At 61.7% G+C, this 224,990-nt stretch carries 219 protein-coding genes, 2 tRNA genes, 2 pseudogenes and 1 riboswitch (1 of these 224 running past the window's edge); of the genes and pseudogenes, 108 read left to right on the top strand and 115 right to left on the bottom strand.

Features of this window, described 5'->3' with window-relative positions; genetic code table 11:
- Positions 1 to 20: 20 nt before the first annotated feature.
- The 3 genes from ASC80_RS23720 (at position 21) to ASC80_RS11825 (ending at position 2,297) form a co-directional block, all read left to right on the top strand.
- Complete coding sequence (locus ASC80_RS23720; RefSeq protein WP_056297100.1) at positions 21 to 293, top strand: GIY-YIG nuclease family protein; 273 nt, start codon at positions 21 to 23, stop codon at positions 291 to 293.
- Entirely contained in the window at positions 290 to 1,264 is a 975-nt protein-coding gene (lhpI, locus tag ASC80_RS11830) for a bifunctional Delta(1)-pyrroline-2-carboxylate/Delta(1)-piperideine-2-carboxylate reductase (RefSeq protein WP_056297097.1), read from the top strand. Before ASC80_RS23720 ends, lhpI begins: the two co-directional genes overlap by 4 nt.
- Before the next feature lie 100 nt (positions 1,265 to 1,364).
- A complete protein-coding gene (locus tag ASC80_RS11825) occupies positions 1,365 to 2,297 on the top strand; it encodes an SMP-30/gluconolactonase/LRE family protein (RefSeq protein WP_056297094.1) in 933 nt (310 codons plus the stop codon).
- A 59-nt stretch (positions 2,298 to 2,356) separates the two neighbouring features.
- On the opposite strand, the gene ASC80_RS11820 is transcribed toward ASC80_RS11825, so the two are convergent.
- The 3 genes from ASC80_RS11820 to ASC80_RS11810 all read right to left on the bottom strand — a co-directional run bounded on the left by ASC80_RS11820 (position 2,357) and on the right by ASC80_RS11810 (position 5,071).
- A complete protein-coding gene (locus ASC80_RS11820) occupies positions 2,357 to 3,751 on the bottom strand; it encodes an alpha/beta fold hydrolase (RefSeq protein ID WP_244487255.1) in 1,395 nt (464 codons plus the stop codon).
- Between the two features lie 102 nt (positions 3,752 to 3,853).
- Positions 3,854 to 4,696, bottom strand: a complete 843-nt coding sequence (locus ASC80_RS11815) for an AAA family ATPase (protein WP_056298817.1) — start codon at positions 4,694 to 4,696, stop codon at positions 3,854 to 3,856.
- A 120-nt stretch (positions 4,697 to 4,816) separates the two neighbouring features.
- Entirely contained in the window at positions 4,817 to 5,071 is a 255-nt protein-coding gene (locus ASC80_RS11810) for a GlsB/YeaQ/YmgE family stress response membrane protein (RefSeq protein ID WP_056297088.1), read from the bottom strand.
- A gap of 291 nt (positions 5,072 to 5,362) precedes the next feature.
- On the opposite strand from ASC80_RS11810, the gene ASC80_RS11805 reads away from it, so the two are divergent.
- From ASC80_RS11805 to sseA, 3 genes are all read left to right on the top strand, one after another.
- A complete protein-coding gene (locus tag ASC80_RS11805) occupies positions 5,363 to 6,538 on the top strand; it encodes a vWA domain-containing protein (RefSeq protein WP_056297085.1) in 1,176 nt (391 codons plus the stop codon).
- A gap of 26 nt (positions 6,539 to 6,564) precedes the next feature.
- Positions 6,565 to 6,978, top strand: coding sequence for a rhodanese-like domain-containing protein (locus ASC80_RS11800; protein ID WP_056297081.1), 414 nt, complete (start codon positions 6,565 to 6,567; stop codon positions 6,976 to 6,978).
- A 134-nt stretch (positions 6,979 to 7,112) separates the two neighbouring features.
- Positions 7,113 to 7,967 carry a 3-mercaptopyruvate sulfurtransferase gene (sseA, locus tag ASC80_RS11795; protein WP_056297079.1) on the top strand — a complete coding sequence of 285 codons (855 nt, stop codon included), beginning with the start codon at positions 7,113 to 7,115 and terminating at the stop codon, positions 7,965 to 7,967.
- Positions 7,968 to 7,976: 9 nt separating this feature from the next.
- Here sseA and ASC80_RS23715 read toward each other — a convergent pair whose 3' ends face one another.
- The gene (locus ASC80_RS23715; protein WP_056297076.1) at positions 7,977 to 9,023 is read right to left on the bottom strand and encodes a hypothetical protein; all 1,047 of its coding nucleotides are present in this window, start codon (positions 9,021 to 9,023) and stop codon (positions 7,977 to 7,979) included.
- A 352-nt stretch (positions 9,024 to 9,375) separates the two neighbouring features.
- Between ASC80_RS23715 and ASC80_RS11785 the strand changes: the two genes are divergently transcribed.
- On the top strand, positions 9,376 to 10,560 hold the full coding sequence (locus ASC80_RS11785; RefSeq protein WP_056298814.1) for a L,D-transpeptidase family protein: 1,185 nt from the start codon (positions 9,376 to 9,378) through the stop codon (positions 10,558 to 10,560).
- A 65-nt stretch (positions 10,561 to 10,625) separates the two neighbouring features.
- Here ASC80_RS11785 and ASC80_RS11780 read toward each other — a convergent pair whose 3' ends face one another.
- The 3 genes from ASC80_RS11780 to ASC80_RS23080 all read right to left on the bottom strand — a co-directional run bounded on the left by ASC80_RS11780 (position 10,626) and on the right by ASC80_RS23080 (position 13,441).
- Positions 10,626 to 11,582 carry a D-2-hydroxyacid dehydrogenase family protein gene (locus tag ASC80_RS11780; RefSeq protein ID WP_056298812.1) on the bottom strand — a complete coding sequence of 319 codons (957 nt, stop codon included), beginning with the start codon at positions 11,580 to 11,582 and terminating at the stop codon, positions 10,626 to 10,628.
- 138 nt (positions 11,583 to 11,720) lie between these two features.
- Positions 11,721 to 13,064: an NADP-specific glutamate dehydrogenase gene (gdhA, locus tag ASC80_RS11775; RefSeq protein WP_056297074.1), complete on the bottom strand. Its 1,344-nt coding sequence runs from the start codon at positions 13,062 to 13,064 to the stop codon at positions 11,721 to 11,723.
- Between the two features lie 176 nt (positions 13,065 to 13,240).
- Positions 13,241 to 13,441: a hypothetical protein gene (locus tag ASC80_RS23080; RefSeq protein ID WP_082512534.1), complete on the bottom strand. Its 201-nt coding sequence runs from the start codon at positions 13,439 to 13,441 to the stop codon at positions 13,241 to 13,243.
- A 255-nt stretch (positions 13,442 to 13,696) separates the two neighbouring features.
- On the opposite strand from ASC80_RS23080, the gene ettA reads away from it, so the two are divergent.
- From ettA to ASC80_RS11745, 6 genes are all read left to right on the top strand, one after another.
- Positions 13,697 to 15,346, top strand: coding sequence for an energy-dependent translational throttle protein EttA (gene ettA, locus ASC80_RS11770; protein ID WP_056297072.1), 1,650 nt, complete (start codon positions 13,697 to 13,699; stop codon positions 15,344 to 15,346).
- 19 nt (positions 15,347 to 15,365) lie between these two features.
- The gene (locus ASC80_RS11765) at positions 15,366 to 15,890 is read left to right on the top strand and encodes a MarR family transcriptional regulator (protein WP_056297068.1); all 525 of its coding nucleotides are present in this window, start codon (positions 15,366 to 15,368) and stop codon (positions 15,888 to 15,890) included.
- A gap of 388 nt (positions 15,891 to 16,278) precedes the next feature.
- On the top strand, positions 16,279 to 16,485 hold the full coding sequence (locus tag ASC80_RS24255; RefSeq protein ID WP_056297066.1) for a hypothetical protein: 207 nt from the start codon (positions 16,279 to 16,281) through the stop codon (positions 16,483 to 16,485).
- Positions 16,486 to 16,575: 90 nt separating this feature from the next.
- The gene (gene tam, locus ASC80_RS11755; RefSeq protein WP_056297063.1) at positions 16,576 to 17,346 is read left to right on the top strand and encodes a trans-aconitate 2-methyltransferase; all 771 of its coding nucleotides are present in this window, start codon (positions 16,576 to 16,578) and stop codon (positions 17,344 to 17,346) included.
- 141 nt (positions 17,347 to 17,487) lie between these two features.
- The gene (locus tag ASC80_RS11750; protein ID WP_056297060.1) at positions 17,488 to 18,087 is read left to right on the top strand and encodes a TIGR00645 family protein; all 600 of its coding nucleotides are present in this window, start codon (positions 17,488 to 17,490) and stop codon (positions 18,085 to 18,087) included.
- Positions 18,087 to 19,340 (top strand): lytic murein transglycosylase, encoded by a 1,254-nt coding sequence (locus tag ASC80_RS11745; protein WP_056297058.1) that lies wholly within the window; start codon positions 18,087 to 18,089, stop codon positions 19,338 to 19,340. The genes ASC80_RS11750 and ASC80_RS11745 overlap by 1 nt, the downstream gene beginning before the upstream one ends.
- 81 nt (positions 19,341 to 19,421) lie before the next feature.
- On the opposite strand, the gene ASC80_RS11740 is transcribed toward ASC80_RS11745, so the two are convergent.
- The 3 genes from ASC80_RS11740 to ASC80_RS11730 all read right to left on the bottom strand — a co-directional run bounded on the left by ASC80_RS11740 (position 19,422) and on the right by ASC80_RS11730 (position 20,811).
- Complete coding sequence (locus ASC80_RS11740; protein WP_056297055.1) at positions 19,422 to 19,715, bottom strand: hypothetical protein; 294 nt, start codon at positions 19,713 to 19,715, stop codon at positions 19,422 to 19,424.
- 245 nt (positions 19,716 to 19,960) lie between these two features.
- Complete coding sequence (locus ASC80_RS11735; RefSeq protein WP_056298809.1) at positions 19,961 to 20,251, bottom strand: hypothetical protein; 291 nt, start codon at positions 20,249 to 20,251, stop codon at positions 19,961 to 19,963.
- A 191-nt stretch (positions 20,252 to 20,442) separates the two neighbouring features.
- A complete protein-coding gene (locus ASC80_RS11730; protein WP_056297054.1) occupies positions 20,443 to 20,811 on the bottom strand; it encodes a hypothetical protein in 369 nt (122 codons plus the stop codon).
- A 447-nt stretch (positions 20,812 to 21,258) separates the two neighbouring features.
- On the opposite strand from ASC80_RS11730, the gene ASC80_RS23075 reads away from it, so the two are divergent.
- The 3 genes from ASC80_RS23075 (at position 21,259) to ASC80_RS11720 (ending at position 23,092) form a co-directional block, all read left to right on the top strand.
- Positions 21,259 to 21,555 (top strand): (2Fe-2S)-binding protein, encoded by a 297-nt coding sequence (locus ASC80_RS23075; RefSeq protein WP_082512533.1) that lies wholly within the window; start codon positions 21,259 to 21,261, stop codon positions 21,553 to 21,555.
- A gap of 139 nt (positions 21,556 to 21,694) precedes the next feature.
- Positions 21,695 to 22,177: a bacterioferritin gene (gene bfr, locus ASC80_RS11725; RefSeq protein ID WP_056297050.1), complete on the top strand. Its 483-nt coding sequence runs from the start codon at positions 21,695 to 21,697 to the stop codon at positions 22,175 to 22,177.
- 144 nt (positions 22,178 to 22,321) lie between these two features.
- On the top strand, positions 22,322 to 23,092 hold the full coding sequence (locus tag ASC80_RS11720) for a DUF169 domain-containing protein (RefSeq protein WP_056297047.1): 771 nt from the start codon (positions 22,322 to 22,324) through the stop codon (positions 23,090 to 23,092).
- Here the strand turns inward: ASC80_RS11720 and ASC80_RS11715 are convergent, their stop codons facing one another.
- From ASC80_RS11715 to ASC80_RS11695, 5 genes are all read right to left on the bottom strand, one after another.
- Complete coding sequence (locus tag ASC80_RS11715) at positions 23,093 to 23,419, bottom strand: hypothetical protein (RefSeq protein ID WP_056298808.1); 327 nt, start codon at positions 23,417 to 23,419, stop codon at positions 23,093 to 23,095.
- 195 nt (positions 23,420 to 23,614) lie between these two features.
- On the bottom strand, positions 23,615 to 24,106 hold the full coding sequence (locus ASC80_RS11710; protein WP_056297044.1) for a CinA family protein: 492 nt from the start codon (positions 24,104 to 24,106) through the stop codon (positions 23,615 to 23,617).
- A 25-nt stretch (positions 24,107 to 24,131) separates the two neighbouring features.
- On the bottom strand, positions 24,132 to 24,752 hold the full coding sequence (locus ASC80_RS11705; protein WP_056297041.1) for an MSMEG_1061 family FMN-dependent PPOX-type flavoprotein: 621 nt from the start codon (positions 24,750 to 24,752) through the stop codon (positions 24,132 to 24,134).
- Positions 24,753 to 24,834: 82 nt separating this feature from the next.
- Positions 24,835 to 25,065, bottom strand: a complete 231-nt coding sequence (locus ASC80_RS11700; RefSeq protein WP_056298805.1) for a hypothetical protein — start codon at positions 25,063 to 25,065, stop codon at positions 24,835 to 24,837.
- A gap of 102 nt (positions 25,066 to 25,167) precedes the next feature.
- Positions 25,168 to 25,416 (bottom strand): helix-turn-helix domain-containing protein, encoded by a 249-nt coding sequence (locus ASC80_RS11695; RefSeq protein WP_056297036.1) that lies wholly within the window; start codon positions 25,414 to 25,416, stop codon positions 25,168 to 25,170.
- A gap of 303 nt (positions 25,417 to 25,719) precedes the next feature.
- On the opposite strand from ASC80_RS11695, the gene ASC80_RS11690 reads away from it, so the two are divergent.
- Complete coding sequence (locus ASC80_RS11690) at positions 25,720 to 25,986, top strand: DUF2277 domain-containing protein (protein WP_056298804.1); 267 nt, start codon at positions 25,720 to 25,722, stop codon at positions 25,984 to 25,986.
- A 183-nt stretch (positions 25,987 to 26,169) separates the two neighbouring features.
- Here the strand turns inward: ASC80_RS11690 and ASC80_RS11685 are convergent, their stop codons facing one another.
- Positions 26,170 to 26,634 carry a DUF6691 family protein gene (locus ASC80_RS11685; protein ID WP_056297035.1) on the bottom strand — a complete coding sequence of 155 codons (465 nt, stop codon included), beginning with the start codon at positions 26,632 to 26,634 and terminating at the stop codon, positions 26,170 to 26,172.
- Between the two features lie 4 nt (positions 26,635 to 26,638).
- Positions 26,639 to 27,064, bottom strand: coding sequence for a YeeE/YedE family protein (locus ASC80_RS11680; RefSeq protein WP_056298801.1), 426 nt, complete (start codon positions 27,062 to 27,064; stop codon positions 26,639 to 26,641).
- A 176-nt stretch (positions 27,065 to 27,240) separates the two neighbouring features.
- On the opposite strand from ASC80_RS11680, the gene ASC80_RS11675 reads away from it, so the two are divergent.
- Together ASC80_RS11675 and ASC80_RS11670 are read left to right on the top strand one after the other, a co-directional pair.
- Entirely contained in the window at positions 27,241 to 27,681 is a 441-nt protein-coding gene (locus ASC80_RS11675) for a hypothetical protein (RefSeq protein WP_056297033.1), read from the top strand.
- A 221-nt stretch (positions 27,682 to 27,902) separates the two neighbouring features.
- Entirely contained in the window at positions 27,903 to 28,346 is a 444-nt protein-coding gene (locus ASC80_RS11670; protein WP_056298800.1) for a hypothetical protein, read from the top strand.
- A gap of 11 nt (positions 28,347 to 28,357) precedes the next feature.
- Here the strand turns inward: ASC80_RS11670 and ASC80_RS11665 are convergent.
- The 9 genes and pseudogenes from ASC80_RS11665 to ASC80_RS11625 form a co-directional block, all read right to left on the bottom strand.
- A pseudogene (locus ASC80_RS11665) lies at positions 28,358 to 28,740 on the bottom strand (RidA family protein).
- A 47-nt stretch (positions 28,741 to 28,787) separates the two neighbouring features.
- Entirely contained in the window at positions 28,788 to 29,675 is an 888-nt protein-coding gene (locus ASC80_RS11660; RefSeq protein WP_056298798.1) for a YiiG family protein, read from the bottom strand.
- A 282-nt stretch (positions 29,676 to 29,957) separates the two neighbouring features.
- Positions 29,958 to 30,308, bottom strand: coding sequence for a DUF2200 domain-containing protein (locus ASC80_RS11655; protein WP_056297030.1), 351 nt, complete (start codon positions 30,306 to 30,308; stop codon positions 29,958 to 29,960).
- Between the two features lie 230 nt (positions 30,309 to 30,538).
- Positions 30,539 to 32,437, bottom strand: a complete 1,899-nt coding sequence (gene thiC, locus ASC80_RS11650) for a phosphomethylpyrimidine synthase ThiC (RefSeq protein WP_056297029.1) — start codon at positions 32,435 to 32,437, stop codon at positions 30,539 to 30,541.
- A 20-nt stretch (positions 32,438 to 32,457) separates the two neighbouring features.
- Positions 32,458 to 32,841 (bottom strand): hypothetical protein, encoded by a 384-nt coding sequence (locus ASC80_RS11645; protein ID WP_056297026.1) that lies wholly within the window; start codon positions 32,839 to 32,841, stop codon positions 32,458 to 32,460.
- A 10-nt stretch (positions 32,842 to 32,851) separates the two neighbouring features.
- Positions 32,852 to 33,460 carry a thiamine phosphate synthase gene (locus ASC80_RS11640; RefSeq protein ID WP_056297023.1) on the bottom strand — a complete coding sequence of 203 codons (609 nt, stop codon included), beginning with the start codon at positions 33,458 to 33,460 and terminating at the stop codon, positions 32,852 to 32,854.
- Complete coding sequence (locus ASC80_RS11635; protein ID WP_056297018.1) at positions 33,447 to 34,229, bottom strand: thiazole synthase; 783 nt, start codon at positions 34,227 to 34,229, stop codon at positions 33,447 to 33,449. Before ASC80_RS11635 ends, ASC80_RS11640 begins: the two co-directional genes overlap by 14 nt.
- Positions 34,230 to 34,395: 166 nt before the next feature.
- Positions 34,396 to 34,593, bottom strand: coding sequence for a sulfur carrier protein ThiS (thiS, locus tag ASC80_RS11630; RefSeq protein WP_056297014.1), 198 nt, complete (start codon positions 34,591 to 34,593; stop codon positions 34,396 to 34,398).
- Positions 34,584 to 35,612 carry an FAD-dependent oxidoreductase gene (locus tag ASC80_RS11625; RefSeq protein WP_056297011.1) on the bottom strand — a complete coding sequence of 343 codons (1,029 nt, stop codon included), beginning with the start codon at positions 35,610 to 35,612 and terminating at the stop codon, positions 34,584 to 34,586. The genes thiS and ASC80_RS11625 overlap by 10 nt, the downstream gene beginning before the upstream one ends.
- A riboswitch (TPP riboswitch) is annotated at positions 35,600 to 35,724 on the bottom strand. Its footprint overlaps the gene before it by 13 nt.
- Before the next feature lie 237 nt (positions 35,725 to 35,961).
- Here ASC80_RS11625 and ASC80_RS11620 point away from each other — a divergent pair.
- Entirely contained in the window at positions 35,962 to 36,159 is a 198-nt protein-coding gene (locus tag ASC80_RS11620) for a hypothetical protein (protein ID WP_056297007.1), read from the top strand.
- A gap of 100 nt (positions 36,160 to 36,259) precedes the next feature.
- Here the strand turns inward: ASC80_RS11620 and ASC80_RS11615 are convergent, their stop codons facing one another.
- Positions 36,260 to 37,339, bottom strand: coding sequence for an alkene reductase (locus ASC80_RS11615; protein ID WP_056297005.1), 1,080 nt, complete (start codon positions 37,337 to 37,339; stop codon positions 36,260 to 36,262).
- Here ASC80_RS11615 and ASC80_RS23710 point away from each other — a divergent pair.
- A complete protein-coding gene (locus ASC80_RS23710) occupies positions 37,330 to 37,590 on the top strand; it encodes a hypothetical protein (RefSeq protein WP_156464364.1) in 261 nt (86 codons plus the stop codon). The genes ASC80_RS11615 and ASC80_RS23710 overlap by 10 nt on opposite strands.
- Positions 37,591 to 37,654: 64 nt before the next feature.
- Here ASC80_RS23710 and ASC80_RS11610 read toward each other — a convergent pair whose 3' ends face one another.
- Both ASC80_RS11610 and ASC80_RS11605 read right to left on the bottom strand, forming a co-directional pair.
- Complete coding sequence (locus ASC80_RS11610; protein ID WP_056298795.1) at positions 37,655 to 38,902, bottom strand: lytic murein transglycosylase; 1,248 nt, start codon at positions 38,900 to 38,902, stop codon at positions 37,655 to 37,657.
- Between the two features lie 207 nt (positions 38,903 to 39,109).
- On the bottom strand, positions 39,110 to 40,564 hold the full coding sequence (locus ASC80_RS11605) for a helix-turn-helix domain-containing protein (protein ID WP_056297002.1): 1,455 nt from the start codon (positions 40,562 to 40,564) through the stop codon (positions 39,110 to 39,112).
- Positions 40,565 to 40,741: 177 nt separating this feature from the next.
- Here ASC80_RS11605 and ASC80_RS11600 point away from each other — a divergent pair, with 177 nt between their 5' ends.
- From ASC80_RS11600 to ASC80_RS11590, 3 genes are all read left to right on the top strand, one after another.
- Positions 40,742 to 42,382 (top strand): isocitrate lyase, encoded by a 1,641-nt coding sequence (locus ASC80_RS11600; RefSeq protein WP_056297000.1) that lies wholly within the window; start codon positions 40,742 to 40,744, stop codon positions 42,380 to 42,382.
- A 53-nt stretch (positions 42,383 to 42,435) separates the two neighbouring features.
- A complete protein-coding gene (locus ASC80_RS11595; RefSeq protein WP_056296998.1) occupies positions 42,436 to 42,642 on the top strand; it encodes a DUF4170 domain-containing protein in 207 nt (68 codons plus the stop codon).
- Positions 42,643 to 42,801: 159 nt separating this feature from the next.
- Positions 42,802 to 43,362: a hypothetical protein gene (locus tag ASC80_RS11590; protein ID WP_056296996.1), complete on the top strand. Its 561-nt coding sequence runs from the start codon at positions 42,802 to 42,804 to the stop codon at positions 43,360 to 43,362.
- Between the two features lie 131 nt (positions 43,363 to 43,493).
- On the opposite strand, the gene ASC80_RS11585 is transcribed toward ASC80_RS11590, so the two are convergent.
- Positions 43,494 to 44,396, bottom strand: coding sequence for a metallophosphoesterase family protein (locus ASC80_RS11585; RefSeq protein WP_056296994.1), 903 nt, complete (start codon positions 44,394 to 44,396; stop codon positions 43,494 to 43,496).
- 2 nt (positions 44,397 to 44,398) lie between these two features.
- Complete coding sequence (mbfA, locus tag ASC80_RS11580; RefSeq protein ID WP_056298792.1) at positions 44,399 to 45,355, bottom strand: iron exporter MbfA; 957 nt, start codon at positions 45,353 to 45,355, stop codon at positions 44,399 to 44,401.
- Positions 45,356 to 45,454: 99 nt separating this feature from the next.
- On the opposite strand from mbfA, the gene ASC80_RS11575 reads away from it, so the two are divergent.
- The 3 genes from ASC80_RS11575 (at position 45,455) to ASC80_RS11565 (ending at position 47,712) form a co-directional block, all read left to right on the top strand.
- Positions 45,455 to 45,964, top strand: coding sequence for an NUDIX domain-containing protein (locus ASC80_RS11575; RefSeq protein ID WP_056296991.1), 510 nt, complete (start codon positions 45,455 to 45,457; stop codon positions 45,962 to 45,964).
- A gap of 61 nt (positions 45,965 to 46,025) precedes the next feature.
- A complete protein-coding gene (locus ASC80_RS11570) occupies positions 46,026 to 47,078 on the top strand; it encodes a glycosyltransferase family 2 protein (RefSeq protein WP_082512530.1) in 1,053 nt (350 codons plus the stop codon).
- 127 nt (positions 47,079 to 47,205) lie between these two features.
- Positions 47,206 to 47,712: a GNAT family N-acetyltransferase gene (locus tag ASC80_RS11565; protein WP_056296986.1), complete on the top strand. Its 507-nt coding sequence runs from the start codon at positions 47,206 to 47,208 to the stop codon at positions 47,710 to 47,712.
- A gap of 161 nt (positions 47,713 to 47,873) precedes the next feature.
- On the opposite strand, the gene ASC80_RS11560 is transcribed toward ASC80_RS11565, so the two are convergent.
- The 6 genes from ASC80_RS11560 to ASC80_RS11535 all read right to left on the bottom strand — a co-directional run bounded on the left by ASC80_RS11560 (position 47,874) and on the right by ASC80_RS11535 (position 57,821).
- Positions 47,874 to 50,066, bottom strand: a complete 2,193-nt coding sequence (locus ASC80_RS11560; protein ID WP_056296983.1) for a TonB-dependent receptor — start codon at positions 50,064 to 50,066, stop codon at positions 47,874 to 47,876.
- A 118-nt stretch (positions 50,067 to 50,184) separates the two neighbouring features.
- Positions 50,185 to 50,541, bottom strand: a complete 357-nt coding sequence (locus tag ASC80_RS11555; RefSeq protein ID WP_056296980.1) for a DUF2946 family protein — start codon at positions 50,539 to 50,541, stop codon at positions 50,185 to 50,187.
- Between the two features lie 287 nt (positions 50,542 to 50,828).
- A complete protein-coding gene (locus tag ASC80_RS11550; protein ID WP_056296977.1) occupies positions 50,829 to 52,892 on the bottom strand; it encodes a hypothetical protein in 2,064 nt (687 codons plus the stop codon).
- A gap of 131 nt (positions 52,893 to 53,023) precedes the next feature.
- Positions 53,024 to 55,882: a DUF4159 domain-containing protein gene (locus ASC80_RS11545; RefSeq protein WP_056296972.1), complete on the bottom strand. Its 2,859-nt coding sequence runs from the start codon at positions 55,880 to 55,882 to the stop codon at positions 53,024 to 53,026.
- Positions 55,879 to 56,817, bottom strand: a complete 939-nt coding sequence (locus tag ASC80_RS11540; RefSeq protein ID WP_056296969.1) for a DUF58 domain-containing protein — start codon at positions 56,815 to 56,817, stop codon at positions 55,879 to 55,881. Before ASC80_RS11540 ends, ASC80_RS11545 begins: the two co-directional genes overlap by 4 nt.
- Positions 56,817 to 57,821 (bottom strand): AAA family ATPase, encoded by a 1,005-nt coding sequence (locus tag ASC80_RS11535; RefSeq protein ID WP_056296966.1) that lies wholly within the window; start codon positions 57,819 to 57,821, stop codon positions 56,817 to 56,819. The genes ASC80_RS11540 and ASC80_RS11535 overlap by 1 nt, the downstream gene beginning before the upstream one ends.
- A gap of 265 nt (positions 57,822 to 58,086) precedes the next feature.
- Between ASC80_RS11535 and ASC80_RS11530 the strand changes: the two genes are divergently transcribed.
- The 4 genes from ASC80_RS11530 to ASC80_RS11515 are packed head-to-tail and all read left to right on the top strand — an operon-like array spanning position 58,087 to position 60,957.
- A complete protein-coding gene (locus ASC80_RS11530) occupies positions 58,087 to 58,710 on the top strand; it encodes a DUF1285 domain-containing protein (RefSeq protein ID WP_056296962.1) in 624 nt (207 codons plus the stop codon).
- Positions 58,711 to 58,763: 53 nt separating this feature from the next.
- Entirely contained in the window at positions 58,764 to 59,441 is a 678-nt protein-coding gene (locus ASC80_RS11525) for a CoA pyrophosphatase (RefSeq protein WP_056298786.1), read from the top strand.
- Positions 59,438 to 59,701, top strand: a complete 264-nt coding sequence (locus ASC80_RS11520) for a DUF6111 family protein (RefSeq protein WP_056296959.1) — start codon at positions 59,438 to 59,440, stop codon at positions 59,699 to 59,701. The genes ASC80_RS11525 and ASC80_RS11520 overlap by 4 nt, the downstream gene beginning before the upstream one ends.
- Positions 59,698 to 60,957, top strand: coding sequence for a CCA tRNA nucleotidyltransferase (locus ASC80_RS11515; protein ID WP_056296957.1), 1,260 nt, complete (start codon positions 59,698 to 59,700; stop codon positions 60,955 to 60,957). Before ASC80_RS11520 ends, ASC80_RS11515 begins: the two co-directional genes overlap by 4 nt.
- Positions 60,958 to 61,041: 84 nt before the next feature.
- Here ASC80_RS11515 and ASC80_RS11510 read toward each other — a convergent pair whose 3' ends face one another.
- The 5 genes from ASC80_RS11510 to ASC80_RS11490 form a co-directional block, all read right to left on the bottom strand.
- Positions 61,042 to 61,830, bottom strand: coding sequence for an outer membrane protein (locus ASC80_RS11510; RefSeq protein ID WP_056296956.1), 789 nt, complete (start codon positions 61,828 to 61,830; stop codon positions 61,042 to 61,044).
- Between the two features lie 191 nt (positions 61,831 to 62,021).
- Positions 62,022 to 62,909: an oxygen-dependent coproporphyrinogen oxidase gene (gene hemF, locus ASC80_RS11505; protein WP_056296954.1), complete on the bottom strand. Its 888-nt coding sequence runs from the start codon at positions 62,907 to 62,909 to the stop codon at positions 62,022 to 62,024.
- A 4-nt stretch (positions 62,910 to 62,913) separates the two neighbouring features.
- Complete coding sequence (locus tag ASC80_RS11500) at positions 62,914 to 63,282, bottom strand: 6-pyruvoyl trahydropterin synthase family protein (protein WP_056296951.1); 369 nt, start codon at positions 63,280 to 63,282, stop codon at positions 62,914 to 62,916.
- A 16-nt stretch (positions 63,283 to 63,298) separates the two neighbouring features.
- Positions 63,299 to 63,928, bottom strand: coding sequence for a 7-carboxy-7-deazaguanine synthase (gene queE / locus ASC80_RS11495; protein ID WP_056296949.1), 630 nt, complete (start codon positions 63,926 to 63,928; stop codon positions 63,299 to 63,301).
- Between the two features lie 27 nt (positions 63,929 to 63,955).
- The gene (locus ASC80_RS11490; protein ID WP_056298785.1) at positions 63,956 to 64,447 is read right to left on the bottom strand and encodes a tRNA (cytidine(34)-2'-O)-methyltransferase; all 492 of its coding nucleotides are present in this window, start codon (positions 64,445 to 64,447) and stop codon (positions 63,956 to 63,958) included.
- 275 nt (positions 64,448 to 64,722) lie between these two features.
- Between ASC80_RS11490 and petA the strand changes: the two genes are divergently transcribed.
- From petA to ASC80_RS11465, 5 genes are all read left to right on the top strand, one after another.
- Positions 64,723 to 65,250, top strand: a complete 528-nt coding sequence (gene petA / locus ASC80_RS11485) for a ubiquinol-cytochrome c reductase iron-sulfur subunit (protein ID WP_056296946.1) — start codon at positions 64,723 to 64,725, stop codon at positions 65,248 to 65,250.
- A 33-nt stretch (positions 65,251 to 65,283) separates the two neighbouring features.
- Entirely contained in the window at positions 65,284 to 67,347 is a 2,064-nt protein-coding gene (locus tag ASC80_RS11480; protein ID WP_056296943.1) for a cytochrome c1, read from the top strand.
- Positions 67,348 to 67,498: 151 nt separating this feature from the next.
- Positions 67,499 to 68,440, top strand: a complete 942-nt coding sequence (locus tag ASC80_RS11475) for a bile acid:sodium symporter family protein (RefSeq protein WP_056296937.1) — start codon at positions 67,499 to 67,501, stop codon at positions 68,438 to 68,440.
- On the top strand, positions 68,437 to 69,414 hold the full coding sequence (locus ASC80_RS11470; RefSeq protein ID WP_056296935.1) for an SDR family oxidoreductase: 978 nt from the start codon (positions 68,437 to 68,439) through the stop codon (positions 69,412 to 69,414). The genes ASC80_RS11475 and ASC80_RS11470 overlap by 4 nt, the downstream gene beginning before the upstream one ends.
- Entirely contained in the window at positions 69,411 to 70,688 is a 1,278-nt protein-coding gene (locus tag ASC80_RS11465) for a flavin-containing monooxygenase (RefSeq protein ID WP_056296931.1), read from the top strand. Before ASC80_RS11470 ends, ASC80_RS11465 begins: the two co-directional genes overlap by 4 nt.
- Positions 70,689 to 70,778: 90 nt before the next feature.
- On the opposite strand, the gene ASC80_RS11460 is transcribed toward ASC80_RS11465, so the two are convergent.
- Positions 70,779 to 71,276, bottom strand: coding sequence for a YbhB/YbcL family Raf kinase inhibitor-like protein (locus tag ASC80_RS11460; RefSeq protein WP_056298782.1), 498 nt, complete (start codon positions 71,274 to 71,276; stop codon positions 70,779 to 70,781).
- Positions 71,277 to 71,615: 339 nt separating this feature from the next.
- Between ASC80_RS11460 and ASC80_RS11455 the strand changes: the two genes are divergently transcribed.
- From ASC80_RS11455 to ASC80_RS24405, 4 genes are read left to right on the top strand one after another with little or no spacing between them, the layout of a single operon-like run.
- Positions 71,616 to 73,778, top strand: coding sequence for an anthranilate synthase component I (locus ASC80_RS11455; RefSeq protein WP_056296928.1), 2,163 nt, complete (start codon positions 71,616 to 71,618; stop codon positions 73,776 to 73,778).
- Between the two features lie 17 nt (positions 73,779 to 73,795).
- Positions 73,796 to 74,335, top strand: a complete 540-nt coding sequence (locus ASC80_RS11450; protein ID WP_056298779.1) for an adenine phosphoribosyltransferase — start codon at positions 73,796 to 73,798, stop codon at positions 74,333 to 74,335.
- Between the two features lie 9 nt (positions 74,336 to 74,344).
- A complete protein-coding gene (locus ASC80_RS11445; RefSeq protein ID WP_244487254.1) occupies positions 74,345 to 74,992 on the top strand; it encodes an SDR family NAD(P)-dependent oxidoreductase in 648 nt (215 codons plus the stop codon).
- On the top strand, positions 74,989 to 75,135 hold the full coding sequence (locus ASC80_RS24405; protein WP_244487253.1) for a hypothetical protein: 147 nt from the start codon (positions 74,989 to 74,991) through the stop codon (positions 75,133 to 75,135). Before ASC80_RS11445 ends, ASC80_RS24405 begins: the two co-directional genes overlap by 4 nt.
- A gap of 6 nt (positions 75,136 to 75,141) precedes the next feature.
- Here the strand turns inward: ASC80_RS24405 and ASC80_RS11440 are convergent, their stop codons facing one another.
- The 9 genes from ASC80_RS11440 to ASC80_RS11400 form a co-directional block, all read right to left on the bottom strand.
- Positions 75,142 to 75,810, bottom strand: a complete 669-nt coding sequence (locus ASC80_RS11440; protein WP_056296927.1) for a P-loop NTPase family protein — start codon at positions 75,808 to 75,810, stop codon at positions 75,142 to 75,144.
- 131 nt (positions 75,811 to 75,941) lie between these two features.
- Positions 75,942 to 76,706: a P-loop NTPase family protein gene (locus ASC80_RS11435; RefSeq protein WP_056296924.1), complete on the bottom strand. Its 765-nt coding sequence runs from the start codon at positions 76,704 to 76,706 to the stop codon at positions 75,942 to 75,944.
- 144 nt (positions 76,707 to 76,850) lie between these two features.
- Complete coding sequence (locus ASC80_RS11430; protein WP_056296921.1) at positions 76,851 to 78,020, bottom strand: M48 family metallopeptidase; 1,170 nt, start codon at positions 78,018 to 78,020, stop codon at positions 76,851 to 76,853.
- Positions 78,021 to 78,067: 47 nt separating this feature from the next.
- Positions 78,068 to 78,628 (bottom strand): LemA family protein, encoded by a 561-nt coding sequence (locus tag ASC80_RS11425; protein WP_056296918.1) that lies wholly within the window; start codon positions 78,626 to 78,628, stop codon positions 78,068 to 78,070.
- 211 nt (positions 78,629 to 78,839) lie between these two features.
- Positions 78,840 to 79,232, bottom strand: a complete 393-nt coding sequence (locus ASC80_RS11420) for a COG4315 family predicted lipoprotein (protein ID WP_056296917.1) — start codon at positions 79,230 to 79,232, stop codon at positions 78,840 to 78,842.
- A 67-nt stretch (positions 79,233 to 79,299) separates the two neighbouring features.
- Positions 79,300 to 80,283, bottom strand: a complete 984-nt coding sequence (locus tag ASC80_RS11415; protein WP_056296916.1) for a small ribosomal subunit Rsm22 family protein — start codon at positions 80,281 to 80,283, stop codon at positions 79,300 to 79,302.
- Positions 80,284 to 80,441: 158 nt separating this feature from the next.
- The gene (gene smc / locus ASC80_RS11410; RefSeq protein ID WP_056296913.1) at positions 80,442 to 83,906 is read right to left on the bottom strand and encodes a chromosome segregation protein SMC; all 3,465 of its coding nucleotides are present in this window, start codon (positions 83,904 to 83,906) and stop codon (positions 80,442 to 80,444) included.
- 296 nt (positions 83,907 to 84,202) lie between these two features.
- Positions 84,203 to 84,859: a DsbA family protein gene (locus tag ASC80_RS11405; protein ID WP_056296910.1), complete on the bottom strand. Its 657-nt coding sequence runs from the start codon at positions 84,857 to 84,859 to the stop codon at positions 84,203 to 84,205.
- A gap of 141 nt (positions 84,860 to 85,000) precedes the next feature.
- Entirely contained in the window at positions 85,001 to 85,480 is a 480-nt protein-coding gene (locus ASC80_RS11400; RefSeq protein WP_056296908.1) for a DUF721 domain-containing protein, read from the bottom strand.
- A 27-nt stretch (positions 85,481 to 85,507) separates the two neighbouring features.
- Here ASC80_RS11400 and mutY point away from each other — a divergent pair, with 27 nt between their 5' ends.
- The gene (mutY, locus tag ASC80_RS11395; RefSeq protein ID WP_056296905.1) at positions 85,508 to 86,617 is read left to right on the top strand and encodes an A/G-specific adenine glycosylase; all 1,110 of its coding nucleotides are present in this window, start codon (positions 85,508 to 85,510) and stop codon (positions 86,615 to 86,617) included.
- Between the two features lie 2 nt (positions 86,618 to 86,619).
- Here mutY and ASC80_RS11390 read toward each other — a convergent pair whose 3' ends face one another.
- The gene (locus tag ASC80_RS11390) at positions 86,620 to 87,909 is read right to left on the bottom strand and encodes a flavin-dependent oxidoreductase (RefSeq protein ID WP_056298776.1); all 1,290 of its coding nucleotides are present in this window, start codon (positions 87,907 to 87,909) and stop codon (positions 86,620 to 86,622) included.
- A gap of 65 nt (positions 87,910 to 87,974) precedes the next feature.
- Entirely contained in the window at positions 87,975 to 88,904 is a 930-nt protein-coding gene (locus tag ASC80_RS11385; RefSeq protein WP_056296904.1) for a LysR family transcriptional regulator, read from the bottom strand.
- A 90-nt stretch (positions 88,905 to 88,994) separates the two neighbouring features.
- Here ASC80_RS11385 and ASC80_RS11380 point away from each other — a divergent pair, with 90 nt between their 5' ends.
- Together ASC80_RS11380 and ASC80_RS11375 are read left to right on the top strand one after the other, a co-directional pair.
- On the top strand, positions 88,995 to 89,411 hold the full coding sequence (locus tag ASC80_RS11380) for a nuclear transport factor 2 family protein (RefSeq protein WP_056298774.1): 417 nt from the start codon (positions 88,995 to 88,997) through the stop codon (positions 89,409 to 89,411).
- 138 nt (positions 89,412 to 89,549) lie between these two features.
- The gene (locus tag ASC80_RS11375; protein WP_056298771.1) at positions 89,550 to 89,732 is read left to right on the top strand and encodes a hypothetical protein; all 183 of its coding nucleotides are present in this window, start codon (positions 89,550 to 89,552) and stop codon (positions 89,730 to 89,732) included.
- A gap of 19 nt (positions 89,733 to 89,751) precedes the next feature.
- On the opposite strand, the gene ASC80_RS11370 is transcribed toward ASC80_RS11375, so the two are convergent.
- Positions 89,752 to 90,885 carry a site-specific DNA-methyltransferase gene (locus ASC80_RS11370; protein WP_056296901.1) on the bottom strand — a complete coding sequence of 378 codons (1,134 nt, stop codon included), beginning with the start codon at positions 90,883 to 90,885 and terminating at the stop codon, positions 89,752 to 89,754.
- Positions 90,886 to 91,261: 376 nt separating this feature from the next.
- Between ASC80_RS11370 and ypfJ the strand changes: the two genes are divergently transcribed.
- A complete protein-coding gene (gene ypfJ, locus ASC80_RS11365) occupies positions 91,262 to 92,206 on the top strand; it encodes a KPN_02809 family neutral zinc metallopeptidase (protein ID WP_056296899.1) in 945 nt (314 codons plus the stop codon).
- Positions 92,207 to 92,322: 116 nt separating this feature from the next.
- The gene (gene moaB, locus ASC80_RS11360) at positions 92,323 to 92,874 is read left to right on the top strand and encodes a molybdenum cofactor biosynthesis protein B (protein ID WP_056296897.1); all 552 of its coding nucleotides are present in this window, start codon (positions 92,323 to 92,325) and stop codon (positions 92,872 to 92,874) included.
- Between the two features lie 13 nt (positions 92,875 to 92,887).
- On the opposite strand, the gene ASC80_RS11355 is transcribed toward moaB, so the two are convergent.
- The 3 genes from ASC80_RS11355 to ASC80_RS11345 form a co-directional block, all read right to left on the bottom strand.
- Positions 92,888 to 93,826: a bifunctional helix-turn-helix transcriptional regulator/GNAT family N-acetyltransferase gene (locus tag ASC80_RS11355; protein WP_056296895.1), complete on the bottom strand. Its 939-nt coding sequence runs from the start codon at positions 93,824 to 93,826 to the stop codon at positions 92,888 to 92,890.
- A 75-nt stretch (positions 93,827 to 93,901) separates the two neighbouring features.
- On the bottom strand, positions 93,902 to 94,474 hold the full coding sequence (locus tag ASC80_RS11350) for a glycosyltransferase family protein (protein WP_056296892.1): 573 nt from the start codon (positions 94,472 to 94,474) through the stop codon (positions 93,902 to 93,904).
- Positions 94,475 to 94,633: 159 nt separating this feature from the next.
- Positions 94,634 to 94,966: a DUF3551 domain-containing protein gene (locus tag ASC80_RS11345; protein WP_056296891.1), complete on the bottom strand. Its 333-nt coding sequence runs from the start codon at positions 94,964 to 94,966 to the stop codon at positions 94,634 to 94,636.
- 125 nt (positions 94,967 to 95,091) lie between these two features.
- On the opposite strand from ASC80_RS11345, the gene ASC80_RS11340 reads away from it, so the two are divergent.
- From ASC80_RS11340 to ASC80_RS11325, 4 genes are all read left to right on the top strand, one after another.
- Positions 95,092 to 96,246 carry a PA0069 family radical SAM protein gene (locus ASC80_RS11340; protein ID WP_056296887.1) on the top strand — a complete coding sequence of 385 codons (1,155 nt, stop codon included), beginning with the start codon at positions 95,092 to 95,094 and terminating at the stop codon, positions 96,244 to 96,246.
- A gap of 20 nt (positions 96,247 to 96,266) precedes the next feature.
- On the top strand, positions 96,267 to 96,722 hold the full coding sequence (locus ASC80_RS11335; RefSeq protein WP_056296884.1) for a VOC family protein: 456 nt from the start codon (positions 96,267 to 96,269) through the stop codon (positions 96,720 to 96,722).
- Positions 96,723 to 96,774: 52 nt separating this feature from the next.
- A complete protein-coding gene (gene rnhB, locus ASC80_RS11330) occupies positions 96,775 to 97,536 on the top strand; it encodes a ribonuclease HII (protein ID WP_082512529.1) in 762 nt (253 codons plus the stop codon).
- Positions 97,537 to 97,599: 63 nt separating this feature from the next.
- Positions 97,600 to 99,111, top strand: coding sequence for a glycosyltransferase family 39 protein (locus tag ASC80_RS11325; RefSeq protein WP_056296881.1), 1,512 nt, complete (start codon positions 97,600 to 97,602; stop codon positions 99,109 to 99,111).
- Positions 99,112 to 99,129: 18 nt separating this feature from the next.
- On the opposite strand, the gene ASC80_RS11320 is transcribed toward ASC80_RS11325, so the two are convergent.
- Together ASC80_RS11320 and ASC80_RS11315 are read right to left on the bottom strand one after the other, a co-directional pair.
- Complete coding sequence (locus ASC80_RS11320; RefSeq protein WP_056296878.1) at positions 99,130 to 100,341, bottom strand: MFS transporter; 1,212 nt, start codon at positions 100,339 to 100,341, stop codon at positions 99,130 to 99,132.
- A gap of 147 nt (positions 100,342 to 100,488) precedes the next feature.
- Positions 100,489 to 101,298 carry a uracil-DNA glycosylase gene (locus ASC80_RS11315; protein ID WP_156464362.1) on the bottom strand — a complete coding sequence of 270 codons (810 nt, stop codon included), beginning with the start codon at positions 101,296 to 101,298 and terminating at the stop codon, positions 100,489 to 100,491.
- On the opposite strand from ASC80_RS11315, the gene ASC80_RS24250 reads away from it, so the two are divergent.
- The 4 genes from ASC80_RS24250 to ASC80_RS11300 all read left to right on the top strand — a co-directional run bounded on the left by ASC80_RS24250 (position 101,297) and on the right by ASC80_RS11300 (position 106,009).
- Positions 101,297 to 101,461, top strand: coding sequence for a hypothetical protein (locus ASC80_RS24250; protein ID WP_156464361.1), 165 nt, complete (start codon positions 101,297 to 101,299; stop codon positions 101,459 to 101,461). The genes ASC80_RS11315 and ASC80_RS24250 overlap by 2 nt on opposite strands.
- Positions 101,458 to 103,119: an electron transfer flavoprotein-ubiquinone oxidoreductase gene (locus ASC80_RS11310; RefSeq protein ID WP_056296874.1), complete on the top strand. Its 1,662-nt coding sequence runs from the start codon at positions 101,458 to 101,460 to the stop codon at positions 103,117 to 103,119. Before ASC80_RS24250 ends, ASC80_RS11310 begins: the two co-directional genes overlap by 4 nt.
- 182 nt (positions 103,120 to 103,301) lie before the next feature.
- Entirely contained in the window at positions 103,302 to 105,098 is a 1,797-nt protein-coding gene (locus ASC80_RS11305; protein WP_056298766.1) for a tetratricopeptide repeat protein, read from the top strand.
- A gap of 26 nt (positions 105,099 to 105,124) precedes the next feature.
- Entirely contained in the window at positions 105,125 to 106,009 is an 885-nt protein-coding gene (locus ASC80_RS11300) for a 4-(cytidine 5'-diphospho)-2-C-methyl-D-erythritol kinase (RefSeq protein ID WP_056296871.1), read from the top strand.
- A gap of 94 nt (positions 106,010 to 106,103) precedes the next feature.
- Here the strand turns inward: ASC80_RS11300 and ASC80_RS11295 are convergent, their stop codons facing one another.
- Positions 106,104 to 107,114: a polyprenyl synthetase family protein gene (locus ASC80_RS11295; protein ID WP_056296868.1), complete on the bottom strand. Its 1,011-nt coding sequence runs from the start codon at positions 107,112 to 107,114 to the stop codon at positions 106,104 to 106,106.
- Positions 107,115 to 107,226: 112 nt separating this feature from the next.
- Between ASC80_RS11295 and ASC80_RS11290 the strand changes: the two genes are divergently transcribed.
- From ASC80_RS11290 to ASC80_RS11275, 4 genes are all read left to right on the top strand, one after another.
- Positions 107,227 to 107,454, top strand: coding sequence for a putative signal transducing protein (locus tag ASC80_RS11290; protein WP_056298763.1), 228 nt, complete (start codon positions 107,227 to 107,229; stop codon positions 107,452 to 107,454).
- Positions 107,447 to 108,229: a tRNA1(Val) (adenine(37)-N6)-methyltransferase gene (locus ASC80_RS11285; protein WP_056296865.1), complete on the top strand. Its 783-nt coding sequence runs from the start codon at positions 107,447 to 107,449 to the stop codon at positions 108,227 to 108,229. Before ASC80_RS11290 ends, ASC80_RS11285 begins: the two co-directional genes overlap by 8 nt.
- A gap of 251 nt (positions 108,230 to 108,480) precedes the next feature.
- Positions 108,481 to 109,368: a S49 family peptidase gene (locus ASC80_RS11280; protein ID WP_056296863.1), complete on the top strand. Its 888-nt coding sequence runs from the start codon at positions 108,481 to 108,483 to the stop codon at positions 109,366 to 109,368.
- A 28-nt stretch (positions 109,369 to 109,396) separates the two neighbouring features.
- The gene (locus tag ASC80_RS11275) at positions 109,397 to 109,582 is read left to right on the top strand and encodes a hypothetical protein (protein ID WP_056298760.1); all 186 of its coding nucleotides are present in this window, start codon (positions 109,397 to 109,399) and stop codon (positions 109,580 to 109,582) included.
- A 12-nt stretch (positions 109,583 to 109,594) separates the two neighbouring features.
- Here the strand turns inward: ASC80_RS11275 and ASC80_RS23700 are convergent, their stop codons facing one another.
- Positions 109,595 to 109,774, bottom strand: coding sequence for a hypothetical protein (locus ASC80_RS23700; RefSeq protein ID WP_156464360.1), 180 nt, complete (start codon positions 109,772 to 109,774; stop codon positions 109,595 to 109,597).
- A gap of 239 nt (positions 109,775 to 110,013) precedes the next feature.
- On the opposite strand from ASC80_RS23700, the gene ASC80_RS11270 reads away from it, so the two are divergent.
- Positions 110,014 to 110,922 (top strand): glycine--tRNA ligase subunit alpha, encoded by a 909-nt coding sequence (locus ASC80_RS11270; RefSeq protein ID WP_200941201.1) that lies wholly within the window; start codon positions 110,014 to 110,016, stop codon positions 110,920 to 110,922.
- Positions 110,923 to 110,925: 3 nt separating this feature from the next.
- Positions 110,926 to 113,001 carry a glycine--tRNA ligase subunit beta gene (glyS, locus tag ASC80_RS11265; RefSeq protein ID WP_056296855.1) on the top strand — a complete coding sequence of 692 codons (2,076 nt, stop codon included), beginning with the start codon at positions 110,926 to 110,928 and terminating at the stop codon, positions 112,999 to 113,001.
- A 105-nt stretch (positions 113,002 to 113,106) separates the two neighbouring features.
- Here the strand turns inward: glyS and ASC80_RS11260 are convergent, their stop codons facing one another.
- Positions 113,107 to 113,469 carry a DUF1236 domain-containing protein gene (locus tag ASC80_RS11260; protein WP_056298756.1) on the bottom strand — a complete coding sequence of 121 codons (363 nt, stop codon included), beginning with the start codon at positions 113,467 to 113,469 and terminating at the stop codon, positions 113,107 to 113,109.
- A 245-nt stretch (positions 113,470 to 113,714) separates the two neighbouring features.
- Here ASC80_RS11260 and ASC80_RS23070 point away from each other — a divergent pair, with 245 nt between their 5' ends.
- From ASC80_RS23070 to ASC80_RS11250, 3 genes are all read left to right on the top strand, one after another.
- Positions 113,715 to 113,858, top strand: a complete 144-nt coding sequence (locus ASC80_RS23070; RefSeq protein ID WP_082512528.1) for a DUF3096 domain-containing protein — start codon at positions 113,715 to 113,717, stop codon at positions 113,856 to 113,858.
- A 117-nt stretch (positions 113,859 to 113,975) separates the two neighbouring features.
- On the top strand, positions 113,976 to 116,861 hold the full coding sequence (gene ppdK, locus ASC80_RS11255; protein ID WP_056296853.1) for a pyruvate, phosphate dikinase: 2,886 nt from the start codon (positions 113,976 to 113,978) through the stop codon (positions 116,859 to 116,861).
- A 357-nt stretch (positions 116,862 to 117,218) separates the two neighbouring features.
- A complete protein-coding gene (locus ASC80_RS11250; RefSeq protein WP_056296849.1) occupies positions 117,219 to 118,622 on the top strand; it encodes a cell wall hydrolase in 1,404 nt (467 codons plus the stop codon).
- A gap of 148 nt (positions 118,623 to 118,770) precedes the next feature.
- On the opposite strand, the gene nadC is transcribed toward ASC80_RS11250, so the two are convergent.
- The 3 genes from nadC to nadA form a co-directional block, all read right to left on the bottom strand.
- Positions 118,771 to 119,664, bottom strand: a complete 894-nt coding sequence (nadC, locus tag ASC80_RS11245; RefSeq protein ID WP_056296847.1) for a carboxylating nicotinate-nucleotide diphosphorylase — start codon at positions 119,662 to 119,664, stop codon at positions 118,771 to 118,773.
- Positions 119,661 to 121,262: an L-aspartate oxidase gene (locus ASC80_RS11240; RefSeq protein ID WP_056296844.1), complete on the bottom strand. Its 1,602-nt coding sequence runs from the start codon at positions 121,260 to 121,262 to the stop codon at positions 119,661 to 119,663. The genes nadC and ASC80_RS11240 overlap by 4 nt, the downstream gene beginning before the upstream one ends.
- Before the next feature lie 134 nt (positions 121,263 to 121,396).
- The gene (gene nadA, locus ASC80_RS11235) at positions 121,397 to 122,509 is read right to left on the bottom strand and encodes a quinolinate synthase NadA (protein WP_056296841.1); all 1,113 of its coding nucleotides are present in this window, start codon (positions 122,507 to 122,509) and stop codon (positions 121,397 to 121,399) included.
- 358 nt (positions 122,510 to 122,867) lie between these two features.
- Here nadA and acuI point away from each other — a divergent pair, with 358 nt between their 5' ends.
- On the top strand, positions 122,868 to 123,854 hold the full coding sequence (acuI, locus tag ASC80_RS11230; protein WP_056296839.1) for an acrylyl-CoA reductase (NADPH): 987 nt from the start codon (positions 122,868 to 122,870) through the stop codon (positions 123,852 to 123,854).
- A gap of 128 nt (positions 123,855 to 123,982) precedes the next feature.
- On the top strand, positions 123,983 to 124,510 hold the full coding sequence (locus ASC80_RS11225) for a hypothetical protein (protein ID WP_056296836.1): 528 nt from the start codon (positions 123,983 to 123,985) through the stop codon (positions 124,508 to 124,510).
- Positions 124,511 to 124,531: 21 nt separating this feature from the next.
- Here the strand turns inward: ASC80_RS11225 and ASC80_RS11220 are convergent, their stop codons facing one another.
- The 6 genes from ASC80_RS11220 to ygfZ form a co-directional block, all read right to left on the bottom strand.
- Positions 124,532 to 127,210 carry a DUF2339 domain-containing protein gene (locus tag ASC80_RS11220; protein ID WP_056296833.1) on the bottom strand — a complete coding sequence of 893 codons (2,679 nt, stop codon included), beginning with the start codon at positions 127,208 to 127,210 and terminating at the stop codon, positions 124,532 to 124,534.
- 41 nt (positions 127,211 to 127,251) lie between these two features.
- Complete coding sequence (locus ASC80_RS11215) at positions 127,252 to 128,235, bottom strand: NUDIX hydrolase (RefSeq protein ID WP_056296830.1); 984 nt, start codon at positions 128,233 to 128,235, stop codon at positions 127,252 to 127,254.
- Positions 128,236 to 128,248: 13 nt separating this feature from the next.
- Positions 128,249 to 128,755 carry a tyrosine phosphatase family protein gene (locus ASC80_RS11210; protein WP_056296826.1) on the bottom strand — a complete coding sequence of 169 codons (507 nt, stop codon included), beginning with the start codon at positions 128,753 to 128,755 and terminating at the stop codon, positions 128,249 to 128,251.
- A gap of 99 nt (positions 128,756 to 128,854) precedes the next feature.
- Positions 128,855 to 129,472, bottom strand: coding sequence for an HD domain-containing protein (locus ASC80_RS11205; RefSeq protein ID WP_056296824.1), 618 nt, complete (start codon positions 129,470 to 129,472; stop codon positions 128,855 to 128,857).
- The gene (locus ASC80_RS11200; RefSeq protein ID WP_056296821.1) at positions 129,469 to 130,092 is read right to left on the bottom strand and encodes a DNA-3-methyladenine glycosylase I; all 624 of its coding nucleotides are present in this window, start codon (positions 130,090 to 130,092) and stop codon (positions 129,469 to 129,471) included. Before ASC80_RS11200 ends, ASC80_RS11205 begins: the two co-directional genes overlap by 4 nt.
- Positions 130,089 to 130,970 carry a CAF17-like 4Fe-4S cluster assembly/insertion protein YgfZ gene (gene ygfZ / locus ASC80_RS11195; protein WP_056296820.1) on the bottom strand — a complete coding sequence of 294 codons (882 nt, stop codon included), beginning with the start codon at positions 130,968 to 130,970 and terminating at the stop codon, positions 130,089 to 130,091. Before ygfZ ends, ASC80_RS11200 begins: the two co-directional genes overlap by 4 nt.
- A 135-nt stretch (positions 130,971 to 131,105) precedes the next feature.
- Here ygfZ and ASC80_RS11190 point away from each other — a divergent pair, with 135 nt between their 5' ends.
- Positions 131,106 to 132,440 (top strand): dihydroorotase, encoded by a 1,335-nt coding sequence (locus ASC80_RS11190; protein WP_056296817.1) that lies wholly within the window; start codon positions 131,106 to 131,108, stop codon positions 132,438 to 132,440.
- Between the two features lie 29 nt (positions 132,441 to 132,469).
- Here the strand turns inward: ASC80_RS11190 and ASC80_RS11185 are convergent, their stop codons facing one another.
- From ASC80_RS11185 to ASC80_RS11170, 4 genes are all read right to left on the bottom strand, one after another.
- Complete coding sequence (locus ASC80_RS11185) at positions 132,470 to 132,736, bottom strand: hypothetical protein (RefSeq protein WP_056296814.1); 267 nt, start codon at positions 132,734 to 132,736, stop codon at positions 132,470 to 132,472.
- 218 nt (positions 132,737 to 132,954) lie between these two features.
- Positions 132,955 to 133,332: a TIGR02301 family protein gene (locus ASC80_RS11180; protein ID WP_056298753.1), complete on the bottom strand. Its 378-nt coding sequence runs from the start codon at positions 133,330 to 133,332 to the stop codon at positions 132,955 to 132,957.
- Positions 133,333 to 133,382: 50 nt separating this feature from the next.
- Positions 133,383 to 133,805, bottom strand: coding sequence for an NUDIX hydrolase (locus tag ASC80_RS11175; RefSeq protein WP_056296811.1), 423 nt, complete (start codon positions 133,803 to 133,805; stop codon positions 133,383 to 133,385).
- Entirely contained in the window at positions 133,802 to 134,281 is a 480-nt protein-coding gene (locus ASC80_RS11170) for a hypothetical protein (RefSeq protein ID WP_244487252.1), read from the bottom strand. Before ASC80_RS11170 ends, ASC80_RS11175 begins: the two co-directional genes overlap by 4 nt.
- Positions 134,282 to 134,412: 131 nt before the next feature.
- Here ASC80_RS11170 and ASC80_RS11165 point away from each other — a divergent pair, with 131 nt between their 5' ends.
- Positions 134,413 to 135,210, top strand: a complete 798-nt coding sequence (locus ASC80_RS11165; RefSeq protein ID WP_056296808.1) for an SOS response-associated peptidase — start codon at positions 134,413 to 134,415, stop codon at positions 135,208 to 135,210.
- A 12-nt stretch (positions 135,211 to 135,222) separates the two neighbouring features.
- Here ASC80_RS11165 and ASC80_RS11160 read toward each other — a convergent pair whose 3' ends face one another.
- Together ASC80_RS11160 and ASC80_RS11155 are read right to left on the bottom strand one after the other, a co-directional pair.
- The gene (locus ASC80_RS11160) at positions 135,223 to 136,647 is read right to left on the bottom strand and encodes an FAD-binding oxidoreductase (protein WP_056296805.1); all 1,425 of its coding nucleotides are present in this window, start codon (positions 136,645 to 136,647) and stop codon (positions 135,223 to 135,225) included.
- A gap of 53 nt (positions 136,648 to 136,700) precedes the next feature.
- The gene (locus tag ASC80_RS11155) at positions 136,701 to 137,687 is read right to left on the bottom strand and encodes an L-threonylcarbamoyladenylate synthase (protein ID WP_056296803.1); all 987 of its coding nucleotides are present in this window, start codon (positions 137,685 to 137,687) and stop codon (positions 136,701 to 136,703) included.
- Positions 137,688 to 137,785: 98 nt separating this feature from the next.
- On the opposite strand from ASC80_RS11155, the gene ASC80_RS11150 reads away from it, so the two are divergent.
- Positions 137,786 to 137,862, top strand: a tRNA-Pro gene (locus tag ASC80_RS11150).
- Between the two features lie 452 nt (positions 137,863 to 138,314).
- The gene (locus tag ASC80_RS11145; protein ID WP_156464359.1) at positions 138,315 to 138,929 is read left to right on the top strand and encodes a hypothetical protein; all 615 of its coding nucleotides are present in this window, start codon (positions 138,315 to 138,317) and stop codon (positions 138,927 to 138,929) included.
- A gap of 80 nt (positions 138,930 to 139,009) precedes the next feature.
- On the opposite strand, the gene ASC80_RS11140 is transcribed toward ASC80_RS11145, so the two are convergent.
- Together ASC80_RS11140 and ASC80_RS11135 are read right to left on the bottom strand one after the other, a co-directional pair.
- The gene (locus ASC80_RS11140) at positions 139,010 to 140,245 is read right to left on the bottom strand and encodes a GmrSD restriction endonuclease domain-containing protein (protein WP_056296798.1); all 1,236 of its coding nucleotides are present in this window, start codon (positions 140,243 to 140,245) and stop codon (positions 139,010 to 139,012) included.
- Between the two features lie 338 nt (positions 140,246 to 140,583).
- A complete protein-coding gene (locus tag ASC80_RS11135) occupies positions 140,584 to 141,054 on the bottom strand; it encodes a DUF2147 domain-containing protein (protein WP_056296794.1) in 471 nt (156 codons plus the stop codon).
- A 347-nt stretch (positions 141,055 to 141,401) separates the two neighbouring features.
- Here ASC80_RS11135 and ASC80_RS11130 point away from each other — a divergent pair, with 347 nt between their 5' ends.
- The 5 genes from ASC80_RS11130 (at position 141,402) to ASC80_RS11110 (ending at position 147,612) form a co-directional block, all read left to right on the top strand.
- A complete protein-coding gene (locus tag ASC80_RS11130; protein WP_056296792.1) occupies positions 141,402 to 143,126 on the top strand; it encodes a cation:proton antiporter in 1,725 nt (574 codons plus the stop codon).
- An 86-nt stretch (positions 143,127 to 143,212) separates the two neighbouring features.
- A complete protein-coding gene (locus ASC80_RS11125; protein WP_056298745.1) occupies positions 143,213 to 144,091 on the top strand; it encodes an intradiol ring-cleavage dioxygenase in 879 nt (292 codons plus the stop codon).
- Between the two features lie 158 nt (positions 144,092 to 144,249).
- Positions 144,250 to 145,326, top strand: coding sequence for a 3,4-dihydroxy-2-butanone-4-phosphate synthase (gene ribB, locus ASC80_RS11120; RefSeq protein WP_056296789.1), 1,077 nt, complete (start codon positions 144,250 to 144,252; stop codon positions 145,324 to 145,326).
- A gap of 117 nt (positions 145,327 to 145,443) precedes the next feature.
- On the top strand, positions 145,444 to 146,658 hold the full coding sequence (locus ASC80_RS11115) for an acyl-CoA dehydrogenase (RefSeq protein WP_056296787.1): 1,215 nt from the start codon (positions 145,444 to 145,446) through the stop codon (positions 146,656 to 146,658).
- Between the two features lie 24 nt (positions 146,659 to 146,682).
- Positions 146,683 to 147,612 (top strand): MBL fold metallo-hydrolase, encoded by a 930-nt coding sequence (locus ASC80_RS11110; protein WP_056296783.1) that lies wholly within the window; start codon positions 146,683 to 146,685, stop codon positions 147,610 to 147,612.
- Here ASC80_RS11110 and ASC80_RS11105 read toward each other — a convergent pair.
- The 3 genes from ASC80_RS11105 to ASC80_RS11095 all read right to left on the bottom strand — a co-directional run bounded on the left by ASC80_RS11105 (position 147,585) and on the right by ASC80_RS11095 (position 151,045).
- Positions 147,585 to 148,433, bottom strand: coding sequence for a DUF1499 domain-containing protein (locus tag ASC80_RS11105; protein WP_056296782.1), 849 nt, complete (start codon positions 148,431 to 148,433; stop codon positions 147,585 to 147,587). The two genes, ASC80_RS11110 and ASC80_RS11105, sit on opposite strands and share 28 nt — an antisense overlap.
- A gap of 138 nt (positions 148,434 to 148,571) precedes the next feature.
- The gene (locus ASC80_RS11100; RefSeq protein WP_056296779.1) at positions 148,572 to 149,300 is read right to left on the bottom strand and encodes a sulfite exporter TauE/SafE family protein; all 729 of its coding nucleotides are present in this window, start codon (positions 149,298 to 149,300) and stop codon (positions 148,572 to 148,574) included.
- Between the two features lie 116 nt (positions 149,301 to 149,416).
- Positions 149,417 to 151,045 carry a fatty-acid--CoA ligase gene (locus tag ASC80_RS11095; protein ID WP_056296777.1) on the bottom strand — a complete coding sequence of 543 codons (1,629 nt, stop codon included), beginning with the start codon at positions 151,043 to 151,045 and terminating at the stop codon, positions 149,417 to 149,419.
- Positions 151,046 to 151,109: 64 nt separating this feature from the next.
- Here ASC80_RS11095 and ASC80_RS11090 point away from each other — a divergent pair, with 64 nt between their 5' ends.
- On the top strand, positions 151,110 to 152,066 hold the full coding sequence (locus tag ASC80_RS11090; RefSeq protein WP_082512527.1) for an extensin-like domain-containing protein: 957 nt from the start codon (positions 151,110 to 151,112) through the stop codon (positions 152,064 to 152,066).
- Positions 152,067 to 152,121: 55 nt separating this feature from the next.
- Here the strand turns inward: ASC80_RS11090 and ASC80_RS11085 are convergent, their stop codons facing one another.
- Positions 152,122 to 152,805 (bottom strand): L,D-transpeptidase, encoded by a 684-nt coding sequence (locus tag ASC80_RS11085; RefSeq protein WP_056296773.1) that lies wholly within the window; start codon positions 152,803 to 152,805, stop codon positions 152,122 to 152,124.
- 281 nt (positions 152,806 to 153,086) lie between these two features.
- On the bottom strand, positions 153,087 to 153,773 hold the full coding sequence (locus tag ASC80_RS11080; protein WP_056296769.1) for a L,D-transpeptidase: 687 nt from the start codon (positions 153,771 to 153,773) through the stop codon (positions 153,087 to 153,089).
- Between the two features lie 326 nt (positions 153,774 to 154,099).
- On the opposite strand from ASC80_RS11080, the gene ASC80_RS11075 reads away from it, so the two are divergent.
- On the top strand, positions 154,100 to 155,077 hold the full coding sequence (locus tag ASC80_RS11075; protein ID WP_056296766.1) for a magnesium transporter CorA family protein: 978 nt from the start codon (positions 154,100 to 154,102) through the stop codon (positions 155,075 to 155,077).
- Here ASC80_RS11075 and ligD read toward each other — a convergent pair whose 3' ends face one another.
- Entirely contained in the window at positions 155,078 to 157,816 is a 2,739-nt protein-coding gene (gene ligD / locus ASC80_RS11070) for a DNA ligase D (protein WP_082512526.1), read from the bottom strand.
- 79 nt (positions 157,817 to 157,895) lie between these two features.
- Here ligD and ku point away from each other — a divergent pair, with 79 nt between their 5' ends.
- Entirely contained in the window at positions 157,896 to 158,765 is an 870-nt protein-coding gene (gene ku / locus ASC80_RS11065; protein ID WP_056296761.1) for a non-homologous end joining protein Ku, read from the top strand.
- A 7-nt stretch (positions 158,766 to 158,772) separates the two neighbouring features.
- Here ku and ASC80_RS11060 read toward each other — a convergent pair whose 3' ends face one another.
- Positions 158,773 to 159,528, bottom strand: coding sequence for an SDR family NAD(P)-dependent oxidoreductase (locus tag ASC80_RS11060; protein ID WP_056296758.1), 756 nt, complete (start codon positions 159,526 to 159,528; stop codon positions 158,773 to 158,775).
- 40 nt (positions 159,529 to 159,568) lie between these two features.
- Positions 159,569 to 160,207 carry a pyridoxamine 5'-phosphate oxidase gene (pdxH, locus tag ASC80_RS11055; protein ID WP_056296755.1) on the bottom strand — a complete coding sequence of 213 codons (639 nt, stop codon included), beginning with the start codon at positions 160,205 to 160,207 and terminating at the stop codon, positions 159,569 to 159,571.
- 16 nt (positions 160,208 to 160,223) lie between these two features.
- Here pdxH and ASC80_RS11050 point away from each other — a divergent pair, with 16 nt between their 5' ends.
- From ASC80_RS11050 to ASC80_RS11040, 3 genes are all read left to right on the top strand, one after another.
- A complete protein-coding gene (locus ASC80_RS11050; protein ID WP_056296752.1) occupies positions 160,224 to 160,739 on the top strand; it encodes an RT0821/Lpp0805 family surface protein in 516 nt (171 codons plus the stop codon).
- A 97-nt stretch (positions 160,740 to 160,836) separates the two neighbouring features.
- Complete coding sequence (locus ASC80_RS11045) at positions 160,837 to 161,832, top strand: DnaJ C-terminal domain-containing protein (RefSeq protein ID WP_056296750.1); 996 nt, start codon at positions 160,837 to 160,839, stop codon at positions 161,830 to 161,832.
- 81 nt (positions 161,833 to 161,913) lie between these two features.
- The gene (locus ASC80_RS11040; RefSeq protein ID WP_056296747.1) at positions 161,914 to 162,216 is read left to right on the top strand and encodes a hypothetical protein; all 303 of its coding nucleotides are present in this window, start codon (positions 161,914 to 161,916) and stop codon (positions 162,214 to 162,216) included.
- Positions 162,217 to 162,323: 107 nt separating this feature from the next.
- Here the strand turns inward: ASC80_RS11040 and ASC80_RS24555 are convergent, their stop codons facing one another.
- Positions 162,324 to 162,455 (bottom strand): hypothetical protein, encoded by a 132-nt coding sequence (locus ASC80_RS24555; protein ID WP_283805045.1) that lies wholly within the window; start codon positions 162,453 to 162,455, stop codon positions 162,324 to 162,326.
- A gap of 827 nt (positions 162,456 to 163,282) precedes the next feature.
- On the opposite strand from ASC80_RS24555, the gene ASC80_RS11035 reads away from it, so the two are divergent.
- The 3 genes from ASC80_RS11035 to ASC80_RS11025 all read left to right on the top strand — a co-directional run bounded on the left by ASC80_RS11035 (position 163,283) and on the right by ASC80_RS11025 (position 165,422).
- A complete protein-coding gene (locus tag ASC80_RS11035) occupies positions 163,283 to 163,819 on the top strand; it encodes an REP-associated tyrosine transposase (RefSeq protein WP_056296744.1) in 537 nt (178 codons plus the stop codon).
- 188 nt (positions 163,820 to 164,007) lie between these two features.
- The gene (locus ASC80_RS11030) at positions 164,008 to 164,367 is read left to right on the top strand and encodes a PRC-barrel domain-containing protein (RefSeq protein ID WP_056298739.1); all 360 of its coding nucleotides are present in this window, start codon (positions 164,008 to 164,010) and stop codon (positions 164,365 to 164,367) included.
- Positions 164,368 to 164,549: 182 nt separating this feature from the next.
- Complete coding sequence (locus ASC80_RS11025; RefSeq protein WP_056296741.1) at positions 164,550 to 165,422, top strand: DMT family transporter; 873 nt, start codon at positions 164,550 to 164,552, stop codon at positions 165,420 to 165,422.
- Between the two features lie 24 nt (positions 165,423 to 165,446).
- On the opposite strand, the gene ASC80_RS11020 is transcribed toward ASC80_RS11025, so the two are convergent.
- Both ASC80_RS11020 and ASC80_RS11015 read right to left on the bottom strand, forming a co-directional pair.
- Positions 165,447 to 166,217 (bottom strand): anti-sigma factor family protein, encoded by a 771-nt coding sequence (locus ASC80_RS11020; RefSeq protein WP_056296738.1) that lies wholly within the window; start codon positions 166,215 to 166,217, stop codon positions 165,447 to 165,449.
- 231 nt (positions 166,218 to 166,448) lie between these two features.
- Positions 166,449 to 166,937, bottom strand: a complete 489-nt coding sequence (locus tag ASC80_RS11015) for a sigma-70 family RNA polymerase sigma factor (protein WP_056298734.1) — start codon at positions 166,935 to 166,937, stop codon at positions 166,449 to 166,451.
- A 178-nt stretch (positions 166,938 to 167,115) separates the two neighbouring features.
- On the opposite strand from ASC80_RS11015, the gene fabI reads away from it, so the two are divergent.
- From fabI to ASC80_RS24395, 6 genes are all read left to right on the top strand, one after another.
- Complete coding sequence (gene fabI, locus ASC80_RS11010) at positions 167,116 to 167,934, top strand: enoyl-ACP reductase FabI (protein ID WP_056296736.1); 819 nt, start codon at positions 167,116 to 167,118, stop codon at positions 167,932 to 167,934.
- A 163-nt stretch (positions 167,935 to 168,097) separates the two neighbouring features.
- A complete protein-coding gene (locus ASC80_RS11005; RefSeq protein WP_056296735.1) occupies positions 168,098 to 168,697 on the top strand; it encodes a histidine phosphatase family protein in 600 nt (199 codons plus the stop codon).
- A gap of 306 nt (positions 168,698 to 169,003) precedes the next feature.
- Positions 169,004 to 170,086 carry a chorismate synthase gene (gene aroC / locus ASC80_RS11000; RefSeq protein ID WP_056296732.1) on the top strand — a complete coding sequence of 361 codons (1,083 nt, stop codon included), beginning with the start codon at positions 169,004 to 169,006 and terminating at the stop codon, positions 170,084 to 170,086.
- Between the two features lie 204 nt (positions 170,087 to 170,290).
- Positions 170,291 to 171,511: an adenylate/guanylate cyclase domain-containing protein gene (locus tag ASC80_RS10995; RefSeq protein ID WP_056296729.1), complete on the top strand. Its 1,221-nt coding sequence runs from the start codon at positions 170,291 to 170,293 to the stop codon at positions 171,509 to 171,511.
- A gap of 334 nt (positions 171,512 to 171,845) precedes the next feature.
- A complete protein-coding gene (locus ASC80_RS24400) occupies positions 171,846 to 172,412 on the top strand; it encodes a hypothetical protein (RefSeq protein WP_244487251.1) in 567 nt (188 codons plus the stop codon).
- Positions 172,370 to 172,828, top strand: coding sequence for a GNAT family N-acetyltransferase (locus ASC80_RS24395; RefSeq protein ID WP_244487250.1), 459 nt, complete (start codon positions 172,370 to 172,372; stop codon positions 172,826 to 172,828). The genes ASC80_RS24400 and ASC80_RS24395 overlap by 43 nt, the downstream gene beginning before the upstream one ends.
- A 75-nt stretch (positions 172,829 to 172,903) precedes the next feature.
- Here the strand turns inward: ASC80_RS24395 and ASC80_RS10985 are convergent, their stop codons facing one another.
- On the bottom strand, positions 172,904 to 174,595 hold the full coding sequence (locus ASC80_RS10985) for a methyl-accepting chemotaxis protein (RefSeq protein WP_056296726.1): 1,692 nt from the start codon (positions 174,593 to 174,595) through the stop codon (positions 172,904 to 172,906).
- 304 nt (positions 174,596 to 174,899) lie between these two features.
- Positions 174,900 to 176,582 (bottom strand): methyl-accepting chemotaxis protein, encoded by a 1,683-nt coding sequence (locus tag ASC80_RS10980; protein WP_056296723.1) that lies wholly within the window; start codon positions 176,580 to 176,582, stop codon positions 174,900 to 174,902.
- Between the two features lie 347 nt (positions 176,583 to 176,929).
- On the opposite strand from ASC80_RS10980, the gene ASC80_RS10975 reads away from it, so the two are divergent.
- Positions 176,930 to 177,775: a DUF1194 domain-containing protein gene (locus ASC80_RS10975; protein WP_056296719.1), complete on the top strand. Its 846-nt coding sequence runs from the start codon at positions 176,930 to 176,932 to the stop codon at positions 177,773 to 177,775.
- A 153-nt stretch (positions 177,776 to 177,928) separates the two neighbouring features.
- On the opposite strand, the gene ASC80_RS10970 is transcribed toward ASC80_RS10975, so the two are convergent.
- The 6 genes from ASC80_RS10970 to ASC80_RS10945 all read right to left on the bottom strand — a co-directional run bounded on the left by ASC80_RS10970 (position 177,929) and on the right by ASC80_RS10945 (position 184,262).
- The gene (locus tag ASC80_RS10970; RefSeq protein ID WP_056298733.1) at positions 177,929 to 179,167 is read right to left on the bottom strand and encodes a class I SAM-dependent RNA methyltransferase; all 1,239 of its coding nucleotides are present in this window, start codon (positions 179,165 to 179,167) and stop codon (positions 177,929 to 177,931) included.
- Positions 179,160 to 179,891, bottom strand: a complete 732-nt coding sequence (locus tag ASC80_RS10965; RefSeq protein WP_056296718.1) for a TlyA family RNA methyltransferase — start codon at positions 179,889 to 179,891, stop codon at positions 179,160 to 179,162. Before ASC80_RS10965 ends, ASC80_RS10970 begins: the two co-directional genes overlap by 8 nt.
- A 39-nt stretch (positions 179,892 to 179,930) precedes the next feature.
- A complete protein-coding gene (gene dxs, locus ASC80_RS10960) occupies positions 179,931 to 181,847 on the bottom strand; it encodes a 1-deoxy-D-xylulose-5-phosphate synthase (RefSeq protein ID WP_056296713.1) in 1,917 nt (638 codons plus the stop codon).
- Between the two features lie 257 nt (positions 181,848 to 182,104).
- A complete protein-coding gene (locus ASC80_RS10955; protein WP_056298730.1) occupies positions 182,105 to 182,356 on the bottom strand; it encodes an exodeoxyribonuclease VII small subunit in 252 nt (83 codons plus the stop codon).
- Between the two features lie 159 nt (positions 182,357 to 182,515).
- Entirely contained in the window at positions 182,516 to 183,445 is a 930-nt protein-coding gene (locus ASC80_RS10950; protein WP_056296710.1) for a histone deacetylase family protein, read from the bottom strand.
- A gap of 58 nt (positions 183,446 to 183,503) precedes the next feature.
- Entirely contained in the window at positions 183,504 to 184,262 is a 759-nt protein-coding gene (locus ASC80_RS10945; RefSeq protein WP_056296706.1) for an enoyl-CoA hydratase-related protein, read from the bottom strand.
- Between the two features lie 126 nt (positions 184,263 to 184,388).
- Here ASC80_RS10945 and ASC80_RS10940 point away from each other — a divergent pair, with 126 nt between their 5' ends.
- Positions 184,389 to 185,333, top strand: a complete 945-nt coding sequence (locus tag ASC80_RS10940; protein ID WP_056298727.1) for a ring-cleaving dioxygenase — start codon at positions 184,389 to 184,391, stop codon at positions 185,331 to 185,333.
- A 203-nt stretch (positions 185,334 to 185,536) separates the two neighbouring features.
- On the opposite strand, the gene ASC80_RS10935 is transcribed toward ASC80_RS10940, so the two are convergent.
- Positions 185,537 to 187,321 (bottom strand): acyl-CoA dehydrogenase family protein, encoded by a 1,785-nt coding sequence (locus tag ASC80_RS10935; protein WP_056296703.1) that lies wholly within the window; start codon positions 187,319 to 187,321, stop codon positions 185,537 to 185,539.
- A gap of 305 nt (positions 187,322 to 187,626) precedes the next feature.
- Between ASC80_RS10935 and ASC80_RS10930 the strand changes: the two genes are divergently transcribed.
- Positions 187,627 to 187,701, top strand: a tRNA-Gln gene (locus ASC80_RS10930).
- Between the two features lie 369 nt (positions 187,702 to 188,070).
- Here ASC80_RS10930 and ASC80_RS10925 read toward each other — a convergent pair.
- On the bottom strand, positions 188,071 to 188,301 hold the full coding sequence (locus ASC80_RS10925; protein WP_156464357.1) for a hypothetical protein: 231 nt from the start codon (positions 188,299 to 188,301) through the stop codon (positions 188,071 to 188,073).
- A gap of 419 nt (positions 188,302 to 188,720) precedes the next feature.
- Between ASC80_RS10925 and ASC80_RS10920 the strand changes: the two genes are divergently transcribed.
- The 7 genes from ASC80_RS10920 (at position 188,721) to ASC80_RS10890 (ending at position 197,743) form a co-directional block, all read left to right on the top strand.
- On the top strand, positions 188,721 to 190,373 hold the full coding sequence (locus ASC80_RS10920; protein WP_056296696.1) for a hypothetical protein: 1,653 nt from the start codon (positions 188,721 to 188,723) through the stop codon (positions 190,371 to 190,373).
- Positions 190,374 to 190,498: 125 nt separating this feature from the next.
- On the top strand, positions 190,499 to 190,729 hold the full coding sequence (locus ASC80_RS24170) for a hypothetical protein (protein WP_200941186.1): 231 nt from the start codon (positions 190,499 to 190,501) through the stop codon (positions 190,727 to 190,729).
- Entirely contained in the window at positions 190,726 to 192,045 is a 1,320-nt protein-coding gene (locus tag ASC80_RS10910; protein ID WP_082512525.1) for an SIR2 family protein, read from the top strand. Before ASC80_RS24170 ends, ASC80_RS10910 begins: the two co-directional genes overlap by 4 nt.
- On the top strand, positions 192,045 to 192,575 hold the full coding sequence (locus tag ASC80_RS10905) for a hypothetical protein (protein WP_056296689.1): 531 nt from the start codon (positions 192,045 to 192,047) through the stop codon (positions 192,573 to 192,575). Before ASC80_RS10910 ends, ASC80_RS10905 begins: the two co-directional genes overlap by 1 nt.
- Positions 192,572 to 194,620: an ATP-binding protein gene (locus ASC80_RS10900; RefSeq protein ID WP_056296686.1), complete on the top strand. Its 2,049-nt coding sequence runs from the start codon at positions 192,572 to 192,574 to the stop codon at positions 194,618 to 194,620. The genes ASC80_RS10905 and ASC80_RS10900 overlap by 4 nt, the downstream gene beginning before the upstream one ends.
- Complete coding sequence (locus ASC80_RS10895) at positions 194,617 to 196,935, top strand: nSTAND3 domain-containing NTPase (protein WP_056296683.1); 2,319 nt, start codon at positions 194,617 to 194,619, stop codon at positions 196,933 to 196,935. The genes ASC80_RS10900 and ASC80_RS10895 overlap by 4 nt, the downstream gene beginning before the upstream one ends.
- A 127-nt stretch (positions 196,936 to 197,062) precedes the next feature.
- Positions 197,063 to 197,743 (top strand): hypothetical protein, encoded by a 681-nt coding sequence (locus tag ASC80_RS10890; protein WP_056296680.1) that lies wholly within the window; start codon positions 197,063 to 197,065, stop codon positions 197,741 to 197,743.
- 435 nt (positions 197,744 to 198,178) lie between these two features.
- On the opposite strand, the gene ASC80_RS10885 is transcribed toward ASC80_RS10890, so the two are convergent.
- Positions 198,179 to 199,885 (bottom strand): P-loop NTPase fold protein, encoded by a 1,707-nt coding sequence (locus ASC80_RS10885; RefSeq protein WP_056296679.1) that lies wholly within the window; start codon positions 199,883 to 199,885, stop codon positions 198,179 to 198,181.
- Between the two features lie 543 nt (positions 199,886 to 200,428).
- Between ASC80_RS10885 and ASC80_RS10880 the strand changes: the two genes are divergently transcribed.
- Positions 200,429 to 201,370, top strand: a complete 942-nt coding sequence (locus ASC80_RS10880) for a DUF4365 domain-containing protein (RefSeq protein WP_162244593.1) — start codon at positions 200,429 to 200,431, stop codon at positions 201,368 to 201,370.
- 39 nt (positions 201,371 to 201,409) lie between these two features.
- Entirely contained in the window at positions 201,410 to 202,393 is a 984-nt protein-coding gene (locus ASC80_RS10875) for a hypothetical protein (RefSeq protein ID WP_056296673.1), read from the top strand.
- 379 nt (positions 202,394 to 202,772) lie between these two features.
- Here the strand turns inward: ASC80_RS10875 and ASC80_RS10865 are convergent, their stop codons facing one another.
- Together ASC80_RS10865 and ASC80_RS10860 are read right to left on the bottom strand one after the other, a co-directional pair.
- Entirely contained in the window at positions 202,773 to 203,579 is an 807-nt protein-coding gene (locus ASC80_RS10865; protein ID WP_056296668.1) for an HNH endonuclease, read from the bottom strand.
- Positions 203,580 to 203,667: 88 nt separating this feature from the next.
- Complete coding sequence (locus tag ASC80_RS10860) at positions 203,668 to 204,564, bottom strand: 3'-5' exonuclease (protein WP_056298723.1); 897 nt, start codon at positions 204,562 to 204,564, stop codon at positions 203,668 to 203,670.
- 134 nt (positions 204,565 to 204,698) lie between these two features.
- Here ASC80_RS10860 and ASC80_RS10855 point away from each other — a divergent pair, with 134 nt between their 5' ends.
- Positions 204,699 to 206,366 carry a RecQ family ATP-dependent DNA helicase gene (locus ASC80_RS10855; RefSeq protein WP_082512608.1) on the top strand — a complete coding sequence of 556 codons (1,668 nt, stop codon included), beginning with the start codon at positions 204,699 to 204,701 and terminating at the stop codon, positions 206,364 to 206,366.
- A 105-nt stretch (positions 206,367 to 206,471) separates the two neighbouring features.
- Here ASC80_RS10855 and ASC80_RS10850 read toward each other — a convergent pair whose 3' ends face one another.
- The 4 genes from ASC80_RS10850 to ASC80_RS10835 form a co-directional block, all read right to left on the bottom strand.
- On the bottom strand, positions 206,472 to 208,010 hold the full coding sequence (locus ASC80_RS10850) for a recombinase family protein (RefSeq protein ID WP_056296662.1): 1,539 nt from the start codon (positions 208,008 to 208,010) through the stop codon (positions 206,472 to 206,474).
- Positions 207,997 to 208,482 (bottom strand): DUF2924 domain-containing protein, encoded by a 486-nt coding sequence (locus ASC80_RS10845; protein WP_502690957.1) that lies wholly within the window; start codon positions 208,480 to 208,482, stop codon positions 207,997 to 207,999. The genes ASC80_RS10850 and ASC80_RS10845 overlap by 14 nt, the downstream gene beginning before the upstream one ends.
- Before the next feature lie 44 nt (positions 208,483 to 208,526).
- On the bottom strand, positions 208,527 to 208,880 hold the full coding sequence (locus ASC80_RS10840) for a DUF3489 domain-containing protein (protein ID WP_056296656.1): 354 nt from the start codon (positions 208,878 to 208,880) through the stop codon (positions 208,527 to 208,529).
- Between the two features lie 100 nt (positions 208,881 to 208,980).
- The gene (locus ASC80_RS10835) at positions 208,981 to 209,202 is read right to left on the bottom strand and encodes a hypothetical protein (RefSeq protein ID WP_056296653.1); all 222 of its coding nucleotides are present in this window, start codon (positions 209,200 to 209,202) and stop codon (positions 208,981 to 208,983) included.
- 387 nt (positions 209,203 to 209,589) lie between these two features.
- Here ASC80_RS10835 and ASC80_RS10830 point away from each other — a divergent pair, with 387 nt between their 5' ends.
- From ASC80_RS10830 to ASC80_RS10820, 3 genes are all read left to right on the top strand, one after another.
- A complete protein-coding gene (locus ASC80_RS10830; protein ID WP_056296650.1) occupies positions 209,590 to 210,093 on the top strand; it encodes an RNA polymerase sigma factor in 504 nt (167 codons plus the stop codon).
- Between the two features lie 68 nt (positions 210,094 to 210,161).
- Complete coding sequence (locus ASC80_RS10825) at positions 210,162 to 211,142, top strand: FecR family protein (RefSeq protein WP_056296647.1); 981 nt, start codon at positions 210,162 to 210,164, stop codon at positions 211,140 to 211,142.
- 95 nt (positions 211,143 to 211,237) lie between these two features.
- Positions 211,238 to 214,711, top strand: coding sequence for a TonB-dependent receptor domain-containing protein (locus ASC80_RS10820; protein WP_056296642.1), 3,474 nt, complete (start codon positions 211,238 to 211,240; stop codon positions 214,709 to 214,711).
- Between the two features lie 227 nt (positions 214,712 to 214,938).
- Here the strand turns inward: ASC80_RS10820 and ASC80_RS10815 are convergent, their stop codons facing one another.
- Positions 214,939 to 215,214 carry a helix-turn-helix domain-containing protein gene (locus tag ASC80_RS10815; RefSeq protein WP_056296639.1) on the bottom strand — a complete coding sequence of 92 codons (276 nt, stop codon included), beginning with the start codon at positions 215,212 to 215,214 and terminating at the stop codon, positions 214,939 to 214,941.
- 216 nt (positions 215,215 to 215,430) lie between these two features.
- On the opposite strand from ASC80_RS10815, the gene ASC80_RS10810 reads away from it, so the two are divergent.
- The gene (locus ASC80_RS10810; RefSeq protein WP_056296636.1) at positions 215,431 to 216,000 is read left to right on the top strand and encodes a hypothetical protein; all 570 of its coding nucleotides are present in this window, start codon (positions 215,431 to 215,433) and stop codon (positions 215,998 to 216,000) included.
- Between the two features lie 153 nt (positions 216,001 to 216,153).
- Here ASC80_RS10810 and terL read toward each other — a convergent pair whose 3' ends face one another.
- The 5 genes and pseudogenes from terL to ASC80_RS23065 form a co-directional block, all read right to left on the bottom strand.
- Entirely contained in the window at positions 216,154 to 217,548 is a 1,395-nt protein-coding gene (terL, locus tag ASC80_RS10805; protein ID WP_056296633.1) for a phage terminase large subunit, read from the bottom strand.
- Positions 217,545 to 217,979, bottom strand: coding sequence for a DUF5681 domain-containing protein (locus ASC80_RS10800; protein ID WP_056298720.1), 435 nt, complete (start codon positions 217,977 to 217,979; stop codon positions 217,545 to 217,547). Before ASC80_RS10800 ends, terL begins: the two co-directional genes overlap by 4 nt.
- Before the next feature lie 2 nt (positions 217,980 to 217,981).
- Complete coding sequence (locus ASC80_RS10795; protein WP_082512607.1) at positions 217,982 to 219,310, bottom strand: site-specific DNA-methyltransferase; 1,329 nt, start codon at positions 219,308 to 219,310, stop codon at positions 217,982 to 217,984.
- 108 nt (positions 219,311 to 219,418) lie between these two features.
- On the bottom strand, positions 219,419 to 220,126 hold the full coding sequence (locus ASC80_RS10790; RefSeq protein WP_082512524.1) for a hypothetical protein: 708 nt from the start codon (positions 220,124 to 220,126) through the stop codon (positions 219,419 to 219,421).
- A gap of 131 nt (positions 220,127 to 220,257) precedes the next feature.
- A pseudogene (locus tag ASC80_RS23065) lies at positions 220,258 to 220,552 on the bottom strand (alpha-hydroxy-acid oxidizing protein); the annotation flags it as partial.
- Between the two features lie 709 nt (positions 220,553 to 221,261).
- On the opposite strand from ASC80_RS23065, the gene ASC80_RS10785 reads away from it, so the two are divergent.
- From ASC80_RS10785 to ASC80_RS10775, 3 genes are all read left to right on the top strand, one after another.
- Entirely contained in the window at positions 221,262 to 222,893 is a 1,632-nt protein-coding gene (locus ASC80_RS10785; protein WP_056296625.1) for a flavin-containing monooxygenase, read from the top strand.
- Positions 222,894 to 223,046: 153 nt separating this feature from the next.
- A complete protein-coding gene (locus ASC80_RS10780; protein WP_056296622.1) occupies positions 223,047 to 223,814 on the top strand; it encodes an SDR family NAD(P)-dependent oxidoreductase in 768 nt (255 codons plus the stop codon).
- Positions 223,815 to 223,818: 4 nt separating this feature from the next.
- On the top strand, positions 223,819 to 224,910 hold the full coding sequence (locus ASC80_RS10775; protein ID WP_056298716.1) for a zinc-binding dehydrogenase: 1,092 nt from the start codon (positions 223,819 to 223,821) through the stop codon (positions 224,908 to 224,910).
- Between the two features lie 72 nt (positions 224,911 to 224,982).
- Here ASC80_RS10775 and ASC80_RS10770 read toward each other — a convergent pair whose 3' ends face one another.
- A protein-coding gene (locus ASC80_RS10770) for an SDR family NAD(P)-dependent oxidoreductase (RefSeq protein ID WP_056296619.1) crosses the window boundary here: on the bottom strand, positions 224,983 to 224,990 show its 3' portion. The gene runs 787 nt beyond the window's last position; 8 of the gene's 795 nt are visible here — the last part of the coding sequence; its start codon lies beyond the right edge, outside the window; the stop codon is at positions 224,983 to 224,985.

Raw genomic sequence — 224,990 nt, 5'->3', positions numbered from 1 at the left:
GGCCGTGCGCGAGCGGCGGCATGACTTCGTTCGTCTACGTGCTGGGGTGCGTTCACAAGGGCCGGCACCTAACCTATGTGGGCTGGACCAGCGATGTCGACCGCCGGCTGGCCCAGCACAATGCCGGCACCGGGGCGCGCTCGACGCGGGGGCGAGAATGGATTCTGCTCCATTCGGAATCGTTTGAAACACGCAACGAGGCGATGAGCCGCGAGTGGCATCTGAAGCGCGACCGCGCATTCCGAAAGCGCCTCGCGGTAGAGGCCGCCCTGACGGAGGATACAAGCCGATGACGGCAACAGATGCGCCGATCATGATCGACGCCGCGCGTACCCGCGCCAGTCTGCCGTTCGATCGCCTCATCCCGGCGTTGCGGGAAGCTTATGCCTCGGGAGCCGACGTTCCGCTAAGACACCACCACTTCATCCCGCAGCCGGATGGCACCACCGCGACCATTCTCATTATGCCGGCGTGGCGCCGTGAGCTTCTCGGGATCAAGATAGTCACGATCTTTCCCGAGAACGGAAAGCGGAATCTGCCGGGACTGTTCTCCAGCTATTTGCTCTGCGACGGATCGACCGGGCAGCATTTGGCGCTGATCGACGGCAACGAGATCACATCGCGCCGCACCGTCGGTATTGCTGCACTCGGCGCGTCCTTTCTCGCTCGCGAAAATGCGTCGAAGCTGTTGATCGCCGGTTCAGGGCGTATCGCAAGTCTCGCTGCCGACGCTTTTCGCTCGGTGCGCCCGATCAGCAAGGTTGCGGTCTGGAACATCAACCGTCCGGGCGCCGAGCGGCTGGTCGCGCAGCTCCGCGCGGATAGCTTTGACGCGTATGTCGCGCCCGATCTTGAGAAGGCTGTCGGCGATGCCGATATCGTGAGCTGTGCGACGCTCGCGACAGAGCCGATCATCAAGGGTACGTGGTTAAAGCCCGGCACACATCTCGATCTGATCGGCAGCTTCACGCCGTTCATGCGCGAGGCCGACGACGAGGTGTTTCGCCGTGCCCGCATTTACGTCGACACAATGGATGCGTTGAAGGAATCTGGCGAGTTACTCGATCCGATTCGCGACGGGGTGATTGTGCCTGGGGACATTCAGGGCACGCTGGCAGGCCTGTGCCGTGGCGAACACAAGGGACGCGGCGCTGCTTCAGAGATCACCGTGTTCAAGGCCGTCGGCAACGCACTGTCCGACATCGCGTCGGCGTCGCTGGTGTATCAGGATTTCACCGATCCTTCGCGTTCAGCAAAGAGTTGATCTGCATTGCAGCGCTAGCCACCGCACAAGGCAGACGATAGTCTTCGCTCCGATCTGAAGAAAATGGCCGTCGGGCCGCAACAAAATCGGGGAGATCTCCATGTCCAACGTTCGCGTCATCGCATCCGATCTGCAGTTTCCGGAGGGGCCGGTCGTGATGCCCGATGGCTCTGTGGTGTTGGCGGAAATCCGCCGCCAGACATTGACCCGCGTCTACCCCGATGGCCGCAAGGAAATCGTTGCCAAGATTCCGGGCGGGCCGAACGGTGCCGCGCTGGGGCCGGACGGCAAGATGTACATCTGTAACAACGGCGGTTTCGGCTGGGCGCCTGGGCCCGGCGGCGCGATCATGCCGGGTGCACCATCGGCTTCGGAATATATCGGTGGATCGTTGCAGCGCGTCGATCTGCAAACCGGCAAGATCGAGACGCTGTTCGAGAAGTGCGGCGATAATCCGCTGAAAGGGCCGAACGATCTGGTGTTCGATAAGCTCGGCGGACTCTGGTTCACCGATCTCGGCAAACGCCGTGCGCGCGATCTCGATGTCGGAGCATTCTACTATATGAAACCCGGCGGAAGTGAACTGGTCGAGGCGATGCATGGCATGCTGCCGGCCAACGGCATCGGTCTGTCGCCGGATGAAAAGACCGTCTATGTCGCAGAAACGCCGACGGCGCGATTGTGGGCTTACGACATTGGATCGCCGGGCGAGATCAAGCCGGGTCCGGTGATCTACCGCGGTGAGCGCGGCCGGCCGATTGCGGGGCTTGGCGGCTATCAGATGTTCGATTCGCTTGGCGTTGAAGCCTCAGGCAACGTCTGTGTTGCCACGCTGGTGAGCGGCTGCATCTCGGTGATCGCGCCGGACGGCAAGCTGGTGGAGCAGATCCCGACCGGCGACAACGTTACGACCAACATCGCCTTCGGCGGACCCGATCTGAAAACCGCCTACATCACGCTATCCGGGAAGGGCCAGTTGGTCGCGATGGATTGGCCGCGCGGCGGCCTGCCGCTGAATTTCCTGAACAAGTAACAACAGCTATCGAGAGCGCGATGTTCGCAACCAAGCGAGCATCGCGGTCTCGCGCACAATCATGGCGGCGCGCAGCCGAGGAAACTACGGATTTCCTCGAGAAGAATCGGTACGGCAGCATCTTGTTCGAGCAGGATGTGGTTCTTGCCCGGCAGTGTCACGAACCGGGCATCGGGAATCGCGGCAGCAAATTCGCGGCTTGATGCAATCGGAACACGGCGATCGCCGCGGACGTGCATCACGAGTGTCGGTGCCTTCACCTGTGGAAGAAGGTGACGCACGTCAAATTCGGCGACCGCCTCCAGGTATCTGACGGCGCATTCCGCCGAGGCGCTGATGCGCTGGGCTTCATTGAAAGCGTCGGCCTGTTCTTTCGTCGCTTCCGGCATCATCGACGCAGTGAAGAGCTGTCGAAAGGTTGGCTCGTTCGCGCCCCAGCCGAGTTTCATCAACGTCTTCATGGCGTCGAATTGCTCGCGCGCCGCGGCCGTCACGTTGGGGCTCTTGTATATGCCCGCGGCGAACCCTCCATACAGAACCAGATGGGAAACTCGTTCGGGATAACGCACGGCAAAAGCAATCGCCACCGCACAGCCCTGCGATAGCCCAAGAATCGGAAACCGATCGAGGCCGGCGGCATCCGCCACGCTTTTCAGATCGCTGACCCAGGATTCCAGCGAGATATTTCCGACATCCCAGTCCGACAGGCCGTTACCGCGTGCGTCGAAGCGGACAAGTGAGAAACTCGACGCCAGGTTCAGCAGGAAATGACGAAAGATCGGCAGTTCCCAGTCGTATTCCAGATGTCCCAGCCAATGGGCCGTTCGCATGAGTGGCGGGCCATTACCAACTTTCGCGAAAGCGAGCCGGACGCCGTCGGCGGCCTTGCAATAGCGGATATCCTGCTTGAGGTTTGCATTGGTCAGAACCCGCGTCGCCTTGGATGTGGGGCCGTCGAGATTGATCGCAAAGACTTCGATCGGCCGGGCGATATTCTTGAGGTTCTGGCGGCCGAGTTCGCGGAACTGAAGTTTGAGCTTGCCTTCGATCTGGTCGAGCACCTGTCGCGAAATGCAGATGCCGCCGCGCGCCGCGATGCTTTCGAGGCGGGCTGCGATGTTGACGCCGTCGCCGAAGATATCGCCGTCGTCCTCGATAATGTCGCCGATATTGATCCCGATGCGGAATTCGATGCGCGTTTCCGCCGGGACGCCGGCATTTCGCTCGATCATTTCGCGTTGGATTTCGACAGCGCACCGGACTGCGTCGACCGCACTCGCGAACTCGGCGAGGAGACCGTCGCCGGTGGTCTTAATGATGTGCCCGCGATGCTTCCTGATACGTTTGTCGATCAGATCGTGGCGGTGGCCTTTCAGGCTGGCATAGGTGCCTTCCTCGTCAGCGCCCATCAGCCGGCTGTAACCGGCGACGTCAGCGGCGAGAATAGCAGTCAAACGCCTGCCTGCCTGCTTTCGCGTCATGACCCACCTCGATCGCAAGGCCGGCAGTCTAGGCGTCTGTGGCCGCCATGGCCAGTCGCGCCGGCCGTGCTGTTCTCACACCTCGCGGCGGCTGAGAAAGGCTAGGCGCTCGAACAGATGCACGTCCTGCTCGTTCTTGAGCAGCGCGCCGTGCAGCGGCGGGATCAGCTTACGCGGGTCACGCTCGCGCAGCGCTTCCGGAGTCATTTCCTCGTTGAGCAGAAGCTTGAGCCAATCCAGCAGTTCGGATGTCGAAGGCTTCTTCTTCAGGCCCGGCACCTCGCGTACCTCGAAGAAAATCTTCATCGCTTCCTGGACCAGCCGCTTCTTGATGTCCGGGAAGTGCACATCGACGATGGCTTCCATCGTGTCGGCGTCAGGAAACTTGATGTAATGGAAGAAGCAGCGGCGCAGGAATGCGTCCGGCAGTTCCTTCTCGTTGTTCGATGTGATCATGATGATCGGGCGCTGCTTCGCCTTGATGGTCTCGCCAGTCTCGTAGACGTGGAATTCCATCCGGTCGAGTTCGAGCAGCAGATCGTTGGGAAATTCGATATCGGCCTTGTCGATTTCGTCGATCAGCAGCACCGGGCGCTTCTCGATAGTGAAGGCCTCCCACAGCTTGCCGCGCTTGATGTAGTTGCTGATGTCGGACACGCGCGCGTCGCCGAGCTGGCTGTCACGCAGGCGCGACACCGCGTCGTATTCATAGAGGCCCTGCTGGGCCTTGGTGGTGGACTTGATGTGCCAGGTCAGCAGCGGAGCACCGAGCGATTTGGCGACCTCTTCCGCCAGCACGGTCTTGCCGGTGCCGGGCTCGCCCTTCACGAGCAGCGGGCGTTCGAGCACGATCGCGGCGTTGACCGCGACCTTCAGATCGTCCGTGGCGACATAGTCCTTGGTACCGGTAAACCTCATCGAAACTCCGCCTTGTGATGTCCTGTCGAGGTAAATGTCGCCAATCATATTAAACGAGAACGGAACGCAAACAAGAAACGACCGCCGTTGCGGCGGTCGTTTCAAACACGATTTTGGCTGTCAGCCGCGGCGGATCAGCGAGATGATGACCAGCACGATGACGCCGCCGATCGCCGAGTTGATGATCGCGGCAACGATACCTACGCCAAGGCCGATGCCGAGCTGCGGCAGCAGCCAGCCTGCGACCACGGCGCCGATGATGCCGATGACGATATTACCGAGCAGGCCGAACCCGCCGCCCTTCACGATCAGGCCGGCAAGCCAGCCCGCGATTGCACCGACGATAAGCCAGACAATGATTGAATCAATTCCCATGGCGATCCCCCTGATTGAATGACGGGCCTCCCGGATGAGACGCCTCGTTCATTCAAAGCTGTACCGTTCCAAGCCGCGAACCGACCGGCACAAGTTGCCCGGACATTCCGCAAGGCCGCAGTTTAATTGAAATGGCAGGGGGGTCCAGACCGCGGTTGCGGCCTTTTGGCACCGCAAGCCTGCATTGCGTTTCCGGGGGCGCGCCGGCGGAGCCTTGACGGAGGGGTGTGCTTGGGCACACTTCACGGGAACGCTGCCGAAAGGCCAGCCTTATCAATTCGGGATATCGACATGTTCCTGCAATTTTTCACCGCGCTCCGGGACGCGCAGGTTCCGGTTACGTTGCGCGAGTACCTGACTCTGATGGAGGCGCTTGACGCCGATCTCGCTGATCAGTCGGTGGAGCATTTCTATTACCTGTCCCGCGCCTCGCTGGTGAAGGATGAGCGCAACCTCGACAAGTTCGATCGCGTGTTCGGCGCGACCTTCAAGGGCCTCGAGAATCTGCTCGATGCAATGGAGAAAGCAGACATTCCCGCGGAGTGGCTGAAGAAGCTCGCGGAGAAATATCTTACCGATGAGGAGAAGAAGCAGATCGAGGCGATGGGCTGGGACAAGCTCATGGAGACCCTGCGCGAGCGCCTGAAAGAACAGAAGAAGCGTCACCAGGGCGGCAACAAGTGGATCGGCACTGCCGGCACTTCGCCGTTTGGCGCACATGGCTACAATCCCGAAGGCGTGCGCATCGGTCAGGAGAAGAACCGCAATTTCAGTGCGGTGAAGGTCTGGGATCGCAGGGAGTTCAAGGATCTCGACGGCAACGTCGAACTCGGTATCCGCAACATCAAGGTAGCGCTGCGACGTCTGCGCAAGTTCGCGCGCACCGGCGCGCCGGATGAACTCGATCTCGACACCACGATCAAGGAAACCGCCAACCACGGTTATCTCGACGTTCACATGCGCCCTGAGCGGCGCAACGCGGTGAAGGTTCTGATCTTCTTCGACATCGGCGGGTCGATGGATGGGCACATCGCGCAGGTCGAGGAATTGTTCTCGGCCGCCAAGACCGAGTTCAAGCACATGGAGTATTTCTACTTCCACAATTGCCTCTATGAAGGCGTGTGGAAGAACAACAGGCGGCGCTTCACCGACCGCACGCCGACCTGGGATATTCTCCACAAGTACCCGCACGACTACAAAGTTGTATTCGTCGGCGACGCCTCGATGTCGCCGTACGAAATCGTCGTTCCCGGCGGCTCGGTCGAGCATGTCAATGAGGAGCCGGGCTCGGCATGGCTCGAGCGCGTGACGCGAACCTATCCGCACGCAGTCTGGCTCAATCCGGTGGCGCGCAAGCACTGGGATTATTCGGAATCCACGACGATTATCCGCAGGCTGTTCTCCGAGCGCATGTTCCCGCTGACGCTCGAAGGTCTGGAGAACGCCATGAAAGAGCTGACGCGATAGTCAAGGCCCCCACAGAAGAGGAATCCATGCCCCAGACGATTCACCGCGGCATCAAGGCGATGCTTGACGAAGCCAATGCCGAAATCGAAACGATGACCGCAGCCGAGGCGATCGCGGCCGCCAAAAACGATGATGTCGTGATCGTGGATATTCGCGACCCGCGCGAGATCGAGCGCGACGGCCGCATTCCCGATGCGTTTTCCTGCACGCGCGGCATGCTGGAATTCTGGATCGACCCGCAGAGCCCTTACGCCAAGCCGGTATTCCAACAGGACAAGAAGTTCGTCTTCCATTGTGCCGGCGGTCTGCGATCGGCGCTGGCGGCGAAAACCGCGAAGGATATGGGCCTGAAACCGGTCGCTCATCTGAGCGGCGGTTTCGCGGCGTGGCGCGATGCGGGCGGTCCGGTTGAGAAATTTGAGCTGAAGAAAAAGAGTTGAAGCCAGTTCGCGTCGTCCTTCGAGGCTCGCTGAAAAGGCTCGCCCCTCAGGATGACGCCAAACCAAAGCCGTCACCCTGAGACGCCGTAGCGAAGCGAAGGCCAAGGGCGATGGCCTGTAATACAGGACAACCGATGACCAACCCCGATCCTCTCGTCTCGACCGAATGGCTGGCGGCCCATCTGAACGAGCCGTCGGTGAAGATCCTCGACGCCTCGTTCAAGATGCCCGGCGTCACGCCGCTGCCGAAGGACGATTTCCTCGCCGCGCATATTCCCGGCGCTGCGTTCTTCGATGTCGAAGCGGTGTCGGATCATGCCAATCCGCTGCCGCATATGTTTCCGAGCGCTGAGCAGTTCGGCCGCGATGTCGGCGCGCTTGGCATCGGCAATGGCGACACCGTCGTTCTGTATGATGCCGGCGGCTGGGTCGCCGCGCCGCGCGCATGGTGGATGTTCCTGTCGTTCGGGCACGCGGATGTGCGCGTGCTCGACGGCGGCCTGAAGAAATGGACCGCCGAAGGCCGTCCGGTTGAGAAGGGTGAGGCTTCGCCAAAGCCGGCATCCTTCGAGGCGTCATTCGATCCGGCGTTTGTTCGCAGCCAGCAACAGTTGGCCGATAACCTGACCGGCAAGGTCGAACAGGTGATCGATGCGAGGCCGCGCCAGCGGTTCGAAGGCACGGTGGCGGAGCCGCGCGCCGGCCTGCGCGGCGGGCACATCCCCGGCAGTCGCAGCGTCCCTTATGCAAGCCTGTTCGACGCCGCGACCGGCGTCATGAAGCCGCTGCCGGAATTGAAAGCGGCGTTCGATCAGGCCGGGGTCGATCTCGAACGCCCGGTGGTCACCAGTTGCGGCTCGGGCGTGTCGGCGGCGGTGCTGACGCTCGCGCTCTATCGGCTCGGGGTGCGCGGCTCCGCGCTCTATGACGGCTCGTGGTCCGAGTGGGGACTGCAGGACGGACCGCCGGTTGCGACCGGGCCGGCTTGAGCGAACCGCTTATTGACTGACTGGCGTGGGTTGCTGCGCGCCGCCGCCAAACAGGAATGTGAACAGGTCGGGCTGCGGTTGCGGACGGACGACCTCGTGGCGCGCCTGGCGCACGCGCGGTACGCCATGGTGCCGATGCTTGATGGCGGTCGAGCGCCGTTTGTTGGCTCTCGCTTTCTGCTGTGGCCGGGATGTGGCTTTGGGTACAGTCGCGGCAGGTTCTTTTTCAAGCTTCGCCGTTTTGTCCTTTGCGGGATTGCCCTGCGCAGGAGGGGATCCGACACGTGGTGCTTCGGGGATCGCGCCAGGCCGATCAGGTGCTGACGGCAGGATTTCGCAACCAGTCGCAGAGACGGCCACAAGCCGGGTGGGCGATGGATCGGGTGCAGGAGCCTGAGCGCTCGCGGTGAGCGACTTCGCCTCGGCCGGCGGGGGGCTTGCAACGACGGGAGTTGTGGCAGGGGTTTGTGCGAGGGCTTCGGCGGCTGGTGCGACTTCGGCAACCGGCACGGACGCCGACGGTGCTGGCACGGTTTCGGCGACAGGTTGCACCGCCTCGGGTGTTGGCGCGATTTCAGCCGCCGCCGGGGCCGGGGGAGCCTCGGCCATCAACGGAGCCGGTACGATCTCCGACGGCGAAACGTCGTTTGGCGTGGCTGCGGCCGTGCCTGACGCCGATGAAAGATTTGCTGCCACGGATGGAGTTTCGTCTTGCGGAGAAGGTTGTGCCGCCGCCGCAGGAGCTTCCACGGCCGCAGGCGTTTCCACGATCTGTGCCGGCGCATCCGCTGGACTGGCACTCTCGGTACTCGCGGCGGATGGCAGCTCTTCGGTACTCGCAGCAGGAATTTCGACGCGCAACATTGCAAGTGCCGGTGTCGCGGCTTCCGGTTGCCGTGCGCGTACCGGCAGCGGCGGTTGGATCGTTCTCAGCGACGGCGCTACGGCGAACTCCTCGTGGGTCGCGCGTAGCAATGCTGCGGCACCAAGTCCGAAGACAAGGATCGAAGCCGCCAGGACAATCGTCGCCAGAAAGAACCGAAAACCCGGAAGCATGTGTTCCTGTCCTGCCTTCGCAACGGACTGCGACTGGTCAAGCGAGCTGCAACGAAACGATTGATCCTGTTGGGAACGCGGAACGCTTACACAGAGGCATACACACTTGGCCGCGCCGACGGATCGAATCAGGCGCGCGGGTGCCATCGTACGGTCGGAACTCCGCCCAAAAAAGGCTGCCTGTGGACCGTTACGGATGCTCCAGATGCAACAGCCCTCAGAAAAGCCGAGACCCCGCGAAAAAGTCAGCGTTTCTGGGGCGGTTTTCCCGTAAATGTCTTGAATGTGCCGCGATCTTGGGCGATCTGGCGTTAACTGTACGGTGTCGGGTTCGGGCTATATTTGGGGTATGATGAACAAGCATGTTTTGACGAGCTTCGCGGTTTTTGCGGTGACTGCGGCTGGAATGCCGTTGGCCTCCGCACAGAACTATCCCGCTCCTCCCGGATATGATCGTTCGATTCAGGCGGCTCCCACCGGTTATTCGGATCGCGGTGAGTCGAACTTTGATCTGATCGAAGACGACAACGCCCCCGGCCAGCCTGGTTCCGCATCGCTGTCGCCTCCTGGCTACCAGCAAGGCGGCTCCCAGCCGGGCTATCAGGTAAACTCTCAGCAGCCCGCCTATCAGCGCCAGAGCGTTCCCCAGGGTCCGGTGATGTCGCCGGACGATCCGCGTTACGGTGCCCCGGCGAATCCGCCGGCGGTGATCTATTCGGAGCGTGGCAATCCGGCTCAGATGCAGCCGGGTCATGATTCCGGATACGGCAACGATGCCATTCGTCCGCCGGGCACGGTCGATAACGGCCAGACCGGTGCAGTTCCGCCGCAGGGCGGCGCGGCTCCGATCGGCAGTGACGGCCGGCCGACCTCACTGTCGGCTTTGCCGCCGGACGATCAGCCGGAAACCGGCCCTGCGCCGCAGTTGCCGGAGCGCCTGCGCCGTCAGGAAGTCAATTACGTCACGAAAGAACCAGCCGGGACGATCGTCGTCGATACGGCGAACACCCAGCTTTACTACATCCTCGGCCATAACCGTGCGATCCGCTACGGCGTCCGCGTCGGCCGTGACGGCTTCACCTGGACCGGCGTCCAGAAGATCACCCGTAAGGCCGAGTGGCCGGATTGGCATCCGCCGGCAGAGATGATCGAGCGTCAGCCCTATCTGCCGCGCTTCATGGCGGGCGGTGACGGCAATCCGCTCGGCGCACGCGCGCTGTATCTCGGCTCGACGGTCTATCGCATCCACGGCACCAACCAGCCGTCGACCATCGGCAAGTTCGTCTCGTCGGGCTGTATCGGCATGCTGAACGAGGACGTCACGGACTTGTTCGAACGTGCCAAGGTTGGCACCCGCGTGGTTGTCCTTCCGGGCAAGCCGCCTGAGCCGGTGAGCGCCTCGGCGCAGCCTGCGCAAAGTTCGGCTCCGGCGACGAGCGGCACGGCTTACAATCAGCAGTCCAGCGTCGCGATGGGCGTGCCCAATCAGGGGCCGGCGGAAGTTCCTCCGCTTCCGGCGCCAGTCACAATCCGCTGACGGCAGTTTTAGAAGTAAAGGAAACGGGTCTGACTCACTGAGTCAGGCCCGTTTTCGTTGAGCGCTCAGGCGATGCGCCGCACCGGCTCGCCGGCGAGCCAGGCTTTGATATCCTCGACCATCCCGCCGTAGTACTCGCGGTAGTTTTCCTCGGTGACGTAACCGAGGTGCGGCGTGAGGACGACGTTGTCGAGCTTGCGCAGCGGATGGCCGACCGGCAATGGCTCCTGCGAAAACGTATCGAGCCCAGCGCCTGCGATGGCACGCCGCTGCAAGGCGTCGAGCAGGGCGTCCTCGTCGACGATGGGTCCGCGCGCGGTGTTGATGAGATAGCTGGTCGGTTTCATGCGGGCGAGGTCGTCGCGACCGATCAGTCCGCGGGTCCGCTTGCTGAGGATCACGTGGATCGTGACGATGTCGGCCTTCGCGAACAGTTCTTCCTTGGTGGCATACCCGACTCCGGCAGCAGCGCAGGCCTCCGGCGTGAGATTCTGGCTCCATGCGATGACGTTCATGCCGAGCGCCTTGGCGATGGTTGCGACCTTGGTGCCGAGTTTGCCGAGACCGACGATGCCGAGCGTACGTCCCTCGATGTCCTCGCCGAGCGTCGTTTGCCATAGCTCGCCCGCTTTCATGCGGGCGTTCTCAAAGCCGATCTTGCGGGTCAGTTCCAGCATCAGGCCGATGGTGAGGCCAGCGGTCGGGTTGCCCGTCGTTCCGGTGCCGCAGACCACGATCCCGCGCTCTTTCGCGGTTTCCAGATCGAACGAGGCGTTGCGCATGCCCGATGTGATCAGGAGCTTGAGACTGGGAAGCGCCGTCAATACGTCGCGCCCGAATGGCGTGCGTTCGCGCATGGCGCAGACGATCTCGAAATCCTTCAGGGCCGCGATCGCCTCGGCCTGTGAGCTGAACGGCTTGTCGAAAACCGTAATGTCGATTTGCTTCTTGAGCGAAGCCCAGTCAGCCAGTTTCAGTGCGACGTTTTGATAGTCGTCTAGAATTGCACAGCGTCGCGGCATCACGTCCTCGTATTGATTGTTCTTGTTCGATGGACGCATGCTGACGCGCGATGGTTGTTCGCGCAAGCATACTTGAGACGCAAAACCTCTCCCCATGGATGGGGAGAGGTCAAGTTCTTGTGCCGCAGAATATATTTGTCAGACGATGCCGAGCGCGCGCATGGCTTCAGCCACGCGGATAAAGCCCGCGACATTGGCTCCGAGCACATAGTTGCCCGGCGAGCCATAGGTGTCGGCCATTTCTGCGCAGCGGTCATGGATGCCGTGCATGATGTTGGCCAACCGCTGCTCGGTGGCTTCGAACGTCCAGGAGTCGCGGGAGGCGTTCTGTTGCATCTCGAGCGCACTGGTTGCGACGCCACCGGCGTTCGCCGCTTTGCCCGGCGCGAACAGGATACCGGCATCGAGAAATGCCCGCACGGCCTCCGGTGTCGAAGGCATGTTGGCGCCTTCGCCGACGGCGACCACCCCGTTCTTGACCAACGTGCGCGCATCCTGGCCGTTGAGTTCATTCTGGGTGGCCGACGGCATCGCGACGTCGGCAGGCACCTCCCAGATCCGCCCCTCCGGAACGAAGATCGCGCCATTGCCGCGCGCCTTCGCGTAATCGGCCACGCGGCCGCGTTTTTTCTCCTTGATCTCCTTGAGCAAAGCGAGATCGATACCGGCTTCATCGACGACGTAGCCGCCGGAATCGGAGCACGCGATGACGCGGCCGCCGAGTTCAGCAACTTTCTCCATCGTGTAGATGGCGACGTTGCCGGCGCCGGACGTGATCACCTTCTTGCCGTCGAAGCTCTGTCCGCGCGTGCGCAGCATCCGTTCGACGAAGTAGACCGCGCCGTAGCCGGTCGCCTCGGTGCGGACCTGCGACCCGCCCCATGCGAGACCCTTGCCGGTCAACACGCCGGATTCGTAGCGATTGGCGATGCGCTTGTACTGGCCGAACATGTAGCCGATCTCGCGCTGACCGACGCCGATGTCGCCCGCGGGAACGTCGGTGTATTCGCCGAGGTGACGATACAACTCGGTCATGAACGATTGGCAGAAGCGCATGATCTCGCCGCTGGATCGTCCCTTCGGATCGAAATCGGAGCCGCCCTTGCCGCCGCCGATCGGCATGCCCGTCAGTGCATTCTTGAATGTCTGCTCGAAGCCGAGAAACTTGATGGTTCCGAGATAGACCGTCGGATGAAAGCGAAGACCGCCTTTGAACGGGCCAAGCGCCGAATTGAATTGGACCCGGAACCCACGGTTGATCTGGACCTGGCCTTTGTCATCGACCCATGGGACGCGGAAAATGATCTGTCGTTCGGGTTCACAGATGCGTTCGATCAGTGCGTCTTCGGCATAATGCGGGTGCTTGGCGACGACTGCTCCGAGGCTATCGAGGACTTCGCGAACCGCCTGATGGAATTCCTTTTCGCCCGGATTGCGGCGGAGAACGTCGTCGAAAATCGGCTGGAGCTTTTCATCGAGCATTTAATCTTTCACCTATGGATTCAGGTACAGCCACGCACAATCGCAGGCGAAGAAGAAATCTTCGCCTGCGATTGTGGGGCCGTTGCGCCCGGCGCGCGGAAATGGTCCTAGGGGCCCGGAAGGGCAGCGTCAATTGAGCTTGTGTAGGAACCCTGATCCGCCGGTGTGCGACGACGTTATTTGCCGGTTTCCCTGCGTTTTGCCGCGCAGGCGGGGCCGGGGCCGCGCATGTAGTGCCGCTCGGGGTGATAGGGACGGAAGGCTGTGGCGACGAATTCGCGCCAGAAGGAACGGAACTCCGCCACGAGGCTGCGAACCGTGATGTGCGCAGCCGCGCGCGAAAGAAGGTTCGGGAGAGATCGGGCCTGTGTCGTCATGGCTTCTGCTCGACGGTTTGCTGGAGTCGACGTTTTGTCGCAGCGGCGTCCAGAGTGGTTCACGAAGCAGGAGCTTCCGGCCCAATTGACTAAAAAGCGGTATTTATCGGGAAAAGTTCGGAAAATCCTGCAGTTAGGCTTTCCAAAGTGTGACCGGATGGCGCGGAAGGTTGCCCTTTCCGGTTCTCGTCGCTACATCAGGAACCAGCAAATCCCCGCACAGTTTGGCTTTCAGATACGGCTTCAAGGATCACGATGGCGCGCCAGTTCGTCTACTTCATGCAGGGCCTGACCAAGGCCTATCCGACCCGCAAAGTGCTCGATAACGTTCATCTGTCCTTCTATCCGGACGCCAAGATCGGCGTGCTCGGCGTCAACGGCTCGGGCAAATCGACCCTGCTGCGGATCATGGCCGGGATCGACAAGGACTATAACGGCGAGGCGTGGGTCGCCGAGGGCGCGCGCGTTGGCTATCTCGAGCAGGAGCCGCAGCTCGATCCGAACAAGAGCGTGCGTGAAAACGTGATGGAGGGTGTCGCCAAGCAGAAGGCGATCCTCGACCGCTACAACGAACTCGCGATGAACTATTCGGAAGAGACCGCCGACGAGATGACCAAGCTGCAGGACGAGATCGAGGCGCAAGGCCTTTGGGATCTCGACAGCAAGGTCGATCAGGCGATGGATGCGTTGCGTTGCCCGCCGGACGATTCCGATGTTACCAAGCTGTCCGGCGGCGAACGCCGCCGCGTCGCATTATGCAAATTGCTGCTCGATCAGCCCGATCTGTTGCTGCTGGACGAACCGACCAACCATCTCGACGCCGAATCCGTGTCGTGGCTGGAAGGCCATCTGCGCAACTACCCAGGCGCGATCCTGATCGTGACCCACGATCGCTACTTCCTCGACAACGTCACCGGCTGGATTCTCGAACTCGATCGCGGCCGCGGCATCCCCTACGAGGGCAATTATTCGCAGTGGCTGGTGCAGAAGCAGAAGCGACTTGAACAGGAAGGCCGCGAGGACGCGGCGCATCAGAAGACTCTCGCGCGCGAGCAGGAGTGGATTGCATCCTCGCCCAAGGCGCGTCAGGCCAAGTCCAAGGCGCGTTACCAGCGCTATGATGATCTTCTCAAGCAGGCCAGCGAGAAGCAGACCCAGACCGCGCAGATCATCATTCCGGTGGCCGAGCGTCTCGGTGCCAACGTGGTTGACTTCGAGGGGCTCAGCAAAGGCTTCAATGATCGCCTGTTGATCGACAATCTCACCTTCAAGCTGCCGCCGGGCGGCATCGTCGGTGTGATCGGCGCCAACGGCGCCGGCAAGACCACGCTGTTCCGCATGATCACCGAGCAGGAAAAACCGGATGCCGGCACCATCACCGTCGGTGAGACAGTCCATCTCGGTTATGTCGATCAGTCGCGCGATGCGCTCGACGGCAAGAAAACCGTGTGGGAGGAAATCTCCGGCGGCAACGATCAGATTCTGCTCGGCAAGAAGGAAGTGAATTCACGCGGCTATTGCTCGGCGTTCAACTTCAAGGGCGCTGACCAGCAGAAGAAGGTCGGCGCACTGTCGGGCGGTGAGCGCAACCGCGTCCATCTCGCCAAGATGCTGAAATCCGGCGCCAACGTGCTGCTGCTCGACGAACCGACCAACGACCTCGACGTCGACACGCTGCGCGCGCTTGAGGAAGCGCTGGAGGATTTCGCCGGCTGCGCCGTTATCATCAGCCACGATCGCTGGTTCCTCGATCGTATCGCCACGCATATCCTCGCCTTCGAGGGCGATAGTCACGTCGAGTGGTTCGAGGGCAATTTCCAGGATTATGAGGCGGACAAGATGCGGCGCCTCGGTCAGGATTCGATCATCCCGCATCGGGTGAAATACAAGAAGCTGACGCGCTGACGGCTTCCGGGGGAGGGGTATGACAGGCAATCCCAGCAGGCTTTCGTCCGAAGAGATTGCGTTAGCGCCTCCCGAGCCGCTCAACGCCAGCACCAGCACCCTCGATACGCAGGAGCGCGCCGCACTCGGCATCGACGTGACGTGGCTGCAGTGGCGCGCGGACTTCCGCCGCACCGTCGTTGCGTCCGGCGTGCTCAAGCGGCCCTGGCGCAGCGTGTTTGAAGCGGACATGATCTTCAGCATCGTTGCGCACCGCTGGCTGACCGGAAAACCGATCACCCATAAGGAGCTCGCCACCTATTTCGATGTGTTCGCGACAGAGGCAACGGTGTCGCGTCATGTCGATGACATGGAGGCGGGCGGGATGATTGTTCGCCAGGTCGATGCCGGCGACCGTCGCCGCATCCTGATCCTGCCGACGGCGCGGTTAGAGGCGATCGGGCACGAATATTTGCGTATGCGAATCGAGGTCATGCGCCAGCACGGCTTTGTCTGGACAGGCGCGGCCGACGCAGGGACCACGACAGCAATCGATCCGGCGTGATCTGAAACAGGCTTGTCCCGGACGGTTGTCTGCCCGGAGGCTATGGTTTCGAGTGCTGGGGCCGGCGCTTCGCTTCCTGAGGGTGCCAACCTGCGGCGTTCGCTGCGGGAATCTTAAAAAACAAACAATTCCATATGGATATCCATGAAGTGGATGAACCGTGCCGCATGTTAAGGGCGCGATTATAATTTCATTTGGTTCGCAATTTGAAAAATGATCGTAAAAGTGCAAGTATTATCGCGTGACGAGCCGCCTTGCCGCGGCTATAGCGCCCACAGTTGACGGATTGACGTTCTCCATTGCCCGGGATCGTCGGCACCTGCTGCGGATGATTGCACGGAATGCTGGACGGGAATCCCGGTTTTTCTTTCGACAGCCGGAGAGTCCAATGATTGGGATGTTCATAGTTCGTTTGCTGGCAGCCTCGCTGATCGCTTTCTGCACACTGATGTCTGCCGAATATCGTACGTCGACCCAGGCCTCGCAGCCGGAGAAGGTGTCGTGTCGTGCGCACAGCACGATCGACGCCGTACGCGATCTGCGCATGCTGGCTCAACTCATGAACGGTGTTCGAAGTCTGAATCTGCACGCCTGATCGGCACCCGTTGTTATCGTTTGCCTCGTCTGGACTCTGGCCGTGGCTGTCCTACAAGGAAGCCCGAACGGACAGACAGGATGATCGCAGATGGCCGACTGGAGTGCGCAGCAGTATCTCAAATTCGAAGATGAGCGCACTCGCCCGGCGCGCGATCTGCTTGCCCAGGTTCGGCAGAAGCACGTCAGACAGGTGGTCGACATCGGCTGCGGCCCGGGCAATTCGACCGAACTTCTTGCACGCAGATGGCCGCAGGCGCAGATCACCGGAATCGACACGTCGGCCGACATGCTGCGTCAGGCGCGTGAGCGGCTGCCGAACCACAAATTCATCGAGGCCAACATCTCGCACTGGTCGCCGCCGGACGGCACTGACGTCGTGTTCGCAAACGCGATTTTTCAGTGGGTGCCGGATCACCTGTTGCAGTTGAAGCGTCTTGCGAGTGCCTTGCCCGAAGGTGGCGTGCTGGCGGTCCAGATGCCCGACAATCTCGATCAGCCGTCACACGCTTTGATGCGTGAGGTCGCGGCCCTCGAACCGTGGCGCGAAACGCTTGCGAACGCCGCCGGTGCCCGAGATCTGCTGCCGGCGCCGGGCGTCTATTACGACACCTTGCAGCCGGTGTGCCGCCGGCTCGACATCTGGCACACGATCTACAACCACGTGCTCGACGATGCCGCAGCGGTGGTCGAATGGGTCAAAGGCACCGGGCTGCGCCCATTTGTCGATCCGCTGGAGAGCCAGGAACGCAAGGAGTTCCTTGATATCTACAAGGCGCGGATCGCCGAGGTCTATCGGCCTCAGCCGGATGGCAGGGTGCTGTACGAATTCCGCCGCCTGTTCATGGTGCTGGTGCGCTGAGCGGCAATACGGCAAAGCTGACGAAAAAATGTCAGAGGGGGAAATCTTCTGCGGTTAAACGCCGCTACAGCGCCTCTCGACAGAATCGGACATGATCACCAGTTAAAAAGACCTGCGCTGTCATCTGGAGTCCTCTCGTCGATGTCCTTTACACCCGAAACTCCGCTGCCGCGTTCTGACACCGGCTTGCGACCGATTCCATTTCTCATCTTCGGATCGCGTTGGCTACAATTGCCGCTTTATGTCGGCCTGATTGTAGCCCAGTGCGTTTATGTCATCCTTTTCCTCAAGGAACTCTGGCATCTCATCCTTCATTCGTTCGATTTCAGCGAACAGCAGATCATGCTGGTCGTGCTTGGTCTGATCGACGTGGTGATGATTTCCAACCTGCTGGTGATGGTGATCGTCGGCGGTTACGAGACCTTCGTGTCCCGGCTCAACCTGAAGGGCCATCCCGACGAGCCGGAGTGGCTCAGCCATGTCAACGCCAGCGTGCTCAAGATCAAGCTCGCCATGGCAATCATCGGCATCTCGTCGATCCATCTGCTGCGGACCTTCATCGAAGCCGGAAATCTCGGCGGCACCGGCCGCACCACCAACTACACGCCCGAAGGCGTGATGTGGCAGACCATCATTCATGTGGTCTTTATTCTCTCGGCGATCGGTATAGCCTATGTCGATCGTATTTCGAATTTGCCGACCGAATCCGAGAACGAAAACGGCGCGCATAACGGGCATTGATGCGGCATCACGGACAATCAAGGGGCACATCTCTGGCGCGCAGCCTTGCGTGTGCCGCCGTCCTGTTGTCCGCGCTGGCCGCGCCGGCGTCTGCCGATGACGGCTTCACCCGTTTTATCGCGTCGCTGTGGCCGGAGGCGCAGAAGGCTGGCGTCTCCCGCTCGACGTTCGAAACCGCGACGCGCGGTCTGCAACCCGATTACAAATTGCCGGATCTGGTCCTGCCGGGCAGTCAGCCGTCAGCCGCGCCGTCACAGGCGGAATTCGTGCAGGTGCCGGCCGACTATATGAAGGAAGCGAGCATCGCGCGCCTGGCTGCGCACGGGCAGGGCCTGATGCGTCAGCATCGCGCCACACTGGCTGCGATCGAACAGCGTTACGGTGTGCCTAGCACGGTCATTCTCGCGATCTGGGCCCGCGAAACAGATTATGGGCGCTATGCCTTGCCCTACAATGCCGTGCGCGTGCTGGCGACGCAGGCTTATGTGGGCCGGCGCAAGGATCAGTTCCGCACCGAATTCATTCTCGCCCTCAAGATTCTTGAGGAGGGACACGTCAAGCTGAAAGACATGCGTGCGTCGTGGGCCGGCGCGATGGGGCTGACACAGTTCCTGCCGTCCGAGTTCTACAAGCACGCGGTCGATTTCGACGCGGACGGTCACCGCAACATCTGGACGTCGGTCCCCGATGCCTTGGCGTCGGCTGCTCAGCAGTTGACCAACAAGGGCTGGCAGCCCGGCCTGCGCTGGGCTTACGAGGTCAAGGCGCCACGGAACGCTGACTGCACGGAGGGCGTGCCCGAGGTCACCAAGCCGATCGGCGAATGGCTGCGCGAGGGATTCGTGCCCGTGCGCGGTCGGCAACTGAGTGCAGCGGAAAAAGCCCAGCGCGCCTCGCTGCTGCAGCCTGAAGGCATTTACGGGCCGGCGTTTCTAGCGACGAAGAATTATTTCGTCATCAAGGAGTACAACTACTCCGATCTCTACGTTCTGTTCGTCGGTCATCTCAGCGATCGCATGACCGATCCGAAACCGTTCGCGACCAAATGGTCGGCGTCGTCCCAGTTGCGGACCGCCGATGTCGAGGTGATGCAGGAGCACCTGGCGAAGATCGGTCTTTACAAGGACAAGCTCGACGGCAAGGCGGGAATGCTGACCCGTGCGGCGCTCGGCGCTTACCAGAAGAAGGCGGGATTGAAGGTGGATTGTTGGCCGAGCGGTGAGGTGCTACGCGCGATGGGCGCGGGGCGCTGAAGCACGCACAAACAAAAACCCGGCCATTGATGGTCGGGTTTTAGATTCAGGCTCGCCAGATCGGCAAGCAGCTGCGTTGGATCAATCGCAAACCTGGACGCGGCGGGAGCGCCAGCCGTAACCATCCCAGAACCGTTCGCGAACCAGACGGCACGCAGGTTCTTCGACATAGACCGGCCCCGGTCCATAACCATACACAGGAGCCGGCGCGCTGTTGGCAATCGCGGCACCGGCGATCGCGCCGCCGAGAATGCCAAGGCCGACGCCGGCCGCGATCGCACCGCCGCGGTCACGCGCATTGGCAGCCGGCACGGCCACCGCCAGCGAACCGGCTACCGTCGCAACGGCAAGGAACGCAGAAACCACCTTCTTCATGTTATCTCTCCTCAGATCGCGCCGCAGCCCGGCGCAAGGCGATTGATCAAAATCCTAATCGCGAGACGATAGTTTGCCCCGGAAAGTTTTTACTGCAGAAGCACTCACACCAAATTCGGCAAAATGCTGAAATTAATCTTCGCCTGAATATAGCAAGATTCTTGAACGGTATCCAAAAAACACCCCGGAAAGCGCCAATTTAAGGGCAGTCCGGGGCGTTCATATGGTTTACCGAACGTCACCGATTAGTAGCAGACCCTGACCCGACGAACTCGCCAGCCGTAGCCGTCCCAGAATCGCTGCCTCTCCCAACCGCACGGCGGGCCGGCGACATAGGCCGGGCCGCCATAGTAACCGTAGCGCGGTCCGTAGGCGTAGGCGCCTGACGCTGCGCCGCCAATGATCGCGCCAGCGGCGAGGCCGCCCAGCACGCCGGCCGCAACACGTCCGCCGCGCGCTTCGGCGGGCGCCGGTGCGGCGATTGCGGTGACCGCAAGGGTGGCTGCGGTCGCGATGGCCAGAACAATCTTTTTCATGGCGTCACCTTTCGAATTGCTTCTCGGCAAAGAGATAACGGATGCCGACAGCGAAAGTTGCACACCGGCGTTGAACGGGAACTGAACGGTGTTGCCGGCTTTTCGCCATGATGTCCGCTGGAGGAATCCAGACACAAAAAATCCGGGCATGAACCCGGATTATTCGCGACGCAGTTGCCTTCGATCGTGGATCAGAACAGCGCGGCGTATTGGGTCAGGCCGGCTTTCTGCACAAGTCCCATCGCGACCTGCTTCTGATGATCGTCTAGATTAGCAAACAGAGCCGAAGCCGCCGGGGCAAAACGACGGACGGCCGCTTCATTAATCTGCGGTTCGCGAGCCAGTGCCCGAAGCGCGCTGGCAACCGCGGGCCAATACTTTTCCTGAGCAGCGCTGAGTTTCAGAGCGGCGCGATAACGCAGAATCGCGATTTCACTCATCGCCACCTTCAGCGCCGAGGCGCGGGCAGGCTTGGCTGCTGCTTCAACGCCTGCCTCCTGAGCAAATGCAGGTGCGCTCAGGGCAACTAAACAGGCAAACGCGATCGACAACTTTCGCATAGTTCTCACTTCTATGTTGGGAGAATACGCGCGGGGCGTACGTTCCATATGTGACGAAAATGCGATGTCTGGAGTTAATATTCGGGAAAAGAAAAGGTTCCTGCGCGTTAACATTTTGCGTGCCGGGTTTTGCAAGTGTTTTCAGTGCGGCTTGCCCGGGCAGTAATATTTTGATCACGAATAGGCTGGCTGGGCGGGATCCTTGCCGGATTCTGGCTTCAGACATCCGCAGGCCGATATCTGCTCGGTGTCCCTTTGCCGACGGCATCCAGCGCGACGTCAAGTCGGCGTCTGGATCAATGCACCAATTTAGAGTCATTCCAGACTTTTCTGATCGCTGCGCCGCAGTTTGGAATAGCTAGAAAGTGCCGGTTTTGCCTTTGCATCCTGCAATCCGGCCACTTATCCATAAGGGCAGTTGTTCACAGGTCCCGCCGAAGCCAATCCATGATTGTTTGCTCCTGTAACGTTATCACTGACCACGATGTCAGGACCGCCGTGGCTGAAGCCAAGGCTTTGCCGCGCACGGCGGGGCAGGTTTATGGCTGTCTCGGCTGTAGCGCCCAATGCGGGCGTTGTGCGCGGACGATCCGGCAGATCATGGATGAAGCCCTTGGCCCCTGTGCCAAGGCCTGTTGCGCAGGCTGCCCGCACAGTGCCGAACACGCAGACCATGACCACTCCGAAACCGCCTCGCATCGCCCCAGCGAGATCGAGTTTCTTCCCGCCGAAGCGGCCGCCTGATACCTCTCAAATTGCTAGATTGTCCCCAGTTCCAGAGCTGGAGCTGGAAAAGTGTTGTTCTCGCTCTTAATCTGATTTAGAATGGTTCTAAATTGGATTGGGTGGGACCCCTGTCGGGTTCCTCGAGCGGGAGTGCATCATGAAGGGTGATCCGAAGGTCATCGATTATCTCAACAAGGGTCTGCGCAGCGAACTGACGGCCATCAACCAGTACTGGCTGCATTATCGGCTGCTCGACAATTGGGGACTCAAGGATCTGGCCAAGCAGTGGCGCAAGGAATCCATCGAGGAGATGGTTCACGCCGACAGGTTTACCGACCGCATCCTGTTCCTCGACGGTTTTCCGAACATGCAGGTGCTCGATCCGTTGCGGATCGGCCAGAACGTCAAGGAGATTCTGGAGTGCGATCTCGCCGCTGAACATGGCGCGCGCGATCTCTATCAGGAAGCGGCGACCTACTGCCACAGCGTCAAGGACTATGTTTCGCGCGATCTGTTCGAGAGCCTGATGAAGGACGAGGAAGGCCATATCGATTTCCTCGAAACCCAGCTCGATCTCGTGAAGCGGGTTGGCCTCGAACTGTATTCGCAGAAGCATATCGGCGAACTCGACCACGATTGAGTTTCGCTTTGCCGGCCGATTGGCCGGACCTGCCATCAGCCCGGATCGCTCAAGCGATCCGGGCTTTTATTTGCGCCGAGATCGTGGACTCCACTTCTGCGCAGAATGTTCTAGCCTCACACTCAGAAAGCCGGGAGACATGTGATGACGCAGGATTGGGCGGCGTTGGTTGGCGAACTGGATTCTCTCCTGAAGCTGCGGACGATTCCGTTCGGCATGAAGATGTTCACGCGCCGCGAAGACATGGAAGCAATCCCGAAGATTCGCCGGCCGCAGTCGATCCATACGCTGGATCAGATTGTCGGGCAGGCGTCGCGTCTGGGCTGGACCGTCGGCATCACCAGCGATGATCTGGTCGGCGCGCAATGCCGCGCCGTCGTTGGCCTCGGCGGTGCCAAGACGGACGCGTGGCAATCCGGCCAGCACATGACCGGCGTGTGGTTCTCGACGCCGGAGGATGCACGCGCCCACCAGTCCGCGATGCATTGTGTGCCGGACGGGCAGTACGACGCACTTGCGGTTGCGCCGTTGTCGTCCGGCAAGCTCGATCCGCCCGATATTGCGCTGTTCTATGCGACGCCCGGTGCGATGATCTACTTCATCAACGGTCTGCAATGGTCCGGCTACAAGCGGTTCGATTGGAGCGTGGTCGGCGAATCCGCTTGCGCCGATTCATGGGGCCGCGCGTTGACGACACGCACGCCGAGCCTGTCGATCCCATGCTTTGCCGAGCGGCGCTATGGCGGTGTCCTCGACGAGGAGATGCTGATGGCGACGCCGCCGGAATATCTTGTCAGCGCCATCGCCGGCATGAAAGCGTTGTCGAAAAACGGTTTCCGCTATCCGTTCCCGCAATACGGCGTGCAGCAGGATGTGCGCGCCGGAATGGCCGTGAGTTATCCGAGCCGCAAATAATCACGATGCATCGGCCGGCACGAAACAGCGGATGAAGATGTTGCCGCCGAGTTTGACGTACCACACCACGGCTTCGCCGAGCGGGTTGCCGGCGTTGCGGATGATTGCGCCGTCCGGCACCTTCCACCACGCTCCCTCGATCGGTACCCAATAAGCCCCGGCGCGCACGTCATAGGTGGTGCGGTGGCCGTCCGATATATCGCAGCAGGGGATGCCGTCGGCGTTCTTCACACCCTTGAACCAGGCGCGGACGTCCTCGGGGACATCGTTGTACTGTCCGCGGTCGACACTGTGAGCCGCTGGCGAAAAGCGCGAGGCACACGACAGAACCGAAGAGCGCGCGCATTTGCATCGGCACCTCCGCGAACGGCCGGGGCCCGCAGAATCATCCGGCGCGCTCAGCTTCGGACGGTGCTGCGGCGTCATCAAGGCGAAATCGTCTGTTCGCGGCGTTCGCGCACCATCCTCACTGTGGGCCGGTGCGAAATACAATCCGCCGATTGGCTGATGTTTCTGCGTCTGTCAGCGCGGTGTGGTCTCGATCGTCTCGGCAAGCAGTGCGAGTGCGTGCCGGGCGAAGGCGCGCATGTTGTCGATACGATCCGAACTGCCGGTTTCCAGCGTCACCGTCCGCTCGCCGGGACCGATTACCGCCATGCATGAATGGCCGGGAGCGTCGCCATACCGATTGCCTGACGGGCCGGTCGCGCCGGTCTCGCTCAGGGCCCAGTCGGTGGCGAGCTGTTCGCGCACGCGCCGCGCCAGCAAGGCCGCGTAGGGTTCGGTGGCGCCGCGCAGGCCTTCCATCTGTTCCTTGGTGATGCCGGCGATCGCGGCGCGGGCGCGCGGCGTGTAGATCACACTGCCGCCGCGATAATAGGCCGAGGCGCCGGGCACCGACAGCAGTGCCGCCGAAATCAAGCCCCCGGTGGAGGATTCCGCAACGCCGAGGGTCTCGCCGCGCGCGATCAATGACTCCGCGATCTTTGCCGCAAGCGGCAGCAGCGTCTGCATCCTGTTTCTCCCTGGCGAGCGTTGGTCAGAGCTGCGTCTTGTAGCGGGCTTCGACCTCGGCGCGAGTCTCCGGCGTGCCGAGACCCGTCTGGTCGTGGATCACCTCGCTGATGCTCGGTATCCCGTCACGCGAAACGCGCGTTTCGGGTGACCACAGCTTGGAGCGCATCAGCGCCTTGCCGCAATGGAAGTAACATTCGCTGACCGCGACGCGCAGGACCGCGCGCGGCGGCTTGCCGAATTCTTCCATCGCCGCGAGCAGCGCAGGCTCGCCGGTCAGCGTGCCGCGTCCGCTGACGCGTAGCGTCTCGTCGATGCCCGGCACGAAGAAGATCAACTGCAGCAGCCCGCTGCCTTCCACAATATTCCGAAAACTGTCGATCCGGTTGTTGCCGGTGCGGTCCGGCATCAGAACCTCGTTCGGACCGGTGACATGGACGAAGCCGGGATTGCCGCCGCGCGGCGAGGCATCGGCGCTGTTGTCCGGTCCGCAGGTCGCCAGCACGCAGAACGGCGACAGGCCGATGAATTTTTTCGCATAGACGTCGATCGCAGGCCGCGCTTTCGCGATCACTCGCTCGGTCGGGGCGGGGTAGATGGCAGCAAGACCGTTGGCGGAAATGTTCTGGGCGGCGATGTCGGTCACTGCAATCTCCGGCGCATGTCACGTTGCGTCGAAGGTAGCACTGATGATCGTCGGGACAAGGCCAAAGGCGCGATAGCGACCTTTACCGGAACTGCGCGCGGCACGGCGGGCTGAGTTTCCTGATGTTCTTTTCCATGCAGGCCGTGACGCGTTTCACGTTCGGCACTTGATCGCGGCAGAATTTCATCGCATCGGCGCGACAGGCGCGGCGCTGCTCGTAGGTGCCGGCGGCGTGGCTTGCGGCCGCTGTAGCGACGAGAGCAAGCACGGCGAAAACGGGAAGGGCGGCGCGGCGAATTGCGGGCACTGTCATGATGGACACCTGTTGCTGGGTCACGCGACGTCTGACGCCACGCGATCCTTGCACATGCGGCGTGTTCGTCAACGCCGCACGAATGCGCATGCGGTCATCCAGCTATGACGGCTCGCCATGCGGCGGCGCCGGGATATCGGCGCCGTCCGCCGAATACTGCCGGATCTTGTTGCGCAGCGTGCGCACCGAGACGCCGAGCACGCGCGCGGCGTGAGTGCGGTTGCCGCCGCAATGCGCCAGCGTCTGCAGCATCAGTTCGCGTTCGATTTCGCTGATGGTCGAGCCGATCAGCCAGGGGACCACTTCGTTCGGCGCCAGCGCGGGCCCATGAAGCGCGTAATTCTGGGACATCAACACCTCCCGATTCGGACACTTGTGCCCTGCATTGCAGCAGGACGCATGATCGAGATTTCCACTTCCCAGCCCACGGGAAGGGTGGGCGCGGTTGGTTAACAAAGTCTTAACAAGGTAGCTAAATGCCGCTGACCGTCAGGGGCCATGCGGTGGGCGCGGATATCAGCGTGGCTTGCGGTGCGCGGATGGAACCGGGCGCTCTGCGCTTTGTTCCCGGCCGCGATGCGATCACTATATTCGTACGATCAAACGCAATTCGTACCCGCCGCGCTCGCCGTGGCTGCGCGAGAGGAGCCAGTCATGTGCCGCAACATCAAGACGCTGTTCAATTTCGAGCCGCCCACGACCGAAGAAGAAATTCGCGCGTCCGCGCTGCAATTCGTGCGCAAGCTCTCCGGCTTCAATGCACCGTCGAAAGCCAACGAGGCGGCATTCGACCAGGCGGTTGAGGATGTCGCGCAGGCCGCACGGACATTGTTGGCGTCGCTGCACACCCATGCGCCGACGCGCGATCGCGAGTTGGAAGCGTTGAAGGCGCGCGAGCGAAGCAGGGCACGCTTTGGATAGCGCTCGGATCCGGTTGTCAAACAGCCGCGCCGAAACGATCTCGCGGCTCTGTTGAGGCCGAGGTGTGCGCTCGCCGAGAAGGCGAGGGGCACAGCGCACCGAAAGGCGCAAGGACAGCGTTTCGCCGGCCGCTTTCCACCGGGCGACGGGCGGGAGGCGGCGCATCGCCTTTCGTGATGTGCATTAGCCGTCGGTGCGGATCGCAGTGGTGCTTTCATTCGTAGGCGCGGCGCTTGCGCGCCGGCGCAACGCATCCTGCCCGATCATGCCGACAGCCATTGCAACGACGAACACGATCACCGGCAGGCTCAGGCCCGCGAGATTGACCAGCGCCGGGCCGGGGCAAAGACCGATCAGGCCCCAGCCGATCCCGAACGACACCGCGCCGCCTACCAGCGGCGCGTCGATGTCACTGCGTGTCGGCCACAAACTCTGCGCGGTCAGGACGGGCGCGCCACGCCGCCGCGCCAGTGCGAATCCCGCGCTCGTCACCGCGATCGCGCCGGCCATGACAAATGCCAGCGTCGCATCCCACGCGCCGAAGATGTCGAGAAAGCCGATCACTTTTTCGGGCTGCGTCATGCCGGAGATCAGCAGGCCCGCGCCGAACAGAAGACCGCAGCCAAAGCAGGCGAGAATGAGAGGCATGGCGCTATCCTCCAAGGCCGTGGCGGACGATCGCCACTGTCGCAACCGCAACCACCATGAAAACGGCTGTCGCCACGATTGAGCGCGCGGACAGCCGGGCGATGCCACAGACGCCGTGACCCGAGGTGCAGCCGCCGCCCATGCGCGTGCCGAAGCCCACCAGTAGTCCGCCGACCGCGACCAGCGTCAGGCTGGCCGGCATGGCCGGCGCCGGAAGCGACGCGCCGCCAAGAGCAGCTAAAAGCGGGGCTGCGATCAGGCCGGCGATGAAGGCGAGCCGCCAGCCACGGTCACTCGCGCCGGGCGCTATCAACCCGCCGAAGATGCCGCTGATGCCGGCGATGCGGCCAGCGAGCAGCATCAGCAGCGCCGAGGCGAGCCCGATCAGCGCGCCGCCGACCAGGCCGGAGAGAGGCGTGAGATTGTGCATGACGATCACCCTTTGCTACCGGACCGGCCGATTGTAACCGTATGCAGCGCAACGGGACACCAGCGAATGGGGTGCCCAAGCGAACCATTCCAATTGCGCCGCGCCGGAACCCGGCTACGCTGGCCGCTACCGAATCGTTTTTGTCTGCACCCTTCACCCCTCGCCGGGAGGTTCCCATGCGGTTTCCGTCCGTTCTTCGTTCGTCGCTGGTCGCTGTCATGGCCATGCTCGGCCTAGCGCTGTCCTCCGCCGCCCATGCCGACAGCGGCACTGTGCGGCTCACCATCTACAAAGGTGGCTGGTTCATCGGTGGCTCCGGTGGCGGCGGCACACTGACCTTCCGCGGCCGGACCTATCCGCTGTCGGTCGGCGGCATTGACGCCGGCCTGGTGTTCGGCGGCTCCAAGACCGTGCTGCGCGGCCGGGTCAGCCACATCAACCGGGCCTCCGATGTTGCGGGCGTCTACGGCGCGGCCGGCGCGGGCCTTGCGATCGGCGGCGGCGCACGCGCCATCGTGCTGAGCAACCAGAAGGGCGCTGTGCTGGAAATGACCGGCCGCCAGTTCGGCCTGATGGCCAACGCGGATCTCAGCGGATTGGCAATTACGATGAAATAGCGAACGAGATGACGGCGCGGGCTTTCCGCGCCGTCATTGAGCGCCACCGACACGGCTTCCCTGCTGCACCGAGTAGCCCGTATGACGTGGAGCGAATACGGGGTGGCAGAGCAAGTTGATCCGGGATTTCGCGTCGTTTCATCCGGGCTACGGGCAGCAGTTGCGGCGTCAGCCATCCAGAGACAGAATGGGCCTATTGCCCAGGCTGACGGATGGTTTTCATGAAGCGCTTTCTTGTTCTGGCGATGCTTGCCGTCGCCGCGATTGCGACAGCCGGTGTCACCGCCGCGCAGGCCGACACTTCCGACCGGTTTTCAAAAGGCGGCTGGTACGAAAACTTCGCGCCCGCCATCGATCGCGCCATTGCCAGCGGCGAACTGTTCCGGATTCGTGGTCACTGTCAGTCGAACTGCACGCTGTTTCTCGGGGTACGCAATGTCTGCGTCGAGCGCAGCGCGCGGCTGTTGTTTCACGCCGGCCATGGCCGTGGCGCGAACCGTAACGTCATCAATCAAGGCTCCACCCAGCGCATGCTGAACGCCTACAATTCGAAACTCCGGCAATACGTCTTCGCCCGCGGCTATCTGAACAAGCTGGAGTTCAGCGCGATTTCCGGCGCGCGGATGATCGACGAGTTCGGCTACAAGGAGTGTCCGAAGAGGTGAGGATTTTATCGTTATCCCGCCAGCGAAGCGACGCCCTCGATCTCGATCAGCATTTGGGGATTTGGCAACGCCTGCACCACGCAGGTGGTGCGCGCGGGATAGGGCGCGGGGCCGAACGCCTCGGCATAGAGGCGGTTCATGGTGGTGACGTCGGATGCGCGCGTCAGCAGCACATTGACCTTGACGAGATGACGCATCGTTGCGCCGGCTTGCGTCAGCACGCGCGTGAAGTTGATGACGACATTTGCGAACTGCGCTTCGAAACCCTCCGGCAATGCGCCGTTGCTGTCGAAACCCGGAATGCCGGAGATGAACAGCAGGTCGCCGGTACGTGCGGCAAACGACAGCGGCGGGGCTTTGATGCCGGGCGGGGGGCGAAGTGTGTGATGGGCATGGCGTAAGATCCTTCCGCGTTGGCCGGTGTGGTGCTGGTGACAGCGGCTAGATTCTGGCGCCCCGGTTATAGCCGTCGATCAATTGATTGTAGTCGCGCAGCAGCCGCTGTGGCGAGCCTTCCACCATCCAGCCGCTCCCCGCATTGAGCATCATCTTGTCGCCCTGGCTGTACGGAGTTTTGTCGCGGACGCGGCGCATCAGCTGCTTCGCTGTCGTCAGATAGGATTTGGCGCCGCTCAGGAAAATCGAGCCGATCTTGACGTCGCCGTCCTTGCCCGACGCTTCCTCGGCCGCCTTGACCGCAGATTCATAGTCGCTCAGCGCCTGCGTGATCACGGCGATATCGGGCTTGTCGGTGTCCTGCGCGCGCAGCACGCGCTTGGCCTGAATCATCAAGGCCTCGACGTGATAACGCACCTTACGGCCTTCCTTGTTCTCGATCTCGGCCAGCTGTGCCGCCGCGCGCTTGTCGTTGACGACTTCGACGCCGGCGCGCAGCTTCTTGTCAGCGCCGGCGAAGGCATCCCACGCAGCAACAAGGCGCGGATGCAGAGCCTTGCCCTTGGCCATTCTGTCGTCCTTGTAGTTCTCCTGCGTGTAATAATCGTCGGCTTCCTTGAGCAGCGGTTCGAGCTTGGACACGGCGTCCGCATAGGCCGAAGCGGCCGCTTCGAGTTCGGCGTCGCGCGGCTCCAGCGCATTGGCTTTCTCGACCTTCTTGCGGCAGTCCGACGTGTCGTAGATGGTATAGGTGCCGTAGATAATCCGCTCCTTGCCGGTCGGCCCGGTTTTCCTGGCCCAGCTGAAATAGCGAGCGCGGGACTCATAGGCGCGGGCCGACAGGCGGTTGATGCAGCCGACGTAGGCGTTGATTTTCTCGACCTCCGGCTTGACCTGTGCTGCAGCCGGATCCGGAACGGTATGGACGCCCAGAGCAGTCGCGACTGCGACAAGAATGAAATGCTGCAATCGGTTCACAAGTGCCTCCCGTCATGACCTATGCATGGGTCGCGTCACTGGCGCGCCAGGTTCATGCCGTCGACGGCCATGATGCCGGACGTTTCGCTGACTTGTAAATATGCGGGTTTTACGAGGAATATTGTGACGGCTTGGGGAGCGGACACGGCGTCTATCTTACGGCGGGCGAGGGTAGCAAGCGCAGGACTGCAATCGGGCGGCGGCAAAGCTCGAACGCTCCACCGGCAACCGAAGAACTCACTCCCGCAGAATCGTCTCCATGGCCTTCCCCTTCGCCAGTTCGTCGATCAATTTATCCAGGTAGCGGATTTCCTGCATCAACGGCTCCTTGATCTCCTCCACCCGGACACCGCAGATCACGCCGTTGATCAAGCCGCGCGACGAATTCAGTTGAGGGGCTTGCGCAAAGAAAGTCTCGAAGTTGGTTTGTTTCTTCAATTGGGCTTCCAGGCCTTTCTGGCTGTAGCCGGTCAGCCAGCGAATGATGTCATCGACTTCCTTTTTCGTGCGTCCTTTTTTCTCCGCCTTGGCGACATAAAGCGGATAGACGCTTGCGAAGCTCATTGCGTAAATTCGATGTTCTTTCATCCAACCTGCTCGATCATGTTGCTGCGCTCCTGTCCTGATGCATGGAGCAAGCGTAGCCGGGATTGGACGTGAGTAAAATCCGCAGGATGGTCATCGTCAATCGTGGGGAGGACGGATTGCCGGCGCGCATGCGTCGCGGGCGCGACGAAAAGGCCGGGCGTTGGCCCGGCCTTTCTGCACTTTAGATGGATGCCCGCGATGAGCGCGGGTATGACGATTTGAGCGGGGCGTCACAACGCCTTGTTGCTGTCTTTCACCGCATCCGCGTCGACATAGACGTTGCCGCCCATCTTGACGAACTTCTCGCTCATCTGCGCCATGCCGTCCTCGATCACGCCGCTCATCGTCATGCCGATTGCATTCGGATCGTTCAGCGTTGCCGCGTATTCGCGGACGTCCTGCGTGATTTTCATCGAACAGAATTTCGGCCCGCACATCGAGCAGAAATGCGCCACCTTGTGCGCGTCCTTCGGCAGCGTCTCGTCGTGGAAGGCGAGCGCGGTGTCCGGATCGAGTCCGAGGTTGAACTGGTCCTGCCACCGGAAGTCGAAGCGTGCGCGGCTCAATGCGTCGTCACGTAGCTGCGCCGCCGGGTGGCCCTTGGCGAGATCGGAGGCATGCGCCGCGATCTTGTAAGTGATGACGCCGACCTTGACGTCGTCGCGGTTCGGCAAACCAAGATGCTCCTTCGGCGTCACGTAACACAGCATCGCGCAGCCGAACCAGCCGATCATCGCGGCGCCGATGCCGGAGGTGATGTGGTCGTAGCCCGGCGCGATGTCGGTGGTCAGCGGCCCGAGGGTGTAGAACGGGGCTTCGCCGCATTCCTTGAGCTGCTTGTCCATGTTGATCTTGATCTTGTGCATCGGCACATGGCCGGGGCCTTCGATCATCACCTGACAGCCCTTGTCCCAGGCGATCTTGGTGAGTTCGCCCAGCGTCTCGAGTTCGGCGAACTGCGCGCGGTCATTGGCGTCGGCGATCGAGCCGGGGCGCAGGCCATCGCCCAATGAGAACGACACGTCGTATTTGCGCATCAGGTCGCAAATTTCCTCGAAGTGGGTGTAGAGGAAGCTCTCCTTGTGATGGGCGAGGCACCACTTCGCCATGATCGAGCCGCCGCGCGACACGATGCCGGTGACGCGATTGGCGGTGAGGTGGATGTAGGGCAGGCGCACGCCGGCGTGGATGGTGAAGTAGTCGACGCCCTGTTCGCACTGCTCGACCAGCGTGTCGCGATAAAGCTCCCAGGTCAGCTTGACCGGATCGCCGTCGCACTTCTCCAGCGCCTGATAGATCGGCACGGTGCCGATCGGGATCGGCGCGTTGCGCAGGATCCACTCGCGGGTGGTGTGGATGTTGCGGCCGGTGGAGAGATCCATCACGGTGTCGGCGCCCCAGCGGATCGCCCACACCATCTTGTCGACCTCCTCCTCGACCGACGAGGTGACGGCGCTGTTACCGATGTTGGCGTTGATCTTGGTCAGGAAGTTGCGGCCGATGATCATCGGCTCCAGCTCGGCGTGGTTGATGTTGCAGGGGATGATCGCGCGGCCGCGCGCGATCTCGCTGCGCACGAATTCCGGAGTGATGAACGCCGGCACTTCGGCGCCGAAGGATTCGCCGTCCGCGAGCGCGGCTTCGGCGCGCTCCAGTTGCTGCTTGCGGCCGAGGTTCTCGCGCTCGGCGACGTAGATCATCTCCTTGGTGATGATGCCGGCGCGGGCGAATTCAAGCTGGGTGATCGGCGCATCGCCGACACCGCGTAGCGGCTTGTGGTGCGCCTTGAATGCGGCGGCGGCGTGCTTGGCGCCGACATTGCCGTTGTCCTCGGCCTTGATCTCGCGGCCCTCATATTCCTCGACGCCGCGGCGCTCCTTCACCCATGCAATGCGGGTGCGGGAAAGACCGGCGTTGACGTCGATGATGACGTTCGGATCGGTGTACGGCCCCGACGTGTCATAGACCGGAAGGTTCGGCTCTTTCGCCTCGGGCGAGAGGATGATTTCGCGCAGCGGCACGCGCAGGTCGGGCGCGGCGTCGGGCGTGGCAAAAATCTTGCGCGACGACGGCAGGCCGCCGGTGGTGACGGCGGGTTTCAGGTCGGCGGTTGCGACAGGCTTGTTCATGGCGTTACTCCCGTTCGGGTTCAGCGATATCCAAAAAGACAGAAAAGAAGTCCGGCGACGGTCCAGACGCCGCCGGCGATCCAGGGCATTTGCGGCCGCTGCGCCATGGCGCGGCCGCGCGTCATCACGAATTGCGGGGCGAGCACGCGAATGGCGCTGGTAATTGCGACGATCCAGCCGAACAGCGTGATCATCAGCCGGCCGTCGGCGGCCCAGATATTGTGGACCAGAATGATCGCGACGCCTGCCGGCAGAATGATGAGGCCGCTGAGGAAGATCAGCGCGCGGCTCTCGACGAATTCCTTTGCGAGATCGCGGAAGCCGCGCTGGTTGAACAGTACAGCGAGGCCGACGATGGTCATCACCGGTCCGATCAGTCTCGCGAGGAAAATGGAAGTCTGCATGGTGATCGTCCTATGCCGCCTGCTGTTGCGTCTGCAGCCAGGCACGCACCCGCGCATCGGGATCGGCGTTCTGGGTGATGTCGCTCACGACCGCGATGGAGTCGGCGCCGGCGGCGTAAATATCGGCGGCCTGTTCGAGCTTGATGCCGCCGATCGCGACCAATGGGGTCGCGCCGATCAGGATTTTCCACGCCGTGATGCGCTCGATGCCTTGCGGGGCGAAACGCATCTTCTTGAGCGTAGTCTCGTAGATCGGGCCGAGCGCGATGTAGTCGGGCTGATAAGCCAGGGCGTTGTCCAGTTCGTCCTCGTCATGGGTCGAGATGCCCAGCGTCAGTCCGGCGCGGCGGATGGCCGCCACGTCGGCGGTGTCGAGGTCTTCCTGGCCGAGGTGCAGATGCTCGGCGTCGGCCGCGATGGCGGCGCGCCAGTAATCGTTGACCACGAGCTTTGTCGGTGTGCCCCGGACGACGGCGAGCGCATCGCGCACCAGTTTCAACGCAGTGGCGTCATCGAGGTCTTTCGCGCGCAACTGCACGGTGCCGACGCCGAGCCTGGTCAGGCGCGCGACCCACGCAATGCTGTCGACGACAGGATAGAAACGATCAGGATACGGCATGCCAGAACGGTGTCCCAACAACAGGGGTGGACGGAGAAGCGAAATCGCGCGCCTGCATCAGGCCCGCGGTATAACCGGCGCGCCCGGCTTCGATGGCGAGGCGGAAGGCGTTGGCCATCGCCACCGGATCGTCGGCCTTGGCGATAGCGGTGTTGAGCAGGACGGCGTCGAAACCGAGTTCGAGCGCCGCGGCGGCATGAGACGGCGCGCCGATGCCGGCGTCGACCACCAGCGCGATGTCGGGCAGGCGGGCGCGCAGAAGTTTCAGCGCATCGCGGTTGACGATGCCGCGTGCGCTGCCGATCGGTGATGCCCATGGCATCACCACGCGGCAGCCGGCATCGACCAGACGCTGCGCGACGCTGAGATCCTCGGTGCAATAGGGAAACACCTCGAATCCGTCCTTGATCAGGATTCCGGCCGCTTCAACCAGACCCACCACATCAGGCTGCAGCGTCTCGTCGTCGGCGATCACTTCGAGCTTTACCCATGAGGTGCCGAACAGTTCGCGCGCCAGCTTCGCCGTGGTCACGGCTTCGCGCACGCTCTTGCAGCCCGCGGTGTTGGGCAGCACCGTCACGCCGAGTTCGCGGATCAGCGACCAGAACTGGTCGCCGGTCTTGCCGCCCGCGCTTTCGCGGCGCACCGACACGGTGACGATCTCGCTGCCGGAGGCGCGGATCGCATCCTGCATGATCTTCGGCGACGGATAGAGCGCGCTGCCGATCAGCAGGCGTGAGGAGAATTCCTTGTCGTAGAATTTCAGCATGGACCTCTCCACTCGCCGTCCCGGCCAAGTGAGCGAAGCGATCGCGAGCCGGGATCCATACACCCTGAGTTCACAGAGAGGCACGATGACAGACGCCCGTTGTTACAGGAGAGGCTCGTGGTTACAGGTCCCGGCGTTCGCCGGTACGACAGGCAAGTACTCATGCTCACCCTCCCTGCCGTGGCGTGAGGATTTCCACCGCGTCATTGTCGTTGAGCACGGTGTCGGCCCAGCGCGCGCGCGGCACGACGTCGTAGTTCACCGCCACCGCCAGATGGGTGCCTTCGTAGTCGAGTTCCGCCAGCAGGGCATCGACGCGCGTCGCCTGGATTTCCTTTCGCTCGCCGTTGACGATCAGGAACATTGCATCACCTCATTGTCGATCTCGCCGCGCCGGACATAGTTCAGCGTCAGTTCCGCCAGCGCGGGCGCCAGCAGGAAGCCGTGGCGATAAAGTCCGTTCACGGAAATTCGTTTGTCGTCGATGGCGATGCGCGGCAGGTTGTCGGGAAGTGCCGGACGCAGCCCCGCGCCGATCTCAAGGATGCGCGCTTCGCCGAATGCCGAATGCACGGCATAAGCGGCGCTGAGCAGTTCGAGCGCCGAGCGCACGCTGACGCCGCGATCCCCGCTCTCAATCGAGGTCGCGCCGATCATGAAGCGGTTGTCGTCACGCGGAATGATGTAAAGCGGCCAGCGCGGATGGATCAGCCGCACCGGGCGCGACAATTTCACCTCGTCGGTTTCGACGATCACCATTTCACCCCTGACCGGGCGCAGATCGGGAAACGCGTCGCGCGCAGCGAGGCCGCGGCAGTCGATCACGATGCCGCCGGTGTCGCGCGCAAGGTCATGCGGCTCGCGTTCACTCTCAAAACGGATCGTCGCACCTGAGGCGGTGATCTGGCGGTGAAGTTGCGGCAGCACGCGACGCGGCTCGACATGGCCTTCGGTCGGGAAGAACAGGCCTTCGCGGAAGCGGCCATCGAGCGACGGTTCAAGCTGCGCGATGTCCTCCGCGCCGAGGCGGCGATGTTCGGGCGCGAGCCGGGCGAAGCGGTCGAAATCATTGCGGTCGCGCGGATGAGAGACGACCAGCGATCCGTTGAACGGCGTTTCCGGCAACGCTTCGCGCCACAGATCGAGCGAACGCACGCCGAGCCGCGGAATCACCGGCTCGGAATCCTCGGCTTCGCAGTGGGGCGCGAGCATGCCGCCGGCCCAGTGGCTGGTGGCGAGCGTCATCGCGGTGGTGTCGCGTTCGTACAGCGTCACGGCAAAGCCGGCCCGCGCGAACAGCAAAGCATGCCAGCTGCCGGCAACGCCTGCACCGACAACGCTAACGGAAATCTCTCCTCGCGGAGACGCCTTATCCTGATACATCCCTGTCCCTTCGCCGGCATGACCCGGATCAGGTTCAAAGGGTCACCGCGCTCTCGCGACTGCGAATATGCGGTATCTCAGCTCCAATGCAGGAGCCCCCCTCGGAACAGTGCTTATGTTATGCGCCGCGCCCTTCATGTCAATGTCACGTTGCGCATCGCTGCGGGATTTGCCTTTGATCTGGCTGGAATTGGCGTCTTTTGCGGGGGTTATCGCTGGTCCGCGATTTGCAGGGACACCGGTTGTAAATCTGTCGCGCGAAGCAGCTACAGAGCCGAGCGGTGGGGCTGAAACCTTTTCGGCTCGTCCGCGTTAGTCGCCACGAAATCCGGTGCTGAGGTCTTGTTCAATGTCAGACACTTATATCATCGAGGTTAGTTCGGAACCCGCGGGCATCGTTGTCCGCGACAGGGCCGGGTTCCGTTTCTTCGCCGCGACTCAGCGTTTTAATCCGCTGGAGGGCCGGTTGTTTCGCAGCGCGCGCGAAGCCGAGCGCGTGGCGCGCCAGTTGCTGGCCGGCAAATCCTCCGCGCCTGCCGCGACCTGATCGCGCCCGGCCGCACATTTTCTAGTCTTGTCGAGAACAACGTTGCTCAAGAAAAAGGCCGGGATGCTCCCCGGCCTTTTTGCTTGGTTATTCCCGGCAATCACGCCAGCACGGGATAGTCGGTATAGCCCTTGGCGCCGCCGCCGTAGAACGTTGCCTTGTCGGGCGCGTTCAGGTCCGCGCCGCGCTTCAGCCGCTCCACCAGATCGGGATTCGAAATGAACAGCTTGCCGAACGCGATCAGGTCGGCCTCGTTCGCCGCCAGCACCTTTTCGGCCAGCGCGAGATCGTAGCCGTTGTTCGCGATATAGGTTCCGCTGAAGCGCTTGCGCAGGCTGGCGTAGTCGAACGGCGCGATGTCGCGGGGGCCGCCGGTCGCGCCTTCGATGACGTGAATGTAGACCAGCTTGAGCGCATCGAGCCGATCGACGATGTGATCGAACAGCGGTTGCGGGTTCGAGTCGGACACGTCGTTGGCAGGCGTCACCGGCGAGAGGCGGATGCCGGTACGCGCTGCGCCGACCTCGGCCGAAACCGCCTGGGCGACCTCAAGCATGAGCCGTGCGCGGTTCTCGATCGAGCCGCCATAGGCGTCTGTGCGCTTGTTGGCGCCGTCCTTGGCGAACTGGTCGAGCAGGTAGCCGTTGGCGCCGTGGATTTCGACGCCGTCGAAGCCGGCGGCAATGGCGTTGGCGGCGCCGCGCTTGAAGCTGTCGATGATGCCGGGAATTTCCTCGAGCGTCAGCGCGCGAGGTTCGGAGACATCGGCAAAGGTCCCGCCGACAAAGGTCTTGCCGTTGGCGCGCACCGCGGATGGCGCGACCGGCGCGCCATGATCCGGTTGCAGCGTGGTGTGGGAGATGCGGCCGACATGCCAGAGCTGAAGATAGATGTGGCCGCCGCGCTCGTGAACGCGATCCGTCACCTTGCGCCAGCCCGCGATCTGCTCCTTCGAGTAGATGCCGGGGGTGTCCTGGTAACCCTGGCCCTGCTGCGACACCTGGCTCGCTTCGGTAATCAATAATCCGGCGGAGGCGCGCTGGCCGTAATAGTCGACGGCGAGGGGATTCGGCACGAACCCGTCAATCGCGCGGTTGCGCGTCAGCGGCGCCATCACCGTGCGATTGGAAAGGGTGATCGCGCCAAGCTTGTAGGAATCAAACAATTTCGATGCGGACATGGTTCGCTTCCGTTGAGAATTTCAATGCAAGTGCATTTAAGTTACTCTGGGTCGCGAAACAAGACATCGCCTGCACATTGTGCCTATGCGCCGCGCTGAATGCCGCCGAGGTGGCCGCCATCGCGAAACAGCGTATGCGCGTTCGCGTAGGACGATTCATTCGATATCCGGAACAGCGCAGCAAGCGTTCTTCCGGCAGCTTTCTCGATGGTGGAAAGGTGCTGTCGGCACGCTTGCGGCATCGCGATTGATCGGCGGGTCGATAAAATCCCGCGCGATCACATTGCAGTGAATGCCCTTCGGCAAGGCGCAGCGTTAGCGCGCGCCGCCGCGCATCCGTGCCAGCAATTCGGCGGTGGGCCATGCATCGGCGGGCAGGCCGAACTTGACCTGCATCGCTTTCACGGCGATCCGCGTCTGCTGGCCCAACACGCCGTCGATCTTGCCGACGTCATAACCTGCGCGCGCGAGCAATTGCTGCAATTCGCGCAGTTCATTGTGCGGCAGTTGCTCGACGTCCCGGGAGGGTTTGTGCATCGGCGCGGCGCCGGCAATGCGGGTGGCGAGATAGGCGGCGGTGGTCGCGTAGATCAGCGAGTTGTTCCACTCGGTGTAGGCGTCGAAGTTCGGATAGGCCAGGAACGCCGGACCATGGCGGCCCATCGGCAGCAGCACCGAGGCTGACAGGTTGTCATTCGGCAGCGGCCGACCGTCGGCGAGCGTTACGCCCCATGCCGCCCACTTCGATCGCGGATGCTTGATGGCGAGATCGGTCTGGTCCCACGGCAGATCCGCAGGCACACGGATTTCCTGCAGCCACGGCTGGCCGCGCTTCCATTTCAGCCCGGTCGCGAGATAGTTCGCGGTCGAGCCGATGACGTCAGGTGCGCTGCGCAGCAGGTTGCGATGGCCGTCGCCGTCGTAATCGACGGCATAGTCGAAGTAGTGGCGCGGCAGAAACTGGGTTTGACCGAGCTCGCCGGCCCATGAGCCGATCATCTCGTGCGGCGACAGATCGCCGCGATCGATGATCTTCAGTGCCGCGATGGTTTCATCGTGAAACATCTGCGGGCGCCGGCAATCATAGGCCAACGACACCAGCGAGCGCAGCGTCGGCAGCTTGCCCTGCACCGCGCCGAAGTCACTCTCCAGCGCCCAGAATGCGGTGATCACCGCAGGCGGCACGCCGTACTCCTTCTCCGCGCGCGCGAAGGCCTGGGCGTGAGTCTTGATCAGTTTCTGCCCGCGTATCCGCCGCGACTCCGAGGCCATGCGCCCGGCGAACTGTGTGAATATCTGGCCGAACACGCGCTGGCCACGGTCGCGATTGACGATGCCCTGATCGTAAACCATCGAGGGCAACGCCTCGGCGATCGCGCGTTGCGACACACCGGCCTTGAGCGCGTCGTTCTTCAGGCTGCCGAGAAACTGTCCGAAGCTCATGCCGTTGTGACAACGCGCACCGCTTTGCGCGAGGGCGGGGGAGGATGCGAGAGAGACTGCGGCCGCGACGAGTGCGAGTCTTTTGATTGAAAAACGCGCTATCGCGCCGTGTCTCCACATTGTGCCAGGTCTTTCCACATTGTCATGGCCGGGCTTGACCCGGCCATCGATCAAATCAGTGCAACTGAGTCTTCTTTGGATGGATTGCCGGGTCAAGCCCGCGAGGATGAACGTTAGGTAATCGTGGGCGTGCTGCTCGTTTCTATGTCGTCCACTGTGCGCCCCTGATCGGGATGGCCGGAACAAGCCCGGCCATGACAGCGAGGTTCACAACTCCCGTGCATTGCTGAACGCGAACGAGGTCACGCGCCGCGTGTTCTCGTCGAGGATCAGCGTGCGGGTCAGCGGCGGTTCGGCGCGCTGGCTGCAATTCTCGCGTTCGCACAGGCGGCAGTTGACGCCGATCGGCGTGCCTTGCGCCTTCTCCAGATCGAGCCCGGCCGCGTAGACCAGCTTGGCGGCATGACGGATTTCACACCCCAAACCGATGGCGAAGCGCGGCTGCGGCTGCGGATAGGGCGCGGCGGGCCGGCGCACCATCTGCGCCAACGAGAAATAGCGGCTGCCGTCGGGCAGTTCGACCACCTGCTGCAACATGCGGTCCGGGGTGTCGAAGGTTGAGTGCACGTTCCACAGCGGGCAGGTGCCGCCGAATTTCGAGAACGGAAACGTGCCGGATGAAAACCGCTTCGACACATTGCCGGCGTTGTCGACGCGCAGCATGAAGAACGGCACGCCGCGCGCGTTCGGCCGCTGCAAGGTCGTCAGGCGATGGCACACCTGCTCGAAGCCGACATTGAAGCGCTGGCCGAGTACCTGCAGATCGTAGCCGAGTTCCTCGGCGGCGGAATGGAAAGGCACGTAGGGCATCATCACTGCGGCGGCGTAGTAATTGGCCAGCGTGATGCGGTAGAGCCGCCGCGACGTGTCGTCGAGCGGTCCGGCGCGATTGACGATTCCTTCCATCACCGGTCCGCATTCCGCCAGCGCGACCTGGATCGCGAGCTGGAACACGCGGCCGGAGCCGTCGACCAGTTCGGAAATCAGCACCTGACGGCGATGCCGGTCCCAGCGCCGCAGCGTTTCGCGCATCACGTCCACCGGCATGATGCGCACGGTGGTGGAATGTTTTTCGCGCAGCCGGTCGCTCAACGCCGCGAACAGGTCGTGCGATGTGGTGACGCCGAGTTCGTCGCGCAGCGCCTCCGCCGCAGTTTCGAGTTCGGGAAAATAGTTGCGATTGGCCTCGATCAGGTCGCGCACCCGCTCGATCGGGTTGGCCTCGTAGCGCGCGCCTGCGCCCTCATCGCGGTCGGCGAACTGCGCCGCCACCATGGTCTCGCCGCGCCGCGCTTCGGTGTAGGCGGCATATAGCCGTTGCAGCGAATGAGTGACCCCGGGGCACAGTTCAGCGAGATCGCGCAGTTCCTGCTTCGGCAGATCGATCTGGCGAAACAGCGGATCGGAAAAGATTTCGTTCAGTTCGGCGAAGAAGCGGTCTTCGTCGGCGCTGGCGAGATCGCGCAAATCGAGGTCATAGGTTTCAGCCAGCCGCAGCAGAATCTGCGCGGTGACCGGGCGCTGGTTGCGCTCGATCAGGTTGATGTAGCTCGGCGAGATGCCGAGTCCCTCGGCAATCTGGGTCTGCGACAGGCCGAGTTGCTGGCGAATCCGCCGGAAACGCGGGCCGACGAACAGCTTTTTCCCTGGATCGGACGCCATGGAACATCTCCGTTGCCCGATTGTTACGAAATTTACAAATTAACATCTATTACAAGTATAGATGTTACATGACATCATCATTCAATTACAAGCCGTCTGTACGAATATATGGCAGTCGCGTTTAACTCTGGACATGTTTCTCGCAACGCAATGTCACGAATGTGGATTGGAACTAGCATGAATTACCAGACGCGCAACATCACCGACCACGCGATCCAAGGTCCTTCCTCCTACCAGAGCGAAATCAAGGCGGCGGAAGTCCTCCTCAAGGACAAGGGCACATGGAACGGCGTGACCGCCGAAGCTGTCGCGCGCATGCGCCTGCAGAACCGCTTCAAGACCGGCCTCGACATCGCCCGCTACACGGCCGCCGTGATGCGGGCCGATATGGCCGCGTACGATGCTGATCCCACCAAGTACACCCAGTCATTGGGTTGCTGGCATGGTTTCATCGCCCAGCAGAAGCTGATCTCGATCAAGAAGCATTTTGGTGGCAAGACCGACCGCCGCTACCTCTATCTGTCGGGCTGGATGATCGCCGCCCTGCGCTCCGAATTCGGTCCGCTTCCGGATCAGTCCATGCACGAGAAGACCTCGGTGCCGGCGCTGATCGAAGAGCTTTACACCTTCCTGCGTCAGGCGGATTCGCGCGAACTCAACGACATCTTCCGCGAGATCGACGCCGCCCGTAAGGCCGGCGACAAGGCCAAGGAAACGGCGCTGATCGCGAAGGTCGACAATTTCCAGACGCACGTCGTGCCTGTCATCGCCGACATCGACGCGGGTTTCGGCAATGCGGAGGCAACCTACCTGCTCGCCAAGAAGATGATCGAAGCGGGCGCTTGCGCCCTGCAGATCGAAAACCAGGTGTCCGACGAAAAGCAGTGCGGCCATCAGGACGGCAAGGTGACTGTGCCGCACGAGGTTTTCCTCGCGAAGATTCGCGCCTGCCGCCACGCATTCCTCGAAATGGGCGTGGACGACGGCATCATCGTGACCCGCACCGACTCGCTCGGCGCCGGCCTCACGCAGCAGATCGCTGTCAGCCACAAGCCGGGTGACCTCGGCGACCAGTACAACAGCTTCCTCGATTGCCAAGAAGTGGACGCGACCAAGGTCGGCAACGGCGATGTCATCATCAGCCGCAACGGCAAACTGCTTCGTCCGAAGCGCCTGCCGAGCAATCTGTATCAGTTCCGCTCCGGCACCGGCGTCGATCGCTGCGTGCTCGACAGCATCACCTCGCTGCAGAACGGCGCGGACCTGCTGTGGATCGAAACGGAGCGGCCGAACATCGCGCAGATCGCCGAGATGGTGGATCGCGTCCGCGAGGTCATCCCGAACGCGAAGCTCGCCTACAACAACTCGCCGTCGTTCAACTGGACGCTGAACTTCCGCTGGCAGGTGTTCGATGAGTGGAAGGCGGCCGGCAAGGACGTCAGCAAGTACAACCGTGCCGACCTCATGAAGGTGGAATACGACGAGACACCGCTGGCGATCGAAGCCGATCAGTTGATCCGGACCTTCCAGGCGGATTCGGCGAAGCGCGCCGGCATCTTCCACCATCTGATCACGTTGCCGACCTATCACACGGCGGCGCTGTCGACCGATAATCTCGCGAGGGAATACTTCGGCGAACAGGGCATGCTCGGATACGTGAAGAACGTTCAGCGTGCGGAAATCCGCCAAGGGATCGCCTGCGCGAAGCATCAGAACATGGCTGGCTCCGACATCGGCGATGACCACAAGGAATACTTCGCTGGTGAGGCGGCCCTGAAGGCGGGCGGCGCCCACAACACGATGAACCAGTTCGGCTGACGGTCGAATCTCAACAAATCTGTTGCACTTCAATCTAACTCGAGGAGGCTTAAATGAGCGGCAGCAATTTCTGGGTGATTGGCGGCGAGTTTGGATCGATGAACTTCCACAAGCTCGTGGAAGGCTCTGCCCAGGTCCAGGGCCCCTTCAAAACCCGCAAGGAAGCCGAGGACGCATGGCGCGTTGTGTCCGAGGAAAACCGTCATCGCGGTAGCGTGCGGTTCTCGATCGTCGAGGAACCGCAGCGCATTTCCGCCTGATAACTCCCAGGCGAAAGCGTTCGCGCCAAGCCTCAACTAAACGGCCCTGTCCCGATCCGGGACGGGGCCGCTTTGTTTTCCCGAGCCGGGAACCGGAGCCCTTTGCGGACCTTACGGTTACTGATAGGTTAACCAGGTCCCAACAAAGGCGCGGAAACGATGTCGGAGCACAATGCGGAAGGTCAGTCAGCGGCTGCGGAAAGCCCTGTGCGGCTGCGCGATGCCCTGCGGAAGGCGCGAATCGAAGCGGCCGACCGGTCCGGCGTGGTGGTCGATCTGCGCGACGCCGAAACAGTCCGCCTCGAGATTCTGAACGACGCGCTGAACCCGCTATTCGCGGAAATCCCTGTCCAGGTCGATCTGTTCGATCGTGGCATCAGCCGGGGTGACACCCCGCGGCTGTGGATCGACGCCGTGTCCCATGTTGCCATGGGGCGCGACAAGCGCATCTACCGTTTCGTCCAGGACACACGGTTCGGGCGTATCGTGCTGGCCGAATCGCACGACGTGCCGGTGATCGTCGATGCCGTCACCGATTACATCGCGCGGCGTATGATCGAGCGCGAGCAGGCGATGATCGTCACGCCGGTGCCGGCGGCTGCATCGGCCTCCGCGCCGAGGATGAAATCGTCACGGCTGTGGACGTTTGCGTTTGGCTTTTTCGCCGGGCTTGCGGCGCTGTTCGGCTTCGCGCTGGTCGCTGCCTTGCGCGGGATGTAGATATTATTTTTGTCTTGGCCGGCGTTACTTTCGCTCGCCTATGTCCCGGCATCTCGCTTAGGGATGCACTGTGCCCGCCTAAGCGGGATCACCGGGACAAGCCCGATGATGACATCGAATGGGAATCTGCATCAGACCAGAATCCGCTTCTCGATCTCGGTCACGCTGTTCACGTCGTCCTTGGTGAATCCGCGCACGGTTTGCATCACGCGCCAGCCCGCGCCGTCGCGTTCGATGGCAAACAGATTGTACGCCGCCGGATCCTGATGGCCGCCGGCGACCACCGACGATGACGGCACGCCGATCGCCGGAATCTTTTTTCCATTCGAGCCGTCGAACCACACCGTTGCGTGACGATGATCGTGACCGTGCAGCACCAGATCGACACCGTGCCGCGACAGGATGTCGAGGATATCGCCGGCATCGCGCAGCCGCGCCGCCCAGCGCCCCGGCGCGGTGTGCAGCGGATGATGGATCAGCAGGATGCGAAACAGGTTGTCGTTGGCGAGTTGCGCCAGCGCGCGATCGAGCGCGTCACGTTGGGCGCGGCCGAGGCGGCCGGTCGCCATGAACGGCGCGGTCGGGATCGCGCTCGACACGCCGACCAGCGCCAGCGGCCCGCGGCGACGGACATAGGGGAACGATGCCACGTTGCCGAGCCCGCGGTCGCCGCGCAGATAGTCCACCCACATTTCCGCGAAATGATGCCGCGCGCCTGGCGAGTAGGCATCGTGATTGCCCGGTACCAGCGAGACGTCGTGCGGCATGCCGACGCTTTCCAGCCACGCACGCGCCTCGATGAATTCGGCGGGCAGCGCGACGTTGACCAGATCGCCGGTGACGGCGATGTGGTCGGGCTTCTGCGCGTGCATGTCGGCGACCAGCGCCGCCAGCACGTCGCGGCGATGAATAGCGTGGCGCTTGCGTTGCCAGTTGAGATAGCCGATCGCGCGTTTGCCGACGAGGTCGATCGGACGCGGCGCCGGCATCGGGCCGAGGTGCGGGTCGGACAGGTGGGCGAGGAGATACGTCATCGTCAGGCGCTGCCGATCAGGATGCCCGCGAGAAACACCAGCGTGCCGCCGACCGCGATCTGAAATGTTGCCTGCAGCCACGGCGTATCCATGTAGCGATGGCGGATCCACGAGATCACCGTCAGTTCGACCACCACGACGGCGACCGCGATCACGGTGGCGATCCAGAAATCGGGAATTAGATACGGCAATGTGTGACCAAGGCCGCCGAGCGTCGTCATCAGCCCGCACACCGTGCCGCGAATCCAGGGTGAGCCGCGCCCGGTCAGCGCACCGTCGTCCGACAGCGCCTCGGCGAATCCCATCGAGATGCCGGCGCCGACCGAGGCGGCGAGGCCGACCAGAAACGTCTCGAATGGTTTGTGGGTCGCGAAGGCGGCGGCGAACAGCGGCGCCAGCGTCGACACCGAACCATCCATCAGGCCGACGAGGCCGGGCTGAATGTATTGCAGCAGGAAGGCGCGGCGCTGGGTCTCGTCCTCCGCGGCGATGGCTTCCTTGGTTAGATACGTGTCGGCAAGTTCGTTGGCGCGGACCTCGTGTTTGATTTCCTCGTCGGCGAGGTGCAGCAGGAGTTCGCGGATCGAGGCATCACGGGTATGTTCGGCGGCTTTACGGTAAAACAGTTCCGCTTCCTTCTCCATGTCAGCCGTATAGCGGCGGACAGCGGCAAGGCCGAGCGGGCGGGTCAGCCAAAGCGGCTTGCGTTTGATGAAGCCGGTGACGTCCTCGCGCCGGACCAGTAGCAACGCGTCACCGAACTTCTCGCGATAGAGATTGAACAGCATGCCGCGATGGCTGGCCTCCTCAGCGGCCATTTCGGAGAAGACCTTCGCCGAGGCGGGGTATTGCTCGCCGAGACCTTCGGCGAATCCGTGATAGATACGGCTGTCGTCTTCCTCGTTGGAAATCGCCAGCGCGAGGATTTCGCGTTCGGTGAGATCGGCGAATCGCTTCACAGTGCCTGCCATGGTCTGGTCGTTTTCGATCGCACATGTTTGGCAAGACGGCCGATATGATGCAAGGACGATCCGCGCGTTCATTCGGCTGTCACGACCATGCTGGAGATATTCTTGATCACGATCCCGTCGGCCTGGCGCACTGCCTGCGAACCACTCCTGCGCCGCTGCTTTCATTTCTATTCGCGGTTCGCGCGCGGCATGACGCTTGGCGCGCGCGCCGTCGTGCTCGACGACGGCGACCGGCGCGTGTTCCTGGTCAAGCACAGCTATACGCCCGGCTGGCATCTGCCCGGCGGCGGAGTCGAGACCGGCGAAACCTTTCTGCAATCGGTGGCGAGGGAGCTGAGAGAAGAGGGCGGCATCGAACTGACCGGCGCACCGCAGCTCCACGGCGTGTTCTTCAACCGCAGAATTTCGCGGCGCGATCACGTCGCGGTCTATGTGGTGCGCGACTGGTATCAGGAACAGATGCCGAAGCCGAACCACGAAATCGTCGCCTGCGGTTTTTTCGACGTCGCCAGCCTGCCCCCCGATACCACGCGGGGGACGCGGCTGAGGATTGAGGAAGTCCTCCAGAACCGGGTGTTAATCGAGGATTGGAGTTAGAGATCGTTCATGGTTTGGGCCCTATGGTCCCGGTCATCCGACACTGGTCCAGGGACCATCGATGAGCGCCGCGCCCGATCTCAGCCGACATCTGAACGACCGCCGCGAGCCCGTGCGCGGCGATCTGGCGAGCTTGACCGAGGCGCTCGATGCGTTCGCGCGCGAGGAGCGCCCAGCGCCGCAGCCGGCCCGGCCGCGCGTTGCCGTGCTGGTGCCTTGCTACAATGAGGAAGCTGCGGTCGGCACAGTGATTGCCGATTTCCGCGCCGCGTTGCCCGACGCTGCGATTTACGTTTACGACAACAATTCATCGGACGGCACGATCGCGATCGCGCGCGAGGCGGGTGCGCAGGTTCGCAGCGAGCGCCGTCAGGGCAAGGGCCATGTCGTTCGGCGAATGTTCGCCGATATCGATGCGGACGTTTACGTGCTGGTCGATGGTGACGCGACTTACGACGCGCCGAGCGCGCGGGGCATGATCGAGAAGCTGATGACCGATCATCTGGACATGGTGGTCGGCCTGCGCGTCGATCAGGATGTCGCCGCCTATCGCCTCGGCCATCGCACCGGCAACGCGATGCTGACCGGCTTTCTCGCCTCGGTGTTCGGCCAGGCGTTCAAGGATATCCTGTCCGGTTATCGCGTGTTCTCGCGCCGCTTCGTCAAATCGTTTCCAGTGTTGTCGGACGGTTTCGAGATCGAGACCGAACTCAGCGTTCATGCGCTTGAACTGGCGCTGCCGGTCGCGGAGGTGGCTACGCCGTATTATGCCCGCCCGGAAGGCTCGTTCAGCAAGCTCAACACCTGGCGTGACGGCTTCCGCATTCTCGGCACCATTCTCAAACTCTATCGCTCGGAAAAGCCTCTGCGCTTTTTCAGCATCATCGGCGCGCTGCTGATGCTTGCCTCGATCATCCTGATCATTCCGGTGGTGGTGACCTATGTCGAGCAGGGCATCGTGCCGCGCCTGCCGACTGCGGTGCTGTCGATGGGTCTGATGATCCTCGCCATGCTGTCGGTGTCCTCCGGCCTCGTGCTGGACACGGTGACGCGCGGCCGCCGCGAAATGAAGCTGCTGGCCTACCTGTCGCAGCCGGCGGCGGGCGAACGGTGATATTGGGCGCGGTCGCCAACCACCCATTCTAAACTGTCATGGCCGGGCTTGCCGCTTACGTTTTGTAGCGCCAGCCGTCGCTTCCCGATGGACCGGCTTCCCGCCAGATGCTAATTCGCTGCCCATCATGACCGATCTGTCCCTCACCATTCTGGCCGAAACCCCGAACGATGCGCAGGCCATCGAGCGCCTGCACGAGCGCACGTTCGGCCCTGGCCGTTACGTGCTCAGCGCCTATCGTCTGCGCGAGCACGTCGATCATCTGCTGGCGCTGTCGTTCACGGCGCGGATCGGCACCCTGATGGTCGGCTCGGTGCGGCAGCTTCCGATCTGCATCGGCGATACGCCGGCGCTGCTGCTCGGTCCGCTGACGGTGGAGCCACCGTTCCGCGATCGCGGCGTCGGCCGCGCCTTGCTGGCGCGGGCGCTCACCGAGGCAAAGACGCAGGGCCATCGCCTTGTGCTGCTGGTCGGCGACGAGGCCTATTACTCCCGCGCGGCATTCAAGCGCATCTCCGGCGTCACCATGCCGGGGCCGGTCGATCCCGCGCGGCTGCTGGTCCACGAACTCGTGGACGGCGCGGCCGATGGCGTATCCGGCGCGGTGCGTCCGGACTGGAGCGCGGCGGCGTAGGAGGACAGTTGTCTGCTGCCTGAACCTGCACCACAAAGATGTTGTCATGGCCGGGCTTGACCCGGCCATCCATGTTTTAGGGATAGCGATGTGAGACGTGGATCACCGGGACAAGCCCGGTGATGACAATCGAGTTTGATGGGGTTGCTGCGCTGCTCTCCCTAGAACTTCGCGCTGGCAAAGATCCTCACCGAGCGTCCGGGCAACAGCACCTCATCCTTGCGGAATGACGAGGCATTGCGCACGTCATCGTTCAGCAAATTGGTGCCGACAATTCCGTAGCGCACCTCGCGCAGGCCGGTCGAGGCATAGTCGGTTTTCTCGGTACGGCTGATTTCCGCGCGCAGCAAATTGTAGCCTTTGGTCACGGTCTCATCCGCCGCAATGCGGTTCTGGTCGAACGCATGAAGCAGCCCGACGCGGGCATACCATTCGTCGTCCTTGTAGTAGATGCCGCCGCCGAGCCGGTGTGGCGGAATGCGCGGTACGAAACTGCCGTCCTTGAATCGTGCATCGACGTAATCGTATTGCCCGTCGACTCCGAAGGTGCCGCGCCACAGCTGGCCGACATCGAACTGCGTCGAAACCTCAGCGCCGCGGAACAGTGCGTCACGCTGGTCGTAGATCACCTGCGTCAGTTCGGTGCCGCCGCCGGAGCCGCAGCTATCGAACTCATCGTCGCAGCGCAGGCCTGTGGCGCGCTTGAAGATGTAGTTCTGGTAGCTCGTGTAATAGGCAGCGAGATCGAAGCGCCAGCGGCCGGTCTGCTTGCGCAATCCGATCTCGAGGCTGCGCGCGGCTTCGGTCGTCAGGTTCGGATTACCGATCTCGAAGGTGCCAGGTGCGTCATGCGCGCCTTTGGCGAACAGTTCGGCGGAGCGCGGCGCGCGCTCGACATACTGCGCGGTGAACGACGCGACCATGTCGTTGGGCAGCGCTTGCAGCACGCCGAAGCTCGCACTCTTGGGCGTGAAGTTGCGCTTGGCGGCGAAGTCGATGGCGTCGCCGTTGATCGGATCGAAGCTGCCGGGAAACAGCGCGGGCGTGCCCGAGACGTGCGCCTGATCGATACGCCCGGCGAGTTGCAGCTTCAACTGATCGTTGACGCGCAACTCGTTGAACATGTAGGCGGCGGCAGCGAAGGTTTCGGTCGGCGCCAGCAGGCCGCCGGCCTCGCCTGCGGTGCTGATCTGCTGATGGTTGAATTGCACGCCGGGCGCGGCGGTCCAGATGCCGAACGGCGTGCTGACCCCGGCCATCTGAACCTCGAGCCGCGCTTCCTGCTCCTTGTTCTTGAACGTCGCGCGCACGCCGTCGAGCCCGTCGTCGGCGCTATAACCCTTCTCGTCGTGCGTGTAGTTGGTTGCGCCGAACCACAGCCGGATCGCATCGATCATCGCCGAGTCGGGACGATACTCGCCCTTGCCGAGCAGTTTGGTCTGTTCGAGGTTGATGCGATTGTTGACCTGCGCCGGCTCGATGCCGGGGATGTGATACAGCGCGGACGCCTGCGTCAGCGCCATGCCGAAATAGCCGCCGTCGAAGAAGTATGTGCCGCCGACCGCGCCGCCTGCCGTGCGTTGCTGTGTGTTCTTCTGCACGCCGCCGGGAATCCGGTAATCCTCGGTGTAACGCGTGAAGGCGTCGGCGTGAATCGCGACATTGTTCTGACGCACGTTGAAGCCGACCGACCCTTCACGGCCGAGATCGGCACTGGTGAACGCCGACGCGCCCCAGCCGCTCAGGCCGTTCGGCGTCTCGGCCAGCGGAATGCGGTTGTTGTCGACGCTGACGACGCCGCCGATCGCCTGCGATCCGTAACGCAACGACGCCGGTCCGCGCACCACTTCGACGCGGGTGGCGGAAAGCGTGTCGATCGGAACGCTGTGATCCTCACCGATTTCCGAGACATCCATCGACGACGTGCCGTCTTCCTGCACGCGGACGCGGAAGTTATCGAGGCCGCGAATGATCGGGCGGCTCGATCCCGGCGCATAGGTCGAGGCGCTGATGCCGGGTTTGTCGAACAGCAGGTTGCCGAGCGAGCCGCCGGTGCCAAGCCCACCGCCGGCCTGGTTCTGCAACTGGTTGGCATCGAGTACGGTCGAGGCCGAGAACGATTGCGCCAGCGGATCGGGTGCGGCAGGCGCAGGCGGCGCCTCCGCCGTGGCCGGCGCGGGTTGCGCCGCCCGCTGGTTGCGATGGACGATCGGGCTCGCTGTGATCGAGATTTCGGGCAACGCATTGCTGTCGGTGGGTGTGGTGCTTTGCGCGAACAGTGGGACGGGTATTGCGCTCAAGACGGCGAGCGCCGAGGTGGCAAGAAAAACGTGACGCGGAGAGAGTCGTGACATGAATTCGATCCTGACGCCGCTGAGCGCGGCGACCCGTCTTCTGCGGACGGGGTGATTCCGGAATTGTCCCGTCGGCTCAATGCGGGAGCATCGAGCGCGGAACGTCGGCTAGCCGGGATCAGATCGAAGGAGGGGCGCGGGACTGGAACGCGGCGCGCTGCGGATCCGGGGCATCGGATTGCGCAAGCAAGGCATGGCGCGCGGCATGGAAGGAGGTTGGGACTGGCAGAACCGGCGGGGTGGCATCGACCAGCGAACTGGCCATCGCCACCGTGGCGCAGATCGCGCAGATGTCGACGGCAGCATTGTGATCGTGGTCGCTATCGGGCGCGTTGGTCGGGCCGGAGACCGTCTGCGCGCCGTCCGGAGCAAAATAACCGGCATGGACATGGCCGAACGACAGGCCGAACTGCAGCGCCAGCGCGAACAGCGCCAGCAGCGACAGCTTCCTTGCCTGCAACCTCAGCCGTCTCATGCCGACGACGCCCCATGCCCAGGCTTCAGCCGCCCGGTATCCCCAATGTTATAATATAACATCGCCGGAGAGGGCGGCCGTGTCAACTCATGGAATGACGGACTGTGTGGAGAGCGATGCCGCGACCCACCATTGGATGTCATGGCCGGGCTTGTCCCGGCCATCCCGCTTAGGGGAGTACTGTGCACGCCTGATCGGGATCACCGGGACGAGCCCGGTGATGACATTGTGAGTGGAGCGGATGCTTGTTGTCGTCCAATGGCCCGATCGGCCATTGGCCGAGAGCGTCAGCGCCCCTCGCGCAGCCAGGTCGAGGCGAAGGCGCCTAGCAGCAGCAGCAGGCCGATCAGGCCGGCGAAGATCGGCAACACGCCGATGCCGCGCACGACACTGGCGTCGCTCATCTTCACGCCGAGCCAGCCGTCGCCGCGGAACACGCTCGATGCGCGCACCGGCAGGACGCGCGGCAGGTCGATGCTTCCGTTCTCCGCGATCCGGCGGGTGTCGCCGCCGGTCGCCTGCGTCAGCGGCGACAGCGTATCGGTAGTGGAGGTGACTTCGGAAAACTCCTTCGGGTTGACCGGGCCGACATTGATCAGCGCTTTCAGTTGACCGTCGGTCGCCTGCCACAGGCCGAGTTCGTCGGCACTGGTCGAGGCGCGCCATTCGCCGGGCTGGGCTTGCGTCAATGTCAGCTGCCGCGTGGTGCCGGACGGCGAGGTCACGGTCACCGGCTGCACGGTATCGGCCATGGTCTGGCGCACCGCCACCAGATCGCGGCCCTGCACCTGCAGGCGCAGCGCTTCCTCGTCGAGGTCGGGTTGCTTCATCAGCCAGTGCGACAGCCGCCGCAACAGGTCGAGATGCGGGCCGCCGCCCTCATAGCCGCGCGCCCACAGCCAGATGTGATCCGACAGCAGCAGCGCGACGCGGCCTTCGCCCTGTCGCGACAGCAATAGCAGCGGCTTGCCGTCAGCGCCTTCCATTACGGCGGGAACGACGGGATTGCGGGTATCGACCTGACGGAAAAAGCGGCTCCAGTGCGGCGGCTCGCTGGCGGAGCCTTCAAGACCGCGCGTCACTGGGTGACGTTTGCCCATCTCGCTGAGGCGCGCGGTGAACGGCTTCTCGGTCACGCCGATCGGCTCGGCGGGCAACACGCTGTCCAGCGGTGTGCGCCAGATGCTGCTCGGACTGGCGTAATCCGGCCCCGCCGACACAAGTACCGCGCCGCCATTGCGAATGTAGCGGGAGATGTTGTCGAAATAGGAAATCGGCAGCACGCCTTGCCGGGCGTAGCGGTCGAAGATGATGAGCTGGAATTCGTTGATCTTCTGCTGGAACAGTTCACGAGTCGGAAACGCGATCAGCGACAGCTCGTTGATCGGCGTGCCGTCCTGCTTCTCCGGCGGACGAAGAATGGTGAAGTGCACGAGGTCGACGCTGGCGTCGGATTTCAGCAGGTTACGCCAGGTGCGCTCGCCGGAGTGCGGCTCGCCGGAAACCAGAAGCACGCGCAGTTTGTCGCGCACGCCGTCGATCGATACCACGGCGCGGTTGTTGACCGGTGTCAGTTCGCCCTCCAGCGGCGAGGCTTCGATCTCGACGATGTTCGGCCCGGCGTGCGGAATTTCCAGCGTGACGCTGCTGGTCTCTCCGCTGGTCAGCATGCGCTCGCTCAGCACATCACCGTCGCGCCGTACCGTCACCCGCGCGCTCTGGCCGGTGACACCCTGATCGTCGAGACGATAGGTGATGGTCTGGGTCTGTTCGACGATGCCGAAACGCGGCGCGGCCGTGATCGCGATGCGGCGGTCGCGTTCGTTCTTGCGCCCGGTGATCAGGGCGTGAACCGGCGCGGTGAAGCCGACGCCGGCAGCGTTGCCCGGAATGTCGTGGACGCGGCCGTCGGTGATCAGGAATGCGCCGGCGACGCGATCGGCCGGTACGTCGGAGAGCGCCGACGTGACCGCCGAGAACAGCTTGGTGCCGTCGGTCTCGCCGTCGGCCTGGCCGGCTTCGACGACGCGCACCTCGAGACCCTTGATCTCCTTCAGCCGGTTGACCAGTTCCTCACGTGCGGCGTCGGTTTCGCGGGTGCGATTGCCGAAGTTCTGGCTCGGGCTTTTGTCGACCACGACGGCGGCGACCGACGACAGCGGCTCGCGCTCCTCACGGGTAAACGACGGATTGGCGAGCGCCAGCAGGATCAGCGCCAACGCCGCCACGCGCACCGCCGCACCGCGCGCGCGGGAGACCAGCAGCAGCGCGGCGATGACGACGACCGCCGCCAGCCCGAGCCACAACACGAGTGCCGGAACGAGGGGCGCGAATACGATGCCGTAGTTCAAATGTATCTCCTGTGGCCTCATGGTTCGAGATGCGTCGCGTTGCAACACTCCTCACCATGAGGGCTTCCGTTCGATGTTCTTCCTCATCCGGAGGAGCGCGCTTCTTGCGCGCGTCTCGAAGGATGAGGCCGTTATTGTCCCAGCCGCTCGATCAACGCCGGAGCGTGGACCTGATCGGCCTTGTAGTTGCCGGTCAGCGTATACATCACGATGTTGACGCCGGCACGGAAGGCGAACTCGCGCTGGCGCGGTTCGCCGGGCGCCAGCGGCAGCATCGGCTGGCCGTCGGGACGCATCGCCCATGCACCGGCAAGATCGTTCGAGGTGATGATGATCGGCGACACGCCGTCACCGCCCCGTGCCGGGCGGTCTGCCACGTCGTCGTTATCGCCGCGTGGCAAGGCTTCGACCCAGGTCTGGCCCGAGGTGAATCGTCCCGGGAAATCGCGCAGCAGGTAAAAAGTTTTGGTCAGCACGTGTTCGCGCGGCACCGGCTCCAGTTCTGGAATGTCGAGCGAGGCCAGCGTGTCGCGCAGCGTCAGCATGCCGGGCGTCTGCGATTCGCCGTTCGGCCCCGGCGGAGCGTCGATGGCGTCGCGGGTGTCGAACAGCACGGTGCCGCCTTGCTTCATGTAGGCGTCGAGTTTGTTGATAGCCTCCTGCGATGGCTTTGGCGCGCCGGCCATCACCGGCCAGTACAGCAGCGGAAAGAACGCCAGTTCGTCGCGCGCCGGATCGACGCCGACCGGTTCGCCCGCTTCCAGCGCGGTGCGCTGGGCGAGAAACAGCGTCAGCCCGGTCAGTCCCGCCTTGACGATGGAATCCACATCCTCGTTACCGGTGACGACGTAGGCGAGATGAGTCTGCGACGTGGCCTGAAGGGCGAAGTCATCGGCGGCCGATGACGGCGATGGCGGCTTGCTCTGTGTCTGAGCTTGCGGCGGTTGACTCTGCGCGTGTGACGATGCCGGCGCGAAGGCGGCAAGCGCTACTGCGACAGCAACGATCGTCGCAGTGGCTGTCCGCCGCCGCAGGAGCGCAGCAAGGCCGCCGCCGAGAATGGCGACAATGATCGCGTCGATCAGGAACAGCGCCAGCGCCGTTGTCAGCATCATGCCGCGCAGGTCGCGCGGCTCGGCGCTGGAGTAGGTCGCGCGCCGGGCTTTCAGCGCGGAGGTGTCGAGCGGCGCGATGCGGTCGGCGGCGGCAAGCGTGTTCACCGCAACCGGACTGTCAGCCGGTCCATAGAAGCCGGGCGGATGCTCGAGCGTGGCGCGATCGCGATAGTCGGCCTTGATCGGCTTGGCGACGGATGGCGGCGGGCCGAAGGCTCCGAAGCCATCGAGGATGCGGGTTGGGGAGACAGTCTCGGCGCTCGAGTCAGCGGCAACGCCCGCACCGGAATTCGGCGTGTAGCCGGACATATCGACGATTCGCCGCAGCATTTCGACGAATGTGCCAGACAGCGGCAAATTCGACCAGCGCATATCGCCGCTGATATGGAACAGCGCGACCACGCCCTTGGCGCGGCGCTCGCCGGTGACCAGCGGGGTGCCGTCCGCGAGCGACGCCCATGCGCGATCGACCAGCGCCGGGTCGGGCTCTGCCAACACCTGGCGATTGACGGTAATATCCTTCGGCACGTCGAGGCCGGCGAACGGGCCGCTGGCGGCGAACGCCGCAAGGTGCTGCGGCTTTTCCCAGGTCAGCGTTCCGCCGAGGCTGCGTCCGCCGCGCCGCAGTTTCACCGGCACGAGATCGTCGTCGCCGGGGGCAAGGCGTGGACCGGCAAAGCGCACCAGCACACCGCCCCTTGCGATCCATGCGGTCAGACGCTCGCGGATGTCTGCTGACAGCGTGCCGACGTCGGCAAGGATGATCATCGGCAGCTTCTGATCGAGGAATTGTCCGATCGCGACGTTCGGCGCGACGCGTTCACCGAGCCGCACGTCGGCGAACGGCGCCAGCGCACGCGTCAGATAGAAGGTCGAGGCAAGCAGCGGCTGTGAGGTGTCGCTGGTGGCGCCGGAGACGATGCCGACCGCACGCCGCCGCCAGCGTTTGTCGAGCAGTTGTACCGCCCCGGCCGAGCGCTCGCCCGCAACTTCAAGTCGTGCGATATCGTTGCGCAATTCCACCGGCAGGTCGAAGCTCGCCTCGGTCTCGCGATCCTGCGCGCCGAATGTAAACCGTGCATCGCCGAGCGGCGAGCCCTTCTGGTCGCGCGCGCGGATGATTCCGATATCGGCCGCGCCGCTGTTTGCGCGCAGAACCTTCACTGTCATCTTGGCGGCGGCGTTCTCCGCAGCGGCCAGCGCGTGGGCCGGCGGCGTGCCACCTTCGACGATCGTCAACGGGCGATCCTGAATTGTTTTGGCGAGCGCCGCGGTGAATTCGCTGCCGCGTCCGGTATCGACGCCGTCGCTGAGCCAGACGATGTCGCTGTCGCCTGTGGCGGCGAGGAAGCGCCCGAGCGCTGGCAGCGTGTCGACGCGTTCGACGGCGTAAGGTTTCGGTGTCAACTGACGCAGCGCGACACGGGCCGTGCCGGCCGGCATCAGCGTGATGTCACGCGTGGTTTCGGACAATGGCACGAGGGCGACGGCGCGTCGGTCGGCTTCAGCGTTGGAGATCAGGTCGTCGGCGGCTTTGATGCGGGCATCCCAACTGGCGGCGGCGCTCCAGCCGTTGTCGAGCAGCAGCACCAGCGGCGCGTCCCCGCGCGCGGCGCCCTCGTTCGGATTCCACACCGGCCCTGCGGCTGCGAAAATCACTAGCGCGGCAGCGAGCAGGCGCAGCAATGTCAGCCACCATGGCGATCGTGACGGCGTTTCTTCCTTGGGCGCGATGTCGAACAACAAACGGGTCGGCGGAAAATCGATCCGTCGCGGCCGTGGAGGCATCACCCGCAGCAGCCACCACAGCGCCGGCAGGCTCAGCAGTCCCAGCAGCAGCAACGGCTGGGCGAATGAAAGGGGAAAGCCCATCATGCGGGTTGTCCCGCCTTGACGCCGCGTACGCTATCCCGCGATGCCATCATGCCGGTGTGGAGGAACAGCAACAGTTCGGCTGCGGAGAGATCGGTGGTGTGGATCGAGAACAGCCAGTCGCGCTTGTTCGCCTCGGCACGAATGGCGGCGCGATGCGCCGCGACGCGGGCGATGTAATCCTTCGCCCAGTTTTCCGCGCGGCCGGCGGTGATGACGCCCGCGCCTTCCGGTTCGACGAACTCGATACGGCCGGAGTAGGGAAAGGTTTCTTCCGCCGGATCGACGATCTGCAGCAACGTGCCGTGCGCGCCGGACGACGACAGGCCGCCGAGCATGACGCGAATCTCGTCGATCGGCGCCCAGAAATCGGACAGCACGACAAGCTCCGCCAGCGGCGAGGGCACGAATTGCGGCGGCAGGCTCGCGCGCGTGGCGCGGTCGTGCAGCATCGCCTGCGCCATCTTGTCGACGACGTTGCGGCTCGAGCTCGGAGTCATCAGGCCGGGAATCCCGACGCGCTCGCCGCCGGTGACCAGCAGTTCGGCCAGCGCGAACGCCACCACCAGTGCGCGCTCGAGCTTGCTGTCGCGCGCGGTCCTGGAGGCGAACGCCATCGACGGCGAACGGTCCGGCCACAGCCACACCGTGTGCGCGGCTTCCCATTCCTGTTCGCGGACGTAGAGATGGTCGTCGCGCGCCGAGCGCCGCCAGTCGACGCGCTGCGCGGCTTCGCCGGAGACGAAGCGGCGATATTGCCAAAAATTCTCGCCGGTGCCGGCGCGGCGGCGGCCGTGCAAACCGTGGATGACGTTGGCAGCGATGCGGCGCGCTTCCAGCACGAGGCGCGGCAGCGACGCGGCGAGCGACCGGCTTTCGCCGTCGGCGCGCCGGACTGCCTCGATCTCCTGCGTTGCCGGCTTTAGCGCGGGTGCCATCAGCCGATCCGCGTCTTCAGTTGCCGGATCACGTTGGTGATGGTCTGGCCTTCGGCGCGCGCGGAGAATGTCAGCGCCATGCGGTGCTTCAGAATGGGCTCTGCAAGATCGAGGACGTCGTCAATCGACGGTGCGAGCCGGCCGTCGAGCAGCGCGCGGGCGCGGACGGCGAGCATCAATGCCTGACTGGCGCGGGGACCGGGTCCCCATGCGATCGATTTGCCGGTTTCGCCGCCTTCGTCGCCGGGGCGAGCGGACCGAACAAGGGAGAGGATAGCCTCGACAACGGATTCGCCGACCGGAAGACGCCGCACCAACCGCTGTGCCGTGATCAGTGTTTCGGCGGTCATCGCGGTTTTCGCACTGGTCTCTTCGGCGCCGGTGGTTTCGAACAGAATCCTGCGCTCGGCATCGCGGTCGGGATAATCGACATCGATCTCCATCAGGAAGCGGTCGAGTTGCGCTTCGGGCAGCGGATAGGTGCCTTCCTGTTCGAGAGGGTTCTGCGTCGCGAGCACGTGGAACGGCTTGGGCAGATCGTGGCGCGCGCCGGCCACCGTGATGTGCTGCTCCTGCATCGCCTGCAGCAGAGCGGACTGCGTGCGCGGCGAGGCGCGGTTGATTTCGTCGGCCATCAGAAGTTGCGCGAACACGGGTCCTGCGATGAAGCGGAACGATCGCTTGCCGCTGACGCTTTCATCGAGCACCTCGGCGCCGAGAATGTCGGACGGCATCAGGTCCGGCGTGAACTGCACGCGCTTGGCGTCGAGCCCGAGCGTGATGCCGAGCGTTTCGACCAGCTTGGTCTTGGCGAGGCCCGGCACGCCGATCAGCAGCGCGTGGCCGCCGGACAGGATGGTGACCAGCGCATTTTCGACCACGCGATCCTGACCGAAGATCACGGTCGAGATGGCTTCCTTTGCCGCGCGGATGTTGCCCGCAAGCTGTTCGGCGGAGCGGACGATCACGTCCTCGAGTTTTTCGACACTGTCTGCACCGGCCATTGGATACTCCTGCGATCTGTCTTGTGGAAACGCCGTGTGCGACGTTTTAGTCCCGCTGCGGCGCGGTTCGCCGCGCGGTGACGCCATGCTATGAATCGGATGCTATTCTTTCACCCAGTCCCTGTGTTTTCTGAATTGAACTATCCCCACATTAGCTGTCCGACAGCGCGCACCTGATCACGTTGTGGCGAGTTGCCGGAGCGCCAACCTCTGGAAATTCGAGCAGCAATCGTGCCAAACAAGGCTGCTAAAGTCGGGGCAAACCATGGCGAAGCAAGGGCAGATGCCGGACCTGCAAAAAGCGAGTGAAAGCGCGGCCAATCGCCTCGACGGGCTAACCCACGCGGCGCGCAGCGCCGGCACGAAAGGCCTGCCGCCGGTGCACCTGTGGAACCCGCCGTTTTGCGGCGATCTGGACATGCGGATCGCCGGCGACGGCACCTGGTTCTATCTCGGGACGCCGATCGGCCGGCCAGCGCTGGTTCGGCTGTTCTCGACCGTGCTCAAACGCGAGGACGGCAAGTATTTTCTGGTCACGCCGGTCGAAAAGGTCGGCATCCGTGTCGACGACGTCCCGTTTCTTGCAGTGGAAATGCAGCAGGACGGCGACGGCGCCAGCCGGACGCTCAGTTTCCGCACCAATGTCGATGACTGGGTGACCTGCGACGTCGCCCACCGCCTGCGCTTCGAGATGGCGGTTGATGGCGGCCTGACGCCCTATCTGCATGTACGGGCCGATTTGTGGGCAAAGGTCACGCGCGCGATCTATTATGATCTGGTTGAGTTGGGTGAGGAGCGAGTCGTCGATGGCCAAGAGGTATTCGGCGTCGCCTCGGGCGGCGAGTTTTTTGCGATGGCGGATGCCGGGCAGGTAAGGGGCGGAGTTTGACGGACGGTTCTGTGAAAGACACTTCCCTGAAGGTCGGCACGTTGAAGCTGGACATGACGAACGCTTCGCCGGTGGCGAACGCTGAATCGGTCGACATCGGATCGGATGAGTTTTTCCGCCGCGCGCGTGAGCGGCTCGCCTTCGACGTGCCGCCGGGCCTGACCGACGCCAGCGTTCTGGCGCCGACCGGCGATTTCGGCACCGACGCGATGCTGCAGATCATCGCGCAGGAGCGGCCGGTTCGTCCCGCTGCCGTTCTGGTCGCCGTGGTCGAGCATGATCAACCAACGGTGCTGCTGACCAAGCGCGCGGAGCATCTGAACGAACATGCCGGGCAGGTTTCTTTTCCCGGCGGTAAGATCGATGCGGGCGATGCTTCGCCGCTCGATGCCGCGCTGCGCGAGGCCGACGAGGAAATCGGATTGAAGCGCAGCTTCGTCGATCCGATCGGCTATCTTGATGTCTATGCCACCGGCTTCGGTTTCCGCATTTTACCGACGCTCGCGCGGGTGCGGCCGGGATTCGAACTTGCGATCAATGCCTCCGAGGTGGACGACGTCTTCGAAGTGCCGCTGGCGTTCCTGATGGATCCGGTCAACCATAAGCTCGGCAGCAAGGAATTTCGCGGCATGAAGCGGTCGTTCTACGAAATGCCCTATGAGCATCGCTACATCTGGGGTGCGACCGCCGGGATGTTGCGCGCACTGTATGAGCGGATCTGGCTTAAATGATCCGTCCTGTCCTGACTGAGGTCGGCATCTTTCTCATCCCGTTCGCGGCCTATGCGTTGTTCGTTCTCGCTACTCGCGCCAACGTCCTGCATCCTTCATCGTGGCCGCTGCGGATTGTCGTCAGGCTGGCATTGGTTGCATTCCTGCTGGTGATTGCGAGCCTGCTTTTTTTGGCGCATTTTTCCGGTGCGCCGCCGGGCTCGACCTACACACCGGCGCGGATTGAAAACGGCGTACTGATCCCGGGGACCGATAAATGAGCGAAGCCCGCATCGGGCATGATGTCGCGCCGTGGCTCGCCGCAGGTCCCGCGGCGCGCGTTCTGGCGCTGCTGAATGCCGATGGGGAGGAAGGGCGCGTGGTCGGCGGCGCGGTGCGCAACGCGTTGCTCGGTCTGCCGGTCGGCGACATCGACATTGCAACAACGGCGCATCCCGACGAGGTGGTACGCCGTGCCGGTGCCGCCGGGATCAAGAGCGTACCGACCGGGATCGAGCACGGTACTGTGACGCTGGTAATCGACAGCCAGCCGCTCGAGGTGACGACGCTGCGCGAGGATATCGAGACCGATGGCCGCCGGGCCAAGGTCGCGTTCGGGCGCGACTGGGCGCGCGATGCGCAGCGGCGCGATTTCACCATCAACGGGCTGTCGCTGTCGGCGGACGGCACGGTGCACGACCATGTCGGCGGCCTTGGCGATATCGCCGCGCGCCGCGTCCGCTTCATCGGCGAACCGTCACGACGCATCGCCGAGGATTATCTGCGCATCCCGCGCTTCTTCCGGATTCATGCCGCCTACGGCGCGGGCGAACCGGATCGCGCCGGCTATCTCGCCTGTATTAAGGGGCGCGACGGACTGACGGATCTGTCCGCCGAACGCATGCGCATGGAGATGCTGAAACTTGTGGTCGCGCCCGGCGCCGCAGCGGCGCTGGTGGCGATGGACGATGGCGGCCTGTTGCTGCGGATCGTGGCTGGCGTGGTCTATCACGGGCCGTTCGCGCGGATGATCGAGGCCGAGCAGGCGCTCGGCTTGCAGCCGGACCCGGTGCTGCGTCTCGGTGCGCTGGCGATTGCGGTGACCGAGGACGCGCGGCGGCTGTCGCAGCGGCTGCGGCTGTCGAATGCCGAAACCAAGCGGCTGGATTCGATGGGCCATCGCTGGTGGCGTCTGCGCGATATGGACGAGGCAGTGGCGAAGCGGCGGATGTATCGCCTCGGCGCTGACCGCTATCGCGATCGTATCATGCTGGCGTGGGCGCGCTCGGGCCGCGATGCCGTCTCGCCGCGCTGGCGCGAAATGGCAACGCTGCCGCTGCGCTGGACCGCGCCGCGGTTTCCGCTTCGGGCGTCCGATTTCCTGTCACGCGGGCTGAATGAAGGACCGGCACTCGGCCATGTTCTGACGCTGGCGGAAGACGCATGGCTCGCTGCCGATTTTCCGGATGATGAGTCGTCGCTCAAGGCTATCGCCGACGCGACGGTCGCTCGTTTTCGCCACGACCATCGGCTGTGAGCGGCGAACCGGATCGCTTTTCCGTTCCGCAAAACAAAAGCCCCGGACGAGGTCCGGGGCTTAGATGTCAGATGATGGCGTGGATCAGAACGGCCGCAGCTGCGCCGGCAGCAGGGTCATCCAGTCCCACTTGTAGTTGATGCCGACCTTCGCGGTGTGGATGCCCGGAATGTGGGTGACAGTGGAAATCTCGGTCACGCTGTTGGAGGCGCCGAAGGTGGTGCGATCACGCTCGAAGCCGAGATAGAGATATTCGGCCTTGATGGTCCACTTCGGAGCGAAGGCATATTCCCAGCCGCCGCCGACGGCATAGCCCCACTCGTAGCGATGGTGGCGGGTGTCGAAATGCGTTCCGAGGGTCGGGTCGAACCCGCCGACGTCGAAGCGAGCCAGCGCGACACCGCCCTTGGCGTAGATCATTGAGCGATCCCAAGTGTAGCCGAGACGGCCGGTCCAGGCGCTGTAGGTGCCGCTGGCTTCGGCGATACCGGTTGCGGTCGGCTGTGCTGCATAAGAGCCCGCGCCCTTGAGGTTGATGTAGCCGGTTTCCGATTCATAACCGACGACCCAGTTCGGCGAGACCTGCCAGTTGTAACCATCGGTGTAGCCGGCGATCACGCTGGAGCCGAGCCCGTAGGTGGTCGGGCCGGCGAATACCGGTGCGCCTGCGAGGGTGATCGGGTTGGTCGTCGATGCGTCGCTGGCACCGAAGGCGCCGCCGACGAAGCCGCCGATGTAGGCGCCGGTCCAGGAGAAGGTCTCAATCGGAGGGGCTTTGCGGTAAAGCGGCGCGGTGCCGAGGTCGGCAGCGGAAGCGGCCTGCGACAGGCCAAGGCCCACAGTTGCGAGAACGAGAAGAGCAATCTTGCGCATTGGAGCCCCTAGAATTTTCTGCGGCGGTTTGATTCCACCGCGCCCATGGACAGCAGACTAAGGGAGGGGTCGGCTGTGCTCAACCAAAGGGTATGGTTTGAGGCTTCCCGATCGGCCGATCTTTGCAAGGTGTGCTGAATCGGTGACAGGTGCCTCGGTAATTTAGTACCATTTTCGCAAGCTGACCACCCTCAGGGCCACTTCACCTCGGGCGGCATCGACGACAGGATGGAATCGACGTTTCCGCCGGTTTTCAGGCCGAAAATGGTGCCCCGGTCGTAGAGCAGGTTGAATTCCACGTAGCGGCCGCGCCGGACCAGCTGCTCCTCCCGGTCCTGTGCGGTCCACGATGCGTTGAAGTTCCGCCGGACGATGTCGGGATAAATTCCGGCGAACGCCCGGCCGACATCCTGGGTAAAGGCGAGGTCGGCGTCCCAGTCGCCGGAATCGAGCCAGTCGTAGAAAATCCCGCCGATGCCGCGGGCCTCCTTGCGGTGGGGCAGGTAGAAGTAGTCGTCGCACCATTTTTTGTATTTGCCGTACGGCGCGATGGTGGCGTGGGCGTCGCAGGCGGTCTTCATCGCCGCGTGGAACGCGATCGTGTCGGAATCCTCATCCGAGCGACGCCGCATCAGCACCGGGGTCAGATCGGCGCCGCCGCCGAACCACGCCTTGGTCGTCACCACGAAACGGGTGTTCATGTGAACCGCCGGCACGTTCGGATTGCGCGGATGTGCGATCAGCGAAATGCCCGACGCCCAGAACCGCGGATCGTCGGCAGCGCCGGGAATCTGTCCGCGAAACTCCGGAGCGAATTCGCCATGCACCGTCGAGCAATGGACGCCGACCTTCTCGAACAGCCGTCCGCGCATGATCGACATCACGCCGCCGCCGCCGGGTGCGCCGGAATGATCGGTGCGCGTCCATGCGGTGCGCTCGAACCGTCCCGCTTCTCCGGCGTGGAGGTCGGCCGGCGCGTCGTCTTCGAGCGCCTCGAGCAATGTGCAGATGTCGTCGCGCAGCGTCTCGAACCACGTGCGCGCGCGCTGTTTGCGGGCCTCGATCGTCGCTTTGTCCATGGGTTTATCCGGCGTTGGGACCGAAATAGGCACAGCTTTCGTTGCAACTGTCGCGATGAACGCTGACGCGAGTCACGTGTCCCGCAGCCTGCACGCGTTCCCAAATGAAGCGCGACAGGTTTTCCAGCGTCGGGGCGCCAAGCGCCTCAATCTTGTTGAGGAATTTATGGTCGAGCGTCGCCTGCACCTCGTTGATGCGGCGCTCCAGAATGCCGAGATCCATCACCATGCCGGTGGCCGGATCCGGCGTGCCGCGCACCGTGACTTCGGCGCGAAACGAATGGCCGTGAATTTCCTGGCTGCTTTCGCCCAGCGTCGTGCCCGGCAGCGCGTGCGCGGCTTCGAAGCGGAACGATTTCGTCAATTCCCACATCAGCGGTTGTCCGGTCCTACCTGATACCAAGAGATTTGTGCGTCTGGATGCTGAGACGCCATTGTGGATGGCGAAGACAGTACGCGATCGCGCGCTCGGTGCTTTGCGCTATGTCAGGTCCGTCCATCGGCTGCAATGAAAACCGTTCGAAATCGAGATCCGCAAATTGCTCGGGGAGAGCGTTCGCTTGCGGATAAACGAGTTTGAGTTCGTGGCCTTTGCGCACGATCAAATCCGCGCCGGCCTTTGGGCTCACGCAGATCCAGTCGAGACCGGGCGGCGGCGCGATGGTGCCGTTGGTCTCGACCGCGATGGTGAAATGGCGGGCATGGAGCGCGTCGATCAGCGCAGCGTCGATTTGCAGCATCGGCTCGCCACCGGTCAGCACGACATAGCGATTGTCGCCGCCGGTCCACTGTGCGGCGATGGTCTCGGCCAGGTCATCGGCCGAGACGTAGCGTCCGCCGAGCGTGCCGTCGGTGCCGACGAAATCGGTGTCGCAAAACTGGCAGGTGGCGGTGGCGCGGTCCTGTTCGCGGCCTGTCCACAGATTACAGCCGGCGAAACGACAGAACGCCGACGCGCGCCCGGCATGGGCGCCTTCGCCTTGAAGCGTCAGAAAGATTTCCTTGACCGCGTAGCTCAATCGTCCGTCCCCGCAGGTGTTTCGGGATTATTTTACCGCGTTGTGGCGGAGTCCGCTGGCGTTGCCTGTCGCCCCGCCGGTCTGCCGCAAGGCCTCACCTAGCGCCATGGCCACCGTCATGGCCACATTGAGCGAGCGCATACCGGGTACGATGGGAATGACCAGCCGCTGGTCGGCGGCTTCCACCACCTCCGCCGTCACGCCTGCGCTTTCACGCCCGAACAGCAGGATATCGTCGTCCTGATAGCTGTGATCGAGGTAGGAACGGGCCGCTTTTGTCGGAAATACGATGAGCCGCCCACCGTCGCCAGCCCGCCATTCCTCGAACCTGGTCCAGGAGTCATGGCGGGAGATTGTCACATGATCGAGGTAGTCCATTCCAGCCCGGCGAAAATGCCGGTCGCTGACCGGAAAACCCGCCGGCTCGATGATGTGGGCCTCGACGCCCAGGCATGCGCAGAGCCTGAGAATCGTTCCGGTATTCTGTGGAATATCCGGCTGGAAGAGAGCAATACGCATTCCGGAACGGCCCTTTCGACCCGGCAAAATGTCGCGAAAAATCTTTGCCTTGTGTGGTTTTTGCGCGTCGCACGAAAGAGAGCCGATAGCGGGCTTGCGCTCTTCCGGCAAGGGTGCCAATAGATCGATTCTAGATCGCATGTTCCGCCCGGTTGAGTAGGACAAGTGATCGTTTCTGCCACCGCGAGGCTCGCGGGACCGGCGGTCGAACCGGGCGCTTCCAGAGCGTACCCCCGGGGAGGCCGCCTCGGCTGCAGTTCGGAAAGGGTTTTCAAGTGACGTCCTCCTCCTCGGCTGATCCGACACGCCGTGATTTCCTTTATGTCGCCACCGGAGCCGTCGCCGCAGTTGGCGCGGCGGCTGTGGCCTGGCCGCTGATCTCCCAGATGAACCCGGACGCCTCGACCATCGCGGCCGGTGCGCCGATCGATGTCGATCTCGCGCCGATCGCCGAAGGACAGGACATCAAGGTGTTCTGGCGCGGCAAGCCGATCTACATCATGAACCGCACCAAGAAGCAGATCGAAGAGGCGCGCGCGGTCAACGTGTCGAGCCTGCCCGATCCGCAGACCGATCAGGCCCGCGTCAAGGAAGGCCACGACCAGTGGCTGGTGGTGATCGGCATCTGCACCCACCTCGGCTGCATCCCGATCGCGCATGAAGGCAATTACGACGGCTTCTTCTGCCCGTGCCACGGCTCGCAGTACGACTCGTCCGGCCGCATCCGTCAGGGGCCCGCGCCGCTCAACCTGGCTGTGCCGCCTTACGCCTTCACCTCCGACACCAAGATCAAAATCGGCTGACGCCAGTCGCCTTCATATTTTCAGGATCGCATCATGAGCGGACCATCCAACTACAACCCGCAAAATCCAGCCTTGAAGTGGATCGAGCGGCGCCTGCCCATCGGCGGCCTGATTCATTCATCGTTCGTCGCCTATCCGACGCCGCGCAATCTCAACTACTGGTGGACGTTCGGCGCCATCCTTTCGATGATGCTCGTGGTGCAGATCATCACCGGCGTCATCCTCGCGATGCACTACACGCCGCATGTCGACTTGGCCTTCAAGTCGGTTGAACTGATCGTCCGCGACGTCAACTACGGCTGGCTGCTGCGCTACATCCACTCCAACGGCGCGTCGATGTTCTTCATCGCCGTCTACATCCACATGTTCCGCGGCCTCTATTACGGGTCGTACAAGGAGCCGCGCGAGGTTCTCTGGATTCTCGGCGTCATCATTTACCTGCTGATGATGGCAACCGGCTTCATGGGCTACGTGCTGCCGTGGGGCCAGATGAGCTTCTGGGGCGCCACCGTCATCACCAACCTGTTCTCGGCCATTCCGTGGGTCGGCGACAGCATCGTGACGCTGCTATGGGGCGGCTATTCGGTCGGCAACCCGACGCTGAACCGCTTCTTCTCTCTGCACTACCTGCTGCCGTTCGTGATCGCGGGCGTCGTCGTCCTGCACGTCTGGGCGCTGCACGTCGCGGGCCAGAACAATCCGGCCGGCGTCGAACCGAAGACCGAGAAGGACACCGTGCCGTTCACGCCGTACGCGACCCTCAAGGACGCCTTCGGCATGTCCTGCTTCCTGCTGTTCTTCGCCTGGTTCATTTTCTACATCCCGAACTACCTCGGCGATCCGGACAACTACATCCAGGCCAACCCGGCCGTGACCCCGGCGCACATCGTCCCTGAATGGTACTACCTGCCGTTCTACGCGATCCTGCGTTCGATCCCGAGCAAGCTCGGCGGCGTCATCGCGATGTTCGGTGCGATCGTCGTGCTGGCGTTCCTGCCGTGGCTCGACAGCGCCAAGACCCGCTCGTCGAAGTATCGTCCGCTCGCCAAGCAGTTCTTCTGGATTTTCGTCGTCGTGTGTATCGGCCTCGGCTATCTCGGCGCCCAGCCGCCGGAAGGCATCTACGTGATCGCCGGACGCATCCTGACGTTCTGCTATTTCGCGTATTTCCTGATCGTGCTGCCGCTGCTCAGCCGGATCGAGAAGGCGCGGCCGCTGCCGAACTCGATCGCCGAAGACGTGCTGGCCAAATCGGGCAAGCCGGTGGTGTCGGCTCTGATCGCGCTCGCGGTCGGTGGAACGCTGATGCTCGGCGGCATGAACAACGCCAGCGCGGCTGACCACGGCGCCAAGCCACCGTCGCTGAACTGGTCGTTCGCCGGCCCGTTCGGAAAGTTCGACCAGGCGCAGTTGCAGCGCGGCCTCAAGGTCTACAAGGAAGTCTGCTCGGCGTGCCACTCGCTGGAGCTGGTGGCTTTCCGCAACCTCGCCGATCCCGGCGGCCCTGGCTATTCGGCGGCGCAGGCGGCGGCATTCGCCTCGGACTACAAGGTCCAGGACGGCCCGAACGACAAGGGTGAGATGTTCGAGCGCGCCGGCCGGCCGGCGGACTACTTCCCGTCGCCATTCCCGAACGAGCAGGCCGCACGAGCCTCCAACGGCGGCGCGCATCCGCCGGACCTGTCGCTGATCGCCAAGGCGCGCGGCTATGAGCGCGGTTTCCCGCAGTTCGTGTTCGACGCCTTCACGCAGTTCCAGGAGAAGGGCCCGAACTACATCGACGCGCTACTGCAGGGCTACGAGGAAAAGGCGCCAGCCGGCTTCACGCTGCCGGAAGGCTCGCACTACAACAAGATCTTCCCCGGCCACGCCATCAAGATGCCGCCGCCGCTCAGCGACGGTCAGGTGACCTACGATGACGGTTCGCCGGCGACGGTGAAGCAGTACGCGCAGGACGTCTCGGCGTTCCTGATGTGGACCGCCGAGCCGCATCTCGAGGCGCGCAAGCGGCTTGGTCTGCAGGTGATGGTGTTCCTGATCGCCCTGTCGCTTCTTCTGTACTTCACGAAGAAGAAGGTCTGGGCCAACGCTCATTGATCCGTCAGGCATCGACGATTTGCGAAAGGCCCGTTTCGGGGCCTTTTTGCTGTCGCCGGGCCTCTGTGCAGCGGGACTGTAGTGCGCCCGCCAAAACTGCTTTCTTCTTTTTCGGTTCATGCCTTAACCTTGCGGTAGCGGGGGCGGGGCAATGGCGGGCGGACCGGTCGACGATATTCTTCTGAACATCAATCCGACCGGGCAACTGGTGCTCGGCGGCGTGCTGGCGCTGATCATCTACGGCGTCGCGCTCGATCTGCGGGTGGATGACTTCGTCGAGGTGTTCAGCAAGCCGCTGGCGCCGATCTCCGGTCTCGTCGGGCAGTTGCTGATCCTCCCCGCCGTGACATGGGCGATCACCATGCTGCTCAAGCCGCAGCCCAGCATCGCGCTCGGCATGATGGTGGTGGCGGCCTGTCCCGGCGGCAACATCTCCAACCTCATCACCCATATGGCGAGGGGCAACACCGCGCTGTCGGTCAGCATGACCGGGATATCGAGCATGCTGGCGGTGGTGACCACGCCGCTCAACATCCTGTTCTGGGCCTCGCTCAATCCCGCCACCGCGGCGCTGTTGCGGCAGGTCAGCATCGAGCCGGTGTCGTTTCTCGGCTCGATTGTGCTGATCCTCGGCCTGCCGATGATCGCGGGCATGGCGACGGTGCGCTACTGGCCGCGGCTCGCCGACAAGCTGCGACGGCCGCTGCAAATCATGTCGTTCCTGTTTCTCGTGGTGTTCATTGCCGGTGCGACGCTCTCCAATGCCCGCTATTTGAGCGTGTTCCTGCGATCGGCGCTGCCGTTCGTCGTGCTGCATAACCTGATCGCGATCGGCATCGGCTGGGGCGTCGCCCGCGTGCTGCGATTGAGCGACTACGATACCCGTGCGCTGACTGTTGAAGTCAGCATGCACAATTCCGGTCTCGGCCTAGCGCTGATCCTCAATCAGTTCGACGGCCTTGGCGGCGCGGCACTGGTTGCGGCGGGATGGGGTGTCTGGCACCTGATTTCCGGATGGGCACTGGCGGCATGGTGGAAACGCCGCGATCCCGATCCCAAATTGCACAAGACAATGTCGGACACGGCAGCATGAACGCGATCGAGACCCTCAACGGCGGCGTTCTGGTCACCGGTGCGGCCGGCTTCATCGGCAGCGCGCTGGTCGCCGAACTGGCGCGCGAGGGCGAGGGGCACGAACGCGTCGTTGCGCTCGATGTACGCAAGGTCGCGCCGCAGGATCGTCTCGCGGGCGTGACCTATGTGACGGCTGACATCCGCGATCCGGTGCTCAAAGAGATTTTCGCTCGCTACAAGCCGCGCACGGTGGTGCATCTGGCCTCGGTCGTCGCCGTCGGCGGCGATCCGCAGCGCGATTGGGAAATCGACGTGCTTGGTACCAAGAACGTGCTGGAGGCGTCACTCGAGTCCGGCGTCGAGCATGTCATCGTCACGTCAAGCGGCGCGGCTTACGGCTACCACGCCGACAACCCGGTGCCGCTGAACGAGGACGATCCGCTGCGCGGCAACGTCGATTTCCCTTATGCGCGCAACAAGCGCGAGGTCGAGGAAATGCTGGCCGAGTGGCACGACCTTCATCCGCATCTGGCGCAGACCGTGTTCCGGCCATGCACGGTACTGGGACCGACGACCAACAACCAGATCACCGCAATGTTCGAGCGCCCGGTGGTGATGGGGCTGACCGGCACTCCGACGCCGTTCTCCCTGATCGCCGACAGCGATGTCGTCGCGGCGCTGGTGCAGGCGGTGCGGCAACCGAAGCCCGGCATCTACAATCTGTCCAGCGACGGCATGTTGAGCCTGCGCGAAATCGCGGGCCTCAACCACAAGCTCTATCTGCCGATCCCGCCGGGATTGCTCAAAGCCGCGTTGTGGCTGCTGAAATCGCTGCGCCTCACCAGGCTCGGGCCGGGGCACGTCAAGTTCATCCAGTATCGGCCGGTGCTGGCCAATCACAAATTGAAAACCGAATTCGGCTTCACGCCCCAATTCAATGCGCTTGAAGTGTTCGAGCGCTATCGCGCCGGCCGCCCGGAGCTGGACGCATGACGACGCTGGTCATCGGCATGGGGCCTGCGGGTCTGGCGGCAGTGAAAAGCCTCAAGGAGGCGGGCTTGCCGGTCGAAGCCGTCGAGCGCAACGCCGATGTCGGCGGCCAGTGGCTCTATGGCGCGCCGCCGAGCGCGGTCTATGCCTCGACCCATCTGATCTCGTCGAAGCGCACCACGGCGTTTGCTGATTTTCCGATGCCGGAGGACTGGCCGGCTTATCCGAGCCACGTTCAGGTCGGCGAATATTTCAAGGCGTTCGCGAAACACTTCGACCTCTATCCGCTGGTGCGCTTCAACACCGAGGTGCGTGCACTCGAACCGCAGGGCCAAGGCTGGCGCGCAACGTTCAGCGATGGTTCGTCGCACGATTACACCAACGTCATCATCGCCAACGGTCATCTCAGCGATCCGCTGCTGCCGAAAATCCCCGGCGATTTCAGTGGCACGGTGATGCACGCCAAGAACTACAAGACCGCGGATATTTTCGAGGGCAAGCGCGTGCTGGTGGTCGGCATGGGCAACACCGGCTGCGACATCGTCGTCGATGCCATTCATCGCGCCAAGCAGGTGCTGTGGAGCGTGCGCGGCGGCAATTACTTCGTGCCGAAATTTCTGGCCGGAAAGCCCGCCGACGAGGGCAACCACAAGCCGAAGCGTTTCGTGATTCCGAAAAACCTGCGTTCGTGGCTGCATGAGCCGATCCTGCGCTTTCTGGTCGGCCCGCCGGAACGCTTCGGATTGCCGAAGCCGACGCATCGTCTTTACGACAGGACACCGATCGTCAATTCGCTGGTGCTGCAGCATCTAGGGCAGGGCGATGTCGCCTTGCGCAAGCCGATCAAGGAATTTCGCGGCAATAGCGTCGTATTTGCCGACGGTCGCGAAGATGAGGTGGATCTGGTGCTGCTTGCGACCGGCTATGAGATCACGTTTCCGTTTCTCGCTGATCTCGATCCGCTCGACTGGCAGCGCGACAGGCGCGCACCGAAGCTGTTCCTGAATGTCTTTCCCGCGAAGGATAACGGCCTGTTCGTCGCCGGTCTGCTTGAGGGGGCAGGTGTCGGCTGGCCCGGCCGCGCGCTGCAGACTGATCTGATTGCGGCCTATCTCAAGGCGAAGGACGACAAACGGAGCGCGGCGGAGACGTTCCGCCGCGAGATCACAGCGTGGCATTCGGCGCCCGTCGACAAAAGTCGCGGCGATCACGGCATCTTCGTCGATTTCCTGCAATACAAGCGGGATTTGCAGAAGGCCATCGCGCGGTTGCGCTGACTTGGAGAGAAATCGATCTGGAATTGAACCGATCTGGAATTGAAAAAGGCTCCCGCGCGGGAGCCTTTTGTGTTTGCCGGTGCTTTCGCCTCAGCGCTTGAACAGCCCCATGATCGCGGCTTTCGCCAGCGTGTTGAAATGAAGCTGAAAACCGATCACCGCCGCCGAGGTGTCGGCGGTCGCGCTGAGTTTGTCGATCCCGACCGCATGGACGGTGAACAGATAGCGATGCGGATGATCCCCTTCCGGCGGGCAGGGGCCGCCATAGCCCGGCGCGCCGAAATCGGTACGCGTCTGCAAGGTGCCTGCGGGCAGGGTACCGCCCGCGCTGCCGGCGCCGAGCGCAAGCTCGGTCACCGAGGGTGGTATGTTGATCGCGACCCAGTGCCAGAAGCCGCTGCCGGTGGGCGCATCGGGGTCATAGCAGGTCACGGCGAAACTCTTGGTGCCGGCGGGTGCGCCTGACCAGCTCAATTGGGGGGACTTGTTGCCGCCTGCACAGCCGAAGCCGAAATCCGACGACAGAATGTGGTCCTTGCCCAGATAGTCGCCATCCTTGAAGCTGCTGCTTGTGACTGCAAACGTCATCATTTCTCTCCCGACAGTGAACCGGGCGCAGTTTAATCCGGATCGGCCCGGGCGCAACGGACATGGGCCTTGGATAAGGTCTTTGCAGGATGGCATTTGCAGGAATGTGCAAAACACCGCTTGTCCGGGCCGCGAAGTCCCTTGACATCACACTCGCCGGGTGATGATTTGCCCGCCATGATTATCGCCCGCCCAGCGCGACTCTGGTGGCCCACCTCCTGAAGGTGGCCGGTGCGATTCCATTTCTCAGCAATCGTCGAGGCCGTCATCGCAGAGCGACGGCCTTTTGCTTGTTTGTCCTGTGTGGCGTTCCTCACCCAAGTTTCGTAAGAGGATCAGATGAACAGGACGGTTTTTTCGCTTCCCCCGCATGAGGATTATCGCACTGCGCGCGGCCTCGATGTGTCGCGCACGGCCGAAGCTTTTACCGGTGGCGCCGCGCTCGACAAGCTGATCGAGCGGCTCGACAGCCGCCGCGGCGTGGTGCTGTCGTCGGGTACCACCGTGCCGGGGCGCTACGAGAGCTTCGATCTCGGATTTGCCGATCCGCCGCTGCGGCTGGAATCGCGCGAGACCAGTTTCACCATCTCCGCGCTGAATACGCGCGGCAAGGTGCTGGTGGCGTTCCTTGCCGCCACCCTGAACGAGCCCTGTGTGACTATCACCGGGACGACGCCGACCGAGATCACGGGCCATATTGTTCGTGGTGCTGCGCCAGTCGAGGAAGACCAGCGCACGCGGCGCGCCTCGATCATGTCGCTGGTGCGCGACATCATTGCCGCGCTGGGATCGTCGAACGATCCGATGCTCGGCCTTTACGGTGCGTTCGCCTACGATCTGGTGTTCCAGATCGAAGATCTGAAGCAGAAGCGCGCCCGCGAAGATGACCAGCGCGACATCGTGCTCTATATTCCCGATCGCATCCTGGCCTATGACCGCGCGACCGGACGCGGCGTCATCCTGAGCTACGATTTTGCCTTTAATGGCGTATCGACGAAGGGGCTCGATCGCGAGACGCCGGATAGCGTCTACGCCAAAACGCCGCGCCAGGGTTTCGCCGATCATGCGCCCGGCGTCTATCAGGCGACGGTGGAGAATGCGCGCAAGGCGTTCGCGCGCGGCGATCTGTTCGAGGCGGTGCCGGGACAATTGTTCGCGGAGCCATGCGAGCGCACACCGGCGGAAGTGTTCCAGCGTCTGTGCCGGATCAATCCGTCGCCTTACGGCGCGTTGATCAATCTCGGCGAGGGTGAATTCCTCGTCTCAGCGTCGCCGGAAATGTTCGTGCGCTCGGACGGGCGGCGGGTCGAGACCTGTCCGATTTCCGGTACGATTGCACGCGGCGCCGACGCTATCGGCGACGCCAAGCAGATTCAGGAGCTGCTGAACTCGCAGAAAGATGAGTTCGAGCTCAACATGTGCACCGACGTCGACCGCAACGACAAGGCGCGCGTCTGTGTGCCGGGTTCGATCAAGGTGCTGGCGCGGCGGCAGATCGAGACCTATTCAAAGCTGTTTCATACCGTCGACCACGTCGAGGGCATGTTGCGTCCGGGCTTCGACGCGCTTGACGGCTTCCTGACCCACTGCTGGGCGGTGACAGTGACGGGCGCGCCGAAATTGTGGGCGATGCAGTTCGTCGAGGACAACGAGCGCTCGTCGCGGCGCTGGTACGCCGGCGCGCTGGGCTATGTCGGTTTCGACGGCAGCATCAACACCGGCCTCACGATCCGCACCATCCGCATGAAGGACGGCCTTGCCGAAGTTCGTGTCGGCGCGACGCTGCTGTTCGATTCAGATCCGGTCGCCGAAGAGAAGGAATGTCAGACCAAGGCAGCGGCGCTGTTTCAGGCGCTGCGCGGCGATCCGCCGAAGCCGCTGTCGGCCTTCGCGCCGGATTCGACCGGCTCCGGCAAAAAGGTGCTGCTGATCGATCATGACGATTCCTTCGTGCACATGCTGGCGGATTACTTCCGTCAGGTTGGCGCCGATGTCAGCGTGACCCGGCACACCCACGCGCTCGATGTGCTGGAAAAGAACAAGTACGATCTGCTGGTGCTGTCGCCCGGTCCCGGCCGGCCGGAGGATTTCGGCATCGCCAATTTTATCGATGCGGCGCTCAAGAAGAAGCTTCCGGTGTTCGGCGTTTGCCTCGGCGTGCAGGCGATCGGCGAATATTTCGGCGGCCATCTCGGCCAGCTCGAACAGCCGGCGCATGGCCGTCCGTCGCGGGTGCAGGTCCGCGGCGGCACGCTGATGCGCAGCCTGCCGAACGAAATCGTCATCGGCCGCTATCATTCGCTCTATGTCGACCGCAAGGGTATGCCCGATGTGCTTGAGGTGACGGCCAGTACCGAGGACGGCATCGCGATGGCGATCGAACACAAGACGCTGCCGGTCGGCGGCGTACAGTTTCACCCCGAGTCATTGATGTCGCTGGAAGGCGATGTCGGTTTGCGGATTGTCGAGAACGCGTTCCGCCTCGGACAACCAACCAACTGAGAGCCTTGAAGCAAGCGATGAACCTTGAAACCGACCTGAAGGCTGCCGTCCGCACCATTCCGGACTATCCCAAGCCCGGCATTCTGTTCCGCGACATCACCACGCTGCTCGGCAACGCGCGGGCGTTCCGCCGTGCGGTGGATGAACTGGTGCAGCCATGGGCAGGATCGAAGGTCGATCAGGTCGCGGGCATCGAGGCGCGCGGATTTATCCTCGGCGGCGCGGTGGCGCATCAGCTCTCGGCCGGCTTCGTCCCGATCCGCAAGAAGGGCAAGCTGCCGCACACCACGGTGCGGATTGCGTACTCGCTGGAATACGGTCTGGATGAAATGGAAATGCACGCCGATGCCATCCAGCCCGGCGAGCGCGTCATCCTGATCGACGATCTGATCGCCACCGGCGGCACCGCCGAAGGCGCAGTGAAGCTGTTGCGCAAGATCGGCGCCGATGTGATCGCGGCGTGTTTCATCATCGACCTGCCGGACCTTGGCGGCGCGGCGAAACTGCGGGCGATGGATGTGCCTGTGCGGACGCTGATGACATTTGATGGGCATTGAAAGGCTGCGATGGATCTCGAGCTCAAAGGCAAGATAGCGGTCGTTACCGGCGGCACGCGCGGCATCGGCAAGGCGATTGCGCGATCGCTCGCGCAAGAGGGTATGGATGTCGCTATCATCGGACGCGACATCACGGCAGCGCGCGAGACGGCGCAATCATTGGCTGGTGAGACAGGACGCAAGGTTCAGGCTTACGCCGCCGATACCGGCAAGGATGACGCTGTGCGTGCGGCGGTGGCCGCGATCCTCAAGGATTTCGGGCGGATCGACGTGCTGGTGAACAGCGCGGCACAGCCCAGTGGACAGTCCAAGCCGCCGTCGCTCAGCGAGATCACCGACGACATGTTCTGGAGCGACGTCAACGTCAAGGTGATGGGCTATTTGCGCATGGCGCGAGAGATCGCGCCGGTCATGATGAAGCAGGGCTGGGGACGCATAATCAACATCAGCGGACTTGGCGCGCGGCAGACCGGTTCCACCGTCGGCAGCATCCGCAATGTCGGCGTCGCGGCGCTCACGAAGAACCTCGCCGATGAACTCGGCCCGCACGGCATCAATGTGACGTGCGTGCATCCCGGCCTGACTCGGACGGAAAAGACTCCCGGCGTTATCGCGTGGCGCGCCAGCACCGGACAGCGGACCGAGCGACGGCGATGAATAATCTCAATGTCATCCGCCATCTCGTCACGGCGGAGGAAGTCGCCCATGTCGTGACGTTTTTAGCGTCTCCGAAATCGATCGCGATCAATGGCGATGCGGTTGCTGCGGGCGGCGGCATTCCGGGAAGCATCTACTACTGAGATCGCTCACAATTTGTGCAGCATCAAGTTCAGTTCGATCTCGCGGAAATGAAGATAATTCGCGCGAATCCACTGATGCAGCTCGGATGAATTGTCCTTGGTCGAGCGCAGATAATCGGTGAACGAAAACGTCGTTCGTCCGACAATCGATTTCAGGAATGCCGGCAGCGCGGCAACCTTCAGCGATCGCACCTCGGTGAACATCGGCAGGGTCTCGCCCCACAGCACATGCTCGTTGTTGACCGGAATCAGCGCGCGCCGCGGAAATGTCGTGCGCAGCATGGTCCATGCCTGCGACGACGGCCGCGTGGCATCGGGAATGAAAAGCACGATCGGATCGACGTTGCGCCGATCGGCTTCCTTCATGAAGCCGATCTCGTCGATCATCTTGAAGAAGTCATCGAAGGCGTGGAAACCGAGGTCGACGATCTTGGGAATGCCGTCGTTCACGATCAGCCGGTCCATCAACACCATCTGGCCGTGAGTGTCGGAGATTTCCGCCGTCTCCGTATGGCGCGGTTGATAGTCGAGCAGCGAGGGTTCGCGCAGGTTGATGTCAAACGCCGTGACCGCCCCTTTTTGCAGCTTCTGAAATTCGGTCAGCAGCCGTGCGATCAGGGTTTTGCCGACGCCGGGGCGCGGGGAGCAGGCGATATAAACAGGAGTGCGTCGCATCGGATGCCAGCTACAGCGTTTTCGAGCGAAATGGAAACCGGTTCGCGTGAAGAAAACGCGTCAACACAAAAAGCCAGAGCTTCGCGTCTGATTTCATCAGAAGCAAAAGTTCTAGCCGCGTGGGCGCGCCGTCATTGCTCGCTGGTCGAGGGGCGGGTTGCGCCCTTGTCCTTGCTGCCGACGATGTCGGTGAGCTTGATGCGGTCGAACTCGCCCCAGACATTGCCGAGCCAGTGGCGGACGTAGCCGCGTAGCACGAACGAATAGTTCGCCGACTCGCCGGACGTGCCCTTGTTGGCGACGAACTTCAGGAACGGCACCGAGGCGACTTCGACCTGCTCGTAGGCCATTTCGTTGAGCTTCGGAATCGTGATCTCGGTCGCGTTCTTGATGCGGTGGAAATACGAATTGTAGGTCGCCTGATCCCACTCGAAGAAGCTGGTGTTGTTGATGAAGTTCTTCACCAGGAAATATTTCGCGCCGTCCATGAAGTTGGCGGTTTCGGCGATCTCGTCGAGCGAGGCGATCGACGGGCCGAGGATGTGGAACACGGCGAAAGTGATCTGGCCGGAGCGCGCAGCGTCGAGGAAGCCGATGTCGCGCAGCGAGGCGAGGGTAGGCGACAGCAGTCCGGCGCGGACGTCGATCACGGTGACCGTGGAGTTCGCCGAATTCAGCGTATCGAAGATTTTCATCTGGTCGGATGTGGAGGTCACATCGACGATTTCGGTGATGTCGGGATGAAAGCGCTTCAGCGTGCCGCGCGGCGACTCGGTGTCGAACGCCCGGGTCGGAATGTTGTTTGCACTGAAATAGTCGAGAACGGTGCGTGACACGGTGGTCTTGCCGACCCCGCCCTTGTCCGCGCCGACCACAATAACCGCTGGCTTCGCCATGGTGCCCCTTTACGCGCCGCCCGCATGAACCCGTTCACGCGGCCGGTCTCTATTCCCGCCGGACCATGGCAGAATCGAGGGATAATTCAATTCTTGACACTGGTCCGGGCGAGAATCCGACGATTTCGTTAACAGATTAGGGGCTTACCGTCTGCCCCAGGGACCAGTATGCGGGTCGGTCAGTGGGCCAGCAACCGGGTCGGTTGGCGCATTGGACGGCGAGGTGGAACCGCCCCACGGGCCCGCCTGTCCCGACCAGGGGCCGGCCGGCCAGTTTTGCGGCAAATCGCCGGGATTGCCGTCCACCGGCTGCGACGGCAGCGGAAGCGGCCCGGGATCGCGGCCCCCGGCATATTCCACCAGTGCCTTCACCCGCGAATCGACCGAGGGGTGGGTCGCGAACAGGTCGGCGAAGCCCTCGCGCGGGTTATCGATGCACATTTCCATCACCGCCGAGGTCGCACCCGGCAACTCGCCGTGACCCTCGATCTTGCGCAGCGCGGAGATCATGGCATCCGGGTTCTTGGTCAGTTCGACCGAACCGGCATCCGCCAGGAACTCGCGCGAGCGCGACAGCGCGAACCGCACCACCAGAGACAGGCCCCAGGCCAGCCCGATCAACGCCACCGCCAGCAGCACGACCACGATGGCGCCGCCGCTTTTGCGGTCACTGTCGGACGATGATGACCGTCCGCCGCCGAAGCGCATTCCGGAGTTGAAGAAAATCCGGAAGAACAATTCGGCAAAAAAACCGATCACGCCGGCGATGATCACGGCGACCACCATGAGCTGCACGTCGCCGTTGCGGATGTGGGTCAGTTCGTGACCCAGCACGGCTTCGATCTCCTGATCGTTGAGCGCGTTGAGCAGGCCTGTGGTCACAGTGATTGAATATTGTCGCCGGTTGAGGCCGGTGGCGAACGCGTTGAGCGCGTCGTCGTCCATGATCTTGAGCTTCGGCATCGGGATGCCGCGCGAGATGCAGAGATTTTCGAGCAGGTTATAGAGCCGCGGCTGCTCCTGCCGGGTGACGTCGTGGCCGCCGGTCACCGCATCGATGATCGATTGGTGGAAAAAATAGGCAATCACGATCCACAGCGCGGCGCCGATGGTCGCGAAGGGCAGGGCCTTGAGAAAATCGTAGGATGCCGCCTGGATGTAATAGTCAGCCGTCCTGCCGCCGTCGGTCACGGCTTCGCCGATCAGCGCACCGGCGAACACCATGACGTAGACCAGCAGGAACAGCCCGGCGAGCAGCAGCACCGAACGGGTCTTGTTCGAGGCGATGTGCGTATAGAGACCGTACGCGGCCATGATGCGCTGCCCTGCCGGGGTTCGCTGTGCCTGTCAGAACCGGGCGGTCAGAACTTGACCGCCGGCGCCTGTTCGAGTTGTCCGCGGCTTTCGCCGAGATCGAAGAAGTCCTTGTGGGTGAAGCCGAGCATGCCGGCGAACAGCGCGGCTGGCATCTGCTGGATGCCGGTGTTGTATTCCTGAACCGCATTGTTGAAGAAGCGGCGGCTGGCGGCGAGCTTGTTCTCGATGTCGGAAAGTTCGGTCTGCAACTGCTGGAAGTTGGTGTTGGCTTTGAGATCCGGGTAGGCCTCCGACAGTGCGATCAGCCGTCCGAGTGCGCCGCTGAGCTGGTTTTCGGCAGCCGATACCTGTGCCGGTCCCTGTGCCGACATCGCGGCGTTGCGGGCTTTCACCACGTCGTCGAGTGTGCCGCGTTCGTGCGAGGCATACCCCTTCACGGTCTCGACCAGGTTGGGGATCAGGTCATGACGCTGCTTGAGCTGCACGTCGATGTCGGCGAAGGCCTGATTGACGCGCTGCGACAGCGCGACGAGACGGTTGTAGGCGGCAAACAAAAAAAGAACGAGCACGACGATGACGCCGAGGACAATCCAGCCGGTCGACATGGGGAAACTCCTTGAGGGACAACGGACCGCCGCACCGTAAACGATAAATGCGCCGTGCGGCAGGGGCCGCGCTGCGGGTGCGTTCTGGAATAGGTCGCCCTCAAGGCGATGAGGTTCAAGGGTCTGGATGATTTATGGAGAAATTGTCAGCTTTCTTCCTTGTCCCTCGCCGCGAGCGGTGAGGGACAAGGAAGCCGGGCTGTGCAACCGGTTATGGCTTGGCGAGGTGCCACGCGCCGTTGAGGAAGCCATCGCCGTTCACGTCGCCGGCCTTGGTGTCCTTCTTGAAGGTGTAGAGCGGCTTGCCCTTGTAGGCCCACATCTTCTTGCCGTCGTCGCGGGTGACGACGGTCCAGTCACCGGCGGCCTTGGCGTCGGCGGACGCCATCAGCGGCGGCCAGTTCTCGGCGCATGGGCCGTTGCAGGCGGACTTGCCGGCGGAATCCTTGTCGAAGGTGTAAAGGCTCATGCCCTTCGAATCGACATAAGTCTTGCCCTTGGAGGTATCGGCGACCTTGGCAGGGGCGGCGGCCTGGGCCAGCGCGACGGCCGAGGCGAGGATGGTGAATGCCGCGACGGCGGCGAGCGTTTTCGATTTTGTCATAGAGGTTACTCCCGATGGAAACTCGTGACGCACGCGCGTCATTGGAGAGAACTCCATGGCAGAAGGATTATTCCGCAGAACCTTCGGCGATCGCATCGCCCCAATTCCATCGCCGTGCGCGTGCGTAGAATGCCTTGTCGCGGTGCGGGGCGGTGACACGCTCAACCCCTTGTGGGGTACAGACTTTCGCCGTGACGGCGATCTTGGTTAATGCCGGCTGCGCGAGCACGCGCGATGGCCGCGCGTCCGGCGCCGTGCGCGACAGCACGACGTACGAGAATTTCTCGTCTTCGAACGGAAGGTCTGCGCCCTTGAGGTGTTTATGCGCTCTTGAGCGGGGCAGGCGCTGCACGAAGTGGCACCAGTCGGGTGCTTCCAGCGGACAGGCATTGTCGTGCGGGCAGGGCGCGACGACATGGGCGCCTTGAGCGATGAGACGCGCACGCAGCGCGATGATCCTGGCGTAACCCGCGGGCGTGCCGGGCTCGATCACCACGACTGTGTCGCGTGTCTTCGTCCACATCAGATCGGCGAGTGTATCGCGTGCGGCATCATTGAGTTCGTTGATGACGTAACTCGCGATGACGAGGTCCGCGCTATCCGCGCCGGCGATCAGTTGAGACGCATCGCCCTGGCCGTAGCGAATGGAATTGAGACGATGGCTCTCCGCGACGAGGTCGACCGCCAGCGCGCGGAGCGCCGCATTGGCGTCAAGCAGATTGAATGCATCAATGGAGGAGAAAGCCTCTGCCGCGGCCCATGTCGCGGTGCCGGGACCGGCGCCGACATCGAGCAGGCTGCGCGGCATGAAGTCAGGCTGTTGGTCCTGCAGGGCGTGAAGGCAGGCAGCCGTGGCGGCAAAGGTCGCCGGCATCCGCGCCAGCGCGTAGGCCAGCGCGTCGGCTTCGGTGCGGATCGGCGCTGAGGTGCCGCCGCTGCGGTAGGTGTTCGATATCGTAACCGCCCGTCGCGCGGCGTCGTTACGGGACAGCCCTTCGATCTTGCGGTCGAGAGCGGCTTTCAGTTCGGATGGCAGGGCAAAGGTCGGCATGGCAGCATACTACGTCGTCCCCGCGAAGGCGGGGACCCATAATCCCTGAGTCGTGACTGTCGCAAGAAGCCTTCCGGCAACGGCTCAAACTCAAGCGCCGGTGGCTATGGATCCCCGCCTTCGCGGGGATGACATCTGTGGTGGAGCATGTGTCGTCTCTACGCCACGTTTTGGTCAAGCACCTTCATCGCGCCGTCGAGATCGACAGAGACGAGCTGCGACACGCCACGCTCGGCCATGGTGACGCCGAACAGGCGGTTCATCCGCGCCATGGTGATCGGATTGTGCGTGATGATGATGAAGCGGGTCTCGGTCGAGCCGGTCATCTCGTGCAGCAGGTTGCAGAACCGTTCGACGTTGTGATCGTCGAGCGGCGCGTCGACTTCGTCCAGCACGCAGATGGGCGACGGGTTGGTGAGGAACACCGCGAAGATCAGCGCCAGCGCCGTCAAGGCCTGCTCGCCGCCGGAGAGCAGCGAGAGCGTCTGCGGCTTCTTGCCGGGCGGCTTGGCGATGATCTCAAGACCGGCTTCGAGCGGGTCGTCGCTTTCGATCAGTTGCAGTTCGGCCTCGCCGCCGCCGAACAGTTCGGTGAACAGCCGCTTGAAGTGGGTGTTGACCACCTCGAAGGAGGTCAGCAGGCGTTCGCGGGCTTCCTTGTTCAGGCTCTGGATACCCTGGCGCAGCCGCTTGATTGCTTCAACGAGGTCGTCGCGCTCGGTGGTCAGCGTGGTGTGCTGGGTTTCGACCTCGCGGAGCTCTTCCTCGGCCCGCAGGTTGACGGCACCGAGTCGCTCGCGGTCGCGGCGCAGCTTTTCGAGATCGGCCTCGATGTCGGCAACCGGCGGCAATTCCGTCTCCGGCTTGATCTCGGCGATTGCCGCGACCGCTTGAGGCTCGACTTCGAGGATGTCGCGGATTTCGCGCTCGATGTCCTCGATGCGGCGCTTGGTCGCTTCCATGCGCTCTTCGGCGCGGGCGGTTGCTTCGCGCGCGGCCGACAGCGCCTCGAGCGAGGCACGAGCCTCACGGTCGGTCTCCGCCATTGCCGCTTCGGCAGTGGCGAGTGTGTCGGCGGCGGTGCGGCGGGCCGCTTCGGCCGTTTCCAGTTCGCTGATCAGAGCGCGGCGCTTTTCCGCGAACAGCGCCGGCGCGTTGTCGAGCTCAGCGCGCTCGGCCTTCACTTCGCCGACGCGGGTTTCGATGGTGGCAATCTGCGCGGCGCCGTTTTCCTTGCGGCCCTGCCATTCGGCGCGCTCGGAGAGGATAGCCTGAACGCGGCGATCGGCGAGTTCGGCTTCGCGCGCCAGCGCCTGCGCCTCGGCGCGGGCCTGCGCCGCGAGACGGCGGCGATCTTCCATATCGGTTCGCGCGGTGGCGAGCCGGGCATCGATCTCGTCGCTCGGCGGCAGTTCGGCGACCGCCTCCACCGCCATCTCATGCGCGGAATGGGCCTCGGTGCGGTCTGCGGTGAGGCGGGTGTGGGCTTCGACCAGCGCCGAGCGCCGCGAAGCGTGACGGTTGATCTCGCGCTCGGCGGCGGCATGACGTTCGCGCGCGGCGTTCGCTTCGCGCTGCGAATTGCGGGTGGCGTCGCGTGCAGCGCTTTCGGCTGCGGCTGCGACTTTCAGCTCGGCGTCGGCGGTTTCCAGCGCCTGACGCTTGGCGGCGGCATCGCTACGGGCCTGCTCGAGCTCTGCCTCGATGTCGACGAGGCGGGCGCGCTCGGCAAGGCGGCGTGCCGCGCCGGTCGGTGCATGGGCGCCGGCGACGAAGCCGTCCCAGCGCCACAGATCGCCCTCGACCGAAACCAGCCGCTGGCCGGTCTTGAGCTGCGAGACGAGTTCACCGCCACGGTCGCGGCTGACGACGCCGATCTGCGCGAGACCGCGCGCCAGTTCCGGCGGCGCCTCGACATGGCTGGCGAGGGATTCGACACCGTCCGGCAACGCCGGATCGCCATCGAGAACGCCAAGCGCGGTCCAGCGCATCGGTGCGCTTGCATCGACCGGCGCGTCGAGTTCATCGCCGAGTGCGGCGCCCAGCGCTTTTTCATAGCCCTTGGCGACGTGGACGCCATCGATGATCGGCGGCCACAGGTTCTTTGTTTCGCCGTTGACGAGTTTGGAGATCGTCTTGGCTTCGGTTTCCAGCCGCTGCACCCGCTTGTCGGCTTCGACCACCGGTGCGCGCGAGGCTTCGAGCCTGGCACGGGCGGCGACATGGGTGGCTTCGCTGGTCTGCGCGACAGCCTCGGCTTCCACAACCTGTTCCTGTGCCGCTTCCATCGCGCCGGCGAGAACTTCGAGATCACCGAGGCTGCCGGTTTCGGCATCAAGTCTCGCCTGATCGCCTTCGACGCGCGCGATCTCTTGCTCGATGCGGGACAGCCGATCGCGATGGCTGCGGACGTTGGCTTCGAACTGGGTGCGCTTGGCGGTCAGATCGGCGAGCGCGGTGGTCAGTTCGGAGAAGGTGCGCTCGGCGGCGGCCAGCGTCTCTTCGGCCTCGGCGACACGCTCCTCGCTGCCGCTGCGCTTTTCGACGCGCGACTTGATCTCTTCCTTCAGGATGGCGTCTTCGGAATCGAGGCGCTCCAGTGCGACGTCGGCATCGGACATCTGCCGTTGTTCGCGCTCGATGTCGGCGGTGAACTGGGTCAGGCGGCGATCGAGTTCGGCAACGCGCTCCTTGGCGCGCTCTTCCTCCCGGTCGAGCAGTTCCCGCGCATTGGTCAGGCGCTGCAATCCGGCGGCGGCGCGCGCTTCGTTGTCACGCAACGCCGGCAGTTCGGAGGCGCGGATCGCCTGGATGCGGGCGGCCTCGGCCTGCTCGCGGGTGCGCTCCGCCATCTCGCGCACGGTGAGGTCGTGGGTTTTGCCGGCATCGGCGACGTCAGCGTGGGCCTGCAGCCAGCGCAGATGAAACAGCGTCGCCTCGGCCTTGCGGACCTTGGCGGCGACTTCGCGGAAGCGGATCGCTTGCCGGGCCTGGCGCTTCAAGCCGTCGATCTGTCCGGCCAGCTGCCCGATCACGTCCTCGACGCGGGTGAGGTTGGTCTCGGCGGCCTTGAGACGGAGTTCGGCCTCGTGACGCCGGGCATGAAGACCGGCGACGCCGGCGGCATCTTCCAGCACGCGGCGGCGTTGCTCGGGCTTGGCCTGGATGATTTCACCGATCTTGCCCTGGTGGACGAGAGCGGGGGAGCGCGCGCCGGTGGCGGCGTCGGCGAACAGGATCTGCACATCGCGCGCGCGGACGTCGCGGCCGTTGATGCGATAGACCGAGCCGGCCTCGCGCTCGATGCGGCGCGAGACTTCGAGGATTTCCTGATCATTCACCGCCGAAGGCGCAGACCGATCCGTGTTGTCGATGGTCATCACCACTTCGGCGTGGTTGCGCGACGGACGGTTGCCCGAGCCTGCGAAGATCACCGCATCCATGTCGGCGGCGCGCAGCGATTTGTACGAGGTTTCGCCCATCGCCCAGCGCAGCGCTTCCACCAGATTGGATTTGCCGCAGCCGTTCGGCCCGACGACACCGGTCAGGCCCGGCTCGATGACGAAATCGGTCGGTTCAACGAACGACTTGAATCCATGAAGGCGAAGACGCGTCAGTTTCATGTAATCGGTACTCTCTTGGCCGGCGGTCGAAGTTCCACCGGGGCAACGCCATAACTGACGATACACCTTGTCGGTGAGTCGCGGACCGCGTCCCATCAGGCCGGACAATGGCGAGGCCGCGCGCCGAGGGCAACCGCTCAAAGCGGCTTTTCCCAAGGCTTTTCGGGCTTTTAGAAGCGGATTTGGCGCGACTTTTCAACAGCTTTTGCGTGCCTGTTCCATGCGCCCGGGTGGCTGCGGCGATGGAACCCGTATGGCTGATGTCTGATCGGAGGCGGTCGCGCGCCGGAAGAGGCTTAGCTCTTGAGCAGCGGGTCGATCATCTTCTTGAAGGCGTCGAACGAGGTCTCGCCTTTGACCAGGGTGCCGTTGACGAAGAAGCTCGGTGTCGAATTCACCTTGAGCTTTTCGTTGGCGTACTGCCGGTCGTCGAGAATGCCCTTCTGGATCTTCGGGTCGTCCTGAACGCAGGCCTTGATCATCTGCTCGCTGAAACCGGCCTGCTTGCCGATGCGCGTGATGGTCGCGAATGGATCGGTGGCGAGATCGTTCTGCTGCTTGAAGATGATATCGATGAGCGTGAAGTATTTTTTGGAATCGTCCTTGGCGACGCAGCGCGCCAGTGCCGATGCGGCCAGCGCGGCCTGATCGAGCGGAAATTCGCGGAAGATGAACCGGACCTTGCCGGTGTCGATGTATTCTTTCTTCAACTGCGGAAACACCTCGCGGGTGAAGGCGGCGCAGTGCGGGCAGGTCATCGAGGCGTATTCGATGACGGTGACGGTCGCGTCCTTCGGGCCGAGCGCCATGTCACCGAGCGAGCTTGGCTTGGCGATCTCCACGGCGGTCTGGGCGCTGGCTTCCGTGAACAGGCGCCAGGGTGAAATGCCGATGGCGGCGGCAAAGCCTGTGAGAGTGAGGGCTTGCGTGAAGGTGCGGCGCGTGATGTTCAACTGACTGCTCCGGAAATAAAGGTCGGCCCGCGCGTCGCGGCTGGTCGATCTTGCTGCGCGTCGGCGTGTCTGGCTAGCTTGAAACGATAATTGTGGCAATGGCAGGCCGCGATTTCGGCCGCTCGCGACAGGCTCAAAGGCTCAATTTCGCTTGATCGAGGCGCCGAGCCGCGCCAGCGCGGTCCGCAAATCTTCATCCGCGATCGCCTCGAGCTGTTCGGCTTCCCTGGCGACTGCGGCGGGGTCGGGCGGTTTGACCGTTTTCCGCACCGGGCGGCGGGACAGCGGGGCCTGCCGCAGCGCCAGCTTGCCGACCGCGCTCCATCCGAAAAACCGATTGACCCGATCAAGGATGACGCTCGACATGTGCTGGATTTCCAGCGCCATCGGTCCTTCGACCCGCAGGATCAGGGTTGCGGGCTCCTGCGGCTGGCCTTCGACCGGACGCAGCCACTGGAGCTTCAACGGTTCGGAATGGGCGGCAATCTCGGGGCCGGCGATCTCGGCCCAGCGCGTCACCAGTTCGCGCGAAGCGAAGCCCTGCTTGGCGAAGGCATCGTTGATCGTCGCACCCAAAAGAGTCGACAACGGCTTGGCGGTGAGCGGTCCGGGCTTGTTCATCTGACGGTCGATTGCCTAAAAGGAAGCATGACCCTAGCAGGCGCCACCGCACGGCGAAAGAAAGTCGAAGTGGGCGTCTCGCGCAAGTCCGCCGGTCGGCCGGAACTTCTGCTGGCGTGGTACGACCGCCATCGCCGCGTGTTGCCATGGCGCGCGCTGCCCGGTGAACCCGCCGATCCGTATCGGGTGTGGCTGTCCGAAATCATGCTGCAGCAGACCACCGTGAAGGCTGTCGGACCGTACTTCATTAAGTTCCTCGCGCGCTGGCCGACCGTGTCCGATCTCGGCGCGGCGAGCCTCGACGACGTGCTGCGGATGTGGGCCGGGCTTGGCTATTACTCGCGTGCGCGCAATCTTCATGCCTGCGCGGTGGCCGTGCTGCGCGATCACGGCGGTGATTTTCCCGACACCGAAGACGGCTTGCGTGAGCTGCCCGGCATCGGGCCGTACACGGCCGCCGCGATCGCCGCGATTGCATTCGACCGCCGCACCATGCCGGTGGACGGCAATATCGAGCGTGTGGTGTCGCGCTTGTTCGCGGTGGAAGACCCATTGCCGAAAGCGAAGCCGGAAATTCAACGGTTCGCCGCAGCACTGCTCGGCTCTTCGCGCGCCGGCGATTCCGCGCAGGCGCTGATGGATCTCGGCGCGACGATCTGCACGCCGAAGAAGCCGGCGTGTTCGCTCTGTCCGCTCAACGACGATTGCGCGGCACGCACGCGCGGCGATCAGGAAACATTTCCCCGCAAGGCGGCGAAGAAAACCGGTGTGCAACGACGCGGTGCTGCGTTCGTCGTCACGCGCGGCGGTGAGATTCTGGTGCGGACGCGGCCGGACAAAGGGCTGCTCGGCGGCATGACCGAAGTGCCGACATCGGAGTGGCTTGCCGGTCACGACGACAAGGTGGCGCTGGCGCAGGCGCCGGTTTTGAAGGGCGCGTCACGCTGGCATCGCAAGGCCGGCACGGTGAGGCATGTGTTCACGCACTTCCCGCTGGAGCTTGCGATTTACACGGCGCAGGTTCCGGCGCGGACCCGAGCGCCCGAAGGGATGCGCTGGGTGCCGATCGCGACGTTGAAGGACGAGGCGCTGCCCAACGTCATGCGCAAGGTGATCGCGCATGGGCTGGGTGATTGAGATCAGCCCGCGCTGGATAACTGTGACGTCTCCGGCAGCGGCACGATCGGCGGCTTGGCGTTGAGCGCTTCGACCTGAAAGCCCGCGACCTTCTTGTAGGTATTGGCGATGTCTTCCAGCTCCTGCTGCGACAGCACATCGGTGACGATCTTGAATCCGTCCGGCGCGCGCTCTTCTACCAGCTGCATCACCTGCTCGGGACCGTTGCGGCGGTTGAGTTTCACCAGTTCCGTGGTCGCTGGGCGGCGCTCGGCTTCATAGGCCCGCAGCGCGGCCGGTGTTTCGCCATGCGCGAGGATTTCGCGTGTCAGGACGCGAGCATCGAGGATCGCTTGCGATGCGCCGTTGGAGCCGATCGGATACATCGGATGCGCGGCGTCGCCCATCAGCGTGACATTGCCGAAGGTCCAGCGGTCGAGCGGATCGCGGTCGACCAGCGGATATTCGTAAGCGTGCGGGCAGTTGCGGATCAGGCCGGGGACGTCGAGCCAGTCGAAACGCCAGTCCTCGAACCACGGCAGGAATTCCTCGATCCGCGCCGCGCGATTGTAGTCCTCGCGCCGCCAGTTGTAGGTCGGCGGCAGGAGGCGTTCGGCGACCCAGTTGATCTGGTACTTGCCGTTCGGCAGCGGCGCATTGGATATCGGGTAACAGACGAACTTCAGGACCTCGTGCCCGGCCATGATCATGGTGCGGCCGGAGAGGAAGGCGTCACTCTTGGTAATGCCGCGCCACAGGATGCGGCCGTTCCACAATGGTGCGCCTTCCTGCGGATAGAGTTTTCCGCGCACCGCCGAATGGATGCCGTCGGCGGCGATCAGGATCGTGCCGTCATAGGTGCCGGCGTCCTTGCCGGTTGAGCGGTCGATGAAGGTTGCGCGCACGCCGTCCGGCGTATCGGTGAAATCTGACAGATGATGGCTGGTGAGAAGGTTATCCGCACCGAGCCGTTCGATCACCGCGTCGAGCAGGATCTGCTGCAGGACGCCGCGATGGATCGAGAATTGCGGCCACTTGTATCCAGCTTCGATCCCGCGAGGTTCGCTCCAAATCGGCTTGCCGTGTTTGGAGAAGAACGACAGCTCCTTGGTGCGCACGCCAAAGGCGTTGAGCTTGTCGAGCAGTCCGAGTTCGATCAGTTCGCGCACGGCGTGTGGCAGCACGTTGATCCCGACGCCGAGCGGTCGCAGTTCGGTCACGCTCTCGAACACCCGGCACGGGATTCCGATCTGATGAAGGCTGAGCGCCAGCGTCAGTCCGCCGATCCCGCCGCCTGCGATAAGTACCGTCATGACAAGCCCCTTTGATGCGGAGGTCATGGCACGGGAGCCCGGTGGCGGGCAACCGGGATCATTGTCTAGCGTTGCCTGGAGCGGGGCGGGCCGTCGCTGAGTTCGCGGCCGATCTGCAGCATCAGGCTGCGCAGCCAGATCGAGCCGGGATCCATCTGGGCGCGGGTCGGATAAAACATGAACTGCTCGTCGATGCCGGGATCGAGCGGTGGTGGAACCGTCGAGAGGGCCAGCGGCTTCGCCAGCACGTCGATCAGCCGGCCCGGCACGAATGCGACGAGATCACTGCGCGCCGTGACGTGCAGGGCTTCGATGTAACTCGGTACCACCAGCGCGATCTGACGTTCGAAACCTTTAGTCTGCAGCCAGTGGTCGATGAGATCAATGTTCTGGCCGCGGCCGATGACGGCGACATGGCGCGCCTTGAGGAACGCAGCCGGGTTTTTCAACCGCGCGCCAACCGGATGTCCCTTGCGCACCGCCAGCGCATCGGAATCGGTGTAGAGCAATTGCCGGTGGAAGCCGTTGAAGGCGTCGCCGATGCTGACGATCAGGTCGATGGTGCGCGCGAACTCTGCGGTGAACACAGCCGGCCCGCGCCACGGCACAATTTCGATCCGGACATGCGGCGCGGCTTTGTCGAGCCTGCTCATCAGGCGCGGCATCAGCAACTCGACCGCGAGATCGGGCATCATCAGGCGGAAGCGCCGCTCGCTGCGCGCGGCATCGAACTCGTCGGGCACGAGCAGGCCGCGCACCTGATCAAGCGCCTGCGCGAGCGGCGCACGTAAGGTCTGCGCGCGTGGTGTTAATTCCATTCTGGCGCCGACGCGCACCAGCAGCGGATCGCGAAAGATATCGCGCAGGCGTCGGAGCGCGTGGCTGGTCGCCGGCTGCGACAAGCCGATCCGCATCGCCGCGCGCCCGACATTGCTTTCGAGCAGCAGCGCGTCGAGCGCAACCAGGAGATTAAGGTCGAGCGATGCCAAATTCATTTGGCGAATATATATCATAGTTAGTATCGATTGGAAGAATGGAGCCAGGTTGCGCATGATGGCGCATCGCCCACGAACGGAGATGTCGCCATGAGCGCCGAAGCCAACAAGAAACTTATCCAGCAGATATTCACTGACTCGGCTAACCGCAGCGGCACGACCTTCATCGACCACCTCGCGGACGATGCGACCTGGGTTCAGACCGGCCAATGCTCGTGGTCGCGGACCTTCAGCGGAAAGGACGAGATCACGAACGGCCTTTTCGGCTATCTGCGAAGCCTGCTGGCCAACCGGCCGCGAACGCTGGCCTTCAATTTTATCGCCGAAGGCGAATACGTCGTTGTCGAGGCCCGGGGCGATAACGTCACCAAGTCCGGCGAGCGCTATAACAACGAGTATTGCTTCGTCTGGCGCGTTCAGAACGGCAAGATCAAGCAGATCAAGGAATACTGCGACTCGGCGCTGGTTGAACGGGTTCTCGGCAGGTTTCCGGCTGCTGCTGCCTAATCTATCCGCACTGCCTCGGGTTCATTCGATGAAACCGTTGCGGGATGTGCGAGTTATCCATTCTGCACGGTTCATGCGTGTTCCGCGGACGAGGGCTTGTGCCGGTGGGTTGCGGCGCGCGCAAAAGAGGAGAACGTCATGCTGCAAACGGAAATTCACGATTACGCGCGGAAGCTCCTGCAGGTTCGTGGCCCGGACGCCATTGCCGAGGCCGCGCAAAAGGCGATCACTTTCGAGAAGGAAGGCAAGGCCGAGGACGCCAAAAACTGGCGCCATATCGCCGATGCGATGAAGCAGATGCGCGGGCCGCACCAGAGCTAGATCGAGCAGGGGCGGCGGGTCAGCCCGCCGCCATTTCGGTGCGGATTTCCGCACGCAATTCGTCGATCAGACGCAGACCCTTCCGGGTTTCGACATGCCAGAAGGTCCAGCCGTTGCAGGCCTCGGAACCTTGCGCGAGCGCGCCCATGCGGTGGATCGAACCGACCTTGTCGCCCAGCATGATGGCACCATCGGCGCGCACCAGTGCGCCGATTTTTTTCTTGGCATCGACCAGCTTGGTGCCGGGTGAAATCATGCCGCGTTCGACGAGTTCGGAGAACGCGACGCGCGGTGCGCCGCGCGCGGTCATGAACGGAGCCAGCGTCGCTTCCGGTAGCGGCTCGATGGCGGCGATGCGCGCCTCGGCGGCCTTGGCGTATTCCTTGTCGCGCTCGAAGCCGATGTAGCTGCGGCCGAGACGCTTGGCGACCGCGCCGGTGGTGCCGGTGCCGTTGAACGGATCGATCACCAGATCACCGGGCTTCGATGACGACAGCAGCACGCGTGCCAGCAGCCCTTCGGGCTTCTGGGTCGGGTGAACCTTCTTGCCGTCCTTGCCCTTGAGGCGCTCGTCGCCGGTGCACAGCGGGATCAGCCAGTCGGAACGTGCCTGCACGTCCTCGTTGGCGGCCTTCAGCGCCTCGTAGTTGAACGTATAACCCTTGGCGTTCTTGTCGCGCGCGGCCCAGATCATGGTCTCGTGCGCATTGGTGAAACGGCGGCCGCGGAAATTCGGCATCGGATTGGTCTTGCGCCACACAATATCATTGAGAACCCAGAAGCCGAGGTCCTGCATGATCGCGCCGACGCGAAAAATATTGTGATAGGAGCCGATCACCCAGATCGTCGCCGACGGCTTCATGATGCGGCGGCAGGCGAGAAGCCATGCGCGCGTGAAGTCGTCATAGGCGGCGAACGACGAGAATTTGTCCCAGTCGTTGTTGACGGCATCGACATGCGATTCGTCGGGACGTTTGAGATCGCCCTTGAGCTGCAGGTTGTACGGCGGATCTGCAAACACCAGATCGACCGAGCCTGACGGCAATTTCGACATCTCGGCGACGCAATCGCCGACGATGACGCGCGAATCCGGGGAAGTTTCAAATTGAGTGCGGGGCGCCCTTGCAGACGCCCCGCGACGCGACACAACCATGACTCAAAACCTGACTCAGGCGACGCAGTCGGCGACGCGGGACCAACAAATCCGACTGTCATCACCATGAAGGCCCAAGGTAAAAATCGACTTAACTGCAAAAATCTTTCCGTCATTGTTTGTCGCGAACATATGGAAGCTCGCGATGCGTACACTGCGTGCGCAATGCAAGGCACGCGACAGAGCCGCGAGACGAGAATTCCGCCCGGTCGCGGCGGCAGGCAACGCAATGCAGATACGCGGCGGGATGAAGCAGGCCAGTGAACGACCGCACTAGGCAATAATTGCCGGGCGCGGTATGAATCATGGACGGGATCCTTTGCCGCTCTGTCTTGCTGTGATGCGGACGATCCCAGCCGATCGAGGAGATGCCCTGATGCGCTACGATGATTTCCGCCGCAGCGACAATATCGACGACCGCCGCGACGACGATGGCGGCGGGTTCGGCGGTGGCGGCGGCGGTTTCGGCCTGCCGATGGGCGGAGGCGGCGGGCTCGGCATCGGGACTGTCATCGTGCTCGGCCTGATCGGCTGGGCGGTCGGCATCGACCCACGCATCCTGATCGGCGGCGCCGAGATTCTCACCGGCGGCCAGCAGCAAGCGCCGAGCTACCAGACCGACCGCCGTTCCGCGCCGTCGAAGGCCGGGGCACCGACCGACGAAATGGGCAGCATGATCGCCGGCGTCCTCGGCGAGGTTGACGATCGCTGGAGCGAGATTTTCCGGGAGAACGGGCGCACCTATCAAGGCCCGCGCATCGTGCTGTTCAGGAACGTCACCAATGGCGGACGTTGCGGCCGTGCGCAGTCGGCGATGGGGCCGTTCTATTGTCCGCCGGACAAGCAGATTTTCCTCGATACCGGGTTCTTCCGTGAAGTCGAGACCCGCTTCCGCGGCTGTTCGGGCAATGCCTGCAAGTTCACCGCAGCCTATATCATCGCACATGAAGCCGGCCATCATATCCAGAACCTGCTCGGCATCCTGCCGAAGGCGACGGCCGCGCAGCAGCAGGCCGGCAGCCGCGCCGAAGCCAATGCGATTCAGGTCAAGGTCGAGTTGCAGGCCGACTGCCTGTCCGGCGTCTGGGTCAATCGCGAGGAAAAGAAGCGTCCCGGCTTCCTCGAAGCGGGCGATATCGACGCCGCGCTGCAGACCGCCTCGGCGATCGGCGACGACACCTTGCAGCGCCAGGCCACCGGGCGCGTGGTGCCGGATTCCTTCACCCATGGCTCCGCTGCCCAGCGCAAGCGGTGGTTCATGATCGGCTATCAGCAGGGCAAGGTTGCGGCTTGCAACACCTTCGCGACCAACAATCTGTAAGTGAGACGCACCAATCCGTCGCGCCCGGCCTTGTGCCGGGCATCCACGCTTTGTGATACAGGTGAGGACGTGGATGGCCGGGATCAGCCCGGCCACGACGAGAAACGGATTGGCGGATGGCGACCAGCGATTCCAAACCTTTTATCCCGCTCAACATCGCAGTGCTGACGATTTCCGACTCGCGCTCGCTGGCCGACGACAAATCGGGCACGACGCTGGTGGATCGCCTGACCGCAGCCGGCCACAAGCTCGCCGCGCGCGACATCGTCACTGACGACGTCGAGGCGATTCAGGCGAAGGTCAAATCATGGATCGCCGACCCGGGCGTCGATGTCATCATCTCCACCGGCGGCACCGGTTTCACCGGCCGCGACGTCACGCCGGAAGCGATGGAGCCGCTGTTCGAAAAGCGGATGGACGGATTTTCGATCGCATTCCACATGCTCAGTCATGCCAAGATCGGCGCATCCACCATTCAGAGCCGTGCCACCGCGGGCGTCGCCGGCACCACCTTCATCTTCTGCCTGCCGGGGTCGCCTGGCGCCTGCCGTGACGGCTGGGACGGGATTCTCGCCCATCAGCTCGACTACCGGACACGGCCGTGCAACTTCGTCGAGATCATGCCGCGGCTGGACGAGCACCTGAAGCGCGGCAAGGCGAGGAACTGATCGCCACATAGAGTCACTTCAGCGTCAGTTCCCAAGTCTCGCCGACAAGATCCTGGCCGAAGCTGCAATGCGGCTCGCTGGCGATATGCACAAAGCCGGCGCCGCGATAAATGCCCCGTGCCGCGACCAGGATGCTCTGGGTCCATAGCGTGATCTTGCGATAGCCGCACTGTCTCGCGAAGGCGATGCATTCCTCGACCAGCCGTTTGCCGACGCCGAGGCCGCGCGCCTGCGGATCGATCAGCAGCAGGCGCAGCTTTGCCACCTCGTCGGATTGCCTGACCAGCATCACCGAGCCGACCTGCACGCCATCGATGTGCGCGATCCAGCATCGTTCCCGCGCCGGATCGAAATTCTTCACGAACTGCGCCACGATATCGGCCGCCAGTCCTTCGAACGGCATGCCCCACCCATATTCGCGGGCATAGAGCAGGCCGTGCTGCTGGACGATCCAGCCCATGTCGCCGGGCTGATGGGTGCGCAGGGCAGTCTTAGGGCGAGATGGCGGATCCCCAAGCAGACGTTCGATGGAGGTCATCGACTCGATCAGGCGTTGCTCGCTTCCGGAAGGGAGAGCGCCGAGCATCTCCCCGATCTCCCGGTGCGATGTGCGATCAAGGCGGCTGAACGCCTGCCGACCTTTGGCGGACAGCGCGAGCTGAAATTGCCGGCGATCGGAGGCGAGCGGTTTTCGCGTGATGAGGCCGCGATCGAGAAAGGTCTGGACGATGCGGCTCATGTAGCCTGGATCGAGCCCGAGTTCGGCACCGATGTCCCTGGCGGTGCTTTGGTCCCGATGCGCGAGTTCGAACAGCACGCGCGCTTCGGTCAGGGAAAACGGGCTGTGCAGAAGATGCTGCTCGAGCACGCCGATCTTGCGGGTATAGAAGCGGTTGAAGCGCCGGACCGCGGCGATCCGGGCATCGTTGTCGGTGTTGGGATTTGCAGGCATCGATTGAAGTCTCGTCGCAAGCGGGCGACACGATCATTCAATCGATTGTTGACTGAGTCAACTAATTCGTACTGCTTACGCCGGAACGAAAATCCGGGTGCGCAGCATCGCGCGGCCGCTGCGGCCGATTTTCGACAGCAGCCGGGTCTCGGCGCTTCGCGCGTCGGCATAGCCGCCCAGGCTATCGTAATGCGCGCGGGCGATCAGCAATCCCTGATCCGCCGACGGCCCGCCGATGATCCGCGACAATCGGCGGAAGCCCTCACCCCACTCGCTGCCGGTGTAGGGCGAGCGGGCGTAGCGGAACACGCCGGCGAGTTGATGCCCGCTGAGTGACACGCTTTGAATGAACTGGGCGGTCTCGTCGATCCAGCCGGAATCGAGCACGGCGCCGGGATGCAGGAACATCAGCCATGCCGACCGCGCCTGTCTTGCGCCGGCGGCCAAGGCTGCGGCACGCGACAGCCCACCGCAGGCCAGGAAATGACAACCGGCGACATCGGCAACACGCGCGATCGCATCATCAGAAGTGCGGTCGACCAGCGTCACCTCGCGAATGACGCCGGCGGCGGCGCCGGGCACTAGAGCTGCGAGGGTGGCAACCACGGGTGCCTCAAGGCCTTCAGTGGGAATAACGACGCTGATCATGGGATGACGCGTAACGGGAACGACCGTGCGCGGCAATAGTCGCTTTACAATGCGTGAAAAAGCCCGTCACTGCCGCAATTAACGGCATCGCAGGACAGCGAACGGCGGCCCGCCTCAACGCGCCGCCATTCGCCGTATCTTTATCTCTGTCAGCCGCCGTCAGTACGCGCGGTACCATCGGACGTAGCCGCCGCCATAGATCGGGCCATCATAGCGGTTGTAGCTCGACCCATATTCGACGACCGGGCCGCCCATCAGCCCCTCTGAATAGGCATCGTCGTCCCCGTACGGATTGCGAACGCACGTGCCGCCCACACCGTCCTGTGACGCGCGGCAAGCCCTGAAGCTGTAGAATTCGCAGCTCTGGAAGGTGCCCGAGGATTCCTTGTCGGTCAGACAGATCGGGCCAGCCTTAACCGGAGTCGAGGCGACTGAAACCAGCCCTGCGGCTGATAATCCGATGGCCGCGGCGGTCATCAATAGTTTGCGCATGTCGCAATCTCCTTCCAGTTCTAGATGTGGCGGACGGAGAACCAACGCCGGAACGCCGGGATGGCTCCTGTGAAATCCGGAATTCATGTTCTTGTTTTGTTCTAATGACGTGCTATCTTTGAATCATGAGCAGAACAGCGCATGTCTTGAAGCACGAAGTTCCCGTGCCGCCCGCCCCGGCAGAAGCCGAGGCCTTCGACGATATAGGCATCGCGATCGACCGGGAGCGGCGGCGCGGTCGCGGAGCCCAATCCAATACGAGCGGGCGTTACGAGGCCGAGGCCAAGGTCGCCTTCGACGACGGCTGGCAGAGTCTCGACGAACTTCCGCCGTTCAAGACCACGGTTGGGCTCGATACCGCGCGCAAGGTCATTACCCGCAACGAATCGCCCGATATCGGTTTCGACCGTTCGATCAATCCCTATCGCGGTTGTGAGCACGGCTGCGTCTACTGTTTCGCGCGTCCGACCCACGCCTATCTCGGGCTGTCGCCGGGACTGGATTTCGAAACCACGTTGTTTGCGAAGCCGGATGCCCCCGAACTTCTTGAAAAGGAACTGGCGGCGCCGGGCTACGAGCCGCGCATGATCGCGATCGGCACCAACACCGATCCGTATCAGCCGATCGAGCGCGAGCGCAAAATCATGCGCGGCATTCTCGAGGTGCTGGAGAAAACATCGCATCCGGTCGGCATCGTTACCAAATCGGCGCTGGTGACCCGCGATATCGATATTCTGGCGCGAATGGCCAAGCGAAATCTCGCCAAGGTGGCGATCTCGGTAACGTCGCTCGATCCGAAGCTGGCACGCACCATGGAGCCGCGTGCCTCGACGCCGCCGAAGCGTCTCGAAGCGCTGCGCCAGTTGGCCGATGCCGGTATTCCTGCAACGGTCATGGTTGCGCCGGTGATTCCGGCGCTCAACGATTCCGAGATCGAACGCATCCTCGATGCCGCCGCCCACGCGGGAGTAAAGGAGGCGAGCTACGTGCTGCTGCGTCTTCCGCTGGAGGTGCGCGACCTGTTCCGCGAATGGCTGATGGCGAATTATCCCGATCGCTATCGCCATGTGTTCACGCTGATCCGCGACATGCGCGGCGGCCGCGACTACGATTCGCAGTGGGGAGCGCGGATGAAAGGCACAGGACCTATGGCCTGGATGATCGGGCGGCGGTTCGAGATCGCCTGCGATCGGCTCGGCCTCAACAAGCGCCGCTCGAAACTGACGACGGCCCATTTCATCAAGCCGACCCGTGGCAGCGATCAACTCGATCTGTTCTAAGGACCTGTCAGGAGTTTGCCATGAGTGACCCGTTGCAAAAGCCGGTGGCCCGATTCACGGTCCTGACGCTGGGCGTCGAATACATGCGCAGAAGCATCGCGTTCTATGAAGCGCTCGGATTTACGCGAAAACTCCGTGTGACGGGCGACGAGGTCGCGTTCTTCGACACCGGAGGAGCGGTCCTCGCGCTCTATCCGTGGGACAAACTCGCTGCGGACGCTGCAATTGCCAGCCAGCCGCAGCCGGCGGCGTTTCGCGGCGTCACCCTGGCATGGAACTGCCGCAACGAAGCCGAGGTGGATGCGGTCCTCGCATTCGCGGTCGCGCAGGGGGCGGCGTTGCTGAAAGCGGCGCATCGGACCGGCTACGGCGGATATTCCGGTTATTTCGCCGATCCCGACGGCCATCCATGGGAGGCGGTGGTCGCGCCCGGCATCGAGGTCGGCGCGGACAATCTCGTTCATCTGGCGGACTGAATAGCGGGGATTTCCGGTTGCGCGGGTCGGCCTCAGCCCGCAGCATCGCCCCATGATTCGCGACAAGTCATCACCGGTTCCGCGCACGCCGAAAGCCGCACATGGCGCCATTACCGCCACGCCGCCGAGTTTCCGGCGCGAGCGCGCGCTGATAAAAAATGGCGTGTGGCCGGTCGCCGGCTGCGACGAGGTCGGACGCGGACCGCTGGCGGGGCCGGTGGTCGCGGCTGCGGTCATCCTCGATCCGAAGCGGATTCCCAAAGGCCTCGACGATTCGAAGCGATTGACGCGCGGGCGCCGGGAGGAACTGTTCGAGGAAATTTGCGCCACGTCTCTGGTCGCGGTTGCTGCCGCGCCGCCGTCACGGATCGAGCGCGATAACATCTTGCGCGCGTCACTGTGGGCGCTGGCGCGTGCGGTCCAGGCGCTGCCCGAGGCGCCGAAGCACGTATTCGTCGATGGTCGCGACCGGATCGAGGTTGCCTGCGGCTGCGAGGCCGTGATCGGCGGCGACGGCATTATTTCCTCAATCGCGGCGGCGTCGATCGTCGCCAAGGTGTCGCGCGACCGTCTGATGTGCCGTTTGGCGCTCGAGCACCCCGGCTACGGTTTCGACAGTCATATGGGCTACGGCGTGCCCGCGCATCTCGCCGCTCTGGATCGGCTTGGTCCGACCATTCATCATCGCCGTTTCTTCGCGCCGGTCGCAGCGGCGCATCTCAAGCATGGGACGTCGGATATCAATGTTATAGGCGAGGATGCCGGCATGGCGGATGCGGGGTTCACAGCGGAATCATCCGCCCGAGTTGCCTGATCGGCCACCGCGCTTTATCAAACGGAGCGGGCTCGTCCGTCGTCCAGCCGGTTCATCCGATTCATGCGCTTCACATCCCTGATCGTTGAACTGGTCCGCGCCCGCCCGCGGCTGACCTTCTGGATCGCTGTGCTGCTGCAGGCGGCGCTGTGGTTCATTGTGCCGATGCTGTTTTATGGCAGCCCTCCCGGCAACATGGCGTCGGTCCTCGCTTTTGGTCGCGAATATCAGGTCGGCACCATGCAGGGGCCGCCGTTCGCGTTCTGGCTCGCCGACATTGCCTTCCGTCTCGCCGGCAATCACGTCGTCGGCGTCTATCTGCTGTCGCAGGCCTGCTTTGTCGTGACGCTGTGGGCCGTGTTTACGCTCGGGCGCGCCATTGTCGGCGGACAGCAGGCGGTGCTTGCGGTGATGCTGACCGCGACCATCACGGTGTTCAGTTTCCCCGGCGTTGAATTCGGGCCCGAAGTACTGGCGCGGCCGCTGTGGGCCCTCACCTTGCTGCATAGCTGGCGGGTGATGGGGCAGGGCCGGCGTAACGCGTGGTTCGCACTGTCAATCGAGATCGGGCTTCTGCTTCTCACCACGCATGCGGCGATTCCATTGTTGCTGATTCTGATCGGTTTCGCCCTTGCCACGAAACAAGGTCGCGCGACTCTGATGTCGTTCGATCCGCTGCTCGGCGCGATGGTCATTGCGGTGCTCGCGCTGCCCTATGCGATCTGGGCTGTGAGAGCCGGTGCGGTCACGCTTCCGCAATTGCCCGCGGCCGGTGCGCTGGGCGATCGGTTCCTGTCGTGGGGCGTGTTGTTTGGCGGATTGCTGATGGCGCTGGCCGGCATCGCGCTGCTGCTGATCTTCAATTCGCGTGCGCTCAACCGCAAGCCGGAGGACGCACCCACTATCTTCCGTCCGCCGGTCGATCCGTTCGCGCGCAATTTCGTCTATGTGTTCGCCTGCGCGCCGGCATTGGTCCTGAGCCTGCTCGGTGCGGCGTTGGGGCATAGCCGGGTATTCGGTGGTGATGGCGTGACGCTGGTGATGCCCGGCCTGGCGGTAATCGTCGCTGCGGGCGACCTGATCTATCTCCGGCGCCAGCAGGTCCTGCGTTCGATCTGGCTGTTCCTGATTCTGGCGCCGACGGCGGTGGTGCTGGCAGCCGCGCTGATTCAGCCGTGGGCGGGTGGCGCAGAAGTCAGGACGGCATTGCCGGCGACCGACATCGGTCGGTTTTTCGGTGACAGCTACCAGCGCCGCGTCAACCAGCCGCTACAGGCCGTCGCAGGTGATCGCCGGCTGGTCGAGTTGATCGGCTTCGCCGCGCCAAGCCGGCCTCATGTCTTCTTCGATGCCACACCCGCCGAGACGCCATGGCTGACGCCCGAAAAATTCAATCAGACCGGCGGCCTTGTGGTGTGGCGCGCCGAGGATACGGCGGGCACGCCGCCCGCGGATATCCTCAAACGTTTTCCGGGCATCGTTCCCGAAGTGCCGCGCGCGTTCGAGCGCCTGGTCAACGGACGCCTGCCGTTGCTGCGGATCGGTTGGGCCGTGGTGCGGCCGAAAGCTCAATAAATTAAGGCTGTCTTGAGCTCAGGCTATCTTGGCGCGCCGTTGTGCCAGGCTGGCGAGCGCGAGGCACACCAGCGCAACCGCGACCGGCGGAAACACCACGCTGTTGACCACCGACCAGCCATAATGGGCCAGCAATTGCCCGGACAAAAACGAACCGATCGCCATCGTTCCGAACACCAGGAAGTCGTTGAAGGCCTGAACCTTGTTGCGTTCCTGCGGCCGATGGGTTTCGAGCACCAGCGCTGAAGCGCCGATGAAGCTGAAATTCCAGCCGAGGCCGACCATGATCAGCGTTCCCCAGAAGTGCGCAACCGAGATACCGGATAGTCCGATCACCGCCGCCAGCGCCTCCAGCAAGAGCCCCGCCGCCACCACGACCGGCGCGCCGAAGCGTGCGATCAGCGAGCCGGTGAAGAAGCTCGGGGCGTACATCGCGATGATGTGCCATTGAATGCCGAAGTTTGAATCGCTGATCGTCAGGCCGCAGAACTTCATCGCCAGCGGCGCGGAGGTCATCAGCAGGTTCATCATGGTGTAGGCCACCGTGCCGCAGAGCGCCGCGGCGATGAAACTGCGCTGGCGGACGATCTCGAGTAGCGGCCGCCCGCTGCTAAAGTCAGCCGCCGCCGGCTTCGGCGCATCGACAGTGGCAAGCACCGCCATCGCGATCAGCGCAACGACCGTCTGCGCGAGGAAACTCACGGCAAACAGATAAGGCGGCCAGAAATCCATCGTCCACTGCACAAGCTGCGGACCGAGTAACGCGGCGAAGATCCCGCCCGCCAGCACCCATGAGATCGCCTTCGGGCGATATCCAAGGCTGGCGCCATCGGCTGCGGCGAAACGATAGGACTGCGACACCGCGCCATAGATGCCGCCGAGGAACGTTGCGACACTGAACAGGGAGAACGACCCCAGGAGAATGGCGTACGCGGCAAGTAGCCCGCACAACGCGCCGCATCCCGAACCAATGATGAAGGCGATGCGCCGGCCGTAAGCGCGGGCGACCATGCCGGTCGGTAGCGTTCCGCAAGCAAGGCCGAGGACGTAGATCGACAGCGGCAGCGTCGCCCAGGAGATGCTCGGTGCCAGCGTCGCGCCGATGATGGATCCGGTTGCGTAGATCACGGCCGTATTGGCGCCGGTCAATGCCTGCGCAACCGSGAGCCGCTTCACATTGGAGCGCGCGCGGGTGTCGTCATAAATCTCCGTTACGGTGCTGGCCGTCATCTTCCGTCTCCGAAGGGCGGTTGTTACAGCCGACCTGTTCTGCGTTTATGCGCAGAAACAGAAGATTATTCTATGGGAAATAGCGCCTCGAATACCGGCCATGCAGCAAGGTGTGTCGCTCCGGCGTTCGGACTTCAGTGCCTGCGCTCAAGGCTGAAGTGCTTTTTTCACCGCCCGCAAATCCTGCCACGTCATGCGTTTGTAGGACGGCGATCGCAGCAGGTAGGCGGGATGGAAGGTCGGCATCGTGCGGATTTTCCGCCTGCCGGTGTCGTAGTCGTACCAGCGGCCGCGGGTTTTCATAATGCCGTCCTTGAGCTCAAGCACCGCCTGCGAGGACGGTTTGCCGAGGCAGACGAGGACGTCGGGATCGACCAGTTCGATCTGGCGCCGGATGAACGGCAGGCAGATCTGCGTTTCCTGGGGCGATGGATCGCGGTTGCCGGGCGGCCGCCACGGAATAATGTTGGCGATGTAGGCGCTGGAGCGGTCGAGCCCGATCGCGTTCATCATCCGGTCGAGCAACTTGCCGGAGCGGCCGACAAACGGCCGCCCTTCGAGGTCCTCGTCCCGGCCGGGTGCTTCGCCGACGAACATGATTTTCGCTTCGGGATTGCCGTCGGCGAAAACGAGCTTGGTGGCGGTCGCTTTCAGGGCGCAGCCGTCGAACGTCTCGAGCAGTGCACGCAGTTCTGCCAGCGTTGCCGCTGTCGGCGCGATGTCGCGCGCCGACATGATCGCAACGTCCGGTGCCGGCGCGATTTCGCTGCGCGAAATGGCTGGCGCGGAAATCCCGGCCCGAGGCATCTGACGCGGAGCAGGCGGTTCGTCGGCAACGGCCTCGGATTCCGACAGCCGATCCACTGGCTCGTCAGACAATGCGCAGTCCACGCCGGCCTCCAGATAGAAGGCAAGCAGGTCGCGGGCCGAAAGGGTGGGAATGGGATCAGGCATCATGGATGCCACCATTGTAGGCTGGATCGCCTCGGCACGAAACGGCTTACGGAACAATTTAGCGGTTTCTCTGCCCGATCCGCCCACGGGGTTGTTCTTCGCCGCAAAATCGGAAAGAACAATAATTAGAACCATTCCGAAACATTATTCCGAGACGACACCATGAGCACTGAAGAGTTGCCGCCGCGCGAATCGATGGAATTCGATGTTGTGATCGTCGGCGCCGGTCCCTCCGGCCTCAGCGCAGCGATCCGGCTGAAGCAGATCAATCCCGACCTGTCGGTGGTCGTGGTCGAGAAGGGATCCGAGGTCGGCGCGCACATCCTGTCCGGCGCGGTGATCGATCCGGTGTCGCTCGACAAGCTGCTCCCGAACTGGCGCGAGGATGCGGATTGTCCGCTGACGACGCAGGTCAAGGACGACCAGTTTTACTGGATGACTGAAAGCAGCGCGATCAAGCTGCCGAACATCATGATGCCGCCGCTGATGAACAATCATCATTGCTTCATCGGTTCGCTCGGCGACGTCTGCCGCTGGCTCGCACCGCAGGCCGAGGCGCTCGGCGTCGAAATCTATCCGGGCTTCGCCGCGGCTGAAGTGGTCTATGGCGAGAACGGCGAAGTGCGCGGCATCGCTACCGGCGACATGGGCGTGGCGCGCGACGGCTCGCACAAGGATTCATATACCCGTGGCATGGAATTGCTCGGCAAGTATACGCTGTTCGCCGAAGGCGCGCGCGGAAGCCTGACCAAACAGTTGATCGCCAAGTACGGCCTCGATGCCAGGAGCGAGCCGTCGAAATTCGGCATCGGCCTGAAGGAAGTCTGGCAGATCGATGCGGCCAAGCACAAGAAGGGCACGATCCAGCATTCGTTCGGCTGGCCGCTCGGCAATTCGACCGGCGGCGGCTCGTTCCTTTATCACTACGGCGACAACCTCGTTGCCGTCGGCTTCGTCGTCCATCTCAACTACAACGATCCGTACCTGTCGCCGTTCGAGGAATTCCAGCGTTTCAAGACGCATCCGGCAGTACGAGGCACATTTGAGGGCGGCAAGCGCATTTCCTATGGCGCACGCGCGATCACCGAAGGCGGCTATCAATCGGTGCCTCGGCTGTCGTTCGCCGGCGGCGCGCTGATCGGCTGCGCGGCGGGCTTCGTCAACGTGCCGCGCATCAAGGGCGTCCATAATGCAATGGGCACCGGCATGCTGGCGGCCGAACATGTTGCCGCAGCTCTGGCTGCGGGCCGCACCAATGATGAACTGTCCGAATACGAGAACGCCTGGCGCGGGTCGGCGGTCGGCAAGGACCTTCACCGGGTCCGCAACGTCAAGCCGCTGTGGTCCAAGTTCGGCACCATCATCGGCGTCGGACTCGGCGGTCTCGATATGTGGACCAACACGCTGTTTGGCTTCTCGCTGTTCGGCACCCAGTCGCACGCCAAGCCGGATCGCAAAACGCTGGATCCGGCGAAGCAGCACAAGCCGATCCTCGGTCCGAAGCCGGACGGCAAGCTCACCTTCGACAAGCTGTCGTCGGTGTTCCTGTCCAACACCAATCATGAGGAGGACCAGCCGATCCACCTCAAGGTCGCCGACATGAACCTGCAAAAGACCTCCGAACACGATGTCTTTGCCGGCCCGTCGAACCGCTATTGTCCGGCGGGGGTGTACGAATGGGTCGAGGAGGCAAGCGGTCCGCGCTTCCAGATCAACGCGCAGAATTGCGTTCATTGCAAAACCTGCGACGTGAAGGACCCCAACGGAAACATTACATGGGTTCCGCCGGAGGGCGGCGGCGGCCCAAATTATCAAGGCATGTGACACGATCGCGAGAGCGCGCTCCGTCCCGCCACGATACCGCCACACTATAGCGGCCCTTCGATCCGCTCCTCGAATCCTTGCGGATGGAGGGCAAACGGGTCATTGTTGCCCGCTGCAGGCTCCCGCGTCGGAGCCGCGCAACTCTCAGGATACACTTCGGTTTCATGGAGCCCGCGCGCGTGATGTCTTCAGGTCGTTTCAATCGCGTGGCGCTTGCCACTGTCGCCGTCGCGTCGATGGCAGTCGCTTCGATCACGTTCTCCGGTCCGCTGCTTGCCCAGCCGACCGATACGGCTGACGTCACCAAGTCGACGCCGTATCCCACGGCGCGCGACCTCAAGAACATGACAAAGGCCGGCAGCTATCTCGCCGCGCGCCATGCCAGCACGGATCGCGACGCGTCGGCGGCGTCTGCGTTCTATCGTGCTGCGCTGCGGCTCGACCCGAAGAACAATGACCTGCTCGATCGCGCGTTCATTTCGTCGCTTGCCGACGGTGAAATGGACGAGGCGATCAAGCTCGCGAACCGCATCCTGACCATCGACAAGACCAATCGCGTCGCGCGGTTGGTGGTCGGCGTTCACGCGCTCAAGCAGAAGCACTACGCGACAGCGCAACAGAACATCAATCAGTCGGTGAGGGGCCCGATCACTGATCTGGTCGCCACCCTGCTGTCGAGTTGGGCGGGCTTCGGTGCCGGCCAGACCAAGGCCGCGATCGCCAACATCGACAAGCTGACCGGGCCGGAATGGTATCCGCTGTTCAAGGACCTCCATGCCGGCATGATCTACGAACTGGCCGACAAGCAGAAGGAAGCCGGAGCGCGCTTCGAGAGGGCTTACAAGCTCGACGATTCAGCGCTGCGCGTGGCCGAGTCCTATGCCCACTGGCTGTCGCGCAACAAGGATCAGGCTGCAGCGCTGGCCGTCTATGAGAATTTCGACAAGAAGCTCGCGCGTCACCCGATCGTGCTCGAAGGCATCCGCGAACTGAAAGCCGGCAAGAAGCTGCCGCCGCTGGCCGACTCGGCCCAGTCCGGCGCGGCCGAAGCGCTGTACGGTATCGGCGCCTCGCTGACCCGCCGCGGCGGCGAGGATCTTGCGCTCGTCTATCTGCAGCTCGCTCTCTATCTTCACCCCAATCATTCGCTGGCACTGTTGTCGCTCGCCGATCTGTACGAGTCGGTGAAGAAGCCGCAGATGGCGATCAAGATCTACGAGCGGGTGCCGGCCAGCTCACCGCTGAAGCGCAACGCGCAGATCCAGCTCGCGACTGACCTCAATTCTGTCGATCGTACCGAAGAGGCCGTCAAGATTCTGAAGGATGTGATTGCCGAGGACTCGAAGGATGTCGAGGCGATCATGGCGCTCGGCAATATCGAACGGGCCCGCAAGAAGTTCGTTGAATGCGGCAGCACCTATTCGCAGGCGATCGATGCCGGCGATGCGGCGAAGCCGAACTGGGTGCTCTATTATTTCCGCGGCATTTGCGAGGAGCGTTCCAAGCAATGGCCGAAGGCGGAGGCTGATCTCAAGAAGGCGCTTGAGATCCAGCCCGATCAGGCCCACGTGCTCAATTATCTCGGCTATTCGTGGATTGATCAGGGGCTCAATCTCGATGAAGCGATGAAGATGATTCGCCGCGCCGTCGAACAGCGTCCTGATGACGGGTTCATCGTCGACTCGCTGGGCTGGGCCTATTATCGCATCGCCGACTACGAAAACGCGGTGAAGAATCTCGAACGCGCGATTGATCTCAAGCCGGAAGATCCGACGATCAACGACCATCTCGGCGATGCCTATTGGCGCGTCGGCCGCAAGCTGGAAGCGAAATTCCAGTGGGCGCACGCACGCGACCTGAAGCCGGAAGCGGATGAGCTGCCGAAGATCGAGGCAAAAATCCAGAACGGGCTGCCGGACATCGACACTTCGTCGTCGGCTGCTGCCGACAAGAAAAAAGACGCCGATAAAGGCGGCTAAAGGCTGATCGGGCAGGGCTGGGCTCAATGCAACCGTTGATCGAGACCGCGCGCGCCAAGGTCAATCTGACATTGCGCGTGCTGGGCCGCCGGCCCGACGGCTATCACGACATCGACAGTGTGGTGGCGTTCGCGGATTGCGTGGATACGCTGGCCTTCGCGCCTGGTGGAGATCTCAGCCTCACAACGACCGGACCGGGTGCGGATGCGTGCGGCGATAGCGGCGACAATCTGATCATTCGCGCTACGCGTGCGCTGGCCGAATGTGTTCCGGGCCTCACGCTCGGCCGGTTCTCGCTCGACAAACATCTGCCGGTTGCGGCCGGCATCGGCGGCGGTTCGGCCGATGCGGCCGCGGCGCTCCGGCTGCTCGCGACTGCCAACGGAATTGTCGCCGACGACGAGCGTCTGTCCGAGGCCGCGCGTGTGACCGGCGCCGATATTCCGGTGTGCCTTGCCTCGCGCGCGTGCTCGATGCAGGGCATTGGTGACGAACTGGCTGCGCTCGATCTGCCCGAGCTGCCCTGCGTGATGATCAATCCGCGCGTGGCGGTGGCGACCAAGGATGTTTTCGCCGAGCTGGGCCTGAAGAAAGGCCAGTTTCGCGTGGGCATTTCCGAGGTGCTCGAAGCGGTGACCTGGCCAAAGGTCGGCGCGTCGGCCGATGTGTGGCTTGATTTTCTCAAAGGCGGTGCCAACGATCTCGAAGCGCCGGCACTGCGCGTCGAACCGATCATCGGTGACGTGCTGACGGTGTTGCGCGAAACCGATGGCGTGCGTCTTGCGCGGATGTCCGGTTCAGGCGCGACCTGCTTTGCGATCTATGGCAACGCCGACGATGCAAAATCGGCGGGGCAGGCGATCGCGCAGGCGCATCCCGGCTGGTGGGTTCATGCCGGCGTGCTGAGTTAGCACTTTTCATTTTGGCGCGTTTGCTTCACCCGAACCGGTACTCACCCTCGGGTCGGCGCCCTAGGGCATGCTTCGCTTGAAGAGGCTATAGCGGTCAGTTGGAGCGTGCGAGGCAGAAGGCGACCACCTGCTCGAGTGCCGACTTCATCGGTGATTGCGGAAACAGCGCCAATGCATCGACCGCCATCGCGCCGTAATGCTGGGCGCGATGCATGGCGTCTTCCAGCGTGCGATGCTTGGTCATCAGCCCGATCGCATGATCGAGATCGCCTTCGCCGATCTCGCCGCGCTCCAGCGTCCGGATCCAGAATTCGCGCTCGACGTCGTTGCCGCGGCGGAACGCCAGCACGACCGGCAGCGTGATCTTGCCTTCACGGAAATCGTCGCCGACGTTCTTGCCGAGTTTGGCAGCCTTGCCGCCGTAGTCCAGCACGTCGTCCACGAGTTGGAACGCGATGCCGAGGTTCATGCCGACCGAGCGGCAGGCCGTCTGTTCGGCCTTCGGACGGTTGGCGATCACCGGCCCGACCTCGCAGGCGGCGGCGAACAGTTCGGCGGTTTTGCCGCGGACCACGGCGAGATATTCATCTTCGGTGGTGGCGGTGTTTTTCGCGGCTGCAAGCTGCATCACCTCGCCCTCGGCGATAGTGGCAGCGGCGGACGACAGGATATCGAGGGCCCGTAATGAGCCGACCTCGACCATCATCCGGAATGCCTGACCGAGCAGGAAGTCGCCGACCAGCACGCTGGCCTCGTTGCCCCACAGCATCCGGGCCGACAGCTTGCCACGGCGCAATTCGCTTTCGTCGACCACGTCGTCGTGCAACAGGGTCGCGGTGTGCATGAACTCGACCGCCGCGGCGAGCTTGATGTGGCCTTCGCCTGAATAGCCGGCGAGTTGCGCCATCGCCAGGGTGAGCATCGGCCGCAGCCGTTTGCCGCCCGAGGAAATCAGGTGGTTGGCGACCTCCGGGATCATGGTGACTTCCGAGCCTGTCCGCGACAGGATGGTGGCGTTGACACGCTCCATGTCGGTGGCAACGAGCCCGACCAGTTGATCTATCGATGCGGTCGAGGGGCTCTCGAAGGGAACAATGACTGCCACGCATGGCCTCCGGATTGAAATTGTGGCTAACAATAGAAACTGCTGTGTCAGGCGGCAAGGGCGTCGGACCCGGACCGGCGCGGCCATTCGGGATTTTGAGGAGGGTGTGGAATTGCGCGAACTGCTGCGAACCAACGATATGGTGCTGGTTTCCGCCGTCGGGGCGCTGCTGGACGGCGCCAATATCCATCACCTGCTGCTCGACACCAATATGAGCATTGTCGAAGGCTCGCTTGGCGTCATTCCCCGGCGCATCCTGGTTCATGACGACGACAATCTGGCGGCGCGGCAGTTGCTGGTCGATGCCGGGCTTGGCTACGAGTTGCGGGACAATGAGTGATCCGGGTCGCGAGCCGGCTTCGGCGGCAGACGTCACGGAAGACGCTTTTCTGGGGGGACGGCTGAGGCTGCGTCAGCCGAAACGGGGGCACCGCGCTGGGCATGATGCGATCCTGTTGGCGGCGGCAACGCCGGCCCGTCCCGGACAACGCGTCATCGAATTTGGCGCAGGGATCGGGGCCGCGAGCTTGGCGGTTGCGAGCCGTACCGGCGACCTCGATCTGGTGCTGGTCGAGATCGACAGCGCCGTGGCGGCTTTGGCGCAAGCCAATTCGGCGCTGAATGATTTGCCTGCGAAGGTGATTGTGCTCGACGTCGCCGCGAGGCCGGATGAATTCGCGGCGGCAGGCCTTGCACCCGACAGCGCCGACATCGTGCTGATGAACCCGCCGTTCAATCCGGCATCGCGGTTTCGATCATCGCCCGATAAGCACTCCGCGCACATTGCCGCAGACGATACGCTCGAACGATGGGTTCATGCAGCGCGCCGCGTTCTCAAGCCGGGTGGTGTGCTGACCTTGATCTGGCGTGCCGACGGGCTGGCTGAGGTTCTGGCGGCGCTGGCGCGCGGCTTCGGCAGCCTTGCAATTATGCCGGTTCATTCGGCGCCTGCGTCGTCCGCAATCAGGATATTGGTCCGTGCGACCAAAGGCGGCCGTGCGCCGATGGAGCTTTTTCCAGCGCTGGTGCTTAACAATGAGGCGGGAACTCCGACCCCCGAAGCCAACGCGGTTCTGGGCGGGAAGATGACGTTGCTGCCGTCGAAACCGGGCTAAGCGTAGAGGCTGGCCCAATAACAGGCTTTCTTCCGCTATTGCGGAAGCGATTTGGACTTGTTGTCTGGCGTAGAGGTGAAGTGGATGGCCGTAAACAGCGCGCCAATCAGCAACATCAGAAGGGTGATTTTCATGTCCGCACCTTCAGGCTGCGCCGTTGCAGCCTATATGTCGTTGGAACGCAAAACTTATGCCACGTCGAAGTTCATTGGCATGATCCGAATTTAAGTTGGAAGTATGAAGGATGTTTCATGGCTGATGACGATAAAGGTCACAATGGGTTGATGGACCGGTTGACGCGCTGGTTGCCCGCACGCCTGCGGCGGGTGCCGGTCGTGCCGGTGGTCCGCCTCTCGGGCACCATCGGTGCCGTCACGCCGCTGCGTCCTGGCCTGTCGCTTGCCGGAGTCACGAAGATTCTGGAGCGCGCCTTCGCGATCCGGAATGCGAAAGCGGTGGCGCTGGTGATCAATTCGCCGGGCGGTTCGCCGGTGCAGTCGCGCCAGATCTATGCCCGCATCCGTCAACTGGCCGATGAGCGCAAAATTCCGGTGCTGGTGTTCGTCGAGGACGTCGCAGCGTCCGGCGGTTACATGATCGCGTGCGCTGGTGACGAGATTTTCTGCGACCCGTCCTCGATCCTGGGATCGATCGGCGTGGTCGGCGGCTCGTTTGGTTTTCAGGATCTGATCAAGAAGGTCGGCATCGAGCGCAGGCTCTATACGTCGGGCGAGCACAAGGCGACGCTCGACCCTTTTCTGCCCGAGAATCCCGACGATGTGGCGCGGCTCAAAGCGATCCAGAGCGACATCCACGATACATTTATTGCGCTGGTGAAACGCAGCCGCGGCGCCCGGCTGAGGGGCGACGACTCCTTCCTGTTTTCGGGCGAATACTGGGCCGGGGAGAAAGCCTTATCGCTCGGTCTGGCGGATGAGATCGGCGATCTTCGCACCGTGCTGCGCGCCCGCTACGGCAAGGAAGTGCAGATGCCGGTGATTGCACCGCCATCCGGACTGCTGTCGAATGTCATCGGCAAGAAACCGGGTGCCGGCGCGCTGGTCAGCGCCAGCGGATTCCCGGATGAACTGATCTCCGCGCTGGAGTCGCGGGCGATCTGGGCGCGCTATGGGTTATGACGCCGCGCATCGCAGACAGGGAGCGATCATGCCGCCGCTGATTCTGGTTCTGGCCGGGCTTCTGGGCGGTGCCGCGCTGGTGCGGCTGGCTGCCAAGGAAGGCCGCCGTATCAATCGCGAACTGGATGAAGCGCGGCAGGCATCGCCGGACGAGCGCGAGGCGATGCCGAAACTGCGCCGTGATCCGGAAACCGGCGCCTTTCGCCCGCATTGATCGGGGTTGCGTTCAGCGGGAAATGCCGGCGTCCTGGCTGAGCAGGGCACACAGCGAGAGCGCGATCATGACCGCGCCGATGATTTCGAGAATGAACATTGTCAGCCCTATCCGGTCTGCCTGCTCGCGGGCCGGGGCCGCAGCGCAGGGCGAAGAAAGGCGGGCCGGGTTTGTACCGGTCTTCTCGTTCAATGCCTGTTGTGATAGCGGCGAGTTCCTAACGAAGCCCAAGCGCCGGAGATGCGTCTTGAGCTGCGGTTAACAGGACGTTTCCGCAGGCCGGCGGCGGAGGCTGGACCCCCTGAAAGGACAATGGTTTTCGCTGGTCGTCGCCTTGATTCCTACCCCCCGCGCCGATACGGTCCGCGCGCAATCGCACTTTTCCCAATCCCCGAAAACGACCTGGATTCATGGATTCCCAACCGTCGCATATGCGCCCCGAACGTTCGTTCCAGGGCTTGATCCTGACGCTGCAACGCTATTGGGCGGATCATGGCTGTGTCATCCTGCAGCCTTACGACATGGAAGTGGGCGCGGGGACGTTTCATCCGGCAACGACCTTGCGCGCGCTGGGGCCGAAGCACTGGAACGCCGCTTATGTGCAGCCGTCGCGCCGGCCGAAGGACGGACGATACGGCGAGAACCCAAACCGGCTGCAGCACTACTACCAGTTTCAGGTGATCCTGAAGCCGTCGCCGCCGGACATTCAGGATCTCTATCTGAAATCGCTTGCCGCCATCGGCGTCGATGCCGCGCTGCACGACATCCGTTTCGTCGAGGACGACTGGGAGAGCCCGACGCTCGGCGCGTGGGGGCTCGGCTGGGAGTGCTGGTGCGACGGCATGGAAGTGTCGCAGTTCACTTACTTTCAGCAGGTCGCGGGCGTCGAATGTGCGCCGGTCGCGGGCGAACTGACCTACGGGCTCGAGCGCCTCGCGATGTACGTGCAGGGCGTCGACAACGTCTACGATCTCAACTTCAACGGACGCGAAGGCGCCGAGAAGGTGACTTATGGCGACGTGTTTCTGCAGGCCGAGCAGGAATACTCGCGGCACAATTTCGAACACTCCGACACCACGATGCTGTTCGAGCAGTTCAAGATGGCCGAAGGCGCCTGCAAGAAATATCTCGAAGCCGGGTGGCAGGACGGCAAGAAGGAGCGTCATCTGATGGCTCTGCCGGCCTACGACCAGTGCATCAAGGCGAGCCACGTGTTCAATCTGCTCGATGCGCGCGGCGTGATCTCGGTCACCGAGCGTCAGAGCTACATCCTGCGCGTGCGCGATCTGGCGAAAGCCTGCGGCGAAGCGTGGGTCGCGACCGAAGCGGGCGGAGCATAAGCGATGCCTGATCTTCTGCTCGAACTGTTCTCCGAGGAAATTCCCGCGCGCATGCAGGCGAAGGCGGCGGACGATCTGCGCAAGCTGGTCACCGACAAGCTGGTCGCCGAAGGCCTCGTCTATGAAGGCGCGAAGGCGTTTGTCACGCCGCGTCGTCTCGCCTTGACCGTTCACGGCATTCCTGCGCGTCAACCGGACCTGAAGGAAGAGCGCAAGGGCCCGCGCGTCGGCGGCCCCGATGCCGCCGTGCAGGGCTTCCTGAAAGCGACCGGACTGAAATCGCTCGACGAGGCGACGATCCAGCGCGATCCGAAGAAGGGCGACTTCTATGTCGCGCTGATGGAGAAGCCGGGCCGCGCCGCCATCGACGTGATCGCGGAAATTCTTCCCGTCATCATTCGCACTTTCCCGTGGCCGAAGCAGATGCGCTGGGGCGAGCGCTCGGCGAAGCCCGGTGCGCTGACCTGGGTGCGTCCGCTGCATTCGATCGTCGCGACGTTCGGTCTCGAGACCGAAGAGACGGATGTGGTGAAGTTCGATGTCGCCGGCATCGAGGCCGGGCAGATGACGCGCGGTCATCGTTTCATGGCGCCGGCCGAATTCAGCGTGCGCCGGTTCGAGGATTACGAGGCGAAGCTGGAAGCCGCGAAGGTCGTGCTCGATCCGCAGCGCCGCAGGGATATCATTCTGGCCGAGGCGAAGAATCTTGCCTTTGCGCAAGGGTTCGAACTGGTCGAGGATCAGGTGCTGCTCGACGAAGTCTCGGGGCTGGTCGAATGGCCGGTGGTGCTGATGGGGTCGTTCGACGAGGACTTCCTGTCGATTCCCGGCGAGGTGATCCGCGCCACCATTCGCAACAACCAGAAATGTTTTGTGGTGCGCGATCCCAAGACGGGCAAGCTCGCCAACAAATTCATTCTGACAGCGAACATCGAAGCCAGCGACGGCGGCAAGGCCATCGTCGCCGGCAACGAGCGTGTGATCCGCGCGCGGTTGTCGGACGCCAAATTCTTTTATGAGACCGATCTCAAGACAAAGCTCGAAGACCGCTTGCCGAAGTTCGAGCAGATCGTGTTTCACGAAAAGCTGGGCACCCAGGCCGAGCGCATCGCGCGTATCGAGCGGCTGGCGGCGGAGCTTGCGCCGCTGGTCGGCGCCGATGTCGAGAAGACCAAGTGTGCCGCGCGCCTCGCAAAGGTCGATCTGCTGACCGAAGTCGTCGGTGAATTCCCCGAAGTGCAGGGCCTGATGGGCAAGTACTACGCGCTGGCGCAGGGCGAAGATGCCAGCGTCGCTGCCGCTATTGAGGATCACTACAAGCCGCAGGGGCCGAACGATCGCGTGCCGACCGATCCGGTGAGCATTGCGGTGGCGCTGGCCGACAAGATCGACATTCTCACTGGCTTTTGGGCCATCGATGAGAAGCCGACGGGATCGAAGGACCCGTTTGCTTTGCGGCGAGCGGCGTTGGGTGTGATCAGGCTCCTTGTAGATAACGGGATTCGCCTACGGTTACTCCAAGCCTTTGCCAAGGCTGCGAAACTCAACAATGGCAATGACCTCCTTTCCTTCTTCGCAGACCGCTTGAAGGTCCAGCTCCGTGACCAAGGCGCGCGCCACGACCTGGTCGATGCGGTTTTCGCTCTCGAAGGTCAGGACGATCTGCTGATGGTCGTGCGTCGTGTTGAGGCGCTCGGCAAATTCCTCGACACCGATAACGGCAAGAACCTGCTGGCGGGCACCAAACGTGCGTCCAACATCCTCGCCATCGAAGAGAAGAAGGATAAGCGCAAGTTCGATGGCGCGCCGGATGCCGCGCTCTATCGGCTCGACGAAGAGAAGGCGCTTGCTACCGCGATTGATCAGGTGAAGGGCGAGGCGGAAACTGCTGTTGCCAAGGAGGATTTCGCTGCCGCGATGAGCGCGATGGCGAAGTTGCGCCCGGCGGTCGATGCCTTCTTCGACAAGGTGAAGGTCAACGACGACGATGCCAAGGTTCGCGAAAACCGCCTCAAGCTGCTGAACGAAATCCGCGCGGCGACCCGCGCAGTCGCGGACTTCTCGAAAATTCAAGACTGATACCGCAATAAAAGTCCCCGCCCGGGTATGAACCCGGACGGGGCTACTTGCCGCTTCAGGTACGCGCGGGTGAGGGACCTCCCGCAACCTGCTCGGCTATGGGTGTTAATCGATGACCTGCACCACGCGCCGTGTTCGCGGCTCGACCACCAGATATTCGCCGTTCACGCGGGTATAGCGATAGCGGTTCGCGCCGAACCGTTGCGGCACGTCGTAATAAATTACGCCGGTTTCAGGCAGCGTCGCGCCGACCACCACGCGTTCCTGCACGGTGTAGTCGGGAACATTCTCCTGCACGACGTATTCGCGGAAGCGCGGCTGCAAATCCTCTGCGATGCCCACGATCGGCTCATGAGCCATGCCCGTGGTGGTGCTTTCCTGCACAATGATGCGCTCCTGTGCATGAGCGGCAAAAGGAAGCACCGTGGCGCCAGCCAACAAGGCAGCTGCGAGAAGTGTGTTACGCATGGTCATCTCCTGGTGATGAGCGTGATCAACGAGCGTCGCCGGCACGCGCCGATGAACAGGCTGTAACAATTCACGATGCGCGGCGTCGTTCCTGCCGCGCACGTGGTTTCATTGGGGCATTTTCGCAGCGGCGGAACCAATCCACTGTCCAAAACATCTGCTATCGACGAAACTAGCGCAGCCAAACTTTCGCCTCGCGATTCGTTCCAATCTCACCATTCCGCCAGATTTTTTCGGAGACCTTCATGACCGTCAGCATGGCTCACATTCAGCCGATCGTTGCCCTGATCGCCGGCATCCTCATTCTCGTCATGCCGCGGCTGCTGAATTTCATTGTGGCGATCTACCTTATTTTCATCGGCATCATCGGCCTTGGAATTATCAAGTAGAACCAGCCCGAAAACTTCTTCTGCAGAGCGAGAATCGGCCCTTGCGTCACTTGCGTGGGGGCGTCCATCCGTGGTGTAACCCGCCTGCCGTTTTCCTCACGCCCACGACTGGAAGCCATGGCCAAAGCTGCATCGAAGTCCCGGAAATCCCCCGCAAAATCCAAATCTTCAGCCAAGCCGGCACGCGCCACATCGGCGCGAAAGGTGGTCGCGAAGGTCGCCGCCAAGAAGCCGATCAAGCGCCCGGCCCAGCGTCCGGTGAAGGCCCCCGCCAAGGTGGCCGCCAGAAAGCCGGTCAAGAACGCGGCGACGTCAGCGCCGAAGGCTGGTAAGTGGGTCTTCACTTTCGGTGATGGCAAGGCCGAAGGTAAGGCCGACATGCGCAACATGCTCGGCGGCAAGGGCGCGAACCTCGCCGAGATGGCCAATCTCGGTCTGCCGGTGCCTCCCGGCTTCACGATCCCAGCCTCGGTCTGCACCTACTTTTACGACAACAACAAGACCTACCCGAAAGACCTCAAGGCTCAGGTCGAAAAGGCGCTGGACTATGTCGGCAAGATCGCAGGCAAGCGGTTCGGCGACTCAAAAAACCCGCTGCTGGTTTCGGTGCGCTCCGGTGCCCGTGCCTCGATGCCGGGCATGATGGATACCGTTCTCAACCTCGGCCTCAACGATACCACGGTGGAGGCGCTCGCCGCGCTCTCAGGCGACCGCCGCTTCGCCTATGACAGCTATCGCCGATTCATCACGATGTACTCGGATGTCGTGCTCGGCTTCGAGCATCATCACTTCGAGGACATCCTCGATACCTACAAGGACGGCAAGGGCTACTCGCTCGATACCGACATGACGGCCGACGATTGGGTCGATGTCGTCGGCCGGTACAAGGATGCGGTGGCGCGGGAAACCGGCAAGGACTTCCCGCAGGATCCGCACGATCAGCTGTGGGGCGCGATCGGCGCAGTGTTCGGCTCGTGGATGACGGCGCGCGCGGTGACCTATCGCCGCCTGCACGACATTCCGGAATCGTGGGGCACGGCCGTCAACGTTCAGTCCATGGTCTTCGGAAACATGGGCGACACCTCGGCGACCGGCGTTGCGTTCACCCGCAATCCCTCGACCGGCGAGAAGCGTCTCTACGGCGAATTCCTGATCAACGCCCAGGGCGAGGACGTCGTCGCCGGCATCCGCACGCCGCAGGACATCACCGAAGCGGCGCGCAAGGAATCCGGCTCCGACAAGGCGTCGATGGAATCGGCGATGCCGGATGCCTTCAAGGAATTGACGCGCATCTACACGCTGCTCGAAAAGCACTACCGCGACATGCAGGACATGGAATTCACGGTGGAGCAGGGCAAGCTGTGGATGCTGCAGACCCGCAACGGCAAGCGCACTGCAAAGGCTGCGCTGCGGATCGCGGTCGAACTCGCCAATGAAGGCGTGATCTCGAAAAAGGATGCTGTGATGCGGATCGATCCCGCGTCGCTCGACCAGCTTCTGCATCCGACCATCGATCCGGTCGCCAAGCGCGATGTCATCGCCACCGGCCTGCCGGCGTCACCCGGTGCCGCCGCCGGCGAGATCGTGTTCTCGTCCGACGAGGCCGCCAAGCTTCAGGCCGACGGCCGCAAGGTTATTCTGGTCCGCGTCGAGACGTCGCCGGAAGATATTCACGGCATGCACGCGGCTGAGGGCATTCTCACCACGCGCGGTGGCATGACCTCTCACGCGGCGGTGGTTGCGCGCGGCATGGGCAAGCCCTGCGTGTCAGGCTGCGGCGCGGTTCGCGTCGATTACGGGCGCGGCACCATGACGGTCGGCGACCGCACCTTCAAGAGCGGCGACATCATCACCATCGACGGCGCCATGGGTCAGGTTCTGGCCGGCCGGATGCCGATGATCGAGCCGGAGCTGTCCGGCGAGTTCGGCACGCTGATGGGCTGGGCCGATCAGGTGCGCAAGCTCAAGGTGCGCACCAATGCCGATACACCGGCGGATGCGCGCACCGCGATCAAGTTCGGCACCGAAGGCATCGGCCTTTGCCGCACCGAGCACATGTTCTTCGAGGAAACCCGCATCCGCACGGTGCGCGAGATGATCCTCGCCGAGGACGAACAGTCCCGCCGCGCGGCGCTGGCGAAACTGCTGCCGATGCAACGCGCCGACTTCGTCGAGCTGTTTGAGATCATGAAGGGCCTTCCCGTCACGATCCGCCTGCTCGATCCGCCGCTGCATGAATTCCTGCCGCATTCGCAGGCCGAGATCGAGGAAGTTGCGCGCGTCATGAACGCCGATCCGCGCCGCCTCACTGACCGGGTGCGTGAATTGTCCGAATTCAACCCGATGCTCGGTTTCCGCGGCTGCCGCCTCGCCATCGCTTATCCCGAGATCAGCGAGATGCAGGCGCGTGCGTTGTTCGAGGCCGCGGTTGAGGCCGGCAAACGGACCGGCAAGCAGGTCGGCCTCGAGGTGATGGTGCCGCTGATCGCAACCCGCGCCGAGTTCGACCTAGTGCGCGGCCGCATCGATGCCACCGCGCAGGCGGTGATGCGCGAGACCGGTGCCAAGCTGAACTATCAGGTCGGCACCATGATCGAACTGCCGCGCGCCTGTCTGATGGCGGGCGATATCGCGAAGACCGCCGAGTTCTTCTCGTTCGGGACCAACGATCTGACGCAGACCGCGTTCGGCATCAGCCGCGATGACGCCGCGAGCTTCCTCGGCACCTATATGTCGCGCGGCATTCTCGAGGTCGATCCATTCGTTTCGGTCGATCGTGACGGTGTCGGCGAACTGGTGAAGATCGGCGTGCAACGCGGACGCAAGGTGCGTCCCGGCCTCAAGATGGGCATCTGCGGCGAACATGGGGGCGATCCGTCGTCGATCGCGTTCTGCCATGAGGTTGGACTGGACTATGTGTCGTGCTCGCCCTATCGCGTGCCGATCGCGCGTCTGGCTGCCGCGCAAGCCGCTCTCGGCAAGACGGTCGCAAGCCAGGCATAGACCGATCCAGACACACTACGCTGCATCATGCCCGGACTTGTCCGGGCATGATGCTTTTTAGCGTCGGGGCGATAGCTGGAACCGGCCTGCAGACAGCAAACAGCATCTGCAAACGCGGGAATCCGCCATTCCACGATTCACTAATTTTGTTGACGCGCTGTTTACCACCTTGTGGAAGGCGCGGTTTACCAACGCTTTCGATGTGATCGCTGGTGCTTGCGTGCCTGGTTGCGTGTGACACGCGTGCATCGCCAATTAACCCCGCGGCAACTTTAATTAGATACCAACGAAATTGATCGAATTGCACGGACAGTGCGGGACGATCGCGTGTGTGTGTAGTGTTGCGTGAGCGTATCGATGACGATGTTGCGTAACGGGCCGAAGGGCGCGCGGTTCGCGCCCTTCGGTTTTGTTCTCTGTCTTCTGACAGTGACCCCGACGGAAATCGGCTATCAGGATCTCGCCGCCTTGCTGGCACATCAGCCGGGCGTTACCGAGCGCTGGCAGCAATACGTTTTCGCGTCAGCTCGCCGGTCGATCCAGGTCGCATCGTTCAATTTCGTGCGGCCGATCGGCACCGATGTTCCGCGTACCGCGTCGTATCGTCTGGCCAGCCTCGGCGGCGCCGGCGGCGTCATGAGCTCCTTCGATCGCAATCCGCTGGGCCAGCCGGTGCGACCGCTGCAGGCTTCCGATTTTCCGAGCGTGGTCCGGACCCTGAAGGGTGATCGGCTTCCGGTTCATGTGCCGGAACCTGAGCAGCCGGAGGCTGCAGCGCCCACCGATGAAACCCTTCCCGCGAATGACAATGGATCGGTGAAGGGTGCGAAGACCGCAGAGGCGGCGCCGCTCGATGAGGAACTGCAGGCCGCGCTAAGCTCGCCGCGTCTGCCGCAATACGATGCCGCCACCGACGCCAAGGCCACCGCCGGCGGTGCGCTCGATGAGACCGCACTTGCCGCGCTTCATGCGACGCCCAATCCGGCGGTGGAGCCGATCGCTGAAACGCCGCGCGACCCGTTCTCGGTCAAGACGTCGAGCCTGTTCTTCGGCAGTTCATCGCTCGGCGTGTCGAGCGAGTCCCTTGAGCGCTGGCAGCCGGGGCAGGAGCCGATCATCGTCGTGCCCGGGGCTGATCCGGACATGAAGCAGTCCGCGACCGTTCCTGTCGCTCCCGCTCCCGCGGAGTCGGCAGGCGGTGAAACCGTCGCTGGCAAGGGCGAGGTGACGGGACAGATGCAGACACCCGCCGAGCGCCTGAAACTCAACGAAAAGTCACGGGCGAAGGCCGAGAAGTGTCTGAGTGAGGCAGTCTATTTCGAAGCGCGTGGCGAAGCCGTACGTGGCCAGATCGCGGTCGCTCAGGTCGTGCTGAACCGTGCATTCTCGGGTTACTATCCGACGACGGTCTGCGGCGTGGTCTACCAGAACTCGCATCGCCATCTTGCCTGCCAATTCACTTTCGCCTGCGATGGCATCCGCGACGTCGTCAAGGAACCGGACATGTGGGAGCGGGCGAAGAAGATTGCGAAAGCCTCGCTCGACGGGCGGTTGTGGCTGCCGGAAGTCGGCAAGTCGACGCATTATCACGCGTACTGGGTGCATCCGTCGTGGGTTCACGAGATGAAGAAGATGTACAGGTTCGGCGTCCATACGTTCTATCGCCCGCGCGCATGGGGCGACGGAAGCGACGCGCCGAAATGGGGAACCCCGGCGCAAACGGCTGAAATCTCCAGGGAATTGGCGAGCGAGAAACCGTAGCGGCGACACTCACTGTTCTCGCCGGATCATGCGCGGGCTGGACCCGCGCATCCATCGGTCCAACGATATTTTAGAGGATGGATGCCGGTCATCGGCGAGCGGAAGCGACGCCGTCCTTTGAACGGCCATGCCCGGCAATGACGATTCGTCATGCATCGATGTCGAGCGCGACATCGAAATTCGGTGCTGAGTGAGTCAGCGCCCCTGACGACGCGTAGTCGACGCCGGTTTGAGCAATATCGGCAACCGATGCCAGCGTGACGCCGCCGGAGACTTCCAGCACCACACGCTTGTTGTTTATCTGCACGGCTTCGCGCAGCATCGGCACGCTCATGTTGTCGAGCATCACCACATCGGCGAGGCCGGTATCGAGCACTTCGCGTAACTGATCGAGGGTGTCGACTTCGATTTCGATCTTGACCAGATGGCCGGCATGGGCGCGGGCACGCTCCAGCACGCGTCTGATGCTGCCGGCGACAGCGATGTGGTTGTCCTTGATCAGGATCGCGTCGTCGAGGCCGAAACGGTGGTTGAAGCCGCCACCGCAGCGCACTGCGTATTTCTCCAGTGCGCGCAGGCCCGGCGTGGTCTTGCGCGTGCAGCAGATGCGCATCTTGGTCACGCCGGTGTGGCGGACGTATTCCGCCGTCAGCGTTGCGATGCCCGAGAGACGTCCGACGAAATTCAGCGCCGTCCGTTCGCCCGCAAGCACGGCGCGCGCCGGTCCCGAAATGGTCAGGACGTGAACGCCCTTGGCGACGGAGTTGCCGTCATGGACGTGGGCCTGAATGTTGATATCGGCGCACAGCCGCCGGAAGGTCGCAACCGCGAGCGGCAGGCCGGCGATGACGCCGGCCTGCCGGGCAATGAGAATGGCATGGGCGTGCGTGGCTACCGGAATGGTTGCAACCGACGTCACGTCGCCGGCGCGTCCGAGATCTTCCTCCAGCGCGCGGGTGACGGCATCGTCGATCGCAAGCGGCGACAGGAAGGCTTCCGGATGCAGCAATGCTGCGGGGTCGGTGACATCGTTCACGGTCATGCGCTTAACGAGAGTGTGTTGGCAGGTTTGCCTTGGGATATCGCGGCCGCGATCTTACGCGCTTCGGCCAGCGTCGTCATGGTCCGTTTTGCCAGCAACGGGTTTTCATCGGGATAGTCGGAGCGGTAGTGCGCGCCACGGCTTTCTTGCCGCGACCATGCGGCCGTGGCGACCAGCAGGGCGGTCGTCGCCATGTTGCGCAGGGCGATATTGCCGGTGTTCTGTTCGATGCTGGCGAATGAACGGATCGCCTCCGCGAGACGCTCGCCATCGCGGATCACGCCGACATGGGAGCTCATCATGTTGCGCAGATTGGCTTCGGTCAGCGGCGGCATTGCGTAATTGCGCGGCACCGGCTGCTCACCGATAGATGGTGCTGGCGAGGCCGACGTTATGCCGTTGATGTCTTCGGCGATGCGAGCGGCATAGACCACGGCTTCGAGCAGCGAGTTCGAGGCGAGGCGATTGGCGCCATGTGCGCCGGTCGAGGATACCTCGCCACCGGCCCACAGACCGTCGATCGAGGTGCGGCCGCGCGGATCCACCGCGATGCCGCCCATGTGGTAGTGCGCCGCTGGCGCCACCGGGATCGGCTGCGTCGCCGGATCGATGCCGGCCGCGCGGCAACTGGCATAGACCGTCGGAAATTTCTCGGCGAACTTTGCACCAAGAGCGGCTGTGGCATCGAGGAATGCACCGCGCCCCGCCGCGATCTCGGCGAACACGCCGCGCGCGACAATGTCGCGCGGCGCAAGTTCAGCAAGCGGGTTCAGCGCGAGCATGAAGCGCTCGCCCTTTGCATTGATCAGCGTCACACCTTCGCCGCGCAGCGCCTCGGTTGCGAGTGGCGCGGGATCGCGGCCGACCATGATCGCGGTCGGGTGAAACTGGATGAACTCCGGATCGGCGACGATCGCACCGGCGCGGGCCGCCAGCGCCAGGCCGAGGCCGCTGGCTTCCGGTGGGTTGGTGGTGACCGCGTAGAGATGCCCGATGCCACCGGTTGCCAGCACGACAGCGCGTGCAGCGATGGTCACTGGCGTCGCCGTGGCGTCAGCGGCATTGCGGACCTGAAGGCCGGAGACTCTGCCGTGGTCGGTCAAAAGCGTTTCTGCGACGTAACCTTCGATCACCCGGATCGACGGCGTTTGGCGGACCGCTTCGGTCAATGCTGCGATGATCGCCTTGCCCGCCATGTCGCCACGGACATGCACGATGCGCCGCGCCGAGTGGGCGGCCTCGCGGCCGACAGCGAGCTTGCCTTCGAGATCGCGATCGAACGGCACGCCGTATTGCAAGAGGTCGTGGATGCGCGCGCCGGCTTCGCGGGCAAGGCCGAGTGCGACGGCCTCATCGACAATGCCGCCACCAACAGCAACGGTGTCGGCGGCGTGGGATTCCGGGGTATCGCCTTCGCCGACTGCGGCAGCGATGCCGGCCTGCGCCCAGGCGCTCGATGCGCCTTCGCCGAGCGGCGCGGCTGAAATCACCGTCACCGGGCAGGGGGCGAGCTTGAGCGCGCAGAACAGCCCGGCCAGTCCGCCACCGACGATGACGATATCATCAAGCCCGTGTGTCAGGTCGTTCGTGCTGCCCATGGCCGCAATCTTTCAACATCTGAGACGTCGTACCCGCCTCGCTTGAGACGACATGGCCGGGTCATCAGGGCGTTTACGCCCGTCTTCGACGGACTATGCCCGGCCATGCTGGCTGAGTGGATTGATCGTTGCGATCAGTTCTTCAGGCTGATCATGCGTTCGACCGAGCGGCGCGCCTTGCCGGCGATCATCGGATCGACCGTGACTTCCTCACGCATGTAGACCAGGCTGTCGAGAATCTTCGGCAGCGTGATCCGCTTCATGTGCGGGCACAGGTTGCACGGCTTGATGAATTCGACCTGCGGCACTTCCGCCTGCACGTTGTCGGCCATCGAACATTCGGTGACCATGACCACACGCTTTGGCTTATGGTCGCGGACCCAGTTGATCATGTGCGCGGTCGAGCCGGTGAAGTCCGCTTCCTTGATGACGTCGGGCGGACATTCCGGATGTGCGATGATCTGAATGCTCGGATCGGCTTCGCGATAGGTGCGCAGCTCGTCGCCGGTGAAGCGCTCGTGCACTTCGCACGCGCCCTTCCACGCGATGATCTTCACCTTGGTCTGCGAGGCGACGTATTTCGCCAGATACTGGTCGGGCAGCATGATGACGGTGTCGGCGTTGAGGCTCTCGACCACCTGGACGGCGTTGGACGAAGTGCAGCAGATGTCGACCTCCGCCTTCACGTCGGCGGACGTGTTGACGTAAGCGACCACCGGCACACCGGGGAAACGTTCGCGCAGCAGCCGCACGTCCTCGCCGGTGATCGACGAGGCCAGCGAACAGCCGGCGCGCGAATCGGGGATCAGCACGGTCTTTTCCGGATTCAGGATCTTCGACGTCTCGGCCATGAAATGGACGCCGCACTGGATAATGACGCTTTCCTTCACCTTGGTCGCTTCGCGGGCAAGCTGCAGCGAGTCGCCGCCGATGTCGGCGACGCAGTGAAAGATTTCCGCGGTCTGATAGTTGTGCGCCAGAATGACCGCGTCGCGCTCGCGCTTCAGTTCGTTGATCGCCTTGATATACGGCGCCATGAACGGCCATTCGACCGGCGGAATGACGGCCTTCACCTTCTCGTACAGGTGCGCGGTGGCGCGCTCGACGTCGGGCGTCCATTCCAGCGAGGGCATCGGCAGCGCGCGGGCGCGCTCCTCCGCCGTGATGCGGCTGCGAGCCTGCCCGGTTACACGGCCGTGAACGGGATTTCCGAAATCGTCCGGGCCGTAAATTCCTGCGATCGGCATGACTGCCTCCGAAGATCTGTTATATACTCAAAATGAGCATATGTAGGGTTTGAGAAATCCGGCACGAAGGCCGGGGTCCCAAACTCGGTGCTGTCCGGAGCTACTTCGCAGCGGCGCGAAGGTTCCGGGTTCGCCAGGAAGACAACTTATCCTCATAACGAGCAAAACAAATATAGCAGGTCAGAAGCTATTCCGCCAGATGCTCCAGCGAAAAAAGCGAGCTGGGGCGCATGTTCGTTTGCATCGCAGCCCTGCTCGAAAATCCGTCGAATCCGGCAGAAGTCTCCAGCGCAAGACGCGTTGACGCGAGGCGCCGGGGCATTACTGTCCCGCCCCATCAACGGATCGGGAGCGCGTTTTGACAACCTTCAAGGCAATCAGAATCGATAAGGCGGACAAGGGCACCACGGCATTTCTGACGCAGTTCGACGAGGCGGAACTGATGGACGGCGACGTCACTGTCGCGGTCGAGTGGTCCACCGTGAACTACAAGGACGGCCTGGCTGTCACCGGCAAAGCTCCGGTGGTGCGACGTTTTCCGATGATCGCCGGTATCGATTTTGCGGGCACCGTGATCGCGTCGTCGCACCCGGACTGGAAAGCCGGCGACAAGATTGTCTCGACCGGCTGGGGATTGGGTGAAACCCACCTCGGGGCCTACGCCGAGAAGGCGCGCGTCAAGGGCGACTGGCTGGTGCGGCTGCCGGAAGGCATGAGCGCGCGGGACGCCATGGCTATCGGGACTGCGGGCTTCACGGCGATGCTGTCGGTGCTGGCGCTGGAGCGGCATGGCGTGACGCCGAAGCACGGCCCGGTCGTCGTGACGGGCGCTGCGGGCGGTGTGGGTTCTGTTGCAATCGCGTTGCTGGCCAAGCTCGGCTTCCACGTCATTGCTTCGACGGGCCGCACCAGCGAATCCCAGTACCTGCGTGACCTTGGAGCCGCGGAGATTGTCGATCGCAACGAATTGTCGGGCCCGGCCAAGATGCTTGGCAAGGAGCGCTGGGCCGGAGGCGTCGACAGCGTCGGCTCGACCACGCTTGCCAACCTGTTGTCGATGACGAAATACGGCGGAGCGATCGCCGCTTGCGGCCTCGCGGCGGGGATGGACCTGCCGTCCTCGGTCGCCCCCTTCATTTTGCGCGGGGTGTGCCTTTTGGGCATCGATTCCGTGATGTGCCCGATCGAGCGCCGCCGGGTCGCCTGGAGCCGTCTGGCCAGCGATCTCGACAAGTCAAAACTTTCTGAAATCACTCACGAAATTAGCTTGGACGATGTCATCGCCACTGGGCCGAAAATTCTTGGCGGCCAGGTTCGCGGCCGACTGGTCGTGAAAATAACCTGAGGACATTCAGACTTTACAAACCATGGTGCGCCAATGTTGCCACCGTTGATATGGTAATCAGCGGGTTAAGGAACGGCTGCGGGGGCGGCCGCCCGTTCACTGCTCAGTTCCAGAGTTGGAGTCGCCACATGTTCGCGCGTATTGCATTCGGGATCCTTATCGCAGGTGCGATCACCGCCCCGGCCTTTGCCGAACAGATGAATGCGAACGAGGCGCGCAAGTTTGTCGCCAACAAGCTTTTCGCCTTCAACTGCTTCGACGGCACCAAAGGGGTCGGGCGGGTCTATGAAGACGGCTCGGCCGCCGGCTCGGTGCAGTTCAGTGGCTCCGGCCAGTTGCGCCACATGCGCCTGCCGCACAACACGCTTCAGGTTCGCGGCCAGTCGATCTGCGCCTCGATCAAGGGGCTGCCGTTCGAACCGTGCTTCAATCTCGACAAGTCCAGCCCGGTCAGTTTCCGTGGCGCGGTGTCCGGCCTCGGCTTTGCCTATTGCGATTTCCACAAGCAGGGCAATGTCCGCACGCTGATGACCCGCATGATCACGCGGCCGCGCTCGCTGCGTGCGCCGCATCCGACCCGATCCGCCGACGCCTCGCGCGCTGCGGAAGTTCACACCGAGCCGGCGCTGGAACTGCGCCGCTCCACCACCGACTGATTTTCGTCGCCTGATCCTGTTTCAGGAGCCGCCTGCCGGCGATGCCGGCATCGGTCTTGCTCGCCTGAACAGAATGCGCTGGTAGAGCCAGCCGATCGCCACTAGCACCAGTCCGAGACCGATGAACGAGAACGCCCGGTAGGCGCCGGTCAGGTTCGCCATGTCGATCAGGAACACCTTGAGAATGGTGATGCCGATAATGACGGCAGACGCCAGCCTTGCCCGCTGCGATGGCAGCAGCAGTCCTGCACCCAGCAGCACAATGCCGAAGATCAGCCACGCCACCGAATAAGTGTACTGTTCCGCATCGCTGAGGATGCCGCGATTCAAGAGCGACCCCTGAAGTGCGTGACGCACCATCAGCGTGACATAGGCGAGCGCGAGCAGGAGCGCGCCGGCGGCGATGGTGTTGGCGTAGGCGGCGGCACGCCGTCCGGCAACGGCATAGGATAGCAACAGCGCGAGAGCGGCCGGCAGCGCATAGCCGAGCAGCAGCAGGTTGATGATGCCGCTGCCGACATCGATCCGCCAGATCGTCGGATTGTTGAGGACGAACAGTCCGAACACGATTCCGATTCCGGCGGCGACAGTCAGCAGGACCGCTGCGACGTTATGCACGATGCTACCGGACTTGATGCGTAGACGCTCGAGTCCGAGTGCCATCGCCAGCGCAACGCACACCTGCAGCGCGGTTTCTGTCAAACCGGATGCCCGGCGATAGACGTCGCCACCGTTGACGAAATGGCGGATCTCCATGAACGCCAGCAGTACGGTGAACAGGATAGCGGCGGATTCGACCATGCGCAGCGGCGCGTCATCACCGCGCCGGCGCATCAGGTACGATCCACCCCAGAACGACAGTGCCGGAATGCCGTAACCGAGCAGAAGCCAGTTGAAGATTGGCGTGGTGCCGACGTCGTTGCCGACGATGCGCGGTTCGTAGCCAATCCGCAGCACTACGATGACAGCGAGGATCGCCGCGAGCCAGCGCAGAAACGGGATCGGCCGCTTCATCGAAATCCACGCCGTGCCGAGCGACATCAATGCCAGTGCAATCGTCAGCCAGCCTTTTTCGAGCGCGAAGGTGAAGGCCAGCGCCAGCGCGGCAAGGGTACCGGTAGCGAACAGTGCAATCGAAATCGCTTGTCCCGGTCGGGTGTCGCGTTTGGTGAGCAGTTCGGTCGCTGCCGCGAATGCGGCCGCCAGTGCGATCGCGAGGATTGCGAACGGGATCGAACGATCGAGGTGGGCAATGCGCGCATAGAGCGCGACGAGGATGGCGAGCGGTGCGAACACGCCAGACGCCGCCCAGATCACGGGCACCATTGCGCCAATCGACCGGCCCTGCGCGAGGAATCCGGCACCGCCGAATCCCACCGCGAAGATCGCGGCGACGGTCAGATGCAGGCCGACCGATGCTTCGTTGGCGTCCGGCCCGATGCCGGGCAAGGGGCCGCCGGGCATCATCGCGAAATCCGGATTGCCGCGAACGGCCCATTCGGCAAACACGACAAAAACGAACAGCGCCGCGGCGCCGATTGCGCCGGTGGCGGATTCCGCACGCCAGGCGACTGCGAATGTCGCCGCGACCAGAAGCGCGAAGATGATCATCGCCGCGTCGGCATGGCCGGTCGTGAGAACGAGAACGGCCGCGCCGAAAAGGCTCGCGGTGAGTGCGATCGAGGAAATTGGTTCGACGCGGCCCGGCTCGGCAGTCGGGCCGAACATGAAGCCGGTGACGACCAGTAGCGCCGCGAGGATGAAGCTTGCGATCGCCGCGAAACCATGAGCTCCAAGCGTGCCGGTATCGTCGATGCCGACCAGCGTCCATAGCAGGCCAAATGCTATCGTCGTCACCGCGAGCCAGCGCCACAACCGGGCGCGCGCCAGTGCGAACGCGGCGGCAGTGACGATGGCAATGTAGACGTACAGCGCCCAATAGTCGGGCTTGTCCGATGAGACGAGGATCGGCGTCACGAACGCACCGATCACGCCGAGGCCTGCCAGCGCCGGACCATGCAGCAGTGCGGCGGCGAGCGTGCCGAGCGCGACGGCACCGAGCAAAGCGAAGGCGATCGCGGGCGCCAGAAAATCATAGAGTGCGTAAGCGGCATAGACGGTCGCGAACGCGACGGCGGTACCGGCAGCCGTGAGGATGGCCGGGATATTGGCAACTGGCAGCGGCGCGATGGATGAAATGCTTTCCTTGCGGCGGGCCCATTCGCCGGCGGCAAGCAGCGCCAGCGCGAACGCGCCGCCGAGCATTACCCGCACACCGGGGCCAAGCAGTCCTGCTTCGATGGAGTAGCGCACGAGGAAAAAGCCGCCGAGCGCCAGCGTCAGTCCGCCGATCCACACCACCCAGCGGGTGCCGAGACGTTCCTCGAGACCGGGGCCGGTGCTGACCGCTCCGCTTTGCGGTGCTGATGCGGGCGAGGGAGCTTCGATGTTATCCGGCGCAGCGGATGGTGCATCCGGACTCGCCATATCGGTCATAACTGGCTCGGACGGCGGTGGTTCCGGCGCAATCGGCGGCGCCATCGGTGCGTCTGCGGAAGGTGACGCCACCGCTGCCGCGTTGACCAGAGGCTGCGCTGCCTCGAGTTGCGCAAGACGTGCGTTCAGTTCCTTCGACAGCAGCCGCGCCTTGCGGGCCATGATGAACGCGACAATGGCGATGACCAGCGCGAGAAATTCCATCGATCCTCCAAACGAGCCCCTGCGGCGGCTCGTGCTAAAATCTATCGGCGGCCGCGGACCCGTAAACCGGGCGCTGGCCGCTCCTGCAAGACCTCGCGGCGGAAACGGAACAGCGCCGCCGGCCGCCCGCCGGTCTGTGTCGACATGTCGCCGGTCGGTTCGACCAGCGCCCCGGCCTCGACGAGACGGCGGAAATTCTGCTTGTGCAAATGACGCCCCGAGATCGCCTCAACCGTGCGCTGCAGATCGGTGAGTGTGAACTCGGGCGGAAGAAGTTCAAACACCACCGGACGATATTTGAGCTTGGCGCGCAGGCGGGCGATGGCGGTGGCGAGAATGCGTCGGTGATCGAAGCGCATCGATGCGCCGAGTCCGGGCAGGGATTTGCGCGCCAGAGCCGCTGGCCGGCCGTCGCGCTTGGCTTCCTCGATCAGGCCGGCTTCGTAGAGCAATTCGTAGCGGTCGAGGACGCGTTCTTCGTCCCATTGCGCGCCGTCGGTGCCGAAATAGAGCCGGATGCGATCCCGGCGGCTCAATGCGCGCGCCGGATTTTCCTTGTCCGATTGCGCCGCCCATTCGGACAACGCCGGAAAGATTTCCTTTTCGATGATCGCAGGTTTGGCGTCGCGCCAATCCTCCCATGGGAAATGGCGGTACCATGGTTCGAAGGTCGCCCCCGCCACCTGCGGCTGCGAGGTGTTGTCCGCCTTGCGGGTCAGCGCCAGATAGCCGACCGATGCGACGTGGGCATCGGTATCGCCGATCATCGTGTGGCGCCCGCGGTCGCCGAAGGTATAGAGCTGTTCGACGTAGCCGAGCCGCAGGCCGGTCTGCTCTTCCACCCACGCGCGCAGGCCGATCTCGAATGTGCGATGCGCAACCGGATCGAACGGGCCGAACGGTAGGCCGGCAAGCGTCTCGTCATCGCCGCCGGAGGCAGTAAGGATCAGGGGTTCGTTGCCCTCGACGGAAACGATCGCCGCCGTCAATCCGATCTCGATCGGCGTGAGGAGTTTTTCGCTCATCGAACGACCGACGTCATTCAATGTCGATCCGGAACGGCCTGCCTTCGACGCTCATGTCGCCGGGACCGATCAGATCGAGCGCGCGGACCATGCGGCCGTCACGGCCGAGGATGCGATCGGCCAAGGTTACGATCAGGCGGTTGGGGCTCGCGGTCGGCGATGCGGCGCGGATGTTCCGCGCAATGTCGCTTTCATCCCGATTCGGGTTAAGCGCGCACGCGGTCATGAATGCGCTCGCGGTCGAGCGGCTGATGCCGGCGTAGCAGTGGATGACGAGCGGCGCTGCGCGATCCCAGTTGCGCACGAATGTAAGCGCCCGTTCGACATGGCTATCGGACGGCACGACAAAACCGTCCGCCGGCGCCGTGATGTCATCCATCGAGATCAGCATATGATTGGCTTCAGGGACCGAGGCCGGGCGCGTCACCCGGCTGACATTTCCCATCACGGTGAGAATATGCCGTGCTCCGGTGGCTTCGACGGTGGCGGGCAGAGCGGCGAGCGAGCAAACGTGAATCATGACGGTTCCTGCATTTGTCGCGGATTATAGGTCCGGGTTTGCCCAGGCGGAAGCCGTTACCGCGCCAGACAATCTCTCCCTTGCGGCGCTGCGAAAATTTTACGGCAGCAACGCCTTGAAGCGGGCGATGAACTGTTTTTCCGCCTTGGTGGCGGACCACGGCGACACATAGTCGGCTTGAATAGCGGGCGGTAGTTTCGGATCGCGGCCGAACAGCCGTTTCGCTTCGGCCTCGTCGAATCCCGCAAGGTGCGTCGCCTCAAGGTAGGCCGCGCCCATATCGGCGGCCTTGATCTGCTGTTCGATTTCGGCGGGCAGGATGGCGGGAAGGCCGAACCGGATGTGAATGGCCGACAGCAGGCGCTTTTCGACCAGCTTGTAGGAACCGCCGATCACCGCCTTGAACGGTGAGATCATGTCGCCGATGACGTATTCCGGCGCATCGTGCAGCATCGCAGCCAGGCGGACACGGTGATCGATGCGCGGGGTCTGTTTGCGCAGCACGGCCTCGACCAGCAGCGTGTGCTGGGCCACGGAAAAAATGTTCGGGCCGGACGTCTGCCCGTTCCATCGTGCGACCCGCGCCAGCCCGTGGGCGATATCGGTCACCTCGATGTCGAGAGGCGAGGGATCGAGCAGGTCGAGCCGTCGTCCCGACAACATCCGTTGCCAGGCGCGGGCCGATGATTTGGCAGGCGAGGTCTTCTTCGCACTCATGTGGCTTTGAAGCGCGCAGGTTTCTTCGCCTTGCCACAGCTCTCGTGGCAATGGCAGTTCACCAGATGATCGTTGACCATGCCGGTCGCCTGCATGAATGCGTAGACGATCGTCGGCCCGACGAACTTGAACCCGTGAGATAGCAGTTCCTTCGACATCGCCTTCGACAGCGGCGTCTCGGCGGGCACGCTGGCGGTGGTCTTGAAGTGGTTCACCTTCGGCTTGCCGTCCATGAAGTTCCACAACAGCTTCGAGAAGCCGGGACCCTCCTCCATGATTTTCAGATAAGCCTTGGCGCTGTTGACGGTGCCGACGATCTTGGAACGGTTGCGCACGATGCTTGCGTCGTTCATCAGTACTTCGATTTTCTTGTCGCTGTAACGCGCGATCTTCGCCGGATCGAAATCGTCGAAGGCTTTGCGGAAATTATCGCGCTTGCGCAGGATCGTGATCCACGACAATCCTGCTTGGAAGCCGTCGAGAATCAGTTTCTCGAACAGCGCCCGATCGTCGTACTCCGGGACGCCCCATTCCTGATCGTGATAGGCCACGTAAACCGGATCTTCACCGGGCCACGGGCAGCGATGCAGTCCGTCGGCGTGCAGACGCGCGCTTCTCATGCCGAGGCTTTCTTGGTCGGCGTGCGAACATCTTCGGGTGCAACAAGCGAAATCGGAATGCCGCCTGCCGTCAGCGGCAATCCGGCGTCGAGCGCGTCGCGGGTACGGTCTGTCCGCAGCAGCGCGAGGCCAAGGCCGTTGGCGGTCGATCCCATGGTCCCGATGGTTTTATCCCCGGCGGTGATGCCGATGCCAGGCTCGGGCACGGATTGAGCGACGATTACGCGGATGGTTCGCGTCCGCGCCGTGCCGCGATGCTCCATGCGCGACACGACCTCCTGACCGACATAGCATCCCTTGTCGAAATCGACGCCGTGGAGCCGGTCCATGTTGGTCTCATGGGGAAAGGCGTCGCCGTACGTAAAATCCGTTCCGCCGCGCGGCACGCCGCAGGCGATCCGGTGCGCCTCGTAGCCGGAGACATCCACCATATCGGCGCCGACAGCACTCGCTGCCTTGCCGGCCAGATCGGCTGGTATCAGAATCCGCCAGCCCAGCCGGGCATCGCGCGGATCACCGAAGGTGAGGTCGGGCTTCATCGCCGGCTCGCCGTCCCAGACCGCGAGGACGCCGAGTCCGTCGGAGAGGTTCTCGACAGTCACCTTGGCGCGCAGTTTGTAGAAGTCGAGACGGTCGGTGAGGGTCTGCGCCAGCACTTTCGGCACATCGAACAGGAACCCGCCGCCCTGGCCGGCGGTTACCTGCGTCACCAGAAAATCCGTGATGATCTTGCCCTGCGGCGTCAGCAGTGCGCCGAAACGCGCCAATCCGGGTTGCAGCAGATCGATATCGGTCGTCACCAGACCGTTGAGAAAGCCGCGCGCGTCATCGCCGCCGACCTTCACCACGCCACGATCGGTGAGAAACGTTGCTTTCATGGAGAAGTCTCTAAGAACCGAAGTTCGCTGGGAAAATACACTGTGCGGATACCACATCGCAACGTAAGGCTGTAAGGTGCCTGCAACAAGGCCCGCATGGCGGTTGTGCCGGTTGAAAACGGGCGGCAAGGACCGATGACCCAGACATTTGACACGATTTTGAGAGCCGGCACCGTCGTCAACCAGGATGGCGAAGGTGTACGGGATATTGGTATTTCCGGCGGGCGCATCGCCGCGATCGGCGATCTCCGCCAGGCCAGCGCGGGCGAGACGATCGACTGCAAGGGACTGCACGTCCTGCCCGGCGTGATCGATACCCAGGTGCATTTCCGCGAGCCGGGACTGACTCACAAGGAAGACCTCGAAACCGGATCGCACAGCGCGGTCATGGGCGGCGTCACCGGGGTGTTCGAAATGCCGAACACCAATCCGCTGACGATCACGGAAGAGACATTTACCACGAAGGTGAAGGCCGGCCATCACCGGATGCACTGCGACTACGCCTTCTTCATCGGCGGCACGCGCGAGAATTATCAGAATCTGCCGGAACTGGAGCGTGCGCCGGGCTGCGCCGGCGTCAAGGTTTTCATCGGCTCATCGACCGGCAGCCTGCTGGTCGAGGACGATGGCGGTCTGCGAAAGATTCTCGGCGTGATCCGCCGCCGCGCCTCGTTCCATGCCGAGGACGAATATCGTCTCAACGACCGCAAGGGCCTCCGCATCGAGGGCGATCCGCGGTCGCATCCGGTGTGGCGCGACGAGATGGCGGCGCTGATGGCGACGCAACGTCTGGTGACGATCGCGCGTGAAACCGGTGCGCGGATCCATGTGCTTCATATCTCGACGAAAGAAGAGATGGATTATTTGCGCGACCACAAGGATGTCGCGACTGTCGAGGCGACGCCGCACCATCTCACGCTCGCTGCGCCCGACTGTTACGAGCGCCTCGGGACCCGCGCGCAGATGAATCCGCCGGTGCGCGATGCCAGCCATCGTGATGGTATCTGGCGGGGGATCGAACAGGGCATCGTCGACGTACTCGGCTCCGATCACGCACCGCATACGCTCGAGGAGAAGTCGAAGACCTATCCCGCGTCGCCATCGGGCATGACCGGCGTGCAGACACTGGTGCCCACCATGCTCGACCACGTCAATGCCGGTCGGCTGTCGCTGGCGCGGTTCGTCGATCTTACCAGTGCGGGACCGGCGCGGATTTTCAACATCGCCTGCAAAGGCCGGATCGCGGCCGGTTACGACGCCGACTTCACGGTGGTCGATCTGAAGCGCAGCGAAACCATCACCAACGAATGGGTCGCCTCGAAGGCGGGCTGGACACCCTATGACGGGGTGAAGGTGACGGGCTGGCCGGTCGGAACATTCGTGCGCGGCCGCCGCGTGATGTGGCAGGGAGAACTGGTGTCGCCGTCAACCGGCGAGACCATCCGCTTCATGGAAACGCTGAAGCCCTGATTGCCGCGACAGAGTGCGGCAGCGGCAAGCTATTGCTTGAAAGCGACGACCGAGAATTCGCCGCTGCGCACCCGGCCGGGAAGGCCCTCGACGAATTTGGCGACGGCGTCCTCACCATAGGTGCTGACCAGTTGCGCGAAGGCGGTGAACAGGCTGGCCTGCGCCAGACAGTCACCGTCGATGCCGTCGTGCAGGGCTTCAGCCCAGGCCTCGTTGAGATAGCCCAGCGCAGCCTGCTTCTGTTCCTGATCGGGCATGGGCGCGCGGGACGGAGCGAGGTGGGACGAATGCGTCATGAACTGAAACAACCTGGGCAAGCGCGGCCGCAAAAGGCGCACTGTTGAAACCACCTGAGCTTTAGCACGAGGCGCGGGTCCGGCCAGACCACTTCTTTAGGAAAGGTTAACAAGCCGAAATCAAATGAGTCTAAAGGTGCTTGGCAGGCATTTTAGGCTTTCCCGCGCAGGGCGTCCGTGCAGGATATCCACCGGAAAGATTGCAGCGCTCGTAGCCGTTAGTTCGCGTAGCGTGCCGTGAGGTCGCGGGAGATCTTCGAGCCTTCCTCGAGATAACGCCGGATCGCGACGCTGGCCGCGGGTGTGCAGGTCCGGTAGGTCTGCTGGAAGCCGTTATAGCCGCGATTGAAACTCGCGATCATCCGTGTGCGGCGATCACCGGTAGGTGTCTCGGCATCGACCAGCGCCTGCATTTCGCTACGCCATTTCTGGCCTTCGTTGGTGCCGCAAATCCCGCGCAGATAGTGCAGCGCGCCGAGGATTTCGGCGAGCCGTTGCAGGTCGGCGTCGAACGGCGCGGCCGCGTCCTGTGCCCGGGCGGAACCGGAAACAAGCGCCGTCATGACAAGGAAAACCGCGAAAATATGCTTCAGCATGAAGGCCGTCATAGCCTTCTGGATGTGGAGGAAGCAAGGCGAATGGCCGGTCAGCTGCCAATCATCCGGGCGGCTGTGGCGATCACCTCCTCCAGCCCCTCGGTTAGCCGCAGGTCGCCGAGCGTTCCCGGGAGGCGCCATTGCGCGTCGTCCAGTTCGTCGTTCAGGACCGGGTCTCCGCCGATCCAGCGGGCTGCAAACGGCAGGATAACGAAATGGCCTCCGCCGGTCTGCGCCGGCAGGGCTTCCCGCCAGCCGGCAAGGCCAACGATCTCGATGGTAAGCTGGGTTTCCTCGGCGATTTCTCGTGTCAGCGCTTCGGTCAGGGCTTCACCGAATTCCACCCGGCCGCCGGGCAGGGTGTAGACCCCGCGGGCTGGAGCCCGGGCGCGCCGCACCAGCAGAATTTTGCCGTCCCGGAAAATCGCGGCACTGACGGCGAGCCGGGGGCCGGTGGTAGATGGCGGTGTCACGGAGCCTGCTGATTCATGATCTGGTCAATGTCGGCTTCGTCGTTGGCGCCGTTGATAATAGAACCGGCCAGCGTCAGCAACGGTTTGACCCAGCCGGTCGCCTGTTCTGCCAGGGTGGTGCGGGTGACGTCCTGCTTGCTGTCGCGCATCGCGTCGCCGACGGCGATCAGGATGGATGTCATTGTGTTGGTGATGCTGTCGAACTCCGCGCGCAGAGCGCCATCGGATTGCTCATAGGCGCTGATCGCCAGTTCCCGCGCCTTGAAATTGGAAGCCGCGAAATGGTCGCGATAGGACAGCGGCTGCCAGTCCAGAAAGTCCTCGGCGCAATCAGGCATGTCGGGGATCATTTCGAGAAGCATGATGGCCTCGTTGAAATGATTCAGATAGTCGGTGGCGAGGCCGGTCCGCGGATTGATGTTGGCGGCCTGCAAGCGTTGCGCGCGTGCGGTCGCATCGTCCGTCGGCGCAGCCATGTCGGGATCGGAAGGTGCTGTATCGAGGTTTGAGGGCGCCATTTTCGCCACTGTTGGGGATGCAAGGTTAAAAGGACTTAAACGAACCTGTTTTCCAAGGCATTTTACGTAGGCAATTCGGGTAATCTGTCATGTGCGGTCGGTATGTCATCATCTCGCCTCCGGAAGCGCTACGACGCGCATTCGGCTATGCTGATCAGCCCAATTTTCCGCCTCGCCATAACGTGGCGCCGACCCAGCCGGTGCCGGTTGTTTTGCTCGATAATGGTGTCCGGCGTTTCCAGCTGATGCGATGGGGGCTGTTGCCTTCCTGGGTCAAGGATCCGCGAACATTCTCGCTGGTGATCAATGCACGCGCCGAAACCGTGCTCGACAAGCCGGCGTTCCGCAATGCGATGAAGCGCCGCCGCTGCTTGCTGCCTGCGGACGGCTACTATGAGTGGCAGCCGTCGCCATCCCGCAAGCGGCCGTTTTTCATCCATCCGCGAGACGGCCAGCCGATTGCGTTCGCCGGCCTCGCCGAAACCTGGGTCGGCCCGAACGGTGAGGAACTTGATACCGTTGCGATCATCACTACGCCTGCGACTCCCGATCTCGCATCGCTTCATCACCGGATGCCGGTCACGATCGCGCCGGAGGATTTCGACCGCTGGCTCGACGGCAACTCATCCGAGGCCGAAGAAGCGATGGCGCTATTGGCTGCGCCACCGCCCGGCACTTTCACCTGGCATGAGGTTTCGACGGCGGTGAACCGCGTCGCGAATGACGATGCTGCGCTTGTTGCGCCGATCAGTGCCGAGGAGGCCGCTGCCGCAGACGTTGAGGCTGCACGGAAGCCGCGTGTGCGAAGAAAGACCGATGTGAACGGCAAGGCACGGCCAGCGAAAAGCGCGGCGGGAGACAGCGGGCAAGGGTCGCTATTCGATTGAAGGTTGCGTTCGTTACAGCACCTTGCCGGGATTGAGGATGTTCAGCGGATCGAACTGCTTCTTGAGCGCGCGCATGATCGACATCGACACGGGATCCTTAACGTGCGGAAGTTCATCGCGTTTGAGCACGCCGATGCCGTGCTCGGCGGAAATCGAGCCGCCATGTGACAGCACGATGCCGTGGACGATATCGTTGACCTCATGATAGCGCGCCATGAAGCCTTCGGTGTCGGCGCCGAGCGGCTGGCTGATGTTGTAGTGGATATTGCCGTCGCCGAGATGGCCGAAAGCGAACGGCCGCGAACCGGGGATGAGTTTCACCACGGCGGCATCGGCCTCCGCGAGAAATTGCGGAACTGCCGCCACCGGCACCGAGACGTCGTGCTTGATCGATCCACCTTCCGGCTTCTGTGCCGGCGACATGACTTCGCGCAGTTTCCAGAACGCGGCCTGCTGATCGAGATTGGCGGCGATCACCGCATCCTCGACGATGCCTTTCTCCATGCCATCAGCGAGAATCGCTTCGAGAGTTTCGCGCGCGTCGTCGCGCAGCGATGAAATCTCCATCAGTACGTACCAGCCGTGCCGTCCGCTTAAAGGTGCGCGGATCGACGGGCCATGTTTGACGCAGAAATCGATGCCGATCTGCGGAAGCAATTCGAAGCTGGTGAGATTGTTGGCGGCGCTGGTCTGCGCAATTTCCAGCAGCTTCAGCGCGTCGGCAGGCGTGGCCATTCCGGCGAATGCAGTCTCGACGGTGCGCGGCTTGGGAAACAGTTTCAGCGTTGCGGCGGTAATGATGCCGAGCGTTCCTTCCGCGCCGATGAACAGGTTACGCAGATTGTAGCCGGTGTTGTCCTTCTTCAGCTTGGACAGGCCGTGCATGATCTGTCCGTCCGCGAGCACCACTTCCAGACCGAGTACAAGATCTCGCGCCACGCCATAAGCCACTGCTGCAATGCCGCCGGCGTTGGAGGAGAGATTTCCGCCGACCGTGCAGCTTCCTTCGGAGCCGAGTGAGAGCGGATAAAGACGATCGACCTCCGCGGCCGCCTGCTGCGCATTCGCAAGAATGACACCGGCTTCGGCGGTCATGGTGTTGGACTGCGGATCGATCTCGCGGATCTTGTCGAGCCGCCGCAGCGACAGCACCACTTCGCCATGCGGGACCTGCGCGCCGACGAGGCCGGTGTTGCCGCCTTGCGGCACCAGCGCGGTGCGGGTTTCGGTGGCGAGCTTGCAGATTGCGGAGACTTCGGCGGTCGAGCCGGGACGCAGCACCAGCGGCGCGGTGCCGGAGAACAGCCCGCGATCTTCCACCAGATAAGGCGCGATCTCATACGGATCAGTGACGGCGTATTTGTCACCGACGATGGCTTTGAAACGCGCAATAAGCTCAGGGGGCAGGGGGCGAGGGGGTTGTTGCACGACGTTCATTCTGTCCTTCCCTGACGTTTTCGTTTGTGCCGGTGCGTTATGCGTGCCGGTTCTCAGTCTTGCGGAATCGCGGCACGCCGCAGCCGGTCGTTGATGGCTTCGCCGAGACCATGATCGGGGATCGGCATCACGGCGATGCCGCGTGCGCCAACCTGATCGAGGGCGCGAAGATAGCTGAAAAGATTGGCCGCGGCTTCCACCAGGTCTCCGGCCGGGGACAAATTCATGACCTTCTCGGTGCCGGCAGGCAGAACATCAGGGCCGAAGGCGAGCAGCGCCTCGCCGGTTTTGAGGCTGTTCGCCCCGAGGCGCACTGGCGTGCGCGGTGCGTAGTGCGACGACATCATGCCGGGCGCGAGAGGATTGGTGTCGTTGGTTTCGACTTCCGCAGGCGGTTGCACCAGCGCATGTCCCAGTATGCGCTCGATCTCGGCGCGGGGCAGGCCGCCGGGGCGCAATAACATCGGCGCCGCGAGACAGCTCACGATGGTGGATTCGACGCCGACGGCGACCGGGCCGCCATCGACAATCAGGTCGATGCGTCCGGCGAGATCGTGGCGCACGTGATCCGCCGTGGTTGGCGAGACGTGGCCGGAGATGTTCGCGGATGGCGCCACTATCGGCTTCCCCAATGCGCGCAGAATGTCTCGCGCCACGGCATGCGCCGGCACGCGAAGTGCGATGGTTTCGAGCCCGGCAGTGGCGAGATCGGCCACCGGGCAGTCCGGCGCCTTCGGCAGAACCAGTGTCAGCGGCCCCGGCCAGAACGCCTTCGCCAGTTTCAGGCTGGTGTCGTTGAAGATTGCTATGCGCCGTGCTGCTGCAAGATCGGGGACGTGGGCAATCAGGGGATTGAACGACGGGCGGCCCTTGGCCTGATACAGCCGCGCAATGGCGATGGCGTTCGTGGCATCGGCGCCGAGCCCATAGACGGTTTCGGTGGGGAAGGCGACCAGTCCGCCGCCGCCCAGACAGGTCGCAGCGGCGCCGGCCGCGCCGGAATCCACGGAAATTGTATCTGTCGTCAGCTCAACCGTCATTTTTACCGCTTTTGGGGATGGGCGGAATTTCGCTCCAAACCTTTTATACCGCTTCTTGCGGTGCGCGAGTCCCAAGGTTATAAGACCGGCCTTCATGTCGGAGTGTGGCTCAGCCCGGTAGAGCACTGCGTTCGGGACGCAGGGGTCGCAGGTTCAAATCCTGCCACTCCGACCATTGAAAACATTGAAGAATTTCCGATTTTTCACCCGCTAATTTGACCTTGTTTGCAGTTTCGTTTGCAGAAACGCGCTCCGAAAAGCGTCAGTTTTGTACTAAGCTTGATCTTTCCATCCCACATTCGAGTGTTTCCGTTTCGAATCGTCGCTCATTGTGTGTGAATTACTCTTGGTTGCGCCTAGTACGCAGGGTGCGCAGGTTCAAAGCCTAGCCAAGCCAAGGCGCGATTTTGGTTCGGCTATTTCCTCGTTCTTTGATTTTGTATTCCAGCAAATCGAATTGAGGTCAGCCTAAAGCTATTGACACCTAATAGCGGTCGCCGCGTCTTCGCGATTTGTTGCTTCATGCTCGTAGGACTCAGACAAACCGACACCCGATTGTCTAAAATGACTATTTCAAAGAGAGCGAAAATGATTTGGGGTCTCTCGCTCCACAGCTGGGAAGATCTAATGCGTGCTTCACTCCTGATTGTAGGGGTGGCTGGTTTGATCGCAGGGCTTTCAACTTGGTTTGTTGTAAGATTGCAGAGAGCCGAGATTTCGGAGTCCAAAACTGAGTTTGAGAAATATAAACAAGATTCTGACGAACGCATTTCTCTAGCGGATGCTCGAGGAGCTGAAGCTAATAGAATCGCGGAAGGAGAGAGACTCGCCAGGCTTACGCTCGAAAAAGAAATGGCATGGCGATCCCTAAACCAAGAACAAAGTGCAAGGTTAATCGAAGCGGCAAGGCCATTTCAGGGGCAAGTGTTTGACTTGGTAACATACCAAGATGACCCCGAGGCCAAGAACTTCGCAAATGTAATCGCGCATGCACTAATTGATGCTGGATGGAAACTAGAACCGCCCTCTGCATTTCTAGCGTTCCAAATAGAATTAGGAGTCAAGTTTGAGATCGCGCCTAGCAAAGAGCAAGAGTTTGCTCCAGCCGTTAATGCGCTAACGGAAGTCCTTGCGGAAATTGGTATAGCAGCTTCCGCCGGTTTAAGAGATGGGCTAGAAAAGGAGAAGTCTCAAGCCATTAAGGTCAGAGTCGGGAAGAAGCCGGAACGAGTTGCCCATTGAAGGCTAATCGGCCAGTTGCTCTCCACGAGATAGTCTCGCATTCTGGAGAACTGTCACGTCGGCCTCTGTTTTGGATGCGATTAGTAACGATTGGAATCAAGGATTTTTTGCAGTGCTTCGAATGCCTGTTTGGCAAGATTCAGATTGTTTTGATCAGATATCCAAGCCTTAAACAGCGGTAGGTGGAGTTGCTCAATCGTTAAATTCGCCGCACTCGCCAGCTTAACGAACCAATCATGGTCTTCGTACTGTCTGAGAGAATAAAGAATGGCTGCCAGATCAGCTATTCCGAGCAGAGGGCCAACCCGATCATAATCAGCCGCGAGCATTTTGCGGTACATAGCCTCAAGGCAAACATCACCAGGAAGAAAGGCCGCTAGGTGCTCTATTCCTCGTGGCACTTGGCCTTTTTGATCGCCATCATACAGGCCGCGTATTCGAACAGAGCTTGCCGTAGATGGAAAGGCTTCAAGTAATTTGTTTATATTGCTCGCTCCTTTTAATGGATGAACTTCGACTCCAATCGCAACCATCGGATCAAAGTGCGCTAGCCATAGGCCAGTGAATAAAGCTGCAGCTTGGTCTTCAACCAGCAATATTGTGTCGGTTCGTGTCTCTATTCCGACGCCATTGAGCAGTGCTTCGATTCTCTTTGGATTGCTAAGAAGCGAATTTCGTCCGTCACGATAAAGAAAGCGAAGATTGTGTAGGCCTGCTTCTCTTATGATCGCAGGAGAATGCGTTGTTAAAATAACGAACGCTTTCATTTGGACAGCGCGCTGCGCCAAAATGATCGCAAAAGCGGTCTGGCAACTTGGTGATAGATAAGATTCAGGCTCTTCGAGAAGCAGTACCGTCTTTTCGCTAAGATTTTTGAGTGCCCACCAAAGATGAAATGCGGCTAGCTCTCCCATTCCCATTGTTCGGGAGTCCGTTATGCGGAAAACCCGAAGTGTATACTGATCGAACGCCCTCCGCATCGTAAGCGGTAGATTCGAATATCGGGTGCCGTGCAGTTCTTCAATCGAATGATCGAACGGTTCAACCGAGCCATCGACAGGGAAGTCATCCCTCATGAAGTCCCGGATGGCGGTTAAGCGCTGCTGGCCATCCAAAACCTCAAGCGTGCCAGAGGGCGTCACGACGACGTGGATTGGCGGTATGGACCAGCCCCTTAGAACAGTGTCAATCAGCTTCCGCTTTTTGGGGAGAGGCCAGACATCGCCTCGCTGGAAATTAGGTTGTAAGTCAATCTCGCCGTCCTGAATCCACGTGCTGATCGTTCGCAGATCAGGCTCCCAGTGATTGAGTTTCATACAGGACGTCCAGTGGTTCGCTGCTGACAGGGGATTAACGGTGACTCTGTATTTCCCCGCAAGGGTCTAGTTCCACTGAACTGGCCTGGAGCTTTAGCTTCGTGAAAAATCGAGGCCCATACTCCGCGAGCAAGTATTCAAATACCCGCCCGCTGTTTGCAGTTTCGTTGCAGATATACCGTGAACGAAACGTGAAAATATGACATCAGGTAAAACGAAAAGCACAGTAAAATCAATTATTTGCGGATAGAACATTTCGTTCGGGACGCAGGGGTCGCAGGTTCAAATCCTGCCACTCCGACCATGTATCTTCCTGAAATTACATATATTTTTCGGCCTCAGCGGCCGCTGATCTTTTTCCAGGTCTCACCGCCGCACAAAGCGCCGACACAGCCCTCGACTCGCAGGGTCGTCGGTCCTGTCATGGCGATGTTGCTCGCATAGAACCTGCCGTCATCTGCATTGTAGATTCGACCCGCCCATTGGGACGGTGCGGTCGACCGCATATCGTTGAACAGCGGCAAGCCGATCATCGGACGGGCGGCCAGCGACGGATTCGGGTTCTTGTCGTCGGTCTGCGGTTTGCCGGTGGCGGCGTCGATCGGGTCGCGGAGCCAAACCACCTTGCCGCAAATCCCCGAGCCGCAATGCGTGACCTGGATTCGGGCATCGCCTTTCTCCGTGAGCCAGACTCCCGCCGGTGATGCGCCCTCCTGTGCCGTCGCATCGGACCCTGTGAACGTCAGGGCCACCAGTGAGAGCAGCACGCCGGCTACAGTATTGGAAAGGGAGATCACGCGAGATGTCATGGGAAAGCCTTGCAGCAATTCGTTCTAAAAGAGGTTGGGAGGAAACCGCGCGAGAGAATGAGTGTCGAATCAGGCTTGAACACCGCAGAAGATTCCCTGCCGGGCTATTGTGACCATCCGGCGGCGATCGTTCAACCCGTACGGACAGGTGAGGTCGCCATCGCATGAATTCAATGGATAAAATCCGCTGGATAAGGGCAACGGGTTGATTCGCCCGATGCACTGACGCAGCGCGACAAATTGTCGTCCACCATCCCGCCAACGCCCCGCGGAAATTAGGACTTTCAGACCAATTGTGGCGGCCCTATACAGGTTCCGGGGATTTCATCACTGGATCAGCTGAGGACATGCACGATCTCATTCGAGATGTCACGCTGTGCATCCTGTTTGCGTGGGTGCTGGGGCTTGTCGCGCATTTTTCCCGGCAACCGCTGATTCTCGCCTATCTCATCGGCGGGTTTGTGATCGGCCCGTTCGGCATAGGATGGGTTCACTCCGAAGAATCCATCAGCGTCATCTCCGAACTCGGCCTGATCTTCATGCTGTTCATGATCGGGCTCGAAATCGACCTGAAGAAGATCATCCGGGCCGGCAAGGTGATTCTGTTCACGGCCGGCGGGCAGATGATCGGAGGTTGTCTGCTCGGCATTGCTTTCTTTGTCGGGATCGGATTGTCCCTCGGCGGCGGCAAGTTCGATGCGCTCTATCTCTGCGTCGCGTGTGTGCTGAGCAGCACCGTCATCATCGTCAAGGTCCTGTACGAGAAACGCGAACTGGACACGCTGCCGGGACGCATCACCCTCGGCGTTCTGGTGTTGCAGGATATTTTCGCGATCCTGTTTCTCGCCGTGCAGCCCAGTCTCGACGATCTGCAGATCAGCATCGTCCTGTTGTCGGTCGTACGTGTCGGCGTGCTGGTCGCAACCGCACTGCTGCTCAGCCGCTATGTGTTGCCGAAACTGTTTCATCAGATCGCGCGCCAGCCCGAACTGGTCCTGCTCGGTGCCCTGGCCTGGTGCTTCTTGATCGGCGAGGTCGCGGAGCGGCTGCATCTGTCCCGTGAGATGGGATCGCTGGTCGCGGGCGTATCACTGTCCACCTTCCCCTATGCACTCGATGTGACGGCGAAGGTCACGACGCTGCGCGACTTCTTCATTACGCTTTTCTTCGTTGCGCTGGGTATGACGATCCCGGTGCCGAGTGGTTCGGTGATCAGTCTTGCGCTGGTGATCGCGGTGTTCACGGTGGTGAGCAGGCTGGTGACGACATTCTTGCCGCTGTACCTGTTGAAGCAGGGGCTGCGTGCCAGCCTTTTGCCCGCGCTCAATCTCGCACAGATCAGCGAGTTTTCGCTGGTGGTGATCCAGACCGGTGTCGCGGCCAAGCACATCAGCATGCAGACCGCGAATGCGGCGTCGTTTGCGTTCGTCATCCTCGCGGTTGTCAGCACTTTCGTCATCGCGCGCAGCGACCAGATCACCCGCGCTGCGATCGGCCCGCTGAAACGGCTCGGCCTGCGCGACCTCGACCATGGTCAGGATGCCGACCATGAGGGCGGCGGTCATGGCGAGGCGCGGCGGATCGTCATTCTCGGCTTCTTTCGCGCAGCGAGCGCCCTGCTCAGCGAGATCGAACAGCAGGACAAGTCGCTGCTCGGCCAGATCAGCGTGGTGGACTTCAATCCCAACGTGTTTCGTACCCTGGTGCAGCGGGGCATCCACGTCGTCTATGGCGATATCAGCAACGTCGATACCCTGACTCATGCCGGTGTCGGGAAGGCCGAAATCATTATTCTGAGCGTACCGGACTCGCTCCTGAAGGGCGCGAACAACGAGAAACTGGTCCGTCACGTCCGCTCGCTCAATCCAACCGCGAAGATTGTCGCGACCGCCGACCTCCTGGCTGATGTCGACGATCAGTACGAGGCTGGCGCCGACTACGTGACGGTGACCCGGATCAGCGATGCCCGCGAACTCTACAAGGTGATCCAGACTGCCGATCAAGGGTTGCTGGCGGACATGCGCGCCGAAATGGACGCCAGCCTGCGCGAGCGCAAGGAAGTCCTGCCGTAGGCAATTTGACCTCGATTTGATGATCGTCCGAAGCGGCGACGTGCTATCGCCGTTTGGCACTGAGGCTGACCAATCCGGAGTTCGTCATGCGCGATTACAGTGAACAGACGCTCACGCAAGCCGTTCTCGACCGCATCGCGCATGCGCCGGATCCGCGGACACGGCAGATGCTTCAGAGTCTCGTGCGCCATTTGCACGCGTTCGTGCGCGAGTTGCGGCCCACCGAGGCAGAATGGGCCACGGCGATCGACTTCCTGACCCGGACTGGCCAGATGTGCGACGAGCGCCGGCAGGAGTTCATCCTGCTGTCCGATACGCTCGGGGTTTCCATGCTCGTGGATACGATCAACCATGCGCGCGGCGGCGCCACGACGGAAACGACGGTGCTCGGGCCGTTTTACGTCGAGGGCGCGCCCGCCGTCGAACCTGGCGCGGATATTTCCGGCGGCCTCGAAGGCGAGCCGCTGTTCGTTGAGGGCATTGTCCGCTCGTCGGATGGCTCTGTTCTCGCCAATGCAACCGTCGACGTTTGGCAATCGGACGACGAGGGGCATTACGATTTGCAGCTCAGCGAGCCCGGCGTGTTTTTCCTCCGCGGCAGGCTCCGGACTGACGCAGAGGGGCGCTTCTGGTTCTGGTCGATTATGCCGCGCAGTTATCCGATCCCCGTCGATGGCCCTGCGGGCGAATTGCTGGCGGCGGCCGGCCGCCATGCGTTCCGCCCGGCGCATGTCCATTTCATGATTGCCGCGCCCGGCCACGAAAAGCTCGTGACCCATGTATTCGTGAAGGGTGACGAATATCTGGATTCCGACGTGGTCTTCGGCGTCAAGGATTCCCTGGTCGCGGAGTTCGAACGCCGGACCGAAACCTTGCCGCTGGGCGGCGGGCGCATCGGCCGGCCTCACCGTTATCTGCGCTACGATTTCAGCCTGCGGAATGAACGAGAGCAGTCGGCAGCCTGACGACCGGAATCAGGACGTTTCATACGGATTTTCGCGTCCGATCCAGCCCGATTTGGCTGGAAAAGCGGGTGGATAACCGCCATGTGGAGAGTGCTGTTGCGCCGCAGCGCGGCCTGAGCCATAGGATCAGGCCGTCAAATTCACAAGCGAGCACATTGATGCCCCATCCTATTCCCGAGGTCCTCAAGGCCTTCGCCGCCGGCGAGATTGTTGTCGTGACTGACGACGAGGACCGGGAAGGCGAGGGCGATCTGATCGTCGCCGCCTCGCTCTGTACCGCCGACAAGATGGCGTTCATCATCCGCCATACCTCCGGCATCGTTTGCGCGCCGCTCACGACGGAGGAGGCGCGCCGTCTGCGGCTCGATCCGATGGTGGCGCACAACGACTCCAACCACACAACCGCCTTCACGGTGTCGATCGATTACAAGCCGGGCATGACCACCGGCATTTCGGCCGAAGAGCGAACCGCCTGCTGCCGCGCACTGGCGAACCCGAACGCCGGTGCTGCGGATTTCGCGCGCCCCGGCCACATCTTTCCGCTGATTGCGCGCGACGGCGGCGTGCTGCTGCGTTCGGGCCATACCGAGGCTGCGGTCGATCTCTGCAAGATGTCAAATCTTCCGCCGGTCGGCGTCATCAGCGAATTGATGAATGACGACGGCACGGTGATGAAGGGCGAGCAGGTCGTTCAGTTCGCCCGGCAGCACAATCTTAAGCACGTCACTATCGCGGACATGATCGCGTACCGGCAGGCGCGCGAAAAACTGATCGAACGCGTATCGAGTTTCACGGTGGACAGCCCGATCGGACCGCTCCAGGGCTATGCCTATCGTTCGCCGTTCGATCCGATCTATCACGTCGCCTTTGTCTACAACAGCATCGGCGACGGGCAGAGCGTGCTGACGCGGTTTCACAAGCCCAATATCGTGCGTGATATTTTCTTCGGCAACGACCGGGTGTCCACCGCTCTCGAAGCCTTCAGGAAGAACGGCAGCGGCGTTTTGGTCTACCTGCGCGACGGCGCGGCTGGTGTGCCGGTGGCGCCGCTCGACGGCGATCATTCCGCCGAAGCCGATCGCAACCGCCAGTGGCGCGAGGTCGGCGTCGGTGCCCAGATCCTGCGCGATCTTGGCGTGACGTCGATCCGTCATCTCACCTCATCGGCTCACGACTACAAGGGTCTCTCCGGATTCGGCATCGAGATCGTGTCCAACGAGCCGTTTGACGGCTGAAGGCGTGTGCGCAATCCTCATTCGAGGAACCGGTTTTGCGCTTGCAACCTGAGGCCAAGGATTTAACGTAAAAATTGCCGCGCAAAACTTGCGGCTGTTATCTGAAAGGACTTTCTCATGAGCACGCGACCCCAGACCAAGGACAAACCTGCCAAGGTGACGTTCCAGTGGGATGATCCGTTCGTGCTCGACGATCAGCTCACCGAAGACGAGCGCATGATCCGCGACACCGCGAGATCGTATGCGCAGGAAAAGCTGCTGCCGCGTGTGACGCAGGCTTATCTCGAAGAGAAAACCGACCGTGAGATTTTTAACGAGATGGGCGAACTCGGCCTGATCGGCGTCACTCTGCCGGAGGAATATGGCTGCGCCAACGCGAACTATGTCGCCTACGGCCTCGTGGCGCGCGAGATCGAGCGCGTCGATTCCGGCTACCGCTCGATGAACAGCGTGCAGTCGTCGCTGGTGATGTATCCGATCTATGCCTATGGCGACGAAAGCCAGCGCAAGAAATATCTGCCCAAGCTCGCGACCGGCGAGTGGGTCGGCTGCTTCGGCCTGACCGAGCCGGACGCCGGCTCCGATCCCGACGGCATGAAGACCCGTGCCGAGAAGGTCGCGGACGGCTATCGCCTGACCGGTTCCAAGATGTGGATTTCCAACGCGCCGATCGCCGACGTGTTCGTGGTGTGGGCGAAATCCGCGGCGCATGACAACAAGGTGCGCGGCTTTATTCTCGAAAAGGGCATGAAGGGCCTGTCGGCGCCGAAGATCGGCGGCAAGCTGTCGTTGCGCGCGTCGATCACCGGCGAAATCGTGATGGACGGCGTTGTAGTGCCGGAAAGCGCGCTGCTGCCGAACGTCTCGGGCCTGGCCGGACCGTTCGGCTGCCTCAACCGCGCCCGCTATGGCATTTCGTGGGGCGCGATGGGCGCGGCGGAGGATTGCTTCGCACGCGCGCGCCGGTACACGCTCGACCGCAAGCAGTTCAACCGCCCGTTGGCGGCGACCCAGCTCGTGCAGAAGAAGCTCGCCGATATGGAAACCGAGATCGCGCTCGGTCTGCAGGGATCGCTACGCGTTGGCCGCCTGATGGACGAGGGCAAAATGGCCCCCGAAATGATCTCGATCGTCAAGCGCAACAATTGCGGCAAGGCGCTCGATATCGCGCGGCTTGCTCGCGACATGCACGGCGGCAACGGTATCTCCAGCGAATATCACGTGATGCGTCACGCCCAGAATCTCGAGACTGTGAATACTTACGAAGGAACGCATGATGTGCACGCCCTCATTCTCGGCCGTGCCATCACCGGCATCCAGGCATTCTCGTAAGATTTTGACCGGGCAAGCAGCAGCGTGAACGTTAACGACGACATTCCGTTCAACCGGAATTTTCCGCTTCAACCCAATGTGGTCGATGAGGTGGCGCCCGGCGTCCGCCGCCTGCTGTGCAATAATCCCAGTCCGTTCACGTTCACCGGGTCGGTCAGCTACATTGTCGGCAAGGGCAAGGTCGCGATTATCGATCCCGGTCCGGCCGATGAGGCACATGCCGAAGCGCTGCTCAACGCCGTGCGCAATGAAACCGTGACGCATATCTTCGTCACCCACACTCATAACGATCATTCGCCCGGCACTGCGCGCATCAAGGCTGCGACCGGCGCCACCGTCTATGCGGAGGGGCCGCATCGTGCGTCGCGTCCGGCCTATGCCAGCGAGACCCGCTCGACCGAATCCGGCGCGGACCGTAATTTCCGCCCCGACGTCACCCTGAAGGATGGCGATGTGGTTTCAGGCGAAGGCTGGGCGCTGGAGGCGGTGACCACGCCGGGCCACACCGCGAACCATATGGCGTTCGCGTGCAAGGATCGCGGGCAGATGTTCATCGGCGATCATGTCATGGGATGGTCGACCTCCATCGTCGCGCCGCCGGACGGATCGATGATCGACTACATGGCGTCGCTCGACAAACTGACGCAGCGTGACGAAAATCTGTACTTCTCGGGCCACGGTGCCGAGATTCCCGATGCCATCCGCTTCGTGTACTTCCTCAGCCGCCACCGCAAGGCGCGCGAAGCCTCGATCCTGCATCGGCTCGCAAAAGGGGCTGCCGATATTCCGACCATCGTACGCGCGAGCTATATCGGAATCGATCCGCGGTTGATGGGGGCTGCAGGTTATTCGGTGCTGGCGCATCTTGAGGACCTTGTCGGGCGCAATGTGGTTGCGACCGACGGCGATCCGACCATCGACGGGGTCTATCGCTTGACCGGGCCCTTGGCCTGAGGCTTGGCCGGCGCCAGAATCTTTTTCGCCGGCGCGGCGTCGTCGATCGCCTGATTGAGATCGTCGATCAGCTTGGTGATGCGTGCGGCGTTGCTGCCCAGGTCGTGCTCGAAATACCGGGACGACGAGCGGACATCGACCCGCGATCCATCGCCGAACGGCACGATCCGGATCGAGACATCCTCGCGGAATCCCATAATCGGCGTTCGCGCCACGGCTTCGATCCGCGCGATGCGCAGTGGCGGCTGTGGCGGACGTTCGTCGACCACGAGCCATTTTCGCCGTGCCACGAGATGGAGAACGGTGTCGTAGGCCTTTTGCGGTGAAACATCGAGATCGACTGGTTCGATATTGGGATAGGCCGCGCGCTGCAATTCCGCCGAATAAAGGCCAGAGTAGATGCCGGTGTTCACTTCGTCGCCAGCGCGCAGCCGCGCCAGTGCGTCGAACTGCGGCGGATTGATCGGGTCGGTGGTGATGTCGTGGATCGGCGGCAGCGTCCGGTACTGGAACGCGAGATAGGCAGGATAGGCTAGGATCAGGATGTCGAGCAGCAGCGCGAACAGAATTCGTGCCATGCCGCGAGATCCGTTCTGCCAGATCGCTGCGAAAGCGGCGATGCTGACCAGGATCGACAATCCGGCGCAGGCAAGCGCGCCGAAGAAGGTGGCAAGCGCCGGCTTGAAATCGAGAAAGCCGAACCGGACGATGATGATCGAAACGATCGCCGTGATCAGCGAGAAGATCGCGAGGCGGCGCGCCCACGTCGCCAGACTGGATACGGGCTCCATCTGGTACGGAGCGGAAAACCTGCGGGCCATGCCTCGAATTCCATGCGGACGTGGGTTTGCGACGGAAGACCGTGCGCACCGTTGACCTAACTCATTTTTCGGGGCGCTGTGAAGCCGGTCATGCTGAAATCTGCCGTTGCCGGCGGCATTACCACAATGGGAAGGCGGTCAGGCCACGTGCAGTGCGTTCCACAGCATGCTCAATCCCGCGATCAGCATCATCGCGTCCATCGCATAGCGAAAGGTTTCTGGTGGCAGCCGCAGGACGAAGGGTTTGGCGACGAACGCCCCGACCATCAGCGACGAACCGGCCACCAGACCTTTCGTGAACATCTCCCACGGCAATGCGCCGGCGTTCTGGAACGTCAGGATTTTGCTGAAATAGATCGTGAGCGAGCCGGCTGCCTCGGTGGCGAGAAAGGCGCCTTTGATCAGCCCGTAGCCGAGGAAGACCGGAACCGAAATCGGGCCGGTCGAAACCACGATGCCGGTCAGGAAGCCGATGATCGCGCCGGCGAGCGCGAGGTGCCACAGGTTGAGGCGAAGCATACGCGCCGCCAGCCAGTGCCGTCCCGGTATCATCGTCAGCAGGAAAACGCCGATGGCGATGTCGACCGCCCGCGCCGGCAGCACCAGCAGGGTTCGCGCACCGAGGAAAGCAGCGGGTGCGCCGGTCACGGAATAGACCGCGAAGGCGCGCCAGTCGACCTCGCGCCACCACGCCAGAATGCGCGACAGGTTGGCCATCACCGATGCGACCGCCATGATCGGGACGGCTTCCTTTGGCCCGTAGACATAGGCCAGCACCGGCACCAGCATGATCGATGATCCCGTGCCGACAATGCCGCTGACAATTCCGGCCGCAAGGCCGACCGCGAGGATGAAGATCAATCCCATCCGGCTGTTGTGCCTTCGCGGATTTGGCCGCGCAACAAAAAGCGAGCCGGGAGTGATCCCGGCTCGCTGTTATCGGCAGGCCGTCTTGCGAGGCGGCGAGACTGCGCCTTCGATCGTCAGGCGGCCGCGCTGGGCAGGGTGTAATCCTTGAACTGGTCGCGCAGCGCTGTTTTCAGGATCTTGCCGGTGGCGGTGTGTGGAATGGCGTCAACGAACTGGACGTCGTCGGGCATCCACCATTTGGCGATCTTGCCGTCCATGTATTGCAGGATCTCCTCCCGGGTCGCCTTCTGTTCCGGTTTGAGCTGGACGATCAGCAGCGGCCGCTCATCCCACTTCGGGTGCGCGACGCCGATGACGGCGGCTTCGAGCACCTTCGGATGGCCGACGGCGAGGTTCTCAAGGTCGATCGACGAAATCCACTCGCCGCCCGACTTGATGACGTCCTTCGAGCGGTCTGTGATCCGCATATAGCCGCCCCCGTCGATCGTGGCGACGTCGCCGGTGTCGAAAAAGCCCTTATCGTCGAGAATATTGGTGTCGACGCGGTAATAGGCCTTGGCCACCGATGGGCCGCTCACCTTGAGGCGGCCAAACGTCTTGCCATCCCACGGCAATTCCTTGCCGGCGTCATCGGTGATTTTCATCTGCACCCCGAATGGCGGATAGCCTTGGGTTTGCAGAATGTCGAGGGCGGCGTCGCCGGTCAGATCGGAGAACGGCGGCTTGAGCGCGCCCACCGTTCCGATCGGGCTCATCTCGGTCATGCCCCAAGCGTGGCGAGGCTCGACACCCATATCCATGAATGCCTTGATCATCGAACGCGGCATCGCCGATCCGCCGCAGATGACGACCTTGAGGTCGGGCAATGTCTTCTTCTCGGTTGCCATGTATTGCAGCAGCATCAGCCACACCGTCGGAACGCCGGCGGTATAGGTGACCTTCTCGGTCGAGAGCAGTTCATACACCGACGCGCCATCGAGCTTGGGTCCAGGCATCACCAGCTTGGTGCCCATCGTTGGCGCCGAGAAGGCGATACCCCAGCTATTGGCGTGGAACAGCGGGACAACCGGCAGCATCACGTCCTGCGCGCGAGTACCAAGGGCGTCCGAGTTGTTCGCCATCAGCGCATGCATCACGTTCGAGCGGTGCGAATAGAGCACGCCCTTCGGGTCGCCGGTGGTGCCGGAGGTGTAGCACATCGCGGCCGCGGTGTTTTCGTCGAACTCCTTCCAGGTGAAATTGCCATCGACCTCCGCGATCCAGTCCTCGTAGGCGATCGCGTTCTTCAGCGTGGTCTGCGGCATGTGCGCCTTGTCGGTGAACACGACGTAGCGTTCGATCGACGGCATCTTGTCCGCGATCTTCTCCAGCAGCGGCACGAAGGTGAGGTCGGTCATCATTACGCGATCCTGCGCATGATTGACGATCCAGACGATCTGGTCGGGGAACAGGCGCGGGTTGACGGTATGGCAAATGGCGCCGATGCCCATGATGCCGTACCAGGCTTCCAGATGACGCCACGTGTTCCACGCGATGGTGGCGACGCGGTCGCCGAGCTTGATTCCTTCCTGATCGAGCTTCTGACCAACTTTCAGCGCGCGCGCTCGAATTTCGGCGTAATTGGTCCGATGTATGGGACCTTCGACGGATCGGGTGACGACTTCCTGATTGCCATGTATCGCTGCCGCATGGTCGATAATCCGATGACACAGCAAGGGCCAGTCTTGCATCAATCCGAGCATTGAATGTCTCCTCCTCAAAACAGCTTTCTTGTTCGCGTTGTTTGGCGGTCCGCAAGGGATCTGTATGAACTTTAGCGCGCCCACCGCTGCCCGCAAATGGTCTTATCGTCGAAAGGCCTGCGGTATAAGGACGTTGCCGATAATTGCGACAGCGCTGGCGCTGCTTTTAACCACGTCGGTATTTGCTGTGGCGGTGCCGCTGCCGCGTCCTCGTCCGCCGGGAGCGCCGCACGCGGTGCCCCCGGTTGCCGCCGATCAGGCCCCGCCAGCAGCTGAGGCTGCCGTCCAGCCAAAGCCGCCCGAGCCGTCGGCATGCCGCCTCGCATTGACCGATGCGATTGCGGTTGCGCCGTCCGTGCCCTCCGTTGTGGGACCGGGCGGTTGCGGCGGGGACGACCTGGTACGGCTCGAAGCCGTCGTGCTGCCGGACGCCCGGCGCGTGGCCGTCAAGCCGGCGGCGATCCTCCGCTGCATGATGGCGACCGCGATCGCAAACTGGGTGCGTGAGGATGCTGCGCCGCTGCTGGCCGGCCTCGGCACCGAAATGACCGAACTGGATAATTTCGATTCCTTCGAGTGCCGCGGCCGCAATCGCGTCAAGGGCGCGAAGCTGTCAGAACACGGCAAGGCCAATGCGCTCGATGTGCGCGGGTTCAAGCTGGCGGATGGAACTGTGCTGTCATTGACCGATCGCACGGTCGCGCGCACGACGCGCGAAAAGGTGCTGATGTCGGTCTGCAGCCGTTTCTCGACCGTACTCGGTCCGGGCTCGGACTGGTATCACGAAGACCATATCCATCTCGATCTCGCCGAGCGTCGTAACAACTACAAGATCTGCCAATGGGGCGTGGACGACCCGTCGCCGAAGGTTGCGCCGTTGATGCCTGTGGAACGGCCACAGGATGCCCCGCCGCGCGAAGCGGCTGAGAAAGCCCCCGAACCGGCGGTATCCGAACCGGCAGCCAGCGATGCAGCCGAGGAGCCCGCGCGGGCAAAATCCGGCAAGCGCGGCGCACGGTAGCGGCCGTAAAAAAAGCGCCGGTAAACCGGCGCTTTTTGATCTGCGATGAACAGGCCTAGTCGACCATGGTGGAGCCGCCCTGCAGCGCCATCTTCGAGTTGAAGGGCGAGTCACCCTGCTTGGGATCGAGCACCACAACCACCGAGCCCGGCTTGACCCGGTCATAGAGGTCGATGACGTCCTCGTTGGTCATGCGGATGCAGCCGGACGAAATCGACGCGCCGATATATTCCGGCTGGTTGGTGCCGTGAATCCGGAACAGAGTGTCGCGATTGCCCTGGTAAAGATACAGCGCGCGGGCGCCGAGCGGATTATCCGGGCCGCCGGGCACGGATTGCGGCAGACCTTCGATGCGCTTGTGGATGTCCGCGGTTGGCGTCCACTTCGGCCATTCCTGCATGTTGCCGACCCGGGCGATGCCGGAAAATGCCAGGGCTTCCTCGCCAACGGTCACGCCGTAGCGGATGGCCTTGCCGCCATCCAGCACGTAATAGAGATAGTGATTGTCGGAATCGACGACGATCGAACCCGGCGTTTCCTTGCGATGGTATTTGACGATCGCGCGGCGGAACGGCGGAGCCACCGGGACCTTCTCGTAGCGCGCCTTGGCTAAAAGCTCCTTGTCGCGCGGCTTGAGGCTCGCTTCCGGTGCCTTCTCGAAGGTAGCGGTGGTCTGCATGCAGCCGGCAAGCATGGCGCCCGCAAGCACGATGGCGATCTTTGACCCGAACGACGACATTCCCAAACCCTGACAAACAAAATTCAGCCGATGCGGCTTGCACCTAAGCCCGAATGACTTTCAATTTCGTGACTTCGTTTTGCCCGCAATCCGTTCTCTTTTCCACCGTTCCGTGCCCCATTTTGCCATGCAGCAAGCTCGCTGTGACTTTTGAGCCGCAGATCGGTCGTCGCGCGCGGGTAAATGCCTACGCAGGAGGCGCGGAGGCAGACCAAGGCGGTCAAATAGGGCGAGGGAAGAGAAGGGGGCCGGGGCCAATGACGAATCGCTAGGCGAACCGCCTACTGGATGAAGGTGGTGGCGGCCCCACCACGCAGCGCCATTTTCGGCTTGAAGGGTGAGTCGCCCTGCTTGGGTTCGAGCACCACCACAATGGCGCCCATCTTGACCTTGTCATAAAGGTCGATGACGTCCTCGTTGGTCATGCGGATGCAGCCCGACGAGATCGAGGCGCCGATATATTCGGGCTGGTTGGTGCCGTGGATCCGGAACAGGGTGTCCTTGCCGCCGGAATAAAGATAGATCGCCCGCGACCCCATCGGGTTGTCGGGGCCGCCCTTGACGAAGGTCGGGACGCCGAGGCGCTCGATTTCGCCCTTGGTCGGGTGCCAGTCCGGCCATTCGTTCTTGGCGCCGACCTTGGCGATGCCGGACCACGCCATCGCCTCTTCGCCGACGGTAATGCCGTAGCGGATCGCCTTGCCGCCATCGAGCACGTAATAAAGGTAGTGGTTATCGGAATCGACCATGATGGAGCCGGGCGCCTCGTGACGATGATAGTCGACGATGGCGCGGCGGAACGGCGGTGCGACGGGGGTTTTGGCGTAGGAGACCTTCGACAGATACTCCTTGTCGCGGGGCTTCAGATTTGCCTCCGGGGCTGCCTGATAGGTGGCTGTTTGCATGCAGCCCGCCAGCATGACGGCGGCGGCCAGAACAGCAGCGAATTTCGGGACAAGGGACGACATCGGGGATTCCAGGCGCGGCGCTAGGTCACATGGCGTTTGCGGCATGATTCTGCCAGCCGCTCATCTTTATAAACCGCAAATCATCCTGTAATTCCAGTATTCAGGGCTCGGCTTCGGCAAGGCGGCGGCGACCTGTGACTTTGCTGCCGCAGTCCGGACTGACGGGCTGGTCCATTGACCGACTTCCAGCCCGATTCCGGGCCCGGACGGAGTGATCTCCGGCCAGCAACCACCGTGTCGTCAGCCCGTCGCGGAAGGCTTGCAAGAATCGAATGAATTTGCGTTTTGGCACGAGGTCGTCATCGTGCCCGTGACGGAGTGTCCTTATGCTGTCGGTTTTTGCCCCCACGGCCACATCGCTGAAGAAAGTCGAGGACGTCGATCTCGATGCGCTTCCAGCGAATGCGGTGTGGATCGATCTCAAGTCGCCGGAGCCGGGCGAGGACAAGGCAGTCGAGAAACTGGTCGGCATCGAGATTCCGACCCGCGAGGACATGCAGGAAATCGAGATCTCCTCGCGGCTCTATATCGAGAACGGCGCGCGCTACATGACCGCGACGCTGATGTGCGCCACCGACAGCGGCAATCCGCGGATCACGCCGGTATCGTTCATCCTGACCGATCACCGGTTGGTGACGGTTCGGTATGATGAGCCGAAGCCGTTCATGCTGGTGGCGGCCAAGCTCGGCCGGTCCTGCGCGGCCAACATCACCGGCGATTCGGTGCTGCTCGAACTGCTTGACGGCATCATCGACCGCTGTGCCGACATTCTGGAGCGTATCGGCGGCGACGTTGATGGTGTGAGTTCTGACATTTTTGAACCGTCCGCCGATCGCGGCCATTCTCGCAAGTATTCGCAAATTCTTCTCACCATCGGGCGCAAGGGCGACCTCACCTCGAAGGTCCGCGAGAGTCTGGTATCGATCGGCCGCGTCATTTCATTCCTGACTGTCGAGACCGACACGGCCGGGCGCTGGAGCAAGGAGCAGAAGGCGCAATTCAAGACCTTGCAGCGCGACATCCAGTCATTGACGGATCATGCGTCGTATCTGTCGAACAAGATCACCTTCGTGCTTGATGCGATGCTCGGCGTGGTCAATCTCGAACAGAACAACATCATCAAGTTGTTCTCGGTGATGGCGGTGGTGCTAATGCCGCCCACCCTGATCGCTTCGATCTACGGCATGAATTTCAAACTGATGCCGGAACTGGATTGGCCGCATGGCTATCCGATGGCACTGATCATGATGCTCTTCGCGGCGATCTTTCCCTACATGTTCTTCAAATGGAAGAAGTGGCTGTAGCTACTTTCCGATTTTCGCGATTGCCGCTTTCAGCGGCCGGGCCGCACGATCGTAGTCCGCCCACGCTTTCGATGTCTTCAGCAACGCCGGTACGGTGCGCACGGTATATTTCATCGGGTCGAGATCGCTGCGCACCTGCATCCAGGTCAGCGGCATCGAGACTGGCGCTCCGGCGCGGGCGCGGGGCGAGAGGGGGGCGACCGCCGTCGCCATCCGGTCGTTGCGCAGATAGTCGAGAAAGATCTTTCCCTTGCGCTGCTGTTTCGACATGTTGAGCAGATAGCGCTCCGGGCTGTCGGCGGCCATTTGCTGGCAAACTTTCTGTGCGAAAGCCTTCGCCGTTTTCCAGTCGATCTTGTCCTTCTTCGCATCCTTTAACGGCGCCACGACGTGTAATCCCTTGCCGCCGGTGGTTTTGCAGAACGTCTCAAGCCCGAGCTCCTTGAGCCGGTCGCTCATCTCGCGTGCGGCATCGACAACGGCATTGAATGCGACCTCGGGCGCGGGATCGAGATCGAACACCAGCTGGCCCGGCACGTCCGGTTCGTTCGGCGCGCAATTCCACGGGTGGAATTCCAGTCCGCCGATTTGCGCCACGGCGATCAAACCTTCGGCACGATCGATCTGGAGATACGGCTTGCGGTCGCCGGAGACTTTTTTGAGATCCAGCAGCTTCGACATCCCCGCCATGGCGTGGCGCTGGAAGAATGTTTCTCCGTCGATGCCGTCCGGCGCGCGAATGATCGAGCACGGCCGTCCCTCGATATGTCGGAGCATCCAGCCGCTGACCGACTCGAGATATTGCGCCAGATCGCGTTTGGTGACGGGCTCGCCGTCACCACCGTCAGGCCACATCGCCTTGTCCGGCTTGGAGATAGCGACGCCCATCACTTCGGCGCTGCTGTCTGTTGATTTCGCGGTGCGTGTCACGCCGCGCACTTTCGATCCGGACGCCTCGGTCGCGTGTGACCGGTCTTTCTTGCCCGGCTTGGGCGCGGCAATCCCGGCTTTCACAGGCTTGTCCACTGTGACCTCCCTGGCGGATTTGTCCTTGCGCAGTCCTTTGAAGGCAGCCTGCCGCACCATGCCGTCGCCGGTCCAGCCGGCGAACTCGATCTCGGCAACGAGCGTGGGCTTGAGCCAGTGGATCTCGGAGGTTTTCTTCGGGGCGTTGGTGCCGCCGAACGGATTCGTCGACGATGCTGCAGCCTTGAGATCGGGCATGATACGTTTGATGACGGCCTGTCCGTACCCTGTGCCGACAACGCCGACATAAGCGAGATGATCGCCGCGCGGCACGCCGGCCATCAGCGAGCGGAATTTTCCGCCGTTGTTTTTCCAGCCGCCAATCACGACTTCATGGCCCGCCCGGCATTTCGCCTTGGTCCAGCTTTTGGAGCGGCCCGAACGATAGGGTGCGTTGAATTTTTTCGATACAATGCCCTCGAGCGAAAGCTCGCGGGCCGATTGGAGGATCGCATCGCCACCGGTCTCGAAGTGCTCGACGTAGCGGATCACACCGTCGGGCTTGCGCTTGCCATTGAGTAACGTTTTCAATCGGCCCTTGCGCTCCGATAACGGCAAGCGGCGAAGGTCTTCGGTCTCGCTGAACAGAAAGTCGAATGCGAAGAAGATCAGATCTCCGGTTTTGCCATCGGACAGTGCCGCCTGCAGCGACGCAAAACTCGGCGCGCCGGTGTGATCGAGCGCAACGATTTCGCCGTCAAGAATGCCGTCCGGCAATTTTTCTGCGGCCTTCGCAATCGCTGCAAACTGGTCCGTCCAGTCGAGGCCCTTGCGCGTGCGCAGGGTCACGTTGCCGTCCGCGATCCGCATCTGGATGCGATAGCCGTCGAATTTGATTTCATGTATCCAGCCTGCCGCCGCAGGTGGGCGCTCAACCGACGTGCAGAGTTCGGGCTCGATGAAGTCGGGAAGGGCGCCGACGCGGTGCTCTTTGTTGGGAGCGGTCTTCCGTCCTGTCTTCTTTCCGCTCTTTCGAGCAGTGACTTTCCGCCCCGGCGATTTCCTTTCGTCGGCGGCGAGTCCCGTGCTGGAATCCCAAACCTGATCGGCTGCCGCTGACGATTTTCTCAGCATGAACGGTTTCGGTGCGCGACCCTTGCCCTGCGCTATTTGCTTCATCGGGCGTCCTGAGGCGACCGATTTATCGTCGTCGAGGATCGAGTTCGCCTTGCCTTCCTTCGCGTACTTGTCGCGGTGCTTGATCAGCAGCCAGTTGGTGCGCTTGCCGCCTTTGCGGTCGTGCTTCATTCGCACCAGCACCCATTCGCCGTGCAGCTTTTCTCCCTCCAGCGCAAACTTCAGGTCGCCCTTCTTCAGCCCTTTTTCGGGATCGTCGGACAACCAGTAGCCGCGATCCCATAACTGCACGGTGCCGCTACCGTATTGTCCTTTGGGAATCGTCCCTTCGAAGTCGCCGTAGTCGAGGGGGTGATCCTCGACTTCGACCGCAAGGCGCTTGTCTTTGGGATCGAGCGACGGACCGCGAGTGATGGCCCATGATTTGAATACGCCGTCCATCTCGAGCCGCAGGTCGTAGTGCAGGCGGGTGGCGTCATGCTTCTGGATTACGAACCGCCGCAGCTTCGACGGTGCGACTTTTGTCTTGCCGCTGGGCTCGGCGGTTTTCGTGAAGTCCCGCTTGGTGCGATAGGTCGAGAGATGCCTGTCGGTCACAAATCTGTTTCCCGTATTGGGAATAAAAGGAGAACACATCGTTCGACGATGCCGCAGGAACGAAAACTGTCTGTCCCGGTTGAAGTTCCATCGTGGAGTATGCGTAGGAGAGCGTCCGATGTTGCCGCGTGCCTATTGGAAGGGATCGCTGAAGCTGTCGTTGGTGACGTGCCCCGTCGCCCTCTATCCGGCCTCGACCTCGGTCGAGAAGATCCGCTTTCACATGATCAATCGCGAGACCGGAAACCGGCTGCGCCAGCAGATGGTGGATGCCGAGACCGGTGATGTGGTCGAGAAAGATCAGAAGGGTCGTGGCTACGAGGTCAGCAAGGGTGAGTACGTCCCGATCGAGAAGGAAGAACTTGAAGCCGTCCAGATCGAAAGCAATCACACCATCGTCATCGATAGCTTCGTGCCGCGCGACGAGATCGACCGGCGCTATCTCGATCATCCTTATTACATCGTGCCTGATGGCAAGGCGGGGCTCGATGCTTTTGCCGTGATCCGCGATGCCATGAAGGACAAGGATCGCGTCGCGCTGGCGCGTATCGTCCTCACCAACCGCGAACACATCGTCGCCATCGAGCCGATGGGCAAGGGCCTGATCGCCACCACGTTGCGCTATGCCTATGAGGTGCGCGACGCAGACGACTTCTTCTCGGACATCAAGGATCCGAAGATCTCCAAGGATATGGTCGAACTGGCCTCGCACATCCTCGAAACCAAGGCCGCGCATTTCGAACCCGACAAATACGAAGACGAATACGAGACCGCGCTGAAGGATCTGGTCAAGCGCAAGGCATCCGGCAAGACCATCAAGGAGCCGGCGCGCGAGGAGAAGCCGAGCAATGTCGTCAGCCTGATGGACGCGCTTCAGCAGAGTCTGAAGGGCAAGACGGCGCGCGCACCGGTGCGGCGGACGCGCAGTTCGCCGCCGCGGGCAACGAAAAAATCGAGCCGCTCCACCGCGCGTCGCAAGGCAAGCTGATCAAAAATCAGACGTGCTGGCCGCCGTTGATGTGAATTTCCGCGCCGTTCACATAGGACGACGTCTCGGTGCACAGCACGTAGACGATCTTCGCGACCTCGTCCGGTGTGCCGAGCCGGCGCATCGGAATCTGCTGATGCACGATCTTCTCGGTGCCCGGTGACAGGATCGCGGTATCGATCTCGCCCGGCGCGATGGCGTTGACGCGTACGCCGACCTGTCCGAAATCGTGCGCCATTTCGCGGGTCAATGATGCCAGCGCCGCCTTCGACGTCGCATAGGCTGAACCGGCGAACGGATGAACGCGCGATCCGGCGATCGAGGTGACGTTCACCACCGAACCCTTCACGGCTTTCAATTCGTTGATAAGACCGCGTGCCAGCATCACCGGCGCAAGGAAGTTGACGCGAAAAACTTTCGACCACGTGTCCATGTCGGTATCGATCGTGCTCATGCGCTTGCCGCCGTCGCCCTTCGGCGAGATTGCAGCGTTGTTGACCAGCGCGTGCAGCTCACCACCGTCCAGCCGCGAGCGGATTTCCTGAATCGCGCGCTCGGTGTCAGCGAGATCGGACAGGTCGACCTGGATATGATCCTCCGGGCCGGCGTCCCACGGGCACTGTTCGGGAAACGGATGGCGCGAACAGGTGATGACGCGCCAGCCGGCGCTGGAGAAACGGATCACCGTGGCGTGGCCGATGCCGCGGCTGGCGCCGGTCAGCAGCAATGTGCGGCGGGGTGTGTTCGGCGGGGCAGTCGTCATAAAGGCGATGTCTCTCTCAGGCGCGAACGCGCGAATGGGATCAGGGATAAAGCCGCGTCTTGCCCCAGGCGGCGTCAGCGCCGCGCTCGAACAGGATGCGATCGTGAAGGCGGAACGGCCGGTCGTGCCAGAACTCGATGGCCTGCGGCGCAATGCGCCAGCCGCTCCAGCCCGGCGGGCGCGGCACATGGCCAAGCCCATATCTGGCGGCGGTGAGGGCGATCGCCTTTTCGAACGCCATCCGGCTTTCCAGCGGCTGGCTCTGCTTGCTCGCCCATGCACCGAGTTGCGACTGTTTCGGCCGGGTGGCGAAATAGTCGTCGGCCTCGGCCTCGCTGACCGGAGTGACGGCGCCGCGGACGCGGACCTGGCGGCGCAACGACTTCCAGTGAAACAAAAGCGCGGCCTTGGGATTGGCGGTCAACTCCCGGCCCTTGGCGCTGGCGATGTGGCTGTAGAACACGAAGCCGTCGGTATCGAACCCCTTGAGCAGCACCATCCGCACGTCGGGCAGGCCGTCGGCATCGACGGTGGCAAGGGCCATCGCATTGGGATCGTTGGGCTCGGATTTGGTCGCCTCCGCGAGCCATGCGGCAAAAAGGGCAAAAGGCTCCGGGCTTTCAGTGAAATCACCGGAAATTAACTCACTTGAGTCTTTGATGGTGCTTGGGCCGTTCATGTCTGGAGTACCCGAGTTGCGTCCACATACGCCCGCCAGCGGCGCGCCGAGCCCCCTATATAGGGCACACCGGGGCGCGGGCCTATCACCGATCCGCGGCGCTGCCACGGCGGCTGCGATCGTCGCCCTCGGGCTGGCGGCGGGCGGCTGCAGCTTCCGGCTCGGCTCGGTGTTCGACACCAAGAAGGCGGAGGCCGCCGATATCACCGGCTCGATTTCCGCCCCCATCGTCCGGGTCAGCGACGACACCAATCTGACCGACCGCGATCTCGCGCTCGCCCGTAATGCGGCGTCCGATGTCCTGACACGCGGCGGCAAGGACGTCAGCCAGCCATGGGAAAATCCGGAGACCGGCGCGCGAGGGTCGGTGACGCCGCTGGCCACCGCCTATAGCGACGACGGCAAGACCTGCCGAGACTTCCTGGCGAGCTACGTTCGCGGTACCAATGAGGGCTGGCTACAGGGCAAGGCCTGCCAATCTGCCCGCGGCCCGTGGGAAATCCGCGATATGAAACCGTGGAAGCGGTCCTGAAACCGGCAGAAGCCGTTGTGAAAATGCCACGTTCACCCCAAATGAAGGGCGCGGGCTGTCCAGCCCCGCACTGAGTTCCACGAAGGAGACCTGACGAATGCGCGACCCCTATGAGGTCCTGGGGGTGCAGCGAAGCGCAAGCGCTGCCGAGATCAAGAGCGCATTTCGCAAGCTCGCCAAGAAACACCACCCCGACGCCAACAAGAACGACGCCAAGGCAGCCGCGCGTTTCGCCGAGCTGAATTCGGCTAACGAAATTCTCGGCGACGAAACCAAGCGCAAGCAGTTCGACCGCGGCGAGATCGACGCCGAGGGCAAGCCGCGCTTTCAGGGCTTCGAAGGCGGCGGTTCGCCGTTCGGGGCGCGGGGCGCACGCGGTGCGCGCGGCGCAGGCGGCAATCAGAATTTTGAATACACCTTCCGTCAGGCCGGCGGCGAAGCCGGCGGTTTCGGCGGCGGCGGCTTCGAGGACATCCTCAAGAGCATGTTCGGCGGGCAGGCCGGCGGCCCTGCCGGCATGGGCGGGCGCGGCGGCGGCACCACGTTCGAGTACGACACCCCGATCGCGGCCGATCTCGACGTCAACGCCGCCATGAGCGTGTCGCTGGAAGAAGCGGCGAAGGGCGCGCAGAAGCGTGTGCGCCTTCCCTCCGGCCGGGAACTCAACGTCAAGATTCCCGTGGGCGTCACCTCCGGCCAGCAGATCCGGCTGAAGGGGCAGGGTGAAACCGCGCTCGGCCATCGCCCCGGCGATGTGCTGATCACGGTGACGATCGCGCCGCATCCGTTCTTCAAGATCGACGGCAACGATCTGCGCGTCGAGCTTCCGATCACGCTCTATGAGGCCGTGCTTGGCGGCAAGGTCCGGGTGCCGACGCTCGGCGGCGCGGTCGAACTGTCGATCCCGAAAAACACCTCGAGCGGCCGCACCTTCCGCCTCAAGGGCAAGGGGCTGCCGAGCAAGGGCACACCCGGGGACCTGTTCGTCACCACCCGCATCGTGCTGCCGGACGGCCATGACGCCGAGCTGGAAGCGCTGATGGAGAAGTGGCGCACCACGCGGCCCTACAATCCGCGCAGCGATCTCGGCTGATTTTCGCGCCGTTTGGCCAGTTTCCCCGGCCTATCCCCCTGTTCGGGTAGCATTTTGCTCAAAAATGCCTATATATTGGGGATGAGCAAAAACCCGACCAAAATACAGAGCCCCGAACAGCTCGCGCGCACTGAAAAGCGGCGTGTCGCCGCCATTGAAGGTGCCAAGGCGCTGGCGGATTTTGACAAGGACGCTGTCGCGGTTCGCAAGAACATGGAGCGCCTGCGCGCCCTGCGGCTTGCCAAGGAGGCGGAAGAGGCTGCCAACGCGCCACCGCCTGCGCCGAAGAAGCGCAAGGCTGCCGCGAAGAGCGGCCCCAAGGAGACCGCGCAGAAGCTGTCCGAGTTTCTCGCGTCCCAGCGCGACAGCGGCCGGGGGACGTAAAAGGCCGCCTGTCTGCACGGGTCACCACTTGTTCTATTGTCATCACCGGCCATAGCCGTTTGAAGAAGGGTGTCGTTTTCGCACGCCTGTGGTGCCGGTGATCCCGCTTAGGCGTCGTTTCCGCCGGATGTGTCCCGGCAATCCATCTCCTTGGCTTCATGAAGAACGATGGATGCGCGGGTCGAGCCCGCGCATGACAGTTCGCGTGTGTTGAGCGCGCGGCGCTCTCTTGCTGTCATGGCCGGGCTTGACCCGGCCATCCCGCTTATGGACGCACGGTGCCCGCCTTGTCGGGATCACCGGGACAAGCCCGGTGATGACAACCCAATTCCGGGTCGTCCCCGCGGGGACGACGTCGAACAAGACGATCGCTCGTCGCGCGTCTCTCGTTCCAGATTCAATTTTCAAACAGCAGATGCACGTTCGCGATCCCGCGGCGCGAATGCGCCCGGGGTGTGACCCGGGCTTGGGGCTTGCCCCCATTCCCGGCAGACTCGCATTCCTGCCCTCGAACAATGAGGGCGCGCGGAACGCCGGATGCTCGAACGCATCCGCAGCCTCGTGCGCAAAGTAAAAAAGCACACGAGCATGGTCACCACGGTTACGCCGAAACATCCGGCGTTCCGCACGCAATGGTTTTAACGGCTTGCTGCGTGATGACCCCCGGTGGCCGGTGCTGATTACACCACCGTTCCGCTGCTACCGGATGCTGCCTCCGCCTTAGCGGGAGCGGCATCCTGCCTCTTGGCGCAAGCCGATGCGCCGGGATGACACGCCTTGGGCCGTACGAGACCGGTGTGGTCGTCATCGCCATCGGCGCGCAGCTTTGTCCGGCAAGCCGGAGAGCGTCACGCGCGTCACGGCGATCGAGCACCGATCGCGTCCACCGCATCCCGCCTCGCGTCTTGTGACGATCGCGAGCCGCCCCTCAAAGTGAGACGGGATGAGAGGAATATAGTCCTATAAAGGGCGGATGTCAAGATTTTGCTGATAATGGTTTCTTTGAATAAGATTCAGGGACGTAGCCCCGGATGGAGCGAAGCGTAATCCGGGGTAGGCTCGCGCAATGGTTCGATATCGACGCAATCTCGTTCCGGGCGGGACATTCTTTTTCACGGTGACGCTACAGAATCGGCGTGCGCCATTGCTTGTCGATCATGTCGGATTTCTGCGCGAAGCATTTCGCCGCGCGCGCGACGAGCAGCCATTCACCATCGACGCGATTGCCGTGCTGCCGGATCATCTTCACGCGATCTGGACGCTGCCGCCGGGTGATGCCAATTTCTCCGGACGATGGAAGCGAATCAAGAGCGGCTTTACGCGAAACGCGGTGAGAGCGGGTGTATCCGCGTCGCAGAATGCGCGTGGAGAATACGATCTGTGGCAACGGCGCTTCTGGGAGCATACCATTCGCAGCGATGCCGATTTCGAGCGTTGCGCGAATTATATCCACTTCAATCCGGTCAAGCATAAGCTGGTGTCCGCGCCGGCGGATTGGAAGCTTTTGTCGGTGCACCGGTATATCCGGGATGGAATTTTGCCGCGCGACTGGGGTGGCAACGGCATTGCAGTCGACGGAGATTTCGGCGAGCCGGAAGATTGATGGATCGTAGGCCGTAGCCTGCATGAAGCGCAGCGAAATGCAGGTAGATTCTGTTGACGTCCCGGATTGCGCTGCGCTCCATCCGGGCTACGCCGACGACACACTGCGCTATAGCAAGTCTTTCCTCATGTTCCATCGGAACATGAGCGAGCCTCGCACGTTGTCTCTTTGAAATGGAGGACCATGCAATGGCGACTGAAATCAAGGAAACCCACAATCTGATCGGCAGCGACAAGGTGGACGGCACCGCGGTGTACGGCGCCGACGGCGAGAAGATCGGTTCGATCGAGCGGATGATGATCGACAAGCTCAGCGGCAAGGTGTCGTTCGCCGTTCTCAGCTTCGGCGGCTTTCTCGGCATTGGCGACGATCACTATCCGCTGCCGTGGCAGTCGCTGAAATACAACACCGATCTCGGCGGCTACCAGACCATGATCCCGTCCGACAAGTTCAAGACCGCGCCGAAATACGCCAACGATTCCGCATGGGACTGGTCCGCGGATCGCACGCGCGGCGTCAACGATTATTACGGTTCGCTGGTCGCCTGACGATCTTGAAGCGTGAGAGTTGCGAAACCCGGTCCGGCATCTGCCGGGCCGGGCTTTTGCTGTGCGGATGCACGGCAGGCATGAGGCTGTGACGATTGTTGGCGGCGGGGGCGGCAGCTATAAGCCGCCGCGAGACAGCGCCCGCTGCGGTCGGGAGATTTTTTGAGACATTTGCAGAAGCCATGAATCGAGCAAGGTGGATCGGCTTTCTGTGTCTCGGCATCACCGCGCTGGGCTGGGGCCTCAACTGGCCCGGCGTCAAGATCCTGTTGCGCGAATGGCCGCCGCTGTTCTCGCGCGGGCTGGCAGGCGTCGCGGCGGCGCTCATTCTGGCTGCGGTCGCGGCCGGGCGCGGCGAGCAACTGAAGGTTCCGCGCGAGGCGATTCCACGCTTGCTGTTCGCCGCGTTCACCAACGTCTTTGCGTGGATGGGCTTCACCAATATGGCGATGAAATGGATCAGCGTCAGCGAAGGTGCGCTGCTGGTCTATACGATGCCGATCTGGGCGACGCTGTTCGCCTGGCCGCTGCTCGGCACGCGGCCGACGTTGCGCGATGTCGCGGCGCTGGCGCTCGGCGTCACCGGCCTCGCCATCCTGTTCGGCGGGCAGGGTCTTTCGCTTGGCCACGACAAACTGCTGGGCGTGCTGCTGGCGCTGTCGTCGGCGATCCTGTTCGCGCTCGGCAATATTCTCAACCGCAAGCCGATTCCCGTGCCGCCGATCGCGCTGGTGGCCTGGCAGGTCGGGCTCGGGTGTCTCGCGATGGTCGTGCTGGGTGTCGCGTTCGAGAAGCCGGATTACGGGGCGCTGTCGGGCATCGGCTGGGCGGTGATGGCCTACATGACCATCATCCCGATGGGCATCTGCTACATGACGTGGTTCGAAACGCTGCGCCGGCTGCCGCCCGCCACCGCGTCGATCGGAATGCTGATCGTGCCGCCGATCGGAGTCGTGTCCGCCGCGCTGATCCTCGGCGAGCCGCTCGGCCTGCGCGAGGTCCTGGCGATGGCGATCACCCTCGGCGGCGTGATGCTCGCGCTCCAGAAGGCCTGATCGCACCCGCGCTTATGGCGCGCGTTACAATCCGGCCTTTTCGTTCTGGTCGTAGACCAGCCGCGCGACGTGCATCAGCTTCTCCTTGTCGGTCGGTCCCGACACCACATAACCGACGCCGTCCTCTGCCCAGAACATTGCGCCATCTTTGTCGCGCGCAGCGTAGCGCATCTGCGTCGCGTCGGATTTGGTGCGCGAGGTGTAGACCGTGAAGCGCTCGCCCGACGCGCTTTCATACATCAGGAACGCGGCAGGCCCGGCGGGGCCCGGCAGCAGGCGGCCGCCGACCAGCTTGAGCCCGGTCTTGTCGAGTTCGGGCGCACGCACCTGATAGCCGCAGCGCTTGCTCAGCCATTGCTGGAGATGGGCGCGTTCGCTGCCCGCCACCTCGACCGGATGACGCACCTCGACGACGTAAAGCTGGTGGGCCTCGAGCGCATCGCCGGTCAGGCTCGCGAACACCGACGGTTTGGCGGTGGCGCCATGCGCGACCCAGCCGACGCCGCCGCCGATCACGAATGCCGCGAGCGTCGCCGCGACCGCGCCGTAGATCCAGCGCCGCGGCTGTCGCGCGAGCCGCTCGATCTCGAGCCGCTTCGGCACCGATTCATCGGCAACGGAATCGTATTTGACGTGCAGTAGTTCGCCCATCGCGCGCCACGACGCGACCTGCGCGGCAGCATCCGGATGCGCGGCGAGCCATGTTTCCACCGCCGCGCGGCGCTCGGTAGGCAATTCGTTGTCCACGTAAGCGTGGAGTTCGTCCTCGGTGACGGGAATGCTGGTGTCAGTCATCGATGTGGTCTTTCGTCAAAAATTCCGTGTGTGCGTAGTCTTTCCCTCCCCCTTGTGGGGAGGGTGGCGCGCTGAGAGCGAAGCGAACAGCGCGCCGGGTGGGGGAAGTGCGGTTGTGTTTCGATACTCCCACCCCGGCCTCCGCTGCGCTCGGCCGACCCTCCCCACAAGGGGGAGGGAGGTCAGCATGCTTCCCGCCATGGACCGAATTCAATTTGTTCTCACCTCTCATCACTTCACCCGCCGCAGCGCCGGGCGCTGGCCTTCGAGAACGGCGCGGACCTGCGCGCGGGCGCGTGCGAGGCGCGACATCACGGTGCCGATCGGCACGCCTTGAATGTCGGCGACGTCGCGGTAACTCAGGCCTTCCAGCACCACCAGCAGCAGCACCGCGCGCTGGTCTTCCTGCAGCGTGTCGAGCGCGCGGGCGATGTCGCGGCCCTCGGCCTCGGTGCCGCTCGGCTCGGATTCGGTGTCGAGCCGCACGGTCATGTTCGGCTGCCGCGCCAGCGAGCGGCGGCGGTTGCGGTTGAGATTGGTTAAAATCGTATAGAGCCACGCGCGCAAATCGCCGCCGAGGAACAGCTTCTCGGAGCGCAGCGCCCGCACCAGCGTATCCTGCACGAGGTCGTCGGCGATATCGGTATCCCGTGTCAGTGCCCGCGCGTAGCGGCGCAGGGCCGGGATCATGGTTTCAACGCTGTGCCGGAAGTCGCTCATCTGTCGCCGATTGCTGGTGGCGGGCCGCCGGCTCAGCGGTCCCATGTGAATGATAACACCCTGTATTCGCAAGTATTCCGATATCTCGTGGCGGCGTCCCGCCCCGGGCGCTTGAACGGCCAAATCGCCTATGCCAAGAGGAGCGCGCATTTCACGCAGCAGCACGGGATTTCAGAACATGGCGGATAATATGGGCCTGATGCGCGGCAAGCGCGGGGTGATCCTGGGCGTCGCCAACAACCGCTCGATCGCCTACGGCATCGCCAAATCCTGCCGCGACCAGGGCGCGGAACTGGCGCTGACGTGGCAGGGCGACGCGCTGAAAAAGCGGGTCGAGCCGCTCGCCAAGGAACTCGGTGCGATCACGCTCGGCCATTGCGACGTCACCGATCCGGCGACCATCGATGCGGTGTTCGCCGAGGTGAAGAAGCAGTGGGGCAAGATCGACTTCGTCGTTCACGCCATCGCGTTCTCCGACAAGGATCAGCTCGACGGCCGCTATCTCGAGACCACGCAGGAGAACTTCTCCAAGTCGATGCTGATCTCGTGCTACTCGCTGACCGCGATCACCCAGCGCGCCGAACATCTGATGACCGACGGCGGTTCGATCCTGACGCTGACTTATTACGGCGCCGAGAAGTGGATGCCGCATTATAACGTGATGGGCGTGGCCAAGGCGGCGCTGGAGGCCAGCGTGCGTTATCTCGCCGCCGATCTCGGCGAGAAGAACATCCGCGTCAACGCGATTTCGGCGGGGCCGATCAAGACGCTCGCGGCGTCCGGCATCGGCGACTTCCGCTATATTCTCAAGTGGAACGAGTACAACGCGCCGCTGCGCCGGAACGTCTCGCAGGAGGAAGTCGGCGACAGCGCGATGTATCTGCTGTCCGACCTGTCGCGCGGCGTCACCGGCGAGGTTCATCACGTCGATGCCGGCTATCATGCCGTCGGCATGAAGAATCCCGCGTCGCCGGATATTTCGCTGGCGAAGGAGTAGTCGCCAAACAACTTGCGCCGCCGGCGCGTCTTGAATTCCATCTGTCATCACCGGGCTTGTCCCGGTGATCCCGATAAGGCAGGCACAATGCGTCCCTAAGCGGGATGGCCGGAACGACTCCAGCCATGACACTCGCAGACTTCTTTCGTGAGCTGACTCCCTAATGCCCAAACCCGTCGTCTATTACGTCCGCCACGGCCAGACCGAATGGAATGCTGCCGGCCGCTTTCAAGGTTCGCAGGACATTCCGCTCAACGACATCGGCAAGAGCCAGGCGATCCGCTCCGGCGAATTGCTCGCCGACATCCTGACGAACGATTCCCATGACCCTCGGAGGATTCCGTTCGTGTCGTCGCCGCTTGGGCGCGCACGCAACACGATGGAATTGCTGCGCGGCGCGCTCGGCGTGCCGCCGCACGGCTATCAGATCGACGATCGCCTGCGCGAGATTGGTTACGGCCACTGGGAAGGTTCGACGCTGATGCAGATGGAGCAATCGCATCCGGATGTGTTCGCCGAGCGCCAGATCGACAAGTGGGGTGTGCCGCCGCCCGGCGGCGAGAGCTACGCCTCGGTGACGCTGCGGATGCGCGACTGGTACGACTCGCTGTTGCAGGACACGGTCGCGGTGTCGCATGGCGGCTCGATGCGGGCGCTGCTGGTGGCGCTCGATGTCGAGACGCCGGTCGGCGCCGCCGATCTCACCATCGAGCAGGGCGTGGTCTATGTCTTCGCCGACGGGCAGGTGACGAAGCATAGTTGAGGGCGAATGCCCCGTTTGTGAGGTACCCCACCCGTTACGCTGTTCGCGCTGCTCACAGCGCGCCACCCTCTCCCACAAGGGGAGAGGGGAAAGAGGGCTCCGCGCTCTTAAGGTCATCACCGGGCTTGTCCCGGTGATCTCGCTTAGTTGGGCACGGTGTGTCCCTAAGCGGGATGGCCGGGACAAGCCCGGCCATGACGATCTCTGAATCTGACGATTTGACCCTTCCGTCCGCGCGGTTTACGACAGTAATTAATTGTTGTTTGTCAACATTAGTGCGGACAGTTCGCAGATCCGAGTTCACCCATGTCCTTCAACACCTTCGGCCATCTGTTTCGCGTCACCACCTTCGGCGAAAGCCACGGGGTGGCGATCGGCTGCGTGGTCGATGGCTGCCCGCCGAAAATTCCGCTGACGGTGGAGGAGATCCAGCGCGATCTCGACCGCCGCCGTCCGGGCCAGTCGCGCTTCACCACCCAGCGCCAGGAAGCCGATCAGGTCAAAATCCTGTCCGGCGTGATGGAGACTGAAAGCGGGCAGGTCACCACCGGCACGCCGATTGCGCTCATGATCGAGAACACCGATCAGCGTTCGAAGGATTATTCCGAGATCAAGGACAAGTTCCGTCCCGGTCACGCCGACTTCACCTATGAAGCGAAATACGGCCTGCGCGACTATCGCGGCGGCGGCCGCTCGTCGGCACGCGAAACCGCGACCCGTGTCGCTGCCGGCGCCATTGCCCGCAAGATCGTTCCGGGTCTCAATGTGCGTGCTGCGCTGGTGCAGATGGGACCGCACAAGATCGACCGCGCCAACTGGGACTGGAACGAGGTCGGCCGCAATCCGTTCTTCTGTCCCGACAAAACGAAAGCCGCGTTCTTCGCCGATTATCTCGACGATATCCGCAAGAAGGGGTCGTCGATCGGTGCGGTGGTTGAAGTGGTCGCCGAAGGCATGCCGGCGGGACTGGGCGCGCCGATTTACGGCAAGCTCGACAGCGATCTGGCATCGGCGCTGATGACCATCAACGCGGTCAAGGGTGTCGAGATCGGCGCCGGCTTCGGCGCGGCGGAGCTGCATGGCGAGGAAAACGCCGACGAAATGCGGATGGGCAACAACGGCCCGGTATTCCTGTCCAATCATGCCGGCGGCATTCTCGGCGGCATCTCCACCGGGCAGGCGGTGGTGGCGCGCTTTGCGGTCAAGCCGACGTCGTCGATCCTGACGCCGCGCAAGACCATCGAACGCAGCGGCGCCGACACCGATATCCTCACCAAGGGCCGCCACGATCCGTGCGTCGGCATCCGTGCGGTTCCGGTGGGCGAGGCGATGGTGGCATGTGTGATCGCCGATCATTTCCTGCGTCATCGCGGCCAGGTGGGCGGGTAGGTTCTCATTCTTCCCGAGGGAGCGTTGCAGTGCCCCGGATGCTGCGCAGCGCGATAGCGTGCGCTGCTGATCCGGGGCCGTTCCAGACTCCGAGCGTGGGACGGTCCCGGGTCTGCGAAGCAGCGTTGCACGCTGCATCGCGCACGGGACATGCTCGGCATAACCCTTGACCCTGCCGCATTCGTCAGCGCAAAAATACCGCGCATGTCCGAACCCACTGTTCAAACCATTTCCGTCAACAGCGTGATCGACTGGCTGGCCGACGGCGCGCGCTCGACGCCGCAGGTCGATCTCTTCATGACCGAGACTTGCGAGCGTCTGGTCGATTGCGGCATCCCGTTGTGGCGCGTCGGTGTGTTCGTTCGCACACTTCACCCCAGTATGCTGGGGCGAAATTTCGTGTGGCGGAGCGGTGAAGGAGTTTCGGTCGGCGCGATATCCCACGGCGACGAGCGCGAGGATTTCTTCCTCACCAGTCCGCTCGCAATCGTGTTCGAGCACGGTCGCGAGGTGCGGCAGCGCCTGATCGGCACGGATGCCAGCAACTCGCCGTTCTTCGCGGAAATGCGCGAGCAGGGCGCCACCGACTATCTGGCCTATCCCCTCCTGATGTCGGATGGCACGATCCACGCCTGCAGTTGGGTCACAAGGGACAACGGTGGCTTTACCGGCGCGCAGCTCGACGGCATCCGCGCCGTGATGCCGTCGCTGACCCGGATGATCGAGATTTTCCTGCTGCGCCGGACTGCGGCCGGCCTGCTCGACAACTATGTGGGCGCCGGCGCCGGTGCGCGGATTCTTGCGGGTCAGATCCGGCGCGGCCATACCGAAACCATGAACGCCGCGATCTGGCTGTCCGATCTGCGCGGGTTCACGCCGTTGTCGGACCGGCTGTCGCCGGAGGCGGTGGTCGAGATTCTCAATCGCTATTTCGACTGTCAGGTGCCGGCGATCCTCGATCATGGCGGCGAGGTGCTGAAGTTCATGGGCGACGGCCTGCTCGCTGTGTTTCCGATCGCGGCCGACGATAGCGATGCGGAAGCCGTGTGCGCCCGCGTGCTGGCGGCGGCGCGCAAAAGCCGGGAGAGCGTCGCGGCGATGACGTATGCCGACGGCGCCGATACGCTCGGCAGTTTCCGCTTCGGCCTCGCGCTGCATGTCGGCAAGGTGCTTTATGGCAATATCGGCGGCGGCAACCGGCTCGATTTTACCTGCATCGGCCCGGCGGTGAATCTCGCGGCCCGGATCGAGAAGATCGCAGGCCGCCTCAACCGCACAATTGTCGCATCGGCCGAATTCGCCCATCACGCCGGGACGGACTGGGCCGATCTCGGTCATTTTTCGGTAGCGGGTTTCGCTGCGCCCGAGCGCGTCTACGGATTACCGGACGAGAATACCGCCCACGGTCCGCTGGCTGACAAATAACCTTCAGCGCCAGCATTATTCCTATCAGTCCCGATTTCCTGAGAGGTGAAATCCGGAACTGCTCTATCGCCGATGCGTTTTGTTATTGACGACAACCGAGGACGGGGCGGCCGCGTGAACGCGGTCGGATCAAGGCCAGAACGGCGGATGGAGCAGCACATTCCGGATTCGGTCCATGAATCCCTGTCGGTCGGTCCGATCCGGCGCGACGAGCTACGGGCCTGCGAGGCATGGCCCGTCGCGTTCGCCGATCAGCGCAAGGATCATCGCTATTACGAGATTGTCGCGGATACGATCCGCGATCATTTCGATTACGGGTATTTCGCCATCCGCGATGCGGGCGGGCGGGCGGGTACTGGCGGTTCAGTCTTATTTCCTGCTCGATCAGGACGTGCTCGAAGGCATCAGGCTTGATCGCTCATCGCTGATCGCGCGCATTCGCCGCCGTTATCCGCGCTTCCTTAAACTGCGCACGTTGATGCTGGGATGCACGGCAGGCGAGGGGCATATTGCCCGCAGCGCGAAGCTGACTGCCGCGACGGTTGCCAAGGCGCTGTCGCGCGGGATTGTCGCGCAGGCGTGCGCGCTGGGTGCCCAGATGATAGTGCTCAAGGAATTTCCCCGCAAGGCCAGGCGCGAACTCGCGTGTTTCGAGCGCGCGGGATTCGGCCGTGCTCCCAGCATGCCGATGACGACGCTCGATATCGACTACGACAGTTTCGACGACTACATGGAGAAGGCGCTGAGCGCAAAAATGCGCCGCGACCTGCGCAAAAAATTCCGTGCCGCCGAGAGCGCCAATCTCGAAATGACGGTGACCATCAACGCGGCGAGCTTCATCGACGAGATCTATCCGCTTTGCAGATCTACGAACGCTCCAGTTTCCACTTCGAGAAACTGACCAAGGACTATTTCCGCCGTCTCGGCGACGAGATGAGCGACAAGGCGCGCTTTTTCACTTGGTACCGCGGCAACACGCTGATGGCGTTTGCGCTGTGCATGGTGCAGGACGACGATATCTATGCGGAGTATATCGGCCTCGATTACGCCTTCGCGCTCGATCTGCATCTCTATCACACCATTTCGCGCGACGTGATCAGCTGGGCGATGGCGCATGGCTACAAGCGGTTCCGCAGCAGCGGGCTGAACTACGATCCCAAGCTGCACATGCGCCACCGGCTCGATCCGATCGACCTTTACGTGCGCCATGTGTCGCCGGTCGCCAACTGGATCATGCAACTGGCGCTGCCGTGGATCGTGCCGGTGCGTTATGACGCGACGCTGCGGAAATTCGCCGATTACCGCCGGATGTGGTGAAGCGCGATCCAGACCACGCGCAAAAGAAAACGGCGGCCGGTGCGGCCGCCGTTTGCGTTCGGGATATAACGTCTATCAGGCCGCGCGCACCGTGGTCAGGAACTTCTGCACCTCGGTCTTGAGACGGGCGCTGTCGCTCGACAGCATCCGCGCCGAGGACAGGACCTGGCTCGAAGCGGCCCCGGTTTCGCCGGCGCCACGGCTGACATCGCCGATGCTTGTCGCGACCTGGCCGGACCGCTCGGCGGCCAACTGGACGCTGCGGGCGATTTCCTGCGTCGCCGCGCCTTGTTCTTCCACTGCGGCTGCGACGGTCGCCGAAATTTCGGAGATCAGGTTGATGGTGCTGCCGATCTCCTTGATCGTCGACACCGATTCCTGCGTCGCCGCCTGCATTCCGGCGATCTGCACGCTGATTTCGTCGGTGGCCTTGGCGGTCTGCGAGGCCAGCGCCTTCACTTCGGAGGCGACCACGGCGAAGCCGCGGCCGGCGTCGCCGGCACGCGCCGCCTCGATGGTGGCGTTGAGCGCCAGCAGGTTGGTCTGCTCGGCCACCGCGGTGATGAGCTTCACCACGTCGCCGATCCGCGCTGCCGCCTGCGACAGTTCGGTGATGCTGGTGTCGGTCTTCTGCGCCTGACGTACGGCGTCGTTGGCGATGCGGCTCGACTCCTGGACCTGACGGCTGATTTCGGCGACCGAGGAGGTGATCTCCTCGGTGGCGACCGACACCGACTGGACGTTGGCGGAGACTTCCTGCGACGCGGTTGCGGCCGAGCCGGAGATTTCGCCGGTGGTCTCGGCGGTGGTGGTCAAGGTGTTGGCTGCGGCCTCAAGCTCGGTCGAGGACGACGACAGCGAGTCGACCAGTTCGCCGATCAGCGACTCGAATTCGCGGGTAATGTTGTCGACCCGCTGGCCGCGCTGGATCTTGGCGTCGGCATCGCGCGCCGCGGCTTCGTCGGCGGCCCTCTTGGCGATCAGCGCGTCCTTGAAGACCTGCAGGGCACTCGCCATCGTCCCGATTTCGGTCTTCTCGCCCTGATGCGGAACATCGGCGGAGAGGTCGCCTTCGCCCAGCGCCCGCATCGGCATCACGATCGAGGCGATGCCGCGCGAAACGTCCCGGATCAGATAAATGCCGACGGCGATTCCGAGCACGGCGCAGATTCCGAGGATCGCTGACACGATCAGAAAGGCGAATTGATAGCTGCTGGTCGCCTGCGTCCCGGCGGCATCGGCGCCTTTGTTGTTGAGCTCGATGCTTTTTTCCAGAATCTTGTCGGCCTTCAATCCGATCAGGTTGACGCTGATCATATTCATTTCATGAGCGTCGTGGGTCGAGGTGCCGGAATTCTTGCGCGACAGCACGACGACTTCCTGCGCGCCCTTCTTGTAGTCGTCCCAGGTCTTGACCCAATCGTTATACAGCGCGCGTTCCTCGGGCGAGGTGATCCGCTTCTCGTACTCCTGGCGGATTTTCAGGTTGCTCTGGGCGAGCATCTCGAGAGTCTTTTCCTGCGCGATCTTTTCGTCTTCGGTCTCCACCAGCATGTGCTCCCGGAGCACGCTGCGATAGCTGGTCACGCCGGTGCGCAGTTCGCCGAGCAGGCGGACGCTGGGCAGCCAGTTGCTCTGGATGTCGGTGGCATTTGCGTTGATCGCCCGCATCTCTGCGATGGCCACCAGGCCAAGGCCGATCATGGCGACGAGCAGGAATGAAATGACAGTGATCAGTTTCGCGCGGATGGAGAATCTGGAGAGCATTTGCGAATTCCCTGGGTTTTTCTAACCCGTTGGCCGTGATGCGGCGGGCACCTGTAAGCGAGCGCGACTCCGGTCCTGTTCGGGGCTCGGAGTCGCGGTAGTAATCTCAGGTTTTTCGGTGAAATGTTCGTAAAGGTTTGGCCCGCGGCGGGCCAATCGGATGCGGTATTTGCGCAGTGGCGCCCGGCGTGGACCGCATGAGTGCGCGGAGGGGCAGTCTTGCGGGCCCTCGCGCCGGGCGCGGACTTCGCCGCGCCCGCTGCGCCTTGGCACTGCCTCGATCCCGGAGGCCTGAGGAATATCCTTACGCCGCGCGGATCGTGGTGATGAAGTTGTGCACCTCGGTCTGGAGATGCGTGCTTTCGCGGGATAGCGATTGCGCCGCCGCGAACACCTGCGCCGATGCCGCGCCGGTCTCGCTGTTGCCCTTGCTGACGTCGTTGATGTTGGTTGCGACCTGGGCGCTCAGTCCGGCGGCCTGCTGGACGTTGCGGGCGATTTCCTGGGTGGCGGCGCCTTGCTCCTCGACGGCGGCGGCGATCGTCGATGAAATCTCGGAGATCAGATTGATGGTGGTGCTGATCTCCCGGATCGTCGTCACCGAATCGTCGGTCGCGGCCTGCATCTCGGAGATCTGGGCGCCGATCTCGTCGGTGGCCTTGGCGGTCTGCGACGCCAGAGCCTTGACCTCGGAAGCCACCACGGCAAAGCCGCGGCCAGCTTCGCCAGCGCGCGCCGCCTCGATGGTGGCGTTGAGCGCCAGCAGGTTGGTCTGCTCGGCGATGGCGGTGATGAGCTTCACAACGTCGCCGATCCGCGCCGCGGCTTGCGACAGTTCGCTGATGCTGGAATTGGTCTTCTCGGCCTGATGGACCGCCTGCTTGGCGACCCGGCTCGATTCCAGCACCTGACGGCTGATTTCGTTGACCGACGAGGTGATCTCCTCGGTTGCCGCCGCGGTGGACTGGATGCTGTCGGACACGTCCTGCGAGGCCTTGGCGGCCGAGTTGGAGAGCTGGTTTGTGACGTCGGCAGCATTGGTCATGGTGCTCGCCGTCGCTTCCATTTCGGCGGATGCCGATGCAAGCGATCCGACCATCTCGCCGACCATCGCCTCGAACTTGCGCGTGATCTCGTCCACGGTTTCGGCGCGGCGCAGTTTGGCGCTGGCGTCCTGCGCCGCCACCTCGTCGGCGGATTTCTTGGCGATCATCGCGGTCTTGAACACCTGGACCGCGCCGGCGATCTGGCCGATTTCGGTGGATTCGCCCTGATGGGGAACGTCGGCGCTGAGATCGCCGTCGGCAAGCGAACGCATCGGCTTCAATACGGAGGCAATGCCGCTTGCGACATCGCGCACAACCAGAAATGCGGCCACTGCGCCCAGCGCGATGGCAATGGCGATCGCGACGAGCACGATCATGAATGCGTTGTCGTGAACCTCGTGAGCATGCAGGCCTGATCTTTCCGCGCCCTTGTCGCTGATCTCGACCATTTTCTTCAACACGGCATCCTGATCGCGACCGGCGGGTGTCGCTCGCTTGGCATTGATTTCGCGGGCACCGGCCGTGTCGCGCTTGCGCGCATGTTCGACGACCTCACGCGCGGCGGCCTGGAACGTCTGCCAGGTTGCGCTCAGCTGGTCGTGAAGGGCTTTTTCTTCAGGGGACGAAATCAGCGGCTGATACGCCTTGTTGGCGGCGTCGTAATCCTTGGTGCGGGCCGCGAGATTGCGCTCGATGTCGGCCATGAACTTTTCGTCCGGCTCCGTCAGGGTGTCACGCAGCACGGCGCGATAGCGCGCGGCCTGAATGCGGAGTTCGCTGAGATGGCGAATGCTCGGAAGCCAGCGGGTCTGGGTGTCCTGCGCGGCGGCATTGATGGCTCGCATTTCGACAACGGCAAATGCGCCCATGGCTCCGAGAGTCAACAGCAGGAGCGCAACGAGCGTGATCAGTTTGGTGCGAATGGAGAGCCTGGATAGCATTGTCGAAATCCTCAAGTGGCCGTTCTAGCCGGCGGAAAATCTGAAGGCGTGATTCTGCGGCGACCGGACGGGCGTCCGGATCCGGGGCAGGATCGAGATGGTGGCGAGTTCCAATCGGATGCCGGCGCATTTGGGTGGCGGGGGCAGCCGCGCCTCAACCGTAGGAAAATTAGGTGAAATGTTGGTAAATATTGGCCATTTACGGCCTTTTTTCGGGCAAACCAGCCTCGGTTCATCTACCCCATCATACCGATGAGCGCACTTTCGCGGCCTGAATCGGATTCCATCTTTTGCGCGGCGCGGGCTCGTGTCACCATCATGCCGGGGATGACGACGGGAGGACCACAATGCGTTGGTGTGTCTCGATCGGAGCGGCGCTCGCCGCCGCAGCCTTGGTCGGCGGAGATGTGGCCGGAGTGGCCGCTCCCGCGCCCAAGCTCAGCCAGAACCAGCCAGTCGATGAATCGAAACGCGTCGATGTCGAACTGATCCTTGCCGTCGATGTATCCTACTCGATGGACATGGATGAACTGGCGGTGCAGCGCGAGGGTTACGCGCAGGCGGTGATCTCCAGCGAATTCCTCCAGGCGCTCAAGACCGGGCCGACCGGCAAGATCGCAGTCACCTATTTTGAATGGGCGGCATCGCACGACCAGAAGGTCATCATCCCGTGGCGGATCATCGACGGCCCGGAATCGGCCGGCGCGGTCGCCGAGGAAATCCTCAAGGCGCCGCTGCGCCGCGCGTCGCGCACCTCGATTTCCGGCGCGATTAATTTCGGCATGGGGCTGTTTGCGGACAATCCGTATCGCGGATTGCGCCGGGTCATCGACGTCTCCGGCGACGGCCCCAACAACAATGGCGAGCCGGTGACGGTTGCGCGCGACGCGGCGCTCGCCAAGGGCGTGGTCATCAACGGGTTGCCCTTCATGGTCAAGGAAACCAACGCCGCGACGATGGATATCGAGAACCTCGATGTCTATTACGAGGATTGCGTGATCGGCGGGCCGGGGTCGTTTGTGGTCGCGATCCAGGGTCGCGACAAATTCAACGAAGCGATCCGCACCAAACTGGTGATGGAGGTGGCGGGCAGGGTGCCGGAACGTCCGGTGATCCCGGCGGCAGCACCGCAGCCACGCGTGTCGTGCCTGATCGGCGAGAAGATCTGGCAGGACCGCTGGGGACGGTATTGAGAGCGTTTTCAGATTCTGTGGTGTGTGTCCCGAGGTGAGACGCAGCGTGAAACGCTGCCTCGCAGAACCGGGCCTTTCCACATTCGGAAGCTGGAACGGCCCCGGATCAGTGGCGGATCGCTGCACGCTGCGCAGCGTCCGGGGCAAGCTCATTCAGCGCCGGAACCGCGCCACCAGTTCGACATGCGGCGTGTGACGGAACTGATCGACCGGCGTGACGCTGTCCAGCTTGAAGCCGCCGTCGATCAGGATGCGGGCGTCGCGTGCGAAGGTCGCCGCGTTGCACGACACCGCCACCACATGGGCGATCTTGCTGGCGGCGAGTTGCCGGCACTGCGCCTCCGCGCCCTGGCGCGGTGGATCGAACACCACGCAATCGTAGTCGCGCAGTTCCTGCGGCATCAGCGGACGGCGAAACAGATCGCGGGTCTCGGCCTTGATCGGCTTTAATCCCTGCGTCGCCTTGATGGCGTTACGCAGCGCAGTCACCGCCGGCTCGTCGCTGTCGAACGCGGTGACGCGGAATTTTTCCGCCAGCCGCAACGCGAACGGGCCGATGCCGCAAAACAGGTCGGCGATGTGCTTCGCGCCCTTGCAACGCTCGAACGCAAGACGGGCCAGCGTCTCCTCGCCCGCGACGGTCGGCTGCATGAACGATCCCGGCGGCAGCGTCACTTGTGCGCGGCCGATCTGTATCACGGGCGGCGCGCGCATGATGACCAGTTCGCCGTGCCGCGTCAGCCGCGCCAGATTGTGCTTCGCCGCGAGTTTTGAAATCTCGGTCAGCAGCGCGGTCGTCAACGGACCGGAGCCGCGCACATCGACATCGAGACCGTTGTCGGCCGCGGTGATCTGGATGTCGAGCGGCTTATTGGCAGGCTCGAGCGCTTCGGCGAGATCGTTCGCGGCATTGATCGCGCCATGCAGCGCCGGATCGAGGATCGGGCAACGGTCGATGGCGATAATCTCGTGTTGTCCTGCTGCAGCAAAGCCCGTGCGCAGGACACCATTCTGGCTGCGGCGGGCATGAAACACCACGCGCCGCCGCCCGCTGCCGTGAGCGTCGATGAGATCCCCGACCTCGCATTGAATGTTCGCATGCGCCAGAGCATCGACCACCAGTTGCCGTTTCCACGCGCGATAGGCGTCCGGCTGCCAGTGCTGGATCGCGCAGCCGCCGCAGGTGCCGAAATGCAGGCAGAACGGTGCGATGCGCTCGGGGCTTTCTCGCTCAACGCGCAGCAGGTGTTTGCGGTCGGGATGGCCCGGCACATCGTCCGCTTCGACGATTTCGCCACCCAGCGCATAAGGCACATAGATTGGACTGCTGCCGGCATGAACGACGCCGTCACCACGATGGCCGACATGATCGATCGTCAGGCGTTCAACCACGGCGCGCGCCGATGAAGAATTCGCGGTTGCCGTCACCGCCGAGAATCGCGGACGGGAAGACCTCGATGTCGGTGCAGCCGAGCGAGGCGACGAACGCCGCAATGTCGTCGCATACCGCGCGATGCACGGCCTCGTCGCGCACGATGCCTTTCTTGGCGAGCTTGCGGTCAGCCTCGAATTGCGGCTTGATCAGCGCCAGCAGGTGCATCGGCGACGCGGCCAGCGGCAGGACGGCAGGCAGCACCAGCTTCAGCGAAATGAAACTGACGTCGATCACCACGATATCCGGACGGATTTCGAGACGTTTGCCGGCGAGTGAGCGGATGTCGGTATTCTCCATCGAGACGATTTTCGGATTGCCATGCAGGCTCGGATGCAACTGCGCGGTGCCGACATCGATGGCGTAGACGAGACTCGCGCCATTCGCGAGCAGCACTTCGGTGAAGCCGCCGGTCGAGGCGCCGACGTCGATGCAGACATGATCCTCGATCTCGATGGGATATTGCTCGAGCGCCGCCGCCAGCTTGACGCCGCCACGCGACACCCACGGATGCGCCGGTTCGGCGTCGATCACGGCGTCTGATGGAATTGTCTCTGACGGTTTCGCAATGGTCTTGCCGTTGGCGGTGACGCGACCGGCCTCGATCGCGGCTTGCGCCCGCGCGCGGCTTTCGAAGATTCCGCGTTCAACCAGCAGAAGATCGGCGCGTTGCCGTTCGGCCATGTCGCCTCTTTCAAAGTCAACGTCGTCAGGCGTGCGGCGTCACGCCAGCTTGGTCGAGGCCGCGTCCTTGCCCAGCGCCTCGAACACCTTGGCGACGATGCCCTTGGCGACGAGGCCGGCTTCGGCATACATCGCCGCCGGCGAGTCGTGATCGATGAAGGTGTCCGGCAGCACCATGGGGCGCACGCGCACACCGCCATCGAGCGCGCCATGGTCGGCCAGCGCCTGGATGACATGGGTGCCGAAGCCGCCGATCGCGCCTTCCTCGACGGTAATGAGCACCTCGTGATCGCGCGCGAGCTTGAGCACCATGTCGATATCGAGCGGCTTCATGAAACGCGCATCGGCCACTGTGGCCGACAGTCCGTGGCTTGCGAGTTCATCGGCGGCCTTGAGGCATTCGCCAAGCCGCGCGCCGAACGACAGCAGCGCCACCTTGGAGCCCTCGCGCATGATGCGGCCCTTGCCGATGTCCAGCGGCACGCCGAATTCCGGCATCTCGACGCCACGGCCTTCGCCGCGCGGATAGCGCAACGCGCTGGGCCGGTCATCGAGTGCGACCTGCGTCGCCACCATGTGGACGAGATCGGCTTCATCGGCGGCCGCCATGATGACGAAGCCGGGGAGGCAGCCGAGATAGGTGTTGTCGAACGAACCGGCATGGGTCGGGCCGTCGGCGCCGACGAGACCCGCGCGGTCGAGCGCGAAGCGCACCGGCAGGCCCTGGATCGCGACGTCGTGCACGACCTGATCGTAGCCGCGCTGCAGGAAGGTCGAATAGATCGCGACGAACGGCTTGAAGCCTTCGGTGGCGAGACCGGCGGCGAAGGTCACTGCGTGCTGTTCGGCGATGCCGACATCGAAGGTGCGCTTCGGGAACGCCTTGCCGAACATATCGACGCCGGTGCCGCCGGGCATCGCCGCGGTGATGGCGACGATCTTGTCGTCCTTTTCGGCTTCCTTGATCAGGCTCTGGCCGAACACGCTGGTGTAGGATGGCGCATTGGACTTCGCCTTGACCTGCGCGCCGGTGGCGACGTCGAACTTCACCACGCCATGATATTTGTCGGGGGAGGCTTCGGCCGGGGCATATCCTTTGCCCTTTTGCGTGACGACATGAATCAGGATCGGGCCGTTCCCTGCATCGCGTACGTTCTTCAGCACAGGCAACAGGTGATCGAGATTGTGGCCGTCGATCGGGCCGACATAGAAGAAGCCCAGCTCCTCGAACAGCGCGCCGCCGGTCACCATGCCGCGGGCGTATTCCTCGGCGCGCAGCGCGCGGTCCTCGAAGAATTTCGGCAGCCGGTGGGCGAGGTTTTTCAGAATCTCCCGCGCTGAGCCGTAGGTCTGGCTGGAGATCAGCCGCGCCAGATAGGCAGACATCGCGCCGACCGGCGGGGCAATCGACATGTCGTTGTCGTTGAGGATGACGATCAGGCGCGAGTCGAGCGCGCCGGCATTGTTCATCGCCTCGTAGGCCATGCCGGCGGACATCGAGCCGTCGCCGATCACGGCGATCACGTTGTTCTTGCCGCCCTGAATATCGCGCGCGACTGCCATGCCGAGGCCGGCGGAAATCGAGGTCGATGAATGGGCCGCGCCGAACGGATCGTATTCGCTCTCGGTGCGCTTGGTGAATCCCGACAGGCCGCCGCCGGTGCGCAGGGTGCGGATGCGGTCGCGCCGCCCGGTGAGTATCTTGTGCGGGTAGGCCTGATGGCCGACGTCCCAGATGATGCGGTCGCGCGGCGTGTCGAACACGTAGTGCAGCGCCGTGGTCAGTTCGACGACACCGAGGCCTGCGCCGAGATGTCCGCCGGTCACGGAGACGGCGTCGATGGTCTCCTGCCGCAGCTCGTCGGCGAACTGGCGCAACTGCTCGGGCTTGAGCTTGCGCAGCAGGTCCGGCGTCGGCGCGGCGTCGAGAAGGGGCGTGGGTCGCGGGTTTGACACGTGCGGTATCCGAAATGGTTTGGGGTGCGCCGGGCCCCCGAAAGGGGAAATCGCAAGGCGGACCCGTGACTTATAACAATTCAAAAGCGATGCCAATCCACCGTGCGGGAAAAGGTGGTTTCCCCGCGCGGCGTAAGCGGCTGAAAACAGACAAGAAATCAGCCCCGATCATTGGTGTCGGGACGATCGTTCCGGTTCAATGGAATTATAGTACCGGGAAGGGTGCGTCCGGCCTGAATTTTCAGGGCGCGCAGCGGCTACTTAACGTCGAGCGGTTCGGTGCCCGCCGGCTGGCCATTGGCGTCGGTGGTGATCTTGTCGACGCGCGCCTCGGCCTGGCGCAGCAGTTCCTCGCAGCGCCGCTTCAGGCTTTCGCCGCGCTCATAGATCGCGACCGATTCCTCGAGCGGCACCTTGCCGTCCTCAAGGCGCTTGACGATCGATTCCAGCTCCTCGATGGCGCGTTCGAAGCTGAGCTTCTTGACGTCCGCGTGGGCAGTGTCGGCCATTGTGTTGCGTTCCTGAATCGATTGAATGGTGCGCAAAATCTAGGAGCGATTTGCGGGGGCATTGTGGCTGCAATGTAGCGGGAGATTCCCGCGTTGTCATGGGCAGGGACGACACCGTGGAATTGTCACGCCCGCGCATGACATATCCTTTGTACAGGTCTACTTCCCGATCAGCGCCGTCACATGCTCGGTCACCGAGTCGTGCAGACCCTTCAGGTCGTAGCCGCCCTCAAGCACCGAGACGACGCGGCCCTGCGCGGTTTCATCGGCCAGCTCCATCAGCTTTCGCGTCACCCAGCCGAAGTCCTGCTCGCTGAGCTGGATGTTGGCGAGCGGATCGCGCCAGTGCGCGTCGAAGCCGGCAGAAATCACGATCAGCTCCGGCGCGAACTTTTTCAGTTGCGGCAGGATCATGCCTTCGAACGCCTGGCGGAATTTCGGGCCGCCGTCGCCGGGGTGTAGCGGCGCGTTGACGACGGTGTCGTGTTCGCCCCGTTCCGAGGTCGCGCCGGTGCCGGGAAACAGCGGCATCTGGTGCGTCGAGCAATACATCACGGTGGGATCGGACCAGAAAATATCCTGCGTGCCGTTGCCGTGATGGACGTCGAAATCGACCACCGCGGCGCGCGTGATGCCGTACTTGCGCTGCGCGTAGCGCGCCGCGATCGCGGCATGGTCGAAGAAACAGAAGCCCATCGGCTTCGCCGTCTCGGCGTGATGGCCGGGCGGACGCGTCGCGACAAAGGCGTTGGCCGCCTTGCCGGTCATCACCGCATCGGTTGCGGCGACTGCGCCGCCGACGCCGCGCATCACCGCTTCCCATGTGCCCGGCGACATCGAGGTGTCGCCGTCGATATAGACGATGCCGTCCTTCGGCGCGATGTGGCGCAGCTCGTCGATGTAATGCTCGTTGTGGCACAGCGCGACGGTATCCAGCGAGCCTTCCGGCGCCGGCTCGCGCACCAGATCGTTGAACTGCGGTGCCGCCAGCGCTTCCTCGACTGCCTTCATTCGCGCCGGGCGCTCTGGGTGTCCTTCGGGAGTTTCATGATGAAAGGAGGCGGAATGGCTGAGCAGAAGTGTTGTCATGATCGGGCAGGTGTCCTGTACGCAAGTGTCCTGTAGCAAAATGTGTCGCGGTCGGCGGTCAGGCTTTCTTCCGGGCGAAGAACGCGTTGAAAGCGGCGACCGCTTCCTGTGAGGTCATGCGCTCGCCGAACAGTTTGCTCTCGTGATCGATGCGGCGCATCAGGTCTTCCGGCGGCGTCTTGAGCAGCTTGCGCGACAGCGCCACGGCCTCGGCGGGCAGAGCGCAAATCTGGCGCGCGATCTTGCGCGCTTCATCCTCGGCATGGCCGGGCGCGACAACGGCGTTGACGAAACCAGCCTGCTTGGCATCCTCGGCGCTGATCTTCTGTCCCATCACCAGCATTGCGAACGCCCGCTGATGGCCCATCGCCATCGGCACCAGCAGGCTCGATGCGCCTTCCGGAACGAGGCCGAGATGAATGAACGGAGTCGAGAAGCTCGCCGCGGTGCTGGCGATGACGTAGTCGCAATGAAAGATCATCGTGGTGCCGACGCCGACCGCAACGCCGTCCACCGCCGCGACCAGCGGTTTGGCGTTATGCGCGAGTGAGCGCAGGAAGTTGATCGCATTCATCGGCCGGTCGCCAGTCGAATTGCCGCTGGCCTTGAGGAAGTCGTCGAGGTCGTTGCCGGCGGTGAAGGCGCCGGCGCCGCCGCTGATGACCAGACAGCGAATCTTGGAATCGGTCTGCGCACCGTCGATGGCCCGGCTGATCGCAGCGTACATGTCCTGCGTCAGCGCGTTCTTCTTGTCAGGCCGCCGCAGCGTGATGACGCGCGTCGCGTCGTCATCGGTGGCAGTCACATTGTCGGTCATCGGTCATCCCCGGTTTGGAAAACGGCACCGCTGGCAATCGGTTCCCGGCCACCTTACATGATCCGGAATGGTGCCAATATTGATAATGACCGGCTTTATGAAAGCTATTTTGCCAGGAGAAACCCGATGCAGCTCACCGGCATTCATCATCTGACCGCGATTTCGGCCCACGCGAAGGAAAATGTGGCGTTCTATACCGGCGTTCTTGGGATGCGGCTGGTGAAGAAGACCGTCAATCAGGATGATGTCAGCGCGTATCATCTGTTTTATGCCGACGGCAAGGCCAGCCCCGGAACTGACCTGACCTTCTTCGACTGGCCGGCGGCCCGCGAACAGCGCGGCACCCGCAGCGTGTCACGCACCGGTCTGCGCGTTGCCGGCGAAAAAAGTCTCGGCTTCTGGCGCGATCGTTTCATCAAGCTCGGCGTTCACACCGGCAGCGTCACCGAAGTCGATAGCCGCCTGACCCTGCCGTTCGAAGATCCCGAGGGCCAGCGGTTCGTGCTGGTGGACGACAGCACCGGCGAGGCGCATCCGTGGGAGAAAAGCCCGGTGCCTGCCGAGCATCAGATTCGCGGGCTCGGCCCGATCGTGCTCAACGTGCCGGATCTGGCGCGCACCGCCCGCGTGCTTGTCGATGTCATGAACATGCGGCGGGTGCGCGACTATGCATCGCCCGACAGCGAGCATCGCATCCACGTTTTCGAGATGGGCAAGGGCGGACCGGCGGCCGAACTGCATGTGATCGAGCAGAGCGATCTGCCGGCGTCGCGGCAGGGCGCGGGCGGCGTGCATCACGTCGCGTTCCGCACGCCCGACGAGGCGCAGTACCACGCATGGGCGTGGCGGCTCAACGAGGTCGGGCTGCACAACAGCGGCGAGGTCGACCGCTTCTATTTTCGCAGTCTGTATTTCCGCGAGCCGAACGGCATCCTGTTCGAGATCGCGACCGACGGGCCGGGCTTCGCCACCGACGAGCCGATGGAAACACTCGGCGAGAAGCTGGCGCTGCCGCCGTTCCTCGAACCGCGCCGCAAGGAAATCGAGGCGGGGCTAAAGCCGCTGGGGTGAGGGGCGTGATGTGCGTTGTCGGGCGCTCAACACTCCGGGTCGTCCCCGCGCAGGCGGGATGCTTCGGGTGAAGCACAATCTGGCAGCCATAACCGATGTCATCACCGGGCTTGTCCCGGTGATCCCGCTGAGGTTGGCATCCGTGCTCACCTGATCGGGATGGCCGGAACAAGTCCGGCCATGATAAAGAGTATTTGTGAGAACTACCCCACCAGCACCGCGTCCGCGCCGGTGATGGCATCGGCACCGTCGATCACCGCCCGCTCCAGCGCGCCGGCCTGCACCGCAACGTTCTCCGCGAAGAAACGCGCCAGCGTGACGTAACGCGGCGCCTCGCTCTGCAGTGCCTCGTCGCCGCGCGCGGCGAGTGCTTCGCGCGCCAGCATGACGCCGCCGGTGGCCGACGACATCAGCCGCAGATACGGCGTCGAACCGGCGAGCGCCTCGTTCGGCGCGCTGGCGATTTTCTCTAGCAACCATTTGCTGGCGCGTTCGGCGGATTGCAACGCATCGCGCAGCTTCGCGCCGGTGGTACCGAATGCCGGATCGTTCGAGGCTTCGACCTGTTTCACGGTCTCCGACAATTCGTTTAGCAGGTCCCACACCGCTTCGCCGCCTGACATCGCGAGCTTGCGCATCACGAGGTCCTGCGCCTGCACGCCGTTGGTGCCTTCATAGATGGTGAGGATGCGCGCGTCGCGAACGTATTGCGCGGCGCCGGTTTCTTCCATGAAGCCCATACCGCCATGGACCTGCACACCGATCGCGGCGACCTCGTTGCCGATATCGGTGGAGAACGCTTTCGCCAGCGGCGTCAACAGCGCGCCGCGCGCGGCGGCCTTCTCGCGCACCTTGGCATCGCTCGCGCGGTGCGAGATGTCGATGGCGACTGCGGTGGCGTAACAGATGGTGCGGGCGGCAGCGGTGAGGCCGCGCATCAGCATCAGGTTACGCTTGACGTCCGGGAACATGATGATCGGATCGGAGCCGTCGCCTTTCGAGCCGCGCGCCTTGCCCTGCTTGCGCTCCTGCGCATAGGCGAGCGCGCGCTGATAAGCGCGGTCGGCGAGACCGACGCCCTGAATGCCGACGCCGAGCCGCGCCTGATTCATCATGGTGAACATCGCGGCCATGCCGCCATTTTCCTTGCCGACCACCCACGCCACTGTGCCGCCCTTGTCGCCCATGGTCATGGTGCAGGTCGGCGAGGCATGGATGCCGAGCTTGTGCTCGATGCCGCTGGCATAGATGTCGTTGCGTGCGCCGAGCGAGCCGTCGGCGTTGACGAGATATTTCGGTGCGAGGAACAGCGTGATGCCTTTCGATCCCGGAGGCGAGCCGGGCAGGCGGGCGAGAATGAAATGAACGATGTTGTCGCTCATGTCGTGATCGCCATAGGTGATGAAGATCTTGGTGCCGAACAGGCGATAGCTGCCGTCCGCCTGTTTCTCGGCGCGGGTGCGCAACGCGCCGACATCCGTGCCGGCCTGCGGCTCGGTGAGTTGCATGGTGCCAGGCCATACGCCGGAGATCAGTTTCTCGAGATAGATTTTCTTCAGCTCCTCGGAGCCGTGCGCTTCGAGCGCATCGATTGCACTCAGCGTCAGCAGCGGACACAGGCCGAACGACAGGTTGGACGCGCTCCAGATTTCGTTGACGGCGGAATGCACCGCGAGCGGCAGGCCCTGACCGCCCCATTGTTCCGAACCTGACACCGCGTTCCAGCCGCCGTCGCACCAGCGCTTGTAGGCATCGGGCCAGCCCGGCGCGGTGATCACGCCCTTGTCGGTGAGCTCGATGCCCTTCTGATCGCCGACCTGATTAAGCGGCTCAAGCACGTCGGTCGCGAACTTGCCGGCCTCCTCGATGACGGAGGCGGAAAATTCGGCCTCATAGCCATTATAATGTCCGGCTTCGACGGCCGCCAAAAGGCCGGCGCCGTGGTTGAGGGACAGAAGCATGTCGTTGATCGGGGCGCGGTAGGTCATCTTGAGCGATCTCTCTATGCGGTCAGGGCCGGGCCCGCCCTGATTCCATGAAGCGGCGGGTTTTTCAACTCGCGCCACGGCTATTTCGGGCAAGGTTAGCGGTGAATTCAGGCTTGCGAAACGGCTGTTTTGTCGCCGGGAGGGGGCTGTTCCGGCGGCAAACCGGGTTTCCTTGTGGGTGGAAAATGCTTTATAGACCGGCGTCGCCACGATGAATCGGCGCGGCTACGGTCCCGCCGCTTTTCAGAACGAGCGATTTCAAAGAGCGTGTCTCGGGCCATGCCGCCCGAAACGCGCGATGCTGTTGGGGCGTCGCCAAGTGGTAAGGCAGGGGATTTTGATTCCCCCATGCGGAGGTTCGAATCCTCCCGCCCCAGCCAGCCAGTGCGTGATTAGGAGAATTTCTCCGTTGGTTGCGAAAAAGGGCCGCCAATGGCGGGCTTTTCGCGCGGGCGTATTCTCCACAGGGACCGTTTTCCCGCCAACCCGACTAAAATTGGCAGCTATTCTCTGGCCCTCGCAGAAAATATTCCAGTTTTCAGAGGAGTTGAGCCAGAGATCGGTTCGATCGCACTGGGTGCAGGCCAGATAGGCGAGAAATTTCCATCTCAACTGCGCTTGTCTGTGCGCCGAGAAGTCTGCTTTTGACCCAAAGCGGACGTTCAGTGACGTCGGGTCTTGTGCAAAGCGAAAATTCGGTTAGCCAGCGAAGCTGGCTGATAATTGAAGGATGAAATCCATCGAGACGTTCACTGATAAGGAAACGACGAAATGATTATCAGTTGATCGCCGTTGAGCGTGTGGCCTCCACCATCTGATGGTTCGAATCCTTCGCCCCAGTCACCCAGTCCTGCGGTTTGCGACAGTTTACGGCCTGCGCCTCCCAGTCCGGAAAATCCGGCTTTCGCGCGTTCGACTTCGTCCGCAAGCTCCTGCTCGTCCAATCTCGCGGAAAAAATAGCGGAAAGTCTCTGGCCCATTGTCGGAAAACTCCTATTTTGCGGAGGTTATCGGCGGAAACTGGTCGATCACGACTGCCGTCAGCTTTTTTGAGGCTCTTATCGGAAGCGCATCTCGAACTGGTTGACGGATTTAGACGTGCCGCCGAAACCTTTCTGTCGAAGGGAGAATCATATGATTCCCTAATGAAATCCAGATTAGTAGAACGCTCGTGAGCCAGCACGTATCTTCAGAATACTCATCTAGGGAGGTCAAACTCGTCTACGGTGTCGATGTAAACGGCGGAATTCGACACGTCTCGGAGGTTGAACGCGGGTCTGCGTGCGGCTGCACTTGCCCAGCATGCGGTACCCCGCTCATTGCGAGAAAAGGGGACTATTTAACCCATCATTTTGGACATCAGGCTTCTTATGCATGCGCGAATGCGCCGGAATCGGCATTGCACAAGCTTGCGAAGGAGATCGTTGCGACGAAGTGTCGCCTCAACCTTCCTGAGGTCAGAGCCGAATTCAATGGTGAGGTTGTAGTTTTACACAAGGCGGGACTTGTTCGCTTCGACAGCGCAGTCGTAGAAGCGCAGCATCTTAAAACCATAGTGCCGGACCTTTATGCCCAACGCGCCGGACACCGCTTGCTTGTTGAAATCTACGTGACACATGCATGCGACGAGTTGAAGCGAATCGAACTTAAGAACCAGGGAATTGCTGCGATCGAGATCGATCTGTCGCGTCTTCTTAGGAATTCATCGCGGTCCGATGTTGAAGAAGCTGTACTAGAGAAAGCCGGACGACATTGGCTCTTTCATCCAAAGATAGATGCCGAAGTCGAGGCTATGCGCACGAGGCATCAAGCCAAACTCGATGTGCAACGTCTCAGATTCGAGAAGGAAGTGACGGATTGTCTGCAGCGATACGACGCGGGCCTGAAGGAATTGGCGAGCCGCAAGGTCGAACCATCCGATGAAGACGCAGAATTCTTCCGAATTGGGCTGGGTGCTCATATCGGATGCCCAGTAGGTGGGGCGGGCGGATTTCGCGTAACCGAACGGGAATGGCAATTTGCGCTTCTTCGTACCTTTTTGCCCAAAGACGCAGAGCGTTCCTCCTATCGGCACAAGGCGCTTTTCGACTGGCTGAAGAAGCAAAAGTTTACCAGAGCCGATTTTGACTACATTCGGCCTGAACTCGAAGATGCTGCGCGAGGGCGGAATGACCAATTCCGCAGTCCTTATCGAGCGGTCGAAGCGTACCTTGATAAGCTTGTTGAGAGAGGGATACTCCAAAAGCACCGGTCGTATTGGCTGTCCAAAAGCGTGTTCGACGGACTCCTTGATCTACGCGCTAGCGATCAACGCAAGGCATCCCGCAGAACAAATCTTACGGGACGCATTGAAAGGATACTGGCATCTTTACCGGATCAAGAGAGCGGTGATCTCACCGCCGACGAGTGGCTGAAGTTGCCACAGGATGGAGGACTATCGTTTGATGCCGCGATAGAAGCCGATGATGGCACATTCGACGAGATGGTCGCCCCCTTGCACAAGATCGAGGCGATGATGTTCCGGAATGGGATGTCAGTACTTCAGGCGCTCCGCTTACCGATAGAGCGTGAGCAGGAGCGCCAGGTAAACGCACGGAAACTGGAAGCGGAGGCCAAGGGATTGGCAAAGGCCGAATCGCTGCGTCTGGCTATGGATGGGCGCCGGCAAAGGATTCAATCGACGGCATCCGCGCATGGAGGCGAGTGGACATTGTGGATCCAAACAGCGCATCTGTTTCTTAATGGAAAGACGCCGTTAGAGGCTGCCATCGAAGGGGAGGATGGCATGAACCATGCGCTAGCCCTTTTGCGTGATGCGGTCGATAAACGTGCTCGTGAGCGATCAAAGGCCGAAGAAATACATCGGTGGCGAATAACCTTGGAGCGAGAGGTTTTCACGATATTGGGCAGTGCGGCGCAACCTTTTCTGAATTCGCCTTATTCCTTGGGGCCGAATGGTAGGAAGTTCAGGCCTCGAGACCATTGTGTATCGGAAGCAACTTTCAGGGAGTGCGTCGATCTTGCCAAGGAGGTACTGAAGAAGCGACGATAATCCCAAGCAGCGGCAAATTTCGAGCACGGCTACTCTATCTAATCGTGCGAGCAGTCGAAGCATGTTACAAAGAATGGCGGCAAGGGGTTAATTGCCTCTGCGCGTCACGCCAACCGGAAGAGAATATGGCAACTGCCTTGAACATTAAGAAGCCTTCCGTTTCAAAGCTCGAAAAGCGGGAAGATAAGTATCTGGTAACGCAGCGTGGTTACGACGAAGAGAGTGGCGGAAAGCTTGAGCTGACCGTAACGTTGCTGGAGAGATCGCCTGTTCGAATCGAATATCTAGACAACATGGCGCAGCAAGCCACGAAGGTGCTTCGTCGCCGGACAGGCACTCGAAAGGGGATCGCGTGACCCCTCAGACGATCGCTCGGCTTCTGGCTTCAATGAACGCAGGCCGCCTCCTCGTGGTCTGCGGCGCGGGGTTGTCGATGGCGCCGCCCAGCTGCCTGCCGTCCGCACGGATGGTCGCTGAGCGCTGCTTCGACAGATACCGTCTCGAATCTGACCCGAACTGCGACCTCGGCCTTCGGGACAATCTGGAGGCACTCGCCGAGCACTTTGCAGGCCTCAACACCCTACAATCGGTCTTCATCGAACACCTCGTGCCTTGGCCCGCTTTTGTGCGGCCTTCGAATGCAGGGCATGCAGCAATCGCAGATTTTCTCATTACCCGCGCCGCCGTTGCGGGCATATCGAGCAACTACGACACGCTGATCGAGCGACGCGCTTGGGACTACGGCGCGGACTTCCGCGGCTCGCTCGACGGAGACGAAGCCACCGCCGATTCCATCCGTCAGGCACCCTTGTTGAAATTCCATGGCTGCTCCCACCGTGATCGGCAAGCCACGGTCTGGGCGCCTTCACAGCTCGACGATCCAACCATTTCGGGGCGCATTGCGCGAAGCAAAGTTTGGATGGCTGCCAACCTTCGGCAGAAGGACCTGCTCGTCGTCGGCTTCTGGTCTGACTGGCAATACCTCAACGCCGTTATCGGCGAAGCGCTGATCGACGTGCAGCCGTTGTCCGTGACTGTCATCGACCTCTCGCCGACAAACGCGCTCGAGCAGAAGGCCCCACAACTCTGGGAGATCGCGCACGCACAAAACGTGACGTTCGAACATGTTCAAGAGTCAGGGGCTGCGGCGCTCGACGAGCTGCGTCGAGCTTTCTCATCGAACTACCTGCGTCAGGTCCTGGACGCCGGACGAGCCGCCTTCGAGCAAGCTACCGGAGCTCAGTGTAACCCGGCTTGGCTAGACGTCGGAAATTTCGACAGCGAGGCCCTTTATGGTCTGAGGCGGGATGCCGAAGGCGTCTCGGCGGCAGAGCCGGCCAAGCTCCTGCGTCCAGCAAATCCAGAAGCCCTCGGCTTTTTCCACTTGCTGCTCCGTCAGGCTGGCGCCGTTCAACGCGCCGATGGTTATCATCTGAACGGCCGGAGCATCCGAGTCCTCAACGGGGCGCAATCCATTATCGGGACGCTACGTGGGAAGTTCCTCGAGCCGCCTGCCGCGATGCAGTCCGACATTGTCGTCGCGGTAGGCGCGACCGACTTGGGCGTGCCGGACAATGTCGTGCGCAGCGGACGCACCGGTGACGTCATTCGTCCAGACCCGGCAGGTGAATGGTACGACCTACCTGGGGCAAGAGCTGCGTTGGGCATCTGATGGACATCTTCACCCAAACCGAAATCCTCCTTCGCGACGCACAGTATGAAACCTGGACGTGGACCGGCTCGGCCGGCCCGGTGACCTGTTTCGAAAACGCGGCGCTGATGGGATTCGTCCACGTCTTCGACAGTGCAGACGCTCTCCTCGGCGCCTGGAAGGAGAACCAGAAAATCGCGCTCGCTCGGCATGCCACTTCGTTGCGCGGCGCCGGAGTAAAGGCGTGGAACGTGTATTCGGTCTTCCTGACCCCGGATCAGGATGCGCGCCGAGGGCGCGAGATCGAGCGCATCGAAGAGGATTTCTCTTTGACCCGAAAGATCGCGAGGGCCTCCATCACCACACCTGATGACGTTGAGAAGGCGCTGCTACCGCTACTGTCGATACGCTCCAAGCCGTTGCTCGGCGCGTCCAACTTCGAAACAAGACTGCGGACCAGGCTGAAGGACATCCCTCCGGATGCCGTTACCGCGTTTCTCAGCGAAACCACGCCGGCAGAGATCGCTCGCATCTTAGGGGCGACGTCATGAGGCTTGATTTCATCGAAGTATGCGGCTTTCGTGGCTTCAGGGATCTCGTCCGGATCAATTTCGGACGGGGCTTCACCGTCATCACCGGTCGCAACGGCGTGGGCAAGAGCACGCTGTGTGATGCGGTCGAGTTCGCGATCACAGGCTCGATCGACAAGTACGCCGTCGAAAAGGCCGCGAAGGAGAGCCTCAGCGACTACCTTTGGTGGCGCGGCGAAGGTGTTCCCAAAGCCCACTACGTGACAGCCTCTTTCATCGACGACAGCGGGAACCCATTCACCATCACGCGGACGCGGGAACGTGGCTCCGATCGCTCAGCGGAGGATATCCACGCCGCGCTTTGCCGTGGACCTGCACCAGACGACGCACTTCGGCAGCTCACCCGGACGTCGATCATCCGCGACGAATGGATCGCCGCGCTCAGCCTGGATCTCACTGAAACGGAGCGATTTGATCTCGTGCGCTCGGCGCTCGGTGCATTGGAAGGATCGGAAGCCGGTAGCAGAGCCAAGGAAATCGTGACTGCCGCCGAAGCCGCGCACACTAAAGACGAGGCCGCCTATGAGGCTGCCCGCTCGCGACTGGCCGACAGACTGACGCAGCAGTCCGAGACACAAGCCGCGTTCAGCCGATCAGGTGATGCGTCCGGCGCGCTTCAGGTGATCGCCGCCGCGGCGCCGGATGCGCCCACCGAGCTGACGGCACGTCTGGCTGCAGGTCGAAGCGCGCTCGCAAACGGACGAGCCAGATTGGGTCGGATGGGCGAAGCGCTTCAACTCGGTCGAGAGGTCGCGGCGGCGCAGGCGCTCTACAACGCTCCCGAGGCTGTGGCGAACCGCGAGGCCGCATCGGCAGCGCACGAAGCAGCGCAGCGCGAGCATGAGGCCGCACAGAAAGCCGTCTCGGAAGCCGAACTACGTCTCTCGCGGGAAGAAGAGATGGACGCGATGGCGACGTCGCTGAGTCTCCTCGTTGAACATGGCGAGCGCCTCGGGTTACACGACGATCATTGCCCGCTATGCGCAGCCCATCGAACATCGGACGAATTCGCTGCCGGTCTGGCCGCCGCGCGTCAACGGATTACAAAATTGGCGTCGGGCGTTCAGGCCGCCCGTGATGCTCTCGCCACCGCGAAACTGAACGCGCGACAACCCAGCCTCACGTTGCAGACAGCCACCGCCGTGATCCAAGCTCATGCGGACGAGCTGCGGCGTCTGCGCGACCAGGAAGCGGCGCACGTGGATTTCTACGATCAGTGGGGGCTCGATCACCGCTTCATCCCGGATCCTGACAGGCTGGAGCAGGCCATTTCTCCAGAACGCGACCGGTTGATCGACCTCGAGCGCGCGCTACTCGTGCTGGAGGCCTCGCAAGCGGTCTCGCGAATGTCGTCGATCGAAAGCAACATCTCGGCGCTGCGCGCTGAAATCGAAAAGCTGGCGCAGTCGGTCAGCCAGTCCCAAAATGCCGTCACAGCGGCCCGCGAAATCGAACGCTCTGTCCGACGTGTCAGCGCGGAAATCATCGACGAGCGCCTCGCTCAGATCAGTCCTCTGCTCAATGAGCTCTATCAACGCCTGCGACCGCACGCCGACTGGCGGACAATCGACTACAGCATCCGCGGTGACGTCCGACGTTTCCTGAGCCTCAAGGTCGGCGACGGGTTGAACCCGCAATTCGTCTTTAGCAGCGGCCAGCGTCGCGCCGCCGGTCTCGCCTTCCTTCTTTCGGTCCATCTTGCGCGGGCGTGGACACCGCTTAGGTCCCTTCTACTCGACGATCCCGTTCAGCACATCGACGATTTCAGAGCCCTTCACCTGGTCGAAGTGCTCGCCGCTCTGCGCTTGGACGGGCGCCAGATAATCTGCGCCGTCGAAGACCCCGCGCTGGCCGATCTGCTGTGCCGGCGCTTGGTGAGCACCTCGACGGAGGGAGGCCGGCGTCTCGACATCGACCTTGGTCCGCTCGGCGCCACAAGCGTGGTCATCGACCAGGAAATCAATCCGATGCCGGTCGGTGTTTTACGTGGTGTAGCCACTGCATGACGACTGAGAGCGCGCAGATCGAGCTTCCAGCGCCACGCGAACGCCGTGCGCACGGACCCTGGAGCGATCTGGCGCTCCACACCATCGGCTGGCGCGCGTTTCAGGATCTTTGTTCGCAGGTATGCGAGGTCGTGCTCGGCCGACCCGTAGAGATCTTCCGTGAAGCACAGGACGGCGGCCAGGACGCGGTCTTCCTCATCCCCTCGGGAACGGCCGCAACGCCCATCGGCACCGTCCAGTGCAAGCATACGTCCGATGCCATGAAGGCCTTGAAGCTCAGCGATCTCACCGCCGAGCTTGAGAATGTCGACGAACTGGTCAAAGCCGGTCAGGCGGACACCTACGCCTTTATGACGAACATGAGCGTAGATGCGCCTGTCGCGGCGGCGATGCGCGCCAGGCTTCGGGTGCTCGGCGTGCGCAGGCCGCACATTCTTGGTCGCCAGTATATTGTCCGGGTCATCAGAACCAGCGCCCGCCTGCGGGCCCTCGTCCCACAGGTCTACGGCCTGGGAGACCTCACGTCGATCGTTGATGAGCGTCTGAGCGAGCAGAGCCGGGCGCTCCTTGACAGTTGGATTCCAAAGCTCCGCACTTATGTGCCCACAAAAGCGCATCGCGACGCCGTCAACGCCATTTCCAACCACGGCGTGGTGCTGCTGTTGGGCAATCCATCAAGCGGCAAATCAGCGATCGGCGCGATCGTCTCGACGATCGCTTCGGAAAACCCGGACAACACCGTTCTAGCTTTGACCAGTCCGCGCGATTTCGAGGCCGGCTGGAATCCGAACGATCCGGGCCGCTTCTTCTGGATTGATGACGCCTTCGGCTCGAATGTGCTACGCGACGACTATGTGCAGGACTGGGCGTCGGCTTTCTCGAAGCTGCGGGCCGCGATCAAGCACGGCAACCGATTCCTCCTCACCTCCCGCAAGCATATCTATGAAGCGGCGCGGCGTCGGCTCGGACAACGCAACCTTGCCCAATTTGTCGATGGCAGCGCCGTCGTCGATGTCGGCGAGCTGACCTTCGAAGAGAAGGCGCAGATCCTCTATAACCATGTGAATTTCGGCGAGCAGAGCCAGAGCTGGCGATCAAGCGTCAAGCCACACCTGGCCGCAGTCGCCGCCGTACACGACTTTCTTCCTGGGATTGCGGAACGTCTTGGCGATCCGAACTTCACCAAGGGGCTCGCGCCTCGCGAAAGCTCCCTCGTTCGCTTCATGGAAGAACCGACAGAGCATTTGATCGATACGGTCAATGCCCTGGATGATCAGCTTCAAGCCGCGCTCATCTTGGTTTACGTCCATCAAGCCGGCTTCGATCCCAGCGACCACGATGTGTTGGCCGCGCAGGCGGTCGCGGAGCTGACGGGGTACAGCCTCGCTAAGGTCCAGGATTGTTTCGCCGAGCTGAAGGGCTCGTTCCTGAAACTTTCCGGATCAAAATGGACCTTCGCCCATCCGACGATATCCGACGCGCTGACGGAGATCCTGCGTCAGAAGCCGCATATGATGGCGGCGCTCATACGGGGCGCGACGATCGACACCATTCTCAACAGTTTCACGTGCGAGGGCTCGCCTCTGATTCGAGACGCACTTGTCATTCCGGCGACGCTCGACGATGCTCTGGTCGGTCGGCTCGGCCACACCCCCGATGAATGGCACCGCAATTGGATGCTGTTCCAGTTTTTGTCTTATCGCGCTAGCGATGAAGTATTAGCGAAGGCAATCGAGCAGTTTTCGGGTCTACTTCAGCGCTCATGCTGGCAAACTGAACTCGCCGGCAGCGATCCCCGATTGGCTACCCACGCCCGCGCCCATCGTATGGGTGTTCTGCCCGATGACCTTCGCATGGAGGCGGCCGATAGTCTCGAGTCCTCTGCGCTTGTGGATCTCGATGCTTCCTTCTTTGAGGAAGAGGAAATGCTCGCTCTCATTCCGCCGCTCCGTCTTGTCGGCTTAGGAATCTCGCTGCGGGCGAAGATTTTACCATCGCTTGAAGAGCGTATCGACGAAATTGCCACGGATGCTGACCTGGACGAAGAACCTGAGAGCCACTTCAAGAAGCTTCTTGGTGTACTTGATTGCCTGGAGGCGATTGGCATCGATGCGGACGCTGCGGCCTTAGTCAACGACGCGCGCAGTCAGGTGAAGCAATCTATCGAAGCTCTTGAAGAGCGCAAGCGTGAGCGGGATGAAGACACCGAAGACGAAACTGATTGGACGCACATCGTGACGCAGAGGAAAGAGGAGATTTTACCCTCTTCTACGGTTATGACGAAGCGTTCGGTGTTCGACGATGTTGACAAATAGCTAAGACTTGCACCGATCAAGAGGCCCGATTGAGGTCTTTTCTGAAAGGACAGGTCCCATAGGAAAGAAACTTGTGCTCGAATTTTGCAAATAAATTATAGAGGTCGTCAATCGAAGTGATGCGTTTATGAGCGACAATGAGATGTTAAAGAGAATTTCAACCTGGACGCCGCTTGTTTCGGGTGTCGCGTTGGCGACGCTTACTGTGTTCAATGTTGGGTACTTCTCAAAGATTGGAATTCATTTTCTCGGAGTCGTCGATTTTAGCAATGTTGTGTATTCGTTCGGTCTTGCTTTTGGTGTAGTGGGGATGCTTTTTCTTTTGATCGGATTCGATACGTTTGACTACGTACGCAAACCAATTGATTTCGAGAAGGCGTTTCCCTTTACGTTGGCGCTTAAAGTAATTGCAGCGATTGTCTTTCTTTCATTCTTGCTCGGGCTGGTCTTCGATTGGCAATATCTGAGAACTGACATTTATGGAGCGATAGCTTCATTCTTCACAGCTTTTTGTATTGGGCTTCATGGGTATGTTCGTTTAAGAGCGTCAGGAAATTTATTGCCAAGCGACTACATCCTGGCTTTTGCTACAGCCCTTATTGCTCTTCTATTTTCTGGTCGTGCTGTCGCTGAAGGCCAAATTGTGTATCGGTTGACGTACAACGTCACGACAACAGACAGGTCTTTAAATGACGTTCGGCTCGTAAGATCTTCTTCAATGGGCTTTATTATTGCTGAAGGAAGAAAAATACTTTTCATTCCAGCGTCACAAGTTAAGCAAATAGAGTCCAGAACGCCGGCCAATTGAAAAAGGGCATTGCGGTAGAGCTTCGGACAGAACGTCGCGATGTCCTTTTGAGAATGGATGAGGGCCGTGCGGATACTCAGGAATCTCAATGTCCAACGTCGGGAGGTCAGTTAACGACGGAGGCGTCATCGATATCGCCTGAGATTATGACTATGTGGGAGATACGATAGACATCAATCAATTTAAAAGTGTCAGGCTGCTGACAAGGAAAGTCGCCAATGGCGTCAGGCCCGGCTAGGGAAATGGAAGGACGCCCAATCCGTCTGGAAGTTCTCAAAGCGAGATAGTTGGCGGTCTATCCAATATATTCCTCTTCTGCGCGTGCGGGCGGCAAAGCCGGTCAGTTACTATGCCAAGGCCGACGTGATGCGAACAATTGGTCGACTGGAGTTGAGAAGGAACCGCCGGGGCGGTTGGCGGGTTGCTGATGCCGGGTCAGGCCAGGTCATCAGCCGTGATATGGAATTTAAGTAGGCGGCGAGCATTGAGAGGGCTTTCTTTGCCGATCAGGATGAGCGCTGCCTTGGCATTGTCGGCAATCGTTCCGTACGCGGGATCTTGCTGTCGAATTCCGTGAAAGCCCAATGCCGCGCCAATGACACGGCGAAGTCGCAACCCTTCTAGATTTTTGAACATGTTGTAATAGTCATCGACCGACAGGGTTGCGAGCAGCTTGGTGTCCGTCTGGCTCCAGCCGTGATTGAAGCCGATGCTGTGGAGGATTTCCTCCGGCGAGCGCTCCTCGCGAAACGTTTTCAGCTTCTCTGCAAACGCATGAAGTACGTCCGGGTCTTGGATGTTCTCGGTAAACGGATGCGACGCGAGGTCGTAAAAGTTATAATCCTCGTCCTGCCTTCGCTTGATAAAATGCGCCAGCACATATTTGGCGGCCCGTTCCCGTCCGAGGGTCTTCAGCAGACTCACGGCGCCGTTCAACTCAGACGGGGTCACGAATTTCGCGTGAAACTGCATCGCGCTGACCAGGGCGCGGACGATATCGCGGGTGTTGTCTTTGAATGACTCGTGGAAAAGCGCCCATGCGTCAGCGAAGGACTTTGTCGAGTCCATCTGCTTCAGTCGCTCATTCATTTCCTCGGCATTGCGCTTGATAAGGTCTTCGTCGAAAAAGCCACATTTGACACCGTCGAACAAAGCCAAATCGAAAGCGTCAGTTGAGGAATAACCGTAGTTATCGAGAAGCGTATCCCACTTGTGCTGTTCCGGCTGCTCGTCTGCATCATCAAACACACCGGCCATTTGGTCATCGCGGCGGGCCAAGATGAAGTCGATGAGGGCGTTGTCATCCGCCGCAGTCCTGGAGAAGTAGGCCCAGCCCAACAGTGTGAGGGTGGAGGCTGCCTGTTCGGCGACCTTTTCGTGATAGCCGTTCAGTACCGGCAGCACATCGGCGAACAATCGCTCAATCTTTTTGATGACGCGGATATTGGACACGCCTAGGGAAATGCACCGTTGAGAGAGCAGATGCGTCGTGGGTGCATCCTTGTCCAGCGCAATTCTGACGCTCTCCTCTTCGGTCGGAGCAAAGAGGAGCGACAGGTCGATGACCTTCTCCTGGTAGCGGGCAAGGTCTTTGGCGTCTGTGTCGGTTAATGCCTCATCGTTGAGGATCATAACGACCTTACATCCGCGGCGTTCGGTCAGGTATGACACAAGGCCAAGGACGTCGATGATCCGCAGATTGCTACCGCGGCGTTCCAGATCATCAATGCACACGATACGGTCGCGCACGGCGAGGAACGAAATCGCCTCCAGCGTGGCGGAAGCTCCTTTAAATCGCGAGATGACCGATATGAGCTGCGTGCCAAACGACTTCACGACGAAATCGGTGTTGGTCTGCAGCGTCTTCAACGAAGGCTCGATGCCAACATCCTTCGTGTCGATAGTGTTCTCGTAGATGGAATATTTTAGCTCGTTGAGATTCTGCAGGCCGAAGAGTGAGACATAGGCATACTTCTTGAGGCCGATGGTGGCCTTCGTCTGTTCAAGAAGCTTGTTCCAAAGATAGGTCTTGCCGACGCCCCATGCGCCCCTAAGAGCGAGCACCTCAGGCTTGGAAGATTCCAGGAAGCGGACAATCTCACGGGTTACCCGGTCGGTCGCCGTGCGTTCGATGTCGGTCAAGATTGGCCCCCGCTAGCCTTAAGCGGGCAAACACTAGCCGAACATGACCAAAACGGTATAGTGGAGCGTCCTGCCCAAGCGAGCACATCGCACAGGAAAGTCCGAAGTCGGAAAACGGTCACGGGGTTATCCGACATAGGCTATCCGGTCGGGGGCAAAACGACCGGGATGGGACGAGGCCACCGGTGTGCAACAACGGAGCCGATGAGGGGGCGCCAGGAGCAGCTTTGACCGTTTGTCCTTGCCGTCGCCCCCAAGTCGCCAAAACAAAAGGCCCCTTATCGGGGCCTTTGGAGTTTCAGCTTAATCGACGTAGCTGACGTGGGACTTGGTCTGCAGGAAGTTGTCCGCATCCGGGTTGGTCTTGGACTGGTGGAAGCCGGTAAACAGGCCCCCGGTGATGCGACTGCAAGGCTGAGTACAAAAGCTATGGTGGTTTCTTCTCGTTGATTTATATCCGCCTTAGGGCGTGATGGAATCATGACCCAAGCTTAGATTGCCGTCACTACGGCTTAAGCCACTGAAAACATGCGGATGACGTCCATGAAGCAGACGGACAGAGAGGGTGTGAACGCCGTTGAGGGCATTGTCCTTCGAGAATTGAAGTGGGTGTTTAGAGAGCAGCCGATTTCGGACTGGGGTATCGATGCCCATGTCGAGGTGACAAACCAGGACGAACCCATCGGCAGGCTGCTCGCCCTGCAGATCAAGAGCGGCAAGTCGTTCTTCCGGAAGCGCGGCAACAATTACGTATTCTACGGGGAGGGCCGCCACCTTCGCTATTGGCGCAACCATTCCCTTCCAGTGACCATAGTGCTGCATGACCCTGATACCGGTCTGACGCTTTGGCAGCGCGTCGAAGAGAGCCTGATCAAGTTTGGCAAAAACGACCGGTGGTCAATCGAGATACCGCCCGACCAAATCCTTAACGCCGACGCGAAAGAGGGCTTGGAGAAAGGCGTCTCGGACATCACCGCGCTTCGCAAGCTGAGGCTAACCTTCGATCTTCCGTTGATGAGGGAGTTCGCTTCGAAAGACGAGGTATATCTCGTTATTGATGAGTGGGTGAACAAGAGCCTCGGCTTTCGCGATGTAAGCGTCTTTTTCGACGCAGATAACATCGACGATGGCGAGCCCGACCATGTAATCGGCATGTGGTACCCGACCCATAGCATCGGCGAGTACATGGCCAACGTCTGGCCGTGGCTGTCATACGAGTACATCGACGAGGTGCCTGAATGCTCCGGGTACGAAGAGGTCGAAGCGCACAAAATCAATGTTGTGCTGAACGACATCGGCAAGGCTTTTCTGACGCTCGAAGATTATTATGCGAACGGTGCGGAGGTGATTGAACCCGAATATCCTGAGTCTGAGCTGGAATATGATGCGGACGCTGAAGAGTATTATGCCTGGATCGAGGAAGAGGAGCGGAAGGAAAAGGCTGGCGAGAAACCCCCGCTCGATCCCAAGGACGCCCCGTTTTGACGTAGTGTGGTGGGAAGCCGCTGATTCGTTAGGGATACCGTGAGCGACGCGTCCGAACAATCGATCGAGGAATTGTTGGCCACGTCAACGGCGCCGGCCATCATCCCATTTGAGCTGAAAGGCTTCGCTGACGAGGAGACAGCGAGAGCATTAGCCAATCGCACGACAACCTTCATCAGATTCATCGGCACCCGGATGAATCTGGAGAATCTGGTCGGCGTTACTGTCGCATATGACTACGCCAAGGCCCTGACTGAGATCGACCGCGGGTATGAAACCCGGCATGTCCTCACGCCTTCAACCGAGATCGCGCATGGGGTCGCGATGGCGCCCGGCGTATTCCGTGATGGCGTGCTCAAGACCTACCTGGCCTTCAACGCGAATGTCCTGATGCATCTGATGGAGGGGGAGGGCGAGAACTTCTCCCAGGTCTATTACCAACTCGCACACGAGTGCGGTCACGTCCACGACCGCACTGCATTCGATGTCGCGATACCGGGCCTTCTCCAGCGCCCTTATGACTTTGGGAATGAATTGGCCCGCATTAAGTTTAGTTTGGGCTGGGGAAGCTGGGGTGAGTACGCAGCGACCAGACTGAGCGCGTCGTTCTATCCTGAGCAGATCGTCCATTTCGAGGAGACATTCTTCGCCGCACTGGAAGGCCTCGATGAGCGCATTGATGCAGCGATGGATGCTTTCTGGTATGATGGCGATGGATGGAAATGCTTCAGGGCGGTCACTGGCGAGTACGACCGGTTTTTCACATTCACCTCTTATCTCATCGGACACATAAGTGGACTAGACGGTGAAGTTGACCGAGCGCCGAAGTTCAAAGAGTTCTTCCAGTCCGGCAACTGGCTCGCGCAATACCTCATTGAGTTGGACAAGGTGCTTGAGAGCATCTGGAGCAATTACGGGGATTGGAAGAGCTTCGAAGAGTTCAACGGGATAGGCGAGCTGATCGTGTTGATTGCAACTACGCACGGCGTTCACCTAACGGAAGATGGACTCGCCATCTACTGACCTGTTGCCAACATCAGCGGTGCTGTGCGCATAATCGGTTGTGCCTGCAAAAGCCGCCCGCAAGCCCGGACGTACGTTCGATTATCTCCCTGCATATTCTGACCAGGCCGCGAAGCTCTGCCGCCTTGGCGCCACGAATGCAGAAATTGGCGACTTCTTCGAGAAGGACGAGCGCACCATCAACAGATGGAAGACAGACCATCCCGAGTGTTGTCAGGCCCTAAAAGCAGGGAAGCGATTATTCTTCCAAAATGAGTGAAGGCCGCTGCACTGCCGCGCGGGTTCGCTTCCGAAATAAGCTCACGAATGAAATTCCATAACATCGGATGTGCGATCATGACCGGCTAATCCGCATTTCATGACATTCGATGGGCGAATCCTAATTCGGTTCAATGCTCTGCATCTTTGCTAAGAGGATGTCATTGTAAGCAGGTCCGTCTTTGCCTGCGTGGACTCTTCGATGGCAATTTGGGCATAGAGAAATAACAAATGCAGGATCGTCGGGCCCGCCGTCACTAACGCGCCGAATATGATGGGGCTCAAGATAGGGGCTACCGTTCTTCCGGATAAATGGCGCTGGAGAGTTGCATCCCTCACAGTTTGCGCCGGCGCGCATAAGCACGTAGTTTCGAACATCTCGGCTTCGTTGGTAAACATTTCGAGTGCCGGCAACTTGAGTTGGCGGAAAGATGCCGGCAGAAGCTTTCGCCAGGGCGCGAAGCTGCTCTAGGTCATTTTTGTCATCCAGAGGTGCATCCTCCGTGGCTTCGAATATCGCACCAAGTGGTCGAAGTTCAAAAACGATTGCATCACGTTCATTGTTCTCGCGATCGGGTGCTCGCTCAATGTGGTGTTTTTCGTAGACCATCTCGCTTACGAATCGGAGGCCTTCAGTGGTTTTGCGAAAAAGCAGCAGACCCTTTCCTTCGGCCGCATGTGTAGCAATCGCTAAATTTCCGCGCTGCAGCGCCATATCGCCGACTTGTCCTTCGCCGAAATACTCAAATGCGCCGTCAGCCCGCATGCGATCGGCATAGCCGTGTTCTAAACCTTCTTCGCCGGTAATGATGAACACGACTGGGTGCTGTGACGGTGTGATGATTCCCCCTTGCTGCTGACCACCAAATTTCGCATGGATATCGGCGCGCCGATTGTACACCTTATCTTCTTCGAAACCCCAGCTCATGAACCCGCCCCCCTACCATTCACCAGTAGAATGTTACTCAAGCAGCAGAGGTGAGCAATGGCCGAGAGGAACATTCCATAGGATCGGATCATATCCGCTTAGAAAATCGCTGTGCGGCGGTGATCCGATTGGAGAACAGATCAATGTTACGCTGGTAGATCTCGTCGCGTAAGAACTTGAGCTCATCAGCTTGGCTTGCTTCCGGAACATCGACATACCAAGCTTTGGGGCGGCCGTTGGACCCATCATTCCAGCGATACTTTCGCTTTTTCAGTATCTCACGGAGATCGAAAGGAGATTGCTCAGCCCATATACGTACCGTAGGCTTGCGAGCGGATTCGAGTAGCAGCGCAAGTGCCGTACTCTCACTCCCATTTGGCTTCATCGACATAATTTCTAGCAGTGCTTTGCAATCGTCGGCTGCTCGATGTGAATGATGAAAGTAACCGCATCCTGCCAAGAGATAGGCTAGCCGGGATCCTTCAAAACCCAGCTTGCGCCATTCGACCTGGGTTGCCGAGCAGGCCCAGTTCTTGTGCTCAAAGGTCGACCAATAGCGTTCGCTAAATTGGCGATCGAAGGCTGCATTGTGAGCGATGATGATCGCTGCGTCTGCGACGAAGCTGTTGACGTCATCGGCTGAAATTCTATGGCCGGCGACGAGTTCGTCAGTAATCCCTGTTAGCTCTACAATTTCGGATGGTATCGGCGTAGACGGCTCATTAAACGCCTCGAAAACATCGGTGATATGGGTGATTTCACCGGAGGGGAGATAGGCGAATTTCACCATCCCCAATTCAATAATCTCGTCCTTACTCGTGTCGAGACCGGTCGTCTCAACGTCGAGCGCCACGCCAACCCTAGTGTTTTCACTTTTATCGGGGACGCTCATCTCGCGTGGTTTTAGCCGGCGAAGGACGCGATAGTCCGGGCAGAGCGAGAGCTTTTCCGCCATGGCGTCGAGTTCGGAGTTTGATACAGTCATGGTTGTAGCGGTCCGGAATAAAGCACGTCGACTATGCGGGATGCCCATCATATTGAACTGGACGACGGATTTTTCCAAGGTTTGCCGGAATATTTTCGGGTAGGTTGGCTGGCAAGCACACTACGGGTCCGTTGATGCTGCCTTCTTCAATAGAGTGGAAGCGAATTCGCACGCAGGTTATTCAGCGGGATAACTTCAAATGCGTGGAGTGCGGGACTGTCGCGAAAAGCGCAGATATCGATGTGCATCATCTGCTGCCGAGGTCCGCAGGTGGTACTGACGATCCATCAAACTTGGTCACCCTCTGCGATGGTTGCCATGCGGCTCATCATCCAAAACTCGCAGGCGGGCTTGCTCGGCGCGCAATCGAGCGCTGGGCTGTTCGGTTGGCGCGTTGGCTGGACCGTGACGGAGAGGTGGTCGCAGAGAGTCAGGCCTTTGGTGCTGGGCTTCGCTTGTTCGGCCTCGATCGGTTCAAAGAAGGCCAGCTACCGATCATCCAGGCGGCTTTAGCCCGACAATCGTTGTTGGTTGTAAGTCCCACGGGCTTCGGCAAGACCTTATGTTTTCAGCTGCCTGCTGTTTTGCGGCAGAGCATTAGTGTTGTCGTCTCGCCGCTAAAGGTCTTGATGGGAGAGCAGGTTTCCTCGCTTCTTCGACGTAAGATTCCGGCAAGCTTCATCAATAGTGATCTCGATTCGGGCGAGAAGCGCCTGCGGTATCAACTTCTCTCACAAGGCAGCTTTAAGCTTCTTTATGCCGCGCCGGAGCGCTTCTTTGTACGAAGTGGAGCCGAGCAACAGGTGCTGCGCGCGATGCGCCCAAGTTTCTTGGTGATTGATGAGGCCCATTGTGTCGATCAATGGGGGCGAGATTTTCGGCCCGAATACGGGCGACTTAAGGAAGTGAGAGAGGCGCTGGGATCTCCTCCGATCCTGGCATTCACCGCAACCGCCGGAACAGAGATGCAGCAGCGCATTCTGCATTCTCTCGGAATTCCTGATGCGCGGGTGTTTGTCCGCGGCGTCGATCGGCCCAATATTGCGCTGCTGCGCTGGCAGGCGCCTGCCAAAGAAAGATCGGCGATCATCGCAGCTCTTTGCCGGCTTGCTCTTCCCGGGAGCGGCAAGTTGATGATTTTCGTGCCAACTCGCAAGATTGGTGAAGCTCTGCAGGCCCATCTCGCTCGTGAAGGGCTTGAGACGCCGTTCTATCATTCGCAGCTCGGTAATAGCTGGGAGCGAGAGCAATTGCTTAAGCGTTTTGTCGGCGACAGCAGACCTGTCGTTGACCGTATTATTTGCACGAGTGCTTTCGGAATGGGTCTCGACGTACCGAATGTGCGTATGGTTGTTCATTGGCAGCACCCCGGTTCGATCGAGGATTATCTCCAGGAGTTTGGCCGTGCTGGTCGCGATGGAGCGCCGTCTGTCGCCGTCCTGCTACAGGGAGGGGAGGTAAAAGAAGATATCGGCCTGTTGCGTTACATGGCCCAACGAGCAATCAACGGATCCAAGTTGAGCGATGAAGCGGCCATCGTGGCACTGCGGCACAAGCATGAGCAGATCGCCGTCATGGCCAGTATGGCGCGTAAGAGTGCCTGCTTCCGCAAAGCGTTGGTTGGCTATTTCGAGGGACCCGAGAAGGTGACGCGAAGGAGCATATCAACGCGCATTATGGAATGGGTCTTTGCCGACGCTAGGCGTAATCAGAGCCGAGTGGCTTGCTGTGATGGCTGCCATCAGGTCGAGATCGTCAAGAAAGGGAGATTGAACTTCATTCGCAAAGTGCTGGCTTCATAGCGGGGATAGAGAACTCGCGGCACCTTCCATTTTCTAGGTCGACGAAGCCCGCGTCCGGCGCGCGGGGGAGTTTTTTGTTCCATAACATCGGATGGGCGGCTCCGATCAAAACCCCAAGGTGCGGCATTGCCCAGACCAGGCCAAAGGCAGTGTCTTTGGAATCCGGGCCAGCGTGATGGTTGGCGGTTGATCACCCGTCAGAATGGCCTCGGTAATGGAAGGCGCCAGAAACGCATAGCGCAGCTCCTGCCGAACGACTTTCGGATGGAGTTTGACCGACGTGGCTATCGCCTCGACGCTGTCGAATTTGCCCAACTTTAGATCCCGCAGCCAGGCATGCGCACGAACAATTGCCTGCAAAAGCTTTGGATCTGGCTGATCGGCATAGTTCGAGGATGGCGCCAGTGCGGGACCGTTCTTCACTGAGGCTTGCCACGGAATCTCGATGGTTTGTGCATTGTCTGATTGCAGGCGGATCATGATCTTCTTGGGATGCACGACGACGTCAGCAACGGAATCCACGACAAGATGTCTGAGCTGATCATCGGGAGTCTGCACGTCCAGTGCGAGGTGCTCCCGGATCGCCGTGATGACCAGGTTCTCGATGGCCTGTGCTGGAATCCGGGCAACGGAGCCGGCTTGAGTTTTTCTGCCGCGCATAAGAGCGCGTGAAATATAGAACCGATAACGAATGCCGTTCTTGACCGTAAAGCTCGGGCTCATTCGGTTGCCACGATCATCGAGAATCTTGCCGGTGAGAAGCGCCCCGCTGGTTGATCGACGGGTTTGTGTGGTGACGCGGTTTTCGGCGAGCAGTGTCTGCACCTGATCGAAGCTCTTTTGATCGAGAATTGACTTGTGCTCAGCCGGATACCATTTGCCATCATGATGGACCTCGCCGAGGTAGACGCGGTTCTTCAGAAGATGGGCGAGGGGACCATAGGTGAAGGGGATGCCGCCACGAAATTTCGGGACCTTGGTGTCGCGCCGTTTGGTGACGATGCCGCGCTGGTCGAGATTCTGGACTAGGCGGCTGAAGGATTTCAGAGCGATATATTGCCTGAAGATGGTGCGGACGGTTTCGGCTTCCTTCAGATTTATAACGAGTTTCTTTTCTTTGGCCTCGTAGCCGAGGGGAACAGTCCCGCCGGTCCATTTGCCTTTGCGGCGGGAAGCGGCGACTTTGTCCCGGACGCGCTCGGACGCCAGTTCTCGCTCGAACTGGGCAAAGGACAGCAGCACATTCAATGTCAGCCGTCCCATAGACGAGGTGGTGTTGAACTGTTGGGTCACAGCGACGAATGAGATTGACTTCCGATCGAAGGTCTCGACCAGCTTGGCGAAGTCAGCGAGAGATCGGGTCAGGCGGTCAATCTTGTAGACGACAATGACGTCGATCAGACCGGCCTCGATGTCTGCCAGAAGCTGCTTCAGGGCAGGGCGATCGAGATTGCCGCCGGAGAACGCCGGATCATCATAAGGCTGAGGTAGAACACGCCATCCCTGTGAGGCCTGACTCTTGATATAGGCCTCACATGCTTCCCGTTGAGCATCGAGCGAATTGAACTCAAGTTCAAGACCGTGCTCAGTGGATTTACGGGTGTAGATGGCGCAGCGAACCGGTTTCATATTACTTGCGGCCACGGCAGGCTCCCTTTCTAACCCTTTTTGCCTGGACCGTCTTGCTTGCTTCTTTGCTTGCCGTCCGCAGCCCAAAGAACTTCGGGCCATTCCACCGCGTGCCGGTGATCCGATTGGCGATCTCCGAGAGGCTGGTGAAGACCTCCCCTTGGTAGGCGAAACCCTTGGCCAACACTGTGACCCTATGCGTTTGTTCGTTCCAAACCCGCACCAGTTCCGAACCGGGTTTAATCCGCTGCGGCATCTCAAGAGGGCCAGTCTTTCCGGAAGCTACCGATCGTACCAGTTGGCCGAGTAGCTTCTTCGCCTCCCCAGAAAAGCCGCCATAGGCTTTGTCCTGTACGCGCTGGGCAATACTCCGCCGCAGCAGGTCTGGCCCAAATGCCCGGGGAGGTTCGGACCGGATTAGCTCCCGATATCTGATCCGCAAGTTGGCAATAGACATGGAGCCGATCTGTTTTAGCTCGGCTTCCACCCTGGGATCGATTGGTCGCCCATTCGATGGGGAACGGGTGTGCATCACCTCGAGCCTGCAGGCTTGCCAATCCGGTAGCGGCGCTCGCCACCAACCTTGTCAGAGATCAGATTGAGCTTCAGTTTCTTGCGGACGACTCCCGCAAAGAATCCTCGCACTGAATGTTGCTGCCACTCGGTGGCTTTCATGATAGTGGCGATGGTGGTGCCGGACGGCGCGCGGAGCATGTCGAGGACCCTGTCCTGTTTGGACACGGCCGCATCTGGCGTCTTCAGAGTTACCGGCTTCTTCGGCGCGACAGGCGGCGGAGCCTTCAAAGCTGGTTTGGTCGATCGCTTTGGTGCCGGTCGGGATTTACGCGCCGTCTTGCGAGGTGGCTTACGATTGCTGGTGGGCATTCTGGTTCTCCTGCATGCATGACAGCATCCTGTGCCGCCACTGCTGCAAGCCCGTCGGTTGCCGACGGGCGGAGAATCCATGGATTCGAAGGGATCGATCTTATTTGAGCGACAACCGGTTGAGCAGTGAAGCCGCATCCTGCAAACGGCCGGTCTCATAGACGATCTGTTCGAGATCCATCGAGACTCTCACGCCTTCACTAATGCTTCCAGCGAGCGCGCAGGCTTCAGCAGCTTTGGCGATCCGAGTGGCCTCGCCGAGGCGAATGCCGATCTCGGTGAGGATCAGTCCAATTGCCTGTTCTGTGATTTTGCGGTCCATCATCTGCCTCCATTTACGGTGACAGTGACGCTCCACGTGTGAGGGAAGTCGAGCGGAAACGCAGCAATCTAGTGGCTCATATCAGCCGATCCGGATCATAAAATGATCAGGAAAACCCCTAAGCTGCGCGGCTTGGGACGCCACGGCCGCCAAAGCAGTGTTTGAGCAACTTCACGGGATCGAGGTCACAGGACCAACGATGCCTTGCAAGAATTGCGACTATCTTGATCAGCATGCGTTGCACGCACCCAACCACCTGAACTTGATGAATTCGCATGAGCCATCTTAGATACGATCTAATTTATTGTATTTGCGACAGAATTGCCGCCACGCTAACTGTTCACCCATTGATTGGAAGCGCGCGATTGCGTCGCTACGGGCTTATCGATGAGTGTGCGTACATTAGACCTTGCCGCTCTATACTCTTCGGAACGTGGACGTCTGCACCGGCTGATTAAGCGCATCGTCGGCAACCGCACCATCGCCGAGGACTTGACGCAGGATACTTATATCAAGCTCCACGCCCACCCTGTTGGCGCAGCCGATCGCGGCCTGCTGTTTCGGACCGCTCAAAACCTAGCACTGGATCATCTTCGCGGGCAGCGCGTGCGAGATGGTTATGCCCGGGCGGCCCAGATCGAACAGGATGCCGTCGATGAACACGCTCCCGAGCATGTTCTTGCGATGCGGGAGGAGTTGGAGGCGCTTCTGGCGGCGCTTGCGACGCTGCCCAAACGCACGCAGCAGATATTCCTGCTGAGCAAACTGGACGGCATGAGCCATCCCCAGATCGCCAAAGCACTCGGCATCTCCGTCAGCACAGTTGAAAAAGATATGGTCCGTGCGATTTCCTTCTGCCGTACTTGGCAGAGAAATCGTGATACGGAATGAGGGATTCCGGCGTTAGAATCGTTCTCTTACTGTCGGGTCTATAACGACGGGACGAGCGCGGTTCTCAGATGAACTCCGATTCAGAGAAGATACCGGATACCGAGAAACGGGAGCGCGAAGCTACCGCATGGTTCGTGCGTCTGAATGAGCCCGATGTCGCTGACCAAGAGCGCCGCGAGTTCCGGCGCTGGCTCGCTGAAGACCCCGCTCACCATCAAGCGTTCAACGACGTCAAGAGCCTTTGGAATAACCTGGATGCGCCCGCGGCAATCCTGGGCGAAGGAGGCTGGCACCGGCAAGGGTTGAAAAAGCCGAGGCCACTGTCTGCCCGGGGCGGGGCTGTCGGATCAGCTTTGGCCGCCTGCCTTCTGGTTGCGATTGGAGGGCTGATCTGGCGCGATCCGGGGTTTTTCGATCGCCTCCGGGCGGATCATGCGACGAGGCCCGGCGAACGGCGCAACGTCAGTTTGGCCGACGGCTCGCAGGTTTATCTCGATGGCGATACAGCCGTTACCGTCAAGTTTACGGCAGACGGAAGGTCAATCGAATTGCTGCGCGGGCGTGCGTGGTTCGATGTCGTCCACAATCCCAAGTCACCCTTCTCCGTGCACTCAGGTGTGGTTGAAACGCGTGTTCTCGGCACCGCTTTCTCCGTCGATCAAGAGCAGGGAGAAGTCGGCGTCACGGTCGAGCGCGGGCTGGTGGCCGTGTCGCGTTCGGGTGCCGACCGCGTTCAGGTTCCTGCCGGTAAGCATCTGTCCGTCGGAGGGGGGCGCATCGGACCGGTGGTTGAAGCCGACCCGGAGACTGCGCTTGCGTGGCGCAGGGGGCTGATCATCCTCGATCAGGCGCCGCTCGGCAGAGTGATCGACGAACTCGCGCGCATGCAGCCCGGCCGCGTGATGATGACTGACAACTCCCTGCGGCAGTTGAAGCTGACTGGCGTTTTCAAGGCGGATGATCCCGACGCTATCGTCGAGGCGTTGCGTTCTGCGCTTGGATTGCGAACCGTCACGGTTCCCGGTCTTGCTACGCTGGTTTTCCGCTGACATGGCCTGAGATTTTTTTTACGGGGTTCGCTCGTCTGAATCGTTGTCTGCATGTGGCCGTTAAGCATTTCGGCCGCTGAGTGGACTGAGGTTCGATGACGACGATCAAAAAGAGAGCGGATATCGCTCGGAGAAGCATCCCGGTTACGGTGCTGTTGATGGCATTCGCAGCAGTGCCGCAAGCGGTTGCGCAAACCGGTACTCAGCTGCGCGGAGCGCAGGCGGATCGCAGCTTCGCCTTCAATATTCCCTCGAAATCTTTGCTTGCTGCGCTTGCCGATTTTACAGCCGCAACGAACATTCAGGTCATCCGGCCCAGTTCTGAGGCTGTCACCGGCAAGTCGTCACCAGTATCCGGCAATCTCAGTGCAAATGCTGCACTTGGCAGGATTCTGGCTGGCACCGGGCTGACCTATCGCTTCACCAACGCCCGGACGGTGACGATTCAGCGATCCCAGGGTGAGACGTCAAATTTTGCGGTGTCCGATGGTTCGGTCGTGCTTGATCCGGTTGACGTATCGAGCGTAGGCGCTACGGCCGCCGATGCGCCGTATCTGACGCCGGGATCGGTGTCGAACATTTCCCGCCAGGAGTTGGATCGCATACCTCCGATATCGACGAGCGATGTTTTCCGCACGACGCCTGGCGTCATTTCGGCGGGAGGCCGCTCGGGCGTGTCCATCAATCCGAACATCCGTGGATTGCAGGGAATGGGGCGCGTCAATACGACCGTGGATGGCGCGAGGCAAACATCGAGCTCATACCGCGGTTACAGCGGCACCCGCGACGAGGTGTTCGTCGACCCGGACATGATCGGCGGCGTTGATATTTCCAAAGGTCCGAGCGACGGCGTAGGCACCGGCACCATCGGCGGTGCAATCAATTTTCGCACGCTTGAGGCCAGGGACATCGTCAAGGAAGGCAACGACTCGGGCATTCGTCTCAAGGCCAGCACAGGTTCGAACACGGTGACGCCCCGCGCTCCGGTTCAGTCGCCTGCGTCGGTCATCAACATGGCCAGCGAGGCACGCCCGGGTTTTCTCAATGGCGATATGTTTTCGGGAAATGTTGCCGTTGCATCTATCAAGGAACACTACGAGTTCGTCGCAGCGTATTCGAAACGCCAGCAAGGCAACTATTTCGTGGGCACGAATGTTCCGCCCGGCATTGTTTTCAGAAGGGGCGACTTCACATGGGACAGCAATAACGCCAATGCCCGCGTCCCGGCCGGGGGCGAAGCATTCAACACCTCGGAAAACGCCGACTCGTTTCTGGCAAAGGGCAAGATCAAATGGGGCGATGGGCAATCGCTCGAACTGAGCTATCTTTATTTCGGATCGATCTACGGAGAAATCAGCGAGTTCAACATCGCGCCATCCGGATTGCTGGATAATTACGGTCAAGTTGCGCTTCTGCGAACCCGTGTCGATACTTACACGGCCAAATACCGGCATAATCCATCTGACAATCCCTACCTCAATTTTCGCGCGAACCTGTGGTTCACCGATCTGAAGACTGATTTCAACACTGCTTTGCGAGGTGTTCGCACCCTTGGCGGCGATATCGGCAATGCATCGACATTCGCCACCCCGCTGGGTGAATTGGTCTGGGACAACGGCACCGAGATCGTCCGTGAAAGTGCGTTCGCCGATCAATATCCCACAACGATCACGGGAGCTGGCGGATGGATGACACTCGGCCCGACAGGCGAGCGGCTGTTGAGCGGCACGTTCAGCAAGGCGGCTCTCAAGCCGGTCGATTGGCTGACTGTGTCGGCGGGGGGCCGCTTCGATTATTACGATTCAGAGGGCGGGGGGTATCTTGCGAAATATCCTGAACGGTCCGGAAGCCGCTTCAGCCCCAATGCGGGCATCGTGCTGAGTCCCCTGGAAGGGCTCCAATTCTATGGACAATACAAGGAGGGCTACCGCCCTCCCAGCTTGCGCGAAAGCCACTGGCACTACGAAGGCCTTTTGGTCAACAATCCCAATCTGCGCCCCGAGATATCCAAGAACAAGGAAGTCGGCGTCAACCTGCTGCGCAAGGACGTATTCACAACCGGCGACAAGCTGCGCGCTAAACTGTCTTTCTTCGATAATCATTATGACGACTACATTTTCCGCGGCCTTCGCTCGTCGAGGGGCGGCCAGAATGTCTATCACTGGATCAACATGGACAGCGCCAACTATCGCGGGTTCGAGGTTTCCGGCGGATACGATGCTGGCGTGGCCTTCGTAGAAGGCGCCTACACGAACTATGATCGTGTCGAATATTGTCCGACTCCGACCACGTGCTCGGGACCGTCTGGTCTTAGAACGAACATCGGAGCCCCCCTCCAGACGCCGCAGCAGGCCGATTACGCCACGAACTATATCCCGCCGACCACATCGGGCAGTGTCACCGCGGGCGTGCGTCTTTTCGATCAGAGCATGACCATCGGCGGCAGGATGCACTTTGCATCGACCCGCTTTGGAAGCGTCTGGAATGGAGGCAGGGGCCAGATCGGCTACACGATGTCGCCTCCCGGCTATACGGTCTACGATGCTTTCGCCAGCTATAAGTTTTCGGACGACAGTGTTTTCAATCTCAGCATCGAGAACATCACAGACGAATACTATTTTGGCGCGATGACCGCGCTAGGGATGCCGTCGCCCGGTCGAACCGCGCGGCTGTCGTATACAACCACGCTGGGCGGCGCGAGACTGGTGTTACCCGATGTGCATTTGGGGAATGCATCGCACGGTGCGCCCGGAAGCGACTGGACGGGTCTTTATGCCGGCGGTTATCTTGGATACGGGCTCGGCCATGTCAGCGGATTCACAACCGCTTTGAACGGTGCTGTCACCCCCGTCGCGGCGTCGGAGTCCGCGGATATCGACCTCAATAACGTCACCAAGGGTCTTCAGGTCGGATTCAACTATCAGTTCGCAAGCGGCCTTGTGATCGGCATGGAGGCCGAACATACCTGGCTGAAACATGGCGAAACGCAGAAATCTCTTGCGATCGAAGGTGGCGCGGCGCTCATGGCTGGCGGATGGATGCAGGCCAGCACGCAATACGGCATGGACTGGATGATGGCATTGCGCGGCCGGGCAGGATTTGCGTTCGACCGGCTACTTGTTTTTGGAACGGGTGGTGTCGCCTGGCTGAAGGAAACCCAGGAGCGAGCGCAGTTTCAATCCAATTTTTCCACTTTGGCCCAGCCCGGCGGAACGAGCACGAGCGGACCAGAATTCAGCGAACGGACTTCTGTCATGCGGCAGGGTTGGACCGCGGGCGGAGGCGTCGAATATGCGCTCCTCAACAACTGGTCGCTAAAGGGCGAGTACTCGTACTCAGATTTCGGCGAGGACAATTTTCTCTTTCCCAGAGCGCGAGCTGGCGTGACGCAGTCTTATCAATATCAGGAGATCGTCGATTACCGACCAAACCCTCGGGGCGGTCCGCCCATACCGGTTTACGGACCAATGATTACAGTTCCCGGGAGTTATAGCACGGTCAATGGCCGCAAGGCCTCCAACCGTCTGGATATGCACGCGTTCAAGATCGGACTGAATTATCGGTTTTGATGCAAATTTTATGAGGGTATCTGCGAGCTTGCACACGCCTAATTTGAATGAGCGATTGATTTGCCGAAAGGTGTTTTAGTTGGAGCGATGGTGACAATCGAGTTCATTGCTATTCTTCATTGCCGTAGAGGCGCGATGGCAGTCGAGCAGAAACGCAGCAATCTAGTGGCTCATATCAGTCGTTCCTGATCATAAAATGATCAGGAAACACACCGAACCTACCCGGTTTACCTGGCCGAACGCTTTGACGCGGCTTTGGGAGAGCCTTTACCGCCGACGTAATCCTTAAACAGCTTCACGGGATCGGCGCCGAGGGCGCGGGCGATGGCCGTGAACTCGATGATGTCAAGGCGGCGCTCGCCGTTCTCATATTTGGCGACAAAGGATTGCGGGCGGCCGAGCTTCTTGGCCAAGGCTAGCTGGCGGATGTCCGCCGCCTTCCGCGCTGCGACAAGCTGGTCGATTAGCCGGGCATATTCCGCAGATTTGAGGGTCTTTTGCATGCGCCGCCAGAGCCGTGAATCGGCGGCGCATAATTTGATCCCAGAAACGGATTATCCCAAAATAGGATTATATTAACGGAGACTCACCATAGTAGCGCCCGACAGTCGGAGGTGCCGTGGACTTCTGCGCGGCGGGAAGCGATGTGCTGAGCCACCCACGCCGAGCCATCCTAAAGCGGCGGAAGGGACGTCGAACGCAAACTTGGAGAAGGTCCCATGAATATCGCAATCAAGGCGGCCTTGGGCTGCGCGCTTGGATTCATTGTCGTCGGAGCTCTGGTTGGCGGTGGTCGAAGCGCGGCCCCGCCCGTGCCGAGCGTACCTCTGCCATCTGACCAGACACGGTTCATAATGGCGATTACCCAGGCGCGATCCAAATTCAACGCGGCTCCCAATGAACTGGCCGCGGGTGGGTTCCGCAATACAAGACAGCAGGCGATCTGCAGCGCATTGAACGGTCAGAGCGCATCAGGTTGGATCGGCAAAGTCGCTCATCTCTCCACCAATGGCGATGGCAAGGGCGTAATCACGCTTGAACTTGCGCCGGGTTTGCAAGTTTCAACATGGAACAACGCTATATCGGACTATTCTGATAAGACCCTGATTGATCCGGATACGCAGTTCTTTAAATCTCTCGCCGCCATGAAACGCGGTGACACGGTGCGGTTTTCAGGAGGGTTCTTTCCCTCGAACGTGGATTGCGTGGGCGAACAGAGCGTAACCTTGGCAGGCTCGATGAAGAGCCCCGTCTTTACGATGCGGTTCTCATCAATCCGGAAGCTTTGATTACGGCAGTGGCGCTATATCTTTGCGCGCGCTGCTAGCTAATAGCTGTTTCCTCGACTCTGGCTTGTTTGAAGCGGTCGCCGAAGATCCGAACGGTCGAAGCTTTGAAATCTGACACGCGGGACACAGAGCTGTTGACCATTTCGGCGCGAGTCACCCTACCCAAGATAAAGTCGTATCATAGCCACCCTTGTATGAGAGTGCTTGGCTGAGGCTATCGACCTGATCATCGTGTTTGCCTTGCGGAAAAGTGAGAAGCTCGGCTTCGAGCTGAGCAAGGAATGGCGCTATCCGGGGAAACAGCACCAGCCCTGCTTCGAACTTGGCTTGATGCACGAACAGACGGCCCTGCTTATCCCGCTCGATGGGTACAGGTCTCACGCTGTAGATATCGCTTTGTTTAAGTTCCTGAGCCAGAGCGATCCCGGTTGATGCATCCTCGACCAGTATTTTGTGCGGATCGTATCGCTGCGCGAGCGCAATCGCCGTGGCGCGCAATTGAGGATACTCGTATCGCCCTCGCGTCACGTCCAGCAGATAAAAGTGCTTATCAACCAAAAGCCACGTGGTGCAGACCGACCAGTCATTCTGGCTGCCGACTTTTGCTGCAGTATCCCAGCTTTGAATGACTTTGGTTCGATATGTGCGCTCCGGCGGTTGATCATAGTATCGGATCCATTCGCGGTGGATCATCGCGCCGCCGTCAGGGACGGGCGACTGCTGATACTGGGCACTAAAAATGGCAGAGCCCATTTCAGTGCGGAGTTTTTCCAGTGTGGCGAGGGTCTCGTAGCGCGGATGGAGCGCTTCGCCGACCCGGCGCTTATGAAACTTGTCATCGCCGATCGGAATCGTCTCATCGGCCTCGGCGATCGCGGGTAAGCTCAGTACGGTCCAGTCCTTGGAATTATCAACGAGGAACCCTGTCAGGTCATGAAGGTGAACTCGTTGCATCACCAGAATAATGATGCCGGTCGCCTTGTTGTCGAGTCGCGACAGCAGAGTGTTTGTGAACCATTGATTGAGGGAATTACGCAGTGTGTCTGATTGCGCGTCGACCGGCTTCTGCGGGTCGTCAAGAATGATCATGTCGCCGCCAAGACCCGTCAGTGTGGCCGAAACGGAAGTCGAGCGACGAAAACCCCGCTTCGTGGTGAAAACGTCAGAATCGGCGATCCGATCGACACGCATGCTCGGAAACGCTTTGCGGTACCAATCAGATTTTACGATTGCCCGAAAATCTGCCGCATGCTTGGCCGAAAGATCGTTGCTGTAGCTAACGCCAAAAATCTTCATCCGTGGATCATGTCCGAGCAGGAAAGCCGGGAGTATTACCGACACCGTGAGCGACTTTAAGTATCGCGGTGGCATGTTGATGATCAGACGATTGACCTTGCCGTCTCGAATAAGCTGGAGCTGGTGAGCAATCGCCTTGATGTGCCAGTTCGGGATGTACTGAGCACCCGGATTGAGCATCAGAAAGCAACGGTGGAGGAAGCTCTCAAAGTCGCTGCGCAGGATAGAACCTAGAAGGTCTTGATCATTCATCGCGCTTTCTCCTTTCCACCTAGCGAGGATTGGAAATTGCGTAGGTAGGCGTCGAGCACTGCCTTGTCGTCGCGACTTATCTCGGACTCGTTACCTCCGTCGGAAGTAATCGCGGCCAACTGATTTAACAGGAAGGTTGCGCTCTTGATATTGCCCTTTAAAGAGTCCTCCACCACCTTATGGAAGATGCCCTCCATGACTGTGATCTTGCGAGCCTTGCCATCCCGTCGCATTGTGATTTTGCTGTTGAGCAATTCGCGCAGGATAGTGTCACGGTTTTTGGCTCCCTTCGGGCGGCCTTTCGGATTGCCGCTTTGACCAGGCTTGAATCGACGGGAGCGAGGCGGTTTTCCGTAGCCGACGTCGTCATCGCTCGACTCCAGCCGCACACGTTTCCGGATGACCCGTTTGACTTTCGGTATCGATGCCATCATCAAATCCTTACGCGCTTGAGAGCAGGGGAGGCGGACCGCTCGGCGGCCACCTCGTCGAAGGTCTGGCCGGTGGCCAGCAGAATCGCGTCACGTTTGGTGAACTCCTGCCAGCGTCGGATGGCCACATCGACGTAGAGCGGGTCGATTTCAATGCCGTAGCCGCGCCGACCGACCTTTTCCGCGGCTAGAATGGTCGTGCCGGATCCCATGAAAGGATCGAGCACGATGTCGCCACGACGCGAACAGTCCCGCATTGCGTCGGCAACCAGGGCGACGGGCTTGACGGTCGGATGTACCGTCAATTCGGCAAGCCTGTCTTTGCGGAACGTATTGACGCCAGCGTACTCCCAGACGTTTGATCGGGAGCGGCCAAATTTGCCGAGTTCGATATTGTTCTGGTGGCGTCCGGTGCCGTTCTTGAATACAAGGATCAGCTCATGCTGGGAGCGGTAGAAACTGCCTTGCCCGGCATTGGTTTTGACCCAAGCGATGATATTCTTGAGCTCAGTGAAGGCATCTTCGCCGGCCGTAAGGCACTCACGAAGGTGCCGCCAATCCATGCAGCAGAAGACGATTGAACCGTCTTCTAAATAGCGAGCCGCTAAGCGCATCCAGCTGACAAGGAATTCCTTGAACTCGGCTCGGGACATCTCACCGGATGCGAAAGAAAACTCACGGTGCTTGATCTTGCCGCGCCCTTGAACCGAGCTAACTCGAACATTGTAAGGCGGATCGGAAAATACCATGAAGGCGCGGGCGGTGCCCATCAGCCTTTTGACATCCCCGGGTTCTCTCGAATCTCCACACAGCAGCCGATGTTTTGACAGCGTCCATAAGTCGCCAATTTGACTGACGGCCTTGGCTTCTACCTCTGGTACGACATCTGCAGGCTCACGTTCCGAATCGAGGTGATCGCTCATCAGGCTGTCGATCTCGGCAGCCTCAAAGCCGGATAGTTCGATATTGAGCTGACATTCGGGAAGCAGCACCGCGAGCTCGCCAAGCTCCGCCGCAAGAATTGGATAATCCCATCCCGCGTTCACCGAAATCTTGTTGTCCGCTATGGAGAGGAGGCGCTTCTTGGTGTCGCTTAGGCCCGACATGATTATTGTCGGTACTTCCTTCAGACCGAGCTCGAGCGCGGCGAGATAGCGGCCATAGCCGCAAATGATAACGCCGTCTTCGTCGATCAGGATCGGGTAGGTCCAACCGTAACAAAGGACTAGGTTTACGATCTGCCGAATTTGCTTCTTGGAGTGCGTTCTTGTCTTGCGTTTGGGCGCTCGCAATGAGCGTACAAGCGTCATGACGATGCGGTCGTGGGTCACAGTGAGCTCCATTCAAAACGAACGAAGCCACCAATATTCACATCATTTGCGCCGCGTCACTAAGCTCATCCAAGTTGAAATGTGGCTGAAAAGCGGTGTGCATTGAAGTCAAGATTTCGGTCTGCGTTTTGGCTTCCAAAATCCCGACAATGCTAGCGTGTCCGAAATCTTCTGTTCAGACGGAGATTTTTCATCCGGAAACAGCATCTCAAATTCTCCTTTGATATTCAGGAGTAAGAGGGGCTGTATCTCAATCTGAGCCAGTTTACCGAAGTCGATGAACTTTAATCCGCTCACGAACTTGCCGAATTCAACAGACTTGCCCCCAACATCAATAATCCGCTTGGCATCCTCCTCAGGCAATCCGTGACGGAAGGATCGATAGACGGCGCCTTCAATCTTGGCCACTGAAATGGCGGCATGGATGACTTTCTCATCTAAGGGGGTGAATTCATATGGAAGTCGAGCGGGTACAATCTCCACCGCGCGTAACGTGGTGCCATCTTGCAGCGTGACAACCGCATCATCTGACACCATACCTCCGTCTAACAAATCAGCAGCATACTCGCGGCGCTGGCCGGTCAAATTCTCAATTGCACGAAACATATTGCCTGATTGCAGGGGAATAAAAGCGCTCTCGTCGTGAAGCGACCTATATTCCAATACAACCAGATGAAAGTGCTTGCCGGTATTCAAATTCATTCGCCGAACATGCACCACGATTTGCGCACGCTCTGAAAGACCGTAGCTTTGCTCGACAATATAGATTGCCTCAGCGAGGGTTGTCGGTTTCCGTATCGGATCGTTTCTGGTCATGGAGGTGCTTCTAGTGAGCAATACAGACCGAAGGACAGGACTTCCTGTACTTTTAGCTGCCTTTTCATTTCTGCGCGAGCGAGATTCGCGGAATGAGCAGTTATGGAATCTTTATTCTTTATAGGCATGCGATGCATTGCAGCTGCCGCAACCGCCGCTCGCCGTCGTGGAAAACTCCTACGCGCTGTAGGTGAGCAGTAGAAGGGCAACGCTAACTTCTGGCCCATTACCGTCACGGATATGCCTACTTCGCTGACGCCTTGCAAGACATTGGAATGAAATCGCACTCTTCGAAGTTCTGCGTGTTGCGGCGCTGACTGATCTCATCATCGGCCGCCATCTATATGGTTGAAGGTCGTTCCGGGGCAGCCGCTGACGTGCAAGTTGTCGAAAGTCCTCAAAGTTCAAGCAATCATCCAAGCACATACATAATAAGGTGAAAAAATATCTGACCACGTTGCTGGGGGAGCAAAAGCTGTAAGAGTTTTGCTTGCGAGGTTATCCATATGGGAACATCTCAGAAAATCAATCAATCAACGCAGAGGATCGGTGCGCATTTACAATGCGCGCCTGCTGATCAGATTTCCTGAACATCAGAATCAGGCGATGTTGGTTTTCTACCATTTCTCTCTCTCATATTATTTGCAGGCAACCCGGAGCGAGTTGCTCCAAGGTTTCTGAGAGGGCGTCATATGCAGGAATTGCTTCTCGCGATGGTGCGGGATGAAACGATTGCTAAATCACCCTTAGAGCAGGCACATCGCATCGATGCGCCCACGTGGTGAGACGGATATAATGCGCGACGTATCGGTGGACATCAAAGGTCCGTCCAATTGTATCGAGGCTGTACCCGAAGAAGCCTGGAGGAATGTGAGCGGCTCACTTGCCGAGTCTTCGAAGAATTTGGCGAGATCCATAAAGGTTTGGAAAGTGCCGCCTCTTGTTTCTTCTGTCGGACCACGGCGTCGTCAGTACTATCGCCGGGATCGCGATCTGCGGTGGACGATTTATCTGCATAAGCGACTGAGGGGCATCGGCGTTCAGCCGAGAGCGCTTCGCTACGTATTTTAATTCGACGGTCCAAAATGGCGTTGATGCCGACCAAAATTACGATGACGCAGGGTAGACAACGAGCATGACAAATTCTGAACCGATTGTTCTTGATGCGCTGGTGCTGGGCGGCGGCTTTGGGGGCATACATATGCTCCATCAACTGCGCGAAATGGGATTGACGGTAGTTGCGCTCGAGGCCGGGACCGGGGTGGGAGGCGCGTGGTACTGGAATCGCTATCCTGGAGCCCGATGCGATATTGAGAGTCTCGTTTATTGTTACTCCTTCTCGCCCATCATCGACGACGAATGGAGCTGGACTGAACGCTATGCGACGCAGCCGGAAATCGTTCGTTACATAAATTTTGTCTGCGATCGGCTCGATCTTCGCAAGGATATTTGCTTCAACTCCCGCCTAGTCAAGGCGACGTTCGACGAAGAGGCCGGGTTCTGGACGTTACATACCGAGAACGGCGATGTCTATCGTGCGCGGCATTTCGTTTCCTCGGCGGGCCCCATCTCGGAGCCTATCTGGCCTGACATTCCTGGTCGCGAGAAGTTCAAGGGAGAAATCTACCATACAGCGAAGTGGCCTCAGCAAGAGCCGGATTTCAGAGGCAAGAGGGTGGGAGTTATCGGCACGGGATCGTCCGGAACCCAACTCATTCCTCTTGTCGCAGAGCAGGCCAAACACCTGACAGTATTCGTCAGAACGCCGAACTTTTATGCCAACGCCAACAATCGGCCGCTGACCGATTCCGATCAGGCATGGTGGATGCAAAACAGGACAAGAATTCGCGAGCGGCTGCGGACGTCGGAAATCGTAGGTTCAGGTGATGTCTTCATGAATGAAGGGATGCTTGCAACGCGACTTCGCAAGGGTGACGAATACAGCGAGAATGAGCGGCGCGAAATTCTTGAGAAGCGATGGCAGTTTGGTGGGGCGACGATGCCTCGCGCGTTCGTCGATATTTTGACCAATCATGAACTGAATGACGAAATTTCCGGTTTTCTGCGCGCAAAGATTGCGCACATTATCAAAGACCCTGCAACGGCCGAGATCATGACGCCGCGCAACATCTATTTTGGAACCAAGCGGATCTGTGTAGGCACAAATTTCTACGAGACATTCAATCGCCCCAACGTCACGGCTGTCGGCGTCAAGAAAACGCCCATCGAACGGTTCTCGGAAAAAGGACTCGTCGTTGATGGCAAGGAACATGAGTTCGATGTCATTATCTGCGCCTCTGGTTTTGATGCGCTAACGGGTGCGTTGACCGTTATCGACATCCATGGCGTCGATGGGAAAACCATCAAGGATGTCTGGTCAAAGGGATCCGACACCTACTTGGGTATCGGCGTTGCGGGGTTTCCAAACCTCCATCTCATCGGCGGACCTGGAAGTCCTTCCGTCCTGGTAAATGTCGTTATGGCGAATGAATATCAGGTCGGATGGATATCGCGGCGCATCAAGTACATGCGGGACCACGGGTTGACTCGTGTTGATGTTGATCCTGACTATCAGGCGAAATGGTCGCAAACCGTGAAGGATGTTATCCAGGGAACGGTGCTTGTCAGCGCCGACAGTTGGTACGTCGGCACGAACGTACCAGGCAAGGCCAAGGGCATCTTGGCCTATGCGGGAGGTATGGTGAACTACAAGCAAGCCTGCGATGCAGCGGCAGAGCGGAAGTACGAGGGATTCGTATTTTCCTGACGGCCTGCATTCGCGACACTAATGAATGCGGTTCACTGGTGGTTACGAATTGGGGCGGTCAGCATGATCGCTGCGTGTGCCAGTTTTCCAATCAACGTATTTGAATAACCGTCGTGCTGATAACGAAATGCGCGATGGCGTCGGGGGATATAAATGGATTTGGGTATCAAGGGACGTGTTGCGCTGATCACAGGTGGCGCAAGGGGATTAGGACTCGCCGAAGCCGAAGCATTAGCTACAGAAGGTGTCTCCATAGCTGTTAACGATGTTGATTGTGACGCAGCTGACCAAGCGGTTTCGCGTTTGAAGGAATTAGGCGTCAATGCGGCTGCGTTTATCGGCGATGCGGCCGATGAGGCTGTGGTCGTCAATTTGACGAAGCAGGTTGTTGGCGAACTCGGGCGTCTCGATATTCTGGTCAACAATGCCGGCATCGGCGCGCGTCCTTCGTATCGCGTCCAAGATATGCCAGCGGACGCCTGGGATCGAATGGTTCATATCCATATGCGAAGCACGTTCTTATGGACGCGCGAGGCGATACCCGCCATGAGGTCGCAGGGATGGGGGCGCATCATCAACACGTCATCGATGAACTATACGGGTGGCGGGCGAGCGGGTGTGTCCCACTATGTAGCCGCCAAGGCTGGTATCGCCGGTTTCACGCGGACGGTGGCCAAGGAGGTTGGCTCCTTTGGGATCACCTCTAACGCCATTGCGCCGGGATACGTGGAAACCGATCTCATTGGCGGCTTCACTTCAGAAATGCTCGCGGTCGTACGGGAGCAAAACCCGCTGCGGAGGCTATGCTCACCGCGTGAGATCGGGAGCGCCGTCGCGTTTCTGGCCTCGAGCAATAGTGGATTCATCAACGGCGAGTTGCTTTGTATCGATGGCGGACGGCGCGAATTTTATTGGGGCTAGCAGCATGCGTGGCGCAGTCTCGGAGAAACCGGGCGAACCCCTCGAAATCCGCGAATTGAGGCTCGCCAATCTCGCCTCAGACGATGTGATCGTACGCATACAAGCGACCAGCCTCTGTCATACAGACCTGGAAGCGGTTGACGGGCACCTCGATACGCCACTGCCATTCGTTCCCGGTCACGAAGCAGCGGGGATAGTGGAATGGACCGGATCATCCGTTTATCGGCTGTCAGTGGGTGATCATGTCGCTCTTTCCTGGAATCCGCATTGCGGGCATTGCTATTTCTGTTCCCATGAGCAGTTCATACTGTGCGAGCAGTATCGAGCGAATGGGGTCCGTTCGATGCACTTTGACGGTAAGGCGCGGATTTTCGACGGCAAACAGCCCGTTCATCAGTTGATGTACGCCGGCACTTTTGCGGAACTGGCAGTTGTCACTGAAGACTGCGCTGTCAGGATCCCGAAGAGCATGCCTTTCCACGTTGCCTGTCTGATCGGTTGTGGAGTAGCGACCGGGATTGGAGCGGTCAGCAATATAGCACGGGTTCAGCCTCGCAGCAGCGTTACCATCATCGGATGCGGTGCGGTCGGACTCTCGGCTATCCAAGGCGCACGTCTTGCCCAGGCGGAGACGATCATCGCGATTGATAGAGATGTGCGGAAGCTTCATATGGCGAAACGCCTTGGAGCCACGCACACTCTCCCTGTAGATGAGAACCTGATCCAGTCCCATGCCGCTCTCACGTGTGGGCGTGGCGCGGACTATGTTTTCGAAGCAGCCGGCAATGAAAGAGGATTCCAGACCAGCTTGGAGATCGTAAGGCCAGGAGGGCAGGTGGTCTGGCTCGGTAAGGTCGCACAGCAGCAGCTGGTAAGTTTTCGTTGGGGGTCGCTGATGGGTGAAAAGAATATCGTACGATCAAGTTATGGTGGAAGCCGGGCGCAGGAGTTCTTCCCTTCGCTTGCAGAAAAATACTTGAGCGGTGACCTTCTGTTGGATGATTACGTGACTAGCCGCATCTCTCTTGGTGAAGTCAACGCCGCTCTCGATCGGTTGCGAAAAGGACTCGATATTCGATCGGTTATCGAATTCTAATGTTTGAGTCCTTCCCGCAGTTTGTGGAGCCGGGATGGGGGCTATTTTCCTTATCCCGGCCACACAGCACGGTCAGAACG

It is taken from the genome of Afipia sp. Root123D2 (genome assembly GCF_001425835.1).
Taxonomy (GTDB): Bacteria; Pseudomonadota; Alphaproteobacteria; order Rhizobiales; family Xanthobacteraceae; genus Afipia.
Note: the sequence above shows the minus strand (reverse complement) of the source record. Positions and strands in the feature narration are given on the sequence as shown.

Coding starts and splice junctions, on each gene's coding strand:
- ASC80_RS23720 (WP_056297100.1), top strand. CDS start 21: ATGACTTCGTTCGTCTACGTGCTGGGGTGCGTTCACAAGGGCCGGCAC.
- lhpI (WP_056297097.1), top strand. CDS start 290: ATGACGGCAACAGATGCGCCGATCATGATCGACGCCGCGCGTACCCGC.
- ASC80_RS11825 (WP_056297094.1), top strand. CDS start 1,365: ATGTCCAACGTTCGCGTCATCGCATCCGATCTGCAGTTTCCGGAGGGG.
- ASC80_RS11815 (WP_056298817.1), bottom strand. CDS start 4,696: ATGAGGTTTACCGGTACCAAGGACTATGTCGCCACGGACGATCTGAAG.
- ASC80_RS11810 (WP_056297088.1), bottom strand. CDS start 5,071: ATGGGAATTGATTCAATCATTGTCTGGCTTATCGTCGGTGCAATCGCG.
- ASC80_RS11805 (WP_056297085.1), top strand. CDS start 5,363: ATGTTCCTGCAATTTTTCACCGCGCTCCGGGACGCGCAGGTTCCGGTT.
- ASC80_RS11800 (WP_056297081.1), top strand. CDS start 6,565: ATGCCCCAGACGATTCACCGCGGCATCAAGGCGATGCTTGACGAAGCC.
- sseA (WP_056297079.1), top strand. CDS start 7,113: ATGACCAACCCCGATCCTCTCGTCTCGACCGAATGGCTGGCGGCCCAT.
- ASC80_RS23715 (WP_056297076.1), bottom strand. CDS start 9,023: ATGCTTCCGGGTTTTCGGTTCTTTCTGGCGACGATTGTCCTGGCGGCT.
- ASC80_RS11785 (WP_056298814.1), top strand. CDS start 9,376: ATGAACAAGCATGTTTTGACGAGCTTCGCGGTTTTTGCGGTGACTGCG.
- ASC80_RS11780 (WP_056298812.1), bottom strand. CDS start 11,582: ATGCCGCGACGCTGTGCAATTCTAGACGACTATCAAAACGTCGCACTG.
- gdhA (WP_056297074.1), bottom strand. CDS start 13,064: ATGCTCGATGAAAAGCTCCAGCCGATTTTCGACGACGTTCTCCGCCGC.
- ASC80_RS23080 (WP_082512534.1), bottom strand. CDS start 13,441: ATGACGACACAGGCCCGATCTCTCCCGAACCTTCTTTCGCGCGCGGCT.
- ettA (WP_056297072.1), top strand. CDS start 13,697: ATGGCGCGCCAGTTCGTCTACTTCATGCAGGGCCTGACCAAGGCCTAT.
- ASC80_RS11765 (WP_056297068.1), top strand. CDS start 15,366: ATGACAGGCAATCCCAGCAGGCTTTCGTCCGAAGAGATTGCGTTAGCG.
- ASC80_RS24255 (WP_056297066.1), top strand. CDS start 16,279: ATGATTGGGATGTTCATAGTTCGTTTGCTGGCAGCCTCGCTGATCGCT.
- tam (WP_056297063.1), top strand. CDS start 16,576: ATGGCCGACTGGAGTGCGCAGCAGTATCTCAAATTCGAAGATGAGCGC.
- ASC80_RS11750 (WP_056297060.1), top strand. CDS start 17,488: ATGTCCTTTACACCCGAAACTCCGCTGCCGCGTTCTGACACCGGCTTG.
- ASC80_RS11745 (WP_056297058.1), top strand. CDS start 18,087: ATGCGGCATCACGGACAATCAAGGGGCACATCTCTGGCGCGCAGCCTT.
- ASC80_RS11740 (WP_056297055.1), bottom strand. CDS start 19,715: ATGAAGAAGGTGGTTTCTGCGTTCCTTGCCGTTGCGACGGTAGCCGGT.
- ASC80_RS11735 (WP_056298809.1), bottom strand. CDS start 20,251: ATGAAAAAGATTGTTCTGGCCATCGCGACCGCAGCCACCCTTGCGGTC.
- ASC80_RS11730 (WP_056297054.1), bottom strand. CDS start 20,811: ATGCGAAAGTTGTCGATCGCGTTTGCCTGTTTAGTTGCCCTGAGCGCA.
- ASC80_RS23075 (WP_082512533.1), top strand. CDS start 21,259: ATGATTGTTTGCTCCTGTAACGTTATCACTGACCACGATGTCAGGACC.
- bfr (WP_056297050.1), top strand. CDS start 21,695: ATGAAGGGTGATCCGAAGGTCATCGATTATCTCAACAAGGGTCTGCGC.
- ASC80_RS11720 (WP_056297047.1), top strand. CDS start 22,322: ATGACGCAGGATTGGGCGGCGTTGGTTGGCGAACTGGATTCTCTCCTG.
- ASC80_RS11710 (WP_056297044.1), bottom strand. CDS start 24,106: ATGCAGACGCTGCTGCCGCTTGCGGCAAAGATCGCGGAGTCATTGATC.
- ASC80_RS11700 (WP_056298805.1), bottom strand. CDS start 25,065: ATGACAGTGCCCGCAATTCGCCGCGCCGCCCTTCCCGTTTTCGCCGTG.
- ASC80_RS11695 (WP_056297036.1), bottom strand. CDS start 25,416: ATGTCCCAGAATTACGCGCTTCATGGGCCCGCGCTGGCGCCGAACGAA.
- ASC80_RS11690 (WP_056298804.1), top strand. CDS start 25,720: ATGTGCCGCAACATCAAGACGCTGTTCAATTTCGAGCCGCCCACGACC.
- ASC80_RS11685 (WP_056297035.1), bottom strand. CDS start 26,634: ATGCCTCTCATTCTCGCCTGCTTTGGCTGCGGTCTTCTGTTCGGCGCG.
- ASC80_RS11680 (WP_056298801.1), bottom strand. CDS start 27,064: ATGCACAATCTCACGCCTCTCTCCGGCCTGGTCGGCGGCGCGCTGATC.
- ASC80_RS11675 (WP_056297033.1), top strand. CDS start 27,241: ATGCGGTTTCCGTCCGTTCTTCGTTCGTCGCTGGTCGCTGTCATGGCC.
- ASC80_RS11670 (WP_056298800.1), top strand. CDS start 27,903: ATGAAGCGCTTTCTTGTTCTGGCGATGCTTGCCGTCGCCGCGATTGCG.
- ASC80_RS11655 (WP_056297030.1), bottom strand. CDS start 30,308: ATGAAAGAACATCGAATTTACGCAATGAGCTTCGCAAGCGTCTATCCG.
- thiC (WP_056297029.1), bottom strand. CDS start 32,437: ATGAACAAGCCTGTCGCAACCGCCGACCTGAAACCCGCCGTCACCACC.
- ASC80_RS11645 (WP_056297026.1), bottom strand. CDS start 32,841: ATGCAGACTTCCATTTTCCTCGCGAGACTGATCGGACCGGTGATGACC.
- ASC80_RS11640 (WP_056297023.1), bottom strand. CDS start 33,460: ATGCCGTATCCTGATCGTTTCTATCCTGTCGTCGACAGCATTGCGTGG.
- ASC80_RS11635 (WP_056297018.1), bottom strand. CDS start 34,229: ATGCTGAAATTCTACGACAAGGAATTCTCCTCACGCCTGCTGATCGGC.
- thiS (WP_056297014.1), bottom strand. CDS start 34,593: ATGTTCCTGATCGTCAACGGCGAGCGAAAGGAAATCCAGGCGACGCGC.
- ASC80_RS11625 (WP_056297011.1), bottom strand. CDS start 35,612: ATGTATCAGGATAAGGCGTCTCCGCGAGGAGAGATTTCCGTTAGCGTT.
- ASC80_RS11620 (WP_056297007.1), top strand. CDS start 35,962: ATGTCAGACACTTATATCATCGAGGTTAGTTCGGAACCCGCGGGCATC.
- ASC80_RS23710 (WP_156464364.1), top strand. CDS start 37,330: ATGCGGACATGGTTCGCTTCCGTTGAGAATTTCAATGCAAGTGCATTT.
- ASC80_RS11615 (WP_056297005.1), bottom strand. CDS start 37,339: ATGTCCGCATCGAAATTGTTTGATTCCTACAAGCTTGGCGCGATCACC.
- ASC80_RS11610 (WP_056298795.1), bottom strand. CDS start 38,902: ATGTGGAGACACGGCGCGATAGCGCGTTTTTCAATCAAAAGACTCGCA.
- ASC80_RS11605 (WP_056297002.1), bottom strand. CDS start 40,564: ATGGCGTCCGATCCAGGGAAAAAGCTGTTCGTCGGCCCGCGTTTCCGG.
- ASC80_RS11600 (WP_056297000.1), top strand. CDS start 40,742: ATGAATTACCAGACGCGCAACATCACCGACCACGCGATCCAAGGTCCT.
- ASC80_RS11595 (WP_056296998.1), top strand. CDS start 42,436: ATGAGCGGCAGCAATTTCTGGGTGATTGGCGGCGAGTTTGGATCGATG.
- ASC80_RS11590 (WP_056296996.1), top strand. CDS start 42,802: ATGTCGGAGCACAATGCGGAAGGTCAGTCAGCGGCTGCGGAAAGCCCT.
- ASC80_RS11585 (WP_056296994.1), bottom strand. CDS start 44,396: ATGACGTATCTCCTCGCCCACCTGTCCGACCCGCACCTCGGCCCGATG.
- ASC80_RS11575 (WP_056296991.1), top strand. CDS start 45,455: ATGCTGGAGATATTCTTGATCACGATCCCGTCGGCCTGGCGCACTGCC.
- ASC80_RS11570 (WP_082512530.1), top strand. CDS start 46,026: ATGAGCGCCGCGCCCGATCTCAGCCGACATCTGAACGACCGCCGCGAG.
- ASC80_RS11565 (WP_056296986.1), top strand. CDS start 47,206: ATGACCGATCTGTCCCTCACCATTCTGGCCGAAACCCCGAACGATGCG.
- ASC80_RS11560 (WP_056296983.1), bottom strand. CDS start 50,066: ATGTCACGACTCTCTCCGCGTCACGTTTTTCTTGCCACCTCGGCGCTC.
- ASC80_RS11555 (WP_056296980.1), bottom strand. CDS start 50,541: ATGAGACGGCTGAGGTTGCAGGCAAGGAAGCTGTCGCTGCTGGCGCTG.
- ASC80_RS11545 (WP_056296972.1), bottom strand. CDS start 55,882: ATGATGGGCTTTCCCCTTTCATTCGCCCAGCCGTTGCTGCTGCTGGGA.
- ASC80_RS11540 (WP_056296969.1), bottom strand. CDS start 56,817: ATGGCACCCGCGCTAAAGCCGGCAACGCAGGAGATCGAGGCAGTCCGG.
- ASC80_RS11535 (WP_056296966.1), bottom strand. CDS start 57,821: ATGGCCGGTGCAGACAGTGTCGAAAAACTCGAGGACGTGATCGTCCGC.
- ASC80_RS11530 (WP_056296962.1), top strand. CDS start 58,087: ATGGCGAAGCAAGGGCAGATGCCGGACCTGCAAAAAGCGAGTGAAAGC.
- ASC80_RS11525 (WP_056298786.1), top strand. CDS start 58,764: ATGACGAACGCTTCGCCGGTGGCGAACGCTGAATCGGTCGACATCGGA.
- ASC80_RS11520 (WP_056296959.1), top strand. CDS start 59,438: ATGATCCGTCCTGTCCTGACTGAGGTCGGCATCTTTCTCATCCCGTTC.
- ASC80_RS11515 (WP_056296957.1), top strand. CDS start 59,698: ATGAGCGAAGCCCGCATCGGGCATGATGTCGCGCCGTGGCTCGCCGCA.
- ASC80_RS11510 (WP_056296956.1), bottom strand. CDS start 61,830: ATGCGCAAGATTGCTCTTCTCGTTCTCGCAACTGTGGGCCTTGGCCTG.
- hemF (WP_056296954.1), bottom strand. CDS start 62,909: ATGGACAAAGCGACGATCGAGGCCCGCAAACAGCGCGCGCGCACGTGG.
- ASC80_RS11500 (WP_056296951.1), bottom strand. CDS start 63,282: ATGTGGGAATTGACGAAATCGTTCCGCTTCGAAGCCGCGCACGCGCTG.
- ASC80_RS11490 (WP_056298785.1), bottom strand. CDS start 64,447: ATGCGTATTGCTCTCTTCCAGCCGGATATTCCACAGAATACCGGAACG.
- ASC80_RS11480 (WP_056296943.1), top strand. CDS start 65,284: ATGAGCGGACCATCCAACTACAACCCGCAAAATCCAGCCTTGAAGTGG.
- ASC80_RS11475 (WP_056296937.1), top strand. CDS start 67,499: ATGGCGGGCGGACCGGTCGACGATATTCTTCTGAACATCAATCCGACC.
- ASC80_RS11470 (WP_056296935.1), top strand. CDS start 68,437: ATGAACGCGATCGAGACCCTCAACGGCGGCGTTCTGGTCACCGGTGCG.
- ASC80_RS11465 (WP_056296931.1), top strand. CDS start 69,411: ATGACGACGCTGGTCATCGGCATGGGGCCTGCGGGTCTGGCGGCAGTG.
- ASC80_RS11460 (WP_056298782.1), bottom strand. CDS start 71,276: ATGACGTTTGCAGTCACAAGCAGCAGCTTCAAGGATGGCGACTATCTG.
- ASC80_RS11455 (WP_056296928.1), top strand. CDS start 71,616: ATGAACAGGACGGTTTTTTCGCTTCCCCCGCATGAGGATTATCGCACT.
- ASC80_RS11450 (WP_056298779.1), top strand. CDS start 73,796: ATGAACCTTGAAACCGACCTGAAGGCTGCCGTCCGCACCATTCCGGAC.
- ASC80_RS11445 (WP_244487254.1), top strand. CDS start 74,345: ATGGATCTCGAGCTCAAAGGCAAGATAGCGGTCGTTACCGGCGGCACG.
- ASC80_RS24405 (WP_244487253.1), top strand. CDS start 74,989: ATGAATAATCTCAATGTCATCCGCCATCTCGTCACGGCGGAGGAAGTC.
- ASC80_RS11440 (WP_056296927.1), bottom strand. CDS start 75,810: ATGCGACGCACTCCTGTTTATATCGCCTGCTCCCCGCGCCCCGGCGTC.
- ASC80_RS11435 (WP_056296924.1), bottom strand. CDS start 76,706: ATGGCGAAGCCAGCGGTTATTGTGGTCGGCGCGGACAAGGGCGGGGTC.
- ASC80_RS11430 (WP_056296921.1), bottom strand. CDS start 78,020: ATGGCCGCGTACGGTCTCTATACGCACATCGCCTCGAACAAGACCCGT.
- ASC80_RS11425 (WP_056296918.1), bottom strand. CDS start 78,628: ATGTCGACCGGCTGGATTGTCCTCGGCGTCATCGTCGTGCTCGTTCTT.
- ASC80_RS11420 (WP_056296917.1), bottom strand. CDS start 79,232: ATGACAAAATCGAAAACGCTCGCCGCCGTCGCGGCATTCACCATCCTC.
- ASC80_RS11415 (WP_056296916.1), bottom strand. CDS start 80,283: ATGCCGACCTTTGCCCTGCCATCCGAACTGAAAGCCGCTCTCGACCGC.
- smc (WP_056296913.1), bottom strand. CDS start 83,906: ATGAAACTGACGCGTCTTCGCCTTCATGGATTCAAGTCGTTCGTTGAA.
- ASC80_RS11400 (WP_056296908.1), bottom strand. CDS start 85,480: ATGAACAAGCCCGGACCGCTCACCGCCAAGCCGTTGTCGACTCTTTTG.
- mutY (WP_056296905.1), top strand. CDS start 85,508: ATGACCCTAGCAGGCGCCACCGCACGGCGAAAGAAAGTCGAAGTGGGC.
- ASC80_RS11390 (WP_056298776.1), bottom strand. CDS start 87,909: ATGACGGTACTTATCGCAGGCGGCGGGATCGGCGGACTGACGCTGGCG.
- ASC80_RS11385 (WP_056296904.1), bottom strand. CDS start 88,904: ATGAATTTGGCATCGCTCGACCTTAATCTCCTGGTTGCGCTCGACGCG.
- ASC80_RS11380 (WP_056298774.1), top strand. CDS start 88,995: ATGAGCGCCGAAGCCAACAAGAAACTTATCCAGCAGATATTCACTGAC.
- ASC80_RS11375 (WP_056298771.1), top strand. CDS start 89,550: ATGCTGCAAACGGAAATTCACGATTACGCGCGGAAGCTCCTGCAGGTT.
- ASC80_RS11370 (WP_056296901.1), bottom strand. CDS start 90,885: ATGGTTGTGTCGCGTCGCGGGGCGTCTGCAAGGGCGCCCCGCACTCAA.
- ypfJ (WP_056296899.1), top strand. CDS start 91,262: ATGCGCTACGATGATTTCCGCCGCAGCGACAATATCGACGACCGCCGC.
- moaB (WP_056296897.1), top strand. CDS start 92,323: ATGGCGACCAGCGATTCCAAACCTTTTATCCCGCTCAACATCGCAGTG.
- ASC80_RS11355 (WP_056296895.1), bottom strand. CDS start 93,826: ATGCCTGCAAATCCCAACACCGACAACGATGCCCGGATCGCCGCGGTC.
- ASC80_RS11350 (WP_056296892.1), bottom strand. CDS start 94,474: ATGATCAGCGTCGTTATTCCCACTGAAGGCCTTGAGGCACCCGTGGTT.
- ASC80_RS11345 (WP_056296891.1), bottom strand. CDS start 94,966: ATGCGCAAACTATTGATGACCGCCGCGGCCATCGGATTATCAGCCGCA.
- ASC80_RS11340 (WP_056296887.1), top strand. CDS start 95,092: ATGAGCAGAACAGCGCATGTCTTGAAGCACGAAGTTCCCGTGCCGCCC.
- ASC80_RS11335 (WP_056296884.1), top strand. CDS start 96,267: ATGAGTGACCCGTTGCAAAAGCCGGTGGCCCGATTCACGGTCCTGACG.
- rnhB (WP_082512529.1), top strand. CDS start 96,775: ATGATTCGCGACAAGTCATCACCGGTTCCGCGCACGCCGAAAGCCGCA.
- ASC80_RS11325 (WP_056296881.1), top strand. CDS start 97,600: ATGCGCTTCACATCCCTGATCGTTGAACTGGTCCGCGCCCGCCCGCGG.
- ASC80_RS24250 (WP_156464361.1), top strand. CDS start 101,297: ATGGATGCCACCATTGTAGGCTGGATCGCCTCGGCACGAAACGGCTTA.
- ASC80_RS11315 (WP_156464362.1), bottom strand. CDS start 101,298: ATGATGCCTGATCCCATTCCCACCCTTTCGGCCCGCGACCTGCTTGCC.
- ASC80_RS11310 (WP_056296874.1), top strand. CDS start 101,458: ATGAGCACTGAAGAGTTGCCGCCGCGCGAATCGATGGAATTCGATGTT.
- ASC80_RS11305 (WP_056298766.1), top strand. CDS start 103,302: ATGTCTTCAGGTCGTTTCAATCGCGTGGCGCTTGCCACTGTCGCCGTC.
- ASC80_RS11300 (WP_056296871.1), top strand. CDS start 105,125: ATGCAACCGTTGATCGAGACCGCGCGCGCCAAGGTCAATCTGACATTG.
- ASC80_RS11285 (WP_056296865.1), top strand. CDS start 107,447: ATGAGTGATCCGGGTCGCGAGCCGGCTTCGGCGGCAGACGTCACGGAA.
- ASC80_RS11280 (WP_056296863.1), top strand. CDS start 108,481: ATGGCTGATGACGATAAAGGTCACAATGGGTTGATGGACCGGTTGACG.
- ASC80_RS11275 (WP_056298760.1), top strand. CDS start 109,397: ATGCCGCCGCTGATTCTGGTTCTGGCCGGGCTTCTGGGCGGTGCCGCG.
- ASC80_RS11270 (WP_200941201.1), top strand. CDS start 110,014: ATGCGCCCCGAACGTTCGTTCCAGGGCTTGATCCTGACGCTGCAACGC.
- glyS (WP_056296855.1), top strand. CDS start 110,926: ATGCCTGATCTTCTGCTCGAACTGTTCTCCGAGGAAATTCCCGCGCGC.
- ASC80_RS11260 (WP_056298756.1), bottom strand. CDS start 113,469: ATGCGTAACACACTTCTCGCAGCTGCCTTGTTGGCTGGCGCCACGGTG.
- ASC80_RS23070 (WP_082512528.1), top strand. CDS start 113,715: ATGACCGTCAGCATGGCTCACATTCAGCCGATCGTTGCCCTGATCGCC.
- ppdK (WP_056296853.1), top strand. CDS start 113,976: ATGGCCAAAGCTGCATCGAAGTCCCGGAAATCCCCCGCAAAATCCAAA.
- ASC80_RS11250 (WP_056296849.1), top strand. CDS start 117,219: ATGACGATGTTGCGTAACGGGCCGAAGGGCGCGCGGTTCGCGCCCTTC.
- nadC (WP_056296847.1), bottom strand. CDS start 119,664: ATGACCGTGAACGATGTCACCGACCCCGCAGCATTGCTGCATCCGGAA.
- ASC80_RS11240 (WP_056296844.1), bottom strand. CDS start 121,262: ATGGGCAGCACGAACGACCTGACACACGGGCTTGATGATATCGTCATC.
- nadA (WP_056296841.1), bottom strand. CDS start 122,509: ATGCCGATCGCAGGAATTTACGGCCCGGACGATTTCGGAAATCCCGTT.
- ASC80_RS11225 (WP_056296836.1), top strand. CDS start 123,983: ATGTTCGCGCGTATTGCATTCGGGATCCTTATCGCAGGTGCGATCACC.
- ASC80_RS11220 (WP_056296833.1), bottom strand. CDS start 127,210: ATGGAATTTCTCGCGCTGGTCATCGCCATTGTCGCGTTCATCATGGCC.
- ASC80_RS11215 (WP_056296830.1), bottom strand. CDS start 128,235: ATGAGCGAAAAACTCCTCACGCCGATCGAGATCGGATTGACGGCGGCG.
- ASC80_RS11210 (WP_056296826.1), bottom strand. CDS start 128,755: ATGATTCACGTTTGCTCGCTCGCCGCTCTGCCCGCCACCGTCGAAGCC.
- ASC80_RS11205 (WP_056296824.1), bottom strand. CDS start 129,472: ATGAGTGCGAAGAAGACCTCGCCTGCCAAATCATCGGCCCGCGCCTGG.
- ASC80_RS11200 (WP_056296821.1), bottom strand. CDS start 130,092: ATGAGAAGCGCGCGTCTGCACGCCGACGGACTGCATCGCTGCCCGTGG.
- ygfZ (WP_056296820.1), bottom strand. CDS start 130,970: ATGAAAGCAACGTTTCTCACCGATCGTGGCGTGGTGAAGGTCGGCGGC.
- ASC80_RS11190 (WP_056296817.1), top strand. CDS start 131,106: ATGACCCAGACATTTGACACGATTTTGAGAGCCGGCACCGTCGTCAAC.
- ASC80_RS11185 (WP_056296814.1), bottom strand. CDS start 132,736: ATGACGCATTCGTCCCACCTCGCTCCGTCCCGCGCGCCCATGCCCGAT.
- ASC80_RS11180 (WP_056298753.1), bottom strand. CDS start 133,332: ATGCTGAAGCATATTTTCGCGGTTTTCCTTGTCATGACGGCGCTTGTT.
- ASC80_RS11170 (WP_244487252.1), bottom strand. CDS start 134,281: ATGGCTGCGCCGACGGACGATGCGACCGCACGCGCGCAACGCTTGCAG.
- ASC80_RS11165 (WP_056296808.1), top strand. CDS start 134,413: ATGTGCGGTCGGTATGTCATCATCTCGCCTCCGGAAGCGCTACGACGC.
- ASC80_RS11160 (WP_056296805.1), bottom strand. CDS start 136,647: ATGAACGTCGTGCAACAACCCCCTCGCCCCCTGCCCCCTGAGCTTATT.
- ASC80_RS11155 (WP_056296803.1), bottom strand. CDS start 137,687: ATGACGGTTGAGCTGACGACAGATACAATTTCCGTGGATTCCGGCGCG.
- ASC80_RS11145 (WP_156464359.1), top strand. CDS start 138,315: ATGCGTGCTTCACTCCTGATTGTAGGGGTGGCTGGTTTGATCGCAGGG.
- ASC80_RS11140 (WP_056296798.1), bottom strand. CDS start 140,245: ATGAAACTCAATCACTGGGAGCCTGATCTGCGAACGATCAGCACGTGG.
- ASC80_RS11135 (WP_056296794.1), bottom strand. CDS start 141,054: ATGACATCTCGCGTGATCTCCCTTTCCAATACTGTAGCCGGCGTGCTG.
- ASC80_RS11130 (WP_056296792.1), top strand. CDS start 141,402: ATGCACGATCTCATTCGAGATGTCACGCTGTGCATCCTGTTTGCGTGG.
- ASC80_RS11125 (WP_056298745.1), top strand. CDS start 143,213: ATGCGCGATTACAGTGAACAGACGCTCACGCAAGCCGTTCTCGACCGC.
- ribB (WP_056296789.1), top strand. CDS start 144,250: ATGCCCCATCCTATTCCCGAGGTCCTCAAGGCCTTCGCCGCCGGCGAG.
- ASC80_RS11115 (WP_056296787.1), top strand. CDS start 145,444: ATGAGCACGCGACCCCAGACCAAGGACAAACCTGCCAAGGTGACGTTC.
- ASC80_RS11105 (WP_056296782.1), bottom strand. CDS start 148,433: ATGGCCCGCAGGTTTTCCGCTCCGTACCAGATGGAGCCCGTATCCAGT.
- ASC80_RS11100 (WP_056296779.1), bottom strand. CDS start 149,300: ATGGGATTGATCTTCATCCTCGCGGTCGGCCTTGCGGCCGGAATTGTC.
- ASC80_RS11095 (WP_056296777.1), bottom strand. CDS start 151,045: ATGCTCGGATTGATGCAAGACTGGCCCTTGCTGTGTCATCGGATTATC.
- ASC80_RS11090 (WP_082512527.1), top strand. CDS start 151,110: ATGAACTTTAGCGCGCCCACCGCTGCCCGCAAATGGTCTTATCGTCGA.
- ASC80_RS11085 (WP_056296773.1), bottom strand. CDS start 152,805: ATGTCGTCGTTCGGGTCAAAGATCGCCATCGTGCTTGCGGGCGCCATG.
- ASC80_RS11080 (WP_056296769.1), bottom strand. CDS start 153,773: ATGTCGTCCCTTGTCCCGAAATTCGCTGCTGTTCTGGCCGCCGCCGTC.
- ASC80_RS11075 (WP_056296766.1), top strand. CDS start 154,100: ATGCTGTCGGTTTTTGCCCCCACGGCCACATCGCTGAAGAAAGTCGAG.
- ligD (WP_082512526.1), bottom strand. CDS start 157,816: ATGTGTTCTCCTTTTATTCCCAATACGGGAAACAGATTTGTGACCGAC.
- ku (WP_056296761.1), top strand. CDS start 157,896: ATGTTGCCGCGTGCCTATTGGAAGGGATCGCTGAAGCTGTCGTTGGTG.
- ASC80_RS11060 (WP_056296758.1), bottom strand. CDS start 159,528: ATGACGACTGCCCCGCCGAACACACCCCGCCGCACATTGCTGCTGACC.
- pdxH (WP_056296755.1), bottom strand. CDS start 160,207: ATGAACGGCCCAAGCACCATCAAAGACTCAAGTGAGTTAATTTCCGGT.
- ASC80_RS11045 (WP_056296750.1), top strand. CDS start 160,837: ATGCGCGACCCCTATGAGGTCCTGGGGGTGCAGCGAAGCGCAAGCGCT.
- ASC80_RS11040 (WP_056296747.1), top strand. CDS start 161,914: ATGAGCAAAAACCCGACCAAAATACAGAGCCCCGAACAGCTCGCGCGC.
- ASC80_RS24555 (WP_283805045.1), bottom strand. CDS start 162,455: ATGACAGCAAGAGAGCGCCGCGCGCTCAACACACGCGAACTGTCATGC.
- ASC80_RS11035 (WP_056296744.1), top strand. CDS start 163,283: ATGGTTCGATATCGACGCAATCTCGTTCCGGGCGGGACATTCTTTTTC.
- ASC80_RS11030 (WP_056298739.1), top strand. CDS start 164,008: ATGGCGACTGAAATCAAGGAAACCCACAATCTGATCGGCAGCGACAAG.
- ASC80_RS11025 (WP_056296741.1), top strand. CDS start 164,550: ATGAATCGAGCAAGGTGGATCGGCTTTCTGTGTCTCGGCATCACCGCG.
- ASC80_RS11020 (WP_056296738.1), bottom strand. CDS start 166,217: ATGACTGACACCAGCATTCCCGTCACCGAGGACGAACTCCACGCTTAC.
- ASC80_RS11015 (WP_056298734.1), bottom strand. CDS start 166,937: ATGAGCGACTTCCGGCACAGCGTTGAAACCATGATCCCGGCCCTGCGC.
- fabI (WP_056296736.1), top strand. CDS start 167,116: ATGGCGGATAATATGGGCCTGATGCGCGGCAAGCGCGGGGTGATCCTG.
- ASC80_RS11005 (WP_056296735.1), top strand. CDS start 168,098: ATGCCCAAACCCGTCGTCTATTACGTCCGCCACGGCCAGACCGAATGG.
- aroC (WP_056296732.1), top strand. CDS start 169,004: ATGTCCTTCAACACCTTCGGCCATCTGTTTCGCGTCACCACCTTCGGC.
- ASC80_RS10995 (WP_056296729.1), top strand. CDS start 170,291: ATGTCCGAACCCACTGTTCAAACCATTTCCGTCAACAGCGTGATCGAC.
- ASC80_RS24400 (WP_244487251.1), top strand. CDS start 171,846: ATGCGGGCGGGCGGGCGGGTACTGGCGGTTCAGTCTTATTTCCTGCTC.
- ASC80_RS10985 (WP_056296726.1), bottom strand. CDS start 174,595: ATGCTCTCCAGATTCTCCATCCGCGCGAAACTGATCACTGTCATTTCA.
- ASC80_RS10980 (WP_056296723.1), bottom strand. CDS start 176,582: ATGCTATCCAGGCTCTCCATTCGCACCAAACTGATCACGCTCGTTGCG.
- ASC80_RS10975 (WP_056296719.1), top strand. CDS start 176,930: ATGCGTTGGTGTGTCTCGATCGGAGCGGCGCTCGCCGCCGCAGCCTTG.
- ASC80_RS10965 (WP_056296718.1), bottom strand. CDS start 179,891: ATGGCCGAACGGCAACGCGCCGATCTTCTGCTGGTTGAACGCGGAATC.
- ASC80_RS10955 (WP_056298730.1), bottom strand. CDS start 182,356: ATGGCCGACACTGCCCACGCGGACGTCAAGAAGCTCAGCTTCGAACGC.
- ASC80_RS10950 (WP_056296710.1), bottom strand. CDS start 183,445: ATGACAACACTTCTGCTCAGCCATTCCGCCTCCTTTCATCATGAAACT.
- ASC80_RS10945 (WP_056296706.1), bottom strand. CDS start 184,262: ATGACCGACAATGTGACTGCCACCGATGACGACGCGACGCGCGTCATC.
- ASC80_RS10940 (WP_056298727.1), top strand. CDS start 184,389: ATGCAGCTCACCGGCATTCATCATCTGACCGCGATTTCGGCCCACGCG.
- ASC80_RS10935 (WP_056296703.1), bottom strand. CDS start 187,321: ATGACCTACCGCGCCCCGATCAACGACATGCTTCTGTCCCTCAACCAC.
- ASC80_RS10925 (WP_156464357.1), bottom strand. CDS start 188,301: ATGGGCCAGAGACTTTCCGCTATTTTTTCCGCGAGATTGGACGAGCAG.
- ASC80_RS24170 (WP_200941186.1), top strand. CDS start 190,499: ATGGCAACTGCCTTGAACATTAAGAAGCCTTCCGTTTCAAAGCTCGAA.
- ASC80_RS10905 (WP_056296689.1), top strand. CDS start 192,045: ATGGACATCTTCACCCAAACCGAAATCCTCCTTCGCGACGCACAGTAT.
- ASC80_RS10900 (WP_056296686.1), top strand. CDS start 192,572: ATGAGGCTTGATTTCATCGAAGTATGCGGCTTTCGTGGCTTCAGGGAT.
- ASC80_RS10895 (WP_056296683.1), top strand. CDS start 194,617: ATGACGACTGAGAGCGCGCAGATCGAGCTTCCAGCGCCACGCGAACGC.
- ASC80_RS10890 (WP_056296680.1), top strand. CDS start 197,063: ATGAGCGACAATGAGATGTTAAAGAGAATTTCAACCTGGACGCCGCTT.
- ASC80_RS10880 (WP_162244593.1), top strand. CDS start 200,429: ATGAAGCAGACGGACAGAGAGGGTGTGAACGCCGTTGAGGGCATTGTC.
- ASC80_RS10865 (WP_056296668.1), bottom strand. CDS start 203,579: ATGAGCTGGGGTTTCGAAGAAGATAAGGTGTACAATCGGCGCGCCGAT.
- ASC80_RS10860 (WP_056298723.1), bottom strand. CDS start 204,564: ATGACTGTATCAAACTCCGAACTCGACGCCATGGCGGAAAAGCTCTCG.
- ASC80_RS10855 (WP_082512608.1), top strand. CDS start 204,699: ATGCTGCCTTCTTCAATAGAGTGGAAGCGAATTCGCACGCAGGTTATT.
- ASC80_RS10840 (WP_056296656.1), bottom strand. CDS start 208,880: ATGCCCACCAGCAATCGTAAGCCACCTCGCAAGACGGCGCGTAAATCC.
- ASC80_RS10835 (WP_056296653.1), bottom strand. CDS start 209,202: ATGGACCGCAAAATCACAGAACAGGCAATTGGACTGATCCTCACCGAG.
- ASC80_RS10830 (WP_056296650.1), top strand. CDS start 209,590: ATGAGTGTGCGTACATTAGACCTTGCCGCTCTATACTCTTCGGAACGT.
- ASC80_RS10825 (WP_056296647.1), top strand. CDS start 210,162: ATGAACTCCGATTCAGAGAAGATACCGGATACCGAGAAACGGGAGCGC.
- ASC80_RS10820 (WP_056296642.1), top strand. CDS start 211,238: ATGACGACGATCAAAAAGAGAGCGGATATCGCTCGGAGAAGCATCCCG.
- ASC80_RS10815 (WP_056296639.1), bottom strand. CDS start 215,214: ATGCAAAAGACCCTCAAATCTGCGGAATATGCCCGGCTAATCGACCAG.
- ASC80_RS10810 (WP_056296636.1), top strand. CDS start 215,431: ATGAATATCGCAATCAAGGCGGCCTTGGGCTGCGCGCTTGGATTCATT.
- terL (WP_056296633.1), bottom strand. CDS start 217,548: ATGAATGATCAAGACCTTCTAGGTTCTATCCTGCGCAGCGACTTTGAG.
- ASC80_RS10800 (WP_056298720.1), bottom strand. CDS start 217,979: ATGGCATCGATACCGAAAGTCAAACGGGTCATCCGGAAACGTGTGCGG.
- ASC80_RS10790 (WP_082512524.1), bottom strand. CDS start 220,126: ATGACCAGAAACGATCCGATACGGAAACCGACAACCCTCGCTGAGGCA.
- ASC80_RS10785 (WP_056296625.1), top strand. CDS start 221,262: ATGACAAATTCTGAACCGATTGTTCTTGATGCGCTGGTGCTGGGCGGC.
- ASC80_RS10780 (WP_056296622.1), top strand. CDS start 223,047: ATGGATTTGGGTATCAAGGGACGTGTTGCGCTGATCACAGGTGGCGCA.
- ASC80_RS10775 (WP_056298716.1), top strand. CDS start 223,819: ATGCGTGGCGCAGTCTCGGAGAAACCGGGCGAACCCCTCGAAATCCGC.